Origin of the sequence: Psychrobacter sp. L7 (assembly GCF_002810365.1) — a bacterium.
GTDB lineage: Bacteria > Pseudomonadota > Gammaproteobacteria > Pseudomonadales > Moraxellaceae > Psychrobacter > Psychrobacter celer.
Map to the genome: position 1 here is coordinate 57,672 of NZ_NEXR01000003.1, position 230,686 is coordinate 288,357.

Below are 230,686 nucleotides of genomic sequence, written 5' to 3' on the forward strand. Positions count from 1 at the left end.
GCCGCTGATTAGTATCATTGATAATGCCAACGTCATCGCTGTCGAGCAGCAGCCTGATGGCGTGACGCTCAGCTTTAGCTACTACGGCGAAGAAGAGCACGAGCAGCAGTTGCAGGCCAGTCTACTGGTCGCTTGCGATGGCCGCGACTCTACCGTACGCCAGCTATTAGACATCGGCACAACGACGTATGATTATCAGCAAACCGCCATCGTCGGAGTGGTAGAGACGGATAAGCCGCACGACCATGTCGCCATTGAGCGCTTTAGTCCAGCAGGGCCACTGGCGGTGCTGCCATTGACCGACCCAGATGGCGATGGCAATGAGGAATATCAACAAGGCTACAGACGCTCGGTGGTTTGGGTCTGCCCAAAAGGCGAAGAGACAAGATACCTAGAAGATGATGCGCATTTTTTGGCGACGTTGCAGGGAGCATTTGGCGATCGTGCTGGCACGTTTGTCAACGCTGGTCGCCGCGGTGCCTATCCGCTGACGCGCGTACTGGCAGATAAGCAAGTCATTGGCCGCTGCGTCATCATGGGTAATGCCGCCCACACCTTGCATCCTGTGGCAGGTCAAGGCTTTAATCTATGTATGCGCGATGCTCACGTACTGGCAAAAATGCTGAGCGCGCAAGTGCTGCGAGGCGAGGATATCGGTAGTCCGGCATTGCTCACGCGCTACGAAAAAGCCCGACAAACCGACCAAAAACGCGTCATTCGTTTTTGTGATGCGGTCGTCCATGGCTTTACCCACCCTAATCCCGCCATCAAACTGGCGCGTAACATGGCACTGGTGGCGTTTGATAAATTGCCCAATATCAAGCCGCTGGTGGCAAATTATGCGATGGGCTTAAAATCGTAATATCCATAACTAAAATGATACAAGCATTTTTAGCAGTACTTTGGCCAGTAGCAGTATTTATTTTTAAATGTTTATCACGTCCTGATATCGAGAGCTAACTTATGACAAACAACCATACACTCATTATCGGCGGCGGTATCGTCGGTGCGACGCTGGCGCTAAACCTGGCACAGGCCAAAATGCCCGTGACCTTAATCGATGCGCGTCCTGCTCGAGATGAGTCTGCATGGCAACAGGTTCTTGGCAAGCGAGATGCCCGTGTTTATGCACTGAGCCTCGCCAGTATTGCGCTGCTAAAAGACGTAGGCGCTTGGCAAAAGATAGCACTATCGGGGCGCAAGGCGGATTACTCGCAGATGCAGGTATGGCAGCTCAATGGTATGGGCGAGCTATTATTTGGCGATAGTGACCGCAGTGCGCCAGAGCTGCTTGGCAGTATGGTTGAACCAGCGGTCATCGAGTATGCCTTGTGGCAGCGTCTGTCTGAGGAGGATGTCAGTGATTATCTGACCGTCATCGCAGGGCAAAAAGTCGTCAATATGGACTGGCGCGGGACGCAGCAGGGCTACCGTGTGACGCTAGCGGACGGCGCTGCTATCGATACGCATCTGCTCGTCGGTGCCGATGGTCGTGGCTCGTTTGTCCGTCAGCAGGCGGCGATTGGGCTGGACACGCTTGATTATAACCAAACCGCGATTTGCTGCGCGATTCAGACTGCCAAGCCCCATCAAGCGACCGCGCGCCAAGCCATGCTACCGACCGGCACGCTGGCTCTGTTGCCCTTAGCGGATATCACTGATGAAGATAAAGCCAATTCGCAGCATTGGCAGTCTATTGTCTGGACACTACCGCGCAATGACGCACTGGCTTTGCTTGAGGAAGACGAGCGCGTGATCGCTGATAAATTGGCCGCTGCCAGTCACTATGAGCTGGGTACCATCGAGCAGATAGAGTCCATCGCCAGTTTTCCACTGAGCGCGCAGCAAGCGAAGCGTTATGTACAGGACAATTTGGTGCTAATAGGCGATGCCGCCCATGGCGTGCATCCGCTGGCAGGTCAAGGGCTAAATTTGGGTATGCTCGATGTGAAGGCGCTAAGTGAGCAGCTGATGCACGACTATACGCGTAGCGGCAATAAGCTGTGGGGCAGTAACCAAACTTTGCGTAGCTATGAGCGTCTACGCCGACCGCATAATAGCCTGATGATGCATAGCTTTTCGGCGCTTAATTGGCTGTTTGCAGGCTCGCTTGCGCAGATGCGTCCGATTCAGCAGATTCGCAGTGAAGGCATGTACCGCGTTGGCAAGATAAAACCACTCATGCGATTGTTTGCGAAGCAGGCGAGTGGGGTTTAGGGCATATTGTGACAACCAAATAATAAGAATATTTCGATGAAGCATATTTTAATTGATTATGAAAACATTCAACCCAAGAGCTTTGAGGGCATGGATACAAAGGAATGCCATGTATGGTTGTTTTTGGGCATACATCAGCAAAAGAGCTTGCCACTTGGGTTGGTCGAAGCATTACTCGAATTCAACAGCGATAATGTACATATCATCAAGATGCAGCATGCAGGTAAAAACGCTTTAGATTTTTACTTGTCTTTTTATCTTGGCAAGATATCTGAAATCGATGCACAGGCGGATGTGTGTATTTTGGCAAGAGACAGTGGTTACGATATCTTGGTTGAGCATCTCAACACTGTGTATGACGGTATGGCCATCACACGCGCAGCAGATGCCAAGCAATTAAGCCTTGCCTATGAGGTAGAGAACACGATAGAGGCTGATATAGAACAAAGTCAACTCATCGTTGATACCAGTCAAAACGAAGTGTTCTATGACGATACTAATAGTGATGATCTGGTAGAGATAAAGACCGCTACAGCACAAATCATTGAAGAAAAAACGTCTCAATCTGTCATTCATGACTGCTATGTTTTGGTGTTCGATAACATAGTAAATCGCAAGATGTTTTTGCCAAGCTATAAATCAAACCTATTCTCTGCGATGAAGAAATACGCGTTAGCAGAAGCTTTAGTTAAATTTGATGAAGCCGAACAAAACAATATCGTTGAAAAAGTCTTTGATAAATTTATCAAGAAAGGACTTATAGAGCTCGATAGTAAAAACGAAAAACTCTGCTACAACACAGACAGTCAGGGTATATTAAATTTAGTAACCGAAAAAGTATTACTAAGTAAAGCTAAGACTATGACTGGATTAACCAACGTCATCAAACAAAAACTTGCCAGCTATCGTCAAAAAAACGATGAGTCCCAAGTAAACCTAGTTATTACATGGCTAAAAAATCAAGGACTGATAAAGCAAAACAATCAAAAAGTTTGTTATCCAACCTTAGATGATTTATCAGTCCATAAAACAAAAACCAGTGTCAAAAACGTAAGCTCAAAGACGATAGACCAACGTACCGTATATCAATGCGCTATTGCATCTATTAAGGCTCGGCCTGTCAGCTCACGACCTGTAAAAAAATCGAGTTTAATCAATTACCTTAACAGTCATCTGCGCGATGAAGACCCCAAAACAATTGATAATATCGTCAAACAAATGGCTGGCAATCAGGTTGTCACGATATCTAGTAATAACAAGCTTAGTTATAACATCTAGTCAACTCACCCCAACGCCGAAAACGCCACCATCAGTACGGGCGAGACAATATTAATAATAAAGCCAAAACTAATCGCTAGTGGCACGACCTTAAGGCCGCCAGATTGTTGAATAATCGGCAAGGTAAAGTCCAAGCTCGTTGCGCCGCCAAGTCCAACCGCTGCTGACGGATACTTACGCATAAAGACGGGAATAAATAGCAGCGCAAAAAATTCACGTATCAAGTCATTAAACAGCGCCACGCTGCCCCAAATCGCGCCATAAGCCTCGGTCATGACGATGGCCGATAGCGAGTACCAGCCAAATCCAGACGCCAGCGCCAAGCCTTTCGTCCATGACACATCGCTAAACATCAGCGCAAAGACAAGCCCGCCTACCAATATCGAGAGGGTAAAGATAATACTCATCTCCACCCCGCGCTTATTGAGCAAGACTTCTTTTAGGGTGATACCCGAGCCTTTGAGACCGATACCGACCAATAAGATTAATATCATTAGCATGACGGTCATGGTGTTTTCAGGCGGCATATAACCTGCCGGTAAAAAATAACCAATCACCATGCCAATCACGACACAAACCACTTGTGCCAAGCTACCGCGGATACTGACGCGGTGCTCTTTAGATTTGGCTACTGGTTTTTTGGCTTGCCAAGGTTTTAGATGATCAAAGAGCATTAGGCTAAATAGCCCCGTACCTATGGTCAATATCGACAATATAATGACATACAAGGCAATCTCACCTATCTGACTGCCCAGCCCTTCCACTTGTGACAGCTCGATACCGATGAGCGCCAAGATAATAAACACCAAGTACGACAAGCCTTTATCCGCAAGCTTGGTCATTTTGGGATTCGAGGGGATGGCAAAGCCAATAAACATTGGCATTAATACCAGGACAAGGGTAATCAGGCTTTGCATGTCGGCAGGCTCGCAGCGGTTTTAAACAAGCCGAAGATTGTATCATATTCACTTATAAATACGGCTATCCGCGCATGATATTCATCATAAAATAGAACGATACTGGCCGCGAGTAGTATTTTTATATGCTTGGCTTATCTTTACCTGATCAACTTTTGTTGCTACATTAAGGCACTCAACCTTTGTGGTCAGCCCTATGTCGCTCTATCAGCTCAAATCTCAGTTTCAAGACCAGTTGCGCCCCATAAGCGATACATTGGCTAAGTCAGGATGCAGCGCCAATCAAGTGACGATATCTGCTGTGATACTCAGCCTAGGGACGGCCTATGTGATTGCCAAGCCTGCGGCTCACCATCAGGCGCTTTGGGCGCTGCTACCGTCGTCGCTGTTTGTGCGTATGGCGCTCAACGCCATCGATGGCATGATGGCGCGTGAGCATGCACAGGCATCTGCGCTGGGCGGTGTGCTCAATGAAGCAGGTGACATTATTGCCGATACGGCGCTCATCAGCAGCTTGCTACCTCATAGCGCTCAGCCAAGCTGTCCATCTAAAAATGTGATTGACCAACAGGCTCATCAGCAGCGTCATGTCTTTGGGATGATGATACTGAGTGTCAGCACTGAGCTGATAGCCATCGCCTGCGATGCTGCGGTGGGCGCTCGAGCCAATCAAGGGCCGCTGGGCAAAAGTGACCGCGCGTTTGTGTTGGGCGCGCTTGGGGCGGCAAAAAGCCTTAGCGTACCGATATCATTGTCTCATCGCTCAGCAAGTCCGTTTTTTATGCTAATAGAAATACTACTGCTAAAAACATGCCTCAATCGTCTGCGCTATATGGTCGCACTGTATCTACAGCGTCAGCCGCCTGTACCGCGCTCAGCCCATACTACTTTGGAGTCCCAGACCATGTCTTCTGATTTTATAAATATAAATGATACAGCGGCGCAGGATATGCCAGTCTCTCCTAGCGCGGCTACAGAAGTATTACAAGCAGCCGTGATAGAAGGCGAGAGCTGCTATAACGCGTATGATGGCACGGCGATTTATTACCGTTATTGGCTAACGATGCCTATTGAGCAGTTAAAAAACGCCGATCAGTGCTTACGGCAAGTGATTTTGTTGCATCGTGGTCATGAGCATTCAGGACGTCTGGCAGAGCTGGGGCAGCAGTTTGCAGCGGCAGGCTATCAGGTGTTTGCGTGGGATGCGCGCGGCAATGGCCGATCAGGTGGTATCAAAGATCATGCCGAGAGCGTCACCGAGCTTGAGCGCGATTTAAATGACTTTGTTCAGCTGGTGATGGGACAAACCGGCATCGCCATCGACGACACACTAATCGTCGCCAGTAGTATCGGTGCCGTGCTCGCCGCCGCGTGGGTGCATGATTATGCGCCCAACATCCGCGGCATGATACTCGGCACACCTGCGCTCAAGATTCGTCTGTATCTGCCTTTTGCCATACCGTCGCTAAAGGTAGCGCGTACGCTTGGACTGATGTCACGCGTCAGCAGCTACGTCAAAGCGCAAGTACTCACCCATGACCAAGACGCGCAGCACGCCTACAATGCCGACCCGCTGATCTCTAGCAGCATCTCAACCGACCTGCTGATCGACACGCACGCGACCGGTCAGCGTCTGCTCGATGATGCAGAGGCCATCACCGTACCGACCTTTGTCTTGTGTGCTGGCAAAGACTATGTGGTGGATAAGCAAGCAGAGCGGACATTTTATGAGGCGATCAATAGTTCAAGCAAACGCTGGCAGCTGTATCCTGATAGCTACCATGCCATCTTTCATGAGACCAACAAAGCCGACGTGTTTGCCGACTGTCTGGCGTTTGCCGAGGACGTATTTAGCACACCGGTACAAACAGCGGATTTAAGAGCGGCGCATTTGCATAGCGCCAGCAAAGACAAGGTCGATCGACTGGCCATCAAGCCATTTAATCCAAGCTTTGCGCTGACTCGGTTGGCAATGCAAACATTTGGTCATGTGAGCGATGCGATTGCCACAGGGCTTGAGCATGGCTTTGACTCAGGGCATTCGCTCGATCATGTCTATCAAAACCAGCCTAGTGGCCAAAACAAGTTTGGTCAAGCGGTCGATAAATTCTATCTTAACAACATCGGCTGGCAAGGCATTCGTATCCGCCGCGAGCATATATTAGAGCTGGCGCGTATCGCACTGACAGCTATCGAAGACAACAACCCCCAAGGGAAAAAACCAAGTAGCTCTGAGCGCTATCAACCAAAGCTGCTAGATATCGCCAGTGGCCATGGTTATTATGCATTTGATCTGTTGACGGCGTTTACGGGGCTACAAGCTGAGCTGCGAGATTATGAGGTGCATAATATTCAAGCGCTACAGGCAAAAGCTGAACGCTTAGGTATCACTGATCGAGTGGTGGTCAGGCAGCAGGACGCTTTTGACCCTGCCAGTTATACGCAGGCCGTGCAGGAGGATAGTGCCACCGCGTCATCACTACATATGCCATCATCAAACAACGCAAAATCTGATGCAGGGTTTGATATCGCTATCGTCTCTGGATTGTTTGAGCTGTTTTCTGACAACCGCTTACCCGAGACTGCATTAGCAGGTATTTATGATAACTTAAACACAAATGGCTACCTGATTTATACCAATCAACCATGGCACCCTGAGCAAGAGTTTATCAGTAAAACCTTAAACAACCATCGCGGCCGTGACTGGGTGATGCGTTGCCGCTCACAAGCGGAGATGGACCAGCTGGTCAGGCAGGCAGGCTTTCAAAAAGTCAGCATGCGTATCGATCGTTTTGGTATCTTTACAGTGTCACTGGCGGTAAAGGTCGCCCCGCTTGATGACAAATAAGCACACAACATATGAGCGCGTGCAGCTGTTTTCGGGAGGCGGCTCGCGCTTTGCCTATTATCTGGGCAGTTATGCCGCGCTGGTCGCCCATGATTTGAGGCCAGATATGATCATAGGTACTTGCGGCGGCAGCCTCTCGGCGTATTTGGTACATCTTGCACCTGAGCCAAAAGACTTGCAAGCACTGCTGTATAGTCATGAGCTGTATACCGCCATTTGTGCAATCAGGCATGTCAGGCCAGATGAAGCAAATAGACGATCAAAAATGCGCTATATAACGCAGGCCATACAGCGTTGGCGCTTAGCAAGCAAGCAAAGCGCCAAACCGCAACGCTCATCGCCAGCCAGCTATGAGCAGCTACTCGCAGAGCTGCAGCAATTGGCCATGTTTCGTATCGATGATGAGCGGTATTGGCTCGATGCGCTATCTGGTGTTGCCAATGAGCGTAATGAGCGTAGAGACAAGAGTGCCTGTGGTCATAATTGTATTCAAAGCACCAAGCCAGCCATACCTGAGGTTGCCATCATCGCCTGCCGTCTGCAAAAAGCCTCTGGGGTTGACAGCGCGTGGCCACCTGCCTCATATACGGCGGCGGGTCCAGCAGCAGTATTGCAAGAGTTGTTATTTGCCTCGCCGCGTGTGGCGACTATGATGTCGCTTGCCGCCGCCATGCAAGGCGCAACTGACAATAAGATACGATCACCTGCGCATGCGTTTGCTGATGGGCGCATACCGCCGCATGTACAGATAGTGAGCCAGTGGAGTTTTGCGGACGCGATACGTGCGTCTATGGCCGATATGTACTATCTACCACCCACCCATATTTCAGCGCTCGGTTGGTGCTTAGGCGGCGTCATCAACCTCACGCCCGTTGAGCTGGCCTGTCAGCTGGGGCAAACGGTATTTGCCGAGAGCAAAGCGGGTTATGATACCTGGCTTGCTGCCCCAGCGATTAAGCGTGTCTTTGGTTTTGATCCCAATGCTCGTTTGGCACAGGTGCATGGCTATCAGAGAGAGGCAAGCCCTCGCCATACCGAGCCGCTGCATTGGTTGCCGTTTGCTGACAATGCCGAGCAGCTCGCAGGTCAAAGCGTGCAAAAGCGCTTTAGTATAAAGCAAATGACCGTAGCGTTGATTCATCGTGATTATGATGGTTTTGTGCAGCAAATGCAGGCGCAGTGGCAATATGGCTATCAGCGAACGAGCAGCTATATTCGGCAGCATACGCTATAGTTGACTACTTTCGCGCTACCGTTTTACAGGCGTACTGTGTTTATACCTTTGCTTATGCCTATACCGCCAGCGGCTATGCCGCATTTATCCCAGTAGCGCGCTTAGACTTATAACGATGGTATTTTGAACTGACGATATACGCATACCGCGATTTATGCCGAACCGATGATATGACAGATCTTAAACCAAACGCCTTAAAGCCTGCCACCGCTGATGCACCGCACGTTATCATCGTCGGTGGCACCAGTGGTTTGGGGTTGGCATTGGCACGTCATCACCAGCAACTGGGCTGGCATGTGAGTGTGGTGGGTCATGATCGCCAAAAAATAGCGCAGATCAATCGTCAATATCCGCACATCACCACCTATCGCTGTGATCTGACTGACCGCGCCCAAACGCATGAGTTTTTGCAGCGCTTATCTGCCATCACGTTTTATCGGCTGATTTATAGTGCGGGCAGTTATACCAACGAGCGGGTGCGGACGCTCAATGCGGCAGACAGCACGCGCATGCTAGCGATTAACTTACAAGCATTTGAGCAGGTGTTTTGGTGGGCAAGTGAGCGGCTAAAACAGCAGCCGACATCGTTTGACATGAGGCAATATGGCAAGCCAAGTCTCATCTGCATTGCCTCCGTCGCTGGGGCGTTGAACTATCCTTATGCCAGCCTCTATGCCAAAAGCAAACGCGCGATGATAGCCACGGCCAGCGCCTATCGCTTGGCACTGCGCCCGTATGATATTCAAGTAAACGGCATCGCCTCAGGCTATATCGATACCCAAGCGCTGCGTGATCTAAATGACGGTGACGCCAGCCATAAGCCATTTATCATCAGTACACAGACCGCCGTCCAGCATGTCATGCAAGCGATCGCTGATGATACCGAGCTTGCCATATTTCCATGGGCGATGCGTTATATTGTTTATGCCTTAAACAGTGTGCCCAAGCCGTTATTAGACTGGGTATTACGCAGCCAGCTTGATAAAAAACAATGAGTAATGAAAAATGAGTAAAAAAACTGTCTTTGCAACAGGCTTTATTTAGCCCAGCAGCCAATAAAGGATGGTAAAGATAGGCACGCCAATCAGCAAGCTATCGATACGGTCCAATACGCCGCCGTGCCCTGCTAGCATGGTACCTGTGTCTTTGATACCGTGCTGACGTTTAAACGCAGACTCTAGCAGATCGCCTGCGATACCGCTCACTGCCAATCCATATGCGGCTAGCAAGCAAAGCCACCATTCAAACCCCGTCAGCCAAACCCCCAGTAGTGATGCCAGTAGCGCGGCACACATACTGCCAAAGACAGCGCCTTCAATGCTTTTGTTGGGGCTGATGCGTGGCGCTAGGCCACGTGAAAACAGGCGATGACCAAGTAGGCGACCACATAGATACTGCGCGATATCGTTAAATTGACTGGCAAATAAGACAAACAATAAGACACCATACTGCTCGCGTTGCCACGTCAGCTGCTGGAGGGCAATCAAGCTGGCAATCAAAGCGACAAATGCCATGCTTAATAACCCATCTAAACCCGTTGGGCGCGTGTAGTGTGGAGTGGTCGCGCTAGCGGTGTGGTCAGCAGAAGAGGTGGGAGTGACGCTTGCCTGCAGGCCGCGGCTTTGCAGCTTATGGATCAGTCGCGCTCTACTAGGTAGGCACCATATCCGTTTGATTTCGTAGCCACCGCGCAGACCAATCAGCACAAAAAAACCAATAAGCAGCCATTGATAGGGATATCTGGACGTCAAAAGCTCGGCATGGCGATCTGCTATCTTTGCGATTGCATAGCAGCCAAAAAGCGCCGCCAGCATAAACCACCATGAGCGTGCGATCAGATAAATCTTCGGTAGGCGTCTGCGCAGGCGTGGTATGGCCAGCGCTCCCCATACCGCGCTAACCACCCCCATCAGCGCGATCACAAAGACGATATCAGAAGCCATACCTTTAAGATCCAAATGCCACCATTTTATGTCGCGGGTTATGTCGCAACGTTTACAGCTGAGTTGTTATGATAGCGTAAATGCTTCTTTAATCCTAACTATAGTTGATAAAATATATGGTATTAGCTGATATTAACCAGATTCCCGCATGGCTAAAGGTGGTACAGTTGTTTTTTGCACATCCGCTGTTGTTATATGGGCTGTCATGTCTATATCGTCAATAGTAGCAAATGCGGTCAGCGAGGGCGGCTCAATGACACTGGTCAAAGACTTGCTCGCTAAGTTTGGATAGTCTTGTCTATAATGACCGCCGCGACTCTCATGACGCTGATAAGCCGACTGCATAATCAAAGCCGCTAACTGCAACTGCCTAGTTAATTGAACATAGGGCAGCGTATGGTAAGAGATGAGGTGGTCTTGGTTTTTAGTATCTATATGATCAAAGCTTCTACCACCGAGCTGCTGTTGCCACTGCCGGATTTGCCCCAGCGCTTGCTCAAGCTGCTCGGCGCTACGAGTGATGCCCAGATGCGAGGTCATTAACGCTTTTAATTGGGTGGTTATGCCAGCAATGTCCTTATTTGTACTGGTGTGGACATTGGCATTGTGATGGTCATTAGTATGGCGTTGGTACTCAATGGGCGATGGCAAGGTAATACGTTGATAATCTGCCAGCATCGGCGGGGTCCAAATATCATAGATGGACTGCTCTGAGTTAATATAAATGGACGTGGCGTCTGGTTTTTTAGTTGCGTGTAGATAGCGCGGGATATCGGCGGCGATATGGCGCCCGACCACCACGCACTCAAGCAGCGAATTACTGGCCAAGCGATTAGCGCCGTGTAAGCCTGTATAAGCAACTTCTCCTGCCGCATAAAGCCCTGTCACATCGGTCAAGCCATTAGCAGAAGTGACCACGCCGCCGCAGCTATAATGCGCGGTGGGGGCTACTGGGATCGGGTCGGTGGTGATGTCGATGCCAAGGTCTAATAGTGTCTGATAAATCTGCGGAAAGTGCGCTTGGAGAAATGCCGCTGGTAAGTGACTGACATCGAGATGAACGTAGCCAAGTCCATTGATGCTAATTTGCTCGGCGATAGCACGAGCAACGATGTCTCTTGGTGCCAGCTCTGCGCGTGTATCAACCTCTAGCATAAAGCGTTTACCTGTCTGCGGGCAGTACAGCCGTCCGCCTTCACCGCGCAGGGCTTCAGAGATTAAAAAACTACTGTCACCAAGCGCCAAGCCTGTCGGATGAAACTGGATGAACTCCAGATTTGCCAAGCGGCAGCCTGCCTGCCAAGCCATCATCACGCCATCACCGACACAGACATTGGGCGCGCTGGCACGTTTAAACAACTGCCCTAAACCGCCACTGGCCAGCACCACCGCGCGACTATGCAAGGTTAGCTGTCGTTGATGAACGTGATCAAAAACAAGTGCACCTTGGCAACGATTGTCAGTATTTTTTAGCAGATGAAACGCTTCATGATAGGGCAGGATGGTGATATTGGACGCCGCTTGCGCTTTTTTAACTAAGGCTTCCATAATATGTCGGCCAGTGGCATCATCAGCATGGGCAACGCGCCGGCAGCCATGGCCGCCTTCTTTGGTCAAGTGTAAATCACTGGTTTGTAAGGAGGTCGACTCAAAACCTCTCTGATAAAGGGTTTCAAGCCTATTTAATGTTGCTATTTTTTCTGATGACGCGTGTTGTTTTGGGAGGCGAGTAAAGGGCACGCCTTGCTCGCACAGCCATTGCACCGCTTGCTCGCCTGAGCTTAGGATCTCTGTGGTGTTTTTTGCCTCGCACAATCCTGCGCCAGCGATAAGCGTATCAGCGATATGATCGGCGGCACAGTCTTTGGCATCTAAACTTGCCGCGATACCGCCTTGGGCATAATGACTGGAGCAAAGGTCCAGCGCCGCTTTGCTTAATACAGTCACGTTCAGTGTTTGCGGTAAGGCCAGCGCTGTGCTCAACCCTGCAAGACCTGCGCCAATGATCAACACGTCTGTGTGTCTGACGTCATGGGTATCCTCAGCAGAGGTGCTTGTATTAGCGGCTGTATGCGCCTCACTCATCTTAGGCGGCTCCCACATTGGCAAAGAGTGCGCGGTCTTTGACAATGTCACCGCTTGTAGTGACGCGCCGCTTTTGCGCTTCGGCAAAATCCAGCATGCGTTGTAAAGGTTTTTTGGCAGCCACTGCCAGCTCAGGCGTCAATGTGACTTCACCGCTTCGCTGTGTCAGACACTGCTCGATACCTTTTAGGCCATTCATCGCCATCCACGGGCAAAACGCGCAGCTCTTACAGCTGGCGCTTTCACCAGCGGTCGGTGCCGCCAAAAAGCGCTTGTTTGGCGAGCGTTTTTGCATCTCGTGCAAGATGCCCAAATCGGTCGCTACGATAAAGGTCTCGGCATCCATCTCATAGGTCGAGCTGAGCAGCTTACTGGTCGAGCCGACGACATCAGCGAGCGCAACCACGCTATCAGGCGACTCTGGATGTACCAGCACTTTGGCGTCAGGATGCTCCTCTTTTAATTGCAGCAGCTCGGTCGCCTTAAACTCATTGTGCACCAGACAAGAACCTTGCCAGAGCAGCATGTCTGCGCCAGTCTCACGAGCGATATATTTGCCCAAATGACGGTCAGGCCCCCAAATGATCGACTCACCTTGCGCATGTAGATGACGGACGATATCGATACCGACAGAGGAAGTCACCACCCAGTCGGCACGCGCTTTGACCGCGGCGCTGGTATTGGCATAAACCACCACGGTACGCTCAGGATGGGCGTCACAAAATGCGGCAAACTCATCTGCAGGACAGCCCAAATCAAGCGAGCATTCCGCTGCTAAGTCAGGCATCAGGACGGTCTTTTCCATACTTAGGATTTTTGCTGACTCGCCCATAAAGCGCACGCCAGCCACCACCAATGTCTGCGCTTCATGGGCTTGTCCAAAGCGCGCCATCTCAAGCGAGTCACCGACACAGCCGCCAGTCGCCAATGCCAAATCCTGAATAAAAGGATCGACATAGTAATGAGCGACGAGCACAGCGTTATGCGTTTTTAGCAAGTGCTTGATATTTTCTTCAACCGCCAGCCGCTCAGAGCGTGGCAACTCGGTAGGTATTTTTGCTTTGGCGTATTCGGTGGTCATCTGAGTGGCGATGCGCTGGTCGGTACTCATGATAGGGGCGTCGTATGGATAAGTTTTCATAGCTGCAACCTTTCCTTTGGTGCGATAGTGACACATCATATGTCGTAATATTGGAATGACTCGCTAAAGCAAAATCATAAATTGTTTTAATTATGCTCATTTTGAGCATAAAAACAAGGGTTTTTTATGATTTTTCTAACTATAGTCAATCCTAAATAAAACTGACATGCTAGATATTATGTTCACGTGCTACTGGTATTTATTTTGCGTAGCCTTTGTCGGCGTAGGCACAGCACGCAAGAAAAATGAATACCAGTAGCGCTGTACCTGTTTTAAAGTACATTAACTATATTAAGGCGTGCAGCTTGGCTGATGTTACAGCGACAGACTGTGATCGTCTTAGATTCGAGCTATACTAGGAGGGTAATATTATGTAGGTAAACGGTGCTAACGACTGCTGTAGCACGGCTGTTTTGATTGTATACTGAGTTTGTTTTTGTACTCAGCTTGTTTTTGTACTACGTTTGATTTTCTACTGAGGATGATAAATACACTTATGACGTTGTCTTATTCACATGCGCATCAGCAAGGCAGTGGTACCACCGAGGTGGTTGCCGTACTCGTTGCGATTACCGAGCATACCGCCCGTGTCCTAACGGTCGATCAAGGTAAGCTATTGCCCAATGGGCCACTGATGCCGCTGCATCGCTCGTTGCAAGCAGGGGTGCGCCAGTGGGTGGAGGAGCAGACGCAGCAGCCACTTGGGTATTTAGAGCAGCTTTATACCTTTGTCGATACCAATAGACGCAACGTTGATGGTCATGCTTTAGTATATGTCAGCTATCTAGGGCTGGTGCAGGAGACACAGACGCCAAAGCTGCCCAGCCAAGCGCTATGGCGAGATTGGTATGATTACTTTCCGTGGGAAAACCACTTAGATGGCGCGCCAACTATCATTATCTCGTTTATCGTGCCAGCGTTATTGGCATGGGCAGAGGAGGCGGATGATGCTATCACCCAGCAGCGGCGACGTCAGCGTATTGAGCTGTGTTGGGGCGTCGGTGAAGCGCATGTGATAAGCCAACAGCCGCCAAGCTTGGGTGCCACCAGCGCAGCCAGCCGGGAGCGGCTGCCAGAAAATAGAGAATGGGTCGCCGAGCATGTATTGCTGCGCTATGAGATGCTTTATGAAGCAGGGTTGATACCTGAAGCGCCAAGCTATCCGCCAAGCTACTTAGCCAATGTGTCCACCGAGCTGCCCAAAAACTGGTCGCAGCTGATAGGTGAGCCAATGTATTACGATCATCGCCGCGTGATTGCCACGGCCATCTCTCGATTACGTGCCAAAATAGAGTATCGGCCGCTGATTTTTGGTTTGATGCCTGAGGTGTTTACTTTATCGCAGTTACAGCAGAGCGTAGAGGCGTTATCAGGTGTGCGCCTGCATAAGCAAAACTTTCGCCGTCTGCTGGAGGCACAAAACCTAGTGATGGAAACAGGAGAGAGTAGTAGCGCTCAGCGCGGCCGTCCTGCCAAGCTGTATCGTTTTCGGCACGATATCGAGCTACAAAGCCTGCTCATGGATAGCAAGCTGCCCAAACGCAAATAATTAAATGACATTATTTTATTGCAGGGTGGGGTGCTTTACGTTATATTTATGCTCATTTTGAGCCTAATAAATGCCCGTGGTGCTAGTGATATGATTGCTATTTGTGGTGTTATCACTGGCGATGACGTATTTATTAGGCAAATGCGCAACGATAAGGATAACCGATGACAGGCAAACAAGAACCAGCATTAAATGAGGTGTTGCTACGCCCATTAGTAGAGGCCGCTCTCACAGAGGATCTAGGCAGGCGCGGCGATGTCACCTCACAAGCAACCATCCCAGCCGATATGCAAGCGCAGCTACAGATCAAAGCGCGTCAAGCTGGGGTTATCTGTGGTATGGATTTGGCGCGATTGGCCTTTGATATGGTCGATACGCAGATTGGTTTTGATGCTCAGGTCACTGATGGTGAAAGGGTTGAGGCGGGGACAGTGCTGGCGACCGTGTGCGGTAATGCGCGTCATTTGCTCACAGCTGAGCGTACCGCGCTTAATTTTATGACGCATCTGAGTGGTATTGCGACCGCGACACGGCAGATCGTCGATAGTGTGGCTGCATACCCTGCGCAAATCACCTGTACGCGTAAGACCATTCCTGGCCTACGGACAGTACAAAAATACGCTGTACGCTGCGGCGGCGGGCGCAACCATCGCTTGGGGTTGGACGATGCGATTTTGATCAAAGACAATCATATTGCGATTGCAGGCGATATCGCAACTGCTGTCAAGCAAGCGCAAGACTTTGCCGGTCATCTGATTCCAATTGAGGTAGAAGTCGACACCTTAGCGCAGTTAGCGCAGGCACTTGATGCCGGTGCAAGCTTGGTATTACTGGACAATATGACGCCTGATATTTTGGCGCAAGCGGTGGCTATGTGCCAAGGCCGCGCCAAGACAGAAGCCTCAGGAGGCATCACCCCTGAGACGGTGCAAGCGGTCGCCCAAACAGGGGTGGATTTCATTGCCATGGGTTATCTGACGCACAGTACCACTGCGCTCGATATCGGTCTGGATTTTATGGTCAGTGATAATACGGAAAATTAAGCAAAGTTAATGATTTTATTGGCTTATCTGCCTATGCTACAATGGCGCTTATGCGGTGGTTAGCCGCCTAACAGGTCGTCGCTGTGCGCCGTGATGACCTGACTTTAGCATCATTGCTGCAACAGATAAGCGAGACTCAGTGAACACTGAAATAATCAAGATAATCTTAGCCTTTTTGGTGCTGATCAATCCATTTAGCGCATTGACGTTGTTTTTGGATTTGACCCGCGGTTATTCGATGAATAATCGGCGCAAAGTGGCGCGTGTTGCTTGCTTGACCATTTTTATTACCATCAGCTTTTTTACTGTGGCAGGGGAGACCTTGCTTAAGCTGCTGGGTATTTCTATCGGCTCGTTTCAGCTAGCGGGTGGTATCTTGGTGTTTTTGATTGCGCTCAACATGATGAATGGGGAAGGTAACCCCGTCAAACCCGATCAAGAAAACTTCGATGTCGAGTATGATAAACACGCGGCACCAAGTACCGCCTCTGCTGTCGTGCCGCTCGCTATTCCGATGATGATCGGTCCTGGCGGTATCTCCACCGTCATCATTTACTCTTCGCAAGTCTCTGGGATTTTGCAAGTCTCGGCCATTCTTATCGCTGGATTGTTTATCAGCTTGTTTTGCTACTTGGCCTTGATGGCGGCAGGCCGTATTAGCCGGCTGCTGGGCGATACTGGATTAAATATCATGAGCCGCATCATGGGCATGCTCTTGGCTGCAGTGTCTATCGAAATCATCGTCAATGGCTTGCGTACCTTGTTTCCTGCCTTGGTATAACCGCTTGTCTGACGATTGAAAGCATGTGCGCTTGTGTAACCAATCACCAAAGGCGCTGGCAAAAAACGCCATTAATGAAAATATGTTATAGTAGTGATTCACTATTTTTTTACAGGAGTTGATCTTGAGTAAGAAAAGAATTGCTATTTTAGGAGCAGGTCCAAGTGGTTTGGCGCAGTTGCGTGCCTTTGAAGCAGCGCGCTTGGCAGGTGTAAAAGACTTACCTGAGATAGTTTGTTATGAGAAACAAAACGCCATTGGCGGTATGTGGAACTATAGCTGGCGCACAGGTCTAGACAGAAATGGTGAGCCCGTCCACGGTAGTATGTACCGCTATCTATGGTCAAATGGCCCGAAAGAATGCTTGGAGTTTGCAGACTACTCGTTTGATGAGCATTTTGGTGAGCCTATCCCCTCATACCCTCCGCGTGAAGTCCTAAAAGACTACATCATGGGCCGTATCGACAAACAAGACATTCAAAAATATATTCGCTTTGAATGCCCAGTACGCTGGGTGGCTTTCGATGATGACACGCAAAAATTCACCGTCACGGTGATGAACCATAAAACCGACGAGCAAGAAGTCGAAGAGTTTGATTATGTTGTGGTTGCGACAGGGCACTTTTCGACGCCAAACATGCCGTACTTTGAAGGTCTCGAAGCCTTCCCTGGCCGTATCTTACATGCTCACGACTTCCGTGATGCCCTAGAGTTTAAAAACGAAGATATTTTACTTATCGGTAGCAGTTACTCCGCCGAAGACATCGGTACGCAGTGCTATAAGTATGGCACCAAATCAGTAACCATCAGTTATCGCAGCCAGCCACTTGGCTATGAGTGGCCTGAGGGCATCAAAGAAGTGCCATTGGTGACGCATTTTGAAGGCGATGTGGCGCATTTTGCTGATGGTACCAGCCAGAGCTTTGACGCCATCATTATGTGTACCGGCTACTTGTTCCATTTCCCATTCTTGCCGGATGAGCTGCGTTTGCAAACGCATAATTGCTTGTACCCTGCCAATCTTTATAAAGGTATCTTTTGGCAGCCCAATCCCAAGCTTATCTATTTAGGCATGCAAGATCAGTACTTTACCTTTAATATGTTTGACGCCCAAGCGTGGTATGCGCGTGATGTCATCATGGGTGAGATGGCGCTGCCGGATTTGGCAACGCGTGAGGCCGATGAGCAAAAATGGCTGGAAACCTATGCCAAATGCGTCACGGTCGACGACTCCATCGACTTTCAAGCGGCTTATATTCGCGACTTGACCGATGCGACGGACTATCCTGAGTTTGCGGTAGAAAAACAAGGCGATATTCTAAAGCAGTGGCAAAAGGACAAAGCAGAGAACATCATGACCTTTAGAGAAAAGGCCTACCGCTCGACGCTGACGGGCACGCTAGCGCCTGAGTTGCCAGAGCCGTGGCTGGATGTGTTAGATGACTCGCTTGAGCACTTTTTAAACTTGGCATTTGTCCAGCCCAAAAAGCACAAAAAAGCCTCATAAGCAGTTTTTATCTATAAGTGTTTATTGTAAAAAACCAAACCTTCAAGTGAGGGTTTGGTTTTTTTAGGTTAAGTCATCCATCTTTGATGATTAGCTTTGATGATTAGCTTTGATACAGATGCCATGCCAGATAGAGCATCAAGATACCGACGAGGGCGTCCAAAATATTCCAAGCTTTTGGTTTGGCAAACAGCGGCTTGAGTAAGCGCGCGCCATAGCCCAGCGCAAAAAAGAAAAAGAAAGACGCGCTGACGGCACCAGCGGCAAACACCACTTTGCTATTAGCGCCTGTTGAAACCATGCCGACGAGCACCAATGTATCTAAATAGACGTGCGGGTTGAGCCATGTAAAGCCAAAGCACAGCAGCAGCGCTTTTTTTAGGCTGCTGACCACTTGACCCTCGACGGTCAGTGCATGTGATAGGCGCACACTGGCATATAGGCTTTGTAGGCCATAACCGAGCAAAAACACCACGCCGGCGAATTTTGCGACATCGACGATGTGCGGGTAGCGTGCTGTCACGGCACCAAAGCCGCCGACGCCTGCTGATATCAAGATGGCATCGCTAAGGGCACAAAACAAACAGACAAAAAAGATGTGCTCGCGCTTTAGCCCTTGTTTGAGTACAAAGGCGTTTTGCGAGCCTATCGCAATGATGAGCGATAGCCCAAGCAAGAAGCCAGAAAGAAAGTCAGGGGCATACATAATTAAGTGCTTAATCGGTGGTGGAGCGGGGCGGATAGTGCCAGCGGCGCTGACATTTTGCGTACTGGCAGCATCATAAAAAACTGTTAAGATACGCTATTGATTGCACCGATGCAATAAAGCAAAGCCCCTTACTGTAAAATGGGTATGTAACAAGAGGCGTGTATAACAGAGAGGTAAGATCGGTCATGGTGGTAAGTTTGACAAGAATGCTACAGTCATTTGGGCAAGCCCAAGACGATCTGCCAGCGCAAGCGGCCTTACAGGCGCAAAAGACAGCGAGTCACTATGAGTGCCAAACAAAGAGCAAAGGCGGCGAGCAGGCAGATGACGACAATATCAAGAACCCGCGTACTACGCTGACGCCACCTGAGCGTGCCGACCGTATCTGTGCGGCATTGGCGCAAGTGGGTGATGCGCGTTCGGCCACACCGCTCACCGACCGCTATCTGGCCAATCACGCACAAATGCGCCCAGCCAACAGACCCCCTTTTGACCCTGATACCTTATGGTATCTCAAACATGGACGTTGTCCGATTATGACTGAGCTTGTAGATGTGGTCGATGAAGCCACCTTAAACGCTATGCCCATCGAGGCGGTGGCGATACTCGATAGAATCAATGGTAAGCTAAAGCGCTACCGTGAGTGGAGTCATGAGCTCAACGATGAGCAGCAGCAACAGCATAACGAGCGGCAGTTCGTCATCGACAAGCTGGTGTCTGAGAGTATCCCCGAGGCGCTGCATCATTATGAGCAGCTGCAACGATTTAGCCCGCACCGTACTAGAAACCATACAGCACAAGGCAAGATGAGCGCAGGCGATATGCTGACGGATTTGTTTTTAGAGATTGACTACGAGCTTGATGAGCTGCTCGATGAATTGCACAACACCGTGATGAGCCGCCTTGCTTCTACGCATCGCTATGTCAAAAGCCGCACGCAAAGCTAAGCTAAGGGCGGCGGTTGTGACTGCGAACTTGCTCTCATTGATACCACTATTGATACCGTTTTATACCGCGGTGCTTGCCAACCATTTTGCCAAAAAAAACGGCCAAAAAACTTGCCATAAAATAAGGATCAGCCAATGACCCAAATGACTGCGATGTTTATCATGTTTGTATTGTATGGTGTGCTACCAGCGGCTGGGTTGTACTTGGGATATCGTGGTATCAAAAAAATGACCGCGCCCAAAATGCTGGAGTATAAGGCGATGCCGCAGCTGGGTTATATCCCCGAAAAAAGCCTACCGGCTGATATCAAGGTGATGCTGGCGCAGATCAACGAAAAAGGCGAAAAGCTGCGCGTCATTTATGGTGATACCAATAATGATGGTAAGATTGATGACAAAGACACTGTCAATGAGACCTATATCATGATTCAAAATCTCATGGACAGACATGTGCCGCTGGCGGTGGCGGACTATCGGCGCTTGCATGACTTAGATGTGGGCGATGGTGCGCGCGCTGATACGACCAAAATCAAGCACTCCAATGTGACAGGCAAAGAGGCGCTGCTTGAGGTACTCACCACCATTGACGCGCAGTTTGATGATTTGCTCAATGCCTCCTATCACCAAGATGGGCAAAAGCTACTCGCGACCAATCGCTATCTACAAAAACGCTTTAAAACGCCTGCTGTCAGTCACGAAGGACAAAACCTCGATGACAGTGCTGACGATGAGGCAGGTATCCAAACGCTTGAAACCCCAGCTGGCGCTGCGACCAAAAAGGCGCGCGCTGACGATATCAAACTGTAAAGATTAAAAGCTAAGCACAATAACGGTAAAAGAGTAAGATATATGAGTGTGCTCATTGGTGTCGGTATCGTGACGACCATCACGACCATTTATTTGGGTAAAAAAGGCTGGCAAGCGCTGCATAAAGCCGTCGGCATCACCCCAGGCGTGCTTACATATCAAGATGATCAAGCGCCTTTGTCATTGTCTTCAATCACATGGCGGCATCTGCGTTTACACAAAAAACATCTACAGCGTTTACCAAACGATCAGCTGCGCCAGCTGCAGCGTATCGACGATAAGGTGAGTCGCTATCAGTCTTATCAAAAAACACAACAGGCTGATGATAAGACGCCGACGGTGACCGAGTCGCAGTTTGTGCTACAAAAGCTGCTGTACACGCGCTTGCCTGACACACTAGCCAGTTATGATTATCTGGTCAGTATCGATAGCGCTGACCTATCACAGACAGAAAAAAAAGCAGAAGCCGGTGAGCTGTTGCAGCAGGTATTAGACCATATCGAGCAGCGTCTAGATGCGTTATTGGACCAGGCGCAGACGCAGCATCTACAAGCGTTACGCGTGATGAAAAACTATGTCGAGAGCCACGATCGTTAAAGGATAGGGCAAAACGACAGCAAATGGCGCAAAAAAAGCTGCCTGTGATATCTCTCACAGGCAGCTTTTTTTATGATCTAGGTGTATGAAGCCTCAGTAAAACTAACGCTTATCGCCGCGACCACGAGTGTGCCGAGTGCCGCGACTGGCAGGGCTGCCGCTGCTTTTCGGTTTGCTACTGTGCGACTTATCGCTACGACTATCGGCACGGCGCGCTTTGAGCGGTTTGCTTTTGATACGTTCTTGTTTTTCTTTGGCCGCGCCGTGCAGACCTGTACCATAACGCGGGCGCAAACTGACTAAGTCGGTTAGGGTGTTGATCTCTTTTTTGTCCAGCTCCAAGAAGCGGCCTGTACGCAGCTCTTTGGGCAGTGAGATCGTACCATAGCGGGTGCGCAATAGACGGCTGACCTTGAGGCCTTGCGACTCAAACAAACGGCGCACTTCGCGGTTGCGGCCTTCTTTTAGTTTGACGTGATACCACTTGTTGACGCCTTCACCGCCGCCTTCTTTAATGTCTTCAAACTGCGCCATGCCGTCCTCTAGCATGACACCAGCGGTCAAGTTGCGAGCGATATCAGGGGTGACCTCACCCAAGACACGTACCGCATATTCACGCGTGACTTCACTTGAGGGGTGCATCAAGCGATGGGCCATCTCGCCATCGTTGGTAAACAATAACAGTCCGGTTGAGTTGATGTCCAAACGGCCAACCATCACCCAGCGATCGTGGGTCAGCTTTGGTAGGCGCTCAAACACAGTCGGGCGACCTTCAGGGTCTTTTGCCGAGCATACTTCTCCTTCAGGCTTGTAGTATGCCAAGACGCGGCGGCGCTTTTCGTTTTCGGCGTTGTATTTGATCTGACGACCATCTACCCGTATCTCATCGCCTTGCTGCACGCGATCACCAATGGTCGCAGGCGCATTATTAACAGACACGCGGCCTGATCTGATGACTTCTTCCATCTGACGGCGTGAACCTAGCCCCATACGGGCGAGGGCTTTTTGTAATTTCTCATCTTTCATAATCATGTCCTTGAGTCGGTGGGTTTACATTTCTCAATGTAAAAAATGAAGTGTCTATTCTACGCGAATTTCAAACATTTAGCACGCAAACTGGCATACATGCTCTAGGGGAAAGTTCTATCAAGTGGCCTTTAGCTCGTCCAGATAGTTCTCGATTGATCTGAGCAGATGTCCTAGTTTAATAAATAAAAGTTTGCTTGGTTAACTTAATAACCGGTGGGTATTAGGGACACCGAGTCAATGAATCAGATCATTATGAATTAACAAATAGTTACATTTGACCATAAGTAAAATTAAAAAATTCATATTGGACCTTTGGTTTTATTAAACTAAATATGAATTTGCCATGTCTATAGAAGTATATATAACAAACGAAGAATGGTGGTGCTATAAAGAAAAATATATTTTTAATTCTTTATAGTCAGAATGCGATAAGGGTAAAAACTGCTTCAAGCCTTTAAGTATAAGGGTTTAATGACATAAATAAGGGCTAATAAATACTTTTATATGAGTGTTTTTAAATATTGCGTTACGTATATTTTAAGTGTATATTCAATAAATACATTCTTTTTTATGAATATATTAGTAATGGCAGCATGCGATGGTTTGATTCACCAATATAAATATGAGTAACTGTTATGGTTTATAAATATTTCTCTTATGTACATAGGCGCGTGATAACACGCAGCATGGCTGGTTTATTACTAATGGCATCGTTTGCTGGTTGTACGATAAATTCAGGACTTCAGTCTGGAAAACTGCCTGAGTCTGGCGCATTCGTCGCAGAAAACGGTTTACCGTTTTACATCCAACCACTGAGTCTGGCCAATTTACCTACAAAACAGCCCCTCGCGCCCAGCGCAGATTTGTATCATTTATTAAAAACGTCTGGCGCTACCAGCTATGGCATCGCCAAGGGCGATATCCTGAGCATCATACTCACCAATTACCCAGATATTAATGCCTCTACCGAAAGCCTTACGGTCGATCAACAAGGGTTTATCCAGTTTCCACTAATCGGAAGGATCAAAGCGGCGGGGCTGAGTGTGCCGCAGTTTACCGCGACGCTACAGCGCCAGCTACAGCGTTATCTAAAATACTCAGATCCGCAGGTCAAAATCATCAATTACCGAGGCAGTAAGTTTTTTGTCGATGGCGCGGTCAAGCAATCTGGTGAATTTGCGATTGCTGATGTGCCCATCTCATTATATGGCGGTATCTCTATGGCAGGCGGTGTGTCCGAGACGGGCGATGCAAATCACATCATTTTACATCGGCAAGGCAAAAGCTATCCGCTAGGAATGCGCACCTTAAACCAGATGGGGCTATCTGCCAATCAGATCTATCTAAAAGATGGTGACGCGATTCATGTCAACAGCCAAAGCCGCAACAAGGTCTATGTGTTAGGAGAGTTTGGCAAACTCGAGCCCGTCGCCATTCCAGAGCAAGGGTTGAGCTTGGCGCATGTATTGGGGGAGTCAAATGGCCTAAACCCAAACACAGCCAATGCCGCGAAGGTCTATATCGTACGTGACAATCCACAAAGTAAATTTACCAACATCTATTATGTCGATATGCAGAGCATCACAAGCTTTGCACTAGCAAGTCGTTTTGAGATGCAAGCCAACGATATTTTATATGTCGACCCAACGGGGCTAGCACGCTGGAATCGTGTCATCAGTGCCATCTTGCCATCGACATCGGCCATCAATGTAATCTCAGGGATATAGGAGTCGGTCATGGAAGCGTTTGACAACTTGCTGGTGGTTTGTGTGGGCAATATCTGCCGTAGTCCGATGGCCGCTGCCATCTTGACAGAATACTACCCTAAAAAGTATATCGACTCTGCTGGGCTATCAGCGTTGGTCGATCAAGGCGCAGACCCAAAAGCGGTGTCATTGATGGCGACGTATCAGATAGACATCGGCGCTCATGTTGCCAAACAGATCAACACCGCGCTGGTTAGTCAAGCGGATTTGATTTTTACCATGTCGACTGGCCAAACCAAGTGGCTCGAGAGTCGCTGGCCGCATTGCCGCGGTAAGACATTTCGGGTCGGTCATTGGCTGGATAAAGACATCATTGACCCTTATCAGCAGGACGATAGAGCGTTTGAGAAAAGCCGGCAAGATATCGCCGATGGGCTCAAACAGTGGCACAAGAAAATGCAGGAAGTAACAGCGATCAAAGCGTTAAGGATGAGCGAGTGCTATTAGGGTGTGTCCTTATTTTGATTATCATATTTTAAATAAGAACACGCGAGCCAACTAACATTAAGCGATGAGTAAATGGTTATGAATAATATAGATTCAAAAGACCTATCGATGCCTACAGGCAAAAAAGACAACGACGACATCGACTTAATGGCGCTGGCTTTGGTATTGCTGCGCGGCTGGCGAATCATTGCGGTGATAGCAGTGCTTGGGCTTTTACTTGGTCTGTTATATAGCCGCTATGTCAATCCGACTTTTAAATCAGATGCGCTGATACAAATCGAAGAAAATACCCAAGGAGTTGAGGCGCTGGGCGAGAGCATCTCAGAGCTCGTCGGGACGGAAGTCAGTAAGGCGGAAACCGAGGCGGAACTGATTCGCTCGCGGATGATATTGGAGCCAGTGGTTGAATTTCTGCATTTGCGCATAAGGCTTACGGACCCAAATATCGGCCATCTCGACAAACTAAAAAGCGACGGTATCGCCACTCAGGTAAATACTCCTGATGAGGTGTCGCTCGATACCGAAAGCGGCGCCGTCAAAGTCAGTCAGTTTCAGGTAGCGCCTGCTTATCTGAACCAAGCCTTTACCTTGACACGATCGGAGACAGGGTTTGTGCTAAGTAATGGCGTGGACAAGTTTCAGGGTCAGATCGGTCAGGCGCATCAGTTCCAAGGCGTAGAGGGGCTGATAGCTATTTTGGTCACAGATTTGCCTGCCACAGCTTACCCCGTTCAGATTCGTAAGCAAACGCTAAAGACGACAACAGATGCCATCAATAGCGCGCTGTCGGTCGAAGAAAAAGGCCAAAAGACAGGCATCCTCCAGCTGTCGATGGTGGGCGGTAACCAAGAGCAGGTCACCACCATACTCAATCAAATTGTCCAATCTTATGTGGCACAAAACCAATCTCGCGGCTCTGAAGAGACTACCAAAACCTTAGCCTTTATGGAAACGCAAATACCGCTACTAAAAGAAAAGCTAGAGGCTGCCGAGGCGCGCTTTAATGATTTTCGTAAAAAATACGGCACCATCGACGTGGGCAAAGAAGCGGAGCTGTTATTAAACGAAAAATCCCGCATCGATGAGCAGCTCAATGAGCTTAATCTCAAAAAAGCAGATCTGACCACTTATTATACCGAGCAGCATCCCTTGGTCGTCCAAATCAATCAACAGCTCAAGGTGCTCAACAATCGAACGCGAGAGATAGGCAATACCGTTGCAGGCTTGCCTGAGATACAGCGAGAGTTTTTAAAGCTATCAGAAGACACGGCCATCAACCGAGAAATCTATCTGACCCTACTCAAAAACTATGAGCAGCTCAAAATCGTCAAAGCCGGTCAAATTGGCTATGCCCGTATCATTGACTCACCGACCAGCACCTTTAATGCCATTGCTCCAAACAAGCTACAGATCATGATGCTTGCCGCCTTGGTCGGCACGATGCTCGGGGTCATCATGGTGCTACTCAAAAACCTGATGAGGAACGTGGTCAAAGACCCAGAGCACCTAGAAGCCAGCACGGGCATCCCTGTCATTGCAACCATTCCACGCTCGCCTTTGTTATCCAGATTGAGCAAAAAGAAAAAAGCGCACGCGCGTATGCTCGCCCATGTCGATCACAGTAGCTTGAGCTATGAGGCAATCAAAAGCTTAAGGACCAATTTGATCTTTGGAATGCCGACAGGCACCATCACCGAACAGCCAGCACAGGTCATACTGATCACAGGCGAGAGCCCAGGTGTTGGTAAGTCGTTTATTACAGCGAACTTATCTGAAGTATTTGCACAGCTGGACAAAAAAGTCTTAATCATCGATGGCGACATGCGCTTAGGGGAGCTGCATCAGATGTTTAATAAGAGTGCAGAGGATGGGCTTGCTGACTATTTATTACAAGATAAAGAAACCGTATTTGTAAATGACGAGCAGCCGACAAGCGTACAAATAGACAAGGCGGCGTCTGTTTTGACCATTGAGAGCATCATTCACCCCACTGGTATGGCACAGATCGACTTTATACCGCGTGGACGACAATCGGCCAATCCTACCTCACTGCTGATAGGCGAGTCGTTTCGCCAGCTGTTGGCGGCGCTAAAGACGCGGTACGACTATATTGTCATTGATTCGCCGCCGATACTCGCCGCCTCAGACGCCATGGTACTAGCGCAGCAGGCAGATAAGGTGCTGATCGTCACAAAGTTCAACCAATCCGTCGAGGGGCAGTTGGTCTATGCCATCAAGCAGATGAACAAAGCCAATATAAAAGTAGACGGTATTGTATTAAACGATGTGCAGCAAGGTTTGATGGATAAATATAGCTATCACTACCATTATGCCTATGGGGATAATCGCTGACGTACTCTTTACGATCATTCATGATAATAACGACGTTTTATCATCATGCTAGGCACATAACATGGACACATAATACAGCGGAAGTAGGTGGATCTTATGTTTATAAAGACAGAGTCTAACAATGCTTATCAAGCGTCTAATGGTTTTGATCGACGATCAAAACGTGCGGCTCTGTATTTGTTGTCGCTACCGCGCCCAGCCAAATGTAGTCTGTTATTTGGTATCGACTTTGCGGTATCCAATGTTTGCTTGCTGCTCGCATTATCGTTACGTTATGGATATATAGATTTGCATATCGGTATTGCCGCTCAGCTCTTTTATGCCTTTATCCCTGTCGCTAGTTTGTATCTTATTGGTTTTTATAGAGGGGCGTCTAGAGGGTTTTTTGATGCGCTCATGAGCCGCGTATTACAGCTGTTTTTATTATTAATTATCGTCTATCAGCTCATTATTTATCTTAGCCCAGCAGTGGCGATACCACGCTCTGTGCCTATCATCTTTTTATTTTTGATGTTTATTTGGTTATGGAATAGTAGGCTGCTGATACGTACCTTATTAAAGCGTGTGCAAAGCACCAAGAAAACCCGACATCCAGACGGCTGTTGTGACAATGTAATCATCTATGGGGCAGGAGAGGCCGGCCGCGAGCTATTAGCCAGCCTAAGAGACTCCCGTCAATACAATGTGGTGGCATATATCGATGACGATCCTCAGCTGATAGGGGCGTACCTACATGGCAAACAAATCTACGCGGCGCATGCGCTGCCATGGCTAATTGAGACCCTGAAGGTAGCGCAGGTGATTTTGGCCATGCCGTCTACGAGCCGTACACGAAAAAAACAAATCATGGACAGCCTCTCAGGTATCTCTGTCAAAATCAAAGACTTGCCTAGTCTGCGCGAGCTGGCTGATGAAGTCGTGACGGTCAGTCATATACGGCCTGTAGATATATTGGACGTGCTGGAGCGAGAAACGGTCGAGCCGGTCGCAGAGCTGCTACAAAAAAACATCTCTGGCAAAAACGTCCTAGTCACTGGAGCGGGTGGCTCGATTGGCAGTGAATTATGCCGTCAAATCATCAAAAGCAAACCCAACTGCTTGGTGCTATACGAGCAATCTGAATATGCGCTATATACCATCGATCAAGAGCTTAGAGCTTTAGAGATAGTCGGGGCTGAGACGGCGCAGATTACGATTGTAAGTGTGATCGGAAGCGTCAGTAACGAAAAAAAATTAACCGATATATTCAAAAATAACCATATAAATACCATTTATCACGCTGCCGCTTATAAGCATGTGCCTATCGTGGAGTCCAATCCGTTTGAAGGCATGATTAATAACACCAAAGGCACCTACCACTGTGCCCGTGCTGCGATACAAGCGGGCGTCGATACATTTGTCCTGATCTCGACCGACAAAGCGGTACGACCGACTAACATCATGGGCGCATCCAAACGCTTGGCGGAGCTGGTTTGCCAAGGGCTAAGTCAAAGTAGCAGCCATACCTGCTTTAGTATGGTGCGTTTTGGCAATGTTTTGGGATCGTCAGGCTCTGTCGTGCCGCTATTTACCAAACAAATCGAACAAGGTGGCCCCATAACCATCACCCATCCAGACATCACACGCTATTTTATGACGATTCCAGAGGCGGCCAGTTTGGTCATTCAAGCGGGGGCGATGGCGTTTGGAGGCGAGGTGTTTGTGCTGGACATGGGTGCACCGGTCAAAATCGTTGATCTTGCCAAACGCATGATTCGTCTGACAGGTTGCGAGCTCAAAGATGACAGTAACCCCAAGGGCGATATTGAGATTGTGTTTACAGGTTTGCGGCCAGGAGAGAAGCTCTATGAGGAGCTGATCATCGGTGAGGATAATATCGAGCCGACATTTCATCCTCTGATTATGCAAGCCATGGAGCATAGCTTTCCGTTGGCAGATATCGAAAATATCTTGTCTGAATGTATAGACCGCGCCACCCAGCAGGACGTGGCGTGGCTCAAGACCCAGTTTAGATGTTTTGTCGAAGGTTACCAAGAAGGCTGCGGTACGGCGATGCCCACCGAGGAGAATGCCTTGCTAAACGAGGTTGGCTGATAACTGGGCAGTCTTAGGCTCGGTCAGTGTTGGCAGTGTTTTTTACCGTAGCATTTTTACCTTGGCATTTTTACAAACATAACGTTTTTTACCAGAGCGTTTTTACAATGACCTGTAGTTGAGTACATCATGTTTAACGTCATTAAACAGCTGTTTTCTCTGCTGACAGACAAGCAGAAAAAGCAATTTTATATCTTACAAGTGCTGGTGGTCATAATGGCTTTTACAGAGCTGTTAGGGATTGCCTCTATAGCGCCGTTCATGGCGCTGGTCGGTGATATAAGCATTCTAGAAAAAAACGCGGTGTTTGCTGAGCTGTATCAGATGTCGGGTCTAGATAGCCCTATGGATTTTTTGTTTTATAGCGGCGTGCTGGTGCTGGTCATGCTGACGTTTTCGACGTTGGTGTCGATGTTTACGATATGGAAGCTGTCTATCTTTGGGGCGCGCATCGGTACCGAAATCGCTGATCTGCTCTATACCTATTATATGCAGCAAAGCTGGCAGTTCCATGCTAGCAGTAGTAGCGCGCAGCTGACCAAGCAGGTATCGACTGAGGCGGCGCGTATCAGCATCGGTATCATGCAGCCGCTGGTACAGATGAATGCCAAGATTGTGTTGGCCGTCTTTATCTCTATTAGTATCGTCATCTATGACCCGCTAATCGCGGTACTTGGGCTGGTCATTTTTTCGCTGGCATATTTGCTGTTGTACCGCTTGGTGCGCGAAAGACTGATGGCGAATGGGCAGCGGCTCTCGAGGATTTCGACTGAGCGTTTTCGGCTGATGAATGAGGGTTTTGGTGGTATCAAGGATGTCTTATTGCTTGATCGCAGTCATGATTTTATCAAAAGCTTTCAAGACAGTGGCAAGGTCTTTGCGCATGCGCAAGGCACCAATATCGCCATCAGCCAAGTGCCACGCTATTTTATCGAGCTTATCGCCTTTGGCGCGATGATATCGTTGGTGCTACTGCTGATCAAGCTGCATGCTGGCAACTTAGGTGAAGTGTTACCGATTTTGGCTGTTTATGCGCTGGCCGCCTTTAAGCTACTACCAGCACTGCAGCAAATTTACTCTAGCATCTCGCAAATCAAAGGCAATATCGCCGCTTTTGAGGCAGTAAAAGAGGATTTGGAACGCGCCTTTTATCAACAAAAAACCATCAGTCAACGTCCTGTACCGCCGCCGATGTCGCTTAAAAAAAGCATCACCCTAACAGAGATTGGCTTTAGTTATGCTGGCAAAAACACCGCAGCAGTCAATGGTGTCAATATGCGCATTCCTGTCAATAGCGTGATAGGTTTGGTCGGCTCGTCAGGCTCGGGAAAATCCACCTTAATCGATATATTGCTTGGTCTACTGACGCCGCAGCAAGGCTGTCTGTATGTGGATGGTACGCGTATCACCGATAAAAACAAGCGCGCTTGGCAGGACTTATTGGGGTTTGTGCCACAAAGTATCTTTTTGAGTGAAGGCAGTATCGCAGAAAACGTGGCGTTTGGTATTCCCATATCCGATATCAGAACAGATCAAGTCTATAGAGCACTGATTTTGGCCAATCTTATGGAGTTGGTCGAGCAGCTGCCAGAGGGCATCGATACCAAAGTGGGCGAGCGCGGTGTCAAGCTCTCAGGCGGCCAGCGTCAGCGTATCGGTATCGCGCGGGCACTCTATCACGAAGCGACAGTGTTGGTGTTTGACGAAGCCACCAGTGCGCTCGACGGTATCACAGAAAAAATAGTCATGGATGCGATTCATGAGTTTAGTGGCAAAAAAACCATCATTATGATTGCCCATCGTCTAAAGACAGTAGAGCAGTGTGATCGGATTTATTTTATGGAGCAAGGAAAAATCATTGATTACGGCACGTACCAAGAGCTTGTGGTTCGTAATCTCAAGTTTAAAGAAATGGCAAGGCATGCTTAAGTTGGGCTTACTTTTATAAGGATATGATGATGTCAAATTTTATCGTAAATAGTATCGATCTGACAGGCGCTGGGACTCGTATCTCCTATGAGTACGAGGTCTCAGACGACATAAAAAAGTATTTTAAAACGCCTTTTTTTATTGAATACGACTGTAGTGTGGCAGAGGTGCCAGAGAGCATTTTGATCATTCCATTATTGGCCAATATATTGCCCATCTCTTGGCTGGCAGGGTTTGATATTACGATAAATACCCTTGACCGTCAGTTTTACCAAGCGGCTTTAGATATCAAGGCCGTCTTTATCAAGGAGTTTCCAGAGATTCTAAGCCATTCATCTAGTCTTATGGTCAATCAGCTAATGGACAATACCGCAGCCTACCACCGAGACAAAGGCAAAAAAGACGCTTTATTGTTTAGCGGCGGCGTGGATGCATATGCTTCGTACTTTAATCATCAGCAAGATGACGTGGATCTGATACTGATACAAGGGGCTGATATCCCGCTGAACGATAGCAAGCAATGGGCGACTGCCAAACAAAATATCAATAATGAGGTGATATTGCAGCAAAACCACAAGCACTATATCGCCATGAATTGCCGAGATTTTTATACGTATCGAGTCAAAGAGCTGGTCTATGGGGGCGGCTGGTGGGGTAAGGTGCAGCATGGACTGACGTTGACCTGTGCGGTGGCACCGCTGGCTTACAAAAAAGGCTATCACTCACTTTATATCGCTGCCACAGATACCATTGGTTTTCAAGTGTTTTGGGGCTCGATGCCTGATATCGACAACAATGTGCGGTGGGCTGGCACGCAGGTGGTGCATGATGGCTACCACATGCACCGTCTCGATAAAGTGGAGTCCATCATCCAAAACGCCGAGCGGTTAGAAAAAAACGTCAACCTTCGCGTTTGTTATTCCGAATTAAACAACGGCCTAAATTGCAATAAGTGCGAAAAGTGCTATCGAACCATTTTTGCGCTGACGTTGTTTGGTCGCAACCCCAATCATTTCGGTTTTGCGGTGGATGGCAGTGTGTACACGCATATCGAGGCGCTATGGGCTAAGGGTTTTGCTAATGAAGGGGTGCGTTATGACTGGGTACCTATGCTGAGTCTGTTGAGCGCTGATAATTTATATCAGTTTGCAGAACACAATCATAATACCGAGCGACACAATACCGAGCAACACAATACCGAACGACATAGTGCCGAACGACTAAAAGATAGCCTCAAAGTAGCGCTTGACGCCACCATCACACAAACAGACTCTAAGGTGGATAAAGGCAAAAGAGCCATCATTGCTACTTTTCCTAAAACGTTTAAAAGCTATTTAAAAATCAGGGAGTTATTGAGATGAAATATGGTTTGATGACGTATGCCGAAAACAAAAGAACGTTTAATATTGGCGACTATATCCAAAGTCTGGCAGCCAAGCAGTTTTTGCCGCAAGTAGACTGTTTTATCAATCGAGAAAAGCTGGCTCGCTATACAGACAGCGAAGCCAAGCTGATTATGAATGGCTGGTTTACGCACAATACCACCAGCTGGGTGCCGTCCGCACACATAAACCCTTTACTTATCTCCTTTCACGTAAACAACTCAGCGGCGCCCAATATGCTCAGCCCTCAAGGCATTGCGTTTTTAAAAAGCAAACAACCGATCGGCTGCCGTGATCACTTTACAGTGAAGTTATTGCAAGAAAAAGGCATCGAGGCTTACTTTTCAGGATGCTTGACCCTGACTTTAGATAGCTACCAAGCCTGCGAGGCTGAGCGCGGTGAGGATATCTATATCGTCGATCCATTATATGGGTTTCCCAACAAACAGCGCATTTTTTACGACATCAAATCCCTGCTAAGATCGACACGTAGCGGTGATGTTTTTCACATGCACATCAAGCAGCAATACCTCAAAAAAATATTTACCAAAGAGCTATTAAACAAAGCGCAAGTCATTCATCAAGAGCTGCCAGCAAAGACGTATTCAGAGGCACAAAAATTCATCATGGCAGAGACGTTATTGCACAAATATGCCCGCGCAAAATTGGTCATCACTTCACGTATTCATTGTGCGTTGCCTTGTCTGGCTTTGGGTACGCCGGTGATTTATCTCAATGGCTTTGATAGTTTTGTTGATTCATGCCGATTAGCGGGTTTGGCAGATTTGTTTAATCGTGTGGATGTCGAGCGCTCGACGGGCAAAATCAGCAACAACTTCCATGCAAACGGCAAGATAGGCTCAAACGCCAACCTTGCCAACCCAGTGCGATACAAAGCCCTAAAGACGGCCATGGAAGCCACCTGCCACGCGTTTATTGAGGCATAACGGACGCGTGCCTAAAAGGAGTTAGGACGATGCATATCGATAGAGTGATTCATTACTGCTGGTTTGGCAAAACCCCCAAGCCAGACTCAGTGTTGGCCTATATCGCCAACTGGAGAGAGATGCTGCCCACCTACCAGATAATCGAATGGAATGAAGATAACTTCGATATCGATTGCTGTCAGTATGTCAAAGAAGCTTATGCTGCAAAAAAGTATGCGTTTGTTAGCGACTATGCGCGGTTGTTGGCGCTCTACCAGCATGGCGGGGTGTATTTAGATACGGATGTTGAAGTCTGTAAAAGCCTTGATCCCTTGCTGGCGCGGGGTGTCTTAACCTTTGGTTTTGAAGAAGGCCATTACGCCGCGACAAGCACCATGATTGCGCCCAAAGCCAGTACTTTCATCGCTGACTTTATAGACAGCTATCACGCCAGACATTTTATTGATAGTAACGGAAAGCTAGACACCACCACCAATGTCCAAGTGCTGACCGCCTTATTAGAAGCAATTGGGCTGGCAAAAAATGGCGTAGAGCAAGTCCTGCATTATCAAGACGAGGAAATTGCCGTTTTGCCGCAGCGCTTTTTATCTCCTTTTGACTATCTCAATCATCAAGACAAATCCAGCGACCATACTTATACCATTCATCATTTTAGTAACTCGTGGGCCAGTGTGAGCAGCCTCAGAAAAAACAGAATAAAAAAACTGATAGGCAGTCGCGGCGTCAGAGTATTAAGAAAAATACTGAGCACGCGCTTTAATATCAATAGTGTTTAGACAAATGACAAATGACAAATGACAAATGACAAGGTGTGATACCAATGAATGCGATAAAGATTTGTATTATAGCGGATCAAATATATAAAAGCGGCGGCATCGAAAGGGTGCTGTCACATCGTATCAATCATTGGATAAAGGACGGCTATGAAGTACATCTGATTACCAGTGAAAACGAGGGGCGCAGCCCATATTTCTTCTACGATTTGCGTCTGGTGCGGCATGATTTAGCCGGTGGGTTTGATAAATCTATTTCTTTGCTGTCGCCATTGAACCTAAAGCTGGCCTATCGATATTTTTTTAAATTAAGAGCAGCTATAAAAAATATAAACCCCAATGTGATTGTGATGACAAACTACAATTACGATTATTATTTTTTGCCGTTAATCGCGGCTGGCACTCATTGTATTAAAGAGTATCACTCTAGTTTTTCTCAAAAAACAAATGCGATAGACAGGCTAAAAAAATACTATACTAAATTTTATGATACCCATGTTTTTTTGAGTAAAGAAGAGGCGCATTTACATTCGCTTCATGATTCAGTGGTCATACCTAATCCCGTCGTTATGAGTGATGACTCTCCTTGTGAGCTGACAAAGCGCCGCAAGGTCATCATGACGGCGGGGCGTATCGTTGCTATCAAAGGTTTTGAGCGCCTGCTTGCTAGCTGGTCAGCTATCGCCAGCAAGTATCCAGACTGGCGGCTGGAGATTTATGGTGATGGCGAGCATACATATATACAGTCATTGCAGGCGCTGATCGAGCATCATGATATGGCGGCAAATACCGCAATTTATCCGTCTAGTCCCGATATCATCAGCAAAATGCTGGACAGCCGTATATATGCCATGAGCTCGTTGTCAGAGTGCTTTCCGATGGTGCTGTTAGAAGCCATGCAATCTAGAATGGCTATCGTGGCCTTTGATTGCCCGACAGGCCCGCGAAATATCCTCAAAAATAACAAAACCGGTATTTTAGTTGAAAATCATCATATCAGTGACTTTTCACGCTCTTTAGAAAAACTAATGACCCGTACAGATCTGGCACAAACGCTTGCCAATAATGGGTGTTTAGAAGTGAGGCAATATGACGCAAAAGCAGTGATGAAAAAATGGAACACTCTAATCGATAAGGCTTGTTTTTCATAAGTGGTTTATAACCAGATATTTATAGTCAATGTTTTAGGATTATAAAAAATAGTCGTGGTGTAAATATACATACACACCAATTGATAATAAAGAAATATATATTGTCTAAAGAGGGATAAATGCTGCCATACCTGCTCATGCTTGGTTTTGTCACGTTTTGGATAGTGCTGGAGAAGCACGCTCTAAATCGTACCTCTTTTTGGCTACCATTATTTGTTTTGACTGTATTTGCAGGGTTTCGTAGTGATCAGGTCGGCACAGACACGACAAACTATACTAGAAACTTTAACCATCAGATAAATGCAGAGTATTTTCAGTTTAACGATGATATTGAGATTGGGTATCAGCTATTAGAATATGCGATATTGAATTTTACCAGTCAGTATTTTTGGCTGCTGACAATCACCAGCTTTGTCATTGTATATTGTTATCTCAAGATAATAAAAAAATATAGTGTGAACTATTGGTTTTCTGTTTTTTTATTTATTACTTTAGGGGTTTATACATTTTCTTTTAATGGGCTGCGTCAAGGAATGGCGATGGCGATATTTACTTTGGCCATTCCTCATTTGTTAGAAAAAAGACTGATACCTTATTTGTTGTGGTGCGCTATCGCTTCATTATTTCATGTCACTGCGTTATTTATTATCCCGTTTTATTTTATTGTGAATTTAAGAATAAAGCCGACATACAAGGTCTTTGCCACGTTTATAGGGTCGCTATTGGTCAGTGGGTTGTTGGTATCTTATATCTCCTCGACCAATGATAGGTATGAGAGTTATGCCAGCGCCTCCACCGAAGCGGGTGGGTTTTTGACTATTGGTTTTTATGTAGCGCTCATGATTTTGCTTCTGGCAGCGCGCTATATATACAAAATCAAGGATGTGGCTTTTCAAAAGCTGCTGACGTTTTATGCTTCAGGCGTGGTTTTTGTCATTCCTTTGGCCATATTGGGTACCAATCCATCAGGGCCACAGCGGCTATTGACATATTTTACGTGGGCATTGGTTTTGATAGTGCCTATGGTCTTTAAACGAATAAACAACGTTTATCTCTATATGCTGAGCATCGTGGTGTTTTTGCTGTACTTTATATTGACGACTTCGCGATTTAGTGATTTGAGCCCGTATCTTCTTAATCCGACATTTAAGGTTTTGTTATGAAAAACCAAACGTACGTCTCTATCGGCATCCCCATCTACAATGCTGAGGCATATTTGGCAGACGCCATCAAATCCATATTGGCACAGACACATGAGCGGTGGGAGCTGATACTGCTAGATGATGGCTCAACGGACGGCTCGCTGGCCATTGCTCAGCGCTTTGCTGCGTCAGATGACAGAATAAAAGTCCTCTACGACGGGGCAAACAAAAAGCTGCCTGCCCGCCTAAATCAGCTGATCGCTGTTGCTCAATATGACTACGTGGCGCGAATGGATGCTGATGATTTGGTGCATCCTGACAGGTTGGCGACTCAATTGCGTTTTTTAGAAAAAAATCCAGATTATGATTTGGTGTCTACCGGCGTGGTCTCTATCGATAACCACAATCAGGTATATGGTTGCCGTCACGTGGAGCACCTATATACAGGGTTTGAAAAAATAGAAGCCGCGTACCCCATCGTGCATGCCTCCATACTCGCAAAAAAAAGCTGGTACCAGCGTCATGCCTACAATGAGGCATACCCCAGATCTGAAGATTATGATTTGTGGTGCCGAGCCATCGCCAGTCAAGACCTAAAATTGGCGGTATTGCCGGATTTGCTTTATTACTATAGAGAAGAGGGGAACTTGTCATTAGCAAAAATCATTAGATCATACAAAGACAGCTTTCAGACATATTGTGACTATAAAAACCCTCGCCGTTTAAGCGCCACGAAGCTGGCTGGCTCAATCAAGCTGGCTGCCAAAGTGAGCACCGTCAAGCTGCTGGATTCAGCGGGGCTGCTACAAAAAATAGCCAATAAAAGAAACAAGCTCACAATGTCTACTGCGCTCAGGGCGCAGCATCAAGCTGTGGTCGATAGTATCTGCGGTATATGAAGTTTGATAGATGTTGATGGCGGTTTAATAGTGGATATTTAATCCAATCATCATGCCCATAACAACCAAATGCTGAGGTGTACAAATGACGTCAAAAATATGCTTTGTGATGACCGATGCGGTGTCATTTAATCTGCTGTACCGTGACCAGCTGGAGTACCTCAGAGATCAGGCAGATATCGATATCACGCTGATCTGCGGCGGCAGTCCAGAGCAGCTTGCTACATTGCGCGCACGCAATATAGGTGAGGTGGTTGATTTGGATTTTCAGCGTCAGCCCAGTGTGTTAAAAGATGGTAAGGCGCTTGCTCGATTAAGTGCCTATATGCTAACCCACCGCTTTGATGTGGTTATTTATATCACCCCAAAAGCGATGCTTCTAGGTAGCATAGCAAGCGCGATGACCCGACAAAAAAGAAGGATTGCGTTTAGTGTCGGCCGTCCTTATGAGAATTTTTCCGGAATAAAAAAACGCGTGTTTCAGGGTTTCGATGTCTTGAGCTTTGCGCTATCACACGAGGTGCTGTTTGTCTCAAAGTCCTTACGCAGCGTATGTCTAAAAGAAGGTCTCGTCAATAAAAGCAAAGCGCGGGTCATCGATCAAGGCTCGTTTAGCGGCATAGATGTCAAGTGCCTGACGCCCGTCTCACTAGAACACAAAAAGGCATTGAGACAAAAATATCAGCTGCCTATAGATGTCTTTGTCATCTGTGTGGTCGGGCGTGTATGTACAGATAAAGGCTTTGCGGATATCGGTGCCATCGCTCAGAAACTAAAAGAAAAAAACATCCATTTTATCTTTGCAGGCGACTTTGAGGATACGCTCGGAGAAAGCGTCGTTGAGACTATTGTCAAAGACAATAAAGGCGTATATCTGCCCACCAGTATGGATGTGCATGAGGTGTTTCAATGCGCTGATTTACACTTGTTTTTGAGCCACCGTGAGGGCTTTGGAAACGTCGCTATCGAGGCGGCCAGCTGCGCTATTCCAACGTTTGCTTATGATGTCGTTGGTGTCAAAGATAGCGTAAACGATGGGGTCAGCGGTCGAAAGTTTGCGCTCAAAGACATATCTGCTGTCGCCGAGGCCATTGCTTATGCTGCCGATGACGCACATTTCAAAACCCGCTATCCGCAGGCAAGAGACTGGGCGATGTCACATTTTGAGCGCCAGCAGCTATGGGACGACTATCTAGGTTTTTACTTATCCAATGTGGATCATAGAGACTAGCAGAGGCAGGCCAATATATGATGAAACGACTGTTTGATATCACCATCGCCACCACCGCGCTGATTGTGCTCTCTCCGGTATATGCCATTACCGCTTATCAGGTCAGGCGACACTTGGGAGCGCCAGTATTGTTCCGTCAGACGCGCCCAGGCCTACATGGCAAGCCGTTTGAGATGATAAAGTTTCGGTCGATGAAGGATGGTGCTGATTTGCACGGCAAGCCACTAGAAGATGATGAGCGTTTGACGCCGTTTGGCAAGGCGTTACGCAATAGCAGCCTCGATGAGCTGCCTGAGCTGTGGAATGTTATCAAAGGTGATATGAGTCTGGTCGGCCCGCGGCCGCTACTGATGGAGTATCTACCGCTATACAATGCTGAGCAAGCACGCCGGCACGACGTGCGCCCAGGCATTACAGGTCATGCACAGATCAATGGCCGCAATGCCATCGGCTGGGACGAAAAATTTGCCCTCGATATTTGGTATGTCGATCATCAGTCGTTATGGCTGGATACAAAGATATTATTAAAGACTATCAAAAAAGTCATACGTAAAGATGGTATCAGTGCTGATGGTGAAGCGACCATGAGTAAATTCACTGGCAACCGCGTCGATACAGGGACGCTTTGATGAGGAACTTATGCTAAACATTCCGTTTTCACCATGGCCCAGCTTTACCAAAATCGAGGCCGATGCCGTCAGTCAAGTCCTGTTATCCAACAAGGTAAACTACTGGACAGGGCTAGAGTGTCGTCAGTTTGAGACGGAGTTTGCTGAGTGGGCGGATAGTAAGTATGCCGTTGCGATAGGTAATGGTACGTTAGCATTGGACGTGGCGTTACAAGCCTTAGATATCGGCGCAGGCGATGAAGTGATTGTCACCCCGCGTACTTTTATCGCCAGTATCTCATCGGTAGTCAATGCTGGCGCGAGGCCTGTATTTGCTGATGTCGATGAGGCGACTGGAAATATCACACCAGACTCTATCGCGGCAGTGTTGACGCATAAGACCAAAGGCATCGTCTGTGTGCACTTGGCCGGCTGGCCTTGTGATATGGATGGCATCATGGCATTGGCAGATCAGCATAATTTATATGTGATAGAGGACTGTGCGCAGGCGCATGGTGCGCGTTACAAGGGCCGTAGCGTGGGTAGTATCGGGCATATCGGTGCGTGGAGCTTTTGCCAAGACAAAATCATGACCACAGGCGGTGAGGGCGGTATGGTCACCACCAATGACGAGCAGCTGTGGCGAAAAATGTGGGCATATAAAGACCATGGCAAAAGCTATGCTGCGGTCTATGAGACCGAGCATGCGCCTGGCTATCGCTGGCTGCATGAGAGCTTTGGTACCAATTGGCGTATGACTGAGATGCAGGCAGTGATTGGGCGTATTCAGCTACAGCGTATGAGTGACTGGACAGCCAAACGTACCGCTAATGCGCATGCAATACTAGATGCCTGTGCTAAATGGGAAGCAAAAGGCTATCTGTCGGTGCCAAGACTAGAAGCATCAGCGCAGTTTGCAGATTCGGCCCACGCCTATTATAAGCTCTATGTCTATGTGCAGTCAGACAACCTACCTGACGGCTGGTCGCGCAATCGGATTATTGCAGAGATAAATGCGCTGGGCGTGCCTTGCTTTTCAGGGTCTGCCTCGGAAGTGTACCGTGAAAAAGCCTTTGATAATACCGGCTTGCGTCCTAAGACGAGACTGCCAGTTGCCAAGCAGCTCGGCGAGACCAGCCTGATGTTTCTTGTGCATCCAACGTTGACAGAAGACGAAATCAAGCAAACTGTACAGGCGATCGATCAGGTGTTTGGTGCCGTGAGCGCTCGCGTCTGTGGCGATATGGATTGTGGTGAGATAAACAAGGATTGACTAAATCTGTGCATGCGAGAGAGGGAGTCGCCGAGACATTTATCGGTTACCAATGTCGGTAGGCAAGTTTTATATCGCGCTAGGATTTTTTGCCGCAGGCAGGTACAATATCGGTATTCATCCTATATTGACCAAGCATAAGACAGGCATGCAAGTAGTTGCGGGCGCTGTCTTTACTTTTTTATCGTACCCTATATTGGAGTTCTTATGTCTACTGCCCAAGCGTCTGCCACCTTATTAGATGGTAAAGCCCTTGCCAAACAAATCGAACAGCAACTGAGTGCGCGTGTAGACGCTATCAAAGCTAAGACGGGACGCACCCCAAGTCTAGCGACGATATTGGTCGGTGATGACCCTGCCTCTGCGACCTATGTACGTATGAAAGGCAATGCCTGTAAGCGTGTCGGTATGGATTCTATACGCGTTGAGATGCCAAGTGCTACGACTACCAAAGAGCTGATGGCAAAGATTGATGAGCTCAATAACGACCCTGATGTCCATGGTATTTTGCTACAGCACCCCGTCCCTGCGCATATCGATGAGCGCGCATGCTTTGAGCAAATTGACTTGGCAAAAGACGTCGATGGCGTGACTTGTCTTGGCTTTGGTCGTATGGCGATGCAGCAGTCTGCGTATGGCTCTTGCACACCGCAGGGTATCATGCACTTATTGGCGCATCATAATATCGAGTTATCAGGTAAAGAAGCCGTGGTCGTTGGCCGTAGTGCTATCTTGGGTAAGCCGATGGCGATGATGTTATTAAATGCCAACTGCACAGTGACGATGTGTCACTCAAAAACACAAGATTTGGCCGCTCATATCAAGCGTGCTGATATCGTTGTTGGCGCAGTGGGTGTGCCTGAGCTGATTAAAGCTGAGTGGCTCAAAAAAGGGGCTGTGGTGGTCGATGCAGGTTTCCACCCAACAGATAATGGCGGCGTTGGCGATATCGAGCTGACAGGCGTTGAGAGCATTGCTAGTGCTTATACGCCCGTACCAGGCGGCGTAGGCCCGATGACGATTAATACGCTTATTCGCCAGACAGTAGAAGCCGCTGAAAAATCAGCAGGCCTGAGCGGTGGTGATATCAGCGAATGAAGCCGCTAAGCGAGCAAGATACAAAACACTCAACCGAATCGCACACTCATAAAACAGACGATACACATTCGCTGGGGTCAATGATGGGCATACATGAGCGCTTGCAGTATATCGGCCGTGAGTTCGTCGATATTTGCCACTACATTATCTTGTTTTTGATCAGTGTGGTGGTGGTTTGGACCGCGGGTAAAGAGTTTTTGGTGATTTTTCAAAAGGGCTCAGCAGATCTAAAAGATATCTTACTGTTGTTTATTTATCTTGAGCTGCTGGCGATGATTGGTATTTACTTTAAGACCCATCGTCTGCCTGTGCAGTTTTTGATATTTATCGCCATTACTGCTTTGTCACGACATCTAGTGGTGGACGTACAGGCCGTCTCTGACAACTTTCATCTGTGGCTATTGGCGACGATTTCGTTTGCCATTATGGTGCTTAGCGCTTCGATCGTCATCTTGACTTGGACGGCCAAAATGTTTGGTCGCCCTGAGGACTATCTGGACGATCATCAAAGCATTAGCCCTGAGCATCATTTGCCAAGCTATAGTATTAAGCGCCGCGATGATTAAGTGATTTGTCATTGATGGCGTGTTTAATCTACAGATTGGGTGTGGTGTTGATGATTGGGTATTGATGACAGACTATTGATACTTTTGTAAAAAAGAGGGCGGCTATGGCAGTGGTCCTCTTTTTTTTGCGTGTTATATATTTTGAAAAAAATCGATACGTTGGTCGCATGATATCGGTTTTTATAACCGACAGTCTGACCTCTATGGCAGGCTAAATACCTTTTAAAAAGGCCATCAACGTCTGCTGCTCGGTGGTAGAGAGTTGGCTAAAGCGTGTTTTTGCGCCTTGTGCTTCACCGCCATGCCATAGTATCGCATCGCTCAAGCTGCTGGCACGCCCATCATGCAAAAACCGAGCTTGAGGATCGCGGGCCACGATGCCGATACCCCATAATGGCGGCGTGCGCCACTCATAGCTCTCTGCGTTCTTTTCTTTTACGCCATCATCTAGCCCCGCGCCCATATCATGTAGCAGCAAGTCGGTATAAGGGTAGATGGTTTGCTGTGATAGAAGCGGGAAGCGCGCACTGTCGCCAGTTTTTTGTTTGGGTGTATGACAGCTGGCACAGCCCACTTGGGCAAACAGTTTGGCACCTGCATTAAAAGTCGACAAGTCATCTATTCGCCGCTCAGGTACGGCAAGTGCTGTCATAAAGTCAGTCACCGCATCCAGACTGCTGTCTGAGACTTCAGGGGTACCGCCATTGGGTGCCGTCCAGCAAATCGGCTGATTGACCGTGCAGTTGGGTGCCATAAACACCGAGGTCGTCAAGCCCATATCTTGTGACATGGCATTGGCGTTTTGGGTGCGTAGGCTGATGTTGATGGCTTTCCAGCCAAAGCGTCCAACGCGCTGCTGCTGATCGTCATCGACCCAATGGACGCGGCCGCTGATACCGTCATTGTCGCTATCGTTAGGGTCGGCCGCTGCGATGATATCTGCTTCAGGGATAAGATCCAGCAAGCCCATACCGACCAGTTGCGGCGAGATGCGCCCGCTGATGGCAGTTTGTCCTAACGGCTGATTGGGGTCGGTGGGAGTGAAACCAAAGGCCACTCCAGCAGGTCTGCCGTTTTGACTGGCTGTGGAGGTATAGTGCATGCGGCCTTCGGTGGCGATACTGGGGTCGATGCTTTGGTGCTGCATTTGCTCACCGTAGTAAGCGTGCGCCGCGCCTTGCTTATCCCCTAAGCGAAACAAAATCGCATCGGTGAGCTGACCGTTGGCGGCATAGACAGGCTTGCGGCCGTCTGCACTGTGGCACTGGGTACAGGCATTGGCATTAAACAGTGGCCCCACACCGTCGAACAGCGCGCGGCCCTCGCCAGCAGGTGTCCACTCTGTGATAAACAGCTCACGCCCAGGCGATACGCCGCCCAGTGCGCTGCTTGGCAGGTTTGGCATAATCTGCAAAAAAGGCTGTGCGACACTGGCGGCGATCGTCGCGTTGCCACCTGCTGGCTGCCAGTCGCTATCGACAGTGGGACGATCAGGCGTGGTCGGCGGACTTGGAAGGTTTGGTTGAGTGCTGCTTGCGTCATCCGAGCCGCCACAGGCGCTAAGCAGCGCTATCGTCACGCCAAGCGCCGTGCTTTTTATGACCGAAGAGGATAAAGACAGGGGGCGGGTGCTGCCTGCCGGTGTTGATAATAAAAACATGGTATGACCTAAAAGTATATTGACTATAAGTATATTGACTATAGTTGGCTTGGTAGTGTCACTGGTATCGGGTTGTTGTACATCCACACATGAGCGGTGTCGGCATTGCCCAGCGAGCCTTCAAAGCTCCAGCCCCATGTAAATAACTGCTCGGCTTTTGCAACATCCTCATTTACGGCATCATCGTCTTGGGTTTGCGGTTTTTGATGAGCGATCAGGTGCATAGCGCCCATGGCCATATTGTCGATATCTTTTAGGCTAGGCAGTTTGTTGGATGGCTCATCTAAATCATGGTAAATGGTCTTGCCAGCACCGTTTGTTTCGCCAAACATGCCCCATGCGTATAGGACACCATTGTTCGTTGCAGCGTTGTCACTTACAGCGTTGGTGGCTGTGCTATTGGTCGCGACGTTGTCAATCAGCGCGTAGCTGGCATTGCCATTGGCATAGACACGGCGCACGTCTTTGTCAGTAAACCAAGGCAGTTTGGTTGGGGTAGTGATGATATCTGCCCATGCATTTTGGGTGCCTTGATAGGTTTCACCGTTATAGCCCAGTTGGCTTGCGGCATTTAACCCCCAGCCGTAGACGGCCTCTTTATTGGTCAAAGCCAAGATGTGATCTCTACCAGCGGCCAGTTGAGTGACTTTTTCTGTGCTTAGCGCGGCTTCTGTGCTTGGCATGGCGTCATCATTGGCTGGCGTAGTCTTATCCACCGTGCTATTACCTAGTACGTTGATACGTACGGGTGTCGCATTTATGTTGGTGCAGTCATTAGCCAACGTACAGGCGGCTCCCTTGCCAAGGTTGGCATAGGCATCGCTGCCCCAACCCCAGACTTGACCTTTATCGTCTAATGCATAAGAGCTATTGGCGCTAGCGACCACCTGAACGATATGGCCAGCTTCTGCCGCCGAAAAGTCTACCCTGACAGGGGTACTGCTATCGCGGTTGGTATTATCTCCAAGTTGACCTTGGCCATTGGCCCCAAAAGCCCAAACGCTACCGTCTTTGGTCAATACTAAATTGTGCTTATAGCCTGCAGCGACCATGACGGCGTCTTTGATACCTTCGATGGTGCTGATATCTAAACGGCAGTCTGCTGTTTTGCTGCAGTCATGACGACCACCATCACCGCGGCCGAGCTGTCCGTATTTGTCTTCGCCCCAGCTATATACCTGACCATTTTGTGCGATGGCAAGCGAATGGTTTTGATTAAAGCTGATGGACATCACATCCTTGGGCGCGCTACTCATTAGCATCGGCGTGACTGGGTGGCCCATCACGTCAGTGAGTTTTGTGGTCAGCCCCAGCCCTGTTTGACCATAGTTATTGCGGCCCCAGCCATATAGCTGACCGTCACGTAGGGCGGCGGTATGCGAGCCACCGGCCGCGATGGTATCGCCTAGATAAAGGGTTTTGACCTTGCGCATGATGTTGCCGGCATTATCCGTGGCCTCTAGGACAATGCGGTTGCTACCGAGGCTCAATAAAATACGATCGTCAAAGTAACCTTCGGCATCTAGCGTTAGCGCTTGGGCTGGTTGTCCGTTATTAGAGTAGGTGAGCGATTTGACGCCGCTGCTGTCTTGAACTTGCCCTGAGACAAAAACGGCCGCGACGGCGCTATAGCCATTGCTAAAGTTACTGTCGGTGGTGATAAGTGGCGGCGTCCCATCTATGACCGTGGTGTGATCAGAGTCATCGCCGCATGCTGTTAAAGTCAAGATAGCAGCAGTACAAGCGGCGATCGGGGTAAGACGGGATAAACGCATAAAAACCTCAATAGGTACAAAATAATAGATATAAAATGACAATACCGCCCCGTACAAATGCTACGCGCGTAGTATTTGTCGTGCTGGCTGATAATGTAGCGAAATAAGGATAAGGGTAAGAGTGTGGCAATAATATCTAAGAATAATATTACAAATAATAATCATTATCAATCATTAATAAAAAAACAGCACCTTGAGCGATGCTGTTTTTCATCTGCATGGTAGGCGTGAGCCAAATACCAAAGTCTGATCTGTATCGAGTTTTGTGCGGGGCGTTTTGTGTTTGTTGACCGAAAAAATGACGTTAGCGTATAGCCGTTATAGCCGTTATAGCCGTTATAGCCATTTGAGGCGTTTAAAGTTGTAATACAAATAGCCGCACAGTGAGCCGATGATCACCATGATGACCAGATACGAGTACTGCCAGTGCAGCTCAGGCATAAAGTCAAAGTTCATACCGTAGATACCAGCGATGGCCGTTGGTACCGCTAAAATCCCTGCCCACGCGGCGAGCTTACGTACCACCTCGTTTTGTCCCATATTGACCATGGCCATATAGGTGTTCATCACCACGCTTAGCATCTCATTGAGGCCGTTGATGGCGTCTAACGAGTGCAGCAAGTGGTCATTGACGTCACGAAAGTAGGGCTTGGCCGCTTGCGAAAACCCAGAGACCAGCTCGCTTTTTTTGTGATTGATAAAAAAACTACAGATGTCTTGCACCGGTAAGATAATCGCCCGCATGTGTACCAGCTGTGACTTGAGCTCGTAGAGGTTTTTGAGCGTGCCCTTATCAAACTCATAGGTAAACACGTAACGCTCTTGCTCACGCAGATAACGTCCCAAACGATCGGTAATCGGCATATAGTTATCCACGATAAAATCGAGAATAGCGTGCAAGACAAATATCGGCCCCATTCTGAGCTTTTCTGGGCGGCGGTGGCAGTGCTCGCGGACAGGTGCGTAGGAGTTGGATGGACCATTGCGAATGGTGATTAAGTAGTTTTTGCCCATAAATATCGCAGTGGTGCCGTAGCGAATGACGTTGTCTTCAAGCTTGGCGGTACGTAAGACCACAAATACCATGTCGTTGTCGTAATTTTCGACTTTGGCGCGCTGATGGTCGGCAAAGGCATCCTCGATAGCAAGTTCGTGCAGACCAAAGGCTTCTTTGACTTTGACCATGGTTTGGAGGCTGGGGTCATACAAACCCAGCCAGATAAACTGGCCATTGTTACTCAGCGCCCGACTGACATCATTTAGCGCCACTTTATCGAGGTTTTCGCCGGTCTTACGAGAGTAGGCGTAGCAGTTGACGACCTCATCTTCACTGGATAGATCGATATCTTCATAGCGCTCAGAATCAGGGTCATAGACCGTCATGGTCTCGATGGTGTCTTCTCTGGTGGCATCGGCATCGCCGTAGATATAGCTATCATCATTATCGAGATATAAATGCTCATCATTCATATCCGCATAAAGACGGTTGATGTCGGAGTTAGGTTCAATACGTGCGGTTTTTTTGAGCAGTTGATCGTTATTGTGGTCCATACCCCCTCCCGTGATAAAGTAAAAAATATCTCACAAATAAAACGCGGCGCCGTCATTAAAGCGCGTGGCTTTTTAAAGTCTCAATATCGACCAAGCTCAGCAGGCTTTCGTGACAGGCTTCGAGCTTGATCGGCGGGGCGATATCAAAGTCCAAGGCCTCGACCCAGCGCAGCGCACAGATGCACCAGTAGTCGCCAGGTTTTAATCCAGCAAAACCATACTCAGGCAGGGGCGTGATCAAGTCGTTGCCGCGACTGGCAGAAAAATTCAAAAACTCGCTGGTCATCTTGGCGCAGACGGTATGCTGGCCGACATCATGACTGCCAGTATGACAAAAACCATTGCGATAATAGCCGGTAATCGGGTCAAAACAGCAGCTGGCAAGCGCCGTCCCTAAGACGTTGGTTTGGTTGATGGCTGGGTTTGGGTGGTAATCAGGTGACATAAGGCTTCCGAGATAAAAATATGTGTTAGTGTAACATGAGTCTGTCTGCATGGCGTTGTTCTTGCTGGGGTAGTTCGCGCACGTTTTTATCAAGTGATGCAAGCGCATAGCGGCTATTTGACGGACGCTATTTGTTCAATACGAGCAGATAGCCGTCGCCATATCTGCTGATGCTCATGATGCCATGGACGATAATTAGATAGTAATTGTGCCCAATTGTCACTAGGCGAACCTTGACTGCTATGCTAAACTAAAGCATAAAGTGCCTTGATTATTTATCTCTGTTTATTAGCGCATAAAGATACTCGTCTTATCATCCTAAATTATACTTATTACTCACCCTGTTGCGGTTACCTAGTTTGTTTATAAATAATTGGGTCAATGATGTTGTGTGTTAAAAACACAACGATACGATGTCAATGCCCTTATAAATACAACCTTTTAGTACCGCATCAGTACCGCGTTTTTTGGTAAGCGATACGCCAAACAAGGATTTATTGTGTCTGTCAGTTCTGATTCTGCAAAACCTGCCCAGTTAAATGCAACAAAAAATGCGGCCACTCAGCCTGCCGATAGCGTTGCTAAATCCAATAGCATGCCCTACCTAAACCACTTTGCCAGCGATGTGGCCAACAGTTGGCTGTTGCCTGATGGCGTGGTGGATGTATTGTTTGAAGACGCGCATAAGCAAGAGGTGCTTAGGTACCAATTGACGCAGCAGCTGATCACTCATGGCTATCAGTTGGTCAACCCGCCGATGATTGAGTTTACTGAATCACTGTTAAGTGACGCTTCAGAAGACTTGAAACGTCAGACGTTCAAGATCATCGATCAGCTGACGGGTCGTTTGATGGGCTTGCGTGCCGATATTACCCCACAGATTTTGCGTATCGATGCGCATCATGGCGGTACCGGTATTGCGCGTTACTGCTATGCAGGTGATGTGATTCACACCTTGCCGTCAGGACTGTTTGGCTCACGTACGCCCTTGCAGTTAGGCGCTGAGATATTTGGCTGCGCCGATTTGGCAGCCGATATCGAGCTGATTGATGTCTTGTTTGGGATGGTCAATACACTAGATATGAGCGCGGCGCTGCATATTGACTTGGGTCATGTGGCGATATTTAAGCGTTTGGCTGAGATGGCGGCGCTATCTGACAGCGACGCTGAGCAATTGATGCATTTGTATGCCAATAAAAACCTACCAGAGCTCAAACGCGTTTGCCAAGCATTGCCAATGGGCGATGACTTTTATGCCTTAGCGCGTTTTGGTCACGATATCGATAATTTGCTGACCAAGCTCTCTACTGCTGCGCAGCAAGATGAACAGATATCTACGGCTATCGATGAGCTACAGCGCCTAAAAACGCACCTAAAAACGCAGTGGCAGTGTCCGGTGAGTGTCGATGTGACTGAGCTATCAGGCTATCACTATCATACTGGCATTGTCTTTAATGGCTATATCAATAGCGAGACTCAGCCGCTGGTACGCGGCGGGCGCTTTGATGGTATGCAAAGCGGTGGCCATCTGTCCGTCAGCCAGCCACGCGAAGCCACAGGCTTTAGTATGGATGTCAGCCGTTTGCTGGCGCACACGCAGCTTGAAGTGCCGAGTATCGTGCTGATTGATTATCAAGCCGCCACTCAAGCAAGCCCTGAGCAGCGACAAACCTTGCTCCAGCAGGCCACCAGCTTACGCGAGCAGGGCTACCGTGTCACCATGCCACTAAACGCGGACGATCGTCCCGATGGCGTGACACATCGTTTAGGTTTTGCTGACAATCAATGGCAACTACAAACCATCTCGCTTAACTAGATTCAGTTTGGCTGACTTATAGATATATTTACAGTGGCATCGCCGCTTGGATAAAGATTTTAAGATAAAACATACTTGGTTTGGCGCGGCAATGATAAGCGCGCTGAGCACAAGCATCAAACACTGCTAACATCACGTTAGTTTTGCAACCGTTATTGCACACACCTCAATACATAAAGGTAAGGATTGATCATGGGTAAGAATGTCGTAGTTTTGGGTAGCCAATGGGGCGATGAAGGTAAGGGTAAAATCGTTGATTTACTTACCGAAAAAGCCTCAGCCGTCGCTCGTTTTCAAGGCGGTCACAACGCTGGGCACACACTGGTTGTCGATGGCAAAACCACCGTCCTACATTTGATCCCATCGGGTATCTTGCGCGAAGGCGTCACCTGCTTCATCGGTAACGGTGTGGTACTAGCGCCAGACGCCCTACTAAAAGAGATAAAAGATCTAGAAGCTAATAACGTACCAGTACGCGAGCGTCTACGTATCTCGCCAAACTGCCCACTCATCATGCCATATCACGTGGCACTTGACCAAGCACGCGAAGCTAAACGCGGTACAGGCAAAATCGGTACCACAGGTCGCGGCATCGGTCCTGCATATGAGGACAAAGTGGCGCGCCGTGCCATCAAGCTTGCTGACTTGTTCCGCGATGATTTAGAAGAAAAACTACGTAACCTAATCGAATATCACAACTTCCAACTGACACAGTATTATAAAGTCGATGCCATCGATTTTGATGAGACCTTTAAGCTGTGCCAAGAGTGGCGCGAAGAGATCAAAGGCATGGTTACTGATGTGACCGAAGACCTCAATCAATTGCGCCTTGCTGGCAAAAACCTAATGTTTGAGGGTGCACAAGGTACGCTACTTGATATCGACCACGGTACCTATCCTTTTGTCACCAGCTCAAGCGTCACAGCAGGCGGCGTATCAACTGGTACGGGTATCGGCCCATTGTACCTAGACTATGTACTTGGTATCACCAAAGCCTACACCACGCGCGTTGGTAGTGGCCCATTCCCAACAGAGTTGTTTGATGATGTGGGTGCCCACTTAGCCAAAGTCGGCCATGAGTTTGGCGCGACCACTGGCCGCGCGCGTCGCTGCGGCTGGTTTGATGCCGAGGCATTACGCCGTGCGGTGGTATTGAACTCTATGTCAGGTATCTGCTTGACCAAGCTTGACGTCTTAGATGGTCTTGAAGAACTGCTAATTGGTGTGGGTTACAACCTCCCTGAGACAGAATGTGCTGGCGCGCACGACGCAGAGTTCTATGAGTCTGTCACACCGAAGTACGAAACGATGGAAGGTTGGAGCGAGTCTACCGTTGGTATTACCAACTATGATGACCTACCAGAAAACGCCAAAAAATACATCAAACGTATCGAAGCATTGATTGGTTGCCCAGTAGATATCATCTCAACCGGCCCTGACCGCGAAGAGACCATCGTACTTCGTGATCCGTATGATGCTTAGTGCTTACTATAAGTCTTGGTGTTATAAGCACTAACTGGCTTTTAGTATTAATCAAGTAGTATTCATCAAGTAGTATCAATTAAAAGGACCCCAGTGCTGAGCATTGGGGTCCTTTTTGGTCAATGTGATGACCGTATTAATAATTAGCGGATCATAAATTTACTTTTATGCAAGGTGCGGTCATAAATTAACCCTATCATTTATAGCCTCAATCATTATAATAGGCAACAATCCTATGTTGACGCTCGTGTTTTGCTATCGATAAATCATGAGTTATCCGCTTCGTCGACATGGCGGCCAACGTTAAAACAAAGCATCTATCCCTTTACTTTTACCAAACTGACCCCCTATTAGGAGTTTTTTTATGGCTAACGAACGTACTTTATCTATCATCAAGCCTGATGCCGTCGCTGGCAACAATATCGGCGCTATTTATAGCCGTTTTGAAGAAGCGGGTTTAAAAATCGTTGCTGCAAAAATGTTGCATCTTGATGACAAAAAAGCAGGCGGTTTTTACGCTGAGCATGCCGAGCGTCCATTTTATAATGCTTTGGTCTCATTCATGACTTCAGGCCCTGTTGTCGTTTCTGTATTAGAAGGCGAAAACGCCATTGCTAAACACCGTGAAATCATGGGCGCAACCAACCCAGCCGATGCTGCCGAAGGCACTATCCGTGCTGACTTTGCTAGCAGCATCGACGAAAACGCGGTTCATGGTTCAGATTCAGCTGAGTCCGCAGCACGTGAAATCAGCTACTTCTTTAATGATGACGAAGTATGTGCACGTACGCGCTAAGAGCAGCCAGTTATTGATAGCAGCCGAGAGGTTGGTTATGAATAATTTGTGTCGCAAGACGGCTTATATCTGATGGGTATAAGCCGTTTTAGCTATTTTGGTTTGTCTGTTTTTTCGCCGTCTTTGTGTTATTGAAATTTTTTATTATTTGCCTCATTATTGTCTTTATCTAGCATTATCAATCCTTTATCAGTATGGCTGCTCATTTTTTGTGCTTGTCGCTATGTATGATTGGCATAAGTACAAGAGACGCTGCGCTCATAATGGATTGCTAATGGCCATATTTGCCATAAGGCGTATGGAGAGCAACACTCATCGCTTATATCAACAATTGCCACGCTTAATTTAGCTGATGCAAAAAGGTTACCTATTATGTCCACTGTTCAATCTCCGATCCAGCATGTCCCTGCCACCTCCAAAGCCAGCATCAAGCTGGTCGATGAAGCGCAGGCCAAGACCAATCTTTTGGGGATGACCCAAGCACAATTGGCTGACTATTTTAAAAGCCTCGGCGAAAAGCCATTTCGCGCGACGCAAGTAATTAAATGGATATATCAGCACGGGGTGACAGATTTTGAGCAGATGACCAATCTGAGCAAGTCACTGCGCGATAAATTGTCGCTGAATGCCTGCGTGACTCCGCCTAAGGTTATTCATCGTCAGTACAGTGATGATGGTACGCGTAAATGGGTGTTTGAAGTGACGGGTGGCTCGCTGGTGGAGACGGTATTGATTCCGGCGGATGATAATAAATCAAATGGCCGCAAAACCTTATGCATCTCTTCGCAAGTCGGCTGCGCGCTCGACTGTAGTTTTTGTAGTACCGGTAAGCAGGGTTTTGAGCGCGATCTGACGGCGGCTGAGATCATCGGGCAGCTGTGGGTGGCCAATGCTTCCTACATGAGTGATGATAATGACAGCTTAGAGGCTGTCGATCATAGCGCTTGGGAAAACCATGTAACCAACGTGGTGATGATGGGTATGGGTGAGCCTTTATTAAACTACAAGCCTGTGATCGGCTCGATGGAGATTATGCTCAGCGACCATGCTTATGGCCTCTCAAAACGCCGCGTGACATTGTCGACCTCAGGCGTGGTACCCAAGATGTATCAGCTGGCACAAGATCTTGATGTGGCTTTGGCGATATCCTTGCACGCGCCCAATGATGAGCTGCGTGATGAGCTGGTGCCTATCAATAAGAAATACCCGTTAAGTGAGCTGATCGCTGCGGCAAAAAACTACGTGTATGATGTCAATCCGCGCCACAAAAAACACGTCACCATTGAGTATGTCATGCTTGATGGCGTCAATGACAGCGATGAGCATGCGCGGCAGTTGGTGGCGTTGTTGGATGGCCTGCCAAGTAAGATTAATTTGATACCGTTTAATCCGTTTCCGCATGCACCATATGACAAATCAAGTAACAACCGCATCCATGCGTTTAGCAATATCTTAAGTGACGCTGGGTTTGTGTGTACCATTCGTCAAACGCGCGGCGACGATATCGATGCGGCTTGCGGCCAGCTGGTCGGGCAAGTCGCCGACCGCACTCGTCGTTCAGCGGCATGGCAGCAAAGCATCAAAGCGCGTGAAAACGCTGAGTTGTGATTCATCATACAATTAATCACAACTAAATTGTACTTATGGGGGCTAAATCTATTAAACTGATGCTTCGATTATCGAACGCATTGAATCCAGTTTTATGATGGCGGCTATGATGACTTCTAAAAATTCTTGTCAAAATAAGTATCAAAGCGTGTGTTTTTTGACTGACAAACCATGGATGACAGCCACGTTGCCAGTCGTGGCACAGACGGCACTGACATCCAAACGGCTACTGCTTGGGATGGCGATGGTGGGGCTGTTTTTGACGGGGTGTCAAAGCACGCCAACCGATGATTTATTGGGGGATACTCCTTATCAAACGTCGACGCGGCCGAGCAATGATCGAAACTTGGATCAACAAGAAATTGCGCGCGTACGCACCTCGCTTGCGGCGCAATATATTCGCAAAAACGAGCTTGATACCGCCCAACGCCAGCTTGAAAAAGCCTTCGCTGCCGATAGCCGTTACGCGCCAGCCTATGATATGATGGGCGTTTTGCTGCAGCAAGAGGGCAGCCGTATCAATCTGCAAAAAGCCGATCAGTACTTTAAAAAAGCCATCGCGCTTGATAAAGACTTTGAGCAAGCTCACAATAACTATGGCGTGTATTTGTCGCAGATGAAACGCTATAAAGAGGCGGCTGAGCAGTTTGAGATTGCAGGGGCAGCGCTTGGCTACGAAGGTCGTATCGGCGCGCTGGAAAATCTAGGCCGTACCTACCTACAGATGGGCGACCGTACTGCTGCGGCCAAAGCGTTTTTACGCGCGCTAGATGGCAACCGCAATAGCATTATCGCCCATATCGAATTGGTGGATTTATTGCTTGAGCAGCAGCGGGTGGCCCAAGCACAAAAACTTTATGATGAGACATTGATCTTGGTACAAGGGCAAGGTATCAGCCCGCGCTTGCTATTACAAGGCATCAAACTTGCGGCGGCTCAAAACAACATAACCACACGCCAGCAATTGGCACAGCAGCTTTTATCCGCTTATCCACTAAGTGATGAAGCAAAACAACTTAAGACTTGGCTTAACAATCCAGAGGCACCATGGAAATGACCACCCCATCATCAAACACTCAATCAAACACTCAGGGATCATTTGGTGCCATGTTGCAGCAAGCCCGCAAAACAAAGCAAGTCAGTCTAGAAGAGGCCGCCGCCGAGCTGTTTATTTTAAAGCGTCACCTAAAAGCCTTAGAAAACGAGAATTTTGCAGATTTGCCGCAAGCCGCGTTTGCTCGTGGTTTTGCTATCAACTATGCCAAGTTTTTGGGGTTGGACCCTGTAAAGATCGCCAGCAGCTTTGATGCCGCCTATCCCAATGAGCTAAAACCATATTCAGTCAACAACATTGATACACCGCTGCGCCCGATGGGCACCTTGCAGCGCGACACTCACAACCGTATTCGTTTCAATCCGTTACTGATTATCGCGGTCATTGGCGTTATTATCTTAGCGATTTTTTTATTCCGCATGGTCAGTAATGCCAGCAAAGAAAACACCCAAGCACCGACCAACGCTGTCGAAGACATCTCGGCACTCGAGCAGGCTCAAGGCGCTGCTATCGATAGCAAGACGGGTGTGGGTGCCGCAGGCTCTGCGCTTAACATAGGCGCGGCGAGCAGCACCGCGACGTTAGAGGTGATGTTAAGCGACGAGGCGGTGGTGGTGATTACTGATGCGTCAGGGAGCAATCTGATGAACGGCGCTCAAAGCACAGGTAGCTATAAGCTATCTGGCATACCACCATTTAATGTACAGATCGATAATGTCGATAATGTCAGCTTAATGCTCAACCAAGAGGCGGTGGCATTAGAGGCGTACGCCACTGATAAGCAAGCCAGTTTTGAGCTTGCGCCATAAGTGAGCAAAAGCATCATAACGTCGCATCGTTAGGTATTATTGTCAGGGTTTATTTTTATTTTTTTGCTTTAACCAAAGGGTTTGTCTATGTCAACGTCAGCGCCTATTAACCGTCGTCTTACCAAAAAAATATATGTCGGTGATGTCGCGATTGGGGGTGATGCACCGATTAGTGTGCAAAGCATGACCAACACCGAGACTTGTGATGTGGCCGCGACGGTCGCACAAATTGAGCGCTGCGTAGAAGCAGGCGCTGATCTGATGCGCGTCTCGACCCCGACGATGGATACGGTCAACGCCTTTGCCGAAATCCGTAAACAGGTCAGCGTGCCGCTCATCGCCGATGTGCATTTTGATCATAAGATTGCTTTGGCAGTGGCCGAAGCAGGTGCTGATTGTTTGCGTATCAACCCAGGTAATATCGGTAGTGATGCCAAAGTACGTGAAGTGGTTGCCTGCGCCAAGCATCACAATATCCCGATTCGTATCGGTGTCAACGCAGGCTCGCTAGAAAAAGACATCCAGCGAAAGTATAAAGAGCCGACGGGTGAGGCGATGCTAGAGTCCGCGATGCGCCATATTGATATTTTGGAGCGTCTCAATTTTGATCAGTATAAAGTCTCAGTCAAAGCCAGTAATGTGTTTTTGACATTAGAGGCGTATCGTCTGCTCTCAGCCCAAATTGACAACCCGCTACATCTAGGCGTGACCGAAGCTGGTGTCTATCGCACCGGTGCGGTCAAATCTGCCATTGCATTAGGGGGGCTGCTCCTAGACGGCATCGGCGATACCATTCGTATCTCTCTAGCGGCAGAGCCTGAAGAAGAAATTAAAATCGGCTTTGATATTTTAAAGTCGCTAAACATCCGCTCAAACGGTGTCAATTTTATCGCTTGTCCTAGCTGCTCGCGCCAAGAGTTTGATGTGATCAAAGTGATGACAACGCTAGAGTCGCGTCTCGAGGATATTCGTGAGCCGATGGATCTGTCAGTGATTGGCTGCAAAGTAAATGGCCCAGGGGAGGCCAAAGAAGCCGATATCGGTATCGTCGGTGCTGCGCCAAAGTCATTGGTCTACCGTATGGGCGAGAAAAGCCATTTGATCAATACCGAAAACCTAGTCGATGAGATTGAAAGTATGGTGCGCGCCCATGCTGAAGACTTGGCAAAAAAGCGCGAAAATGAGATTATTCGCGTTAAATAAATACCAGTAGCGCTAACGGATACCAGTAGTGCTGTCGCTGTTTTTAGGTTAATTATATAAAAAAGAACTTGTGATAAATTTAAGGATATGACCGTACCATGATCAAAGCTATCAAAGGGTTTAATGATATTTTGCCTACCCAATCGGCAAAATGGCTACAATTAGAAGCGATATTGGCGGATGTGCTGGGTAGGTACGGTTATGAGCATATTCGTCTGCCTATCGTCGAGCAGACTGATTTGTTTGCCCGTGCTATTGGCGGGGCCACCGACATCGTCGAAAAAGAGATGTATAGCTTTGCCGATAAATCTGAGCCGCCCACTCCTTTGACCTTGCGCCCAGAGGGCACCGCAGGCGCGGTAAGGGCTGTAATCGAGCACAATCTACTGCGCGGTGATACGCCCAAACTATGGTACATCGGCCCCATGTTTCGCTATGAGCGCCCGCAAAAAGGCCGCTATCGTCAGTTTCATCAATTAGGGGTCGAAAGCTTCGGTAGTGCGCTGCCCGATGCCGATGCTGAGCTGATCGCGATGACGCATCTAATGTGGCAAGCGCTGGGTCTCAAAGACGAGATGCGCTTGCAACTAAACAGCTTGGGTGAAATCGACGAGCGCCATGCTTACCGTGAGGCTCTAGTCGCTTATCTAACCGACAAACAAGACCAGCTTGACGAAGACAGCAAGCGCCGTCTGACGACCAACCCGCTACGTATCTTAGACAGCAAAGAGGCGAGTACGCAGGCGTTATTGGCAGAAGCGCCAAAGCTGGCTGAGTTTTTGGGTACGGAGAGCATGGCGCACTTTGAGCAAGTGCAGGCATACTTGACCGCGCTTGGTATCGATTTTGAGATCAATCCGCATCTGGTACGCGGTCTGGATTATTACAATAAGACTGTCTTTGAATGGGTGACAGACAAGCTAGGTAGCCAAGCTACCGTCTGTGCAGGTGGCCGTTATGATGGTTTGATTGGCCAGCTAAAGTCTGTCGGTACCGACGGCAGTAAACCTGCCAAATCTGAGCCTGCCGTTGGATTTGCCATGGGGCTTGAGCGTTTATTATTGTTACTAGAGGCGGTCGCGCCGATGGCAGACGTTTCGGCCTGCGATGTCTTTGTGGTCGCTCATCCAGAAGTCTATAGCGCCGGTATCAAGTATGCCCAAAACCTACGTTATGAGCGTCCAGATATCCGAGTCAAGATGGCAAGTGCCACCAGCCTAAAAGCGCAAATGAAAAAGGCGGATAAATCAGGGGCTGCGCTCACGGTGATTATTGCTCAGCAAGAGCTCGATGACAATCTGGTGAGTATCAAAGACATGCAGACAGGCGAGCAGCGTAGTGTCTCGCAAGACTGGCTATCGAATGCAGACAATTTTTCGCGCCAGTGATGAATGGGTCGATTGATTAGTCGATCAATTAATAGATTAATCAGGTGATATCGGCTTTCGCCTCAGCATTTTTATAACACTTTTATTAGGTAACCCTTTATGGCTTTGACACCCAATTCGCCAAATCCAGACAATTCCATGGACGCGTTAAAGCAGTATGGCAGCTATATCGTCACTGCAATTTTGTTGGCGTTGGCCGCTTATTTTGGTTGGACATACTGGCAAAATAACCATGCGCGCGTCGATACAGTCGCAGCAGATCACTACGCGGATATCCAACGGCTCAATGAAGAAATCAGTCTGGCGGCGCAAAACCCAGATTTGGAAGCTGAGGCGCAAGAAGCGCTGGCACAAAGCCGTACACAACTGGATAAAGATATCGACGCATTGGTTGGCGCCCACGGCGAGTCAGTCTATGCGTGGCAAGCACTGATGATAAAAGCCCGCCATCAAGTGGATAGTGATGACTTTACCGCCGCGGCAAATACCCTGAAGCAAGCATTAGCGATTGACTTGGGCGACGCTGGCCTAAGCGCCATCACCCGTCTACGTTATGCCAACACGCTACTGGCAGCAGGCGATGCTGAGGGCGCACTGGCAGAAGCCAAACAGGACATACCAAGCTCATTTGAAGCCAGTCAGCAAGAGTTGCTAGGCGATATCTATCTGGCACAAAACGATAAAGATTTGGCCATCAACGCTTACAATAATGCGTGGGAGCTGTTACGTGAGCGTCAAGAAATGCGTGCAGTATTGGCATTGAAGATGGAGAGCTTGGGGGTAATGCCTGAGCCTATCGAGGCGCAAGCCAGTCTGATCCAAGAGCCTGCTGTACCAGCGCCTGCGATATCTGAGCCGCCACCAGTAGTAGAGGGCGCACCGGCCGAAGTTACACAGTAGTGGTATTGTATTAGGCGCTATTAACGAATAATAGCGCTGATGTTTTATCAGCACCCTAGGCAGTACCAACAGAATTCTATATGCTAGATTGGCGGCCAGTGGGCTGATCGTGAGAGCAGAGTTGATAAGTGGCTGTTATCTATTTAAAAGTTTTATAACAGTCACCAAGATAACTAAAACCAGGCAACACTGTGAGCAGATCATTGATGGATGAGCCACAGACTGACCGCCCAATCCACTAATCCATAATAATTTTTGTAGTGAGAACCTATGATGACTCAATCCATTCGCTCGAGCAACATGTCAACAGCCAATATTATCAAAAAGACAGTCATGCATGTGGCCGTACTGGCAGTAATGAGCACTGCAGTGATTGGGTGTAATCGCGGTATCAAGCCTGTCGTCAATGATCCTGTCGATTTGGTACAAATTGCAGAGCCGGTCACTGTGCTACAGCCTGTCTTTAGCGCAGATGTTGGCAATAAAAAAGCCAGCAAAAAAGATCCTTTGGCGCTGCAAGTTGGCTATGCCAATGGTCAAATGGTCACAGCCTCACGCGGTGGCGACTTGATAGGGTTTGATAATGCAGGTGAGCGTCTGTGGTCAGTCAATGTCGGTGATCAAATCACCGGCGGCGTGACAGTAGATGCCTTAAGCCAAACGGCAATCATTAGCACACGTGGCGGTCAGGTGATGGCGTTTGATAGTACAACGGGTGCCAAACGCTGGCAGCAGCAGCTATCAGGGTCGGTATTGACGCCGGCTTTGGTCAGTAATAATCGCGTGATTTTGTCAGCGAATGATGGATTTTTGCACGGTTTATCTCTACAAACCGGCCAGTCCGTATGGCAGTTTGCCACCCAGGTGCCTGCCATCAGTGTACGTGGTAGCGCCGCACCAACCCTACTAGACAGCAAGACTGCGCTGCTGGCCACCGCGGATGGCCGACTGCATGCGGTGACGGTTGATAGTGGTCTGCCGCAGTGGTCGAGACGCGTCGGTGTCGGTATGGGCAGTAGCGAAGTTGAGCGTATGAGCGATGTCGATGGCACGCCTATCGTTGATCAAAACCAGCTGTTTGCAATCAGCTATAGTGGTCAGTTATTGGGTATTGATTTGGCCTCGCGTCAGGTTTTATTTGTCAATGAGCTTGCCAGTCTCAAATCCCTTGCTGTCAATAATCAGCAAGTCATCGCCACCAGCCTAGATGGTAAAGTGGTTACGTATGATCGCAGCAATGGCGAGATGCTCTGGGAGAGCGATGAGCTGGCGTATCGTCACTTGACCAATCCTGTGATGATTGGTAATTATATCGCGGTTGGTGATTTAGAAGGTGTGGTGCATTTGTTCAACCCTGCCAATGGTCAAATCATCAGCCGTGTACAGACCAAGGGGGCGTTGACCAACTTGCAAGTACAAGGAAGTCGTTTGCTAACGCAGAGCGCTACAGGTCAAGTGGCTATCTGGCAGCTGATACGTTAAGTATCATAGGCTGTGCCGCGCGGCAGCTGATGAGTCGTGATATTGTTATCAGTCAGTCATTGGCTATCAGACTTGCGGTTTGACATCACGATCACTACTATTATCACTCACGCTGCTAGGTCAGCGTTTTGTGCTTGGTTGTAAACTGCTTGTTTAAACGCAGGCTTTCGCGTACTCTATGCGACCGATATGCGGTAGGTTTACCATATAGACGACATCATTTGATAGATCCGATAAAATGGTGTCTGAGAGATATAATCATCACTGTAGGCTTGCTTACTATAGAGTCTATGTCATAGGGTCTATGTTATAGGGTCGATGATTGTATCTGCTGTCGTTTTATCATTTATATTAATTTGCGGTCACGTACAACAATATTTGCGACTATGATTTTAGTCGCTGTACGGTCTGCCATTGTGCCTTTCACTGAGAGTAACCCATGAGTATCAAGCCTGTGGTCGCCTTAATTGGTCGTCCAAACGTCGGTAAATCCACCTTATTTAACCAGTTTACAAAAAGTCGGCAGGCATTGGTTGCTGATATGTCGGGGCTGACGCGTGACCGTCAGTACGGCGATGCTACCTACGAAAACAAATCGTTCATCGTTGTCGATACGGGCGGTATCGGTGAGGCAGACGATGGCAGTGGCAATATCGATGACTATATGTCTGAGCAATCGCACACAGCGATTCATGAGGCAGATATCATCGTGTTTGTGGTGGATGCGCGGTCTGGCATGATTGGTGCTGATGCTGAGATTGGTAAGTTTTTGCATACATTGGGCAAGCCTGTCTATGTGGTCGCCAACAAAGTCGATGGCGTCCATGATGCCGCGCCTGCGGAGTTTTATGCGCTTGGTTTGGGCGAGCCGTATCCGATGGCCGCCAGCCACGGCCGCGGTGTTGGCAACTTGCTAGAAGTGCTGACCGCTGACATGCCTGAGCAAGAAAACGTCGTCGAACCAAATGGCTTAAAACTTGCCATTATCGGTCGTCCAAACGTCGGCAAATCCACCTTGGTCAACCGTTTGCTTGGCGAAGATAGGGTGGTGGTATTTGATATGCCAGGCACCACGCGTGACAGTATTTATATTCCTTATAAACGGGATGGTAAGGATTATGTTCTTATCGACACCGCAGGCGTGCGCCGCCGCGGCAAAATCGATGAAAAAGTAGAAAAATTCTCCGTTATCAAAACCCTACAAGCCATCGAAGACTCCAATGTGACGGTGATTGTCATCGATGCGCAAGAAGGCATCGTCGATCAAGACTTGCATATGATAGGCTATGCGCTCGATGCAGGTCGGGCGCTGGTGGTCGCGATAAACAAATGGGATGGCCTCAGCCAAGACCAAAAAGATTATATCAAGCTTGAGATGGATCGCCGCTTTAGTTTTATTCCTTTTGTGAAAGTGCACCTGATCTCAGCGCTACATGGTACCGGCGTGGGCAACTTATACCCGTCGATTTTGCGCGCTTATCAGTCATCTATGTTTGAGGTGTCGACCAATCGCTTGACGCAGATATTGCAAGACGCTGTGACAGCCAACCCACCGCCGACCGTCGCAGGTCGCCGTATCAAGTTGCGTTATGCGCATATCGGTGGTCACAACCCACCGGTCATCGTCATTCACGGTAACCAAACCAGTGCGCTACCGAAGAGCTATCAGCGTTACCTCGAAAACCAATTTCGTCAAGTCTTTAAGCTTGAAGGCACACCGCTGAATGTCATCTTTCGACAAAATGACAACCCCTATGCCAATAAAAGCGACACACCGACGAAAGCAAAAGCGCAGCAGTTACGCCAACGTGAGCGCAATCGGGCAAAAAAATTCACTACCAAAGACAAAAAACCGCGCTAACTTGCTAATGGCTAACTTGCCAGTGGCGAGGGTACGAACCAGTCGCTTTATGATGTCGCCTGTATCGTTGTTATGACAAGGCGACATAGTGCTGCGCCGCTGTTTTTATTCTCACCTCGTTGTGTATAGTCAATCCAATATAAAATTGGCACCTCTGATGCCAGTAGGACGGTACCTGCCCAAAAATATCTGCATGTTTGTCTTATCACTTCTGCAAAATACCTGTAGTATGAATAAAAAGTTGTCTTGGCTTCGTTGAGTGATATGAATAGCCCTCGTTCTCGCACCATTCCTATGCTTATCTGGCGCTCTGTCGTACAGGCCATTACGCTGGCTGTGTTGGCAGGGTTTATATTGTCTTTTATCTATGGTCTGACTTATCATTACAAAGAAACGCATCGGCATATAGATCAGCTTGCCGCGGTACTGACCGCCAGTGCCTCGACAGCAGAAGGGGCAGATATCGTAGCGGAGCAAGTTGCCTTTTTATTAGAAAATGAGCCAAGTATTCAGAGTATTTTATTTTACTCAACCCCTCAGCCTATCAGTGATACCAATCAATCTAGAGGCGACTGGAAAAACGCCCTGTTTGCCGATACGGTCAGCTTTAATTACCCAGTCGTCAGTAATGACTTGCAACCAGACAGTCTCACTATTGCCGCTACATTCTCTGATGCTGATGGTTTACCGCGCCAGTCATCAGGCGTAGCGGCGTCCTCAAGCACCACAAAAAATGCCAATAGTACGCTGGTCGGTTATATTAATATCACCTTAGATGTCAATAAACTGCGCGCAAGCTGGTTTCAAAGCAATGCTTTATTGTGGCTGGTTACGATTTTGCTGGCTGTGGTCTGGGCGCTGTATGTCTTACGTAAGCTCAACTGGCCGGTTAGGGATGTGGACGCGCTCACTGAGGTATGCGACATCATCATTAGGACGCCTGAGCTTGAAAAACTGCCCGTTATCGCCCAGCATTTTAATTTTCAGGAGCTGGCGCAAATCAAGCAGGCTTTGATTGTGCTGTTTAAACGCTTGCAAGACATCAAACAAGACTATGAAGCGGTGGCGATCTTTGAGCAGCAGCTACACAGCAAAGATGTATCGCTCGATGTGCAGCTGCATAATTTTCAGAGCATGATAACCCACGAGCTAAAAACCTCATTAAATGCCATTGTCGGCGGCTTACAACTGCTAGATTATGAAACCTTGAGCCGAGAGCAAAAAGACGCGGTCGATATTATCAGTAGTGGCAGTGACAAGCTGGTGTCTTCGCTTGAGCATATCATTCAGTTGAATCAGATACAAAAAGGTCAGATGACCATTCATCTTAGTGAGTTTAACCCACTACAGCTGATCGCTGATCTGTTGGCAGAGTTTGAGCCTATTGCTAAACGTAAGGGCTTAGAGCTGATTAGCCAAGTGCATCATATAGATTATGGCCTACAAGGTGATGTAAAAAAGATACAGCAAATACTCTCGATTTTGCTAAGTAACGCCATTAAGTTTACCTCAGCGGGGCAGGTTACCATTACCTCGCAGCTCACGCATTTTGATAAAAGCAATCGCTGGCAGATCAGTGTCAAAGACACGGGCATCGGCATCGATAACAATCACATCAACGATATTTTTAATCCGTTTTTTCAGGTAGACTCGTCACAAACGCGGCAATACGAAGGTTCAGGGATAGGCTTGCCCGTCGTCAAACAAATGGCCCAGCTGATGGGAGCGAGCATCGATGTCGATAGTGCGCTGGGCGTCGGTACAGAGTTTGTCTTGACCATTCCACTACCCAACCAGCAGCAAGTTCATCAGCAGCAAGTGCTGGCGGGGCTGAGTATTATTTACTATTATTATCACGAAGCGGGATTTTTGGTGGAGGAGCTTGAGCGGTTAGGCGCGCAGGTGATCTGCCATCAGCATGAGCAGCTGGCGCTAGATGAGATATGCCACAAAAAAATCGACATAGTGATGTTTGCAGAAGACATGTATCCTGCGAGGGCTGAGGCATTGGCCACCCGTATTCGTCAGATAGAAAACGCTGATATCACCCATCGGGCGCTATTGATATACTGGTATCCAAAACACCACGTGCGCAGCTTAGAGAGCTTTGAGCATGGGTTAAAAGCCGCTGGTGTCGACTATTGCCACATGGTGACGTATAGTGATAAAGGATTGAGCGATTTGATAAAACGCTGGCTCGTTTGGACATGATATGATGGGATTAACTGCAGATATGGCGAGATGAGTGTGATACCACAAGCCTTGATTTTATGAAAAAAAAGACGCCCACCTATCGGAGCGTCTTTTTTTGTATATAAGTTATGCCAAGTGCTTAAAAAAAGCTTTGTACCCAGCGAACCACACGCTGCCAAGTGCGGCTCAAAAATCCTGATTGTTCGATATCACTGGTGGCAATAATAGGCACGGATGCCACTGCCTTGCCGTCGATGACCGCCATCATTTTACCGATCTCTTGTCCTTTTTTGATAGGGGCTTCTAAGCTTTCGGGAATATCGACCACGGTGGTTATTTTGTTTTTTTGCGTCTTACTGGTCAGTATTTGCAAGTTATCACCTGTGACCAGCTCAATTTCGTCGGTTTCGCCAAACCAGACTGGTACCTTACTGACAAACTGCCCAGCAGGTGCTTTGGTGACGGTGGTAAAGTGCCCAAAACCCCAGTTAAGCAGCTCGCGCGACTGGTCGGCACGGGCTTGCGGGCTTTCGGTGCCCATGATCACAGAAATCAGACGCATGCCATCACGTTTGCTCGAGGCGGCCAAGCAGTAGCCTGCAGCATCTGTATGCCCTGTTTTTAGACCGTCGACCGTGGGGTCAGTCGCTAGTAGGGCGTTGCGGTTGCCTTGTGTGATGCCATTGTAGGTAAACTCTTTTTCGGCATACAAGCCATAGTAGTCGCCGCTGTTTTTGATAATGGCGCGCGATAGCTTGGCCAAGTCCAGCGCTGAAGCTCTATGGCCTTCGTCAGGCATACCTGTCGAGTTGACAAAATGGGTGTTTTCCATGCCCAGCTTTTCTGCTTGCTCATTCATCAAGATGGCAAACGAGGCTTCGCTACCAGCGATATGCTCTGCCATAGCTTTTGAGGCGTCATTACCTGATTGAATAATAATACCGCGTAGCATGTCGATAACGCTCGCAGATTTATTTACCGGTACATACATACAAGACTGACTGCTACTGCCGCGGCACCACGCATTTGGGCTCATCAGCACTTGATCGTCTTCTTTTAGGTCGCTTGAGGCGAGGCGCTGCTCGATGATGTAGCTGGTCATCATTTTTGTCAAAGATGCTGGCGGTAGCGCTTCATTGGCGTTTTTTTGTGCCAAGATTTCACCAGTGTTGTAGTCCATTAATACATAGGCGGTATTGTCCATCTCGGGTGGCTGAATGGCGGCATTTGCCATTATCGCACTCATAGAAACACTTACACCAACGACCAGCTGTACCAGCTGATTTTTTACACGCTTTACTGTCATATATCGTTACACCGCATCATAAAACCAAATGTATCTGCCGCTTGCGACTCGCCCCAAACCTCGGTCATCTTTTTCGTATGTCTTAAATATTATATTCAAAAACAAGGGATTAATGATGGCAGTGACGATGGTGCGACAGACATAAAATTAACGCCTTATCTTAGCAAAATGATAACCGATGGGGAATCGATAACTGCAAAAAATAAGGCACCCCCAAAAATAAAAAGCCCTGCTTGTGTCTATGATCGCTTGTCGCGTTTATCACGTAACTCAGGCTATTTTCACCTATCTATAAGGTATCTTAAAAAACAAACCCAGCGCGATCTTCGGTTGCAAAAAAGCCTGCTGCATGGCCCATCTTCTGGCAATACAGCAAGCTTTTATGTCATCTATCACTCGTCAGAAAAACATTAAAAATCTTGACGCTTTGTCCCGCTTTGGACGCCCGCTTGTGTCGTTTTTTATTGTCGTTGATGATCAATGTTATTTTGGCGTCAAAAGCACAGTGGTACGTTTTTGTTTATTTTTTTAAATCGTCTGTCCTATCATGCTTATCATAAGTGGTGATGAGGGGGTACTAGTATTCAGCATTGGCCAAGTCTTCGCACAGCGCTCGGTTGTCTTGCTTAGAGAACCCCATCGTCCAGCTACGGATACCTTGGAGAATTTGGCGATAGTCTTGCTGCGTTGATAGGTATTGAATCGCCGCTTTGGGGTCTTCTAGTGACGGCATCAGCTCGTGCAACTGCACGTTATAAGACTTATAAAAACGCTGTTTTTGCTTGCCGTTTAGCATCGGCGGGCAAATCTCTGAAAGTACTTGCATCACAGCGATTTCATGCTTGGTGATGTTGATGCCAGACATGTCTAAAGGAATGGTCGTCGCAGCATTGTTTGCCGCATAGGAGGCTTGAGACAGCATGGCAACAGACGTTATCAGTCCTGCAAGACCTACCTTGGATGCGGTCTTCGCTAGCACAGAAGCTATAGATAATATCGATTGATTTTTCATTCTGTATTACACTCGCTTATCTTTATTTAATGGTCATATGTTAATGGGTAAAAAAACAAAAGTCACATAAAATATTGATTTATGTGTAGATATATTGTGAGCCAAAGCCATCTTGCAGCAACATATCAGCAGCATCGTCAGCTAAGTTACGTCCGCCTAAAAGTATAAGTTTGTATTGTAGTGCGTTGTTGCCTATTGTAACCTAATGGCAAGTTTTTGCTTATCATTTAATCTGTACTGGCAGTATGACACTCTGCCATAAACAGTTCAGGATAATGCTGCTAAAGCGGCAAATCCTTGAGTACTGTAGGCTGAGAGTCTTCATATTTGTATCTATTGCATCTATGGTTTGGTCTGCTATGTGTGCGTCAGTGTATGATTGGGGTATAATCGCCATTTATTTTTGCCCTTTTGCTTTTTTTGCGCTTTTACTTACGATACCAGCAGGGCGCGCTGATGATGTCTACCATGGGTAGTGAGTTAGCGCGATGTATAAGTATAAGTAAGAAGGTGTCATTGGGCGATAAATTTTACCAATCAACCGTTTGCGCTGTCGCCCTTTACTCTGTAGGCTAAGGCACCCAGCATTAGGGGCCAAACTGAGCAAATAAGCAGTTTGCCAAGGGAAACCACGTGCTTATCATCTTCGTGATGGCCTATCATCTAGGCAATGCTGCGCCGAGTATAGCAATATTATGACAAAAAGGCTGAAAAGCAGACAAACGGTCAAAGACAAAAACAACGAGCAAATATGAGATTTTTACTTAGCAATGATGATGGCGTACACGCGCCAGGACTATTGGCATTGGCTCAGGCACTATCGGCCATCGGTGAGGTCGTCGTCGTCGCCCCAAGCGAAGAGCAAAGTGGCTGCGCAAGCTCGCTTAGTGTCTCAAAGCCGCTGTATGCTCATCAGTTGCCGTCGGGGTTTGTCGCTGTCAATGGCTCTCCTGCCGACTGTATTTATCTGGCATTGCACGAGCTGTACTGTAATATGGACTTTGATTGTATCGTCACCGGCATCAATTCAGGCGCCAATTTGGGACAAGATGTCTTGTTTTCTGGTACCTTTGGCGCGGCATTGACCGCTCAGATTTTTGGTATACCCGCGATTGCCACTTCTTTGGTAGGCGGCGGTGTCAAAGGAAAAAAGGCAGGCAAACGACGAGAGCCAGAGGATGCCAGTCACTATAAGGTGGCTGCTGAGGAGATTGCCAAGCTCATTAGTGAGACCGCTATTTTGTCGACGTGTAAAAGTTTGCCCTATCACGTATTAAACGTTAATATTCCTGATGTGCACAGCAGTGCTGAGATAAAAGGCCGAAAAATCACCACGCTTGGCCATGCTCAGATTGCGCGCCCCGTCCATCACATGGTAGATCCGCGCGGGCGAGATGCGTATTGGCTGTCGTTACGCAAACGCAAAAATGCCTACGCCGCATCAGCGCTACATGATGAGGAAGGTGACGAAACGACCCAATTACCAGATCGTCAGGCGCTTAACCCCTTATACCAGCAACCCTGTGAGGTGGCAGGCGTGATGACCGACGATAAAGCCGTGGCCGAAAACTATATCAGCCTATCGCCTGTGCGATTGCACCATGCGCCAAAAGCTGCGTTAGAGACGTTGTCGAGTTTGGCCTTATGAGAATAATTGAGGCGATAAAGGCAAGAGTAATAGCACAAATCATAGACAGCTGAGGTCTGTGACTATAGGATAGATGACCCAAAAAGCATAATACGTATGAGTGGCACACAAACCACTCAATAAGACAAAAACTGATGAGTGAGAGAAAGAATAGGAACCTTGTATGAAAAAGCTTAACACAGGATCGCACCTTGCAACGTCGGTGTTGATTGGTAGCATGGCCGCCGCTGCGCTAACGATGGTAGGCTGTGCCACCAAACCTACTTATCAGACAGCAAACCAAGCTGCGCCCAAGATCATCACCAATGCACAAGGGGTTCCTAACTACCATCTGGTCCAGCGCGGTGATACCGTCAGCCAAATCGCCGCCCGTTATCGCCTAAATTATCGTCAAATTGGCGCGATCAATGGCTTAGATAGCAAATATACCATCTATAGTGGCCAATGGTTAAAGCTCTGGCAAGGACAGCCAAATGCTGCCAATAACAATCGCTATAACGCGCCTGCTCAGACACGGCCACAGCCTACTTACAACCCGCCTGTCACCAGCACACCTACTAACACTAGCCCTGTCTATGAAGTCACGGCAAACGCCACGTCAGGCTATGAGTACCCGAGCCGCAACCAAGTGACACGTAACTTTGATGCGGCGGCTGGCACGATGGGCATGTGGTTTGCTGGCAATATCGGCGACCCTGTACTGGCAAGCCAATCAGGGACAGTGCTATATGCAGGTAACGGTTTGCCTGAATATGGCAATCTGATCATGATTCGTCATAGTGACAACTATATCACCGCCTACGCTCACAATAGCCAGCTTTTGGTTAAAGAAGGGGACGCGGTGCAGCGTGGCCAACGTATTGCCAATATGGGTAGTAGTGGCCAAACCAATCAAGTGGGTCTAGAGTTTCAAGTACGCTTAAATGGCAACCCTATTGATCCACGGGCAGTATTGGGACGCTAGTCTTTGTTAGTGCCATGATTGATTGTGCAACACGTCCTAGCCGTCTTAGCATTGCTGCTCTACCGCTGCTGGTTTTTATTTGCTAAGTTATCCCAAGCCCTAAAAAGATGATAAGCGACAGATGAGCGATATACTGATGAGCGACATATAGTTACTCTATGCTTATTACTCTGATTTTTGGCAATGGTATGGCTTACCGATAGTACTTATTCACACCTGAGACTTCTTATGATTTTAAAAAAACACTATATTGCTCTTTTCCCAGCGCTAGTCATGGTGGGCTGTACCAGCCAGCAAGCGATGCAAAAACCTAGCAAACCTGTGCGTCAGGCTAACGTGCAGATTACTCAGACTCAGACCATTCAGGTCAAGCCGACCCCCAAACCTGCTGTCAAACCCCAGCCAGTCGCAAAACCAAGCTATGGCAGTTTTTCTGACTGGAAGTCGGATTTTTCTATGCGCGCCATGGCGTCAGGTCATGATGCACAGACCATCCGCCGCTTGCTAGATTTGGCGTATCTCAATCAGCAAGTCATCTCTTTAGACTCAGGGCAGCCTGAGTTTTCTAAAATGCCGTGGGAGTATGTGGATTCGGCGGTATCAGACGGCAGAGTCAGCATAGGTAAGCGTAAGTTTGCAGAGCAGCGGGCGTTTTTGTCCCAGTTACAGTCGCAGTATGGCGTCAATGCCGAAATCATCGCGGCAATATGGGGGATGGAGTCTTCGTATGGCGCGGTGACGGGCAACAGTAGCATTCCAAGCTCGCTTGCCAGCCTTGCCTATGACGGTCGTCGCCAAGAGTTTGCCGAAACTCAGTTGTTGTCGCTTGCCTCGTTGTTGCAGCGCGGCGATGTGTCATGGTCACAGCTGGATGGCTCTTGGGCGGGCGGCATGGGGCAAACCCAATTCATCCCTGATACTTGGCTCAAACAAGGGGTAGATGGCGATGGTGATGGTCACCGCAACCCTTGGGCAACGGGGGATGCATTGGCGTCTACTGCCAATTATCTGAGTAACTCAGGCTGGGTACGTGGCTTAGCGCCTTTTTATGAAGTGAGGATTCCTGCATCTTTTGATTATTCCGTTGTTGGCAGCAAACAGTCGGCGGCCAGATGGGCGGCACTTGGTATCGATACCATCGATGATGTGTCTTTGGATGCCAATACCCAGATGGAGTTGTGGCTACCGGCTGGCAAAGACGGCCCTGCACTGCTGCTCAGTCCCAATTTTGATGTGATCAAAGTCTATAACAACTCATCAAGCTATGCACTAGGGGTCAGCTTGTTGGGCAAAGCGCTGGCAGGGCAAGGCGGTCTATATAAGTCATGGCCGCGTTATGAGCGCCCATTATCGACTGTGCAAGTACGCAATCTCCAGCAGCGCCTGACCAGCATGGGTTATGATACCAAAGGTGCTGACGGTATCGTAGGCACCAATACGCGTAGGGCGTTTCAGCGTTGGCAAGCAGATAATGGCCAGACGCCAGATGGCTTTATTACTCAGCGTAGTGCTGCAAGCCTAGCCTCATGGTGAGCTAGGCTGTTAAACTGGCTGTGTCATCTGGTTGGCTATTAATGTTAAGCTGTTAAAGAAGGCATTTTGCTCACTAGGCTTTATAGTAAGCCTTTAACAACTACAACAAAAAGCACCTTATTAGGTGCTTTTTTTGCGCTAATCTAGGATTGCTATATCAGCTATAGTCAATCCGATACGCGAGAAAAATAGCTGCTCATTGAGCGATTTAATAGCCGTCAAAAAAAGAAGAGTACTCTTTTATGATTACCATGGAAGCCTTGCAATTAGCGATAAAAGCGCGCGTAGAAGATTACAATAATAACGATTTTTCTCTAAGGCAAAGAGCTGTTAGGAAGTGCGCTTTGCAAGACAGCGGCAATCAGATACTGGCGCAAGATATTGCCTCGCCTTTTGATATACCCAGACAAAACCTATCGGCGATGGATGGCTATGCTATCGCGCAAGGCAGCGAACTATCGGCAGATAGCACTATCGAGATCATCGGCGAGTCACAAGCGGGCAGCGCTTATACAGATCGGCTTGTAGCAGGGCAGGGCGTACGGATTTTTACAGGGGCAGTGGTGCCTGATAGCTGCGATACCGTCATCATGCAAGAAAATACCAACTTTGCAAAAATAAAAGACACAATCGACAAATCAAGGCCTTATCAGGTAACACTGACCCAAGCGGCCAAAGTGGATAGCAATATTCGCCGGCAAGGCGAAGAGATAGAGGCAGGTGAAGCGGTATTGACAGTCGGTAAGCGCATAAACCCTGCTGATATTAGCCTACTTGCAAGCTTAGGTATCAGCCAAGTCAGCGTCTTTGCGCCGCTTATCGTCGGGCTACTGGCAACAGGCGATGAGCTGGTGGCTGTCGGTGATGCGCTGACAAGTCTGGCACAAATATACAATTCCAACACCCCAACGCTAAAGACTTTGCTGGCTGGTTTGCCGATTACCATTCGCGACTACGGCATTATCCCTGATGATTTGGATAAGACCACGGCTGCTATTAATGAAGCCGTGCAAGACTGTGATGTGCTAATCTCGACCGCTGGCGTGTCGGTGGGTGATTATGATTTTTTGACTACCGTCATCGAGCAGCTCGGGCAAATTAACCATTACAAAGTGGCGATGAAGCCTGGTAAGCCTTTTGTGTTTGGGGAGCTTGCTAAAGATTTGGATAAGCCAGTACTGTACTTTGGCTTACCTGGTAACCCCTTGTCGACAGTCGTTGGTACGCTACAGTTTGTGCTACCGGCACTATGGCAACTATCAGGCGCGCGCGTAACTGAGCAGCCGATGCAAATACATATCAAGGCGAAACTAACAAACGACATCAAAAAATCAGTCGGTCGCAAAGATTTTCAGCGCGGCGTATTGAGGCAAAACGCTGCAGGCGAGTATGAAGTGGAGTGTTTTGCCAGGCAGCAGTCACATAGAATCAAACAGCTTAGCCTTGCCAACTGTTTTGTCGTGTTGGACAAAGACAGCGGTGATGTCGCAGCAGGTAGTGAAGTGATTGTGCAACCTTTTCCTTGGCTCCATCAGACGAATAGATGAGACGTATAAATCGCAATTGGCAGTAAATTATGAATGATGACAAGCTTAGCATCGGCAGTGCTCAACTGTATTCGCCAGCCGCGCCTGCGATATCTGATGGTACTCACGCCTTGCCTACCGCTGCGTCTACGGACGTTGATGCTAGCCATTTAACTAAGAGCCATCAGCTTTTAACGGACAGCTTTGCGCGTCGTTTGACTTATTTGCGCCTCTCTATCACCGACTTCTGCAACTTTCGCTGTGAGTATTGTTTGCCCAATGGCTATCAAGGCAAGCGTCCTGATGATGAATTAAGCGTGCCTGAGATTGCCACGCTCATTCGCGGTTTTGCCGAAGTTGGCACTAAAAAGGTGAGAATCACCGGCGGTGAGCCATCCATTCGCCGCGATGTTGTCGAGATTATTCAAACCATTAAACAAACCGAAGGCATAGAAACCGTCGCTATGACCAGTAACGGTTATAAGCTGGGTAAACATCTGGCCAATTGGCAAGCGGCTGGATTAAATAAGTTGAATATCAGCATGGACAGCTTTGATGCAGACACCTTTCATAAGATGACAGGCTTTAATACGTTACCGCAGTTGCTGTCAGATATGGATACGTTATTAAATACCACAGAGATTAAGCTGAAGATAAATAGTATTTTGATGGCAGAGACCGCGTTTGAAAACTTGATGGACGCCATCGACTATGTCAAAGACCGACCCGTTACTTATCGCTTTATTGAATTTATGCAAACCAGTGATAACAGCGATCTGTTTTTTGCTCAGCATGCGCAGTCCGATGTCATCATCGATTATTTGACTGAGCATGGTTGGCAGCCACACGTGCGCGGTAGTAGTGATGGTCCAGCGGTAGAGTATAGTCATCCAGACTATGTTGGGCGCATCGGTATGATTGCCCCTTATGCCGCGCATTTTTGTGATACGTGTAACCGTCTCAGAGTCAGCAGCCAAGGTAAGGTGCATCTGTGTCTGTTTGATCAAGGCAACTACGATATTCGTCAGCATCTGCAAACAGGGGATGTGCAAGGTTTGGTTGAAACTTTACACAGCTTTATGCCGATTAAACCTGAGCACCATCATTTGCATGAGTCCAATAGCGGCATTATGCATAATTTATCGATTATCGGTGGTTAGCATTATTGCACTCTAATCATCAAAGCTATATTTGAATCATAAAAACTGTACTTTTGAGGAATCCCTATGAGCAAACCTGCTGCCAAGTTTACCCCACTTAATATTGCCGTATTGACCGTTTCTGACAGTCGGACGCTGGCAGAAGATACGTCAGGCCAGTACCTAGCAGATAGCTTAACCGACGCAGGCCATCATCTAGCAGATCGCAAGCTCATTAGCGATGATATTTATCAGATACGAGCAGTGATTAGCGGCTGGATTGCCGATCCAAACGTGCATGCGGTGATTACCACGGGCGGTACAGGGTTTTTTATCAGAGATAGCATGCCAGAGGCGGTGAGAGTCTTATTTGATAAATCGATCGATGGTTTTGGTGAGATGTTTCGTCTGATTTCAAAAGATGAGATTGGCATGTCAACGATGCAGTCGCGCGCCGTTGCAGGCATGGCAAATCATACCGGTATTTTTTGTTTGCCAGGCTCCTCGGGCGCTTGCCGTACAGGGTGGGAGAATATCTTAAAAGAGCAGTTTGATAGCCGTACGCGGCCGTGCAACTTTGTACCACACTTTATGGCACAAAACCCAAGCCATGACTGAGGTGATGATAAGTAAAGTGCGTCTATGATAAATGGTTTGAAACCCTTAGACAGCTTAGCTGGTATTGTTATTTTAGCGGGCGGTGCTTCCAAACGAATGGGCACAGCCAAAGCGGCGCTTATGTTACCAACAGGGGAGTGCCTGCTGGATTATCATGTCCGGCATGCGCTGGATTTGGCTCAAGCTCATACTGGTAATAACAAAGACATACCTATTATGGTTGCTGATAATGGGCGTGGCTTTCATGTTGGTTCAGAGCTGATGGATAGCGAATCACAAGCGCCTGTTATGCATATTGCTGATTATGGCGCTAATATGATTAATGACCAGAATGCTGATAGACAAAATAGCGCTGGCCAAAATAGTAACGGTCAGATTAGCAACAGCCAAATTCACACGGGCGGTGCATTGGTCGCTATCGAGTCGGCTCTGCAAACTGTGATAAAGACTCAGCCATCAGATGCTTTAACGGAAAACCAGTCATCATGGCTGTTGGTGATTAGCTGTGATAGTCTGATACCTGCTACAGAGTTATGGCAAAAGTTGCAGTCTGTAGCGACTCAAATAAACAAAAATCAAGAAGCTGATAAGAAGGTGATTTGCTTAACTGATGACAGTCATTTATATCCGCTGTTAGGGCTTTATCCATTAAGTCTTGAGCCTGATTTAAAGGCCTATATCGATAATGGCGCGCGGCGAGTTATGCCTTTTATCAAACCTTATTTACAAGCGGTATCCTTTCCAAACAGTTGGCAGTATTTGACCAACTTTAATACGCCTACAGACTTTGAGCGCGCCTGCCACTCGCTAAGCACTCTATCAATGTCAGACTATTAATATCAGAGAAATTCTCAATGAATAACAACGTCCAAATAGACAATCGAGCTACTCAATGCGGCTTATCACACCTAGATAGCAACGGTGATATCACTATGGTCGATGTCAGTGGCAAGCGGGCTACCACGCGAGAGGCTCATGCGACCGGACAAGTGCGATTTCCCAGCGAGGTTTATCAGCAGATCAAAGCCGCTGATGGCATGACCAAAAAGGGCAGTATCACCCAGACCGCGCATATCGCCGGTATTATGGCTGCAAAGCGCACGCATGACTTGATACCGCTATGTCACCCCTTGCCACTCGATAAGATAGGTTTGAGCTTTGACTATGATGACAATCTTGACAGCATAACTGTCAGCGCTACGGTCAAAGTCACGCACAAGACGGGCGTTGAGATGGAGGCCTTGACGGCTGTAAGCGTGGCATGCCTGACCATTTATGACATGACCAAAGCCATATCGCACGATATCGCCATTGATAACGTGCGCCTAATCACCAAAACGGGTGGCAAATCAGAGTATTGTCATGCTTAGGATAATACAGTTTCGTTTTAATGATTAGCAGTGAAATGAAGCTGAATAGCTTGCACAGAACGGAGAATATAATGAGCGCTATTAAAGCAACCAACGATGCCGCGGCGATGAGCGTACAAGTTCTTTACTTTGCTAGCCTAGCTGACGCTGCCAATTGTCAACAAGAAACCATCAAGGTCGAGCCGTCAACTTCACTAAGCGAGCTCTATGAGCACTTGAGTCAAAAGCATGGCTTTAGTCATTCGCAACAAGAGCTGCGGGTGGCGGTGAATGATTATTTCGCTAAATGGACCGATCCGATTAATGATGGTGATAGCGTGGTATTTATCACCCCAGTCGCAGGCGGCTAGGCAAGGGGGTAGAGATAGTAAGTAGAAACCATGAGTAGAGATAACATATGATAGACAACGTCCACAGCCATTCTATGACCATCAAACGCAGCGTTGATGAGGTCTATGCCATTGCACAGCGTGATGGCTTTGCATTGTTAGATATCGCCATAGACGAGGATAGATTGAAACGCACGTTGGACAATGACGGCTGCGGCGCGTTTGTCTGCTTTGAGGGCCGTGTGCGCAATCATAACAACGCCACCAGCGTTGAGCGCTTGAGTTACTACGGCTATGAGGATTTGGCGCTAAACCAAGGCCGCGCTATCATTGAGGCGGCCAAACAGCGTTTTGAGATTACCCATGCTATTGCCATCCACCGTATCGGCGCATTAGAGATTGGCGATGTGGCGGTATGGGTAGGGGTGGTCTCTGCCCATCGTTATCCCGCGTTTGATGCCTGCCGCTGGATACTCGATGCCATTAAGGCTGATATTCCTGTGTGGAAGCAAGAGTATTACGAGGATGCGCCCTCTAAATGGCTGAGCAACAATGGTTAAAGTAGCCGTTTTATGTGGTGCGCTATTGGCCTTAAGTGCTTGTACGTCAAAGAGTGCTACAGATACCTCTACTGATAATGAATCTAAGCAATTGCAGACGCTACGTATCGCCGCCGCCGCCAATTTATCGGATGTATTGCCTGAGGTTATTGATGGCTATCAAATCGCTAATCAGCTGTCCAAGGATAATATAGAAGTCACGTATGCCTCATCTGGCAAGTTGTATGCGCAAATAATAGCAGGCGCGCCTTATGATATGTTTTTATCAGCCAATCAAGAGTTCCCTGCTAAGCTTGCTGATAAGATCCCCAAAGATAGCACGACGCATCAACCTTTTACCTATACGCAAGGTCAGCTGGCGCTATATAGCGTCAACAAACCTTTGGATGGATTCAGTCCAAAAGCGCTGAGTGATATGTTGCTAAGCGACAGCAGTAGCAAGATCGCTATCGCCAGTCCTGAGCTTGCGCCTTATGGCGCGTCGGCACAGTCTTACTTGCAGGCGCAAAAGTTATATGACCCTTTAGTGCAGCAAAAACGCATAATACAAGCAGAAAACATCGGGCAAGCCTTTCAATATGCGTATACAGGCAGTGTCGATTATGGCTTTGTCGCGCAATCACAAATTATCGCTATCAATGCGAAACCTGAGCAATTTATTACCTTAGCGCCTGAGTCTTATCCGGCTATTTTCCAAGATGGTATTATCATTAGTGATAAACCTGCTACCATAGATTTTACGAACTATTTGCGTTCAGCCGAGGGGCAGCGATACTTCTCACAAGCAGGGTATTTAACCGTGCAATAGCAATCTCTTAGATACAATAAACCTTTGTGAATACAATGAGCCATGAGAAATGACATCATGATAGATTCATCGCTAATGTCAGACATGCTCGCGCCTTTCTTAGTCAGTCTTAAGCTCGCCACCGCCAGCACTTTGTGTTTACTGTTTTTTGCCACTCCTGTGGCTTATTGGCTAGCCAAGCCCAGTCGTGGACGTATCATTGCACGGGTAAAGGTAGTGCTGATGGGCATTATCGCTATGCCGCTGGTCTTACCGCCCACTGTGATTGGGTTTTACTTACTGCTTTTGCTAAGCCCTAGCGCTGGTATCGGTCACTATCTTCATGAGCACAATATCAGCCCGCTTATTTTTACCTTTGAGGGCTTGGTTATTGGCTCTATTATTTATTCCTTGCCGTTTTATATTCAGCCGGTTTATGCGCAGTTTTTGCGTATTCCAAAGAGCGTGATGGAGATGGCACAATTACTCGAGCCAAGCCGCCTAAGGCGTTTGATGACAGTTGCGCTCCCACAAGCCAAGGTTGGTATTATTTTGGGTAGTTTAATCAGCTTTGCTCATACCATTGGCGAGTTTGGCGTGGTGCTCATGATAGGCGGCAGTATCTCTGGTGAGACCAAAGTTGTGTCTATCGCCATATATGAGCAAGTCGAAGCGCTCAATTATGACGCCGCGCATATGATGTCAGGCGTTTTGATTATGATAGGTATGATCATGGTGGCGCTTATTGCGAGTGTGAATAAACTTAATGAGCCGCGGTAGGGTGGGCTTGGCTAATTGGCTATTAAGCGGCTCTGTTTTTTATCGCTTACTTTTATATCCTCAAGTCATTGGCATAAGCAAATAAGGCAGGAGCGCCGCCAGTATGCCAAAACAATACCCGATCGGTGTGTTTGATTTTGCCTGTACGAATCATATCGATAAGCCCACCCATCGCACGGCCTGTATAGACAGGATCTAATAATATTCCCTCGGTCTGTGCTGTCAAAGCGATGGCTTCGTTTTCTAATGCGCCAACCACGCCATAGCCGTCGCCGACATAATCATCGTTTAGGCATAAATCAGCTGCTGTAAACTGATGGTCTGCGCCGATAAGCTCTGCTGTACGGTTGGCAAGCGCAAGCGTGTATTCATCAAAGGGGATTTGGTCGGTTTCGCCCTTGTCGATATTGATACCCATAATCTGCGAGGGTGAATCAAATAGCCTATTGCCCAGCATCAGTCCTGCTTGGGTACCGCCCGAGCTAGAGGCAAAAACAATATGGGTAAAGGTCTCATGGATTTCACTACGCTGCGCCTCAAGCTCCTTAAATGCTTCTACAAAAGCAAGCGCGCCCAGCTCACTTGAGCCGCCATATGGCACCACATAGACGTTTTTGCCAGCATTGGTCAACTGCTCTACGAGCTGAGGGATATCCTCGCCTTTGCGATGAGCACCTGCCCAGTGAATATGACAACTAAAAATCTGATCGAGTAGTAGGTTGCCGTTAGCTGCCGCAGGTGCCTGTCCGCCTAATACCAAATGACACTCAAGCCCTAAGCTTGCAGCAGCGGCGGCCGTCTGCCGGCAGTGATTGGACTGCGCAGCTCCCGCAGTAATGATGGTATCGGCACCTTTGGCAAGAGCGTCACCAATGATAAACTCTAGCTTGCGAGTTTTATTACCGCCTAATGCCAGCCCCGTCTGATCATCGCGCTTCATAAAAACCATGGGGCCACCGAGCGCATGACTCAGTCGAGTCAGCTCAATCAATGGCGTTGGAAAAAAGCCGAGCGGCTCTCTAGGTATGTGGTGATATTCCATGTGTTTATTCACTTTTTTATTCATCGAGGGTAAAAGGGGTGGTGTCAGATTAAATCTGGGGCAGTGACTGTCGCTATACAGGGATTTAACTATATTAATAGCATATAAGCCACGATGATAAAAGCAGCTGGTTTTAATATTTTAGCTCGTGACTTGATATTAGTTATAGTGCTAGTAGGCAATGCTTGGCGTTTTATGGTTTGAGTTGTTATATAGTCGATCCGCTATAAAATAAGTACAGTGCTACTGGTATAAATTTTCTTTGCTTGCTGTGTGACTTCGTCACTCCAGAGGCGGCATAAAATTCATCCCAGTAGCACGCCATAAAATCTGTACTCTTTTTATTTAGCACTTACTATATGTTAATCGCGATAAGCTGACTGGTTTTTATGGTTAGACTTAAAGTTGTCGAGAGTTTGACGAGGCGGACTTACAGACACAAAAAAACCTCAAGTAAACTAATACTTGAGGCGAAACTTGCTTAAACTTGAAAGTCTAAATTCGTTTTAAATATGGCGCAGCGGACGGGACTCGAACCCGCGACCCCCGGCGTGACAGGCTAGAACCACTAAACTTTATAAATAGTTATTAAGTTATATTAACCTATAAAAACATACATATCAATAGCTTAGGTCAATAAACAGCTATGACGTTTGGCGCAATTTAAGACATTTTACGTGAACTATATTCCATATTTTGGTCACTAAAAATGTTTAATTATTGCACATTAGCATTCGAAAAAAGCATAGTAATTATACATGTTTTTTTGCGTTTATTATTTAGATTAACGTTTTTAGATTATTATCTATTAGATATATCTGGAAAATTAGCTTCTAAAGTTTAAGGAATGGTCTATCCAGTTCAACCACCAAGCCACCCTTTATCCAAACCATAATCTATCCATTTTACCTTTATCTGATCGGTAATATTCGCGTTAGGATAAGTAAATACAGTACCGCCAAGATAAAGCTCAACTCCGATTTTATACGGTTTTTCTTCAAAGGTCAGAATCTCTGTGTCCGCATCCCAAGAAAAAGAAGTGTCCTCTATTGCCAGTAAATAAGTGTTGTCTTTAGTCGTTACCTCTTCAGTGTTCCTAGCTAAAACAAGATAGTTATCCACACTTAATACCTGCCTATCTACTAGCTAACTCTCATCTTTATACTTTCTTTATATCCTGCCTATTTATCTTAATAACACTTTTATACTTCTCTCAGCATAATAATGACATTATCCAATGAGCAGCAAGGTCTTAGTAATCTTGCGGCAATTAATTGACTGATCTTAGTGTTAGGAGAGTGCTATGGAAGTATTTTCAGGGCTTATCGCCCTAGGTTTATTTGTCTATTTGCTATACGTACTGATTAAACCGGAGGCGTTCTAATGACCATCCAGGCTTTATCTCAGTTGATTATTTATCTTCTCATTTTATTTACTTTGGGCTATTTTTTATCCGGTTATATCATGCAGCGTATGCAGGCACCGATATCCCGTCTTGAATCACGCGGTTTTACTGCACTCGGTATGCTTGGACGAGATAGCAAAGGTAATGTTGCGTCGGGGATGAACTGGAAACAGTATGCACTCGCTATTGTCTTGTTTAACATCATTGGCTTTTTGGCGCTATTTATATTGCAACTGGTGCAAGGCAATCTACCGCTCAATCCGCAAGCGATGACCGGAGTTACTTGGGACTTGGCCATGAATACGGCCATCAGTTTTATGACCAATACTAACTGGCAGGCTTATGGTGGCGAAAGCACCATGAGTTATCTCACCCAAATGATGGGTATGTCGCTACAAAACTTTTTGTCAGCAGCAACAGGTATTGCCGTCGCTTTTGCCTTGATGCGTGGCTTGATATTTAAGAAAAGCGCTCACCTTGGTAATGCGTGGGTCGATTTATGGCGTTGTAATATTTATATCCTATTACCGATAGCGACAATCATCGCGCTTCTATTAATGAGTCAAGGTGTTGTACAAACCTTATCGACCTATATGGACGTGCAAACCCTTCAAGGTGATACCCAAACTATCGCCTTAGGACCAGTCGCGTCACAAGAAGCGATTAAAATGTTAGGTACTAACGGCGGTGGTTTCTTTAACGCTAACTCTGCCCACCCGTTTGAAAATCCAACGCCTTTTTCTAATTTAATTCAGATGCTCGCTATTTTTCTTATTCCTACTTCACTGTGTTTTTGTCTCGGTAAGATGAGCGGCAACCTGAAGCAAGGGGTGGCGATATTAGCAGCCATGACGGTATTGTTTGTCGGTATGTATTCATTAACGGTGAGCAGCGAGCTTGCTGGTAATCCTTGGTTAACGTCACAAGTGTCAGGGCTAGCCGCTGCTGATGTCAGTGGAAATATGGAAGGTAAAGAAGTGCGCTTTGGTATTGTGGCTTCATCGTTATTTGCCACTATTACTACTGCAGCATCATGTGGTGCGGTAAATGCGATGCATGACTCATTTACGCCCATGGGCGGCTTTGGTTTGATGTTACAGATGCAGTTAGGTGAAGTGGTATTTGGCGGTGTCGGAGCCGGACTGTACGGCATGTTGCTATTTGCAATATTGGCGGTATTTGTATCAGGACTCATGATTGGACGGACACCAGAATATCTCGGTAAAAAGATTGAACCATTTGAGATGAAAATGGTGGTATTGGCTTTACTTGCAGCGCCTACTATGGTGCTAATGGGAACGGCGATTAGTGTTATGACAAGCAGCGGTCAAGCAGGGATTTTCAATCCTAGCGCTCATGGTTTTAGTGAAGTGCTGTATGCCTTTAGCTCAGCGGCCAATAATAATGGTTCTGCTTTTGCAGGATTGGGCGCTAATTCGGTGTTTTATAACGCTATGCTTGGGCTTGCGATGGTGGTCGGGCGCTTTGGGGTCATCATTCCAGTGCTGGCTTTGGCAGGATCATTGGCGAAAAAACCAAGACTTGAAGTCAATAGCGGTACTTTACCGACGACCACGCCATTATTTGTGGGTCTATTAGTTGGAACCGTGCTGATGATTGGCGCATTGACTTTCATTCCTGCTTTAGCGCTTGGACCTATTGTAGAGCATATATGGATGATGAAAGGTTAGCGACTGCCTATTTGTCTAAACTTTGGCAAATAGGCCCTTACCTTTTTAGTGGTGAATTGCCCCCTTTTTTATGATTATGTTAGGAATAAAAACCATGAATGTTTCAGTAGATTCTAATAATAAAGACTTAGATGTGCCGCCTCAACAAGAGCCTGATAACTCTGATTTGCCCGAAAAACCTTCACAAGGTCTGTTAGATCCGGCACTGATTAAACCGGCGCTAAAAGATGCGCTACTCAAGCTTGATCCTCGCGTTCAGTGGCGTAATCCCGTGATGTTCGTCGTTTATATCGGTTCATGGTTGACGACCATATTAGCCATTAACATGTTAATTCAGAGTCAAACTGGACTGATCTTTACCTTGTTAATCACGTTTTGGCTATGGTTTACCTTATTATTTGCCAACTTTGCTGAAGCGTTAGCAGAAGGTCGCAGTAAAGCGCAAGCATCGAGTCTTAAGCAGGCACGTCAAGATGTGCAAGCGCGTAAGCTTGCTAGTAGCGACCGATTATCCGCCGCTACTATGGTACAGGCGACGGAGCTCAATCAAGACGATATTGTATTAGTGCAAATGGGAGAAATCATTCCGGCGGATGGTGAGGTGATAGAAGGTCTTGCTTCAGTCGATGAATCAGCCATTACTGGTGAATCCGCTCCTGTAATCCGTGAAAGTGGCGGTGATTTTAACGCAGTCACTGGCGGTACTAAGGTCTTGTCTGACTGGCTGATTATTCGTATCACCCAAGCGCCGGGGCAAGGATTTTTGGATCGTATGATTGCCTTGGTAGAAGGTGCCAAACGTACTAAAACGCCTAATGAGATTGCACTGACTATTTTGCTTATTGCATTAACCCTGATATTTCTAATGGTTTGCGTCACCCTGTTGCCATTCTCTCAGTTTGCAGTGCTCGCATCAGGTCAAGGCGAACCCATCTCTATTGTTATTTTAGTCGCATTACTGGTCTGCCTGATCCCGACAACGATTGGCGGTTTATTATCGGCTATTGGGGTAGCAGGTATGAGCCGTATGATGCAAGCCAATGTCATTGCGACCTCTGGACGAGCAGTAGAAGCTGCTGGCGATGTCGATGTGCTATTGCTCGATAAGACCGGCACTATTACTTATGGTAACCGTCAAGCTTCTTTATTTCTGCCATCGAATGGTATCAACGAGAACTTGCTAGCTGAAGTGGCATTGATTAGCTCGCTAACCGATGAGACGCCCGAAGGTCGCAGTATCGTCAAACTGGCACAAAGCCGTTTTGATATCGATGAGAATATCTGGAAATCAAAGCCATCTGAAAATATCGAATTTACGGCACAAACTCGAATGAGTGGTACCAATATTGAGCAACGCCGCATCCGTAAGGGCGCTTATGACGCCATTGTAAATTGGGTGACAGAACAAGGTGGTACGCTGCCTAATAATCTAGAGCAACAAGTAGAAGAAGTTGCTCGCCGTGGTAGTACACCACTGTTAGTTGCAGACGGTCAGCAGATATTAGGCGTTATTGAGCTCAAAGACGTGGTGAAATCTGGTATCAAAGAGCGCTTTGCTGAATTGCGAAAAATCGGTATTACTACCGTGATGATTACTGGTGACAATCCTTTAACCGCTGCTGCTATCGCTGCTGAAGCTGGGGTTGATGACTTTATGGCGGAGGCTACCCCAGAACAAAAACTTGAGCTGATTCGTAGTTATCAGCGCCAAGGTAAGCTGGTGGCGATGACTGGTGACGGTACCAATGACGCGCCAGCACTTGCTCAAGCTGATGTTGCCGTCGCTATGAATAGTGGGACTCAAGCGGCCAAAGAAGCGGCGAACATGGTGGATTTGGACTCAAACCCGACCAAGCTTATTGAAGTGGTGCAAACCGGTAAGCAAATGTTGATGACCCGTGGGGCGCTGACGACTTTTAGCTTGGCTAATGACGTCGCTAAATACTTTGCGATTATTCCAGCAGCTTTTGCTGGTACTTATCCCGCCTTAAACGTTTTAAATATTATGCATTTGGGCAGCCCAAAGAGCGCTATTTTATCAGCGGTTATTTTTAATGCTTTAATCATTGTATTTCTAATTCCACTAGCGCTGCGAGGCGTCAAGTATCGTCCAAACTCTGCTATTAACCTATTGCGCCGGAACCTCTTGATATATGGATTGGGCGGACTACTGCTACCGTTTGTGGGAATAAAGGTTATCGATATGCTCATTAACGTATTGCAATTGGTCTAATCATTCATAAGGAATATTACTATGTACACTCATTCTCATCCAGATACTGACTCCAAGCCATCACTACAAGATGCAACAGGTAGCAGCAACACACTAGATAACGCTGCTACTTATATGCCAATGCTCAAACCTGCTGTATTACTATTTATACTATTAGGTATCATTTTAGGGTTATGCTACCCATTATTGATGACTGGCGTCGGGCAAGTGACTATGCCCAATCAGGCAAATGGTAGCTTAATAGAAAAAGAGGGGCAGCTGGTTGGCTCTGCGCTTATCGGTCAACAGTTTGACCAACCACAATATATATGGACACGACCTTCTGCTGCGGGTGAAGGTTATGATGCCACCCAATCTTCAGGTAGTAATTTGGGACCTTTAAATCTTGAACTTGCCAGCAATGTTGAGGCGCAAGTGCAAAAGCTTAAGGCGGCTGATCCACAGAATAAAGCGCCGATTCCGATTGATTTGGTGACCATGTCGGGAAGTGGCTTGGATCCACATATCTCACCTGCGGCGGCACAGTGGCAAGCCAATAGAGTGGCAAGTATACGCGGGATAAGTATCGAACAAGTACAAAAAGCGATCAATGATAATACCGATAGTAAGCAGTTTAATGTCTTTGGCGAGCCGCGTGTCAATGTGCTGGCAGTTAACTTAACTTTAGACGAGATATCTACTCTCCCAGTTAAATAGTAAGACAGTATTAAACAACACTACCGGATTAACCAAAAGCCGCCACTTTAATTTACTTTTATTTAAGAGCTATCGAGGGTCATAATGAATATTAACCGCCCTAGCCCAGATGCGTTATTGCAGCAAATCAAGCAGCAAGAGTATACGGTCAATAGAGGTAAATTAAAGATATTTTTTGGAGCGTCGGCCGGGGTTGGTAAAACGTATGACATGCTGACCTCTGCACACCAAGCACAAGCGCATGGACGTAATGTATTGGTTGGTATTGTAGAGACCCATGGCCGCAGTGAGACAGCAGCACTGGTACAAGGGCTATCAGTATTGCCGCTACGCGAGATTGAATATCGTGGACAGATGCTACAAGAGTTTGACATTGATGCCGCTCTCGCCAGTCATCCAGATATTTTGCTGGTTGATGAGTTGGCACATAGTAATATTCCAGGATCTCGCCATCCTAAACGTTGGCACGATGTTGAAGAGTTACTAAAAGCAGGTATCAGTGTTTACACGACCCTAAACGTTCAGCATTTAGAAAGCTTAAATGATGTTGTCAATCAAATTACTGGAGTCGTGGTTCAAGAAACCTTGCCCGACTGGTTTTTTGATCAGGCAAATGAAGTGGTATTGGTTGATTTACCGCCAGATGAATTATTGGCGCGTCTTCACGAAGGTAAAGTATACATTCCAAGCCAAGCCAAGCACGCTATTAATAACTTCTTTCGTAAAGGTAATTTGATCGCGCTGCGAGAGCTGGCATTACGCCGAACCGCAGACTTGGTCGATGCCGATATGCAAGATTATCGTAACCAAGCTCGAATTTCACCTATTTGGAATACCGCAGATCAGCTATTGGTAGGAATCAGTACGGGGGCAAACAGTGAACGCCTCATTCGTCATGCTGCTAGGCTGGCCAGTAGTCTACATTCACAGTGGTATGTGGTACATGTCGATACGCCACGCGGTTTAAATCGTTCAGTTAATAATAAGCAGAAAGTTTTGGAGGCATTGCGTTTAGCGGATGATTTGGGTGCAAAAACTGAAGTGATTAGTGCCATTACTGTGGCAGAGGGTTTGGCCAGCTATGCCCATCAATTCAATATTGGCCGTATTATTATTGGACAAAACCATGCTAACCGCTCTAGACCGTATCACTGGGGTCAGTCGCTGGTCAAGCTCATCTCACAGCAAGACGTTAATTTAGATTTGATATTGGTTAATCAAACTAAGCAGTTAAGCAAAACTATTAATGAGCGTCAATTACCGTCTTGGAACGTGGCAGAATTATCATCGGTAGATAACCGTAATGGTTATCTCATGGCAATTTTGGGATGCGGATTAGTAACCGTTACCTTAGTGGCTCTCACGCGCTGGTTTGATTTAGCCAACGTAGTCATGCTGTACTTGTTAGTGATTGTTTTTATCTCAGTACGCTTTGGACGCGCGCCTGGTATATTAGCTGCTTTTTTAAGTGTGTTAAGTTTTGATTTATTTTTTGTTGAACCTAAGCTGTCATTTAATGTCAGTGATGTCCAATACTTAGTCACCTTTGCCGTTATGCTTATCGTCTCTTTAATCATTAACAACCTAGCAGTTGGCCTGCGATTTCAGGCACAAGCTGCCCGTAAACGTGAACAACAGGCCATATCCATGAGCTATCTTGCTCAAAGCCTAAGTGCTGCTCGTAAAAACAATGACATCATCAGCCAAGCTGCAGCATGGCTAACACAGCATATTGCTAGCACTGCAATTATAGTGATGCCAGACGTGGAAAATAAACTGGTCGTTATGACTGACTGTACGATACCTGCAGAATTCAACTGGGTTGTCACCCGATGGGTATTTGATCATAACGAAAGCGCGGGACTAGGAACTAATACACTCACCGCCAATACGATGCACTATCGGGCACTCGCTACATCAAATCAGGTGCTCGGTGTTTTAGCACTGATGCCTACAGATAGTGAGAGTTTCAATCAACCCGAACAACAAAGAACCCTTGATATGGCCATTGCCCAAATAACGCTAGCCTTAGAGCGGGTATATTACGCAAAAGTGGCTCAAACCGCGCTCATAAAGGTAGAATCAGAGCGGCTGCGTGGGACTTTATTATCGGCCCTGTCTCATGATATCCGAACGCCAATAACGGTATTATCTGGTTTAGCATCTTCTCTTGCTATCCAGAGTTTAACGGCAAGTGAGCAGAAGCAACTGGCAGTCGATATTGAGCAGCAAGCAAACGTCATTCAGCGTTTAGTCATTAATATTTTAGATTACGTCTCGCTACAGTCTGGCGGCATGAAACTAAACAAGCAATGGGTGAGCTTAGAAGAAATCGTTGGTAGTAATATCCGTCAGCTTGAGCACTATTTAAAAGAGCGCCAGATAGAAATAGACATTCCCCATAATATTGACTTTATTTATACCGACGAATTGATTTTGTCGCGTATTTTAAATAACTTAATAACCAATGCAATCAATTATACCCTAGACAATGCCTGTATTTGCATCAAAGCAATGCTTGATAATAATCGGCAATACCTGATAACGGTGACAGACACAGGAGAAGGTCTACCTGTAGGTATGGAGACGCAAATATTTGAGCGCTTTACTCGAGGGAATTCGGAAGGTACTACAACGGGATTGGGTTTAGGCTTAGCTTTGAGCAGAGATTTAGTTGAGCATCTGGGTGGCACGTTAAGCGCTAATAATATACAACCTCACGGTGCACAATTTATTATAACGCTACCTTGGCAACCTTTGCCTGAACAAGATTTATTGAGTGACGACTTTATAGCAAGCAGCCCAAACATTGATTCAGCAAACTTAGCACGATAAGTGCTATATCATAAGGTTAATACTAATAGCGAAAAACACACTAATGAAGACCATACTAATTATCGAAGATGAAGCCCATATTGCGCGATTTATTAAAACAGCGATGGAGCAAGAAGGCTATCAAGTTTATATCGCTGATAGCTCGCACAGGGGCTTAATAGAAGCTGCGACGCGCCGTCCTGATTTACTTATATTAGATCTTGGCTTACCTGACGGTGATGGCTGTGACGTCATTGCAGATATTAGGACGTGGTCCTCATTACCTATTTTAGTATTATCAGCTCGCAGTGATGAACAGGATAAAATAAAAGCGCTCAATTTAGGTGCGGATGATTATTTAGTGAAACCTTTTAGTATGGGCGAATTGGTTGCGCGTGTTAATGCACATATGCGCCGCTGGCAGGTTGGCTACGAAGCACCTAGTCAGATAGAGCTTGGCAATGTCAGCATCGATCTCACGCAGAGACAAGTCAAGAAAAATGGTAAAGACGTCCATTTAACACCTATTGAGTATCGCTTGCTGACTGTCCTGATCCGTTATGCGGAAAAAGTACTGACCCATAAACAACTGCTTAATGAAGTTTGGGGTAAAGGTCATAACCATCAAGAACATTATGTTCGCATATTTATGTCAAATTTACGCCAGAAACTAGAAGATAATCCTTCTCGACCAAATTTCTTCTTAACCGAAATCGGTGTCGGCTACAAGCTACATATACCTAAAGACTGACAATACATGAATGTATTTAGTCTCCTAACTAGAATATTAAGCTGATGGTAAGATGCAAAAAAAAGAGGGAAATATCATGAACAAGCTCAATATGTCCGCCATAGCCATTGCTATATTGGTGCTGTTATCAGGTTGTGATAAATCAATAAAAGATCCCAATATAGTATTTTCAGAAAATAATAAAGATCCTATGAAAGAGCTTGAAATAACCTCAGCCGTCGATCCCCGTCAATTAAGTTATAAACAAACCTTTTATGTGCCCATTTATTCAGACATTTATATTGATAGGTACAATGAAAAAGTATTGCTATCGGCGACTTTGAGCATTCGTAATACCACATTAGAAAAATCACTATATATCAATAAAATTGATTACTACGGTACTAACGGAGAGCTAATAAAATCATATATCAAGAACTCAATTAAGCTGCCACCTATGGCAACCCTCAACTATATCGTTGAAAAAGAAGAAAATAAAGGGGGTCCTGGTGCAGACTTTATCATTGAGGTTGAAGCTTTAGATGATACGGTTAAACCAGTGATTGAGGCGGTAATGATTGGTAATTTTAATAATAAAGCTTTTGCTTTTAACACGCAAGGGACACCAGTTATGCACTGATAAAAAATCATTTTATATTCAATGTATATCGTTCGTTAACTCATAAGGTGGAACACAAAAATACATTTTAAAAGTGACCTTCTTTATCTTTAAATTGTCCATTTGATCAATAACGATTCATCTGATAGCTCTGTTCTAACCTGAACTTAGGCATGTTCAAAAGACTTCTTTATTTGAATATTACTAAAGATTGTAGCAATGTATCCATTAATAATACATCTGGCAGTAATTCAGGAATCCTTTGCTTGGTATGTGAAACCTTTAAGTTTGTTATGATTATTCACAGTACCTCGAGTCTTATCGATAAGCATTGAAAAATCTTTCTGACTAAGATAGTTTATTGGAGATTCATCTTCATTACCAAATATTTCGTTCCAAATAGCGCTACTATATTTGCCTTTAGCCTGTGATAACTCTCTAATTTCGGAATACATGACACCTGGTTTTGAAAGTGAAAGAATAGAAATCGCCCTAATATAATCCATATATATAAAGTCTATTACGTCTTGGTCAAACTTATCTTGAATTCTTTTTTTTACTCTGTTTATCTGTTCATCAGTTTTATTCTTTGTATCATGACCTTGAGATGTTGTATAACTTAGAATCACAGTATTTTCATTAGAAATATCATTTAGATCAAATATAGGAGAAAAACAGCCCCCGATGATTTCGTATAAACCGTCTTTAAATATGACAGAAATATTATGAATAGGTATGTCAACTCTGCTGCCAAAATAGTTAGGTACGTTTTTGAGATAGGTACTCTTATCACTACTAATATAGGCTTTGATCAGTACTTGATGAAGCCTACTGGCTAAAGGATGGAGTTTTACGATTGAGTTGCTATTTAAACTAATCGTTTTAGCAGATAGTTTCATATTACGCTACTTCCTTATTAATTCTGTCACCCATCATAATGAATACATAGTGACAAAATATTTGTATTGTCCTCACATTCCACTGCTTTATAGGTATAACAGAGTTTGCCCTATTTTGAATTCTTGTAACTTCAGTCTGACTAGCGAGTGAGAGCTCTACTCGGATCTGCCTTCGATTTTGGCAAAAATTCTCTTCTTGCTCATTATCCATATTTATTCTCTGTGAAATAGGTATATCTTTTAAAGCGTCGTTCCAATTATTCTGATCTTTTTCGGCAGCTTGTGCATAGTTGTAGTAGCTCAGTCGAATATCTTTTTTATAGACTAGTTTACGAATAACTTGAAGGTAGTTATAGAGGTCTACTGCGCAGTTAAATATAATAAAATTTTTATTATTTTGAGAGTGAGTAAGTGTATGATATATAAATTGATGGATATGTTTTTTGTCCTCACTCTCTAAGTAAAGGCTACGAAATTTTTCCGTCATTTGCATCATGATTCTTCTATCATCATCATATCTATCCTTAACAGGTAATAAGCCTCCTTTATTATTGATATCAAACAACCTAGGGTTGCCTTTCCTAGTTTGAAACTCTAAATCGTCTCTTAGTCGCTTTGCATTACGATGCCATGTTTCAACAGTTTCTTGACTGACATCATAGATATGCATGAGGTTCTCATAATCACCTTTCTGAGTATAAGCTTCAAGAACTTGATGTACTTCATCGAAAGAATATTTCTTAACTTTTACAATTTTTTCATCAAAATCATCATTCAGTATTTTACTGTGCATAGGTTTCGGAAAATAAGGCAGTTTAAGCTTATCAATGAGATATTCATTTAGTCTTAAATGCATATTTTCAGTTTCAAATTTTTGTCTTCTCGGTATTTTTAGTATCTGATTGTGCTTCATAGCTAGTTTAAAATTGGTCTGCCATAATAATAATCCCACCTGAATGTCCGTAAAATGTACATATGATGAAAATGTTGTACTAGGGGTAGCGTGGCCTGCTATTCCTGCCAAAGCATATATTTTCTTGTACGCAAGATTCGTTTCGAAATGATTGATGATGCTAGCAGCTTGAGCTGATTCGTAGGGTAGCAAGCCTTTTAAAAACGTTGCACCTGGATGGCCATTAAATTGATAGTCTTTATCGTATAAAAATGACATTAACTGAAAATTAGTTAGACAACTATGACGTAGATGATGTGTAGTAAGATAGCTTAAGCCAGTAACCTCTTTTATAAGATGTGTAAGCATTTTTGATATTGTTTGAGCGTTGTAAGACATGCCATCTTGGCTGGCTATAAGCGTTTGACCTTTATCGCCTGAACGTTTGATGTAAACACGCTTAATTAACTTAATATCAGATTCTGTTAATAGTTGTGCAAGTAATACACGACGTAAAGCAGAGAGGCTTTTATTGTTTCCAAACTTATTATTTCTAATCTCTAGATAATTCTGAGTTTCGGCTACATCACGCAATCTTATTTTAACTATTTCACCAATTCTTAGCCCGCACCGATGTCCTAATATTAACGCTAAGCTCAAAGCCTGCTTTTCATCTACATTTGTAGTAAGTCTATCAATCTTATCAAGTATAGCTTGGAACATCTGCTCTGATATATAACCAACTTTATGATGGGGTTTATCGCTTGTAATCAATGGAGCCATAGGTTTTGTATGGTAGTATTTAACCATGTATTGGTGTATTTCATTAATTAATGTAGCGACTGAATTCTTTGCTTTCGTGGTCTTACTGAGTTCAATCATCTCACTATATAGCGTTATAAAATCTTCTTCTTGATAACTTTCTAGGTTTGTGTCTTGAGTAAGTGCTAGCCAGCGATTAGTGATGGTATTACTATAGGTTTGAACACTGCTTACTTTACAGGTACGTGCTTTTGATAATAGCCAGCCAACTATTGCTTTTTCTTGCAAAGTGCTTTGACCACTTTTTAATCGATTATAAATTTCATCTAGCTCTTTAATTAATTTCTTTTCAGATAATTTAGCATTATTGTCTTTAATGTCTTTCCTAAGTAACTTTGCTATCTCCACTACTAAGCAAGGACTACTTTCTGCCTGGCTATTACTGTCAATGTTAGTCAAAATGCTATTAAATTCTTCTTGTTTCTGATTCTCATTGTGTTGAATATTATAGATCAGAGACTGCCAATTAGAAGTTGCCAGGCTATAGGTATTCTCTTTACCCGTCATAATGTACCAAGTATGTTCAGGGAGATCGAAGAAAAAATGATTCTCTAGCACATATACCGCACCCATTAAAAAACGTTTCAAACCAAGTTCTATCTCATTACCCTGATTTGCTTGTATCAGTTGTATGCTTTGATACCGTTTGTATATTGTGAGATTTCTATCACGTTCCATAACGGTGTTTTTCTGCTCTTTGATATAAGACTGAATAATATGAGCTGATAGTGGAGAAAGAAAAACCTGTGCTTGATGAACCGCTTCTGACGCTTTATAAGTATTTGTATGATAAGCCTTGTCCTTGACGATCACAGTGAGGGTTGGCAAACCTGAAATTTGTTCAATTTTTAAACGTTTCCCAATTATTTGATTCAATATTTCCTGTAGTACAGGAGCCTTTAGAATTGCACTGTGAAAGATTAGAGTGAATAAGATATCATTTACAGTTATATCAACAGTTTTTTTAGTTTCTAAACCTTTAGCCCAATTTAGATAAAAATCTAGTACACGCTTACCATCATTGAACCATTCTTGTGTACGAAAAGATTTGGCACGAGATGATTGAATGATAAGTTTAGGAAAACCTATATCAATATTTTTATCTTCTATTCGACTTTGACAGTATTTTACGGCGTGATTGTATGAGGTAGAATATCTCTTAACATCTTTAAAATATTTATTAGTAGATAAATTAGTATCAAACTTTAGCCACATCAGGTCAAACGCTCGCTGTTTATCTTCAGAAGCTGCAATTTTTGTCAGGTCGATGTGTTTGTCTATTAGTTCGCAAGCTAACGAAAAGCGCTTTTCTTCTAGTTTATCTCGTTTTTCTTCTCGTATCTTAATACCAGATTTTTTTTGACGTGCCATCCTTAGCGCTCCAATTGAAGGACTGTAAAACCAATACCTTTGATAAGCTCATCTAGTGTATTTGCAAACTCTCTAAGTTCAGATTGTTTCAAACCGCTAAAAGGGTCGTAAAAGCTAAATCCCAGTTCATCAGAATGTCCTATCCAAGCACTGATAACGTCATATCCAATGGGTCTTTCATTGAAGTCTGAGTTGTATGAATATTTGCCGATGTATATATTTTTTAGCGAGCGTATAAAATGTCGATGCCAATTAAGAGGTAGCGATATATATTGTGACATGCGCACTTTTATGAATGCTTTGTTTAAATTTAACTGAATAACTGTATTGGTTATCTCATCTAATTTTAGATAATTTATCAGTCCAATACGGCTGTCTAAAATATCCATGTATATTTGACCAATATTACTTCCTAGTTTATTAAAAAGAATGCCATTACTTTTAATAAATTTTTCATACTCATTGATTTGCTGACATACGGTGTGTGGTAGATAGATTAATCTGCCAATAGTATCATCTTGCATTTCCTTATCGCTGATAAAGTAGACTCCAGTTCTGGTATCTATGTTTGACAATCTACCAAATGGCTCAGTAACAGGTCGATAACCACTTGCAACAGACATCAAAACATATAGATAGTCCATAAAGCTGTTATGAAGGTAAACCAATGAATTCAAACTACTTAATTTTAAACCTGCAGTAGCGGCTTCTACTTTTTGTCTTAGTTTAACCACGATCTCTTCTAGTCTAAATTCATTAACAGCTAATGCGCTCCCTATAGTCTTATCCCAATAATCTGTTAATGTTTCATCGGGTAGTTCGAAAAGCATATATAGTTTAGTTTGATTTGGCTCATACTTATTTTCAAGTAGCCCTATCAAGTGATCCATATAGTCCCGTTGGCATCGAAATAAATCATATTGACTGACATTATAATAAGGTAGTGCTGAGAGGTGATGAACAGGACAGTTAGTTAGTACTTCTATAAGCGCTTTATCTATATTGGTTTGAGCTAAATAGTGAGGTAAATAGTTTTTAACCTTATTTATGCTCAGTCTTATTCGAAACTCTTTATTGAGTTTACGGAGATCCTCTTTTGCTTCTTCATGAATAGAATCTCTTATTTTATCATCAGTACTTTCAATCATTTCAATATGCATCGCACCTAACGGGTACGGCATGAAAACATATAGCCTGTCTGGCTTATTAAGCTTATCTGATTTATAGGCGCATAACGATTTATCCCAGTCATCATCGATATGGCTACGTGCTGGACAAAATGTGAGTTGGTAGCGATAACCGTTAGATCCAAGCTTTAACTGTTCGGAAGTATATATGTCATGAATACCTGTCAGTAAGAGCATGTATAGATATAGTGCGGATTGATCAGATATATCGAATTTAAATTTTCTCTCTTCATACTCATGCTCGTATTCGTACTCTTTACCAATAGATAAAAAATCAAGTTTGCTTAGTTTGCTAGCTATATATTCGACCAATCTTTTTATTTCATCTTCATGTGCTGTATTAACATCAGTGACCTGATTCATCGCATTTTTTCGACGACTGTTTGATTGGCCTTCTGCTTTTACCAGATCTAAATAATAGTTGCTTGGATTATCTATAGTTACTTGCTCGAAGGATTCCTGCTCATTATCTTGGCGTTCACCAGCTTCAAAAGCATCTGTATTGCTTGTAGATTCAAAGATATTTACTAAGTCACTGAACGTATTTCCTGTCGTATCGTCATAATATGAGGGACCGCTAACAACTTGATAAGTAGTGCTGGTTATTCGAGTAATACCAGAAACATTTTTGAAGTAGTTTTCAATCGGTAGAACATACTCGTAAAGATATTGGGCTATACGCTCATTAATATCATTTTTAGCATCGCTAGAAGGAAATAATGTGTTTTTATCCAGTAACTTGCTTCCATACCTTTTTATTTCTGACTCAAAAGTATCAGGGGAGTTATTAAGCCATCTGGTGTAATTATCGTTATTTTGAGCTTGGATAAGATTATCCTGAATATTTCGCAGACTCTCAAACTGTGTTATGTCTGGCAAAAATGGAACTAAGAATTCACGAATATTACTGGTTAGAAACCGGCATTCATCAAGTGTGGTTTCAATCCTACTATTATAATCAGTCAACTCAACCATTTTAAGACAGAGAAAAAAGTAGAGAGAACGAATGTTATTTATTTTTGGTGAGTCTGAACGACTGGCTAAAAAAGTAATGAGGTAGAGATTTTTGAGATACTTATGATGTGTTTTTAAGCTTTTTAGGAAGTTTTTCTGGTCAATACCGTTTTCGTATATCTGTATTTTCTCTGATTCAGTTAAAGTAGAAACTATATCCTTTGTTTTTATCCATTCAGTTAAAGCACTATACTGACTGTTAAAGACAGATCTAAATTGTGCAGGCAAGGTATTTTTCAAGAACCTTAGCTCAATTATTAAGGATGAAGCTTCATCGCTGTTAGGATCAGAAAAATCAACAATGTTTTTTTGTAGCCATTCTTCGATATTTTTAGAGCGATTATCTTCATCAGCCATTGTTCTGTAACCATTACAAACTATTTCCTTAACTGTAGCTCCATTTGTATAAAGCATCCAGCAATAAAACTGAAAAAAGACATCTATTCGGATGTCTTTTTGTTAAATATAGGCTTTTTCATATGTTTTGTAATATTCCTCGTGCTATCAGTAGCTTATCTAAAGCACTTCCGTCTTGACGAGTTAGGTTTGGCACATAGCGAGAATACACTGTGAATAGCATTTTTGTGTTGCTATGACCCATTTGAGCAGCAATCCACTCAGGCGACTCACCAGCAGCAAGCCAAAGCGTCGCAGCGGTATGTCTACTTTGATAAGGATTACGTTTATCAAGCTCTAAATATCGTAGTAATGGATACCAAACTCGCTTTGTCACATTACGATGATTCAAAGGAGTACCCGCTTTTGTGCAGAACACGAACTCACTTTGACGTTTAGTCAGGCTCTGCTGACCAATTAATGCATCATAAACCAGTTGGTTCATCTGAATAATACGATTCGAACCTGAAGTTTTAGTTTCACCTATGACACCATTAACGACTGCCTGATCAACGATGATTTGTCGGCGCTCAAAATCTATATTCTTCCAGGGCAAGCCATCAATCTCACCTGTTCGCATACCTGTAAAGAAGCGTACGATATAGTAAGGCTTATAATCTGCTCTCACATTATTGATAATGAGCATGACCTCTTCTAGAGTAAAAGGACTGACATTACTTTTAGGCTCACTGAGTGGTTTTATATTCTTCCAAGGGCTGTCAAAATCAAAACGCTCAGAGGCTTCGGTCAGCACCATACGTAATGGCGTCATGATATGATTAATGCGAGACGCTGATAAAGTTCGTCCGTTATTACCATCTTTGACTAACTTGCCCCGAAAAGTCATGATTTTGGCTTTGCTAATGGTATTTAGCGGTACATTACCAAAATGAGGAATTAAGTAAATTCTAAATATATCTTCCACATTACTTATTTGAGAGTCCCGCCATTCCGGATTTTTTTCCTCTAACCAAACTTTGCTAAAACTATCAAAGCCTGAGCTTGAATCCTTATGACTATTTGTTGACCTCATAAGCTCTAAGCTTTGAAACTGCTCAAGCTTTTTACTTTGCGGAAAATAGTTTTCATATCGAAAACTCCCCAATTGAATATCAGCTTCCATTCTGCTAACGAAGTTTTCTAGTCGCTTTCGATTGGGCTTAGTGTCTGTTAGTAAGGTTTGCTCTCTACAGCGCTGACCTATATATCGAAAATCTACATATAATTTGCCATTTCGGCTATTGATACTCGCCATGATTACGCTCCCGCTGCAAATGGAATGGTATCGTCATAGCCTGTCAGCATGAGTTCTTCAATCTTTTGCCATATAAAAAGGATTTTTCTACCTCCAAATGGTTTGATGTAATGAATACCCTCAATGAATACCGCATCCTTAAGCTGGTTGCGTATGGTCTTGCTGTCATATTTAATGCGTTGTGACAGCTCTTCGGTTGTTAAATAGGTATAACTCATAGTAAAATCCTTACTAAAGATTAAAGTGTTATTATCTGATAGCTTTATGACCTGCTATAGAACATAATTTACACTAAAAATAATCTTTTGCAAGACATTTTTATCTACAGTAGATTATTTTAATATGGAGGAGGTTATGGTGAAGTGCAATCTATCTAGAATTATGGGTGAGAAAAGACTTAAGATTGCTGATGTGTCTAGGGACACGGATGTTAATAGAGGCACAATTACACGCATGTATAACGAAGAAGCCACAAGAGTAGATCTAGAAGTTGTAGAAAAGCTATGTTTATATTTGGATATTGAAGTGGGCGACCTTTATGAGATAGTTAAGGAAGAACAATAAACGTTCCTCCTTTTAAAGTATAAGATAACGCCGCGATTAACGGTTATTACACCAAATAATACACAGCAGACTATAGTTGCTCAAATAGGTTAAATGCTCTATTAAGTAATAAAAAGTTCTATAGAAGGTTATTTTAAGTTGCAATAGCTCAAAATGTATGTATAATTTAATCTGTAGGAAGTCATTACGACTAACAGAAATAAATATTAATCTACAGGAGATTATACATGAACACATTTATTAAACCGCCGCATGCTTCAATCTGGTTAAGCGCCGAAGCGATATCTCTATCTACCAAGCTTATGATAAACCTGCAAATACAACAGGGTTCACAGTTAGCAAAGATGCTAGGCGTCAATCCGATATTTTATAATAATGAAGCAGTCAGGATATGGGTGCAACGAGAGCTAAATGAAGGATTAGCGATGAATCGTTATACCTTAACGAATCTTGAGACCAAGTTTTTGACCATTATGAATCATTACGAGATTCCTTATTCGTTGTGATTAACGTCAACTACTTGGTTTGGAGATAACCATGAGCTTAAAACTTATTTTCGGCGTTAATGCAGATCAGTCCGACATACAACTATGTGAAGACTATTGGGCATACGGGCATGATGGGCGGTATGTAGAGTATATAGAAATACTCTGCAGACAATACCATATCGATTATCATATTTTGTTTGGGATATTAGCGGAGTGTCAGGCTTACTTAGATGATGTGCACTGTGAGTACTGTGGACGGCCGTATCAACTTGATGTGCCAGCGGATATACCTTATATCAGAAAACAATCATCTTGGTTCTGTGAATCATGTATTAGCTTTTCTGGCGGGCAGCTTACAGTTGGTAGATAATAATTTAATTATACTCAAAAGCCAGATAGTTCAACTATCTGGCTTTTTGTTTTTATATTGTTTATTAAAATAAGAATTAATAATATCAAAGATATTTACAGACTAGGCATAATACGAAGCACAGAGATTGCCTTTCGTTTAATCAATCAAATTAAGTATCTGCTGCCGCACATCTTGGCCTTTATCGTCTTTTTTAACCGCCATTAAGAATAAGCATTGACCCTGGCTATGGCTTGCCCAAAGCTCGCCTACCATGCGTTTCTCTGCTGAATCATCATTGGTTTCGTAAGGCTTGCCTTTATACTCAACCACCAAGATACGACCGTCCTGCAATTCAACGATAAAATCAGGATAAAAGTTGGTATGTGCCAGTGGCAAGCTAAACGAAGCTTCTCCTCGTCTAACTAGATTTCTCACCCAATGCTTTACTTGAGGTAGTAGATCAATAGTCTGAGCACAATCAAACTCTTCACCTGAAGATTTCATGTCTTCGATTTGCGGATAATAATGTTTGTCAAACGCATAACTACCTGAATAGTAAGGTGGTCGCGTTGGATAATTATCTGCTTTAAACTCGTAACTAAAATCGTAAGTCGTAAGCACGTCAGCATCGCTTGCGAATAAAGTTTGCTGATACCCTTTGGTCATTGCTTGCTGGCTATATGCAGATACCAGCTCCTGTATAGAACGAGCAAGTGGATACTTATTACGTATGAGAGTAGTAAGTGTCAGTGACGGTATTTGCAATAATTGGTTGATTACCTTAGTTAAGAAACTCGTCATTTCACGCTGAGTGACATCACTTTGACGGCACTCATGGTCTAGCCAGCCTATAAGCTCATCTTGGGTCACTTCAGTATTAGCTAGGTTTAGGTTTAAAGTTTGTGACTCATGAGCAAGGTTGTATTTAACTTTTTTGCCTTCTACATCGACTAGGAAACTTGTCGTTTCCTCGTGAGGCTGGTAGTTGAGCTTAGCTGGATAATCTAATAGATTCCAACCTGATACATCCAAGAATACTTCTTTCTCCACCAGTTCAAGCTCACCCTGAACCATAACACACAATCTTGGTAGCGGGGCAAACTTCACTCCGTTCTCTGATGGTGATAAAGCGGCATGCACACTGAGGTTATGCCTAACAACTGAAGTTTCAGTCTCTTTTTTATCTCCGACGGCCACTTTGGTAATGGCTTTTTTCAACGGCTCTGAGACTTTACCCGTAACCGTAACTACTTGGCGACCATCTACCTCAGAGATTTTAATGCTACTGCGTTCTTCTTCTGATAACTCGGTAGTATCTGGTGTATTTTCCACCTCAACCATCAGAGAAGGTGGCATCAACTTAGGTCTCGAGTTTACAGCGTCATCTTTATCTACCTGACCAAATAAATCGCCTTGATTGGCATCTTGCTGTCGAAGAAACGTAGCTACCTCCATCTCTTCAAAACCCATTGAGATGAGTTTATCTGTCAGCTCTTTTGCTGCCTGTGCCAGACTTGTGGTGGCCAAATGTGCATAAGCTCTATTTAGATCCTCTATCACGCGGCGTTTTGCATAAGGCATCCGCAATACGCGCCCCAATAACTGCTCAGCATCTTTGCTAGAGGACACCTGTTTAACTGAACAGAATACGTAGGCAAACGAGCAATCCCAACCTTCTTTCAGAGCTTCTATAGTAATGATGTACTCGATAGGACAGTTAGGGTCAAAAAGATCGATACCATCTAGCTCTCGCTGTGTCCCTGTGGCTACCGCAATTTTATCCTCAGTAATGCCATGATCTTCAATCAGACACTTTTTGAGTACTTCAACCGTTACCTTGCCGTTCTTATTCTCTGCCTGTAGTAGTACGATAGGACGTATATAGTCGATATCTTTTTGTGCTTTGAGCGCTAATCTATCGCGTGTTAATACCGCATCACGTACCGCTTCTTCCCAGCCATTAATATGCTCGGTCAAAATGATAGGTAGCTTAATCATCTCTTCGGCTTTTAGTTGCGCTGCTGAGACATGATATAAAATATTGCTACCATTGGTCGTTGAGGTGTTAGGGGTTGCAGTAAACTCGATAATAGCCGCAGGATGCACGCGCTTTAGGGTGTCGAAGGTTAATGACGTCCGAGCATTATGGGCTTCATCGACGATTACTAAAGGGTTGTACAGCGCTAATAGGTTGGCAAAAGAGTACTTTATCTTACCAATATCATTTACCGTCAAACCGTTTTCAGAGACATCATCTTCACTGACCATCTCAAGCTTGTCATAATAAGGATGCTGGCGACTTAGTTTGGCAAAATGCGGTTCAAAGTCTTCATGATACTGATAGACCTTGCGATCAGACGTTTTAGTTACTCGTAAATTGGCAATCGTAGAGACGACTATAATTGTTTTATTGCCAATATCTTGCGCACGGATTTGATTGACATCAGCAATATCGTAGACACTGACTTGATTGGCAAATGCGCGGTTTAAATGGTCGGTATAGTCTGGATTGCTCTTGAGCGCCGAAACGGTCTGCTGCTGAATGGTAGTAGTCGGCACTAGCCATAACACAATAGGGAAATCTTGCGATAAATAATGAGTCGCCGCTGTAGAGACCGCATAAGCGCCCAGCACAGTCTTGCCGCCACCTGTCGGAATACGAATACAGACATAAGGTGTATCATCGAAAGAGTAAGCACGATAAGGGGTTTCTACAAAATTATTGTCCTGTAGTGTTTGCTGAAATGCTGTGTCAATATCGCCATCCATACGGCAACGCTGAAAAAAACTCGTAAGTGTATCAAGTGCACCTTGCTGATAGCTCTTTAGTTCAAACATCGCTTATCTTCCTTTCACATCGTATGGTATTTGCTTAAATATAATATTTTCACTCTTCAATCGAGCTTCTCCCATACATCTCCTCTCACCATAGATGACTTTTTTACCATTTTCTGGATCTTCAGGGTGAGGCGGCAGTATTGACAGCACTTTCGATGTGAGTACGTTGCCGCCGTCAGGACGTTTATCACCTAAAATACCGTTATAAAGTAGGTAGTAAGCGACGCCATTGTGCACGCCAAGTAGTGGTGATTTAGCTGACTGTTGTAGCGCTTGTCTGGTGTCGCCATACCAAATGTGGGAAGCCAGCGCATCAAAGCTGATACCTTCTCTTAAAGAGCCATTTTCATTAAAGATGACTTCACCTAAGCGATAAAACTTAAAGCCACTACCACCTATCCAGTTGACGTCTTCTGAAATACCACCTTGCTCACCATCAACTACTTTTTTTAGTCTGTATACACATTGGTTTTCTGCGTGCTCTCCAAGTTCTACACCTATAAACTTACGATTCATCTTCAAAGCTACAGCAGCCGTTGTTCCAGACCCTAAAAACGAATCTAATACTAGATCTCCTTCTTTTGTAGCTAGATGAAGAATTCTTTGTATTAGTCTTTCTGGCTTGGGTGTAATAAATAGCTCATCTTCTAGACCTTCAAAGACGGCTCTAACTTCATTTTTAGACTCAGCATTGTGACCTGCTTCGTCATAGAACCAAATAGTAGATGGCACCACACCTCCTTCAATTTCTGACAAGAAGCGTTTTTGTGCTGGAACATTATCGCCTTTCTTTCCCCACCAAATTCTATTGTCTTGTTCCAAAGCTTTAAATGATTCCTCAGAAATGCGCCAGTACGATCCTTTTGGTGGGCCATCGATAACTCTTCCAGAAGGAGACTTAATTTCATACAGACCTCTACTATAAAAATTTCTAGCTTGGATTGGTGTAGCTTTCCAAGGACCTCTAGGGTCGTTATCATAGTTTTTATAAGCTTTATTCTGTTTCTCAGTTCTTGGTAAAGAGTTAATAAGCCATTTATCTTTAGATTTAGCATACACGAGACAATGATCATGCATTTCAGAAAAATATTTTGCTGAGTTTTTGATTGTGTATACTTTCTGCCAAATACAATTTGATATGAAGTTTTTGCGTCCAAATATTTCATCTAGAATAACTTTGGCATAATGTGATTCATTATCATCAAGTGTAATCCAAATTGAGCCATCTTCAGATAACAGTTGATGCAAAAGCTCTAAGCGTGGATAGATCATCGACAGCCATTTGCTGTGCTCTAAATTATCATCATAGTGTTCAAAGGCACTTTTGGTGTTATATGGTGGGTCAATAAAGATGCACTTTACCTTTCCTGAATGCGTAGGAATGAGTGCTTTCAATGCATCAAGGTTATCGCCTTGAATTAGCATATTGTCAGTATCTGACTCGCCATACGATAATTCTGGCACTAGCTCTACCAAACGATACGGACAGTCACGCGCTGTAGTCAACGCTTGCTCTTTATTCAACCAATTCAATATAGGCATATCGCCTCACTTCCTTCTTTATTTTTAGCCACGAAAGGCATGTTTAGTGCTTAATATTCTGAGTAGTAATTTATCATATAACACGCTTGCTCTCACCAGATATCGACCTGTAAGACGATATATTAGGCTTTTGCTTTGGCAGAGCTACTTTAAGCTAATGTTTGATATTTTTCAGCGTTGATTCTAATCTTTGCGACACAGACTGTCGCCTATTATGCTTTGTACCTATTAATGTTGGTAGAGACTTGATATATTCTATAACTATTAAAACTTAACAATTATTGAGAGGTAACATATATGGCAAATTTACAAAAACAGTTCTTAGAATTTCATAATGCTATTGAATTGGGCACTTACGAAGAGAACAACTTTTTATGTGAAAAGCGCAACCTAGTTATTGCTCAGCTTAAGAATAAAAGGAGTTCAAGGTGAATAATAATTTTAGAATATTAGCGCTTTCAGGGGGTGGCTATAGGGGTCTGTATGCAGCCAAGGTTTTAGCTGACTTAGAAGAGCAAACCAAACAACCTATTGGGCGATATTTCGATCTTATAGCTGGCACATCGATTGGTGGAATCGTTGCTTTAGCAGTGGCGCATGAGATTCCAATGAAAGATGTTGTCGATATGTTTGTAGAACATGGGCAAAATATATTCAAAAAACAAAGGTTTAGCTTTTTTTCCATCCTAAAGTCGACTTACGGTAGTGAACAGCTAAAGACAGAAATAAGTCGATTCTTCTTAAATGACAAAATAGGCGATTTAAAGCACAATGTAATTATACCTGCCATTAATTTCTCCGCTGGACGACCTGTTGTTTTTAAGACACCACATCATCAAAGCTTTTTTCGTGATGCCAAGCATGACATCGTAGATGTAGCTATGGCAACCTCCGCTGCACCCATATACTTTCCTAAATATCATTTTAAAGATGCCAATTATGTAGATGGTGGGCTTTTTGCGAATAACCCAAGTCTACTAGCCATACATGAAGCCCAGCATTTTTTTGGAATACCCAAGCAAAATATATACTTATTGCATATAGGCACATTGTCTTCTCATAACTCTGACGTATATAAAAAGAACCAACAGGGGGGTATGACAGATTGGGCTAATGGTGTCTTTTTGAACAAAGCACCTAAAAATATAATAGAACTGACACTTGCCAGCCAGCAGCAAATGATGACTCATATGACGAGGCATACATTAGGTGATAGATATTTCGATATAGATTCGGATGTATCTAAAAATGCAACAAATTATATAGGATTAGATAGGGCTGATGAATATGCAACTAAGGTATTACTTTCTCATGCCCAAGAAGCTTCTAAGGATGCGTTAGGTAGTTCATTTATATCTACACTTCTTCAAGAGACTACCAAAACTCCTACCTGGATAAAAAATAAGGACTTAAACGATGAATAATAGTGATATACCTGTTAATAACTTTCATAGAGTATTACGCAATGAGCCAGAGGGCTTTTTTACTCAATTATTACCAACTAGAACGCAGCTCGACACCTTTAAGGAGTGTAAAGACCTAATACAAGAAGCACTCGAAGTAATACTAAAAGAAGTCTACGATGTTAAGCCAAAATTTAGACTTCAGGGTTCATGGGCATACGGAACTTGTAATGTGCCTAATCGTATTGGTCAAGAAATGGACTTTGACTATGGCTGTTATTTACCTGAACGTTGTTTTCCAGATGAACAAAAAAATGAAGCGGAAAAGTTAATAAACCATGTCAAGCAATGCTTATCTCAACTCTGTTTCGATCAAAATTGGGAGCTGGATGATAAGAACCCAAGTTGTTTACGTATAAGAGGGTTCATGGTAGACGCTCATTTTGATATTCCTTTGTATGCAGTTCCTAACGATATGTTTAATGACTTAAAAGATGTGCCGATATCAAGCCGTAAAAACTCAGACGTTGTGGAAGCTAACGAGAGTTATGACGACTTATCAAGTCGAAATTATAGGAATGCTTTGAATTTCAGTGAAGATACGCAACCGCAAGCGCTATCAGAGTTCTTTGGAGAGTCTAGCTTTAATCGTAGTTCAGGGATTACAACCTTTGGTGAATCTGTTGAAAGTAGGCAATTCGACGGGGTACAAAAAAACGAGTCCGCTCAACCTCCTATAAAAGATATCTCATTGATTAGAAATGATGGTGAATGGAAGCAGTCTAATTGTGAACGAGTTCGTGAGTGGTTCCTAGGGGTATGCAAAGGACAAGCTGGCGAAGGTCAGCAACTTAGATCTATAATACGCTATATAAAGGCGTGGAGAGATTACAACTTTGATCCTAATGAACGTAAGCAACCTATTTCATTAGCGTTAATGATATTGACTGTTGATTCTTATGAACATTGTCAGCAACGAGATGATAAAGCCTTAGCGAAAGTTGTATCAGAGCTTCCAAATAGATTTTTAAAAGATATTACTTGCCCAAATATCAAAGATCACGAAGAAGAGGTGTTCAATGATTATAATGGCGATAAGAATAAGTACAGACGACAAGACAGCGAATTAGCTCAGGAGTTTAGTGACACACTTAACTACTGTTTAACGGAAGCGACTGAAGCCAGAAAATGTCTATATGCTTTAAAAGTTTGTTTAGGCGATAAAATACCAAGCAACGAAGACTTAGTTTCTATTCACAATGAAATATCGCAAGGTGCGATCAATGCCAAGAATAAGCCTGTGCAAGTAGCGACAGCACCTGCAATTATTCCATCGCAAACTGGTGGTTAGACTAAGCTTATGAGTCGTTCAAAGACAATTTTAAATATTCGTGATTCTCATCCAAATTGGTTATTTACCCGTCGCAGCAAACCTGTCGGGTATATAATGGATAGAAACGATCCTCCTGACAATAAGGGTTGTTTTGATACTTGGACCTTATGCGTTGAGTTAGCGAATAAATATAAGATTGAAATATTGCTTCAAGCATACGATTGGGGTTTTGTAAATTTACCCACTGCATATATCAAGACTATACCAGCAGAAGCTATTGAAAATATATTACCATCACCCCATTTGTCATTGAGCCAATATGCGCTCAATGGCGAAGCCTATCATCACTTATGTTTTGCTTTAGTGAATACAATTGTATTCGATAAATCAAATAAATTAGCTATCATTCAGTATTGCTTTGAACAATGTGAAAATATAGTAACAAAGCTCTTTACCGACCGCAGTTACAGGGCGGTTGATACTATGCAAGAAATATCTGTCATTTGGAGTCAAGTAGCAGTCCATAACTTTCTCAACTATCACTATCATCTAGAGAATAATACGCTTCTTTATAGCAACCCTAAATATAGATCCCATCATTATGCAACTTTATACGTAGATAAAGATATAACAGGTTTTCATGCCTTAAAATTAACTTCTACACCTCTGCCTTTTTTAGGCTGTGTTATAAACCTAGGTGATACTTATAAGCCTCATTGCTTACCTAACCAATTTATAGCAGATGAGTCCTTAAATGGCATATCTTTTAGAATATTCAGTAATTGGTTAAAGGCAGTTTCTCCTTCAGCTTATAATCAACTTGAAAAATCTATTTTAAGTTATATGGTTAGCGTCGTTAAGGCAAATAAAAAACCAATAGAATATCTTACAGGGTGTTTGATCATAGATACTGAAACGTTAGCTTTTAGAATTGACTTGTCTGTATTTCAAACATTTATAGATAGTGATAAATCTAAACGTTTTAATAGCAAGAATAAAAGGCGACTTTTGGACGAGAGTCGTTTATTTCTTTTGGAATCAGCAAATTATACGCCTCACCATATTTTTGAAAGGAGTATTAAAAACTTGGAACAACCCAGTTTGATTGATAAAAACGTTTTAGTGATTGGTGGCGGTGCTATAGGAGGATATATTTTATTATCGCTGGCTCGATTGGGTGCTGGCGCTGGAGGTGGTAAGTTAACTATTATTGATAATGATAACTTATCGATAGAGAATTTAGGTAGGCATATACTAGGACAAAATTATATTGACAAAAACAAAGCGACCGCATTAAAAGAAGAGGTAAATAACCAATTACCTAATATGACTGTTACGGCCTATCCTCACTCTATTCTAAATAGAATGGATATTATGCAAGGTATGGACTTGATAATTGATGCTACAGCTGACTCCTATGTATCTCAATGTATTAACGAAGCCTATCATAACTTAGATAAGATAACCGCACCTATCATTAGTGCATGGATTAGAAATAATGGTGAATGTGTGCAATCCTTATTTCATGAAAAAGAAGTAGCAAGCGCTTGTCGTTCTTGTGTTAGTAAAAATGGATATCACATGCGAAAAGAATACGATGCTTTGTTTGAAGACAGGAGCACCATAACAGCCCTCCAAGCTTGCAGGGACTATACACCCTATGCCGTTTCATCAAGTATGTCTACTGCCTCTTTAGTAACCGATATGGTATTAGACTGGTTGAAAGGAGAAGTAAGCCCACGTTATAGAACACGGTATAGTGAAAAGTGGCATGGAAAGAAACTACAAAATGCTGACTTTTTGCCACATGAAGACTGTCATGTATGTGCCAGACCATGACTAATCATACTTGGTTCTTTAAAAATGAATGTCCAATCCGTATGGTCAGTTTTGATGCTGAAGTCTTTAGCGTGATAGAAAAATTTCGCCAAAGAAAATATTTTATGCAATTAGAAAGCTGTGGCATTTTAATGGGTGAAAAACGGGGAATGCGTGGCGAGGACATTCATATTATGCACCTATCTACACCGAAGATAACTGATTTTAGAACACCTGTTTACTACAAAAGGGGCGTACTTGGCCATCAAGAGCACTTGAATCGATTGCATGGTTCTAGTCAAGGGCGTGTTCAGTATCTAGGAGAGTGGCATACGCATCCACAAAAATACGCGAAACCTTCCTCTACAGACTATAGAGAGTGGCATAAAACGTGCAAATATTTTAAAGACCAGCCTGTCTTATTTTTTATTGCAGGGGTATATGGAGATTGGATTGGTATTCAGAAAAATAAAACCTTGTATTTACCTGATTATTCAAATAATGACTATTTATAGTAGTAAATTAATTAAATATTTTGCTATTAATTAATCCTATTTACTGCATGCGTCAATTTCCTATTAAATCAATAATAAGCTTTGGAGCAATCAATAATGGATACCATAACCGAAGAATTTATTTGGAGTAGTTTAAAGAGTCTGCATAAAAAAAACAATAAAGACTTCATGGGTACGGGGATTATATTTTATACTGATTTGTCTAATCTACCCTTTACTAGTTTAAATAAAAATACTGATAAAGCTATTTTAGAAAATAAAAACTTTATAGAGCTAATTTATCGGCTATCATTAAAACAATCGCCATATCATGATGGCTTTCATTTTTTCAATACGAACCTAATGACGTTAACCCATATTTCTCAATACCTCGCTCCTGTAATTGAAACAAATAATACTAGTGCATTAGATGCTATTAGACCTTGTGGGGCTAGAGAAATGACTGCATATCTTACATCTCTTACTAAGGGAATAGTAAGCGTAGGACTAGTCAGCCATATGGATGGCATCAAGGTTTACCGAAACGGTAATTGTATTAGGGAGAGTTAGCTAAGTGAATTTCATAGTCTTACAGTTTAACGAATTAAAAAAACTTATCTGGTTTTTTATTGGTTTAGTTGCGCTTAGCGCTGGTTTCATCTGTGTTGTCCAGTATGTATTAAGTACTACAGACTGGATCAAAACTAGTTTGTCAGTTTGGCAGGTTTTAAGTTTTTCTATCACTTCTTCGTTGCTAATTATTGGAGTTTTATTAAATAAATTCAGAATAAAACACCTTTGGTTAGGTAATCTTCTTAGTAAGCCATCTATTAATGGTTTGTGGAAAGGTCGTTTAATAAGCAGCTATAAAAAAGATGTTGATGATGATCCTTTACCCCCAATTGAGATTTATTTCTACATTAAACAAACGTATTTTGCTATTAGTATTCAATCATTTACTAAGAGTCAAAGGTCTGAATCAATTTTAGCGACAATCTACACTAACACTTTTTCTTCTTCAACAAAGTTTATGTATATTTATCAGTTGACTAGGACTAAGAATAGTGAGAATAAAATTACGCTTGGAAGTGGAGAGCTTCTGATTACTGATAATTGTAGTAAAATGGAAGGAGTTTATTGGACTAATTCTGTAACAAATGGCGAAATTGAGATGAAGTTAGTTGATAGAAAAGCATTATCAATTGATTCATTTATTTCTGCTGAAGCTCATGTTGATAATCTACATACTTCCCAAAAATTTTAATTCTAAGTTGTTTATGTGCTGTTGTAAATTTTGCCCAAACTCCAGTTTTCTTCAAATGACTCAGGAAAAAATTGAAACTATAAATGGTTTTATTTCTTATGAAGTTTGAGGTATGTAGGTAATAAGAAGTCACTTCATTTGATAAGTTAGAGCCAACTCCACTTAAAAGTGTTACAGCACTTTTAAGTGGAGTTGGCTCTAGAAAGCTTTCCATCTTTATTTCAAGCTGACATTGAGGCTTATAATTTAAGCTACTGAGCTTATCGATAAGCATAAATTGTAGGGATTAGTTGCCACAACCAACTTTTAATAATCTTGGTCACAAAATAGTCACCGTTTGGTCACTGAGCACTTGGTCACCGACTTTCAAAAGATAGAGCTCATGCGCAAAAACTTATCATTCATGCATTGCTAAAGAGTACACCATTTCGTAAAGGTCAACATAGAGAAAACGCCCAACCCTTATAAATAAAGGCCTTTAGCGGAAACTCAGACACAAAAAACCCCAAACAAGCTAATGTTTGAGGCGAAACTTGCTTAAACCCGAGAGTTTAAATTCGTTTTAAATATGGCGCAGCGGACGGGACTCGAACCCGCGACCCCCGGCGTGACAGGCCGGTATTCTAACCAACTGAACTACCGCTGCTTAGGTCGTTTTAGCATCTTGCCTTTATAAAAGGCCCACTTGCTAATAAGTGGTGGGTGATGACGGATTCGAACCGCCGACATTCTGCGTGTAAGGCAGACGCTCTACCAACTGAGCTAATCACCCGCTCTGTGGGTGTGTATTATATAGATTTAGATATGGCTGTCAAACGATATTTTGATTATTTTAGCAAATAATCGAAAATATATTTTTAAGCCGTTGATTTATTGTCATAAAATCTAGAAAAACAACAGTGTTTTCTGTAAAACACTTATGATAGTTATCTGTTGTTTGAAGATTAAAAGCTACTATACTACTGAATGTTTTATAAAGGTCATTGATTTTATCTGAGTGGTTGGAGGCGAGCATAGATACTTTTGCTATTGAACAGTACTTTACGGCTTGGTCTTGGGGCGACTTTGCCGGACTGGGTCTGGTATTGCATATTGTGCTGATGATAGTAATGACGCTGCGTATCGTATCTGTGCAGCGCAATATCGGCGTGTCTATCGCTTGGGTTGCGGTTCTTTATACGTTGCCGGTGTTTGGTTTTATCGCCTATATTTTGTTGGGTGAGCCGATGATTGGCCGCCGTTATCGTGAGCGGGTGGATCAAGCCAGTTTATTGATGAATGATATGGCACGGCGTGAGCATTTGGTGTTTGATCAAGGTCAAGAGCTGCTACCGCCCAACTATCGCGGCGTCAGTCAGATAGGGACGCGCTGGACAGGGTTTGGCGTGTTTCCAGATCACAATATGCAGCTGTTGACAGAGCCGAGCGCAATCTTTAACAGCTTAATCGATGATATCAATGCCGCTCAGCGGACTGTTTTTATGGAGTTCTATATTGTCTATCCAAAAGGGCAGGTGTTAGAGCTGATAGAGGCGCTGGCGGCGGCGGCGCGGCGCGGGGTAGAGTGTCATCTGTTGGCCGATAGTGTGGGCAGCTTTAGCTTTTTTAATAGTAGCGCGCATCGTACGCTTGAGCGGGCGGGGGTGTTTGTCCATCAGTCGCTTCCTGTGGGCTTATTTAAGACGCTCTTTAAGCGCTCTGATTTGCGTAATCATCGCAAGATTGTGGTGATTGATGAGTATATTGGCTATATCGGTAGCTTTAATCTGGTGGACCCAAGGTTTTTTAAACAGAACAAAAATGTCGGTCAATGGATTGATGTGGCGATTCGGGCGACCAGTCAGCAAGCGATTAGTATCGCGACGGCGATGGCAAAAGTGGTGGTGACCGATATTGGCGCCGAAAACAACGAAAACCTAGATGCGCTCAATCAGCGAGTCAATAACTATACGCGAAAGCTCTATGTGATGGATCCGACCATCAACGACTTAAATAGTCGCGTAAAAGTATTGGGCGATCACATTGATTATCACGAGCAGCCAGATATTGGCTCGACGTCGATTGTGATACCCAAAAAACCAATCGTAAAAGGCGTGTTGGCGCAGCTCATACCCTCAGCACCGCAAGTCACAGCACATGTGATTTATAACACTTTGGTGACGGTCATTCATCGTGCCAATAAACGCATTCGCATTACCACGCCGTACTTTGTGCCTGATGAGGCGCTATCAGGAGCGCTGACCATCGCCGCAAAGCGCGGGGTCGAGGTGACGCTGATTGTACCGGAAAAGGTCGATTCGTTTTTGGTGCAGCATGCCTCACAAGCGTATTATCAAGAGCTGCTAGAGGCGGGGGTCAATATCGCTTTGTTTACAGGCGGGCTGTTGCATACCAAAACGGTGGTCGTCGATGATGACTATTGTCTCTTTGGGACGGTGAATATTGATATGCGCAGCTTTTATTTAAACATGGAGGTCAGCTTGGCGATTTATACGCCAGAGATGGTCGCACAGGTGGCAGACTGTCAAGAGGTGTATTTACAAAGCTGTCGCTATGTGAGTCTTGAGGCGTGGCAGCAGCGGCATGGTGCGGAGCGACTGTTTGATAACGTGGTGCGTCTGTTTAGTCCGTTATTGTAGCCTGTAGTATTTTAGGATAAGGTAAGCGGGCGCTCGCTGCCGCTTAGTAAGTGAGCAGGTTGATAAATGCGCTGTGTTACCGATTTTTGACTAAATTTTTGAATATTTAAATAAAGGACACGCTGGTTTATGGCTGCATCGCCCGTAACGCCCCTTGATTATATGGCAGCTGGCTATTGGCAGGATTTTTTGGCCAATCGTCCTATCGCAGGCGGTATGGCTTATGAAAGTCAGCTGCGCGCTTGTATGCTGGATGAGTCGCTGGCAAGCTTGCAGCGCGTCGATACCTTGCTGTCTCAGATACGCCGCGATCTGATCAAAACAGAGCGCTGGTCTGAAGAGATGCTGCTGGTTGATGAGCACTATCGCAATTTGATGGTGTTTTTGGCGTTTTATGCAGGTCGCGTGCTGGCGCAGCACTGGCAGCAGACGCCGCACTGGTACGGGCAGCTTGAATTAGGCAAGCGTTATCCTGAGCTTGCGCTCATTCGTGAGGATTTTTATCAGCATATGGCGGTCGTCTATCGTGAGGATAATAAGGCGACTGAGGGGACTGAGGCAGATAAGCCGCCGCTGTTTTTTGCGTTAGAGCCTATCGGGCTGCGGCTGTTTGGCCATATCGATCGCCCCTTTGTTGCTGTGCAAGGTGATCAAGTGGCAAGCGGACTATATCAAGCGGTGAGCGCCAGATTGCCTGCGGCACATACGCCCAGCATTCATGGCACTGATGCACTCTATACCGCGCCATCTTTTACCAAAGACAGCATCACTACGAATAAGGACACTGACAGTCGCAATAGCGTTGCTGGAATCGATAGCAAAGACCGCCAAGTCAGTATCGATGGTGACACAAAAGCAGGCGCGCGCGTCAGTACCGCGAGCACGGCAGATAACCAAATTGCCTCCAGTGACGTATCGCGCAATAAAGCACAAACGCCAATCAGTAACTTATCCCATGACGCATCACTGATAACTGAATCTGCCTCGCCGCGCACTCAGCAACCAGCACCTTCAACGCTCCAGCTTTCAAAGCCTCAATCATCCCAAGCACCCCAATCATTCCCAGAACCATTGGAACCACTGGCACCAAGCGCCAAACTATCGCCTACGCCCGAGCTGTTTACTCAACTAATGACTGAGCTAAAGGAAATTGAGGTCATACAGAGCGCTGGCGAGTCAGACTATCAGCAAGCCAGTCGCATTCTAGAGCAGTTCGAGCAGTACATCGCCAAGCAAAACACACCGCGCGCGCAGGTGAAATTTGCCCCAAAGCATTGGGCTGTAAAAAAACAAGCACTACTCAAATTACACACCGCAGCAGAGGCGGGTAATACTGCTGCCATGCTACGCCTGGCAATGTATGAGCTACTCGGCGAAGGCGTCACAGCCGAGATAGAGGCGGCGCTGGCAGCGGGCGCTGAATGGGTCAAACAAGCGGCAAGCAAAAACGATAGCCGTGGCCAGCGTCTGCTAAGTAAGATGTACTACCAAGGGCTGGGGGTGGCGCAAGATATCGACAATGGTAAATATTGGCTCGAGCAAGCGGCAAAAAATGGTCATGCAGAAGCGGCAAGTGTGCTCGAGCAGTGGCAGCAAGCGCAAGCGCTGATCACTACCCAAAAACAAGAGCAACATAGTAGTAAGCGCTATCAGTTGCTGCTCGCTGCTGTCGTTATGGTGGCGATACTGATATTTATCATTGTTTAACATATAGTCGTTTCAATCTAAAAAGAACACAGTACTGCTGGGATGAATTTTTTGAAGCCTCTGGAGTGCAAAGCGCACAGCAAGCGAGAAAAATTTATACCAGCAGAACGCAATTCTTAACGTATACCTTTTATTTTGAACTGCTTATACTTATGGCGGGCAGTGATTAAAGGCGTGTTGTTTAGTGTCAAATTGAGGTAGAATTGGCGCGTTTTTTATTGCCATTTTGTCATCATTGATTCAATCGAAAAGTTCATAGCAGCCAAGTACAGACATATACGAGTGTATTGGTATGTGTAATACTTCAAGCGCGTTTAATACTGTCATTCTTTTATAGTGGATTGACCATATAATCTGATTCATTACCAATCTGGGCGACGCTATGTCATCTTCTCCTACGCCATCTGAGCACGTTTCGCAGAGATCTGATTCAGTATCAGGGCTTAATCATGCGGTGTATCAGCCGCCATTTTATTATCAATGTGCCATCAATGTCCTAAAGCCCTTGTATCGACTGCAAGTATGGCGACGCTCGCACCAGCGCGACAACTATCAGCAAGAAGTAGCGCAGCGCTTTGGTAAGCATTATCCCTCACGTCCTATAGCTGTGAGCGATAATGTGACGCATCACGGCGTCATCTGGTGTCATGCGGTTTCATTGGGTGAGACCAATACGGTCGCGCCACTACTGGAGGCGTTATTGGCAGCGGGTTATCAGATATGGTTGACCAATACCACTCAGACGGGTTTTGCCCGTGGTGCCAGCCGTTTTGCTGTTGAGATTGCCCAAGGCCAGATGAGCCATAGTTATGTGCCGGTCGATAGCCCTGTCGTGATTGAGACGTTTTTGGCCCATGTACAGCCTATAGCGGCATTGTTTGTCGAGACAGAACTGTGGGCAAATATCTTATCTAAATTGGCCGAGCAGCGTATTCCCAGTATTTTGGTCAATGGCCGGCTCTCAGCGTCTTCTTTTGCCAGTTATCAAAAAATCGCTGCTGTCAGTCGTAGCATGATGAAAAACCTTACCTTAATCATCGCGCAAGATAACGAATCTGCTAAGCGCTTTCGGCAGCTCGGTGCCAGCAGTGCGCAAATCCGTGTGGCAGGCTCGCTAAAATGGGTCATCAATGTGCCAAAGCAGGACAGCAGCGCCAGTGAGCCGCGCGTAGATGAGCAAAGCAATTCGCTGCACGGTAACATCAGCGATCAGATGAGTCTGGCCGAGCGATTTGGAGTCGCCGGTCGTCCGATTTGGGTGGCGGCCAGCACTCACAGCGGCGAAGAAGAAATCGCCCTGTCACTACAGCAGCAATTGTTGTCACAGGCGGCACTGACCGATACGCTGATTGTACTCGTGCCCAGACATCCTGAGCGCTTTGATGAGGTGGCCGAGCTCGTCAAAAAGTCGGCATTGACGATGGCACGGCGCAGTAGTGATGAGGCGATTGAGGCAGCCACGCAAGTGTATGTGGCAGATAGTATGGGCGAGCTGATGATATGGTATCAGCTTGCTGATGTAGCATTGGTCGGTGGCTCGCTCGTCGATATCGGCGGACACAATCCTGTGGAGCCGGCAAGTGTGGCCACGCCTATCATCATGGGGCGCTATACGCAGTCGTGTCAAAGCGTGGTCGACAAGCTCGCTGAGGTTGGGGCGCTGTATCAGCCGTACAATGCTTTTTATCGTCCTGTGACGACCTCTCACGCGCATAATCCTCCTGACACGGCGGCACCAGCTAGTCTTACAGACGAGGCATGCGCGTCAGCCGCCCAGACTGCTGGCGACATCCGTGCGGAAACTGCGCTGATTTACCAGCAGTTAGCCGCTTGGCTTTATGATCTGGCACTGGCCAAACGGGCAGGGCTTGCAGGCGAGCGGCTGACCAGACAACAACAATCCGTACTGACCCGTCAAGTGACCATGATAGAAGAAGTGATTGCCCAGCAGTCGCATCAAGAGCCTTTATGAACTGTATCTTATTGCCCAGCGATAACTTTTCAGCAGACACCGCTTATATCGATGACGCGGCGCAAATCACGCACGTCACTCAAGTACTGGCCGCCACCGCCGGAGATAGGCTGAAAATAGGCCAGCTCGGTGGCCAGCTCGGTACGGGGCAGATAGCAAGCATGCACTCTGATAAAATCGAGCTATGCGATGTACAGCTGAGCTGCGCACCGCCCAAAAAGCTTGATTTGACGGTGGTGTTGGCGCTGCCACGGCCTAAGGTCTTACGTCGCCTAATCATGGATATGACGGCGCTAGGTGTGCGACATATCGTCCTGATTAATAGCTACCGCACCCAAAAAAGCTACTGGCAAAGCCCGATGCTCGATCGTTTGGATGAGTTTGTCTTAGAGGGGCTGCAACAAGGCGTCGATACCATCGTGCCGCGCATCACGTTGGCCAAGCGTTTTAAGCCGTTTGTCGAAGATGAGCTGGCGGGCTTGATCACTTGCCGTGCCATCGTGGCGCACCCTTACAGCGCGCAATCATTTGCCCAATACGTCCAGCCGTCATCACTGGCGCTACCGAGCTTGGTTTGTATCGGTAGCGAGGGCGGCTGGATAGATTACGAGATTGACTTACTTGCCAAGCAAGGCTGTACAGCGGTCACCATTGGCCCACGTATCTTACGCACTGAGGCGGCGGTCAATGTCATCTTGGGTCAGTGGTTGCTCTAACTGCTATGTCTGTGTTGGCAAGGCATGGCCTAGAAATACGGCAAAAATGAGCCGAGATGGGGGCTAAATCTCGCTCAAACAAATGTATTGATAATTAATCTCATTTCTATTAGTATGTTGTTTCCATATATTTAGGGGTTATCAATCGTCAGTAACAGAACTTGCTAGTAGCTGGCATGACTATTTTGACATGTTTGACATGTCTAACATGATTATTAACGTCTTGTGTCAGCGATCCGCACTGCAGCAAGTGTTGTTATTGATAATATAACCATTTTATATCGTCGCCATCTTATCTATCTCACCTTTTTTATAGCACTATTATGGGGAAAACCATGTCATTGAACACCATCAGCGCTACGCGTTCTGCTTCTAAGCTTACTTTACCTGTTGTCGTCTGTGGCATGATGCTCGGACTAGCGGGTTGTAGTAATTCCTCAACGACAGAAGAGAGCGCTGAGACTACGGCCAGCGAGAGCACTGCGCCGCAAGCAACCACCGATGGTGCCACAAGTGCAGATGGTCAAACCATTACTATTTATTCTTCTCGTAATGAGCAGCTGATCAAGCCGCTGCTTGATCGTTATACCGAGGAGACAGGCGTAAAAATTGAGCTGGTAACGGACAAGACAGGCCCGCTAATGGCGCGCTTGCAAGCAGAAGGCCAGAACACGCCAGCTGACATGCTATTGACCGTCGATGCGGGCAACTTATGGCAAGCCGCTCAGCAAGGCCTGCTCCAGCCTGTGGCTTCGACGGTACTTGAAAACAATGTCCCTGCCAAATATCGTGATCCAAAAGGCCAGTGGACAGGGCTGTCACTACGCGCTCGTACGATCTTTTATGATCCAAGCAAGGTCAGCGCCGATCAATTATCAACTTATGCAGATTTGGCTGATCCAAAATGGAAAGGCAAGCTATGCTTACGTACCTCAAAGAAAGTCTATAACCAATCATTGGTTGCTAGCATGATTGAGCACTTGGGCGCAGAAAAAACCGAAGAAATCATCCGCGGCTGGGTAGCTAACTTAGCCACAGATGTGTTCAGTGATGACACCAGCATGCTAGAGGCGATCGCGGCGGGTCAGTGTGAGGTCGGTATCGCCAACAGCTACTATTATGGCCGTATATTGGACGAAAAACCAAACTTCCCAGTGAAAATATTTTGGGCCAATCAAGGCACCACTGGTACGCATGTAAACGTCTCAGGTGCCGGTGTGGTCGCAGGCTCAGACAATCCAGATGGCACGCTAAAGCTGATCGAATGGTTGTCCTCTGATGAAGCCCAAGGAATCTATGCCAGCTCGGACAAAGAGTTTCCGGTCAAAGAAGGCGTGGATGAGTCTGAGATGCTAAGATCATGGGGTAGCTTCAAAAAAGACGACATCAATGTACAAAAATTTGGTGAGCTGCAAACCCAAGCCATTCAGATGATGGATAAAGCGGGTTATAAATAGATCTCAATGACTGATGCCAATCTCAAATTTCTTTGGGATTGGTATTTGTTGTTTTGTGGACTCTATAAGTATGACACGGTAATAATGATATGATCACAACGCCAGATGCGTCTGTAAGTCAAAGCGATATCGTCGATGGTGATATGAGTGACGGGCATTCAGCAGTCAATCAAGACCACACTTTGCGTAAGCGTATTCTTTCAAAATCAGTCTTAGGACTGATTTCGTTGTTTATGCTGGTGCCAATTTTGATCGTGCTGTTGTCTTGGACGCAGCCTGTCGCTGATATTTGGACACACATGCGTGAGTATGTGCTGCCACAAGTGCTCAAAAACACCGCTATTTTATTGATGATGGTCACCGTTATTTCTGGGACAGTCGGCACTGCCTTGGCGTGGGTGACCAGTATGTACCGCTTTCCTGGCCAGCGGTTTTTTTCGTGGGCGTTGATGTTGCCGCTGGCGATACCTGCCTATGTTTTGGCATTTGTGACCGTCGGTATTGTGGATTTTAGTGGACCGTTACAGACCGCCTTACGTGATTTGGGCATAAGTACGGCGATTCCGTCCGTGCGAAATGTCTGGGGCGCAGGGCTGGTGTTGTCGCTGGCGTTTTATCCTTATGTATATCTGCTGGCGCGTCAAGCGTTTTTATCTCAAGGTCGGCGGGCGATTGAAGCTGGTCAAATGCTGGGGCTGAGCCGTCGACAGGTGTTTTTTCGTTTGGCCTTGCCGCAAGCCTTGCCGTGGATTATTGGTGGTTTACTGTTGGCCAGTATGGAGACCTTGGCGGACTTTGGCGCGGTGTCGGTGTTTAATGTCGATACCTTTACCACTGCGATCTACAAGGCGTGGTTTGGGTTTTTTAGCTTGACCACGGCCGCGCAGCTTGCCGCGTTATTGATTGGTGTGGTCTTTGTCGTGGTGTTGTTTGAGCAGTATTGGCAGGCCAAGCGCGGCACTGCTGTCACTCAAGGCAGTAGTCATCGTTTTGAGGCGAGCAAACCTGCTAAGTTGGGTATGGCGCTGCTGTGCGCGCTGGTGTTTGCGCTGGCTTTTTTGATACCGTTTTTGCAGCTTATCTACTGGACGGCGGCCAATTTTCGTCAAGACTTCGATGCTCGTTATATCGATTTTGTCACCAATAGTCTGATGATTGCGAGTATGACCACGATGTTTATTGCCTTTTTGGCGATTATCATCGCGTGGATCAAGCGTCAGTACCCTGACAAAACAACCAAGCTGATGACGACCTTGGCAAACCTAGGCTATGTGGTACCAGGTACGGTGCTGGCGGTGGGGATATTTATTCCCATTGCATGGCTTGACAATCAGATGATTGCCTTTGGTATCACCTCGCAGCAGATATTGTCAGGCAGCGTCATTGTGATGCTGCTGGCTCTATCGACGCGCTTTATGACGGTGAGTTTTCAGCCTGTCGATCGCCAGTTGCAGCGCCTGACGGTCAATCAAGAAGCGGCGGCCAAACTGCTCAGTGACAGTGCTTATCAGCGCTGGCGGCAGGTCATGCTGCCGGTATTAAGCCCCGGGGTTTTGACAGCGTTGCTCATGGGTTTTGTTGAGGTGATGAAAGAGATGCCCATCACTTTGATGACGCGGCGGCAAGGCTGGGATACACTGGCGGTGCGGGTGTTTGAGATGACAAGCGAGGGCATGTGGGGGCGAGCTGCGCTGCCAAGTCTCTTAATCGTGTTGGTTGGGCTGCTACCAGTATGGATATTGCTGCGCCAAAGTGACAAACAAGGCTAACAGCAGTTTTGGACAGTAGGGGTTATGCACTTTATCAGCATGCGGTTTTAGCATGCGGTCTATGACTTGTGTGGCCTGAGTCCTTTAAACCTGCTACAGTACGATCTTAGTTGTTTTTAGCGCTCATCTGTATGTGCGCGCAGCGTGCCCAAAGTTTTATTTTTTATCGCTAACTGGTACCTTTTATGTACACTGATTCAATCCATGATCCATCAGAATCTAAATCTATCCATACCAGCAGTATAAAGGCCAAGTCTATACAAGCCAAGACGCGTCTTGAGCACCGAAAAAACGCCCCAGTTATCAAAGCCCATAATCTGGCGCATGCGGCTGTCGAGCGAGATGCACCAAAAGCCGATGAGGCACCGCAAAAGATAGACGCCCGCCAAGACCATAAAGCTAAAAACACGAACTCCCAAAAAGACCAAGTAGATAGCGCAGCGTCGCCGTATTTTAGTGTCCAAGATCTCATCGTAGGTTATGACGATACGGTCGTCGTCGATGGTCTGTCGTTGACGTTACAGCAGGGCGAGATTGGGTGTTTTTTGGGGTATAGTGGCTGTGGCAAAACCACGGCCTTACGTGCCATTGCAGGACTTGAGCAAAGCCGCGGTGGTAGTATTTATCTGAGCAATCAACGCCTGACAGATAAGCGCGCGCGCAAGTCGTTTGCCGTTGCGCCAGCCAAGCGCGGCATGGGTATGGTGTTTCAGGACTATGCGTTGTTTGGTCACCTAAGCGTGGCAAAAAACATTGCGTTTGGTCTGAACAAATGGTCTACCGCCGACAAAAAAGCCCGCGTGGCTGAGATGCTAAGTTTGGTTGACTTGACTGAGCACGCGGACAAACGCCCAAATGAGCTATCAGGCGGTCAGCAGCAGCGTGTGGCGCTTGCAAGAGCGCTGGCACCAAAACCTAAGCTACTACTGCTTGATGAGCCGTTTTCTAATCTAGACGTGGTACTGCGTGAGTCGCTGGCGATGAGTGTACGTGATATTCTCAAACGCACCAACACCACTGCGATACTGGTCACGCATGATCAAAACGAAGCGTTTGCTATTGCTGATAAAGTTGGGGTGATGCATCAAGGTAAGCTGGTACAGTGGGCGACGCCAAGTGAGCTATATCATGAGCCAGTCAGTCCGTTTGTCGCTGAGTTTGTCGGTGAAGGCGCGATGATAGATGGCATCATCAAAGAAGGGCACGTCGAGACAGCGCTGGGTGATATCTATCGCCGTATGGAAGTCTACGACGAAGCCGGCTATCCGCAGTACTGTGAGTATGATTATCCAAATGGCACACCGATCAAGGTACTGGTGCGCCCTGATGACATCATTCATGACGATGACAGTACGCAGACTGCATTGGTGGTTGGCCGCGTGTTTCGCGGTGCAAACTATCTATACCGTTTGCAGTTGGATGATGGCCAGACGGTATTGTCTTTGGTCGCCAGCCACCACAATCATGAGATAGGCTCACACATCGGTATTTTGCCCATACTTGAGCATGTGGTTGTCTTCGATGAAAAGGACGTCAATGCCACCACATGGTCAGAGTACGATGGCGTAGAGCGGTTTGCAGATATTCGGCAAGACTGAGCAAGCGAGCAGGTTAGGCTTGCCGTGTTGCCAGTATATGCAGGTAGCGTCCCAGCCATTTGTAGGGCTCATGTTGTGAATAGCGTAGCTCCATACGTATCACCGCCTCGGGGTCTGTGTGTCCGCCACGTTTGAGCGGGGCATAGTCATGAAACACGCGTAGACCACTGCTGCGTATGACGTGATAACGATGCGCGGCGAGCCAAGTCTCGACCTCTTCTTTTGCGACTGGATGATTGGGCGTTAGGCTCTTGACGTTGTCTGCTTTATAGTCGCTATTGTCGAGTAAATTAAAATTCCCCATGATTAAATTACGATAATCAAAGCTCGCTGGGTTATAAAAACACAGTGACAGCGCGCCTTTGGGCATCAAATACTGATCAAAAAAATCCATCACACCGGCAGGCTCTGCTAGCCATTCAAGCAGCGCATGACATAGTATCAAATCAAACTTTTCTGCATCTAACTTTTCTGTGCTTAGCTTAGCTGGTAGCTCTTGATAAGGGCAGACATGCCAGGTAATATCAAGAGGCGTGTCTGTCTGCGCTGCATGAGCCTGTGCTTTGGCAAGCATGTTGGCGGAGATGTCATTAATTACCACAGTATGCCCTTGGGCGGCCAGCTCGATGGCGATTTGTGCCAGACCTGCGCCCACATCCAGTACACGTAGTGGCCGGCCAAGGCGCTGGCGCATTTGGGTGCTATACTCAAAAATATCACGGCGTAGTACCGCCAGCCTAATCTCACCCTTTAATCCGCCGTAGACTTTTTTTTCAAAATGATCGGCGATGGCATCAAAGCTGCGATCTGTGCGCTCGCTGCGGCTTTGAGGGGCTGCTGCTGGCTTGGCAGTGGCACCAGTGGTGGTCTTGGTTTTTACTTTGGAAGATGCGTGCATGTCGCTGAGACTGAGGTCGTTGTCGTTTGCCATATTTGTCATATTGTTATCGGTAGAAGGTGATTGTTGGCGTTGAGTGTGCTTAAGCGCTTGGTATCATCGGTTGCGGGATGAGAGGCTAAGCAGGCTTGTCGATACTCAACGCGGGTATGGCTGGTGCTTGTGATGTTCTGTCGCGCCTGTTTTCTGGTAGCTTTTCGGTAGTGTTTGCGGTATAAATGTATCATCACTTGCCAAGGACGCACGGCGCTTTTTTTCACAATTTTTTACCGCTTTTGACTGCTAAGGATAGCCATTATGATCACTCCCCACTCACGGCGCGGCCGCGCAGCGACTCACAAACCGATAGCGATGCGCAGTGTCTTATCAGTCGCCATCGCCAGTAGTATATGGCTGGTCGGCTGCGGCGATGACAATGACTTTGACAATGATGTTGATATCGTCTCATCAGCCACTGCTGAATTTATCAACTCCTTTAGCACCTCTCAAGTAGACAGCAGTTTTGGGCTGGGTAGTACCGCAACGCCCGCAGCCAAATGCGGCGTTACCATAGAAAAGGTCAGCTATGATACCAAGGGTGCTGCAGACGAAGATACCAATGCTACTGCGGCTTTGATGTTGCCAACAGGCGATGCTCCTGAATGCCAAGGCGCGCGCCCGCTGCTATTATATGCCCATGGTACGACCACCGACAAGTCTTATGACTTTGCGCAAGTGGGTAATATCCAAAATCCTGCGGTAAGCGAAGCCAACTTAATCGCTGCTAATTTTGCCGCACAAGGCTATATCGTTGTCGCACCCAATTATGCAGGCTATGATGACTCCACGCTTGATTATCATCCTTACCTTGTGGCTCAGCAGCAGTCGACAGACATGGTCGACGCCCTAGACAGCGCGCGCGATATCATGGCGCGGCAAAAGCGTGCCAATGCGGTCAATTACCGTGATATTGCGGATTCAGGCAAGCTATTTATCGCTGGCTACTCGCAAGGCGGCTATGTCACGATGGCAACGGCCAGATTGCTACAATCCCAAGAAAAACCAGTGACAGCCATCGCGCCATCTTCGGGGCCTTATGCGCTAGCAGCGTTTGGTGATGAGATATTTAGAGGTAACGTCAATATCGGTGCCTCAAGGTTTGCGCCATTACTTGGCAGTGGCCTACAAGAAAAATATGGCAATATTTATAATGAAAAATCAGACATATTTTTGGATAAATATGCCAATGCGCAACTGCCAAATGAATTACCATTTGGTGAGCTAGTCGATACGGGAAAACTGCCTAATAATGCGCTGTTTCAACAAAATCCTAGTGACCCTAGGCTAGCAGGACTAGAGCAAGGCAAACTGTTTTCTATCTTGGGTGGTTATGATGAAAATGACTATCTGATTAAGACAGATTTTCGAGCAGCCTATGTCGCTGATACCGACAAACATCCTGATGGGCTGTGGGCAAAGAATGGCGATGGTCTGCCAGCGGCCATGCCTAAAAACACTCTACGTAAGGCATTAAAAGACAACGATTTGCGCGGCTATGTGCCGACCATGCCGACACTGCTTTGCGGTGGCAATCAGGATCCAACCGTTTATTTTGATACCAATACCGGCTCGATGGTCACGCTACTGCAAGCAGCGGCAAAAAAATCAGCCAAAAACCTCAATGTTACCGTGCTCGATGTCGATATCGACAATGCTGACGAGCGCCCAGATCAGCAGACCCTGAGCTTGATTGGCCAAGCTGCCATGAATACTTGGGATGCAGAGGCGGTCAGAGTCCGCGTACAGACTCGCTTTAGTCAGAGCGTAGAAAAGGTAAAAGCTGACGCTGAGGCGCAAGGCAATATACCGCTCATAGCCTTTTATACCAACTATCATGGCGGGCTAGTCAGTCCAGCCTGTACTGAGGCCACGCGTGCGTTTTTTGATCAAAACTTTAATCCGGTAGTCAATCCAACATAACATCGGCAGCCTTTAGGTCATGTACTACGGCTGCTATTTCGCAATAGGTTAACGATACTCAAACGGATAAATCGTCTGACAATCCACCAAACTGTGTCCATGAGGTTGGACGCAGTTTTTTATGCCGCTTAACGAGCCGTCAATAAGAGAAACCCTATGAAATCTATCTTGTTATCACTACTGGCTTGCGCCATTATCACTGCGCCCATCAGCCAAGCACAAGCTCGAAACACTCCTTGTTCAGGAAAAATGGGCGGGGTGTCGCACTGCTCAAAAGATGGCAAATTTGTTTGTCATAACGGCAAGATTAGTCAGTCTAAAAAGATCTGCCGCTGACACACAAAAAATAGAGAAAAGAGTCAAAAAAATGACCGCTAATCTCCTGATTCGCTTGGTTTTAATCCTGTGCAAATGCCCCTAATACGGCAAATTTGTGCTAAAATAGCTTCTTTTATAAAACGTTACTTTTAACAAAAACCGTATCACTATTTTCTTGTTGTTTTGTGCGCTGAGTGGGGGTTTTTTGGGGTCTATATTTCGATGATGGCTACATTTTTTGGTAGCTGTATTTTTGTATGACCCAAAGACATCTCAAGCAGTGATGACAGCATCAGAAAAAAGTGAGTGAAGGAGTGTATATGAGCGAATCGGTCAGTCCTATTGGCATCGTAGATGAACTAAAGCAGTCGTATTTGGATTATGCGATGAGCGTGATCGTCTCACGTGCGCTGCCTGATGTGCGTGATGGGTTCAAGCCTGTACACCGCCGTGTGATGTATGCCATGCACGTGCTATCAAACGATTATAACAAACCCTATAAAAAATCAGCACGTGTGGTCGGTGACGTCATCGGTAAATATCACCCACATGGTGATAGTGCGGTCTATGATGCCATCGTGCGTATGGCGCAGGATTTTAGTCTGCGTTATCCGATGGTCGATGGCCAAGGTAACTTTGGCTCGATCGATGATGATCCACCGGCGGCCATGCGTTATACCGAAGTTCGTATGACCAAGCTCACGCACCAGATGCTTGCTGATTTGGATAAAGACACGGTCGATTGGGAAGACAACTACGATGGCTCTGAGCGCATGCCAAGCGTGATGCCAGCGCGTATTCCCAACCTACTGGTCAACGGCGCAACAGGTATCGCCGTTGGTATGGCGACCAATATGGCGCCGCATAACTTGACAGAAGTCATCAATGCTTGTCTGGCCTATGCCGCAAACCCGCAGGTCTCAGCTGATGAGCTGATGTCGCATATCTCAGGCCCCGATTTCCCAACGGGCGGCATTATTTATGGCCGCGCGGGTATTTTAGATGCCTATCGCACCGGCAAAGGCCGCTTGCATATTCGTGGGCGCTATCATATCGAGCCGATGAGTGACACCGGTGTCAACCGTGATCGCGAGCGTATTGTCTTTACCGAAGTGCCGTATCAGGCCAACAAAGCCAAACTGATTGAGCGTATCGCCGAGCTGGTACGAGACAAAAAAATCGAGGGCATCACCGAGATTCGTGACGAGTCGGATAAGGAAGGGATGCGTATCGCCATTGACTTGCGCCGCGGCGAGACGGCTGAAGTCATTGTCAATAATTTGTTTTTACAAACGCCGCTAGAGTCGAGCTTTAGTATCAATATGGTGGCGCTGGATAATGGTCAGCCGAAGCTGCTAACTTTGCGTCAGCTGATAGCGGCCTTTGTTCGTCACCGTCAAGAAGTGGTGACACGCCGTACGATTTTTGAGCTAAACAAAGCGCGCGTCCGTGGTCATTTGCTCGAAGGTCTGACCGTTGCGCTCGCCAATATCGACGATATCATCGCTACTATCAAAGCCTCAGCCAACCGCGGCTTGGCACGCGAGAGCTTATTAAATAATACATGGGGCTCCGGTAGCGTCGTGGCGATGCTAAAAGCGGCTGGTAGCCAGTCTGTGCGTCCTGAGTTTATCGAAGGCGAAGACCCGAAAGCGCCGTTTGGTCTGATCGAAGGTGAGGAGCGCTATCGCTTATCACTTGAGCAGGTCAATGCGATTTTAGACATGCAGCTGCACCGTTTGACGGGACTTGAGCAAGACAAGTTGACCGAAGAGTACCAAGATTTGCTGCGTGAAATCGCTCATTTAGAGTCGATTCTTGGTGATTTTGATAAGCTGATGAGTATCATCTCTAATGAGCTTATCGAGATTCGTGATAACTTTGGGGATGAGCGTCGTACCGATATTATCGATTCGCGTATGGACTTTAACCGTGAAGACCTCATCCCTGAGCAGACTGTCGTGATGACTGTCTCGCGCACCGGCTACGCCAAGACTCAGCCTATCGATGACTATGTGGCGCAAAAACGCGGCGGCAAAGGCAAGTCGGCAACCGCCATGAAAGAAGACGATGTGATAGATCACTTGGTGGTGACCTCGACGCATGCGACCGTGCTGTGCTTTACGGACAGCGGCCGCGTCTTTAGCTTACGTGGGTTTGAAGTGCCGATTGCCAGCCGCGGATCGCGCGGTCGTCCATTGGTTAATCTCATCAGTTTGGATGCTGACGAAACCGTCACCACCATTTTGCCTATTCCAAAAATCGTCGAAGAGCTGTCTGGCAACACTGTGAGCGATGGCGATGATGATAAATCAGAGAGTAGCAATGAGGCCGAGCCGCCGTTTGTTTTCTTTGCCACTGCCAATGGTACGGTGAAGCGCGTAGAGCTCAAGCAGTTTGCCAATATCCGCTCAAATGGCTTGATTGCCATTGGTCTAGAAGACGGTGACAAACTGGTGAGCGCCCGTATCACCAACGGTAGCCAAGAGGTGATGCTATTTGCATCGAGTGGTAAAGCCATTCGTTTTGATGAAAACGATGCCCGCGCCATGGGCCGTACTGCCAAAGGTGTACGCGGTATGCGTTTGGCTGATGATGAATTTATCAAATCACTAGTCGTTATTGAAGATGATGTACGCGAAATCCTTATCGCTTGTGAAAACGGCTTTGGTAAGCGTACCTTTATCGACGAGTTTAATACGCAAAACCGCGGTGGCGGTGGTGTGATAGCCATAAAAACCAGCGCACGTAATGGCGCACTGGTGCGAGCGACCAAGGTTGACCCTACAGACGATATCATTCTAATCTCGGACAAAGGTACGCTCGTGCGCACGCCAGTTGAGCATGTGGCCAGCTCTGGTCGTAACACCCAAGGTGTCACCTTGATTCGCCTATCAAAAGAAGAAAAGCTGGTGGCGATGGCGCGAGTCGAGCACGAAGAGAGCGACGATGAGCTGGTCGATGCCATGCGTGAAGACGGCACCTTTGAGGTAGCAGGCCAAGCGCAAATCGATATCGATGCGGTGACCGACGACGCGGCGACGACCGATGTTCACGATGTGATCGACATTGCCAATAATCCTGTGTTAGATGAGACAAATACTGAGGGCGAAAATACCGACGATAAATAACGGTTTCAGTAGTTCGCTTTTGTTCTAGTTTGGCATTCTTGCTCTAGAAAAAGCCTCTGACGTTATCGTTGGAGGCTTTTTTTTGGATGTCATTTATCGTTTATAGGATGTTGTCTTTGATAATCCTTTTTATCTTTTATGACCACTGTTTATGCTGATCTTTGAATGATACTTACTTATACCTAAAAAGTGCTAAATTGAGGCTGTTGTTATGCTGACGACCAATCAAACCTTTCAGGGGACTATCGCGTCAATATCATCGAGTGTTTTATTTTCGATGATGTTTTTATTTGGGTTATTTATGCAGCCTTTGACGGGCACGCAAGTGGCGTCATGGCGTGTGTTGATGATGCTACTCAGTCTGGTGCTGCTGGTCAGTGTGAGCAAGCAGTGGCAGCATGTTTTTGATTATCTAAAAACGCTCAAAACCGCCAAAGACTGGCTGATATTTATACTGCCAACCCCGATATTGGGTGGGCAGATTTGGCTGTTTATGTGGGCACCTGTGAACGGTTATGGCCTTGATGTCACTTTGGGGTATTTTTTATTGCCGCTGGTGATGATCGTGCTTGGTCGCTTTTTTTATCGTGAGCCGATGAGCCTTCTGCAAGGAGCGGCGGCGCTACTAGCGGCTTTTGGTATTGGTCATGATATCTTGCAATACGGCTCGGTATCGTGGGTGACGCTGTTTGTATGCTTGGGCTATCCGCCGTATTATCTGCTCAGGCGGACGATTGCTGTGCCACCGATTACGGGGTTGTTGTCTGATTTGACGCTGCTGACGCCAGTGGTGCTACTGATGCTCTATGCCAGTGGCGGCTTTAGTATGGCGGCGCAAAATATGAAGTTTTGGTATCTATTGCCACTGCTAGGCGCTTTTAGTGCACTGGCGATGTCGCTGACGATGCTGGCCAGTAGCAAGCTGCCCGTGTCGCTATTTGGCGCGCTTAGCTATATCGAGCCTATGCTATTGTTTGTATTGTCCATCACCGTGCTCAGTCAGAGCTTGGATGAAGGAGGCTCATTGTTTATGTATGGCATGATTACGGCAGCGCTGCTGGTGATGATTGTCGATAGTGCGATAGGTTATCTGAGTCGTCGCCGTAGCGATCATTTGCATGGCTACCGCGAGCCACAAGTAGGCGGTTTTCCACCGCGTCGTCGCCTGATAAATCGCCGTATTGATGGCGCACTAAAAGCGCATCGGTTTCGTAAAATACGCCGTTATCAGCGAAAAATGGATAAAATCCAGCGAAAAATAGAGCAGTTAGATGCCAAATAAAGCCCCAAACTCGTAATGATATAGTCGATCCTAAATAAAACTGGCATGCACGATGCGATGTGTCAGGCGTTACTGGTATAAATTTTCTTTGCTTGCTGTGTGATTTCATCACGCCAAAGGCGGCATAAAATTCATTTCAGTAGTACGGCACCTGTTTTAAAGTAGATCGGCTATATAAAAATTCAAAGACTTGTTAAGTGGATGTATTGCTTATCTATTCTGACTTTGACATAATGCTGGCTATGATATAAGTATGAGTCATTTCAAGCGTTTATCTTGTGGTATGTAGCGACAGATGATTGTATTAGCCTGCTTTTAACACCGAAGGGTTTTAGCATGATTGGCGACGTACAACCTGCGTGTACAATGAGATAGACAACAGGTCTTGTAGACAAAAGCCTCCGACGTCCGCGTCTGAGGCTTTTGTTTTTTTCTAAAATTGCCAAGGACGTGCGCTTATCTCAAAAGGCTGTTTTTATGCTCACCACCACCCAAACGTCGCAGGGCACCATCGCTGCCGTGGCAGCAAACTTTTTATACTCATTATTGTTTTTATTTGGTCTGTTGATGCAGCCGCTATCTGGGACGCAAGTCGCCTCGTGGCGTGTGCTGATGATGCTGCTGAGTTTGGTGCTGCTGGTCAGTGTGTTAAAACAGTGGCAGCATATCTTTGATTATCTAAAAACCCTAAAAACACCCAAAGAGTGGTTTTTATTTATCTTGCCGACGCCGATACTGGGCGCCCAGATTTGGATATTTATGTGGGCACCAGTCAATGATCTGGGGCTTGAGGTGACACTAGGGTATTTTTTGTACCCGATGATTATGATCATGGTGGGTCGGTTTTTTTATAATGAAGCGATGACGCCGCTACAGTGGGTCGCCACCATCTGCGCAGCTCTGGGCATCGCGTATGATGTCTGGCAGTATGGCGCGATTTCTTGGGCGACATTGTTTGTCTGTCTGGGTTATCCGCCTTATTATCTGCTGCGTCGCAAGCTGGCAGTACCACCCATCACCGGCCTTATCTCTGATTTGGTGCTGCTGACGCCAGTGGTGATGGTCGCCCTGTATATGAGTGGCGGGTTTGCGCTGGCGATCACTACCGATAAATTTTGGTATCTGTTGCCGCTGCTGGGTATCATCAGCACCGCGGCGATGTCGCTGACCATGGTCGCCAGTCAAAAGCTGCCCGTCTCGTTGTTTGGCACGCTATGCTATTTTGAGCCAATTTTTTTGTTTATCTTTTCGATTACGATACTGCACCAAAGCATCAATGAGGGCGGTTCGGTATTTATGTACGGTATGATTTTTGTCGCGTTACTGATTATGATTGCTGATAGTGCGCTTGGCTATAGGGCGCGTCGCCGTGATGATCGCCTGCATGGTTACAACGAGCCACAGGTGGGGAGTTTTCCGCCGCGTCGTCGTCTAAAAAATCGCCGTATCAAAGGGGTACTTGCGGCTCATCGTTTTCGTAAAATCAAACGCTATCAGCAAAAAATAGACAAGATGACACGCAAGATAGAGCAGCTGCATTCAAAGTAAGGCGATTATTTATCGGGTGATAGGCTTGACTTGTTAGCCATGGTTTTAGCCCGCCTGTACTGCAGTTTGTGTGTCAATGATAGATGAATTGCGCTATTATCGAGCAGTATGCACGCCAAGCGCTGTCACGGACAAACGCCGCTACTGCCAAGCGCATCAGGCGCAGGACACTTTGTCTATATGCTATTGCTCACTCACATGATAACTAGGACGGTTTATGTTACATCTTCATCATTTAGCAAACTCACGCTCGTTTCGTATTATTTGGCTGTTAGAAGAGCTAAACGCCGACTATGAACTGACGTGCTACGAGCGCAACCAAGCGTATCGTGCGCCTGATAGCTTAAAGAAAGTACATCCAATCGGTCATGCACCAATGCTAGAGGTCAACGATCGCGTGCTGATTGAGTCAGGGTTTATCATCGAGTATTTAATCAAGCATTACGATACAGACAAGCAGTTCAAACCTGCTGATGACAACGAAGCGGCGTGGGAAGCTTATACCTTTTGGCTACACTTTGCCGAGGCATCATTGATGCCGCCGCTAGTGATGCGCTTGGTGTTTAGCAAAGTCGTTCAGCAGTCGCCCATGCTCATCAAACCAGTCAGCAAAAAAATTCAAAGCCAAGTGGAAAAAAACATGATTAGCCGCAGCTTAGATAGTATGCTGGGCATGATGGAGCAGCACCTACAGGACAATCATTGGTTTGCTGGTAGTGAGTTTAGCGCCGCTGATATTCAGATGCATCTTGCCGTCGTCGGAGCCAATGCAGGCTCTGGTTTGGATAGCAGTAAGTACACCAATATTTTAAACTGGCTAAAACGCTGCGAAGAGCGTGAGGCGTTTAAACGTGCCGAAGAAAAAGGCGGGCGTTTAAAATTCTAAACAAAGCGAATGGTATCAACGATTAGGATACGCCCTAATTATTGATTTAAAATTAACATAAAAGGTTTTGTTTATATATAGACAAAACCTTTTTTAGGATGAGAAATGACAGACTTGAAGAAGCCCAATAGGACACCGACTGACAGTGAGATTGCAGCCAAACAGCATATAGAGGCGGCAGAGATGAATCGCCAGCAAGTATCTATCAAAGCGTGGTCACAAAAGCTGCTGGTGGTGATTTTGTGTGTTGCCAGCTTTTATGGCGGCTGGAAATCTTATGAGTCCAATATGGTCAATGAATGTACGGCCAATGGCGGTAAAATGATTGAAGGTCAAAGAACCATGCTATGCCAGTCATTATAGTAGATAAGGATTTAGTTAAAAGAGGGCGTCTATGTTAAAGCTCACCTTTTTGGGTACCTCCGCTGGCGTGCCAACCAAGCAGCGTAACGTCACAGCGCTGGCGATAGAATGCCTAAATCCTTATAGCTCGGGGGCAAGTCGACAACAAAGCAAAAAGTCGCGTCCTTGGGTGTTAATTGATTGCGGTGAAGGTACGCAGCAGCAACTATTACATACCAAGCTATCTTTGCATCAGCTACAAGCCATTTGTATCACTCATGTGCATGGCGACCATTGTTATGGTCTGCCGGGGTTGCTTGCGAGTGCGGCCATGTCAGGACGTACTGCAGCGCTGACGCTTATTGCGCCCAAAGCCATTGCCAAAATGCTTGAGGCGATGAGGCTGACAACCGAGCTGTATTTGCCATTTGCCATTGATTTTATGGCGATAGAAGATATATTGTCTGAGCCAAATGATGAGCACAAAGGCGGTGTAACTATCAATGTAGACCACCAACATCAGCTGGTTATAGACATTCACCCGTTGTCGCACCGCGTCGCCTCTTATGGCTTTGACATTACTCAGACGATCAGCCGCCGTACCCTTAATACTGATAAATTGACAGCTGATGGTATCCCAGCCAGTGCGCTGTGGGGCAGGCTGCAGCAAGGCGAAGATTTCTTGACCGAAGACGGACGCATGCTGTCGTCTGCTGAGTATGTCGATGACGATATGCAGCGTACCAAGGTCGTGGTGGCAGGCGATAATGATACGCCAGAGTGCTTGCATGCGGCGGTCGTTGATGCAGATTTACTGGTGCATGAAGCCACTTATACCCATGAGGTGTTAAATAAGATTCAGGCAAAAAATCCAGAATTTGATCCCATGCATAGTAGCGCACAGCTGATAGGTAGGTTCGCTCAAAACAATGAGGTTAAGAATCTAATTTTGACCCATTTTAGCGCTCGCTATCAAAGCTTTGATAATCCGCAGAGTCGTACGCCAAACATGGCGCATATTCGTTTGGATGCCCAAAGTGCTTATGCAGGCAATCTATGGTTGGCCGCAGATTTTGACCAATATATGGTGAATGGCGCAGCGAATTTGGTAAATGAAGAAGAGAGTAGCCGCGTGCAGTACTTAGGTTCTGCACGCGCTCCTAAAAAATGACTAGGGCGTGTTTAAGATAGATTTTCCTCAGCAGCCAACTGCGCTTGTCCTATCCAGTAGCGGCTAAACTGATAGGCCACTCGCCCCGAACGCCCGCCACGCTCTGATGCCCAGCGTAAGGCAGCGGCTCTGATATTGTCAGGTAGCGCTTTATTTTCTTCTTCATTATTATTTCTTTCTTTACCGTCATTCGCATTATCTAGAGTGCGATTTGGCGAAAGCGATAAATAATGGCGGACGATGTGTAAGTAAGTGTTTTGATCCATGGGATGGAATGACAACCACAAGCCAAAGCGATCAGACAGCGATACTGTCTCGTCGATGGTCTCATAAGGATTGACTTCATCGGTTTGCCCATTATAAATATTGACATTGTCTTTCATCAGCTGCGGCAACAGGTGCCGACGGTTGCTGGTGGCATACACCAGTAGCTTGTCTTGCTCGGAGTCCAGCGCCCCGTCCAACACGCTTTTTAAGGTGCGGTAACTCTCGTCTTGACCGTTAAATGCCAAATCATCACAGTACACGATATAGCGGCAATCGGTGTCCGCTGGTAGGGCGCGGATGGCGGCGCGTATCTTATCAAGCACCCGCAGGTCATCACGGGCAATTTCAATAATACGTAGCCCTTCGCTATGGTAGGCTTGTAGCAACGCTCGAATCAGCGATGATTTCCCTGCGCCGCGAGTCCCTGTCATCAAGACGTGATTGGCCGGATAGCCCTTTAAAAACTGCCGTGTGTTTTGCACCAGTTTTGCCTTTTGCGTATCGATACCATGCAAATCATCCAGACTTAAAAACAAATTGACCGCCAAAGGCTCCAAGCGCCCGCGGTGACCACCGACCCAGCGATAGGCCAGCTGCTGAGGATTGATATCGATCTTTGGTGTGACTTGCTCTTGCAGATACTGCCCCAGTAACTCTAATAGCGGCTCTGGCAGGGCATAATTTGTAACGGATGTGGAAGGCTGGGACATAATACTGGGTCGCTTATAACAAGAAAAATATTAACGAAAATAGATACTATCCTACTGGTATTTATTTTTCTTGCGTGCTGTGCCTACGCCGGCAGATGCTGTGCAAAATGAATACCAGTAACATATGGCATCAAGTGTGCCAATTTTATGTCGGGTTGGCTATATAAAATGACGATATACAAATATAAAGTAATTCTAAATAAAGGCCTTACTTTAGCATGAAAAACAACGCCAGTAATTCATCGCTAAGACAAGCGAAGACAGCGCCAGTATGGCAGGCTGATGCTCAGCAGATATTGCCTGTACTGACAAAAGAATTGGTAAAATTGCAGTATCGTCAGGTATCGCACTTGCGCATCGGCGTGTACGCAGGCGACTATCAGGGCTTGAGCCGTGCCATGCACTCACAGTTTGGCCTAGTGCTACTAAAATGGCAATTAAGCGAGCATTATTGTCAGCAGAGCGCTCAAGCGGTATCTAGCGGTGTCTTTTATGAGTATGGCGTCATCACCGCGCTGTCTGCTTTAACGCCATATCAGCGCGTGGCACCGCCACTACTGGCGCATCATGAGTTACGCCTGCACATAGCAGCGCCGCCGTCAGCACTCATCGTTGTGGTGATGCCATATTATAAAAACGGCAGTCTATCACAGTATCTAAAGCGGCCGCTGCACGCCCGTCAAAAGCATCAGCTTATCATGCAAGCGGCACAAGTAATCGCGCAGCTGCATCGCGCAGGCTGGCTGCATAATGATATTAAACCTAGTAATATCTTGCTAGATGATTTGTCGCCACTTCATTTTTTGTCAAGTCAGGCGGATGATAGCAGTCTCAAGACTGACTTGTTATTAACTGATTTTGCTTTGGCCACTCGTGTGGAAGCGTCAACTATAGGCAATCCTGCGGGTACACCGGCGTATTTGGCTCCTGAGCGCTGGCAAGGACACGGCGCATCGGTGCAGAGCGATATCTATGCGTTTGGGATTATGTTGTATGAGATATTGGTGGGGGTGCGGCCGTTACAGATTGATAAACAAAGTCGTGAGCCGCTCAAGACATGGGCAGCCCAGCACTGCCAGCAGCCAATTCCAAGGCTACCGCCAGCATACCGCCATTATCAACCTATTATAGATCAAGCATTGGCAAAGCGGGTAGAGAAAAGGTATCAAAGCATGGCGCAGATACTTTTGGCGTTAAGACGTATATGGGATTAAAGAAGAGGTCGGTTAGGGAAGAGTATTGAGAAATAAAGCGTAGTATAGAGTGGAGCAAACGCTGAGCGCTAAATACTGAAGCTGCTATACTTCGATAATAGCTTCGATGCTTGGCGTTGAGTAGGGACGTTTTAATTAGCAAGCATAAAAACTAACAGGCACAAAAAAACCTGCATCAAGGCAGGTTTTAATATTTGGTCTAAGATGTACTATCCGAAAATGGTGGGGCTGGAGAGACTCGAACTCTCACACCTCGCGGCGCCAGAACCTAAATCTGGTGCGTCTACCAATTCCGCCACAGCCCCATTTTCGTTACTCTATCATCAAAAGCATGTGAACTCAAATGCTATCGAAATAGTTAACTGATTCGGTAGTGCGTCTCAGTGGTTGGCTATTATATAGAGTTTAAATTGTTTGGCAACCCCTATTTGCAATTATTTTCGATATTTTAGCAATTATTTTTCATATTTTTCATAAGTTAATGATATAAAAGAAATTTTATTTTAGGTTTTTTTGACGCTTTAGTGATATTTATTTTGATCTTGTGCTGGTGTGAGGTTTAGTTGCTGCAATTTGCGTGTCAAGGTATTGCGTCCCCAGCCTAGCAGGTGGGCCGCCACTATTTTTTTGCCACCACTATGGTTGAGGGCGGCGGTGAGTAGCACGCGTTCAAACTCAGGCATCGCTGTTTGTAGGATGTCGGTTTCGCCGGTCTGTAGCGCCTGCTTTGCCCATGCGGCTAGAGCCTGTTGCCAGTCGGTCTGCCTCGTCATAGGTGGATTGGGGCTAGTAGCGCTAGAGTCGATCGACCCTTGGGTGTTTATATCGTTCTGCGGCGGGATTTGGGATGAGCGCGCTGCATGAGGTGGCTGTGGTTGCTGTATTATATCCGCTGGCACACTATCGAGCAGCTCTGGTGGTAAGTCCTCTACCATGACCGTGTCACCGGTGGTCATCACGGTCAGCCACAGGCAGACATTTTCGAGCTGACGCACATTACCGCGCCACTCAAACGCCTGCATGACTTGCAGTGCTGCTGGATGCAGATGTTTTTTGGCAGTATTCATCTGCTTGGCGGCGCGCTGCATAAAGTAGCTGGCGAGGGCAGGGATGTCTTCGCGGCGTGTGCGCAGGGGCGGCAGAGGCAAGCGTATGACGTTAAGGCGATAAAACAAATCTTCGCGGAACTTACCTTGTTTGACCAGTGCTTCTAAGTTTTGATGAGTGGCGGCGATGATACGCACATCGACTTTGACAGGCTGCTGGCCACCAACGCGATAAAACTCGCCATTGGCCAATACTCGCAGCAAACGTGTCTGCGTACTAAAGGGCATGTCACCGATTTCATCCAAAAACAGCGTCCCACCAGTGGCCTGCTCAAAACGTCCTTGCCGTGTGGTCGTCGCCCCCGTAAACGCGCCTTTTTCGTGACCAAATAGCTCAGATTCGATTAAATCATGCGGAATCGCTGCCATGTTTAAGGCAATAAAAGGCTGCTGTCGCCGCGGTGAATGCTGATGCAGGGCGCTGGCGACCAGCTCTTTACCGGTGCCTGACTCGCCTGTGATCAACACTGTGATGGGAGAGTGGGCCAAACGGCCAATCGCGCGAAACACCGTTTGCATCGCTTGTGACTGCCCGATGATGCCACTGGGGTTGTCGGTCACGGCGGGTGGTGTCGGGGATGTCTCTTTAGCAGCTGGTTTGATCGGCGCGGTGGTTGGTGAGGTTTTGGATGCTTGGTTTGTATGGCCAGTCGGCTCAGTAGGTTTATTGGGCTCGTTGGGCATCGCATCTGATCTAACAGCGGGTTTTCTAGTGTTTGTTGTCTTAACATCGGTATGGGGCTGATAATGAATGGCTTTATAAATCGTTGTCACCGCGTCATCTAAATCAAAGGGTTTGGGCAGATATTCAAACGCACCAGTCTGATAGCTACTGATGGCAGAGCTTAGATCAGAGTGCGCCGTCATAATGACGATGGGCAGCTGAGGGAAATGCTGATGTACCCAATCGCTAAAGGACAGACCATCCATCATAGGCATACGAATATCAGTCAATATCACATCAGGGAGCTGGTCTGCAGGTGCTTGCTGCTGCAAGATGTCATTTAGGCGTGTCCATGCCGCTTGCGCTTGCGTGAAGCTAATCACAGTGAGCCCTGCATCTTCAAAGGTATCGGCCAATATCAGGCGTAGGGCGGCATCGTCATCGATAAGCCATAACGTAGCAGCGATAGGACTGCTGGGCTTGTCTGTTTGAGCAGGTATTGGCTGATCGCTTGAGAGTTGATGGTCATGTAAAGCGCGGTTGTCATTATACTCAGTCATATCTTGGGCCTAGTGGGCGATAACATCAGAGGGCGTATTGGTTGTCATGAGGTTATCATAGGATTGTTATGAGGTTTTTATAGTAAGGTCTGGCTGGCTAAAGGGCAAATACAGGGCAAACTGTGTTTGGCGTGTGTGATGGATGCTCGATTGGGCGGAGCTGACATCGATCATACCATGATGGCGGCTGATGATATCTTGGACAATAGACAGCCCTAGACCCGTGCCTGCTGCGCGGCTGGTGACCATCGGAAAAAATATCTGGCCGATGAGATCGGCATCTATGCCTGAGCCATTATCGGTGATGGTCACTTGCAAAACTTGTTTGTGCTGCTGGCTGCCGATGGTGTGCTGAAAGACCACTCGTGTTTGTAGATGCAGTATGGGCTGATAGGTAGAATTGCTATCCATTTGCATGGTAGCTTGTGGTGTTTCTTGAGATTCTGAGATTTTATGCTGTTGTAGCGTTTGTTCAAACTCAGTCATCGACTCACAAGCATTATTAATGAGGTTCAAAAATACTTGAATCAACTGATCCTTATCAGCGCAGAGCTCAGGCAGTGATAAATCATAATCACGCTGTAGCGTCACCTGTGGATATTGGTTGACGATTAGAGACAAGACATGCTCTAGCGGCTCATGAATATTGAGCATTTGCCAATTTGGTAGCTGATGGGAGCCAAGAAACTGACCGATAAGCTGAGTCAGACGGTCGGTCTCTGCGATGATGATATCGGTGTAGCTACGCAGTTTTGCCGCGTTTTTTTGTTTGTCAGGATGGGGGCTGGCAGCGCTTTGCTGAGTGAGAGCTGCCTCAGCAAAAAAACCGCCCTCACTGAACTTGATAAATTGCCGCTGCAACAACTGCGCCGCCCCGCGAATACCGGCCAATGGGTTTTTTATTTCGTGAGCGACCGAGCGTAGCATCTGACGCGCGACGTTATATTGCTGCTGCTGGCGCTGCTCCTCTGAGATACGGCTTTGGCGATCTTTGCCCCACATCTCAATGATAAAACCATGCTGCTCATCAATGACCGGGGTCACGCTATAGTCGATCAGCAGCGCTGTATGATTGTTAAATTGTGTGCTCACAAGATGATCGTGATCAATAAATGGCTGTTGATACACTTTGGCTTGCCGAAAGCGCTCGGTTAAAGAGCAAGCGGCATCCTTTGTTTTTTTAGAATTGTGAGTATCGCTATGGGTTTTGAGATGATCTTTGGGGTGGTCTTTGAAAGTCGATGTTGAGGTTTTTGGAGTGAGCAGCGCCAAGATAGATTGCCCCAGTAGGCGGCCACTACTGGTCGCCAGCAGTTGCTCTGCTTGAGCATTTAGCCAAGTAATGGTCAGATTTTCATCGACCCACAAGATAGCCGTAAACAAATGCTGAGCCATAAAGGCAAAATTGGGGGCAGGTTTTGTCACTACTACATCAGCTGTCATGAAGTACGCCTAACATAAAAAAGAAATCTACCAATATTTAATCATAAATCAACACTATAGAGCGGCAAAACTGGTGATTATCATAAAAAAAACGTACAATGCGCACAGCCAATTTATCTCAAGCAAGGTCAGCCATGCCCAACACCTCTACCGAGTCGGTAAATACGACGATATCTTCACAGCCAGCTTCTACTGCTCCAAAAAACACAGCCACTATCTTTAATCCTGCTAAGCCTGCGCACACGCAAAAGCAGTCAACGAGTCAGGCAGACGGCACTCAGCCCTATCACCACAAAGCCAATCACAATCAAAATCGCAGTATCGCGCAAAGTGGCGATGCCACAGTAGCCCGTACAGCTGCGAGCGATGCGCCAGTTCAAGCTGCGCCAAAGATCGGTTTTGTGTCGCTTGGTTGCCCAAAGGCGCTGGTCGATAGCGAGCGGATCATCACAGAGCTTAGCCGCGATGGTTATCAGGTCGCAAGTGACTACGATGGCGCAGATTTGGTGGTGGTTAACACCTGCGGTTTTATTGAGTCAGCGGTACAAGAGTCGCTCGACGCCATCGGAGAAGCCATCAGCAAAAACGGTAAAGTCATCGTTACTGGCTGCTTAGGAAAAGAAGCGGATAAAATCCGTGAGATGCATCCAGCGGTGCTATCGGTCACAGGAGCACATGCTTATGATGAGGTCATCACTGCCGTATCGCAGCATGTGCCCAAACCCAAGCGCGACGTAGATAGCCATTACGATCCAAAAATAGATCTGATCAATGAAGCGGGTATTAAGCTGACCCCAAGCCATTATGCTTATCTAAAGATATCAGAAGGCTGTAATCACCGTTGCACCTTTTGCATCATTCCAAGCTTGCGCGGTGACTTAGTCTCGCGTCCGATTGATAATGTCATGAACGAAGCACTGGCGCTCAAAAACGCTGGCGTGAAAGAATTGCTAATTATCTCGCAAGACACGTCTGCTTATGGTCTCGATCTGAAGTACAAAACCAGCTTTTGGAATGGCATGCCGCTCAAATCCAAGTTTTATGATTTATGCCAAGCATTAAATGACTTGGGTATCTGGGTGCGCCTGCATTATGTCTATCCGTATCCGCACGTGGATAAAGTCGTCGAGCTGATGGGCGAAAAAAAGCTACTGCCGTATCTGGATATTCCGTTTCAGCACGCCAGTCACCGCATCTTAAAGGCCATGAAGCGTCCAGCGCATAGCGAAAACACCTTGGCACGTATCAAAGCATGGCGTGAGATTTGTCCTGATATCGTCATTCGCTCAACCTTCGTCGTCGGCTTCCCTGGCGAAACCGAAGAAGACTTTCAATGTCTGCTCGATTGGCTCGTCGAGGCACGCCTTGATCGCGTCGGTGCCTTTACCTATTCAGAGGTCGAAGGCGCGGTAGCCAATGACTTGCCAGGTCATGTGCCTGAAGAAGTGAAGCAATCTCGCTATGAGCGCTTGATGACGCTACAACAAGACATCTCAGCACAAAAGCTGCAAGAGAAAGTCGGTAAAACCTTAACGGTATTGGTCGATGAGATTGATAGTGCTGAGGGCATTGCGATTTGTCGGAGTTACGCCGATGCCCCAGAGATCGATGGTCATGTCTATGTCGATAACATCAGCGCGCAGGTCAAGGTTGGTCAGTTTTTGACCGTCACCATTGACGAGGCCAGCGAGTACGACTTATTTGCTAGCTATCAAGGCTAAGCCGTCATAATGATAGATGAGTGAAAATTGCCCAATCACAGGCAGTTTTTGCTACAATTAGCGCAATTTGGCCTTTTTATCTACTCAGCACTGCATCACGAGTAGGGCGCTGCACGTAATCTAGCGATACGCAGACACTGGCCTGCGTATCAATGCTGGCTGTACGTAAATCAGAAGGCAATCTTCATTTGTATTTTACCGATGACTTTAATTATAATTTAATGCTAACAAGGTGACCTCATGTCTGACAAAAACCCGCGTTACTCTCGTATCTTGCTAAAACTCTCAGGCGAAGCCTTGGCTGGTGGCAAGGACATGGGTATCGATACCGAAGTGCTCGATAAGATGAGCCTGTCTATCGCCCACTTGCGCGGCCTTGGTGTGCAAGTTGGTATCGTCGTTGGTGGTGGTAACTTATATCGCGGTGCCCAGCTGCAACAAGAGGGCCTAGTCGGCCGTGTGACCGGCGATCAAATGGGTATGCTTGCGACTGTGATGAACGGTCTGGCCATGCGTGATGCGCTTGAGCGCCGCAATATCAAAACGCGCTTGATGTCAGCCTTACCGATTGGTGAAGTCACTGAAAGCTATAGCAGCCGCAATGCCATTCGCTACCTAAAAAACGGTGAGGTTTGTATCTTTGTCGCCGGTACTGGTAATCCTTTCTTTACCACCGACACAGCAGCATGTCTGCGCGGTATCGAGGTCGAAGCAGGCTTGATATTAAAAGCCACCAAAGTGGATGGCGTCTATGACAAAGACCCAAGCTTGCATGCCGATGCCAAAAAATACGATGGTTTGACTTTTGATGAAGTCTTAGAGCAAAAGCTTGGCGTTATGGACTTAACCGCTATCGCCTTGTGCCGTGAGCACAATGTACCGCTACAAGTGTTTGATATGACCAAGCCCAACGCCTTATTAAATGTGGTCATGGGCGAGAACGAAGGCACGCGCGTCTATCATTAATATTAATGGGCATAATATTGCCCAATATACGCGGTCAAGCGCTCTGCTACGAGCGATGAATTGCCGAAAAATAACTATCTATTAACAACCATGAATGATTTATCGACAGCGATAAATAAGGATGCACAATGATTAAAGAGATTAAGCAAGACGGCGAAGCCCGTATGCAAAAAACCTTAGAAGCGCTTGAAAACACCTTTAGTAAGGTACGTACAGGCCGCGCCCATCCAGGCATGCTATCTGGCGTGATGGTCAGCTACTACGGCGCCGACACACCGCTCAACCAAGTGGCCAGTGTCAACGTCGAAGACTCGCGCACATTGCTTGTACAGCCTTTTGACCGTACGATGGTACAGGCCGTGGACAAGGCCATTCGCGAAGCGGATTTGGGATTGAACCCGATGACCGCTGATGTGATTCGTGTGCCGATGCCAGCATTGACAGAAGAAACCCGCCGCGATATGCAAAAACTGGCGCGCGGTGAAGCAGAAAACAGCCGCGTCTCGATTCGTAATATCCGCCGTGATATGATGAATGACATAAAAGATCTAGCAAAAGAAAAAGAGATCTCAGAAGACGACGAGCGCCGCGCTAGTGATGATATTCAAAAAATCACTGACAAATACATCGAGACCATCGACAGCCGTTTGAGTAAAAAAGAAAGCGAGCTGATGGAAGTATAACGATTGATGGCAGAGCGCGACTGGGATGCTGTTTTTAAATGCAGGTTGCGCCGTATCGAACGATAGCAGCACGCAAGTAACGTTTATACCAGTCGCGCAGCCCTATCTATAAAAGTTTTATTTCCAATGGACTATATGTCGTTTAGCAGCCACTGCGCCAGTGCGATTGGCTGCTTATTATTGTGTCGTCAATCATAAAGCCGTAGCAGACTGCTTTATGATAAGTTTGTGAATAATCACCACATCTTATCTTTTTGGCTTTTTTGCCGTCATGACACGCGTTATTATTAAACCATCTCAACAATAAGCAAGCTAGCCTATGTCTACTTCAGCCGCCTTGGCTCCTGCTCTTCTACCCCGTCATATCGCCATCATCATGGATGGCAACAACCGCTATGGCAAAGCCAATCATCTACCCAAAGGCCATGGACATGTGGCAGGCAAAGATGCGCTAGACCCTATTGTCGAATACTGTGTCGATACTGGTATCGAGGTTTTGACGGTATTTGCTTTTTCTAGCGAAAACTGGCAACGCCCGCCGAGTGAAGTGGCGCTGCTCATGCAGCTTTTAACCTCGACCATTCATGAGCAAATGCCGCGGATGGACAAATACCGTATTCGCTTACGGTTTATCGGAGATCGCAGTCCGCTCAGTGCGGACTTACAAGCACTGATGGCCGATGCAGAAGAAAAAACCGCGCATTTTGATGCCATGACATTGGTCATTGCCATCAGTTATGGTGGGCAGTGGGATATTGCCCATGCTGCCAAACAGTTGGCCAAACAGGTGCAGATAGGGGAGCTGTGTGCTGATGATATCGATAAAGACTTGCTTGGCCGCCATGTCCAGTTAGCAGACGCCCCAGCGGTCGATATGCTGATACGGACGGGCGGTGAGTACCGATTATCGAACTTTTTATTGTGGCAGTCCGCTTATGCTGAGTTGTTTTTTACCAAAACCCTATGGCCTGAGTTTAGCGCAGCAGAGCTGGCATCGATGGTTGCAGAGTTTGCCCAGCGCCAACGCCGTTTTGGTAAAACCAGCGAGCAAGTCGCTTGCGCGCAGCAATTACCCTAAACGACCCTAACGTCTTATCTGATACTTGCGTGTCTGATACTTGCTTGCTGCTTGTCTTTTTTGTGCCTTAAAAGCCTGCTACGCTTTTAGTAGTGATTATTCACCGTGGTTAAGGCCGCGTGCTTATGAAATAATAAACCGCTTTTGTTGCAGTCAGTAGCAATGAGTGGGCTATTGTAGATTAGCTGCTATAATGCATTTTTTGACCATACGTTTTTCATTATTATAAGGCTCAATAAGTATGTGGCAACGGATTAAGACGGCAATTGTTCTCGTTATTATCGTTGGTATTGCAATGTTTGCGAGCCAAACACCAATTTTGTTTGCGCCGCTGTTGGCGATAGGGGTAATCATCGCCGCTCATGAATGGACCAAGCTGATGCCCAAATGGCGTCAGCCAGCGTTATTTGTGCTCTTGGTTTTGGCGCTGACCTTGGTGTCACTGCTGTTTAAAGTGACGTGGCTGTTTTGGTGGGCCGCATCGCTCGCCATATGGCTGATGGCGCTGTCTTGGGTTCGGGTCTTTCCGACGACGACCAATTGGTATGGAAAAAAGCTGGGCTTGATGGGCGCGGTGATATTAACCGCCGCCATCACAGCTATGTTTTATCTGTGGCAGCTATCGGCTTGGTGGCTGCTGTATGTGTTTTTATTGGTGTGGTGCGCGGATAGTGGGGCATACTTTGTTGGGCGCAAGCTTGGTCGTCGAAAAATGGCACCAAACGTTTCACCCAATAAAAGTATGGAAGGATTGGCTGGTGGTATTGTCACAGGGCTGCTCGTCGTTGTGGCCATCAGCGTCTTTAAGCTACAGCTGACAGGGGTGCCGCTGATCGCCTTTGCCGCACTATCTGTACTGACGATATTGGCTTCGGTACTCGGCGATTTGTTTGAGTCAATGCTCAAACGCCGTGCTGGTGTCAAAGACTCAGGGACAATCTTGCCAGGGCATGGCGGTATCCTTGATCGTATTGATTCCTTATTGTCTGCCACGCCGATATTTGCGCTCGGCTTTTGGGCGCTGCAATACTTTGGTTTGATGGTGGTATAAAAGTGTCTTGCTTGGATTTATCCAGTTAGGCTTTATTTTTATTTTTTTGTATTATTGATAGGCAACGATGGTTATGATGCAACGTATCGCCGTATTAGGCGCAACTGGCTCGATTGGCGATAGTACGTTGGCGATTTTGGCGGCCCATCCGCAGCAGTACCAAGTCTATGCCTTGTCGGGATACCATCGTTTGGACAAACTGTTTGCGCTGTGTCAGCAGTTTGTGCCAAAGCGCGTCAACGTACCGGCAGCCGCAGTCGATGATTTTGCTCAGCGTCTGAGCGCAGCGAAGCTTGATATCGAGGTCGTCGGGGGCGCAGCAGGGCTTATAGATATCGCCACCGATAGCCAAACCGATACGGTCGTTGCTGCCATTGTTGGTGCAGCAGGGCTGCCTTCTACATTAGCCGCCGCGCGCGCAGGCAAGCGTATCTTGCTTGCTAATAAAGAAGCGCTGGTGATGGCAGGACAGGTAATGATCGATGCGGTAAAAACGCACCATGCTACCTTGTTACCTTTAGATTCAGAGCACAACGCAATTTTTCAGTGCTTGCCGGTAGATATCCAACAAGACAGCCGCCAGATTCACCAGCCAAAGCACGGGGTGCGTAAGCTGTGGTTGACCGCCTCTGGTGGGCCATTTTTGCAGCAGTCATTTGCGCAGATGCAGAAAGCTGGTGTCGCTGAAGCCGTCAAACATCCCAATTGGTCGATGGGACAAAAAATATCGGTTGACTCGGCAACGATGATGAACAAAGGGCTTGAGCTGATAGAAGCCTGTCATTTGTTTGATTTGAGTGAGGATAAAATAAATGTGGTGATTCATCCACAAAGTATCATTCACTCAATGGTAGAATATAGCGACGGCAGCTTTTTGGCGCAGCTGGGCAGCCCAGATATGAAGACGCCCATTGCTCATGCACTCAGCTATCCTGCGCGTATTGATAGCGGCTCGCAGCCTTTGGACTTGTATGCGCTAAGCGGCCTAGAATTTATCGAGCCTGATTTACAAAAGTTTGCCTGTTTGCGTTTGGCGAGACAAGCCATGCAAGCGGGTACGCAGGCGACCATTGTACTCAATGCCGCCAATGAGATTGCCGTGGCCGCGTTTTTGGCAGGACAAATTCGTTTGACAGATATTGCTGATATCAATGAGCAGGCACTTAGTGAGATACAAGTACCGCTGTTAGCGGCGTCGGCGGATATAGAAGATATATTGTCGATTGACCAGCTAGCGCGTCGGCATACTGAGGCATTGGTGGCCAAGGTGGCAAAATCCATATAAGCGGCGCAGACGCTATAAGAATAGAAGTCCTGCAAATCAGCCTTGTACGAGAGAACTTGCTGAAAAACCATATTGAGAAGACATCATGACGTTTTTATTGACGCTCCTTGCGGCCATTTTTGTCTTAGGTCCGCTCATTGCCCTGCATGAATGGGGGCACTATATCGTGGCGCGCCTGTGCGGTGTTAAGGTGCTGACATACTCTATTGGTTTTGGCCCCAAAGTCGCAGGCTGGACCAGCAAAAAAAGCGGTATTGATTATCGGATTTCGGCACTGCCACTGGGCGGCTATGTCAAAATGCTCGATGAGAGAGAAGGCGAGGTGGCAGCCGATGAGCAGCATTTGTCATTTAACCGTCAGCATCCGCTAAAAAAAATCGCTATCGTCGCAGCAGGCCCTATCATGAACTTTGTCATTGCGATTGGCTTGTTTTGGGTGTTGTTTATGACCCCATCTGAGCAGTTGGCGACAAAGATTGGGCAGGTGTTGCCTGATACGCCCGCAGCCACCGCTCAGCTGCCCGTTGGCGATAGAATCGTCGCCATCGATGGTCATGAGGTGCAGACGTGGGAAGGGATTAATTACCGTCTCGCTGGACGCATGGGCGAGACGGACAATATAAGTGTCACGCTACAAGCTGATGACAACGCCGCCAAGACCTACTACGCGCCTGTGGATGAGTTTATGCAAGGCGATGACCATGGAAAAGATGCGCTGAGCAGCTTTGGCATGCTGCCATGGCAACCGACGATCGCCCCTATCGTCGGTGAGCTGACGCCCGATGGTGCCGCCAATCGTCAAGGCCTCAAGGTCGGTGACCGCATCACTGCGATTAATGATGTCGCCATCGCAGACTGGATCAGTGCCACACGCATCATTCGCGACAATCCTGAGACTTTACTCAATTTTACCGTCTTAAGAGAGGGTAAGTCTGTACAATTGGCCATCATGCCGCAGGGCAAAAAAGACAATTTAGGTAACGACTTTGGGCAAATTGGTGCTATGGTGGCACAGTCTGAGATTGTCATTCCTGATGATTATAAAACCACAGTGGTCTATGGTCCAGGCGAGTCACTGGTCAAGTCGTTTGAAAAAACCGAACAGCTGGCGGTGATGACGGTCAGCTCGATGGGCAAAATGCTCTCAGGTATGATTGGTCTCGATAATTTATCAGGCCCGATTACCATTGCCAAAGTCGCCAAACAAAGCTTCGATATTAGCTGGCAGATGGTATTGTCTACCGCCGCGCTGATCAGTCTGAGTCTGGCAGTGCTCAACCTTTTGCCCATTCCTGTATTGGATGGAGGGCATATCGTTTATCATCTCATAGAGCTGATTCGCGGTAAGCCGCTCTCAGAAGGCGTACAAATGGCTGGACTTAATATCGGTTTACTCTTGCTGGCAGGTTTCATGGTGTTAGCAATTGGTAATGATATCAGCCGATTGTTTTGATGGTTTGCCCAAGCGTTTGGGTGATAAGGCAAGATGCACTAATGGTTTTACGCGTATCGGGCAGCGATTGCGGGTGTGACGGCAGAGTAGCTTTGTGCCGCCGTCTCTGTACTAATCGTAATTTTTAGTTTATTTTATGATGCGTTTTATATAAAGTGTTCTGAGTCTTGTCCGCCGAAGCATGCGACTTTATGGCAAATGGACAAGACAACATGTGCTTTTTAACTTAACTTAAGCAATTTTTTTTATTGACGGATAGTGTTTATGCGTACGCCTTTATTTATGAGCGCGGCAGGGTTGCCGTTAGTGGTAGCGATGATGAGTATGCCGGTACAGGCTGCAGAATTTGTAGTGACTGACATCGGTTTTAATGGCTTACAACGTCTAACCCCCGATAGCCTCTATCCGGTTCTACCTATCACGGTAGGAGATACGGTAAATGACAGCAGCTTGGCGGCCAGTATTAAGGCACTATATGCGACCGAAAACTTCGCGGACATTCAAAGCCGTGTCGAAGGCGGTCAGTTACGCTTTGATGTCGTTGAGCGTCCTACCATCGCCGAAGTCAACTTTGAGGGCAATAAGCTCATCCCAAAAGAAGGACTAGAGCAAGGACTGAGCAACGCAGGTTTGTCTGTCGGTGATGTACTCAAGCAAGCGACGTTACAAGGCGTCGCCAACGAGCTGCAGCAGCAGTATATCAGCCAAGGCTATTACAATAGTAATATCGAAGTCGACCAAACGCTACTCGATGGCAATCGTGTCAAGCTCGATGTACGCTTTATCGAAGGCAAGCCTGCCAAAGTCGTCGATATCAATATCATCGGTAACAAGCACTTCAGCGATGATGAGATCAAAGATGTCTTTGCCGTAAAAGAATCTTCTTGGACACGCCTGTTATCTAAATCTGATCGCTATGCCAAAGAAAAGCTGGCGGCCAGTTTGGAAAACTTAAAAGCCTTGTACCAAAATGACGGTTACGTGCGTTTTGCCGTCGACAATGCGGTACTTAACATCAGCGAAGATAAGCGCAGTGTGTTTATCGAAGTTAGCCTAAGCGAAGGCGAACAGTACCAGTTTGGTGAGGTCAATTTTTTAGGTAAGCCGACGTTTGAGACGACTGAGCTACAAGAGCTGGTCACCTTTTCTCCAAACGAAAAATACTCGCAAGCCAAACTTGATGAAACCACCGCCGAGCTCAAGCGCCGTTATGGCAACGAAGGCTATTATCTGGCCCAAGTCAGACCAGTACCACGTATCAATGACGATACCAAAATGGTCGATGTGGATTACTTTATCGATCCTGCCCGTCCTATCTACGTGCGCCGTATCAACTTTACGGGCAATATCAAAACCCAAGACGAAGTACTGCGCCGTGAGATGCGCCAACTAGAAGGCGCGCTTGCCTCTAGCGAAAAAATCCAATTGTCACGCACGCGTCTGATGCGCACCGGGTTTTTTAAAGCCGTCAATGTCGATGTCAAACCAGTGCCCAACCAGCCAGACCAAGTAGACGTACATTACACGGTAGAAGAGCAGCCTTCAGGTAGCTCGACCATTGCTGCTGGTTATTCACAAAGTGGTGGTGTGACCTTCCAGTTGGATTTGACCCAAAACAACTTTATGGGTACAGGTAACCGAGTCAAAGCCGCGCTGTCTCGCTCAGAGACCCGCGACTCATATAGTTTGGGCTATACCGATCCGTATTTTACCGAAAACGGTGTCTCTCAAGGTTTGAGTGCGTATTATCGTGAGACCAAGTATGATGACAGAAACGTCAGTAACTATGTGACCGACTCCTATGGTGCCACGCTCAACTACAGCTATCCTGTCGATGAAACCAAACGCGTCAGCGCAGGTCTCAACGTGGATAATACCTCAGTACGGGGTGGCCGCTTCTTAGGGGTTTCAAACGTCCAGCAGTTAATCGATGATGGTGGAACTTTTGAGCAGTTCACCTTTATTGATGAAGAAGGTAAAGAGCAGCTTTCAGGTCGTACTGGCTTTAAAAACGACTATCAGACCTATAATCTACTATTCGGCTGGGACTATAGCACCCTAGATCGTCCTGTATTCCCAACCAAAGGTATGAGCCATACCGTTGATGCGACCATCGGCCTTGGTGATACCAGCTATCAAAAACTTGTGTACCGCGGCAATATTTATTATCCGATTTATAAGGATTGGATAGCACGTGGTTATACTAAGCTTGGCTATGGTAATGATTTACCGTTTTATGAAAACTTTTACGCTGGTGGTTATGGCTCTGTTCGTGGTTATGAAGCCTCAACACTTGGACCAAAGTCACAGACATATTATGATGCCATCAATGATGATGTGCGTTATAAAGACGAAGAAATCGGTGGTAACGCGCTGGCCAGTTTTGGGGCTGAGCTGGTATTGCCCATGCCATTTAAAGGTGACTGGGCTGACCAAGTGCGTCCCGTACTATTTGCAGAGGGCGGGCAAGTCTTTGATACCACCGATAAAGAAGACCGTACTTTCGTAAACCCTGATACGGGTGCTGATACTGGCGTACCATTATTGACTCAAGACAATGACTTGCGCTTTAGTGCTGGTGCTGGTATCACTTGGTATACGCCAATTGGCCCTATCTCCTTGAGTTATGCGATGCCTATCGGTGACAAAGAAGGTGATGAGACCGAAAAGGTACAGTTCCAGATTGGTAATACGTTCTAACGTAGCGGCCATCTGAAGCGTTTTGGCTTTTTGATCTTATTTATACGGCACAATAACTTGTGTGGTATAAATAGATGGTACTAGATAAATTGGTCATCAAGCTGATATAGCAGCTTGATGACTGTCTTATTTATAATACGACTTTTATTCTTACTTCATACTAATAATAACTATGATAACGATTGAGCAAATTATCACCCAAATTGAGCAGCGCCAGCCGGTTAGAAATAAAGCAGAGCTGAGCACTGAGCAGTTATGCCAAAAGCTTGGCGGTATCGGTAGTCTGACGACAGCCAATGACACGCAGCTGAGTTTTTTGGCTGATTCTCGTTACCTCTCCAGTTTGGCAGACAGTCAGGCAGGGGCTGTGTTAGTCACAGCAGACCATCGCCAGCAAGTACCCGCATCAACCTTGGCGTTGGTGGTCGCAAATCCATACTTGGCTTACGCCAGCGCCAGTCAGTTATTTGCTTATCAGTCAGCCTCGAGTCGTATTCATCCGAGTGCGGTGATTGCCGATAGTGCCATCATCGGCGAGCAGGTGAGCATAGGGGCGTTTTGTGTGATAGGCGAGCAGGTGCAGCTGGGGGCGCGAACAGCGCTGGCTGCCCATGTGACGATTGAGGCAGGTACGAGGGTCGGCAGCGATTGTGTCATCAAATCACAAGTGGTCATCGGTCATGATTGTACCATCGGCGATCATGTCAGAGTGCATGCTGGTACAAGTATTGGCTCAGAAGGTTTTGGCTTTGCCCCGACCAACGACCCAAGCACGACCGGGTGGGAGCGTATTGCGCAGTTAGGCCGAGTCATCATCGGTGATCATGTCCGTATTGGCAGTCAGACTTGTATCGACCGCGGTGCTATCGATGATACCGTCATCGGTAATCATGTGATTATCGACAATCTGGTGCAAGTGGCGCACAACGTGCATATCGGTGATGGGACGGCCATCGCCGCGCACACCGGTATCGCTGGGAGTACGCACATCGGTAAACGCTGTATCATTGGTGGCGCGGTCGGTATCACTGGCCACATCGAGATTGCTGATGATGTTACATTGTCGGGTATGACGATGGTGACCAAATCCATCAAACAAGCAGGCTCTTACTCTTCAGGTACCGCGGCCATGCCAACTGCCAATTGGCGACGCGCTGCAGTTAGGTTTCGCCAGCTCGGTCGCGATGAGCGCTGATTTGACTGACCACAGGATATCACTCTCTTTTACAACCTTTAATAGTTAACCATATAATATCCAATATTTTAACCCTTTAATCCTTTTATACTTAGCAATGAGCAAGGACGCGGCATATGAGCAGCAACGACATAGATATTTTAAATGATACCAACATGAAAAGCTTGGCTGAGCAAGGCCTGACTTTGCCTCTGACTTATCATACGCTAAAGCACTACTTACCGCATCGCTATCCTTTTATGCTGGTCGATAAAGTGATCGACTGTATCCCTGGTGAATGCATCACTGGGGTCAAAAATGTCACCATTAATGAAGAGTTTTTTAATGGGCATTTCCCCAATGAGCCTATCATGCCAGGCGTGCTGATGGTCGAGTGTATGGCTCAAGTATCAGGGGTGCTTGGGTTTATCAGCGCAGGATTAACTGCCGAAGATGGCTATCTGTATTTGTTTGCTGGGGTAGACAAGGTTCGTTTTAAGCGCCGCGTTATCCCTGGTGATCAGCTGATTATTCGGGCAAAAACTGTGATGCAAAAGCGCGGTATTTATAAGTTTGACTGTACCGTCCATGTTGAAGACGAGCTGGCGGCGAGTGCACAGGTGATGATTGCTCGTCAAGAGCAATAAAATTGGCTGATAACTTTTAGGCTCATCAGTATCTAAAGAGTTATGTCAAAACAGACAAGAAGAATTATAATGAGCATCGATATTTTGTCGCAAGACTGACTTTGGTTTGTTTGATAAGTTATGACTGACGGTCAGTGTTTTACCATTTATTCGCACCAGAAGATACAAAGGCCCACATTATGAGTCAGATCCATCCAACAGCACTCATCTCACCCTCCGCTCAGATAGATGAGACTGCAACCATTGGCCCGTACTGTATCGTCGGGGATGATGTCAGCATCGGCGCGCATACGGTGTTGCATCGTCATGTGGTCGTGACCAAGCTGACTCGTATCGGCGCGCACAATCAGTTTTATCAGTTTGCCAGTATTGGTGAAGATCCGCAGGATTTGAAGTATGCAGGCGAGCGTACTTGGCTTGAGATTGGCGATTATAATACCATTCGTGAGGCCTGCAGCTTGCACCGCGGCACAGCCCAAGACAGCGAGTTGACCAAGATAGGCAGTCATAATTTGTTGATGGTCAACACCCACGTGGCTCACGACTGCGTGATAGGCGATCACAATGTGTTGGCTAATAATGTGGGGGTAGCGGGTCATGTCACTATCGGCAACCATACCATCATCGGTGGCAACTCTGGTATTCATCAGTTTTGTACGGTAGATGACTATAGTCTGATCGGTGGGGCAAGTCTGATTTTAAAAGATGTGGCAGCCTTTACCATGGTGTCTGGCAATCCTGCCAAAACCCATGGCCTCAATGTCGAAGGTATGCGCCGCAAAAACTGGTCAAAAGAGACAATTGATGTTTTGCGTCAAGCGTATCGTACGATTTTTAGATCTGGTCTGACCACTGTACAAGCGCTTGAAGTGTTGCATAACGAGCTACTGCCGAAAGAGCCAAAGATTCAGCTGCTTATCGACTCATTACAAAACAGCCGACGCGGTGTCGTGCGCTAAGTAATTAGTAGACAATTGATTAGGATTAGCCATAGTTCATGATAAAAAGAATTGTTGATAGTCCAAACTCTTGTTAGTTATAGGTAAAATGATAGCAAGCCATAACCAATTGTTATGGCTTTTTGTATTTATGGGCACTTGACTTTTTTGGTTGCTTAGCAGAAACTGAGCGTTTACGGTATTGTAAACAATTTTTTCTTAATGTTACTGGACGCTTCATATCGGGGCGTTTAATAATTCGCTTAAGCATTATGATGGGCGGCTTATGATAATCAAGGAAGGTTATCAGTGGTGTTAATTGAAGCAAGAGGACGGAAAAGATGGCTATGAATAAACAAGAACATGCACAATGGAGCTCAAGCTTTGGCTTCGTGCTAGCAGCGGTAGGGTCGGCAGTTGGGTTAGGAAATATATGGAAATTTCCATATATGGTCGGTGAAAGTGGGGGTTCCGCTTTTGTTATCGCTTATTTATTCTGTATCGCGTTAGTAGGTTTTCCGATTCTAGTCGCTGAGTGGTTGATCGGTCGCCGCGGGCAAAAAAACCCAGTCAATACCTTTGCTGATGTGGCCGCCAGCCAAGGCAAATCACGCAGCTGGGGTATCGTGGGTGCGTCAGGTATTTTGGGCGGTTTCTTAATTTTATCGTTTTATAGTGTCATCGGTGGCTGGGCGCTAAACTACATCACCAAAATCGCCTCAGGTGAGTTTGCTGGCCAGGATGGCGACGCAGTTGGTGCGACATTTGATGCTATGCTGGCCTCAGCCGGCACATTGACCATTTGGCATACTGTGTTTATGGTATTGACGGCTATCATCGTCGGTATGGGGGTGACAGGTGGTATCGAAAAAACCGCCAAGGTGTTAATGCCATTATTGGGTCTTATCTTGTTTGTCATCGTCGGTTATAACGTCATGAATGGCGGATTTGGTGAAGCGGTTGCTTACCTATTTGCTCCAGACCTTAGCAAGCTGACTGCAGACGTGATGCTTGCTGCGCTTGGTCATGCGTTCTTTACCCTATCTATCGGTATGGGCATTATGATTGCGTATGGCTCTTATTTGGGCCGTGAAGTTAACTTACTCAAGACCGCCCGTACAGTGGTAATATTGGACACCGTGATTGCCTTGGCCGCTGGTCTGGCAATCTTCCCGATTATCTTTAGCAATGGCTTAGATCCTGCCTCAGGTCCTGGTCTTATCTTTGTCAGCTTACCAATTGCCTTTGGTAGCATGGGCGCAGGTACGATCATCGGTACTTTGTTTTTCTTATTGATTACCTTTGCCGCTATCACTTCATCGATTTCGCTACTTGAGCCGACGGTGGAGTTTTTAGAAGAGCGTACCTCGATGAGCCGTACAGTATCGACCATCGTGGCAAGTATTGTGATTTGGCTACTTGGTATCGCAGCCTTGTTGTCGTTTAACCTATGGGCTGATTTTACGATCATGGGCAACGGTGTCTTTGATGCTTTAGATAAGCTCACCAGTAAGTTTATCCTACCACTTACGGGTCTGGCGGCGATTATCTTCCTTGGCTGGCAAATGGATCAGCGTAGTGTCCAGCAAGAGCTTGGTCTGTCTAACGGTACGTGGACGCTATGGCAGATTATCTCCAAGTTTGTAGCGCCAATCGCAGTGGTTATCGTGTTTGTGACCACATTGATGGATTAAAACGTTTGGCCATCAACCTTTTTGAATGGCGCATGCATCAGTCAAGCAGTAAAAAGGGCTTAAGAATTTTCTTAAGCCCTTTTTTGGTCTGAATGATAGATACAGATACAGAGAGATAGATGAACGTTTAAAGAGTTAGCGTAGGTTTAGCTCAGGCACCGTTTGACCACGCTTAGCATAAAACTCACTGACAAAGGCATCAAAGGTGTCTTGTTCAATAGCGTCTCTGATGCCTTGCATCAAGCGCTGATAATAACGCAGGTTATGAATGGTAGCCAGCTGCGCGCCTAGCATCTCTTTACATTTATTGAGGTGGTATAAATAGGCACGGCTAAAGTTTTGGCAAGTATAGCAATCACACTCAGGGTCTAGTGGGCCTTCATCGTTACGATACTGGCTATTGCGGATACGCACCACGCCTGCATTGTCAGTATCGCCTGTGACGAAGTAATGGCCATTACGGGCGTTACGAGTGGGCATGACACAGTCAAACATATCGACCCCGCGGCGTACCGCCTCAACGATGTCCTCAGGCTTGCCCACACCCATCAGATAGCGCGGCTTGTCTGCTGGCATCGCATCTGGGATGTAGTCTAGTACATCCATCATCTCATCTTTTGGCTCGCCGACAGATAGGCCGCCGATGGCATAACCATCAAAACCAATCTCAAGCAGGCCCTCGAGCGATTGCTGGCGTAGATCTGGGTACATACTGCCTTGAATAATACCAAACAGCGCATTGGTGCTGCCCAGTCTGTTATGCTCATCGACGCAGCGCTGGCCCCAACGTAATGACAGCTCTAAAGACTTTTTGGCCTCGTCGTGAGTGGCAGGGTAGGGAGTGCACTCATCAAACTGCATGACGATGTCTGAGTTTAAGCTGTACTGAATCTGCATCGACTTTTCTGGTGACAAAAACACCTTGGCACCGTCGATAGGCGACTTAAAATTAACGCCTTCTTCGGTGATTTTGCGCATTGCACCAAGACTAAAGACCTGAAAGCCGCCTGAGTCGGTCAAGATAGGCTTATCCCAATGCATAAACTTGTGCAGACCGCCAAACTTGTCGATGACCTCAGTACCAGGACGTAGCCATAAGTGAAACGTATTGCCAAGGATGATATCAGCACCGATGGCTTCGATATCGCGCGGCAGCATACCTTTGACCGTGCCATACGTACCGACAGGCATAAAGGCAGGCGTTTGTACGTCGCCATGATTGAGATGGACAGTGCCACGGCGCGCACGCGTCTCGCCGCTGGCCGTTTTGTGTAAGACAAATTGCATATGATAACCGCTATGTAAGCTATGGAAATGGCGCTAATTATAGCATTGTTAAGGGTTTATTGGGACAGGGATGCCAATCTCAATTTTGTTGCTATTTATATTATGCGCGATTATGTGCGGCTCATAGCGCGTTATGAGGAGTGAACCTAAAATCGATATAAAAAAAGACAGCCATCTGCTGTCTTTTTTGTACTTCATAGTTGAGTTGTAAAATCAGGCGTTTTGCTTGCGGATGATGTTTAGCATACGGCGTAAGGGTTCGGCTGCGCCCCACAGTAGCTGATCACCCACAGTAAATGCACCGAGATATTCAGGTCCCATGTTTAGCTTACGCAGGCGTCCTAGCGCCACAGTCAAGGTACCTGTTACGGCAACAGGCGTTAAGCGGTTCATCGTGGCTTCTTTGTCGTCTTCGACCACATCTAACCATTTATTGCCGCTATTTTTTAGCGCCGCTTCGATTTCCTCTAGCGGGATGTCTTTTTTGAGCTTGATGGTTAGACCTTGAGCGTGGCAGCGCATGGCACCGATACGCACACACATACCATCGATAGGGATGGTATTGGCCGCTGAGTTGCCAAGGATTTTGTTGGTTTCGACGCCGCCTTTCCATTCTTCGCGCGATTGCTTGTTTTCTAATTGCGCATCGATATAAGGGATTAGGCTGCCTGCGAGCGGTACACCAAAATACTGCTTAGGGAAGTCATCTGCGCGCTGGGTCTGCGCGATTTTTTTGTCGATATCCAAGATAGCGCTGGCAGGATCAGCCAGCTCGTCCTTGACCGCATCACGTAGTACGCCCATGCCTTCGATGAGCTCACGCATGTTGTTTGCGCCAGAGCCACTCGCCGCCTGATAAGTCATGGCGCTGACCCATTCTACCCAGCCTTTATTAAACAGCTCACCGATCGCCATCAGCATCAATGATACCGTACAGTTGCCACCGATAAAGTCTTTTTTGCCACTGGCGAGCGCGCTATCGATGACATTGCGATTGACTGGATCAAGGATAATGATGCTGTCATCTGCCATACGCAAGGTGCTGGCCGCATCGATCCAGTAGCCATTCCAGCCGCTATCGCGTAGGGGCTGATGCACCTTTGAGGTGTAGTCGCCGCCCTGACAGGTAATAATCACATCACAAGCTGCGAGTGCGTCGATATCATGAGCGTCCTTTAATTGGCTGGTCTGTACGCCAGCGAAGCTTGGCGCATCGCCACCTGCGTTACTGGTCGAAAAAAACACGGGCGTAATACCATCAAAGTCTTTTTCTTGCTGCATGCGCTGTATTAACACTGAGCCAACCATACCGCGCCAGCCCACCAAGCCTACTGTTAAATTACTCATGAAAACTAATCCTATTTACAATTATTTGTTGCATCGCCAACCAATAACAATGCCGTGAATGCTCCCAAAAAGCAAGGCGTTTTGGCGGTTTTTAGCGGTTTTTTATACACTATTTGCTATGTTGATTATAACGTGATGTTATTAGTATGCAGATACTTGACATTGTAATGTTTTATAGTTGTTGTCATATAATTCGGCTGTAGCAGTAGGCGTCACTGGATTGAAGTGCTAAAGTAAGCGCTAGCATCAGTATCGTGAGCCGTACGCCTAAAGATGCCTGAACACCCAACATATCTTATGCAGCGGCAAACCAAAATTTCAATCAACGGTTAATACATACTATGGATCTTTCACTATTATATTATTCTGTCCAGTGGCTAGCAGGGCTTGTCGCGTTTGTGACGATTTGGGGCTGGCTGCCGCTGGATAATTGGTGGGTGCGCGGTGTCGAGTTTCCTCGTATTCAGATCATGGTGCTGGGGGTGATCGCTTGGGTTGGTATGCTGGTATTTTGGCCAGACTGGCAGCTAGGGCAGTGGTTATTGTTTGTGGTTTTGAGCATCACATTGGCGTTTCAGCTAAGAATGGTGTTGCCCTATACCAAACTATGGAAAAAAGAAGTACAACAAGCAAAATCCAAACCTGCAGGGCAAGCGCATCAACTAAAACTCATGGTGTCAAATGTCCTAACGCCCAATGATCATACCCAAAAGCTGGTCGAGCTGGTCAAGCAAAAGCAGCCCGATATTTTAATCACCTTAGAGAGTGATAAAAAGTGGGAAAAAGCACTGGAGCAGATTGAGCCAGACTATCCTTATACCGTCAAGGTGCCATTAGACAATTTATATGGCATGCACCTATACTCGAAACTTGAACTGATCGATCCTGAGGTCAAGTATTTGATGATAGATGACATACCGTCGATTCACTCACAGCTGCGCCTGCAAAATGGTCAAGTGATTTGGCTATACTGCCTACACCCCATGCCACCCAGTCCTACTGAAGCCGACAAATCGACCACTCGCGATGCCGAGCTGCTAATGGTCGGCAAACACATCAAAGAGCACGATCAAACCGCCATACTGGCAGGCGATCTCAATGACGTGGCTTGGTCGAAGACGACGCGCCGCTTTCAGCGCATCTCAGGCTTGCTAGACCCGCGTATCGGTCGCCATTTTATCAATACCTTTCATGTCAATTATCCATTTTTGCGCTGGGCGCTTGATCATATTTTTCACAGTGCTTGCTTCACAGTCGTTGATATTCAGCGTTTGCCGTCTATAGGCTCTGACCATTTTCCAGTCATGACGACGCTGCAGTATGAGCCAGAGGAAGCCGAGCAACAACAAAAAAACGCCCCAACAGCCGAAGTAGACGATATCAAAGAGACAGATAACAAAATAGAAGAGGGCAAAGAAGAAGGCGAAAAAGTCTCTAAAGAGCATGCTAAAAAGCAGCAGTTATTGGGATAGAATAGGGTAGTAGGCTAGATTGGTTCTAGATAAGTCACGAGCCGCCAAACAAGGCGAGTGGGGAAGTAAGCGGGTGTACAAATGTAAGCATATGCTTACGCGAAATAAGGTCTTTAGCCTCTAGGCGCATCAAAGTGATTGCCCTACAATACAACCATCAACACAAGGAGAGGCAAGGATGCAGTGTTGAGGCAGTATCGATAAAAGCACAGGTCAGCCCGCTGTCTTATAGATGACTGTTTATGACTTAGGATAAGTCGACATGGAAGAAATAATAATAACAACAACATGAAGCGCCGTAAGCCCTGAACCAATCGCCCTAGGTTCGGGGCTTTTCTTTGTCTGCCTATCTTCTCTTTATTTGCTGATCTTAGCCGCCATACCACCGAGGCGTTACACTCCTTAAATTCCATGCTACAAGCGCCGAGCTAAAAGAAACCAGACTGCTGACAAAGCCAAACTGCATAAAAAACAGACGACCATAAAAAAACCCTCATCAAAGTGATGAGGGTTTTGGCAAATGCCATAATTGAATTAAAAATAATTCAAATTTTTACAACTAAAATGTGGCTCTCCAACCTGGGCTCGAACCAGGGACACACGGATTAACAGTCCGTTGCTCTACCAACTGAGCTATTGGAGAATAGGCTGTACGTACATGATACGTGACAACAAGACTTAGAAAGTCTCTAACGAGTTCTTGCTAAGTGGGGCGTATTCTAGCAAAGATAAAAAATACGTCAAGCCTTTTTTTGCATAAATTGCAAAGATTGTCATTTTAATGAGAAAAGAGAGCTATTTTATCAAAAGCCGCCATAAAAAAACGCCCACATAACAAATATGGGGCGTCTTTTTTATAGTTTTTAACAATCAAGCTATTTAGCTTAAAAGCCTTTTTGCTTATTCAGCAACGTCCAAGTCAGCCACGGCTTTTTCGATACGTGATAGCGCATCTTTTAGCGTCGCTTCGTCAGTGGCATAAGAGATGCGCATATAGCCGCCAAGACCAAAGGCATCACCAGGGACGACCGCTACGCCGACTTTATCCAGCAGCCATGCGGAAAACTCTGTACATGAAGACAGGCCAGCGGCTTTGATCAATGGCTTGATTTGAGGATAGACGTAAAATGCGCCATCAGGACGCAGGCACGTGATGCCTTTAATGGCATTTAGACCATCAACGACCAGATCACAACGCTTCTTAAAGGCTTCTACCATCGGTGCCAGTACGCTTTGGTCACCACTGATGGCGGCTTCGGCGGCCACTTGGCTGATAGAGGTTGGGCATGAAGTGGACTGCGACTGTACTTTTTTCATCGCGCCGATGAGTTTGGCAGGGCCACCAGCGTAGCCGATGCGCCAACCTGTCATGGCATAGGCTTTTGATACGCCGTTTAGGATGATGGCGCGCTCTTTTAGCTCAGGTGCGGCGTTTAAGATATTGTAGAATTTATCACCCGTCCAGCGAATGTGCTCATACATATCATCTGAGGCCACATAGACTTGTGGGTGCTTTTTCAATACTTCCGCAATGGCTTTTAGCTCATCCAACGTATAGATCATACCTGTTGGGTTCGATGGGCTGTTTAGCACTAGCAGTTTGGTTTTGTCCGTGATGGCGGCTTCTAACTGCTCGGCGGTGATTTTGAAGTCTTGTGCTGCTGGGCATTCGACGATGACGGGTTTACCGCCTGCGATGATGACCATATCAGGATAGCTGACCCAGTAAGGCGCTGGGATGATGACTTCGTCGCCTGGATTGATAAAGGCTTGGGCAAGGTTAAAGAAAGACTGCTTACCACCGACCGATACTAGGATTTCATTTGGCTCATAGCTGATGTCGTTATCACGTTTGAACTTATCAATGATGGCTTTTTTGAGCTCTGGCGTACCATCGACAGCGGTGTACTTGGTAAAACCGTTATTGATTGCATCAATGGCTGCCTTTTTGATGTGCTCTGGCGTATCAAAGTCAGGTTCGCCAGCACCTAGGCCGATGATGTCTTTACCAGAGGCTTTTAGCTCTTTGGCTTTATTGGTAATCGCTAGCGTTGGTGATGGTTTGATGCTATTGACGCGGTCAGACAATTGCAACTCGCTCATGAGGGATCCTTTTTATAGTGAAGGGTGGTTGGGGGTAGCTGATGTTAATTATATAACGTTTTTATCGTCATCAGGGCATGATGTCGGTATATAGTTAGCCCTAAATAAAACGGGCAATGACTATATAGGCCACGTGCTACTGATAGGTGGTTTGCGCGGCCTTTGTCGGTGTAGTGCCTATTGTAAAGTAGCTCAACTGTAAAGAGGCTCAACTATAGACTGAATATTGTAGCACGCTGATATTTCGCTGTCGCATGGGGCTGGTAACAAAAATTATGGTGATGCTGCATAAAATTCATCCCAGTCCCACTGTGTCGTTTTTCTATTTATATTGAATTATCTATATCTGCCGATGGGCTATTATTTATATTTTATTTACACAATGTAGACCATCTGATGACACAGGGGCGTTTGTGATATATAGCGAGCTGCTGTATAAATGATAAGCAAGCTAAAAACATAAATACGTGTACAACCCTTTAAGGAACATTATGCCGCAGTTCAACACCAGCTCCACCGCCAAAAAAGCCCCTTTAAACCACGAATTGTATATGTCGGTGCTGATGACGCCTGATATGGCAAATTTTATCGGCAATGTCCATGGTGGCGATTTGCTTAAGATGCTCGATCAGGTCGCTTATGCCTGTGCCAGCCGTTATAGCGGCAACTATGTGGTGACGCTATCGGTCGATCAAGTGATGTTTCGGGAGCCTATCTATGTCGGAGAGCTGGTGACATTTGCTGCTAGTGTCAATTATGTGGGTACGACTTCAATGGAGGTGGGGATTCGCGTTGAGGCCGAAGATGTGCGTGCGCGTACGGTACGCCATACCAATAGCTGCTATTTTACCATGGTCGCAATCGATGACAATGGTAAGCCAACGCCAGCGCCGCCTCTTGAGATCAAAAACGAGATGCAGCAATGCCGTGCCGATGCGGCCTTGGCGCGCAAAAAGCTGCGTATGGAAAGCTCACACCGCCCCAGCTGCGATATCGATAAGATGACTGGCGAGCGAGGCGGTGAGCCGCGTAGCTAGAGCACGCCCGGCAATCTGCACGGCAGGCGACTGTTTTCTTTTTATCTCACTATCTTTGTATTACTGCCCTATATAACCTGTTTATATGAGTCAGCGATAACGAGGCTAACATGACCATCAAGCCAAAAGACACCACATCGAATGACGCGTTAGCACCGAGAGGCCGTACTCGCGGCACAGGCACTGTCAAAAACCAGTCTGACGACCAGACACATCGCCATGCTAAGCCGGCAGATAAAAAGCCTGCGGGTTCATTGATTACGGTCTTGATCGCTGTTGGGGCAAATCTGATTATCGCCATTGCAAAGACGGTCGCGGCCTTTATGACTGGCTCTGCCTCTATGATTGCTGAGTCTGCGCACTCTTGGGCGGATGCTGGCAATGGGGCGCTGCTGATAGTCGCAGAAAAGAAGTCCATCAAACCTGCCGATAGAAGCCATCCGCTCGGCTATGGTAAAGAGTCCTATGTCTGGTCGATGATTGCGGCTTTTGGCGTGTTTATGGCAGGCTCTATCGTCTCTATCTACACCGGTATCACCGAATGGAATGCCGCTGAGAGCGAGACCAACTATACCATCGGCTTTGTTATCTTGGCCATCGCCTTTGTCCTCGAGGGTTTTTCGTTGGTGCAGGCTTATCTGCAAAGCAAAAAACACGGCAAAGCCATCAATGTCAGTGCAATTGGTTATGTGGTCGACACCTCCAATCCAACACTGCGCGGGGTGTTTTTCGAGGACTTGGCAGCGGTTGTCGGTTTGGTAATCGCAGCGGCAGCGATGGGGATGCATGCTTATACAGGCCAGCCGTTTTGGGATGCGCTTGGCTCCATCATCGTGGGCGTGTTATTGGGCGCTGTGGCGATATTTTTGATCAGTCGTAACCGCGACTTTTTGGTTGGTTATAAAGTGTCTGATAGCATGCACGATTATGCGCTCAGTGAACTGCTCAACCACCCTGATATCGATAGCGTGTCGTACCTGCATTTAGAATGGGTCGGTCCCAAAAAGATATTTATGGTCGCTGCAGTCGATATCGCAGGCAACCAAAAAGAAGAAAAAATCGCGCAAAAATTTGAAGATATCGAAAACCAGTTTCGAGACAATCCCCTGTTTCAAGAAGCGATTCTCACGTTATCTGTGCCAAATGCAGCCGTACTGACACCCCCTAGCGATGCAGGTAAAGCGCATCTTTCATAGCATGTTTTATGACATCAGCCAGTATCTCAACCAGCGCATAAATGACAAAGCGTGGTTAGGTTGACCTTAGTAATAAACATCGCATATTTATCACCACAAAAGTCGTACCCACAAAAAAGCCACCTTTATTGGTGGCTTTTCTATGATTATTTCTCATTAATTATAATTATAAATTGATTTGACCGCTATAGATCAAGCCCGTATTACTTCTTTGGGGCATTGGCACCGATAAACCATGCGTCTTTGTCGACGATACGGCTCACCTCTGTCAATAGATCTGTCGTGTCTTCATCGCCTGCATCACCCGCGGTATCGATTGCTTCGCGCAGTGAGGCGGCGATGGTTTTGTAGCGTTTGGTCAGCTCGCGCACATGTTCATCGACCTCCGTGATATCGGTGGGATACGTCTCTAAAATCGAGTCCTCAACCACCCGTTTTGAGATGCCGTTGGCTTTACCACCCAATATTACGATGCGCTCAGCTACCGTATCATAAGCTTCTGTTAGGCGCTCATAGGTCTCATCTAATAACTGATGCACACCGATAAAACCTGTGCCCTGAAGATTCCAGTGGCACTGCTTGCTGTCCATGCTTAGATCGATCAGGTTGGCCAAATTGGCGTTTAGCAAATCCACCATTTTTTTGGCAGTCTCATCATTGATACCACTTGCATAACGTTCTCTCATATTTTGCTCCATTATTATCATTGTAAATAAAAAATCATTGGTTTAAGACGGTCTTAAATAGAATACTGAACTTGTTGTTATTGATGTATCCGTGGTCTTGCTGAATGACTCGTTATAAATGATAGCAGTTTGTCACGCAGTTGGAACCGTTAAGCATAGGCTTTATGAAGGGGTCATGTAATGGGTCTGTTAATCATGAAAGCCTTTGTAAAGTTTGCAGGCGTTCTGTGAATTTTTATATTCAACTCTATTCAACAAGGGTGACTGACACCGAGGTCATGGCAGTAAAATATATCGCCACCGCATCATAATTTGACTTAAAAAAGAGTCTTTTGGACACAAAAAGCTCTAATGGGCAGCGATTGGTTAACCTTTAAAAACGGCGGATGGGGCCCCATATTGTTATAAACCTTGAGAAGAAGAAAACCAATATGCGAATGCCCGAACCGCGCTCGTCGCGTCAGTTAAATCAATTGGCCACTCAGCTACAAGGCGAAGCTGAAATCAGTGGTGTCAATGCGTCAGGGACGCAGATATCAAGCCGCGCCTTTGAGATGGTGACCGACTTTGAGCCAGCAGGCGATCAGCCGCAAGCGATTGAGAAATTGGTCAATGGTGTCAATAAAGGAATGGATGAGCAGTTACTTCTTGGCGTAACGGGCTCTGGTAAGACTTATACCATGGCCAAGGTCATCTCCGAAACTCAGCGCCCGACCATTATCATGGCGCACAACAAAACCCTTGCCGCCCAGCTATATGGTGAGTTTAAGTCGTTTTTCCCCAATAACGCCGTTGAGTATTTTGTCAGTTATTATGACTATTATCAGCCCGAGGCGTATGTGGCGGCCAGTGATACCTTTATCGAAAAAGACAGCGCCATCAATGATCATATCGACCAGATGCGTCTATCTGCGACGCGCGCCCTGCTTGAGCGCCGCGATGCCATCATTGTCGCATCCGTCTCTTGTATCTACGGTCTGGGTGATCCTGAGAGTTATCTTAAAATGCTCTTGCACGTCGTCGTCGGTGACAAGATCGATCGTACCGCGACTATCAAACGTCTGGTCGAGATGCAATATACCCGCAACGAGCTGGATTTTGGCCGTGGTACTTACCGTCTGCGCGGTGAGCTTTTGGATATCTACCCTGCAGAATCTGAGCAGCTCGCGGTACGTATTCATCTGTTTGATGATGAGGTAGAAAAAATCACATGGTTTGATCCCTTGACAGGCAAAACCGTGCGCAGCGTGCCGCGTATTACTATTTATCCAAAGTCGCATTATGTGACACCGCGTAATCGCCTTGAGGCCGCCAGCGAGACCATTCGTGCTGAGCTTGAGCCGCGTCTTGAGTATTTTCGTGACAACAATAAGCTGGTCGAAGCGCAGCGCCTCAAAGAGCGTACCCAGTACGATCTAGAAATGATTCAGCAGCTCGGTTACTGTAATGGTATCGAAAACTACTCACAGCATCTCTCTGGTCGGCCATGGGGAGAGGCGCCGCCGACGTTGTTTGATTATGTGCCAGAGGATGCGCTGCTGTTTATCGATGAGTCGCATGTGACGGTCTCGCAGATTGGAGCGATGTATAAAGGCGATAGATCACGCAAAGAAAACTTGGTGAACTATGGTTTTCGCCTGCCAAGCGCGATGAATAACCGGCCGATGAAGTTTGAAGAGTGGGAGCGTATCAAGCCCAAAACTATTTATGTCAGCGCTACGCCAGCACAATATGAGCTTGAGCGTAGTGAGCAGGTCGTCGAGCAAGTGGTACGTCCGACGGGGCTGATTGACCCTGAGATTGAGATACGCCCTGTATTGACCCAAGTCGATGATGTGCTCTCAGAGATTACCAAACGCCGTGAGCTTGATGAGCGTGTGCTGATTACCACCTTGACCAAACGCATGGCGGAGGACTTGACCAGCTATCTTCAAGAGTACGATGTCAAGGTCGCCTATCTGCACTCAGACATCGATACGGTGGAGCGCATGCAGATTATCCATGAGCTGCGTACGGGTGTGCACGATGTGCTGGTCGGTATTAACCTCTTGCGTGAAGGACTGGATATGCCTGAGGTGTCATTGGTGGCGATATTTGATGCCGACAAAGAAGGGTTTTTGCGCTCTGAGAGATCTTTAATTCAGACCATCGGCCGCGCCGCGCGCCACTTAAATGGTAAAGCGATTCTTTATGCCGATCGTATGACGCCGAGTATGGAAAAGGCGATAGAGGAGACCGATCGTCGCCGCGAAAAGCAGATTGCCTTTAACATCGAGCATAATATCACGCCAAAAGGTGCGCGCCGTAGCATCACCGATAAGATTGATACCGGTGAGAGTGTGGATGCCAATGACAATCAAGTGATCCCAGTCAAGAGCAACCTGCCTGATGTTGATATCAGTATCTTGCGTAGCCCTGATTTGCTCGCCAAAGAAATCAAACGTTTAGAGAAGCAGATGCAGCAGCTGTCTCGCGATCTCAAGTTTGAGGAAGCCGCAAAAACGCGTGACAAAGTCTTAGAGCTAAAAGCGCATTTGCTCTAATAAATTATTTGTATTGTCATTAACATCCCTTAGTATTTAAGTTTTAAAAGGTGAGTTGCATATTTGTAGCTCACCTTTTTTATGATCTGCTAAACACTTGAAATCATATGGCTTTTTGCCGAATGCAATTAATAACTTATATTTTGGTTTTGGAAAACTTGTAATCATACCAAATGCCACTTAATATGAGATCAATGATTAAATTTGATCTTATTCTTACTCATACTCTCCACTGACAGTTAGGTGTATCGTCCATCATGCAAAATAATAAAATGATAGAGTTAAATGCGAACGAAAACTCGCTGGGCATGGCGGATTCTGCCAAAAAAGCCGTTACAGAGTCTTTAAGTGAAGGTTTTCGTTATCCAGATAATGCACGTGCTGCACTCGTGAGTAAAGTTGCCAGCATTCACGGCGTGGCAGAAAACCAAATCTCATTAGGCAATGGCTCGACTGAAAATATGCGAGCTACCATTCAGATGCTGCAACATAAAGCATTTACGGAGGGCCAAGAGTTTCAGATGGTAATCCCTGTGCCAACGTTTGATTGTGCAGAAATGTATGCAAACTCTATCGGGGCGTCTGTAGTCAAGATACCATTAACTGCCGAAAACTATGATTTAGATCTTCAAAGACTAAAAAAAGCGGCCGACGAGTTTAGCGGTATTAGCTTGTTATATGTTTGTAATCCTAATAATCCAACCGGAACCATTACATCAACGAACCAGCTTAAAACATGGATAGGTAACGCACCAGACAACCACTACTTTTTATTAGATCAAGCCTACTTAGAATACGTGAATGACCCAAGCTTTGAGAGTGGAGTTGAGTGGGTAAAACAAGGATTATCAGACAATCTTATTGTGATTCATACTTTCTCAAAGTTATGTGCCTTGGCTGGTATGCGAGTGGGCTATGCGATTTCTAACCCGCAAGCTATTGAAGCTGTCGAAGCATTTATGTCTATGGATAACACCAACTTATCAGGTGCGGTCGCCGCCATTGCGACATTAAATGATGCAGAGTTTTTAGAGTTAAGTTTGCGCACGACCAATCAGTCGCGCCAGATGATTGAAACAGTATTGGACGAGCTTGAACTTCGCTACTTACCATCCCAAACCAATTTCATTTTTCATGAAATCAAAGGTGATTTAAAAACCTACATCGCTAGAATGCGAGACAGTGGCATCAAGGTCGGTCGCGATTTTCCACCTGTCACGGGGTTCAACCGCGTAACGTTGGGCACGCCTGATGAGATGGCAGTATTTATCAAAGTGCTAAAGTCGTTTCGCAAAAAAGGCTGGGTGTGATAAGCCTCTAAACAAGCCATCCACTTTTACCAACATCAAACGCAGTTTTACATATCCCGCCTTAAAAAACAGCCGTGCCTCTTATAGGATAAAGAAATCAAGCACGCTCTAGCCACCCGATGAATAAAAACCAGTAAAACCAATATTGAGCGCTCGTCATAAAGATAAGTATAACGGCAGGGGCAGGCGTGCGACTGTATGGTTGAATCCTATAACACTGATGCCAGTAGTATTGGCAATATCAGTATTTTTAAAATAAGGACACGCACCGGTTAAAACTATTAAAAATAAAGGATGGATGTATGTTTGATATCAAGTCGTTTTTTAAGCGAGAAGTAGAAAAAAAGCTTATTGATGTGGATGATTATATTTTTATGCCCGAGCGCGTCGAAATGATGCTCGAAGGCGGTCAGTTAAATTGCGTGCTAAACAGTGATGGCCGCGTCGATATTTTTTATAGTAAGCAGGGCGTGACAGAGGTCAGCTCAGCGGCGCGCAAGCATCCCTTTACCGCATTTGAGACCGAGTTACATCACGGTGTTTATGATGATGTGATTCATGATTTGATCAAAGAAGTCGATAAAATCATCGATAGCTCGTCCAAGTATTTTCGCCGCAGTAAAGTATTGCCAACGACGGCGGCTTTACCTAGCAGCTCTGCGGCGACTGATAAGTAGTCATCAGTGAACAGTGAATGCAGCAGATAAGTTGAAAGTCGCTATAAGTATAGAATTGCTAAATATGCTTAAAAACCACAAATAGTAAAAGGGTGCGTCAGCTAACGCACCCTTTTGCTGTTTATATCAAGGCGGCACTGGTATAAATCTTTTTGGTGTACTGTGTCTGCACCGCTCGATGCTGCGTAAAACTCACTGTCGTTCAATAGTTCAGTGGGCGCTAAAGATTTATGCCTCGCTCATCGCCGCTGGGTTTGTTGTCGTCTTTTTGACGGATACGGCCTTGTCCGCCGCGGCTAGGGCAGCCACATTGCTGATAGGGCGAGACTGGGCTGCATCAACTAAATGATGGGCGCGTGATTGTGTGGCCAATCCTTTGGCAAACTGGGTGCTACTATCACGGACGGTGAGCGTATCGGTATAGTACCACTCACACTGAAACGCCTGCTCGGTGATGTCTAGTAGCATATAGCCGTGGTCGGTTTGGTTGTTAAACTTTTGGTGCGGGTTGACGTCGGGCCCTGTATTTGGCTCAGTAAAGGCAAGTGAGGTGAGGGCAGGGCAAACAAACTCAACCGCCAGCGCGCCTGCACCAGTTGCTGGATTATAGCTGTCACTATCAAAAGGATTTTTGGCGACATCAAAGGCAAAAGAGGCATGATAGTCCCCCGTCAACACGACGGTGTTTTTGATGTCGTTATTGTCAATATAGTCTAATAGGCGATCGCGCGCACTGGCATAGCCGTTCCAGATGTCGCCTGAGCTGCTGGCAAAAGCGCCTTTAAAAGGTGACAAGATTACTTGCTGACCCAATATTTGCCATGTGGCGCCGTGGCGTTTGCTCTCAGACATATTCAGATAGAGCCAGTTTTCTTGCTCAAGCCCCAATAGCTGGCGTTCTGGCTCCTGACTGGCGGCTGCATCGAGCTTTTCGCGGCCAAAGATGCGCGTGTCGAGCATGTTTAAATCAAACAATTTACCAAACTCAAAACGCCGATAAATACGTAGCTGGCTGTCAAGCGCATTGCTCTTGTCGTCCCGAATGGGCATCCACTCATGATACGCACGGACAGCCGCCATTTTGCGCTCTAAATAGCTGCCTTTGCTGTCGTTATGAAAGCGCGCACCCCCTTTCCATGAGTTATCAGCGATTTCATGGTCGTCCCAAACCGCGATAAAAGGATGCTGGCGATGGCATTCTTGTAGGTCGATATCCGTGCGATAACACGCATAGCGTTGGCGATAGTCGTCTAGGCTGATGATCTCGTTTTTGGGAAACAACGGACGCTCTTCTATCAGTGACTGATCGCGATAAAACCCTTCCTTGTATTCATAGATATAATCTCCCAAATGCACCACGGCGGCGATATCGGCTTGTTTGGCGATATGGGCATAGCCATTAAAGTACCCAAAGCCATAGTTGGAGCAGGACACCACTGCCAAGCGCACACGCTCTATCTCGCTCGCTGCCATATCAGACGGCGGAATGGTACGGGTACGGCCAGTAGGCGAAATATAGCCCAAGGCTTCAAAAGCATAATAATACGTGGTATCAGGCTGAAGGGAGGTGGGATCGACTTTGATAGTAAAGTCAGAGGCGGCGGTGGCAATGGCGCGGCCTTGGGCGACGATATTGGTCAGATCAGGGTCTGTGGCGACCTTATAGCCGACAGGGATGCTGGTGGCATCAATACTGCCGTCATTGGTGATACGGGTCCACAGTATCACCCTATCTTGTAGTGGGTCGCCACTTGCGATGCCATGTACAAAGGGCTGGGCACCTTGATAACCCAAGTCATCGACGTCGTCTAGTGCCACCACGGGGCGCTCGTCATCGTCTGATGAGCAGGCGCTCAGCTGCGTCAATAGGGTCCCCGCCACAGTCGCTTGGCTACCAAGCTTAATAAAATCACGTCTTTTCATCATTCATCCTTGATCTGATACAAAAGTAAAATCCATTGACTGATAATCTATCGTAATAGACAGCGCGACGCAATCGTAAACCTGCCTATTAGCGTTATATCTACTGATAGAGGATTTTGATTAATGATAAAGGATTTTGACTAACGGGAGGTATGCTTGAGTACTTGAGTAAATCGCATTCCGTGATAGTCTGGTTATTTCATAAAACTTGCATAGCAGCTCTGCAGTGATTTTGCGACGACTCGAGTAACCAGCTGCGTGCGATAGCTGGGATCGATGGCCGCGTTGCCCAGCTCAACGAGGCTGACTTGCTGCGGAGCTTGCTCACTGACGCAGCCACAGACATTGCTTTTTATGGTTTCTTGCTGCGTCTCGGTCATGGCAACGCTGGCAATACGCCACGCATTTTGTTTTTCGATTTGGCTGCGGCATTGGTTGTCAATGGCTGCGCGAAACACATTCATACCGATTTCATTGGTGGTACCAATGGCTGTGCCAGCGTCATTATTGACGCCGCCTGTGGTGGTGCAGCCGCTCAAGGCAAGCGCAGTCAGTAAGGCAGTAGATGCCAGTGTTTTTTTTGTAAGCCCGTGTTTTTTCACAGAATACTCCTTGGTATGGTTATAAAAATAATGGTTGTAAAGGTAATGGTTATAAAGATAAACATGGTGCCACGATAGTCCTAAAAAAGCACATAAAAAAACCAGCAAAGGCCATTTATTTTGGTCTTCGCTGGCGTTTTAGGATCGCGCAGAGCATCAAAGCGAGACTGAAATAAGTAGATCCCAGTCTAGCGAACTGATGCAGCGTATCTTTTTTATTTAGTTCTTTTATTTAGTAATGCCGATATTAGACGTTTTTACCGTGCTGCTTTTGCTGAATGTCTTTGGCCAACTTATAGCAGTCGTTGATATGGTCGGTGGCGATTTTCTTAAAAATGGTATAGCCCATCGTTGCAGCCACCAATTGCCCACCCAATGGGATAAATTTGGTCACTTGCTTGGCGGCGATACGACCACCAAAACCTTGAATGGTTTTTTTGACGAGACCACGCGTCGCCATCAAACCTGCAAAGTCAACCGTACGGTCTCTAATCGCGCTCCAGTGCACTTCGCGTGACTCCAAGTCAATCGCTGATTTACGGTCTTCGATCAAGCCAAAGCGCTCACTGATCTCAGGGATGAGCTGGGTCAACATGCCTGCATCGACTGCCACATCAAAAAACGGCACAGGTACGATGGCGACACCAGCTGAGACTCTGGCACGTTTTTTGACTAAACCCAGACATTCTTGTTTGACTTTATCAAGATCAAGATTGGGGTCGATGGTATTAGGGAGTTTTTCAGCGACTGGTGTGGTTTTCATAAAAGGTCCTTGTACGTTTTTTTAGATAATGAATAATAGGGTTTTTATATCACTCACGGTGAAAATATATTGATTGACATCCATTTTATGGGTTTATCGGTAGCATACAATCATCGCTTTGTAGCAAAATGCAGAAAATTACAGTCACTGTGCACCGTTTTTGTAAATTTAGCCTAAGCCAGAGGTGTGCGCAAACATAGAGCGTAAGCACTGTATGATCTGCTGAAGGCTGACAAAGTGTTTTAAAAAAGTGTTTTAAGAAGTCAAAAGCAATCGTAAAGAATAAACCTGACCGCTATAAATTGGCATTGTGACCCTGCATGAAAGCCAGTAGAATACCATCATGCTAAATTTAACCCCCCGTTATACCAGCACTCGCATCGACGAGTTGCCCGCCGCTTTGCAGCTTCTTGCCGCCCAGTCACCGACGCTTGCCCGACTATACGCTGGTCGCGGCATCACCAATCCTGAGCAGCTGGAGATCAGTCTCTCTGGGCTACTGCCCGCTGAGCAGCTGCATGGTGTCACCAAAGCTGTGGATCTGTTAGATGCTGCTATTGATAAAGGTCAGCGGATTTTGATCGTCGGCGACTTTGACTGCGACGGCGCGACTAGCACGGCGCTGATGATGCGTGTGCTCACTAAGATGGGCGCGGTGGTGGACTTTTTGGTGCCAGATCGCTTTAAATATGGCTATGGGCTAACGCCTGAGATTGTGGAGCTGGGGATTGAGACTTATCAGCCAGACATGATCGTGACGGTGGACAATGGCATCTCCAGTCATGAAGGTGTCGCCCGTGCGCAGGCCGACGGCATTACGGTGATTATCACCGACCATCACTTGACCACCAAAGCGACCCCACCAGCTGAAGCGGTGGTCAATCCCAATCAGCTCGACTGTCATTTTGCCAGCAAAGCATTGGTGGGGGTTGGCGTGGCGTTTTATGTGCTGGGCCGCTTGGCAAAACAACGCCGTACAGCTGGTAAGTCCACTGTACAAGTCAGCCAGTATTTAGATTTGGTGGCGCTCGGCACGATTGCCGATGTTGGCGTATTGGACAAAAACAACCGTATCTTGGTGCATCACGGGCTAACTGCCATTCGTCAAGGGCGCTGCTGCATGGGTATCTTGGCGCTCCTCGAGCAAGCAGGCCGTGATCCAAAGCAGCTGCACGCGCAGGACTTTGGGTTTGTCTTAGGCCCTCGTATCAACGCTGCTGGGCGTATGGATAACATGCGTATCGGCATTGAGTGCTTGTTGACCGAAGACTGGCACACCGCACAGCGTTTGGCGCAAGAGCTAGAACAGCTAAACCGTACGCGCCGTCAGGTAGAAGGCGAGATGCGGGCGCAGGCGGACAATATCGTACAAACGCTAGCAGGCACCGCCAGTAGCACCGATAAGCGCAGTATTATTTTGTATCAAGACGATTGGCACCAAGGCGTCATCGGTATCGTCGCTGGACGATTAAAAGAAACGCATTATCTGCCCAGCATTGTCTTTGCGCCAGCAGATAAAGCGTGTACCGGAGACGATGATGCGATCAAAGGCTCTGCGCGGTCGATTGCAGGCGTGCATATTCGTGATGCCATTGAGCTGGTCGCTGAGCGCTATCCTGACTTGATCAGTCACTTTGGTGGCCATGCGATGGCGGCAGGCTTGACGATCAAGCGTCGTCACTTTGACGGGTTTGTGGCGGCATTCAATGAGGTCATGGCAGAGATAGATGACGAGGTGTTTGCTGAGCAAAAACTCACTGACGGGCCACTGCAGGCCAGCGACTTTAGCCTATGGTTTGCCGAGCATTTGGCAGATGCCAGTATCTGGGGTCATGGCTTTGCACCGCCGATATTTGATGGGGTATTTGAGGTATTAAGCTTTAAGGTTTTAAAAGACAAGCACTTGAAGCTATCACTGCGTTATCCCGACGTGCAGTATCCGATTGACGCCATTTATTTTAACTTTGATAGCGCGGCGTGGGATTATCGCGCCCAGCAAGTGCATGTATTGTTTGAGCTGGACATCAACGAGTGGAACGGCAAACAAAGCTTACAACTCATGATCAAAGACTTGGCAGTGGTAGCAGCGGCGTAGCTCGTAAAGCGCTTTTACCGCCAGTGCTTTGACTGTTTAGCATTGAGACCCGCGTGCCAGCGCCGTGTGATTAATATCGCCATTCTATGGTCGGAAACTGCCAATCATAACGTATCGCCAGCATGCGCAAAATAAAAATCGTACTCATCGCTGAGACGTCAGCCACCCAAGGCGTCACGCCGAGATTGTGCAGCGCAAAGTAGAGAATGCCGCCTGCCAACGCCGCGGTGATATAAATCTCTTGCTGCAAAACCAGCGGTATCTCATTGCAGATCATATCGCGGATAATACCGCCGACCACAATGGTAATTACCCCTAGGAGTAAGGCCACTGGCACGTTGGCGTCCATACTGTCTGCGACTTTGATGCCGATGAGGGTAAAGGCTGATAGGCCAATGGTGTCTGAGAGTTTGAGAAACCTATCGACGCGTCTGGAGTTTGGGTGAAAAAATATCTGCATCACCAGTGAAGACAAAGTAATGACGGTCAAGTAGCTCATATCGACCATCCAAAACAGCGGATGACGGTCTAAAATGACATCACGTACCGTACCGCCACCGATGGCAGTGACAATAGACACCAGCAGACAACCAAAGACATCGAAGTTTTTGTGCTTGGCCAGTATCGTACCTGAAACGCTACAAGCGACGATACCGATCATATCAAACAAATATATCAGCGAGCGCGGATCAAACGTGGTGATCAGAGCAGTAGGGTCTAATGCGATGGTCAACATGCGCAAGTCTCATTAGGTGAGGATGGGGCAGCGGGTCGAATCGGTAGAAGAGGATAAAGGCTATCTACAATCAATCTGATATTAGTTAGCTGCCAATGAATCGTCAACCCTTAATCAACTAGGCGAATAGACGGCAGATGCCAGTCAAACCTCAGTGCCAACATCCGCACAGCAAAAATCACAAACAGCATAATAAATTCATTGATGCCAGCATCGACCCCCAAATACTGCAGCAGCAGGTAGGTCGTAGAGCCTATGATGCTGGCCGTGATATAAATCTCATGCTGTAGCACCAGCGGTATCTCATTACAGATAATATCACGTAATAGCCCACCGATAATCGCGGTCCAAACCCCCATCATAATCGCAATAATCGGTGACATATCTTGCGTGAGCGCCACCTTAAAACCAATGACACTAAATGCGGCCAAGCCAATAGCATCAAAGAGCTTTAGCGCATTATCAATTTTATGATAAAGGTGGAAAAATATCTGTAAAATAAGCGAGGTCACCGTGATGACGATCACATAATTGAGATCCGTCATCCAAAACAGCGGATGACGATCAAGCGCCATATCACGTAGTGTACCACCGCCGATGGCATTGACCAGCGATACCAAAATACAGCCAGCAATATCAAAGCCTTTGTGCTGCGCCAGCAAGGTCCCCGCGATCGCGCAGGCTATCACCCCTACCATATCCAGTAAGTACAACAAGATATCAGGAAAAATCAAATCATTAACCATCGTTATAGCACCAAGTCGTGACCGTCAAAATGAGATGACTGAGCGCAATAAAGGCTATTGCATTCGTCGTGTAGCAAAAACATCAACGAGACAGCTGTGTACGACTTAGCCATCCTTGGCAAAAAATATCAGCCCGATAATGATCAAACCAATACCGAGCAAACCCATCGCTGAAGGTATCGAGCTACCCAGTAATAATATCCCACCGATAAGGGCAAATATCACTTCACTGGCTTGGGTGGCATCGACGCCAGCCACTTCGCTTGAGGTCACCGCCTGACCGCGCGCGTACAAAAATATAGTAGTAGCCGCCACCCCGGCCAACAAAGCCACCAGTAATGTATTAAACACCTGTGTGCTATTAGGCAGCTCGGGTCGCACTATCATGCCCAAAAGCAGCCAAAATGGCAAACTCCCCAGAGTCATTAGCCACACTTTGTTAAAGGCATTGTGTAGTAAAGTAGTCTCAATCGAGGGAATACGATGGATCAGAGTTTGCAGTAGTGACGGCGCGGGTGCGGCAGCAGGCAGAGCATTTAGAGCGGTGCTGGTGGTATTAGTGTCATATAAAGTAGGCGGCAGATCATAAGCTTCAGAGATTAGTGGCTCGTCATGGATGTCGGCGATGCCAGATACGGCGTGCGACTGATCTGCCACGTCAGCGGGTAACGCTGGCGTGCGGGAGTTATGAGTGACTTGCCAGACCAACTGATTGCCAATCGGGTAGCTAAAGGCGGCAATAAGGGCGGGTAGTGCGCCATAGAGCAGCATCTGTGCCATAGGGACGGCATGGGCAATATCAGTGTCGGCAAGTGCAGCGGCGTGCAAGCCCTCACTGACATTGACCATCACCACGCCAACAAATACCAAAAGGGCATAAAGGATGAATTTTTTATCAAAACGCTGGCCAAAGACCATCAGCACCAATAAGCTGGTCACGACGGTAAACATAAAGGTCGCCGCTACCACCCAGCCTGCCACATGATCGGCGGCATAGCAGATACCTGCATAAAACAGCCCAAAGCCAATACTGCCTGTGAGACACCAAAAAACCCAGTGCTGAAAAAAGACCGCTGTCAAAGCTTTGAGGCACCCCATCCCTTGCTGAAACAAGATGATGCCGGTGATTATCAGCCACATAAAGACATAGCGCAGACTCGCCGACCAAAACCAGTGGCCGCCTGCCGCGCTCATCATCTCATTTAAAATAAATGTCGAGCTAAAAAACGCGCCCGCCACTAAGCCCAGTAGTATTAGCTTGATCATCCTTGTGCCCTTATTCTTATTTCCGTGTCGTGTGAGCGATTTGTGCCGTTTTTCTTGTGTCCTTGATACAGCTGTTTAGCTGTTTATGATAACGCCGAGGCGATGTCCTATCGTTATTTGCCTTTTTACTGTTTGCCTTTTCACTATTTACCTTTGGCATCTGCCCAAATGATTTTGTGCAATTGCAGCTGAAAGCGCACGGGCAGGGCGTCGGTCAGTATCCATTCGGCAAGCTCGCGGGCAAGCACAGGCACCTCTGGACTGACCGCGTCATTGATATCATCTGCAATAGTAAACATCGGCGAAAACCAAACCGTGCCGACACGTTTATCCAGCTGATGCTCAATGAGTGTGGCTTTTGCCCAGTCATAGTCAGTGCGGTTCATAATGACAAACTTAATCTGATCATGCTGGGTTAAGTGGTCAAGATTTGACCAAAGGTTTTTATCAGCTTCGCCTGAGCTTGGGGTTTTGAGATCCATGACTTTGCTGACCGCCGCTGGTACGTCTTTGACACTCAGCGCCCCTGCCGTCTCAAGGGAAATCTCATAGCCATCGCTGAGCAGGCATTGCATCAGCTCGATGGCATTGGGCTGCGCCAATGGCTCACCGCCCGTCAGACAAATCCGCTTGCACGGATAGGTTTTGATCGTCGCTATGATGGCATCTAATGACTGACGCTCGCCACCTGTAAAGGCATACTTAGTATCGCAGTAGACGCATCTGAGCGGACAGCCGGTTAAGCGGACAAATATGGTCGGTAAGCCTGAGGTCAGCGCCTCACCTTGTAGCGAGTAAAAAATCTCTGTCAAACGCAGACCTGCGCTCGGGTCGGTGACAGGAATGGCGGCGGTGCGTAACGGCGACTGGTTCATAATGGTTTCAAATACAATATAGTTTCAACGACAAGTGAGCGTTGATAAGGCGATAGGTTGATAAAACGCTCGGCGATAAGCCTTTGCAAAAAGTCAGGGCGTAGGTGCGGCCGCTTTATGCGAGGATAGCGCAAAAAATCACGGTGAATTATAACGTAACCAATGATATTACACTGCGGCTAATACATAAAAAATTAAAACATAAAAAAAGATGCTGAAGCCATGCTCCAGCATCTGTATATAAAGCTATTTTACTAAAAACAGTTTGGTATAAAAACCAACGTATACGTGAGCAGATTAATCTAAGCGTAGCAGCTCATTGACCGCTGTCTTTGCGCGCGTCTGTGCATCGACTTTTTTGACGATGATGGCGGCATAGAGGCTATGGCTACCGTCTTTTGATGGCAAGCTACCTGGTACGACGACAGAGCCTGCGGGTACGCGGCCGCGATGAATCTCGCCTGTTTCGCGATCATAAATGCGCGTTGATTGACCGATATACACGCCCATGGAGATGACCGCGCCTTCTTCGACGATGACGCCTTCGACGATCTCAGAGCGTGCACCGATAAAGCAGTTGTCTTCAATGATGGTCGGGTTGGCTTGTAGTGGCTCAAGCACGCCGCCGATACCCACGCCGCCTGAGAGATGCACGTTTTTGCCGATTTGGGCACATGAGCCGACCGTCGCCCATGTATCAACCATCGCGCCTTGATCGACATAAGCGCCGATATTGACGTATGACGGCATCAGCACCGCGCCTGCCGCGACATATGAGCCTTTACGAGCGACCGCAGGTGGCACGACGCGTACGCCAGCTTCTTTAAACTGCGCTTCGGTCCAGTCAGCAAATTTGGTCGGTACTTTGTCATAAAACTGCACATGTTCGCCAGCGGCTTGTACGTAGTTGTCGTTTAGGCGAAATGACAGTAGTACTGCTTTTTTGGCCCACTGATTGACGACCCATTCGCCATCCTTTTTTTCTGCTACGCGCAGGCTGCCGTTATCTAGTTGCTCAAGCACTTGCTCGATGGCATCGCGCACATCTTGCGGCATGGTGCTTGGGCTATATTCGTTACGGTTTTCAAAGGCTTGTTCGATGGTTTGTTGTAATGACATAAAGGTTCCTAAAATTAATAAAAGAGAAGTCTTATAACAAAATAAGGGCGTAAATGTGGTGAAAAAACACGTTCGCTGTATTGTCGCTAATTTGACCGCTTTTAGCAAACGTCCGCAGTATTATCTTCTATCCATTCTAGGATATCTTGATAAACGGTTTGATGGTCTTTTTCATGGAGCGGCTCATGACGCATATTTGGATAAAGCTGGATATCGACGTTGCTAAAGTTTTGCTTGTTTAAGCGGGTGACGATGCGACGAATGCCGCGACCCATATTGCCGATAGGGTCGTCCTCGCCGCTGATAAAGAGCATCGGGAAGTCCTTGGTAATGGTGGCGGCCCAGTGCTTATTCAGCCCCGTTTCCATCAAACAAAACAGCGTCATAAAGCCGTTATTGGTAAAATCAAAGCCTGTCAATGGATCAGCCTCATAGTCTGCGATGGCTTCGGGGTTTTGATTTAACCAAGCAAACTCAGAGTCTGATTGGCGGTTCTTTAGCTTGCTATTGAGGACTTTATTCATGACCGTGGCAAATACAGGATTTGGGGTTTTTGGGGCGACTTTTGCCAAGAGTTTATTGGCAGGTACCAGCACTTTGGTCAAGGGGTTGGCATCTGCACTGCCCATCAAGATAGCACCTGCAAAGCGATGAGCGTGATGTTTGAGGACATTGCGGACGATAAAGGAGCCCATTGAGTGGCCCATGACAAAATGTGGCACCTCCGGATGACGCGCTTGTAACTGATCTGCCATCACGATGACGTCTTTTAGCAATGACTGCATAGGATGCTCGTCAGCGAAAAACCCTAAGTCCGCTTGGGTTTTGACGGTTTTACCATGGCCTAAATGGTCATAAGTGGCGACGGCGATACCGTGATCGGCCAAAAACTGTGCAAAATCTGCATAGCGGCCACTATGCTCGGCCATACCGTGTACGACGAGTAGGGTGGCCTTGATATGGGTTTGCGTATCGCTTGGCACAAAAAACGTATGATGTAGATGGTGGATATTGTCTGAGGACAAAATATGCTCGTGACTGCTATCGGTGCTACTACTCATAAAAAACTCCTATGATTCAGTAAAATACGGATCGCACGATATAAGCTGCCTGATATCGTGCATGGGCCATATCATTTGGCTGCTATTGTACTGGACGCTGATAAATAGTGTTGCCTTCTTTGATGGTTTTTACTACTTTAATATTGCGGATATCGGCTGGTTTTATGGTCAGCGGGTTGTTATCTAAAATCACCAAATCCGCGAGTTTACCAGGAGCCAGTGTGCCTTTGGTGTCTTCTTCAAAATACTGATACGCCGCGTTGCTGGTGATGGCCTTGAGAGCTTGGTACGGCGTGATGCGTTCATCAGTACCGATGACTTGACCTGTACGTGAAGTGCGATTGACCGCTGTCCAAACAGAAAACAGCGGATCGACTGGCGTGACAGTGTCGTCGGAGTGATTGGTATAAGGGATACCCATTTTATCAACTGTGGCAAGAGGGCTTAAGGAATTGGCGCGTTTTTCGCCCAAGTTTTTGATATGGACATCGCCCCAAAAATAAGCGTGATTGGTAAAAAATGACGGCACCATATTGTACTTTTTAAACGCCGCTAGCTGGTCTGGCCGCGCAAACTGCGTATGAATCGGCACGATACGGCGGTCTTTATCAGTGGCTTGCCCCGTTTGTTTGACTGCATATTCGTGCGCTTTGAGGATCATATCAGTGGCCGCGTCGCCATTATTATGAATAAATAACTGATTGTCATTTTTATAGGCTTTGACAAACATCTCATTCATCTTCTCTTGGCTGATACTCGGCAAGCCGCGGCAGTCGCTCTCGCAGTCTGGTACAGGCGTCAGATAGGGCTGAGTAAAGTAAGCGGTCTTGCCTTGCGGGGAGCCATCGGCGATGATTTTGGTACCTTGTACCTTAAAACCGTTTTGATAGGTTTGCCATTTAAAGTCTTTATCGGCTAAGTTTTCGTCCAAATCACTAACCCCTGCCAAGGAGACCAAGTCGATTTTTAGCTTACCATTATCGGCTTGTTTTTGAAAAAACTGAATAGCATCACGGGTCGTAGAGCCGTCTTGCGCCGTGGTCACGCCGTACTTGGCGTAGTAGTCTTGGGTTTGATCAAAAAACTGCGCTTGCTTGGGCTCAAGCGTCTTGAGCAATTGATACATAAGCGGATACATCGCCGTTTCTTGTAGTAGACCGTTTGGCTCGTTTGAGCCTTTGACTCGGGCGATATTACCGCCTTCAGGTGACTGGCTATCGGCAGTGATGTCCATAGCAGCCAGCGCACTGGAGTTGGCAACTCCCATATGACCGCTGGTGTGCTGCAAATACACTGGGTTGTTTGGCAAAACGCTATCAATCTCTTTTTTGGTTGGATGGCGATCCTCAGTGAGCTGCGTCTCATCATAACCCCAGCCAAATATCCACTCGCCATCAGCGATATTATTGTCTTTTTTATAAGCCTTTAACGCTTGCAGCATTTTATCGATATTGTCTATCTTGCCAATCGGCGGCGCGCTCAGATCCACCTGTCCCATAGTGTTGGACACCAAGCCAAAATGACTGTGCGGATCGATAAATCCTGGCAGCAGCGTCTGATGTTGCAAATCGACAGTCGCGGCGTTTTTATAGTTGTCTTGCGCTTGTGTTAAGCTACCGACATAAGCAATCTTACCGTTTTGGGTGACCAATGCTTGCGCCAGTTGCGGCTTGTCGCCCTCCATGGTAATAATATTGCCGTTGTAATAGATGGTTGCTTGACTGGTCGCTGTTTGTACCGCCACCGCGCTGTCTTGATTGTCTGCTGTCAGATTTGCTGCACAGCCGATCATGCTCAGTAGGCCAATGCCTAATAAGGCCGGTCTTATAAATAGATGTGTGCTCATTTTTTTCCCTAGTCTTGTCTTTTCTCATGAATGATAAATGTACTGTGCGCTTTGCCAAAAGATGCCGATAGAACCAATCTAACTATAATGCCAAATGCGGTCAATATCCTTGGGCGATTTGTTGCTTTTCTATCCTGTGGGAGCCAGTAGCGCCTAGAGCATGCATTAATGCTGATATGGAATAACCAGCTAAATACTTAATATTAATGATAATACAGAAGAAAAAATAAGGTATGATTTATGAAGTCTCCTTTATTTTTTTGCTGAATGATAAGCATATGATGTGGACCATGCCCGAGCCTGCATCAAGGCAACATCAAAGTTTTAGCACGATTTTTTATCGCAAAAAGACACCTGGCTGGATGCCATATCGTTATGAAATCTACTATTGAGCTACTCGAAGCGACGGATTTTCCTGCTATCAACAGACATAAGCTTACGACTCTACAAGTCAATATGGGCTACCTGTGTAATATGTCTTGTGTGCATTGTCATGTCGCAGCCAGTCCATACCGCACCGAGATGATGACGCGTGAGTTGGTTGAACTTATTGCGCAAGTGCTGCAAGCGCAAAATATCGATACACTTGATTTGACCGGCGGCGCGCCTGAGATGCACGAGGATTTTAAATACTTGGTAAAAGAAGCGCGTAAGCTTGGCGTCAAAGTCATTGATCGCTGTAACTTGACGATCTTGATAAAAGAAGGCTATGAAGACATGGCGCAGTTTTTGGCAGATAACGAGGTGGAAGTGGTTGCCTCACTGCCGTGTTATTCGCTTGAAAACGTCGATAAACAGCGCGGCAAAGGCGCATTTGATGACAGTATCCTAGGGCTGCATAAGCTCAACGCTTTGGGCTATGGAAGGGCAAATACAGGTTTGATTTTGAACTTGGTTTATAACCCGCAAGGCGCGACCCTACCGCCCAATCAGCAGACACTAGAGGCGGACTATAAGCGCGAGCTCAAAGCACACTTTGATATTGAGTTCAATCAGCTATTTGCTCTGACGAACATGCCTATTCAGCGCTTTGGTGCAGTCTTGCTTGCCAAAAACGAGTTCTATCCTTATATGACGCTGCTCAAAGACAACTACGATGCGCACAATCTCAAAGACGTCATGTGCCGCTCGACCATCAGTGTCAATTGGCTGGGCGAATTGTTTGATTGTGATTTTAATCAGCAGCTGCAGATACCAGTGCCGAATAAATCGCGCCGGCATCTAAAAGACTTATTGACGCAAAATCCTGAGGGTGATGACATCGCGATTGCCGATCATTGCTACGGCTGTACGGCAGGACAGGGAAGTAGCTGCGGCGGCGCTTTAGAAAATGATCAGACGAAAGTGGTTTAGCGTTTTCAGGTACTGTTTTTCAAATTAAGATAAGCCACACCAACCATGACTGAACGCTATAGTCAGTTCGAAATAAAATCGATACGCTCATATGAACGTGCAACTGGTACAAATTTTCCTTGCTTGCTGTGTCTACGCTGACAGATGCGGCGCAAAATTCATACCAGCTGCACTGTATCGGTTTTAAAGTAAATTAACTATGAATAAAAAGCAGCCAGAAGCATGCCCACAATTTCTATCATCATTCCTATACTCAACGAGGCAGATAACCTGCCGCATTTGTTTGTACACATCATCGGGCTAAACCCACCTCCGCAGCAAGTGATATTGGTTGATGGTGGCTCAAATGATGAGTCTTTGGCATTGACTCAAAGCCTTATTACAGATTTGAGAGTGATTCAGCAGTCAGACATCGACTGGCAAGTGATTCAGTCACAAGCAGGTCGTGCACGGCAAATGAACAAAGGCGCAGCGCTCGCTACTGGTGATGTGCTGCTGTTTTTGCATGCAGATACCAAATTGCCACCTCAAGCTATTACGGATATAAAAACTGCTACCCAAGATAAAAAATGGGGCCGTTTCGACGTACGTCTAAATAGCCCTGATTGGATGCTAAAGCGAGTCAGCAAAATGATAAACTTACGCTCGCGGCTAACTGGTATTGCCACGGGTGACCAAGCTATTTTTATCAAACGAGATTGGTTTGAGCAAATTGGTGGCTATCCCGATCAAGCGTTGATGGAGGATATTGAGATTAGTAAACGTTTAAAAACCATTGGCAAACCTGCTTGTTTAACCAGTCAAGTCATCACCTCAGCACGGCGTTGGCAGCAGCATGGCACTTGCCGCACGATATTACTGATGTGGCGGCTGCGCTTTGATTATTGGCGCGGCGTACCTGCTGACAATATTTGGCAGCGCTATTACCGATAAAAACAAACCCTTATCATGAATCAAAACTCATCAACCTGTATTATTATCTTTGCCAAATTCCCCGCGGCGGGCAAGGCAAAAACGCGCTTGCAGCCAGTGCTTGGGATGGCAGGGGCCGCTCGTATGGCGCGTAAACTGCTTTTGCATAGTACCCGTCAGGCGCAAGCAACAGGGTTTACGGTTGAGCTATGCGTCAGTCCTGCGCCAAGCGATCCATGCTGGCAGACGCTGGATTTACCCAAGTCATTGCACTGGTCAGCACAAGCCGATGGCGATCTGGGATTACGTATGCTTAACGCCAGTACGCAGGCTTTGGAAAAGTTTGAAAAGGTATTGCTGATAGGGAGCGATTGCCCCAGTTTGACAGCGGCAGTGATTCAAAATGCCGCACAGCAGTTAGATAATTCACATAACTTACATAACTCATCTAATAAAGTTGATAGCGTAATGATTCCCGCCTTTGATGGCGGTTATGTACTGTTTGGTTTTAAGAAGATTTATGCCAGTCTATTTTCAGATATCAAGTGGAGTACCGCAAGCGTTGCCTCTATTACTCAGCAGCGTATTAAAGATTTAAACTGGTCATTGGCTTTGTTAGCGCCTTTGCCTGATATCGATGAGCCTGAGGATTTACAGTATCTGCCCGTAGGCTGGCTGGATACCATCTGAATAACTCTTAGGTTTAAACGACTTAAAATGCTAAAGCCATCAAATATTTTGGTGGTTTTTTATGCAATAACGATTGATACTATTTGGGTAATAGCGCTGAAATCCTGGTCTTGGTTTTATCACTCATCGCTTCTATTGGCGTGACTAATGCTTGCGCTAGAGCTGTATGAGCGATAGATTTGGGCTGCTCGCTAGCGAGTAGGGCGACTGCTTCTTTAATCACTTGCTGGGCATTATCAGCATTTTTCATCAGGTTTTGGATGGCATAGTCGGCGCTGACGGCTTCCTCGGTAGGGTGCCAGCTATCAAAATCGGTCACTAACGCAAGCGTGGCATAGGCAATACTGGCTTCACGCGCGAGTTTGGCTTCTGGCATATTGGTCATGCCGATGATGTCAGCGTTCATTTGCCGATACCACTGCGACTCTGCACGAGTAGAGAACTGTGGCCCTTCGATACAAACGTAAGTCGCTTTTGAGTGGCACTGCCCATCGGCAATATTGGCTTTATCATAAGATCTCGTCAAAACCTCAGACATAGCAGGGCAAAGCGGATCAGCCATCGACACATGAGCGACTGCGCCATCCTCAAAGAAGCTACTAACACGCTGCTTGGTCATATCAATCATTTGATTAGGGACGACCATATCTAAAGGCTTTAGGTTTTCTTGTAATGAGCCGACCGCTGATACCGAGATGATATAACGCACGCCTAGCGTTTTTAGCGCATAGATATTGGCGCGGTACGGCACCTCGGACGGCATGAATTTATGACCCTGACCATGACGGGCCAAAAAGGCGACGGTAGTGCCGGTCAGCTCGCCCAATACAATGTCATCAGACGGCTCACCGAAAGGCGTCTCAACTTTAACGCGCCGTTTATTAGTCAAGTCTGCCATCTGATACAGGCCACTGCCGCCGATGATGGCGATATCAGCGGTTTGTTTTGTTGCTGAGGTCATAGGGCGCTCCCTGATGTTTTGTGATAAGTATTTATTGAGAATATAGCACTCTCTTTACGTAGGAATGTCATTACTTTGCATCGCTATCTTTGGGCAGAGAGTCACATAGGGTCATTTGCAGTTATTGATATTGATAGTCATCGTGTCTCTTATATCTATCATAAAGGTTTACAAAAAAGCGAGGTTTTGTTTAAATGGTTTGGTTATTGAAACATGGTTTCGCATATCAAAACTACAGCTTTTGTATATATAGTGAGTTCAGTATAAAAACGATACAGTGGGGCTGGGATAAATTTTACGCAGCCTCTGTCGGCGCAGGCACAGCACGCAAGGAAAATTTATCCCAGTCCCACGTTGACATATAATGTATCTGTTTTATTTAGAATCGACTATAGTTGATCTACTATAAAAGAAATGCAGTAAGACAGGAAAGCATTTTGCGCAGTATTTGTTTGCGTCGCCACAGGCAGTTTATTTACCATAAGAATTGCTATAGTATTACAGGTCTGTAACGTATCTATTTTTAAAGACTATGCGTTTAGACAAACGTATAAAACATTTCAAGGATGAATGCCATGCTCAACTCTTCAAAATCTCCTTTGCTTTTATCAGCGATGTTAAGTGCTGTTTTAGGCCTAACCGCGTGCTCTTCTCCAAGCTCAGAAAACACAGACAATGCAGCGGCAGAAAGTAGTGCCACTGCAGACGATAAGCTGGACACAAAGTTTGTCACCATCGCCACAGGCGGCGCATCTGGCCCTTATAATATTATTGGTACAGCACTGTCTGAGGTTTATGCCAAAACCTTTGGGGTCAACTCAAAGACGCAGACCACAGGCGCATCAGTTGAAAACGTCAATTTATTAACCCAAGGCAAGGTAGATATGGTATTGGCGTTGAGCGATGTCGTCACCGATGCCGTCGACGGCAAAAACAACTTTGAGCAGCCAATTGACAATATTCAGCAGATCGCTGTGTTATACCCCAATGTCGTGCAAATCGTGACGTCGCAACAGTCAGGCATCAAAAACATCGAGGATTTGCGTGGTAAGCGTATCGCGGTAGGCGATCAAGGTTCAGGCACAGAGGTAAATGCGCGCACCCTATTAGAAGGCTTTGGTATTACTTATGATGATATCACCGTCGACTATTTAGGCTTCGCTGAAGCGGCTGATGGTATGAAGGCTGGCAAAATCGAAGCGGCGTTCTTTAGTAGTGGTCTACCAAACTCGTCATTGATGGAGCTAGAGCAGGGCTTAGATTTGCAGCTGGTTACTATCGATCAAGACAAGTTGAATGAGATCATCACCACCAAACCGTACTTTAAAACCTTTGAGATACCAGCGGGTACTTACGGCAACGATGCCGCGATACCGACGGCCGCGATTATGAATGCGTTGTTGGTGCGTTCGGATTTATCTGAAGACGATGGTTATAAGCTGACTAAGGCTTTGTTTGATAATTTGGACGGCCTAAAAACCGCGCATCAAGCAGCCAATGATATCAGCTTAGAGTCTGCCAACACTGGTATGGTAGCCCCCATCCATCCTGGCGCAAAAAAGTACTACGATGAGCAAGCAGCCAAGTAAACGTCTATGGTTATTAACTAGCGCGGCACTGATGGCTGCGCTAGTTTTTTTTGTGCTATGGGCCAGCGTATCCCAGCAGCCCGTTGTCGAAGTGCAAGTCGATGGCACCACCTGTTATTTTACTGAGCCAAACTTTGGGCTGCGCTGGATCCATTCTGTAGAAAAACAGTGGTGGGAGGAGCAGTATCAGCGTACAGACGACGGTCTGCTGTTGACCACTACCTATTTTGAAGCGTTTGGCGCAGGTACGCCGTCGACTGAAGCGCTGGCACCCATACAAAAACCTGGCTATTTGGGTTATCAAATCAACGAAAAACTGCCTAGCCTTAATTGGGTAGTGTCTAGATTGACCAAGGGTGAGCTAAATTATGTCGACCATCGGCTTTTGATTCATGAATGGGCGCCAGATTATTCTGAAGTAACGATTACGCCCAAGACATACCATTTAATTGACAGATTACAAAAGGACTTTTGTCATGAACTCGCAAGTGACGGATCACGATAATGTGACCACGATGTCAGCCAATCATGCTGATCTGCCCATCCATGCCAACACCCATGCTGCTACCAATGTAGATGCCGAGCTTGACGCGCAAGCTCATAATCAGGCCATATTAGAAAAGTATGATCGAGAGTCGATCACCCGTCACATCACTCAAGGTCCAGTTAAGTATTTTATCGCTGGGATTTGCATTTTATATTCTATCTTTCACTTGTATATCACCTTCAATCCAATGCCAGCACTATTGCAGCGCTCTGTACACGTCGGCGTTGGCTTTGCCCTGATATTTCTGATATTTCCAGCCAGTAAAAAAAGTAGCCGCCAGCACGTCGCTTGGTATGACTGGATTTGGTTCTTGCTATCATTGTCTGGCATGGCTTATCTGATATACGAGTATCAAGATATCGTGACCTCACGTGGTGGTATGGCCAATCCGGTCGATGTGATATTTTCTATTATTACCGTCATTTGTGTGTTAGAGGGCAGTCGCCGTATCACCGGTTGGATTTTGCCGATATTGGCATCGATATTTTTGGCTTATCCATTTGTCAGCCATCTAGATTTTATGCCTGATCGATTGCTCACGCGTCCTTATGATATGGGCGATATCTTTGGTCAGTTGTTTTTAAAAACGGAAGGCCTGTATTCTGTCGCGATTGGCGCGTCGGTGACATTTATCTTTTTGTTCATTTTATTTGGCGCGTTTTTGGCGCGCTCTGGTATGGGTCAGCTGTTTAATGATTTGGCATTGGCTATTGCTGGGGATAAAAAAGGCGGCCCTGCCAAGGTCGCGGTCATCTCAAGTGGCTTTATGGGTAGTATCAATGGCTCAGCATTATCGAACGTTGTCAGCACCGGCGCGTTTACCATCCCATTGATGAAAAAAGTCGGTTATCACAAAGACTTTTCGGGAGCAGTAGAAGCCAGCGCGTCAGTTGGTGGGCAGATATTGCCACCGATTATGGGAGCCAGTGCCTTTATCATGGCGGAGACCACAGGGCTACCTTATAGCACCATTGCTTTAGCTGCATTATTGCCGGCAGTGCTCTACTATCTGGGCGTTATTGCTCAAGTGCACTTTCGTGCGGGTCGCCGCGACCTAAAAGGCATCGCCAAAGAAAACCTGCCCGCCGTCAAAGAAGTATTAAAAGCGCGCGGTCATATGCTCCTACCGATTGTGTTTTTGATTTATTTATTGATTGAAAACGTACCCGTCGGCTATGCCGCGGCCTATACCATTGGCTTCACGGTTGCCATTAGTATGCTACGCAAAGAGACCAGAATGGGGTTTTCGGACATTTTGGGTGCACTAGAAGATGGTGCTCGCCAGTCGCTGGCGGTGATGGCCGCGTGTGCGGTCGTCGGGGTGATCATTGGCGTTGTCAGCTTAACCAGCTTTGGGACGGTGATGACATCATCCATCGTGACATTGGGCGCAGGGTCGTTATTCTTAACCCTAATATTGACCATGCTTGCCTCTATGGTACTCGGCATGGGGCTACCGTCTATTCCTGCGTATATCATTACCGCAACGATGGCAGCGCCTGCACTAGCAGGTTTTGATATTCCTATTTTATCAGCGCATATGTTTGTGTTTTATTTTGGTATTTTTGCCAATATTACGCCGCCTGTCTGTCTGGCAGCCTTTGCTGGTGCGGGTATATCTGGTGGTGATCCGATGAAGACAGGGTTTTTGTCGTTGAAGCTGGCATTGGCCGGATTTATCGTGCCGTTTATGTTTATTTATAGTCCGACGATGCTGATGATAGATCCCACGGGTCTGGCAGTCACGGCAAAAGATTTCCCGCTGCCGCCGATTCTGGACATAGTGACAGTGGTATTGACATCGGTAACAGGGGTTATTGCTTTAGGGGCGGCGCTAGAGGGCTATTTTAGGGGTGCTATGAGTCCACTCACGCGTGGCATATTGGCCATCGGCGCGTTACTACTGATTTATCCTGAACTGACCACAGGGTTTATAGGTGGGATTATCGTGCTGATTATCGCTGTTTGGAACATAAAAACAGCCAAAAAGCCCACACCGACCTTAACGGTTTAAAGCGTTAGGTATCTATATTAAGAGATTGATTCATTTGTAAAATAAAAAAGGGTGAGTAACAAAATCTGTTACTCACCCTTTTTCTATTAAACTCACAGGTCAATGGTTGCTCAAAACTGATTCAAGCATTAACAACCAAGTTTACCCTCAGCCTCGAGTGCTTTTTTGCTACGGATGGGCGCAGGGCAGTCTTCACCGTAGTATTGACGATCGGCAAAGTAGCTGGAGCGTACCATTGGGCCTGCCCAAATGCTAAAGAAGCCAATCTTTTTGCCATAATCCATATAGCGCTGAAACTCGTCTGGATGCACGTAGCGATCAACAGGCGCATGATCCTTACTGGGCTGCAGATACTGACCGATGGTAATCATGTCGACATCATGGGCCTTGAGATCATCGAGCAGTGCATAGATCTCTTCTTCTGTCTCACCAAGACCGACCATAAAGCCGCACTTGGTGGCGATATCAGGACGACGCGCTTTGTACAGTTTAAGCAAGTCGAGCGAATGTTGATAATCAGAGCCAGGACGGAAGGCTTTATATAGACGCGGCACAGTTTCGATATTATGGTTAAAGACATCTGGCGGGGTCTCCGTCAATAAGTCTAACGCAATCTCCATACGACCACGGAAATCTGGCACCAATATCTCGATCAAGCAGTTTGGGCTTAGCGCGCGAGATTCGTTCAATACTTCTACAAAATGCCCAGCGCCGCCGTCCTTTAGATCATCGCGATCGACAGAGGTGATCACCGCATATTTAAGACCCAAGCCTTGAATGGTCTCAGCAGTGTGGCGCGGCTCGTCTTTGTCAAGCGCATTCGGACGACCATGACCCACATCACAGAACGGACAGCGACGGGTACAGATATCGCCCATAATCATAAAGGTCGCGGTACCATCGGCAAAGCACTGCGGCAGGTTGGGGCAGGCAGCTTCTTCACAGACGGTATAGAGCTTTTGTTCGCGCAGTGTGGCTTTGATGCGTGCGACTTCCGCAGGGGAAGACATCTTGACCCGAATCCAATCAGGCTTTTTTTTGGCCTCGACCGTTGGGATGACCTTAATGGGAATACGGGCAACTTTATCATAGCCACGTAGCTTTTCGCCTTGCACTGCTTTTTTGGGTTTGGCCTTGGCAGCAGGGACATAGGTTTGTACGGCAGTCGTCATAATAGAGTTATCTCTTAACCCTTTATAGTATAAGGGTTTATGGAATGATCAGAATGTTTTATGAGTGTCGGTATTATAGCAGGGATTTGACAGTCTGTTTTTGTACAATATCGTTAAGAGTACTATGAAATGTCTTATCACCATAGTTTTAAATATCTATATCAATGTCCAGCTCATTTAAGATTTCTATGGCAGCGCGAAACGCTTCTTGAGTGGCAGGCGCGCCGCAGTAGGGCAAACTGTGCATCAGTACCTCTCGAATCTCGGCAACGCTCGCCCCGTTGTTGATGGCACCGCGAATATGGCCCTTCAGCTCGGTCGGGCTTTTTTGTGCGACCAAAAAGGCGATGGTGATTAAGGAGCGGTATTTGCGCGGTAATACCGAGTCATCCTGCCACGTACTGCCCCAAGCATGCTCGATGATCCAGTCTTGTAGCGGCTGGGTAAAGCCAGTGGCGTTATCTAATGAGCGTTTGACATGTGCTTCGCCCATCACTTCAGTGCGTACTTGTAGGCCGTTTTCATAAGTGGTGTTGTCTGCCATATTGTGGTCGTCCCTGTTGTTTATTGTATGTGGTGTGGATACTTTAACTTGCTATCTCTGAGATTTTTCGCCGTGTTTTGTATCTAGGTGTATGCGCAGTTTTTTCAAGTCTGTGTTGCTCTATAAGCGGCCATCTGTATTTTTAAAAGCGCGGTTGTTATGTCATTTATGTTGATTATACGGGCAAAAAATGACCTCTAAGACAGCCGGTCATCTTTAGACGGATAAGGAAATAATCAGTCCTCTGATTGATGGTACTATTTTTATAATAAATGTCCAATATGGCCTTATTCTGAGCCTTTTAAAGCCATAGCCATTAACATTTAGAGCGTTTTAAGCTATGATTGCACGGATAATTATTTCATCTAGTACACAGACGCAGGCGGTCATGCTGACTCCCACGTATTGTGCTAACCCCAACTGACGAGGACGACTATTGTGTTAGAAGCTTATCGTAAACATGTCGAAGAACGTGCCGAGCTAGGAACTGTACCGCTACCACTGAATGAAAAGCAAGTAGCAGAATTGGTTGAACTATTAAAAAACCCACCAGCAGGCGAAGATGAGTTTTTGATGAACCTGCTAGAAAACCGTATTCCTGCTGGCGTTGACCAAGCTGCTTACGTTAAAGCTGCATTTTTGGCTGCTATCTTAAAGGGCGAAACCTCATCTCCACTTATCAGTAAGAAAAAAGCGGTCGAAATCCTAGGTACCATGCAAGGTGGCTACAACGTACAGCCATTGGTTGCCGCGCTTGATGATGAAGAGGTTGCTCAAGAAGCAGCTGATGCACTAAAGAAAACCTTGCTGGTATTTGACGCGTTCAATGACGTGACTGAAAAAGCCGAAGCGGGTAACGACATCGCAAAAGAAGTGATTCAGTCTTGGGCTGACGCTGAGTGGTTTTTGAACCGCCCAGAAGTACCAAAAAAATCGACTTATACGACGTTTAAAGTCACAGGCGAGACCAACACTGACGATCTATCTCCTGCGCAAGACGCGTGGAGCCGTCCTGATATTCCACTGCATTCACTAGCCATGCACAAAAACTCTCGCGACGGCATCACTGCTGACGAAGAAGGCGTGGTCGGTCCAATGAAGCAGATCGAAGCGCTCAAAGAAAAAGGCCATCCGCTCGCTTATGTTGGTGACGTTGTCGGTACCGGCTCTAGCCGTAAGTCTGCGACCAACTCAGTACTATGGCTGATGGGTGAAGACATCCCGAACGTGCCAAACAAGCGCGGCGGCGGTCTGGTACTTGGTAATAACATCGCTCCTATCTTCTTTAACACCATGGAAGACTCTGGCGCCTTGCCAATCGAAAAAGTGGCGGTTGATAAGCTAAACATGGGCGATGTGTTTGACATCTATCCACATGATGGCAAAATCACCAAGCATGACTCAGACGAGATCATCTCAGAGTTCAAACTAAACTCGCCAACCTTGCTCGACGAAGTGCGCGCTGGTGGCCGTATTCCATTGATCGTTGGTCGTGGTTTGACTAACCGTGCGCGTGAGTACATGGGTCTGGGTCATTCAGACGTATTTGCGAAACCAGAAGAGCCAGCCGATACCGGTAAAGGCTTTACCCTTGCACAAAAAATGGTCGGTAAAGCGTGTGGCCTAGAAGGCGTACGCCCAGGTATGTACTGTGAGCCAAAAATGACTACCGTTGGCTCTCAGGATACCACAGGTCCAATGACCCGTGATGAGCTAAAAGACTTGGCATGTTTGGGCTTCCAAGCAGACCTTGTCATGCAGTCATTCTGTCATACGGCCGCTTATCCAAAGCCAGTTGACGTTGAGACTCAGCACACACTACCTGACTTTATCATGAACCGCGGCGGCGTTAGCTTACGTCCAGGTGATGGTATCATTCACAGCTGGTTGAACCGTATGCTCCTTCCAGATACCGTTGGTACTGGTGGTGACTCGCATACTCGTTTCCCAATGGGCATCTCGTTCCCAGCCGGTTCTGGTTTGGTAGCCTTCGCAGCCGCGACTGGTGTGATGCCGCTAGATATGCCTGAGTCTGTTCGTGTGCGTTTCGTCGGTGAGCGTCAGCCTGGTATCACCCTACGTGACCTCGTCCATGCCATCCCTTATCAAGCCATCAAAGAAGGTTACTTGACGGTTGATAAAAAAGGCAAAATCAACGAGTTTAACGGTCGTATCCTTGAGATCGAAGGTCTAGAAGACTTGACCGCTGAGCAAGCGTTTGAGCTATCTGATGCCTCCGCTGAGCGTAGTGCTGCTGGTTGTACCATCACGCTATCTGAAGAGTCGGTAACTGAGTATCTAAACTCAAACATCACCCTACTTAAGTGGATGATCTCTGAAGGCTATGGCGATGCGCGTACGATCAGCCGCCGTATCGAGCAGATGCAAGACTGGCTTGCCAACCCAAGCCTCATGCGTGCTGACGACGATGCAGAATACGCCATCGATATGACCATCGATATGAGCGAGATCAAAGAGCCAATCCTTTGCTGCCCGAATGATCCAGACGATGCAAAAACGCTAGCTGACGTGGCTGGCGACACCATTGACGAAGTATTTATCGGTTCGTGCATGACCAACATCGGTCACTTCCGCGCGGCAGGTAAATTGCTACAAGACGTACCAGCAGGTAGCCTGAAGACGCGTCTATGGATCGCACCACCAACTAAGATGGATGCACGCCAGTTGATGGAAGAAGGTTACTACAACGTCTACGCACAAGCCGGCGCTCGTACTGAGATGCCAGGCTGCTCACTATGTATGGGTAACCAAGCACGTATCGCACCGAAATCTACTGCGGTATCGACGTCGACTCGTAACTTCCCGAACCGTCTCGGTCAAGGCGCCAACGTTTATCTGGCGTCAGCTGAGCTTGCAGCAGTGGCCGCGGTACTGGGTAAACTGCCTACCAACGACGAGTATCAGCAGTATGCTGGCATGCTAAACAGCATGGGCGATGAAGTCTATCAATACATGAACTTCGATCGTATGGAAGAGTACACTGAAGAAGCGGATAAGATTAACGTTGCTCAGTTGACCTAGTTTTCCATTCGAAAGCTTCTTAATTTTTTGAAAACAAGCCCCGTATCGTGATGATGCGGGGTTTTTTTATGAAAATAAAATACTTTGAATAGTTTGCAAACTTTTTTTTGGAGTTTATACTTTAGTGAACTGGTCAAACTTTTGGTTGGCGACTTAACCCTTACAGATACATGAAGACAAACCCTATGGAAAATAAAAATATGCTCGATAAAGTAACGCCACCACCCTTGCCAGATGCTGCGGTGAACAATCATAGTGCCGAAGCAAACTATGGCATACTCGATTGGTTTAAAAAATGTCTTAGAAACTATAGCAACTTCTCTGGTCGTGCCCGACGTAAAGAATATTGGTATTTTGTGTTGGTGCAAATGGGTTTACTGTTTATAGCGATGATGTTAGATAGCATGATATTTGATGCAGAAACAGGGCTGTTTTATATCGTAGTGGTACTTGGCTTGTTTTTACCAAGCTTGGCGGTGACGGTGCGCAGGCTGCATGATACCAGTCGCTCAGGATGGTGGTTTTTCATCTCTATTTTACCTTTGATAGGCTCTATCATCCTACTGGTATTTTTGGCGAGTGATACCAAGCCTGAAACCAATCAGTGGGGTCCACCCGCCAAATAAGCGCTTCTGACCAAATGGTCGATAAGGGCAGCTGCTGATTTCTCTCACTATCTTCTGTATAATATAAGGGCAGGCGGAAACCGTGGCTCTGCGCTTTTTTCTCTTTTCTATCTCGGGACGGACCGATACTTTGATTATGCACTTATCATTCAGGTGCTTTGGAGTCTTGGTTGATTACTTTATCCCCACTCAAACGTCGCCTAGTCTATGTGACTGTCTTTGAAATCATTGCGATTATCTCGTCCACCTATATATTGATGATGCTCAGTGGTAGTGATGCTGCAGAGTCGTTACCAGTGGCGGTGATGGTGTCATTAGCAGCGGTGATTTGGAATTTTTTATACAATACCGTATTTGAAGCATGGGAGCGCCGCCGGCAAGTGGCAGCGCGTACACTGCTGATTCGTAGCGTTCATGCTATTGGGTTTGAAGGCGGGCTGGTCTTGATTTGCTTGCCACTTTATATGCTTTGGTACGATGTAGGTTTGGTGGCAGCCTTTATGATGGAGGCGGCGTTATTGTTGTATTTCTTGGTATATACTTTTATATTTACCTTGGTATTTGACAAGATATTTACTTTGCCAAATTACTATAAGCCAGCTGCTACCTCTTCATAAAAGCCTATGTTATCTCATGTCATCCAAAAAAGGCTGCCTGATGGCAGCCTTTTTGATGATAGTACATTTCGAGTGTTATCAGAGTCTTCCTAGCGGGTTAGCGACCGGTATAAACTGGTTTGCGCTTTTCGATAAAGGCGCTGACTCCTTCGATGAAGTCATCGGTTTTGGCCAGCATGGCTTGCTGCTGTACTTCCATATCGAGTGCTTCATTTAGCCCTGCGTAGGCGTGGGTGTTTAGCATATGTTTCATGCTGGATAATGCCTGAGCTGGCAGGACGCTTAGACGAGAAGCAAGTTTTGCTACCGCATCATCTAATTCAGCAGGCGCCACAACTTGATTGACCAAGTTTAGCTCAGCCATGTCTGGCGCGCTGATTTTGTCGCCCAGCATCACAAGCTCGGTGGTCTTTGCCGGGCCTACCAGCTGGTTTAGTAAATATACACCGCCTGCATCAGGGACGAGGCCGATGTGGACGAATGCTTGCACGAATTTGGCGTTGTCGGCGGTGATACGAAAGTCACAGGTGAGTGCTAGGTTCATGCCTGCACCGGCCACTGCACCTTCTAATTTAGCAATAATCGGCTTATGAATATGGCGTAGCTTTAAGCTGACTTCGCCTGCGCCTTCGACCATGCCCTTTAGTTTATTGGACATCACCTCTTTGTCGATGCCTTCAGACAGCATCTCTTTGATATCACCGCCGCTAGAAAAATTACCGCCAGCGCCTTGTAGGACAATCACTCGAACGTCGTCATCAGCATCGGCTTGCTCAAGGGCGGTCAATACGCTTTTTTTTAGTGGTGTGCTAAAGGCATTGAGACTCTTTGGGTCATTTAGGGTGATGGTGGCGATATGGTTTTCGCTTTGATACTCAACAAGAGAGGATGACATTGGATTTCCTTATATGAATGGTCTTATGACGTTGGCTAATCGTATCGCTAGATGAATCAGAAGATAAATCAGACACATGGCTAGCAAGCTCAAGCTGCTCAATGAAACGCTTTTTTCTGGCGCGCTATGCCTACGCCGCTTGATGCGACAAAAAACAACTTATCATCTCGCGGTATCATGTATAGCGATTGACGATATTGGCTTGTAGCGTCCGCCTTTGTAGATGGCGGCGGCGTGGATCAGCGGCTTTGATTACTTACTATAGCAGCTTGTTCTGATTATAAAAGCAAGTTTTGTGGGCGCTAAAGACACGGCTATATAAAGGTCAAATATGCTAAACTGTCAATACCCAAAATAAGTCACCAACCTCTCTTATTTATCAGACAAGGAAGTGGTTATGCCAACGATCCATATCAATAACACAGACATTTATTACGAAGACAGCGCGCCAAATGATAAGCAAAAACCAGTCATGGTGTTTGCTCATGGCTTGTTATGGAATACCCAGATGTATGACAAGCAAGTGGCATACTTCCAAGAGCACTATCGCTGTATTGCTTATGATTTTCGTGGTCAAGGCCAATCGCAGATCACCAAGTCAGGCTACGATATGGACACGCTGACAGAGGACACATTAGCCTTGCTGGCGGCGCTACATATCGAAAAGTGTCACTTTGTCGGGCTATCAATGGGTGGGTTTGTGGCTCAGCGTATCGCCATCAAAGCCCCAGAGCGTTTATTATCACTTATCTTACTGGAGACGTCAGCCGATCCAGAAGACCCAAAAAACGTGCCGCAGTATCGTAAGCTGGTTAAAGCCATACGCTGGATGGGCATCAAGCGCGTCAGTAATAAAGTGATGCCGATTATGTTTGGCAGTAGTTTTTTGGCAGACAAGTCGCGCAAGTCTGAGCGTAAAGAGTGGCTCACGATGCTACAAGGCAATCGTAAGGGCGGCGTCATCAAGGCGACGATGGGGGTGATTGAGCGCTCAGGTACTTACGATCAGCTAGGTGCGATTACCACGCCGACCTTGATCGTCGTCGGGGATGAGGATGCGGCAACGCCGTATGAAAAGGCCGAGCGTATGCATTTTGCTATCAAAGGCTCAAAGCTTGCGATTGTCAAAGGTGCAGGCCATACCGCCACTGTGGAAGAGCCTGAGCAGGTCAATCGCATCATTGGCCAGTTTTTAGAGTGCTGCGTCTAATATTGCCTTAGCGTTTGCATTGGTACAACACCCAAAAAGCCGCTATCACAGCTGTGGTAGCGGCTTTTTTGATTGATATGTGCGTATCATTTATCTTGATTTTATCAGTGTGTTTACCATAAGGACACGCCCCAATCTCTAGAGGCGAGCGCGATACTCGCTACTGCTATCATCTATCGCGCCAAACACCTCAGCGCGGTTGACGATCTCTGTCGCCCAAGCACGATGCGTGGCAGGCTCGAGCATGGTGTTATTGTACTTAAATACCGCTTTGGCCTCGCTATGCAGTATCGCTTGTGCTTCATCTAAGGTGCTAAGAGAGACGCAGTACGCCTGCTGCACCAACGCAATTTGGCTTGGGTGTATGACGGTCTTGCCGACTAAACCCAAGCTGACATCGCGAGTCAGCTCTTGCATAAACAGCGTTGGCTGATCTAGATACTCAAAGACGGGCGCTGTCAGATAAAACCCGTGCGGTACAAAGCAGCCGAGTAGCTGATAGGCCAGTGTGCCAATAGGGGTGTCATAGACGATGCTGTTTTTTGGGCGACGTAAGCGCAGCGCGGCAAATAAGTCATTGCCGCCGATACGTAGGGCAAAGACTGGCTGATTAAAGGCTTCTTTAAAGCCGATGGCCAGCTCTTGGTTGTGCCGCGGATTAAAGAGCGCTGCGGTCTCGAGCGTCGGCATCAACAGCTGGGTACTGCTAATATTTTGACAAGCCAGTCGCCAGTTGGACAAGCTATACATATCCACTTTTGGCAATACAAAACCATCGACAAGGTCGATATGAGCGTAGTCTGCGAGCTGTTGTAGCATCGCTGGGCTGCGCGGACGCACAAAGACCAAGGGACGTGTCGGTAGCTGGGCGGGCGGCTGGGATTCTAGCGCCGCTGGTTTGCAGGGTTGATTGATTGTATCGACATGCTCAGCCCACGTGTTTAGTAAGTCTTGTAAGCGCTCGAGTGCCAGCTCGACATCGCTATGACCGACAGCGTCCTCTAGACAAATGATAATACTATTAATCGTCGGTAGCTTGTCGCGTTTGATGACCTGCCAGATGTCTTGGCGCGTGGCCGGCATATACAGGCTAGCACCGAGCTGATAAGGGTGATGCGTATGCGGTCTCACCATGGCATGGCGCTCGGTGATGAGGTGGGCATAAGATTGAGTGTGCGCGTATAGGTTTGATTGGTTTTTGGGTATATCGGACATAATGGGTATCGTAGTTGTGATGAATGAAAGGGTAAAACGTTATCATCGTTTCACTCAAAAAAAACAATACAGGACGGCTGGTCTATGTTTTTACTTCTCACACGATAGGCTGAGTAAGCAAAAACATAGACCAGCGCGGCGATGTTATTAGGATAGCGCTTTTTTAAGCTGGCTTTAGCGCGTGTCTGCAATGGAACTATGAGGTTAAAAATGAGATATATTTTTGTCCAGTTAGGGTCAGCTCAAAGCTCATATCAGTATATTAGCTAAGAATGAGACACCTTTTGGCATAAATATAGCCATTTTTAACCCGTAAATCATGAAAGTTGTCATTGAAGACACGCCCTAGTATAAGCGATATGACTATGTATATTAACAGTCGTCTTTGCTGCGTTGTTTGATAAGGGTGATGGCGTGATAGGGTAGTATTTTATCACCTAATACACTGATATGGATATCTCGCTCGTGACATAAATGTCGTAATAGTAGCGTATCGGGATGATCGGCGCAGGCCAGTAAGATACGCTCAGGGTCTCGGCGTAGTATCGCTCTGGTAGCCTCGGCAATGGTTGGCTTGATGCGATTGCGGTTGGTGATGTGATAGTCGGTGGCAATGCTATCGATTAAACCTGCGGTCCGATAGCGTGGCTGCTGATACATCGGCAAGCACTGCATGGGGCGCTGGAGGGTTTGCCGCGCACGATCGATTTGCTCGATAAAGGCGAGGCTGTGATCGATTGCACGCAGCTCCTCATAAAACACGCTGCGGTGTAGTCCTGACTGCGGCTCGGTATACAAACTGCGAGAAATCAGTCCCGACACAGTACTGTTTAATAGTCCCGATGGAATCAGCCAGTCCTCATTGCTTGCTGCCAGCCACGCCACCCCTGCAGGATCGGCCAACGTCAGTAGAGGGACGACGCTTGCGCCTTGATGAAAAATATTGGCAAAGTGCGGCTGATTGGGTTGATTAAAAGGCCGCAAGCTACGCTCAAGCTCTTGATAAATCGCGCCTTTGCCCGTCCAGCCATCGACAAAGACAATCGGGCTGCTTGGATGCGCGTCCAGTATCATCTGCAGCGCGACAGGGTCAAGCCCGCGATCTCGGATGATGCTGATACCATAATGTACACTAGGCAAAGCGTAGCTGCTATCGCTATCTGACCTGTCACCATCTGATAGGGCACGCTGCAATAACACACCGATGGGCAAACCTGCCCGCACTAAGCTGACCAGTACCAGCGGCTGCTCATTATCCACTGTTTGCCCAAAGATATCGTGCAATGTATAAGCCAAATTAGCGATATCGCTTGCCGTTCTATCTGCACCCTGCGCTAGTGCTTGCTGATACAGCTGCTCATGCATGGCGGTCGGTGCCTGCTCTAGTGTCAGCATATCAGAGTAATGACGCTGGCCACTTTGGATCAGCGCTTCTTTTTGGCTGACAGGGACATCGGCGACTGCTTGTTTGTCGACGATGTCGAGTAGTACGGTGACATCAGAGGGCAGGTAGCTGCCTGAGCCGTATTGTGCGAATGTTTGCATATTAGGATGGGTCATAAAGATAGTTACTTATATAAGCGATTGTCATTATTCACGATATCTACAGGCCGTTAGCGGCTAATATTGTCATGCATCTGACCGTGATTTGGCATGCCATACCAGTCCAGCAGCTGCAAAAATGGCAAATCGGCCAAGCTGTCCCCAAAGCCAAAGCTAGGACGCTGAGCATCTAGGTGCTGCGCTAATAAAAACTGCACGGCATGACGCTTATGCACCGCATGCGGTAGGATGGCCAAATTATTGGCATTTACATGGACATAAAAGTCTGTCTCAAAGCCGCGTATGAGCGTTGGCAGTTTTTCTGCCAGCGCTGCCAACGCCTGATGGTCTTTTTGGCCATGCTTGATCGCCAGATAAATTGTCAAGTCCTGATGAGCGCTGCCACGCCCAAAGCGGTCGCGATGCGCGGTAAACACTAAATGGCTACTGGCACTCTGCGCATGCTTGGTAAATACCGCGCTTAGCTGCGCCAGCTTGTCTTGCAGAGGCAACAGTGCGTCATACATATGCTGCTGCCATGCGCCTAGTGGCTCGCCATTAGAGCTTAAAATAACCGCGCCGTGGGTGAGTATTTGCCAGCTATCAAACGGCAGTTTTACCCGTTTGATTTCATGACGATCGCGGGCTGTGACCACTATCAGCTCAGTGCTGGCAAGTAACCAATTAAAAAACGCCGCTTGCCGTTGACTCATAAAACTCAGCGGCTCGCCTTGTTTGTTGACGGAGGCGCAGACCAAGTGTTCAGGTGCAGCGGTAGGCAGCTGCCATGCATCAATTTTGCGCTGAGTTTGAAATAGCGTATCGTCTAGATCCATAAGGGCGTAGGGTTTGACGATATGAGGGCTGGGTTGAAAAAACATCGTGCTCATATTTTACCACCTACTATCAGTACATTGTCTAAATCCTGCCACATCTCATCGACGCTATCAGCCGCAGTTTCCACACACAGTACAATCAAGTCCCACGCCTTTGGCTCGACGTTATATACAAAGTTGGTCATGCCAAGACCATAATGATCACGAAAGCTTAGCATCGTACCGATCGCGCCGCCAAGAGCAATCGGCGAGCGTGTCAGCGCGCCAAATTTGACGGCAGCTTGCGTTTGGCTTTCTAGCCACTCTGCCAACAAAAACGGCAACCAAACAAACTCATTACTGCCTAATACCAATATGCGCGCAGGCCACTGAGGCTGGCTGGGTGATATCTGCTCGCGAAAGCGTGTAAATACCGTTTGGAAGTGCGCCAAATAACGATCAAACCCCTTTGTACTATCGAGCGTTGGGAAGCGCCCCCAATTGCCAGTGTCACCTAACGGCTGGCTACCAGCTTCGGTGGTATCGACGGCTGGCATCGTGATCGGCTCAGGATTGGGGGCATCTGTCCAAGTCCATGCGCCAGACAATAAGTGATGACGATAAAAATCAATATCAGGCAGGCGGCTAGATATAGTGTCTGCGGTATCCGTGGTTTCTTGCTGTTGATTGAGTGACCAATCAACCAGCGTGGTCAGATGTACTTGTGCTAGCTGACTAAGACCAGCGTGACGTAGGGCGGTGACGACATTGACGCAGGTGTTGCCTGTCGAGGCCTCGTCATCGACCATAATAAGCGTCTTACTCGCAAGTAATTGCGCTTGCGTCGCTTGATCTGCACTTTGGTAAATCAAGTGCTGGCTGGCGTGACTGTGATCTTCGCTAAAAGTCGTCAGCAGGCAGGCGCTGTCGTTAGGTGCGGCGTCAGCGCTATGCTGGGCGTGACGGGTGGAGTTGAGCAGTAGCGCGTTGGGGTAGCGGGTTTGCAGCGCTTGATGCACGCCTGCTGATAGACCCACCGCCGTCTCCGCCATACCAATCACCAAAATAGGCTCGGGCAAATGGCTGGGAATCAACGCGGCCAAATCAGTAAAAGCGGTACGCATGGTGCTGGGAGCGACAGGAATATGGCGACCTAAGACTTTTGAGACAAACAAAAATGCGCGCTTAGGATTGATGCGCTGAGCAAAGCCCAATAAATCATTTAATTGATACGCTGCATGGCCGTTATGGCTATTGGTCTGATACGTGAGATCAAGGGTACCGCGAGGTAGCTCGATGGTGGTACGCTGCTTTGGCATTCATTTTCCTTTTAGAGTTATTCAAATATGCTTAGGTTTATACTTGGTTTTTATACTGAAATTTTACACGGAGGCCTTACATTGGCACACTTTATGTCATGTGCGACTGGCACTCATTTTGCGCGGCATCAGCGCGTGTAAATTTATATAAGTGCTTTATTTTCGATTGATTGTAGGTTAACCATAGGCGCATGATAACTGAAATCAGCGGTCGCCGTTTAGGTTTTGTAGACATCTATGATGATAGTCGGGCGCTGTCATTTTTGGCTATTTTTTGACCGTTTTTTAACCAAAAAGCGAGTTCTTTATTGATCATGTTTCAGTTGTAATATTCACATATTTATTCGTCTTAGTCTTAGCGATTAATAAAGAAACCGCCGCCTATAATGGTAGCCACGATACGATAAAGGTGATAATGCCTGACCTGCGCCACGTATCCAATGATAACAAATCCTCACCAAAGCCATGGCATTCAAGCCTTATGGCGATTTTTAAACAATAAGCCCACCCTCCGCGTGAGCGTTTAGCCACCTATCGGATAATCTTGCCATTTATCGGTCAATGCCGGCTATCTGCTTGCGAGGCAATATGTATTCATTGATAATGCAGCCAAAATTACTTCTGTAAAGTAACCAGATAGTAATGAGATTTTGAGCAGCTAATATATAAAAAACCATGTGTTCGCTGGCAATACTGCTATTGCTGATTGATACGTTAAAAAAGTCGCAAAACAGTTGTATGTCTGGCGATATTTTGGTGACCTAATCAGCGCTGCAGTTTACCAAAATAACTCAGCACGAAAAAGTTTGGCTGTATTGTTAAAAAGGAGTGAGCGTTGAGATTCTCTTGTGCACTAGAAACCGCCTCGGAACGCATCCGTTTGGTCAATGTGATTTCACCATTGATCAAAGCTGGCTATCAGCTTGTCTCACAAAGACAAGAGCCGTCAAGCAATGGCGGCAACATCATACAGGTGGTGGCTAAAAGCCAAGTCGCGAAGACGCAAGCGGATTTGATCGCTGACTTGTCTGCCATCGACGGGTGTACGCTGTTTAAGCTGGAAATTGAGGAAGACGAGGCGGCGGTGCCGGTTGTAGCTCCGATACCATCGGCACCTACTGCGCCCACAATAGACGAAAAAAGCGTACTGGCCGTTATCGGTGCGCGGTATCCAGACATAGCCGAGGTGGTCACTCAGTACAAAGCCAGTCTGCCGGCCGAAAGACGCGTCAGTGCCATGCATGAGCTGGGCCGCAAGGTTGGCGGCGGTATCTATCAGCGTGACTATGCGCTTGGTAGTCCGCTCAAGATGTCTGCTGCCATCAGCCGCGAGTTGGTGCCTGCACTCAAAGTGTTTTCTAAAATTAAGGCCCGTGACCATGCCATTACTTTGGTGAAATGTCCGTTTTGTCAGTCATCCGAGCATCAGCATTCAGGCTGCCACTTTGTGGTGGGGTATATAGAAGGCTTTTTGGCAAGCAACCCTGCGGTGGGCAGAGTGCGCGCAGAAGAAACCAGCTGCGGTGCGGGCAGTACCCATGTTTGCGAGTTTACTATCTGGTAAAAGTCACTCATGGGTCAAATAACACCTATGACAAAAAAGTAATGAGCGTCTCAAGTACGGCGACTCATACACATCTTAAGTGGCTTAAATGGCTTGGGCTCACTGTTTATAAAAATGTAAAGGGCGAAGAAATGATAGAAGTTGAATATAACCTAATGTTGGTGCTTGTCTCGTATGCCATCGCTGTGTTTGGCTCGTATGTTGGTCTAAACTTGGCCATCCGAGTTCCGTCTGCTAAGCCTGGCAATGACTTGTACTTTTGGGTAGCACTGTCTTCGCTCGCCATCGGTGGTGCGATTTGGTCGATGCACTATATCGGTATGATGGCCGTGGATATGAAGATGCCAGTGACCTATGATTTGGGTTTGACGATTGTGTCGATGCTGCTGGCGGTACTGTTTGTGGCGGTTGGTGTGGTCATCGTTGGCCGCGGTGTACCAAGTGTGGCAAAACTGCTCGGCGGCGGGATATTGACAGGTCTTGGCGTGGCCGCCATGCACTATACCGGTATGGCATCCATGCAGATGGAAGCAACCATGTCCTATAATACCCCGCTTTTGCTCACCTCGATAGCGATTGCCATTGCCGCATCGATCGCTGCGCTATGGTTGGCCTTTAATCTGCGCGGCAATCTACAACGTTTTGGCAGTGCCTTTATCATGGGTATTGCGGTGTGCGGGATGCACTACACAGGTATGGCCGCGATGGAGATGCAAATGGCTCATACGGGTGAGGTGATGTCTATGGCGCATAGCAGCTCAGACGCTTTTATGTCATCGATGCTTATCTTTATCGGCTCGGCCATCGTCCTAAGCTTGCTGTGGGTCATTGCCTCTAAAAATGCGCCGCAAAAGGCAGCACTGGTATTTGGTGAGTGATATCTCATACTGCAGCCCGATGAGATTAGGGCGTGTCGTCAGCTCAATCAATTCAATTGAAGGCATGCTTTAAGCAAAAAGGTTTTTAGAGTACGCTCTAAAAACTTTTTTTGATGCAGACCCTTATTTTAAAGCAATTATCTTTAAAATAAGGGTCTGCATCAAGGGTAATAAACAGCAGTTTTATTTAATTTTGACACTGGTCATCAAAGAGCGCACCTGACAGGGAGTGATTTGCTCAATGACGTCAGCCAGTTTGGGCTTGTCGCTCAGGCCCAGCCAATAACCAAAGCCAATTTGGGTCAAGTCGACAGCGCTGTGCGCCGTATAGCCGATACCACCTGAGGGGCGGCTGTTAATCTCAAGGACACGGTGCTGACCGTCGCTATCAGCCTTGGTTTGGACGCTAACGATACCGTCGCAGCCAAAGGCACTAATCAATGGAATCACCACTGCCATCACCTCCTGATCGTAGCCGACATGCTGGATTTTTCCTGTCTTATGGCGTGTAACGGCCGCCAGCACCTCACCGTATTCACACACCACATCGATAGAGTATTCTTGGCCTGATAGATAGGGCATCAGTAACATAGGGATAGGGTGCTCATGCACCATCTGGCTATGGCTATATGCGTGCAAAAACTGCTCGGTGCTAATTTTTTTCTCTTCAGTAAAGTACAGATGCTCAAAGCTGTCATAAAGGTCAGCTGCTGCCTTTCCAGTATCAAGCCGCCAAAACCCTTGGGCAAAAATACCTGTGACCGGCTTAACACACAGCGGCTGATCGCCGTATTTATCCAGCAATGCTTCAAGCTCGGCTAGGGTATCAAACCGCCACGCCTCGGCCACAGGAATGTCATGCGCCTGACAGTGCTGCATAAAGGCAAACTTATCATCAATAGACGCTAGGGCATCGACACTGGTGGCCCCTGTCAGTAGGCGGATGCCAGCCGCCGCAAACGCGTCGCGCTTTACTTCGTAGTCTATGCTGTTGCGCCCAGTCAAAAGGACTTTGACCTGCTGCTGCTGGGCTTGTTCGAGCACAAATTGCCAGCGCGGCACATCAAAAGGAGGTATTTGCTTAGGAACATCACTTGCAGACGTTAAAGGCTCACGATACACCGTATCGGCCAGCGCAAAGATCTCAGGCCTATCATGGCGATGTGAAGCAATGATATGCAGTGGTGCACTCGTTTTGGTTTTTAGAGCTTGCAGGCTAGCGAGCATATCGCGCTGGCTGGATTGACCTTCAGCCAACCAGACGGCTAGGGGCGCTGAGTGATGAGTAGCGTTTACAGGGTTGTTCATGAGTCTCTCAGATGCTAAGGGTTAGGGGGATAATATCGTGATTCGATCGTCACTGTTTCTCAAGCACTTTATTTATCAGAGCTTTATTTATCAGCATTTTATGGCATAGGGATAGTGAGCGTACTTTAATATCAGTAGCACTGGGCTTATTTTCAACTGACTGCTACTATAGGGCAATGTATAAGGCGTGTCTTCGATTCACGCGATAGCTATCTAAACGGGCTAAAGATGGCCAAATTTTGCCAAATGTCGTCAAATAGCTGGTCAATATCCCGATACTAACGGCGCTATTTTCCTTGTTTGACCGCAATTTATCTCATTTTTATCACCATTTTGAAATGCAGACATGCCCTAGTATGATCCATTAAGCAATAAAAAATAAGCATTATTACTTATAAGAAGGACAGAATATGAGCCAAAACCAACCGCAACAATTGGTGGCGGGTGCCAACGCGCCATTACCCAATGACCATATCAGTATTCGTATCATAAGCCAAAACGCGGTAGATTGCGCCGCCTATCGCTTAACTAGCGATGGCAAGGTACGCGGTGATGGCGATATGATATTTTATGGCCAGACCCGCAGCGACGACGGCAATGTCAGCTTTCGCGGGCATGACAGCGATGGGTTTTTTGATATCAATTTGCCCGCGCAGCCTGCCAATATCGACAAGATTGCTTTGGCATTCTCTAGCGAGCAAACGCTGGCGCAAATCGGTGATGTGGATATTCAGGTACTGCAGGGCAGCCAAGTATTATTGACCTGCCAGCTAAATGGTACTGGTCGCTCCGAAAAAGCCATTATCTTGGCCGAATGCTACCGCCGGCAGGGCAGTTGGAAGTTTCGTTTTATCGCGCAGGGGTTTAATGGCGGTCTCAAGCCATTATCTGAGCATTTCGGGGTCGAGATTGCCGATGAAGCGCCAGTGCCAAGCCAAGCAGCAACTCAAGCACAAGCGATCAATACACAAAAACCCAATCGACCTGCTCAGGCCACCCCGCCGCCGATACCCGCCAGTCCTACGGTAAATTTAAACAAAATCACCTTAACCAAAAATCAGTCCAGCATCAATCTAAAAAAACGCGACAATTTTGGCAAAATCGCGGTCAATCTCAACTGGAACCAGCGGCCAAATGCCGATCAAAAAACGTCCAAAAAAGGGCTATTAGGCGATTTATTTAAGCAGCACAAATCTGGCGGCATCGATTTGGATGTCGGTGCGATGATTCATCTAAAAAATGGCGAAAAAACCCTGATTCAAGCACTGGGCAATCGCTTTGGTAGCTTGCAGTCGGCGCCTTATGTGTGCTTGCGCGCTGACGATAGAACCGGGCAGGTGAGTGGCGGTGAATGGCTCGATATCAATGGCCAACAGTGGTCGCAGATTGAGGAGGTGTTTATTTTTGCCTTTATTTATGAGGGTGTGCCAAACTGGGCCCAAACCGATGGGGTAGTGACCATTCACGTGCCAGAGCAGCCACCGATTGAGACTCGTCTGACAGAAGGCACCGGCAACCTGCCTATGTGTGCCATCGCGCGACTGGTCAATCAGCAAGGCAGCATCAATGTCGAGCGTATCAACCAATACTTTAAAGGTCACCAAGAAATGGATAAGGCCTTTCATTGGGGCTTTAGCTGGAAGCGTGGACGTAAGTAAGACCTAATCCCAATCTTCAAGTATCAGTATTGAAGCATCAGTATTCAAATATCAATCAGCCCGTCTATGATAAATAGACGGGCTGATTTTTTGTAAACAAAAACAGTTATAGTAAATGGAAATAGTACCTATTAAGCATGCGGGGTAATCGCAGGCATCAAGTCATGAAAGGTACGACCAGAGGCAGTCTCGCCGATGGCGTGCATCTTCCACTCGCCGTTATGACGATAGACCTTGGCCATAATCATCGCAGTATGGCCGCCTTGTGCGGATAGATTATAGCGCGCCACCTCAGCGTTATTGCTGGCATTGACGATACGGCAAAACGCATTTTCGACGGTCTCAAACGTCTGACCGGTAAAGCTATTGACCGTAAATACCAGTGACGTCACATTGCTTGGGACGCGCGCGAGATCGACGTTGATGACCTCATCGTCGCCGTCACCATCGCCAGTACGGTTGTCGCCTGTATGGACGATGCTGCCGTCTTTTGATTTTAGCTGGCTAAACCAAATCGCATCGACGGCTTGTTTGCTGCTGTCGAACATGATGCAAGAGGCGTCAAGATCGATAGAGTCGCCGCCGCTACCACCGCCAAACAATTTACCCAAAAACCCGCCTTTTTGTGCTTGAGGCCCTTGTGCCACATCCCAGCCGAGGCCCAGTTTGACTTGTGTCAGCTCGCCGCCAGCTTCTTTGCTTAAAGAGATTTTTTGCCCTTTTTGTAGATTAACTGCCATGAGATTGTCCTTATAATAATTGTGAGTAAAAACGAACAGCGCCGCGCTATAAGATATTGTCTAAAAAGCCACCACCGCCGCCGCGACCGCCTGAGCTAGTGCCTAGGATGCTTTGTAGCCAGCCTTGGTAGCTGTCACGGTTGCGTGAGCAGATGATGACTTTGCCGCTACCTGAGAAGTTTAGCACCATACCTTCGCCGCTGGTGACGGAGTTGATGATATTGCTCATGATGCCTTTTTTCTTACTGGTCGACACCGACAGTTTATAGTCTAAGTTTGAGTCCCAGCAGACTACGTGACCATTATCGATGATGACGTCTTTGTCTGGTGTCACCTCAATCTCAAACAGCGAGCCAAAACCTGATACCACCACTTGACCTTGGCCTTGGGTCTGCATCACCATAAAGCCGCCGGTATCGCCAAATACTGCGCCGCCAAGGTTGCGCTGGATATTGGCTCTGATATCGACGCCTGTTTGCGCGGCGACAAAAGCCCCATCACTGAGTGTGTATTGCTGCTTGCCAACCTCGATGATTTGCATATCGCCATCTAGCGTTGGTGCAAGCAGGCAGTCTCCTTCGCCGCCCGTCGCTTCTATCTGCTGCTGAAATAGGGATTCGTCATTGGCAAAGCGGCGCATCAACGACTGCATCAGCCCGCCTTGTAGTTTGCCTTTTAACTCAAGATTGGACTCCATCATGACCATGGCGTTGGCTTCACAATAAATAGAGTCGCCCTTTTTTAGATTGCAGTGCAAAAAAGGCTCAATGGTACCGATTAAGCTAAATGTCGCGGCCATAGGGGGCAAATCCTTCTTTTAATCTTTTTGATAGAGACGATGTCACAGGGGCTGATAGATCATCTTTATGCTGCGTAATAAACATAAAGCCATCAAATGTGAAAAATGAGCACACTTGATGGCTTATTTGCTGCCGCAGTCCTATATAGATGGTAACTGCATAGATGGTGACTGCGACGATGGAGGGTTTAAACTTTGATAGATTTAAACCTTGATAAGTTTAGATCTTGATAAGTTTAAACCCAGATAAGGTTAAACGATGGCGTTATACATTTACGCCATAAGAAGCCGCTAATGGGCCAAGACCGCCATTAAAGCCTTGTCCAACCGCGCGGAATTTCCAATCGCCGTTGTGACGATATAGCTCACCGAAGATCATAGCCGTCTCGGTGCTGCCGTCTTCTGATAGGTCGTAGCGAGCGATTTCGGCTTGTCCATTATCATTGACCACGCGGATATAAGCGTCGCCCACTTGGCCGAAGTTTTGGTTACGAGCTTGGCCTTCATAGATGATGGCACAGATGGCGACTTTGCTAACATCCGCTGGGACATTGGCTAGGTTGATTTTGATTTTTTCATCATCGCCGTCGCCTTCGCCAGTACGGTTGTCACCGGTGTGCTCGACCGCGCCGTTGTCTGACTTTAGGTTGTTAAAGAAGATAAAGTCTTGATCGTTACGAACTTTACCCGCTTCATTCAACAAAAAGCCGATGGCGTCTAAGTCAAACTCTTGACCGTCGGTCGCACGCGGATCCCAGCCAAGACCGACTGTGATGTTGGTCAAGCCTGGCGCTTCTTTTGATAAGTTTACGTTGCCGCCTTTTGTTAAGCTAATAGCCATATAAATATCCTATGAATTAATAATTAAGGGTTTTTGGTGTTATAAGTTAAAAATAGGGCAGTCGTGGCTATCTGAGCACAAAAGATCAATAAATCGACCTGTACGCCATATCCTGCCTATCATTACGTCTAATATACTAAGCGATTGCTGAGTAAGCAAGGCGTATTTTGTGTGACTATACAACATATATCTTTCTGTCTACAAAAAATTGAGATTATGACCATGTCCATCGTCGTTTCGCTATTTATCTGATTATCATTTATAATAGCGCGCTCAGGTTCCCTCTACCCTGCTGTAAAAAAAGGCCGCTTTATGACTATTAGTACTGTTTTGACAACCCCGATCGAACCCATTCGCTATCGCCGCGCGCTATTTTGGCTGGTCAGCCTGCATATCTTTATCATCGCCAGTAGTAACTACTTAGTGCAGATACCTGTCGAGCTGTTTGGCTTTATCACTACATGGGGCGCTGTTACCTTTCCCTTTATATTCTTGATTACTGACTTGACCGTGCGTATCTTTGGTCAGCATTTAGCCAGACGTATTATCTTTTTTGCTATGATGCCTGCGCTGGTGATTTCTTATTATTTTTCTGTGGTGTTTTCAAATGGTCAATTTATTGGTCATGAGCATCTGCTGGATTTTAATTTATTTGTCTTTCGCATTGTTCTTGCCAGCTTTAGCGCTTATGTGGTCGGACAGCTGCTAGATATCCAAGTATTCAATAAACTGCGCCGCTTGAGTATCTGGTGGGTTGCACCGCTTGCATCGACGTTTATTGGCAATTTGGTCGATAGCTTTTGCTTTTTTGCCATCGCTTTTTATAAAAGCCCAGATCCTTTTATGGCGTCGCACTGGGTTGAGATTGGTGCGATGGATTATCTGTTTAAAATAGTGATGGGCGTGTGTATTTTTTTACCGCTTTATGGCGTGGTGTTGGCAAAACTTCAGAAGATGCTGGCAGGGAAGTAAACATCATTAGAGATAGTGAGCACCTTAATGCCAGTAGGACGGTACCGGTTTTAAAATAGATTAACGATATAAGGTTGGATATCACGCTAGATAATGAGTGAAGTCTGCAATCGCACATAAAAAACAGGTTATACCAATTGCTTGATATAACCTGTCATTTGACCACTTAATGAAATCGAATGCTGACACTAAACACGGCTGCGTTATTCAAGTGCTTGGCGTTTACGGTAGTTAAGTGATGCCACAAACGCCCAACCAATAAAGGCGATACCGATAAGACCAGTGATCAGCTCTGGCACGTGGAATTTCACCGACAATAGCATGATGATGGCCAAAGCACCGATGGCATAATGCGCGCCGTGCTCTAGATAGACAAACTCATCAAGCGTGCCTTTATCGACTAAGAAGATAGTCATCGAACGGACAAACATCGCACCGATGGCAAGACCAAGCATAATCACAATCACGTCATTGGTAATGGCAAAGGCACCAATCACACCATCAAAACTAAACGACGCATCAAGGACTTCTAGGTATAAGAAACCGATGATACCGCCTTTCATGATGGCGCTGGTGGCCTCAGATCCTGAGGTGCCGCCTTCGTGCTCTAGCTCTTCTTCCAAATCGCCCTCGAGCATACCTGATACCACTTGGACACCAAGATAGACAAGAATACCCCAGATGCCTGCGATTAATACCGCCGCTGATTGCTCAGCGCTGGCCCACGATACCGCAACCATCAAAACGATCAGCGCCACAAACACGCTCATGGCATCGACTTTGCCCAGCTTTACCAAACGGCTCTCTAACCACTCAAACCAATGCACTTCTTTATCATCAAAGATAAAGTTTAAGAACACCAGCAATAAGAAAATACCACCAAAGGCAGAGATCTCTGCATGGTGTGCCATGAGTCTGGCAGAGTATTCTTCTGGGTTATACAACGCCAGATTGATCACTTCCATCATACCAAGGTCAGCAGTGACGGCAACGATGACGATTGGGAATACCAAACGCATACCAAATACGGCGATTAAAATACCAACGGTTAAAAAGATTTTTTTCCAAAATTCGTCCCAGCCTTTGAGGACTGAAGCGTTGACCACCGCATTATCAAATGATAATGAAATCTCCATGACGGCCAAAATAGCAGTAATAGATAGGGTGGTTATCATACCGCCCATACCGCCGTGTGAATATCCCCACCATGCCGCGATTGCAAGGGCAATAATGGTAAAGATAAAGTCTAAATAAAAATGTCTCATGACACATCCTGTCTGGTTGCGTAAAGCTAAGGTCGGCCTATTATAGGCACAAACTGCAAAAAAGTGGTTATCGCTAACCACTTTTTATGGATAATTTTAAACGAAACCTAAAGTATTGCTAGTCGTTTGCCGATGAAAAATTGTGACTGTTTTGCAACCAAAATTTGTGCGTATCATCGTGTCTGACAGTGCGCTATGACTGTCTGATCGCTAGGGTAGAGGGTTATACTCAAAATTAGATATCGACGCCATATTGATGACACATCGCCTGCAAGCCGCCTGAGTAGCCCTGACCGACAGCGCGGAATTTCCATTCGCCATTATGGCGATATACTTCGCCAAACACCATGGCGGTCTCGACCGAGTAGTCTTCTGCTAAGTCAAAGCGAACGACTTCTGTACCTGTTTCTTCATTAACGACGCGGATAAAGGCGTTGGCCACTTGACCAAAGTTTTGATTGCGTGCTGCCGCATCATGAATGGTGACCGTGACCACGACTTTGTCGATATCGGCTGGGACTTGGGTGAGGTTTACTTTGATGACTTCATCATCACCATCGCCTTCGCCTGTACGGTTGTCGCCAGTATGCTCCACTGCGCCATTGTCAGATTTGAGCTGATTGTAGAAAATAAAATCATGATCGCCGCGTACTTTGCCCGCGGTATTTAATAAAAACACACTGGCGTCTAGATCAAACTCAGCGCCAGAGGTAGCGCGCTCGTCCCAGCCAAGACCGATGAGCAGTTTGGTTAGGTTTGGGTCGGTTTTGGTGAGCGATAAGTTACCGCCTTTGTTCAGTGATAAAGCCATGGGATTGTCCTTATTATTAGGGGAGGGAGGCGCAGGATAAAAGCACGGGCTATGTCATGGCACATTTGAGTAGATTAAGCCGAGCAAAACCTATGATGGGATTGGTGTCTGGACAGCCTGCGCTTTTTCGCCGCGTAGTAGTGCTCTATCATAACAACAAAAAATGGCCCAATCAAAGCCGATTGGGCCATTGTGATATTTGCTACAAAACACTACGAAAGCTGGGCAAGCAAGGCAGGTATAGGCCTTTTTATGCCTTAACGATGACGAATCTCAAAGCTTTGGTGGATGGGTTTTTTGATATTAAAATCAAAGCCGATGGTCTTTGGTGTGATATTGACAATATCGTAGCGCTCGCTTAGCTGCTCATCCAACTCAAAACGGGTGAAGTTATTGGAAAAATACAACACGCCGTCCGAGGTTAAGCGGTTCATGGCGCGGTTGATAAGGGCGGCATGGTCGCGCTGCACATCAAAGGTGCCTTGGAATTTTTTTGAGTTGGAAAACGTCGGCGGATCGATAAAGATAATATCAAACTGCTCAGTATTGTCCTTGATCCACTCAAAAATATCGGCGGCGACGAACTGATATTTGCTCCCACTGACATCCAGACCATTTAAGGCAAAGTTTTGCTTGCCCCAGTCGAGATAGTTTTGTGACAGATCCACACTAGTGACTTTTTTGGCGCCAGCGAGTGCTGCATGTACACTGGCCGTACAGGTATAAGCAAATAAGTTAAGTACTGACTTGCCGCGACTGTTGGCTTTGATACGGGCGCGCATGTTGCGATGGTCGATAAACAGGCCGGTATCGAGATAGTCGGTAAAGTTGACATAAAAGTAAGCGCCATCTTCGCGTGCGATATAAAACTTACCGCGCTTTTCGCTACTGCCTTGCTTGCTGTATTGCTCATTACCTGATTGACGGGCGCGGGTTTTGATAAAGACCTGCTCGCGGTTGATATCAAACACCTCACGAATACCCATCAAGGCGAGGTTAAAGCGTTTTTTTGCGGTCTCAGGTGGGATGGTTTTGGGCGGTGCGTATTCTTGCACGTGCGCATAATCACCATATAGGTCGATGGCCACTTTAAAGTCGGGCAAATCAGCGTCATAGACACGAATATTGCTGACATTGTCTTTTTTGGCGAGTTTTTTGAGCTTGACGAGGTTTTTTTGTAGACGGTTGATAAAGTCTTGCCCGCCTTCTACCGTGATGTCACGCTTCTCAAAACGACTGACCAGATGGCCTATTTGTCCAGCGATAAGGGTCCCATAACGAAAATAAACCGTCATGGCACCGTTGTGACAGCGCAGGGTCTTTGGTTCTTTGATTGGTAAGATATCGACCTGCTCGACATTGGCGGCCAAGATGCCAAGCATTGGATTAATGCCACTGCCTGCAAAGCTGTCTTGCAAAATAAGCCCGATTGACTGGTATAAAGGCTTGATAATGTCTTCATCGCCCAAACGCTCGCCATAAGGTGGGTTGGTAATGACAAGCGGATTGCTCAAGCGGCCATCATCGACCAGCGGCTTTAGCACACCGCCTAGCTGGTTGAGCGCGCGCGTCTCGATATCAAGCAGCGGCAACAGTTCTTGCAGCCCTGCAGCGATCAGGTTTTTTTCTGTGGCGAGTATCGCACCGCTATCAGCATCAAAACCCAAAATCAGCGGCAAGGTGTCTGGCTGCTCTTGAGCAATGGCGAGCGCCTCGCGAAAACGGTTTTGGGCACCCTCAATCATCTGCTGCCAGAGCGCATCATCATGATGTTGCCATTCATAAAATCCGAATTGATTGGCTGCTTTATCGATACCGACAGCATAATCACAATGCATCAAGAGCGCTTCGATAATAAATGTACCAGAGCCGCACATAGGATCGATAAGAGCGTTATAAAAAGGCGCGTTGCCTGCGTCGTTTTTCTTATGCCAACCTGCGCTATAGAGTAGCGCTGCGGCTAGGTTTTCTTTTAAAGGCGCGTCGGTCATGGCCACACGATAGCCACGGCGATGCAAGCTGGTACCAGATAGGTCTAGATACAGCTCGGCTTGCTTGTCATTGACAGTAGCAAACACAGAAAAATCTGGGTTTTTGCTGTCGACGTTGGGGCGGCTGTCATATACTTCATTGAAGGTATCGGCGATGGCATCTTTGATACGCAGCATTGCAAACTGCTGACTGACCGCCACGCGCTTATCGACAGACAGACGGATGGCAAAGGTTTGCTCTAAGTCAAACTGCTCAGTCCAGTTGACAGATTTTGCCAAACCATAGAGCTGCTCGGCCACATCATATTCGGTATTGATGTTTTTGCGTTTGATTGGCAGCAGTACCCGTGAGGCCACGCGTGACCAAAGACAGATGGTATACAGATCACGCAAGCCGCCAGTGACGGTCAGACGACCGGTGCTTTTGATATCGCTTTGAATACCAAAGCTGGTCAGCTCAGTCTGTAGCGGCGCTTCGAGCCCATCGGCACAGGTAACGATAAGCTCAAGCGACAACGCTGGCGAAGATGCTGTGGAAGATGCTGGCGAAGTGGTTTCGGTCATACGGATACCTGTGGTCTAAAAGGGTAAATGAGGCACATCAACAATGGCGATGTTTAACCCGTGATTTTATCATATTTCCAGGTAGGATGGTTTAAAGTGATGGGTATTGAGCAAGATAGTCGCGTCTTTACTGCTCATTTTTTGTCAGGGGTAGCGGCTCTGATGACTGTGATACTACCTGCGTGGTGGTGGCAAAGGGCTTGGTGGCGATAGGATAGTCGACGTCCTTTGGCATCAGCAAACGCATATGCGGATAAGGGGTAGAGATGTTGGCAGCATCGAACGCGCGTTTGATGTCCTCTTTGAGACCTTCTTTGATTTTTGGCATACGGGCGACGGCAGCAGGTTTTACCCAAAAACGCACGATAAAGAAAACCCCGTATTCACCAATTTCATCGACTGTGGCTGAGGGCTCTGGACGACTGAGCACCACATCGGTGTCACTGAGGACTTGTAGGATCTCTTTGCGAGCGGTATCGATATCGTCTTCAAAGGCGATACGCACACGAATATCAAACCGTATGAAGTTTTTGGAGGTTAAATTGGTCACCTCAGAGGAGGCAACATTGGAGTTTGGGATAATGACGGTGATGTTGTCCCGCGTCAAGATATGCGTGGTACGCAGGGCGATGAGTACCACCCGGCCTTCATTTTCATTGATATGAATCCAGTCACCCACTTGAAACGATTGCTCAAGCAAGATGGTAATGCCAGCGATGAAGTTGGCAAGGGTGGACTGAGCGGCAAAGCCTACCGCCAGACCGACGATACCGAGACCGGCGACCAGTGAGACGATATCAAAGCCAAACTGCGCCATGACACTGGCCAGACCTAGCACCAGTAGCAGCACAGACAAGATGTTTTTTAGTAGCTGCTCTATCGAGGCATTCAGACCATAATGCTGCAAGACTTTGTGAATGATCTGTCCAGATGAGGTCCAAAGCACATAATAAATACCTGCCCATGTGCTGGCCTTGGCAGTGGCCTTGATGGTTTCAGGCTCAAAGTATATCTGACTCATAATGGCAATCAAACTTGCCACAATCCAGATATAGCGCAGTACCGAACGGACAATCTTGGTGCGCCGCTCATTCAAGTGCAGCTTTGTTTTGCTCTGCTTGAGAATATAAATCGCCAACCAATAAAAAGCCCCAAGTACCGCAAGCAAGATCAAGATTTTGATGGCAGTACTGGCCAAATCGACCACCTGTGAGGACCAGTCGATTGACTCTTCATCAGCAGAGCCGCCAAGCGCCAGATAAAGACTAGTATGCAGATCACGAATGATCTCTTGAAAAAAATCGGTAATACTAGCGATTGGCATTTTTTGGTCCATGCAGTGATGAGTACATGTAAAGGTATTAAGTTACCTGAAATTAGGGAGGCAAGCAAACACAAGATACGCCCTGATCGCCTGCAATGCTACCTTTTTTATCAGGTTTTTTATGAGGGCGTGTCCTTCCTGTAAAACAGTCCAAATCCTTAAAAACTGTCTTCTTGCGTATCGTGGTACTGATAAGGGATTTCCATCTTGTGCTGTACATCGCGCAACGCTGTCCGTAGTCCTTCTAATATTGTAGGGTGATAAAATGGCGTGTCGAGCATGTCTTTGATGTTTAAGTCATTGGTAATGGCTGTCGCCAAAATGTGACCGATATACTCAGCATCAGGGCCAATCATGCTGGCGCCCAGTATTCTGTCGGTTTTTTTGCAGCCGTAGATATGGAGCAAGCCACAGTTGACTCCCATCACTCGACTACGACCTTGATTGTCAAAACTGACGCGGCCGATGACGTACTCTAACTCTGGGTCTTGTTGGATTTCAGGAAGCGACATGCCAACGTTGACGATCTGCGGTGAGCAAAACACGATAGAAAAAGGCAGGGCAGGCGGACGTATATAGGCGTCTTTTTCATTGCCGCAGATCATGTTGCCTGCGCTGTAGCCTTCATCACTAGCAACGTGTAACAAAGGTATGTGTGCATTGGCATCACCCACGATATAGACGTTTAAGTCGCCAATTTGGCCGGTTTTTATACTGAGGTTTTTTGGTCGGTTTTTATCATCAAGCTCGACGCCCAAGTTTTCAATGCCCAGTTGTTTGATGGTATTGCGTCGACCGGTGGCGACCAGCACGTATTCGCCTTGCCACTGGCGCGCTTCGCCGGCACTGTCTTCATAGTTGATAAATGCGGTTTGTTCTGGATGGTCTTGCGTATCGGTATGTCGTGTACCGACGTCTTTGATATCGCTACCTAGGTGCATGGTCAGCTCATGACTCAAGCAATCAATGGCTTTATTATTGATGTCGTCGTCTTTGAGACCGGCCACGCGCTTGACACGATTAAATAGTGTGACCTCGACGCCCAGTCGAGTAAAGGCTTGCGCAAGCTCAAGACCGATGGCACCTGCACCGACGACGGCCAATGATTTGGGTAAGTCATTGAGCTCAAAGACGGTATCAGAGGTGAGCAAGGTCGCACCCAGCTTATCTGCCCAGCCGTCTGGGATAAACGTCGAGCTGCCAGTGGCGACGATGATTTTTTTGGCGTCGATTAGCTCGTTATTGACTTCGATCAGGCCTTGTTGGTTGATATAAGCGCGACCATCGATTTTTTTGTCCTCAGGCCAGCTCTCGACTTGCTTTTTGATATAGCTGGCAAAGTGGCTACGCTCCTCACGGACGCGCTCCATGACCCGTTTGCCATCGATTTGAGTGGTGGCATGCACCCCAAAGTCTGCAGAGTGATTGGCCTCATGGGCGCGGTCTGCAGCAGCAATCAATAGCTTGCTTGGCATACAGCCGACTTGGATACAGGTGGTGGTCCAAAACCCTTCATTGATAATGACGATGTCATCACGGGTTTTGCTGGCTTGCCGAAAGGCATTTTGACCAGCTGTGCCCGCGCCAATCACGGCCACTGATACGGTGCGGGTGATTTTTTGCTCGGCACTATCAGTATTAGACGGTTTATTCATAGTATTCTCAAGTGTTAAGAAATGATTATTTAACCTAGGTATCACAGATGATGTTAGTGATTATTATCTTGTCAGCTGGTTAAGGCGTTAATGTTGCTAGCAGACGATCGGTATAGCCTTTAGCACGCAGGTTGCGCTGTGCATGGGTAAGGGTGCCGTTTTTGTCAAACACAAAGGCAGAGCGTACCAGCCCCAAGGTGATTTTGCCGTACATGTTTTTTTCTTTGATTACATCAAAATATTGGCAAAGCCTTTCGTCAGTATCGCTAATGAGCGGGATGTGTAAGTCATGCTTGGTGATGAATTTTTGATGAGAGTCGATGCTATCGCGTGAGACGCCAACGATATCATAGCCCAAGTCATCAAACTCGTGGAGGCGCGCGGTAAATTCGGTCGCTTGTGTGGTGCAGCCAGGCGTATTGTCTTTTGGATAAAAGTATAATATTAGGCCTTTGTCGGTATGGGCGACCATTTCTTTTAGGCTAATGTCATCATGGATGAAGTGGCCGTCTAGCGCTCTGACGATGGTAACAGGAAAATCAGGTAACTTGATGCTTTCTGTGGTGGGCTTTGCCATGTTAATGTCCTTATGGTGTTATAGATGGTTTGTATAGTATGTATGTCGCAAGTATAGCGAGCTTTATCAGCGTTATCGTATTCTTATTATAAGCAGATTAGCAAAAATGAATAATCAGTTTTACACTTTGTCTGTTTATCCTCAACAAAAAAGACTGGCAATAGCCAGTCTTTTGTACATCGTGCACCCGTTATCTTAAGCAGGTTTTTGTGGCTGCTTAAGGTCTAGACCAACTGTGCATTGCTGTAAGTCTTTTTGCATTTTTTTGACATATGGCAGATTGGAGGGGTCTTTTTTGTTTTGTGCGTAGCTTTCGATTTCCCACATTTGACCGATGGTCATGTTGCTACGGACGCCGATGGTGCAATTGCATAGCTTGGTGGCGGTACTTTTGTCAGCGACTTTATATTTGACCGCGCCATTGACACAGGTATTGATATTGTCTTGCTTGATATCAGCCGCGTTTGCTTGGGGCAACGCAAAGATGGCAGCTAGGGCTAGGGGTAATACTGGCAACAACTTCATAAATATCCTCTTACAGATGGCGTCTGTTTTATAAATTTGGTGTGCGTCGCTGCTATCAAGGTACAGCGATACGCAGATGATATCGTCACTTAGGTTTTGTAACTAATGTCTTGCAATCAATGCAATCGCACATACCATAGCAAGGATAGGGCGCAAAATACAATGATGACATGCTGTGTTAATGCAAGCGAATGTTTCGCAAATGTTGATTGTTGGGCTGCGCGCCTACAAAAACTGCGCTATCTGCGCTTAGGCCTGATAGCGGGTAGGGTCGACGACGCCTGCTTGGGCAAACCCTTGGCGGCGCAGCGCGCAGCTATCACACGTACCGCAAGCCAAGCCATTGGCATCTGCGCGGTAGCAAGAAATCGTCTGAGCATAATCGACACCCAATGATAGACCAAGCTCGATGGTTTTGGCTTTAGACAGCTGCTGCAGCGGTGTCTGAATCGACAAATGATGACCGGTCACGCCCGCTTTGGTCGCGAGGTTGGCCATGTGTTCAAAGGCCGCGATATACTCAGGGCGACAATCTGGATACCCAGAGTAATCGACGGAGCTGACGCCAATGACGATATGATTGGCATCGGTCACCTCGGCCACGGCCAGCGCATAGGACAAAAAAATCGTATTGCGTGCGGGCACATAAGTATTGGGAATGGCGTCATTATCGACCTCAGCGTGCTGCTGATTGGGAAATGTGTCGGTAGCGCCATCAGGGATCGTCATACTGTGATCAGTCAAAGACGAGCCACCCAACTGCGCGATATCGATATCAATGATACGGTGGCTGACCTTGGCGGTTTTGGCGATGGCTTTTGCAGCGACAAGCTCACTGTTGTGGCGTTGTCCGTAGTTAAAGCTGACCGCTGTCACCGAGGCGTAGCGCGCCTTGGCCCAATACAAGCAGGTTACCGAATCAAGTCCGCCTGATAGTAGTACGACGGCGTTTTGCTGATGCACATCTGTGACCGGCTCGTCAGCAGCTTGAGAAGAGGAGGCGGGCGGCAAGGTAGCGTGAGTCATAGTGGCGTCTGTTATTGGTTGAGAAATAGTGAGTAGCTTAATAGTGATGGAGGCTATCTGGCTATTTTAGCAAAAACACCTGCCTGACAGAACCTTATGGCGTCTTTTTAATGGTGCGTGCCTAAAGCTAGCCACCGCTCGTGCCTGTGACAAGTTGCGCGGATAAATTAACGTCATCTTTTCAATCTGTTAGCAAACTTTGATATAATCGCAGCCGTCAGGGCACCTAGGGCATCCAAAATATCCAAAGTTTCCAAGATATCTATGTCAGCGCAGGCTTTAACGGATTGCCGATGAATAGGTTGCCCTTCATGATAGCCATATAATTTTAGTAAAGATATTGAGTAACTTATGACCGCAGCGACCATATTCACGCCAAACGCCATGCCAGAGCTTGTTGATACAGCGGCCAATGCAGGCTTGGGCAATGATAATTTGTACCCTGAGCACGATAGCATAGAAGATGCTGCTGACAATAGCGCGGATGATGACGGTAGCACGTTGGAGCCTACGCAAACAGCGGCGTTTCGCAAACTACAAAAAAAGCTGCGCCGCCAAGTGTCGTGGGCGATTCGTGACTTTAATATGATCGAAGATGGCGATGTGGTGATGGTATGTGTCTCAGGCGGTAAAGACAGCTACACCCTGCTAGACATCTTGCTGCTACTTAAGCGTATCGCGCCGATTCACTTTGACATCGTGGCGGTCAATCTGGACCAAAAGCAGCCAGGCTATCCTGAGGATATTTTGCCCGCTTATCTGAACGAGCAGGGCATCGCTCATTATATCTTAGAAAAAGATACCTATAGTATCGTCAAAAGCGTGGTACCAGAAGGCAAGACTTATTGTTCGGCCTGTTCGCGTTTACGTCGCGGCTCGCTATATGGTTTTGCCAAGCAAATAGGCGCGACCAAAATCGCATTAGGCCATCATCGCGATGATATGCTTGCGACGTTCTTTTTAAACCTCTTTCATGGCGGCGCGCTCAAATCAATGCCGCCAAAACTGCTCAGTGATGACAAGCAAAACTTGCTCATTCGTCCGCTGGCCTATGTCGAAGAAAAAGACATCATTGAGTATGCCAAACTCAAAGCGTTTCCGATCATTCCTTGCAACTTATGCGGCAGTCAAACCAATCTACAGCGTGCCATCATCAATGACATGCTACGTGAGTGGGACGATGCCCATCCGCAGCGTTTGGCGTCTATCTTTAAGGCCATACAAAACGTCGCACCATCACAACTCGCCGACCGTGAGTTGTTTGACTTTGAGACCTTGAGCCTCGATCGTGATAATGAGGAGCGTCTGTTTGAGGGAGATAATATTCAAGCAGGGCAGACTCAGAGCTTGGCCGATATTGGTCTGCCTATCGCGCCTGAGACCCAAACGTTTAATCCTAAGTTTGCCAGCAAACCGCCAGCAGAGAAACCCACAGACAGTCGCTCTACCGCACAGAAGATTCCAACGATTAATCCTGTGATTTAAAGAGAGCCGATTCACTCACACCCGTGTCAGAAAAAAACCAGCGCATTATTGATTAATGGCTGGTTTTTTTGGTTTTGGCGTAAGTTAAGAGCCAACCCTGTGGTTAGCTTTCTGAAAAGACGGGTAGCGGCTCAAAGCTTACCTCGGAGCGCGGTAGCCGTGCCACATCTTGCATACGCCAGTCATCCTTACCATCATTACTCACTTGTAGATAGTATTTGGCTTTTACAGGATCGATATCGACATGAGCACGGTATTTATTGCCTTCTTCGTGCTGGAGCACCACATCGCGATCTTTTTTGATATCGGTGGCATGAGAGATAGACAGCGCCAGCGTCTCAGGATAGGTGAGAGGTGTGCCGTTTAGGAGCTTGCCCGTCTGTAAGCTTTGTTCAGGATAGTTTAAATAAAACACAATATCGCCATTATCAGCAAACTGCATTTTGCCATGCAAGTCCAAATCATGCGTGAGCTTATCACGAGAGATATCATGATAGAGGGTCTTGCCATCCATATACCAGTCGTCACGTACCACACTGTCACGGATTTGGTAGGAGTAATACACAAACCAGATGCATGCGATCACGACCAGCGCTGGCATGCCAATCACAAAGATGACGACCATGTAGTTTTTATACCATGGCTGCGTATCTTGATGCTTAAAGTTTGGTGCTGGAGTAGACATAAAATACCTATTAATCAGATAACGGTTTAGCAGATATCATATCACTAGATACCGTAAACGCTATCACTGGATAATCTAATGGCACACTGCTGCCAAGTGATAAATGAGTCATCCGCCAATCGCTAACCAAACCAATTGTGAGCGACTAACGGATGAGCGTTATAAAAATAGCCGGACCAAACACGGCATCTTGGTACTTTTGAGCACCGAGCCTTGACTCTCAGTGCTTTGCAACATAAAAGCTTTTAAACCTAAACACTTTTAAATGTAAGTGCTTTTAAGCGTCAGCGCTTTCAAATATAAGTGCTTTGAAAAACCAAAGCCTTTAAAGCCAGTATTTACTGACCTTGAGTGGTAAAGATGTTTTGTTTGCTTACCTGATATTTGCCATCTTCGCTGGTCACGGTCAACGTCACTGGTGTTTGACCAAATTCGATCACATCTGGATCGCCATAGATGCTCAGTGGCATATCAAAGCTTTCGCCTGCTTCTAAAGGCACATCGTTAAATCGTAGCGCTAAGCTCAGTCCTTCTTGTGGCACCAAGGCGATCTTATAAGTGTGCGGCTCTTGGGTCTTATTGGTCAGTTTGATGATATAGCTGTTTTCGATCATACCCTGACTATTGATAGAGGACAGCTGGTTGCGGTCACGGCGAATATCAAGCTCTAATGGCACGCGGCCTGTGAGCGCATATAGCACACCGCCGCACAGTATCGTCAGCAATGCCAGATAAGCAAATAGGCGCGGGCGCAGTACACGGCTTGGCTCTTTTTCGGCCAATTGACGCTCGGTCGTATAGCGAATCAAGCCACGTGGGTAGCCCACTTTGTCCATGATCTCATTACAGGCATCGACACAAGCGGCGCACTGAATACAAGCGACTTGCAAACCATCACGAATATCGATACCGGTTGGGCACACCTGCACACACATTTGACACTCAATACAGTCGCCCAAGTCATCAGGGTTGGTGCCTTTTTTGCGAGGGCCACGCGGCTCACCGCGCTCATAATCGTAGGAAACAATGAGCGTGTCTTTATCAAACATCACACTTTGAAAGCGGCCGTAAGGGCATATCTGGATACACATCTGCTCACGCATATAACCGGCATTGGCATAAGTGGCAAAGGTAAAGATAAACATCGAAACCCATACCCACGTTGGCCAATCAGGCACAGGGACAATCCCTATCATCTGCCAGCTTTGATATAGATAATCAGTACCCGCGACATAACTGACAAAGGTCGCCGCTGTAATCACAGAAAACACAAACCAAATAAAATAAACCAACGCTCGCTTAAATGCTTTTTTTGCGCTCATCGGTTCTTTATCAAACTTGATGCGTTTATTACGATCGCCGATTACCCATTTCTCGACATACTGATAAAGGTGTGTCCAAATCGTTTGCGGGCAGGCATAACCACACCAGACGCGGCCCGCATAGACGGTCACCATAAAGAGGGTAAAGGCGGCGATGATGGCGAATGCTGCCACAAAATAAAAATCTTGGGTCAAAAACGTCATGCCAAAGATATAATAGTGCTGTGAGGGGACATCAAACCATATCGCCTGCCTACCGTTGTATCGCAGCCATGGCAATAACAAAAACGCCGCCAGTAGTGCATACATCGTGATGACACGAATATTTTGGTAAAAACCTGTGACAAACCTAGGGTGGACGCGATGCTTGGTGGCGTCGAGGTCTACTTGTTGTACAGGGATCTTATTGGGTTGTTGTGCTGACATAAACGTGCCTCTTTAAAAAAAGAATCAGTCTGCTGGCATGATGAACAAACACCTTGGATAATAAGATGTATGAGTGTGCGATGTTATCAATGTCAGTGGGTAGAGGGCAAGACAATCACCTAATCGATGCCAAGCCAACTACCAAATGATCGATGGTCAATAGCTAAGAGTCGATAGGCAATACGGCATTCGGGCAAGTCATCAATATCTCTGCCTATCAAATATATATTTTAGCATTCTCCCTACTATAAATGGGGTGATAATCCTAAAAAGCAATCTACTGATACCTAATATAGGTGTCTATATATAAAATATATATAAAAAAGGGAGAACTGCAATGACAGTCCTCCCTTTCTGGTAAATCCATTAAACAGTCTCAGCAATTGGCTGATTCATAACGATTAAAATCAGTTAGCAGTAGCTTCTGCTGGCGCTTCAGTCGTCGCAGTTGCTGTAGCAGCTTTGGCTGAATTAACAGGCTTGTCTGATAAAGAGTAGACATACGCGGCAAGCAGCATGATACGCTCATTACCCAATTTTGTCTGCCACTCAGGCATCACACCAGCACGGCCATAACGTAAGGTCTCGCGGATGCTTTCACGATCGCCGCCATAGAGCCAGATATCGTCTGTCAGGTTTGGCGCACCAGTAGAAATCATACCTTTAGCGTCGTCACCATGACAAAGCACACAGTTGGTCGGCTCGTTGAAGATGACCTCACCTTGTGCCACTTTAGTCTGATCTAGATCATAACCTTGTTGGTTACCAGAGATCGATAGGACATACTCAGAGACTGCACGTACGCCATCTTCACCGATCTGATCACGCCATGCTGCCATGCCACCAACCCGACCATTATGCAGGGTCGTTAGGATGTTTTCAGGCGCACCACCATATAACCAATCGTTATCGGTGAGGTTTGGATAGCCCAAAGCGCCCTTGGCATTAGAGCCGTGACAAACCGCACAGTTTTGTAAAAACAAACGGCTACCCACTTTCAATGCATTTGGGTTTTCAGAAAGCTTTTCGACATATGGCGCCAGCTCTGCAACTTTTTGGTCGATCTGAGTTTGCAGGTCAGCTGGTGGGTTGTCGCTACGACGCATGGTCGCTTGCATATCAGCCAATGTCGCTAGCGTCGCTGTTGCACCGCTGGCATCTGCTTTTGCCAAGATATTTTTTTCAAAGTTGTCTGTAAATACTTTGTTGTTGCTCTCAAGCTCACTATATAGCTCGTTTTTAGAGGTCCAAGGCACAGTTTCGCCATCGACTTCTACCGTGGCAAGACCATCCCATTTCGATGGGAAAATTGCTGGAAAAAATATCCAATAAGCAATTGCCCATACGATTGAACCAAAGAATATGACCAACCACCATTTAGGTAAGGGCTTGTCGTATTCTTTAATACCGTCATATGCGTGGCCTGTCGTACCATCGTCTTCTAGTTCTGGCTTGTACTTCAATACCATTAGCAAGACACCGAGGATAGCAGCCCAACACATGATACTTAGTATGGTAATCCAAGAACTCCAAAAAAATGTCATCGTTTATCCTTATTGCGCTGCTCTTCAGACAGAGACTTTACATCCTCGTCATCAAGCGCAAGTTGTGCATCTTCTTCGAAGCGTTTTTTGTTTTTTGGCGAATACGCCCACCATGCAACACCTACGAAGGCAACAAAGGCAGAAACGGTCGCAATTGTTTGTAATTCACCAATACCCATTAGCGCTGTCCTTCCATCGCGGTGCCTAGTTGTTGTAAGTAGGCAACCAAAGCATCAAGCTCAGTGGCACCAAGAACAGCATCTGGCGCGCCTTCGATGTCTTCTTCAGTGTAAGGCACACCGAAGCGATCGCGGAATAAACGCATTTTAGCTTGAACATTTGCACCGTTTACTTCATTGGTTGCAAGCCATGGGAAACCAGGCATGACTGACTCTGGTACCAATGAGCGCGGTGCGATTAAGTGCTGTTTTTGCCAGTCTTCAGAGTAGCGTCCACCAACACGTGCCAAATCAGGTCCAGTACGTTTTGAACCCCATAAGAATGGATGGTCCCACGTTGACTCAGCAGCGCGTGAATACGGTCCATAACGCTCAACCTCGGCACGTAGTGGGCGCACCATTTGGGTATGACAGACGTGACAGCCTTCACGGATATAGATATCGCGACCTTCAAACTCTAGTGCCGTCCACGGCTCCATAGCGGGAAGGGGAGCGTTAACCCCACCTTCCTCAGGACCCTTGTTATCATAAATCAGTGGTACGATTTCAACTAGCGTTGCAAAGCTAATAGCAATAACGATACCGATGACCAACAAGCCTGTATTTTTTTCGATAATTTCATGCGGTGTACCAGCCATGATCGCTCCTTATACGTTAGCTGTCGATGGTTTTTCGACACTAGGTTCATGATCCGTTGGATCCGCGACATCTACAGGCTTACCTTCTGGCATCTTGAGTGTTTTATAGCAGTTATATGCCATAACAAACATACCCGATACATATAAGAAGCCACCAAAAGCACGACCGATATACGGGAAGTGTGAGAACTCAACCGTATCAACGAAACTATATACCAAAGTACCGTCAGGGTTGGTCGCCAGCCACATCATGCCTTGGCCAATACCTGAGATCCACATAGATACGATGTAGAAGATTGTTCCAGCAGTTGCCAGCCAAAAGTGCGTGGTAATTAAGCTGATAGAGTACATTTTTGGTTTGTTATAGATACGTGGTAACAGTACATATAGCGAACCAATGGTAATCATACCAACCCAGCCAAGCGCGCCTGAGTGTACGTGGCCGACTGTCCAGTCAGTGTTGTGTGATAGTGCGTTCACCGTCTTAATAGACATCATTGGGCCTTCGAACGTCGACATCGCGTAGAACGACAATGCCACAATCATAAAGCGAATGATCGGGTCGGTACGCAGCTTATCCCAACTACCTGATAGCGTGAGTACACCGTTAATCATACCACCCCAAGATGGCGCAAATAGGATGATAGAGAACACCATAGCAAGAGACTGCGTCCAATCAGGAAGCGCTGAATAATGCAAATGGTGACCACCAGCCCACATGTATGACGCAATCAATGCCCAAAAGTGAACGATAGACAAACGGTAAGAATAAATAGGACGACCAATCTGTACCGGAACGAAATAATACATCATCCCAAGGAACGCTGCCGTTAGGTAAAACCCTACCGCGTTGTGTCCGTACCACCACTGCACCATGGCATCGGTTGCACCGCCAAATAGCGAGTAAGACTTAAACGCACTAACAGGAATCGCCATACTGTTTACGAGATGCAGTAAAGCAATCGTAATAATGAAAGCACCGAAAAACCAGTTAGCCACATAGATATGTGAGGTTTTGCGTTTGATTAGCGTACCAAAGAACACAATGGCATAAGATATCCATACCAAAGCGATCAAAATATCGATAGGCCACTCAAGTTCTGCGTACTCTTTAGTAGAGGTCAAACCTAATGGTAGGGTAATAACCGCTGAGACGATAACCGCTTGCCAACCCCAAAAGGTAAACCACGCTAAATAAGGCGCAAATAGTCTCGTCTTACAGGTACGCTGCACCACATAATAAGAAGTTGCGAACAGGGCAGAGCCACCGAACGCAAAAATGACCGCGTTAGTATGTAGCGGTCTTAAACGACTAAACGTCAGCCATGGAATGTCAAAGTTGAGTGCTGGCCATGCTAACTGTGAAGCAATGAACACACCAATACTCATGCCGACGATGCCCCATATCACGGCCATTATCGTAAAGAATCTTACGATAGTAATTTCGTACTCACGGTCCACTGGGGCGACTGCTGTGTTTTGTAAACTCATTGGATGATTCCTTTACAGCCCGAATTATCAACAGAATTAACTAACGCTCCGCACCATCTAGAGCTATCTCTTAGATGATCTTAGCGGTACATGCTGTTTTTGGTCTGCCTATTATCCTTAGATTATCACCTATCTGTCTAAGCTTGCGCTTAATAGCAGCGGGTGTTAAAGACCAAAGCGTATTGACGCCAAAGGTATGTAGCTGCTCGATAGTAGGATTGTCAACAATCTGTCAAAATGAATAAGCAGATGCGCCGTTTTGAGCATCAAACATCTAATGAGGCAAAGTATTTATCTTAATTATTACTAAAAACGCTGTACCAATGAAGATAGATACCAATATCCATAAGGTCCTAAAACCTACTGACCGTAGATGTATGCTAGCGGCGGCTGACAAAAAAACATGTTTAGGTAATGTTTAGTTAAAACTCCCGACTCTGTTTAAGGGTATTGTAACGCAATCCTAATCAAATATCATCACACTCATGCGCCAAAATACAAACTCTTTGGTAAAAATCTGAGCAAACAGCGGAAAATCACTGTGTCATTTGTGCATTTTATACCCAGTTTTACGACGATTCTAGAGAGCGTCTGCGACAAAAAATGCGGTGAATGACAGGAAAAAAACATCAACGATATCGCCGCAATTATCTTGTATCAAACCCACGATAGTTGCGACCATGCGATTTGAAGTGGGCAATATTTTTGTAACAATCTCGTCATATGCTGTCTAAATAGGTTTTACTTATCCGCCGCTCGGCCCTTATAATGTGGCTGAACACAATCGATAACCGCGCACCTTTGGTCGCCTAATCTAAGGTGTGCCCTCGTTATTGGTACGAGGCGCGTCTTAATAACAATTAAGGATAATAATATGGCAGTTTTTTTGACAGATAAATGGTTTGAGCAAGTAGAGCAAATGAGCAACGACGCGGGTGAGTTAAATCTGCCGCCTGCCTTGGCAAATATGGTGGTCAATCTAAAAGTGTCTGATGCTGAGCAAGATATCGAGGCCAATTTTGCCAATGGCCTACTGCACCGCGGCCTAAATGAGTCGGCGACAACGACCTTGCTGTTGGATCGTGATATTTTACAATCTATCATCACCGATTTTAATACCAATGAAATCATGGGGGCGTTTATGGCAGGCAAGATTCGTGTCGAAGGCGATATGTCACAGCTGATGGCTGTGCAGACCGCGCGTCCAAGTGCTGAGCAAAAAGAGCTGTATAATCGTATCAAGTCTATGACGACGATGGCGTAGATCTTATATTGAGTGGTTTGTACTCAAGCCATTGATATACAATTCACTCAGATATACAAAAGCCCCTAATTATTTAGGGGCTTTTTATTTGCTCAAACATTCAACTGTCATAACAGCGGGACAATCATCTGTTTATCGGACTACTGTCTTGTTTCATTAGGTTGTATCAATTTTATCAGCTGGCTTTAGACTGCGCCGACGCTTGCTGGTTTTCTTTATAGATGGCGGCTTGGAGCCAAACGTTTGCTTGCACATAGTCGTGAACAGCGATCGTGGCAGTCTCAGGGGTGTTGAGGGCAGCGATACGCACGACGAATGGGTCGGCATCTTGCTCACGCAGTATCACTACATCAAACAACAAAATGGATTTATCATTAAAAGTCGTTTCTTGCTTGCCGAGCACTTGACCTTGGCACCATGCCTCGTCCTCTTGGCCTAAGGTATCGCCAAATAAATACGCGCACATATGACCGAGGTTGATTTCGACAGGCGCCATCTGCTCTTTGGTCTCAGGTTGCCAGTTGCTGATTTGCTCTTGTAGGTCATCTGGGATTTGGCCGTCATTGGCAGCGACGATGTCATTAAAAGCACGGTGATAACGAATCGATTCTTGATCCTCTACCATCACCACTTCGTTTTGTTCGCTTAGCTGGATTTCGTGCGCCCATGCGCTAAAATTGACAAAATAACTGGTGTCTTGCTGATATAAATGGCGATTGGTGGTATAAAGTTGGTCAAAGGCATAAATGATACTGCCATCAGCCGTGCGTAAGCGCAAAACGGCGTCGTGCGAGTGATCGTTGGCAATGATACGCTCGATTTTACAATGCAGCCCGTATGGGCTATCGACGCAGGGGTAGGCGTTGATAAAGCATTCAGGCTTGCCATCTTTCATGGCCAGTACTTGATTGATGTGGCAAGGCTGGTCTTCTGAGAGCAGCAGACAGCTGTCTTTGGCACTGATGTTGTTGTTTAGGCCTTTGGGCATCGCCGCATGTTCGATCATCTTCTGTAGCCACTCTGGGACGTCGTTGCTCATATCGTCTGTCAGAATACGCCAATGATCGGCATGGCCGGCTGATTGCTCGTCGCTCAAAGCGACTTTGGTGGGGGACTGGATGTTTTTATATTGGTAGTTGATGGTCATGAGATACTCAAAATTAAGTCAGCGTGGGGTTTGGACCTAAAGTGACGGGCTTATATACCAATGTATCATATCAAAATTGGGTGATGATAAGCTGCGACGTTTTAGCGAGAGGTCAACAAACCGCAATGAATGAGGGGTTAATGACAATTGTCTTTGGCATATAATATATAGGTATTGCCGCAAGCAATAGCAAGCCCCTCATAAAAAATAATAACAAAAGTGAGTTTTTTCGCAAAAAAAATGGGCAGTTTGTGCGAATGACTGGCACATATAAGACAAATTGTGTCAAACTAGCTCCCTTTTGACGGCTGCGTTTGGCTCGTCTGAAACCCTATTTTTGTGTTTGATTTATATGTGGGTATGGTCAGTGTTCTTAGAGAATAGAGCGCTGCGCCGCCACTTGTTTTTATAACATATATAGAGTCGCACGTAGATAAGATAAAGAGTTTGAATATGTTTC

Annotated in this window: 186 protein-coding genes and 4 tRNA genes (2 of these 190 only partly in view); 120 read left to right on the forward strand and 70 right to left on the reverse strand. The window is 46.6% G+C overall.

The features are described from left to right. The 3 genes from CAP50_RS03985 to CAP50_RS03995 all read left to right on the forward strand — a co-directional run. On the forward strand, nt 1-862 hold the 3' portion of the coding sequence (locus tag CAP50_RS03985; RefSeq protein WP_100749123.1) for an FAD-dependent monooxygenase. Its footprint begins 434 nt before the window's first position; 862 of the gene's 1,296 nt are visible here — the last part of the coding sequence; the start codon falls outside the window, past its left edge; its stop codon occupies nt 860-862. Between the two features lie 101 nt (nt 863-963). Further along, nucleotides 964-2,217, forward strand: coding sequence for an FAD-dependent oxidoreductase (locus CAP50_RS03990; protein WP_075101470.1), 1,254 nt, complete (start codon nt 964-966; stop codon nt 2,215-2,217). 36 nt (nt 2,218-2,253) lie between these two features. Next, the gene (locus CAP50_RS03995; RefSeq protein WP_075101471.1) at nt 2,254-3,495 is read left to right on the forward strand and encodes a PIN domain-containing protein; all 1,242 of its coding nucleotides are present in this window, start codon (nt 2,254-2,256) and stop codon (nt 3,493-3,495) included. A 5-nt stretch (nt 3,496-3,500) separates the two neighbouring features. On the opposite strand, the gene CAP50_RS04000 is transcribed toward CAP50_RS03995, so the two are convergent. Further along, nucleotides 3,501-4,412 (reverse strand): lysine exporter LysO family protein, encoded by a 912-nt coding sequence (locus CAP50_RS04000; protein WP_075101472.1) that lies wholly within the window; start codon nt 4,410-4,412, stop codon nt 3,501-3,503. Between the two features lie 196 nt (nt 4,413-4,608). On the opposite strand from CAP50_RS04000, the gene CAP50_RS04005 reads away from it, so the two are divergent. From CAP50_RS04005 to CAP50_RS04015, 3 genes are all read left to right on the forward strand, one after another. Next, nucleotides 4,609-7,260: an alpha/beta fold hydrolase gene (locus CAP50_RS04005; RefSeq protein WP_083608547.1), complete on the forward strand. Its 2,652-nt coding sequence runs from the start codon at nt 4,609-4,611 to the stop codon at nt 7,258-7,260. Continuing rightward, nucleotides 7,250-8,494 carry a patatin-like phospholipase family protein gene (locus tag CAP50_RS04010; RefSeq protein WP_075101473.1) on the forward strand — a complete coding sequence of 415 codons (1,245 nt, stop codon included), beginning with the start codon at nt 7,250-7,252 and terminating at the stop codon, nt 8,492-8,494. The genes CAP50_RS04005 and CAP50_RS04010 overlap by 11 nt, the downstream gene beginning before the upstream one ends. A 170-nt stretch (nt 8,495-8,664) precedes the next feature. Continuing rightward, nucleotides 8,665-9,489 (forward strand): SDR family NAD(P)-dependent oxidoreductase, encoded by an 825-nt coding sequence (locus CAP50_RS04015; RefSeq protein ID WP_075101474.1) that lies wholly within the window; start codon nt 8,665-8,667, stop codon nt 9,487-9,489. Nucleotides 9,490-9,534: 45 nt separating this feature from the next. Here the strand turns inward: CAP50_RS04015 and CAP50_RS04020 are convergent, their stop codons facing one another. The 3 genes from CAP50_RS04020 to nadA form a co-directional block, all read right to left on the reverse strand. Next, nucleotides 9,535-10,437: a phosphatidate cytidylyltransferase gene (locus tag CAP50_RS04020; protein ID WP_075101475.1), complete on the reverse strand. Its 903-nt coding sequence runs from the start codon at nt 10,435-10,437 to the stop codon at nt 9,535-9,537. 132 nt (nt 10,438-10,569) lie between these two features. Continuing rightward, nucleotides 10,570-12,522 (reverse strand): L-aspartate oxidase, encoded by a 1,953-nt coding sequence (locus tag CAP50_RS04025; protein ID WP_075101476.1) that lies wholly within the window; start codon nt 12,520-12,522, stop codon nt 10,570-10,572. 1 nt (nt 12,523) lies between these two features. Continuing rightward, the gene (gene nadA, locus CAP50_RS04030; protein WP_075101477.1) at nt 12,524-13,663 is read right to left on the reverse strand and encodes a quinolinate synthase NadA; all 1,140 of its coding nucleotides are present in this window, start codon (nt 13,661-13,663) and stop codon (nt 12,524-12,526) included. Between the two features lie 496 nt (nt 13,664-14,159). On the opposite strand from nadA, the gene CAP50_RS04035 reads away from it, so the two are divergent. The 4 genes from CAP50_RS04035 to CAP50_RS04050 all read left to right on the forward strand — a co-directional run bounded on the left by CAP50_RS04035 (nt 14,160) and on the right by CAP50_RS04050 (nt 18,543). Beyond that, entirely contained in the window at nt 14,160-15,212 is a 1,053-nt protein-coding gene (locus CAP50_RS04035; RefSeq protein WP_075101478.1) for an NUDIX hydrolase, read from the forward strand. A gap of 164 nt (nt 15,213-15,376) precedes the next feature. After that, the gene (gene nadC / locus CAP50_RS04040) at nt 15,377-16,255 is read left to right on the forward strand and encodes a carboxylating nicotinate-nucleotide diphosphorylase (protein ID WP_075101479.1); all 879 of its coding nucleotides are present in this window, start codon (nt 15,377-15,379) and stop codon (nt 16,253-16,255) included. 139 nt (nt 16,256-16,394) lie between these two features. After that, nucleotides 16,395-17,036 (forward strand): MarC family protein, encoded by a 642-nt coding sequence (locus tag CAP50_RS04045; protein WP_075101480.1) that lies wholly within the window; start codon nt 16,395-16,397, stop codon nt 17,034-17,036. Nucleotides 17,037-17,160: 124 nt separating this feature from the next. Continuing rightward, nucleotides 17,161-18,543, forward strand: a complete 1,383-nt coding sequence (locus tag CAP50_RS04050) for an NAD(P)-binding domain-containing protein (RefSeq protein WP_075101481.1) — start codon at nt 17,161-17,163, stop codon at nt 18,541-18,543. Between the two features lie 103 nt (nt 18,544-18,646). On the opposite strand, the gene CAP50_RS04055 is transcribed toward CAP50_RS04050, so the two are convergent. After that, a complete protein-coding gene (locus CAP50_RS04055; protein WP_075101482.1) occupies nt 18,647-19,249 on the reverse strand; it encodes a LysE/ArgO family amino acid transporter in 603 nt (200 codons plus the stop codon). A gap of 209 nt (nt 19,250-19,458) precedes the next feature. Here CAP50_RS04055 and CAP50_RS04060 point away from each other — a divergent pair, with 209 nt between their 5' ends. The 3 genes from CAP50_RS04060 to CAP50_RS04070 all read left to right on the forward strand — a co-directional run bounded on the left by CAP50_RS04060 (nt 19,459) and on the right by CAP50_RS04070 (nt 21,603). Next, entirely contained in the window at nt 19,459-20,199 is a 741-nt protein-coding gene (locus CAP50_RS04060) for a hypothetical protein (RefSeq protein WP_075101483.1), read from the forward strand. Nucleotides 20,200-20,334: 135 nt separating this feature from the next. Continuing rightward, a complete protein-coding gene (locus CAP50_RS04065; RefSeq protein WP_075101484.1) occupies nt 20,335-21,006 on the forward strand; it encodes a hypothetical protein in 672 nt (223 codons plus the stop codon). 42 nt (nt 21,007-21,048) lie between these two features. Next, nucleotides 21,049-21,603 carry a hypothetical protein gene (locus CAP50_RS04070; RefSeq protein WP_075101485.1) on the forward strand — a complete coding sequence of 185 codons (555 nt, stop codon included), beginning with the start codon at nt 21,049-21,051 and terminating at the stop codon, nt 21,601-21,603. A gap of 102 nt (nt 21,604-21,705) precedes the next feature. Here the strand turns inward: CAP50_RS04070 and rluB are convergent, their stop codons facing one another. Continuing rightward, a complete protein-coding gene (gene rluB / locus CAP50_RS04075; protein WP_075101486.1) occupies nt 21,706-22,629 on the reverse strand; it encodes a 23S rRNA pseudouridine(2605) synthase RluB in 924 nt (307 codons plus the stop codon). A gap of 689 nt (nt 22,630-23,318) precedes the next feature. Here rluB and CAP50_RS04080 point away from each other — a divergent pair. The 16 genes from CAP50_RS04080 (at nt 23,319) to CAP50_RS04155 (ending at nt 42,290) form a co-directional block, all read left to right on the forward strand. Then, nucleotides 23,319-24,359: a polysaccharide biosynthesis/export family protein gene (locus tag CAP50_RS04080; protein ID WP_075101487.1), complete on the forward strand. Its 1,041-nt coding sequence runs from the start codon at nt 23,319-23,321 to the stop codon at nt 24,357-24,359. Nucleotides 24,360-24,368: 9 nt separating this feature from the next. Continuing rightward, nucleotides 24,369-24,845: a low molecular weight protein-tyrosine-phosphatase gene (locus CAP50_RS04085; RefSeq protein ID WP_075101488.1), complete on the forward strand. Its 477-nt coding sequence runs from the start codon at nt 24,369-24,371 to the stop codon at nt 24,843-24,845. A 78-nt stretch (nt 24,846-24,923) separates the two neighbouring features. Beyond that, nucleotides 24,924-27,197, forward strand: a complete 2,274-nt coding sequence (locus tag CAP50_RS04090; protein WP_075101489.1) for a GNVR domain-containing protein — start codon at nt 24,924-24,926, stop codon at nt 27,195-27,197. A gap of 96 nt (nt 27,198-27,293) precedes the next feature. After that, nucleotides 27,294-29,291, forward strand: a complete 1,998-nt coding sequence (locus tag CAP50_RS04095; protein WP_083608549.1) for a polysaccharide biosynthesis protein — start codon at nt 27,294-27,296, stop codon at nt 29,289-29,291. A gap of 129 nt (nt 29,292-29,420) precedes the next feature. Then, the gene (locus CAP50_RS04100) at nt 29,421-31,220 is read left to right on the forward strand and encodes an ABC transporter ATP-binding protein (RefSeq protein WP_075101490.1); all 1,800 of its coding nucleotides are present in this window, start codon (nt 29,421-29,423) and stop codon (nt 31,218-31,220) included. 29 nt (nt 31,221-31,249) lie between these two features. Next, nucleotides 31,250-32,581 carry a hypothetical protein gene (locus CAP50_RS04105; protein WP_075101491.1) on the forward strand — a complete coding sequence of 444 codons (1,332 nt, stop codon included), beginning with the start codon at nt 31,250-31,252 and terminating at the stop codon, nt 32,579-32,581. Continuing rightward, a complete protein-coding gene (locus tag CAP50_RS04110) occupies nt 32,578-33,549 on the forward strand; it encodes a polysaccharide pyruvyl transferase family protein (protein WP_075101492.1) in 972 nt (323 codons plus the stop codon). Before CAP50_RS04105 ends, CAP50_RS04110 begins: the two co-directional genes overlap by 4 nt. 29 nt (nt 33,550-33,578) lie before the next feature. Then, complete coding sequence (locus tag CAP50_RS04115) at nt 33,579-34,325, forward strand: glycosyltransferase family 32 protein (RefSeq protein ID WP_075101493.1); 747 nt, start codon at nt 33,579-33,581, stop codon at nt 34,323-34,325. A 44-nt stretch (nt 34,326-34,369) separates the two neighbouring features. After that, nucleotides 34,370-35,473, forward strand: a complete 1,104-nt coding sequence (locus tag CAP50_RS04120) for a glycosyltransferase (protein WP_075101494.1) — start codon at nt 34,370-34,372, stop codon at nt 35,471-35,473. A gap of 119 nt (nt 35,474-35,592) precedes the next feature. After that, the gene (locus tag CAP50_RS04125) at nt 35,593-36,636 is read left to right on the forward strand and encodes an EpsG family protein (RefSeq protein ID WP_075101495.1); all 1,044 of its coding nucleotides are present in this window, start codon (nt 35,593-35,595) and stop codon (nt 36,634-36,636) included. Next, nucleotides 36,633-37,514, forward strand: coding sequence for a glycosyltransferase family 2 protein (locus CAP50_RS04130; protein ID WP_075101496.1), 882 nt, complete (start codon nt 36,633-36,635; stop codon nt 37,512-37,514). The genes CAP50_RS04125 and CAP50_RS04130 overlap by 4 nt, the downstream gene beginning before the upstream one ends. Nucleotides 37,515-37,599: 85 nt before the next feature. Beyond that, the gene (locus tag CAP50_RS04135) at nt 37,600-38,745 is read left to right on the forward strand and encodes a glycosyltransferase (RefSeq protein WP_075101497.1); all 1,146 of its coding nucleotides are present in this window, start codon (nt 37,600-37,602) and stop codon (nt 38,743-38,745) included. Nucleotides 38,746-38,762: 17 nt separating this feature from the next. Then, nucleotides 38,763-39,374, forward strand: a complete 612-nt coding sequence (locus tag CAP50_RS04140) for a sugar transferase (protein WP_075101498.1) — start codon at nt 38,763-38,765, stop codon at nt 39,372-39,374. Between the two features lie 10 nt (nt 39,375-39,384). Beyond that, nucleotides 39,385-40,626 (forward strand): DegT/DnrJ/EryC1/StrS family aminotransferase, encoded by a 1,242-nt coding sequence (locus CAP50_RS04145; RefSeq protein WP_075101499.1) that lies wholly within the window; start codon nt 39,385-39,387, stop codon nt 40,624-40,626. Between the two features lie 207 nt (nt 40,627-40,833). Then, on the forward strand, nt 40,834-41,724 hold the full coding sequence (gene folD / locus CAP50_RS04150; RefSeq protein ID WP_075101500.1) for a bifunctional methylenetetrahydrofolate dehydrogenase/methenyltetrahydrofolate cyclohydrolase FolD: 891 nt from the start codon (nt 40,834-40,836) through the stop codon (nt 41,722-41,724). Between the two features lie 80 nt (nt 41,725-41,804). After that, entirely contained in the window at nt 41,805-42,290 is a 486-nt protein-coding gene (locus CAP50_RS04155) for a phosphate-starvation-inducible protein PsiE (protein WP_075101568.1), read from the forward strand. Nucleotides 42,291-42,501: 211 nt separating this feature from the next. On the opposite strand, the gene CAP50_RS04160 is transcribed toward CAP50_RS04155, so the two are convergent. The 4 genes from CAP50_RS04160 to CAP50_RS04175 all read right to left on the reverse strand — a co-directional run bounded on the left by CAP50_RS04160 (nt 42,502) and on the right by CAP50_RS04175 (nt 47,721). Next, nucleotides 42,502-43,950 (reverse strand): di-heme oxidoredictase family protein, encoded by a 1,449-nt coding sequence (locus CAP50_RS04160; protein ID WP_083608550.1) that lies wholly within the window; start codon nt 43,948-43,950, stop codon nt 42,502-42,504. Between the two features lie 38 nt (nt 43,951-43,988). Further along, nucleotides 43,989-45,725: an RCC1 domain-containing protein gene (locus CAP50_RS04165; protein ID WP_100749124.1), complete on the reverse strand. Its 1,737-nt coding sequence runs from the start codon at nt 45,723-45,725 to the stop codon at nt 43,989-43,991. A gap of 336 nt (nt 45,726-46,061) precedes the next feature. Beyond that, nucleotides 46,062-47,276, reverse strand: a complete 1,215-nt coding sequence (gene corA, locus CAP50_RS04170) for a magnesium/cobalt transporter CorA (protein ID WP_075101502.1) — start codon at nt 47,274-47,276, stop codon at nt 46,062-46,064. Between the two features lie 55 nt (nt 47,277-47,331). Next, on the reverse strand, nt 47,332-47,721 hold the full coding sequence (locus tag CAP50_RS04175; protein ID WP_100749125.1) for a DUF2237 family protein: 390 nt from the start codon (nt 47,719-47,721) through the stop codon (nt 47,332-47,334). Nucleotides 47,722-48,220: 499 nt separating this feature from the next. On the opposite strand from CAP50_RS04175, the gene CAP50_RS04180 reads away from it, so the two are divergent. The 12 genes from CAP50_RS04180 (at nt 48,221) to CAP50_RS04235 (ending at nt 64,331) form a co-directional block, all read left to right on the forward strand. Next, nucleotides 48,221-49,537, forward strand: a complete 1,317-nt coding sequence (locus tag CAP50_RS04180) for an ATP phosphoribosyltransferase regulatory subunit (protein WP_100749126.1) — start codon at nt 48,221-48,223, stop codon at nt 49,535-49,537. Between the two features lie 192 nt (nt 49,538-49,729). Further along, on the forward strand, nt 49,730-51,019 hold the full coding sequence (locus tag CAP50_RS04185; RefSeq protein ID WP_100749127.1) for an adenylosuccinate synthase: 1,290 nt from the start codon (nt 49,730-49,732) through the stop codon (nt 51,017-51,019). A 364-nt stretch (nt 51,020-51,383) separates the two neighbouring features. After that, complete coding sequence (gene ndk / locus CAP50_RS04190; RefSeq protein ID WP_100749128.1) at nt 51,384-51,815, forward strand: nucleoside-diphosphate kinase; 432 nt, start codon at nt 51,384-51,386, stop codon at nt 51,813-51,815. Nucleotides 51,816-52,187: 372 nt separating this feature from the next. Next, a complete protein-coding gene (rlmN, locus tag CAP50_RS04195; protein ID WP_172953057.1) occupies nt 52,188-53,423 on the forward strand; it encodes a 23S rRNA (adenine(2503)-C(2))-methyltransferase RlmN in 1,236 nt (411 codons plus the stop codon). 106 nt (nt 53,424-53,529) lie between these two features. Next, nucleotides 53,530-54,480: a type IV pilus biogenesis/stability protein PilW gene (gene pilW / locus CAP50_RS04200; protein ID WP_241900641.1), complete on the forward strand. Its 951-nt coding sequence runs from the start codon at nt 53,530-53,532 to the stop codon at nt 54,478-54,480. Next, the gene (locus tag CAP50_RS04205; protein WP_100749130.1) at nt 54,477-55,286 is read left to right on the forward strand and encodes a helix-turn-helix domain-containing protein; all 810 of its coding nucleotides are present in this window, start codon (nt 54,477-54,479) and stop codon (nt 55,284-55,286) included. Before pilW ends, CAP50_RS04205 begins: the two co-directional genes overlap by 4 nt. 87 nt (nt 55,287-55,373) lie before the next feature. Continuing rightward, complete coding sequence (ispG, locus tag CAP50_RS04210; protein WP_100749131.1) at nt 55,374-56,489, forward strand: flavodoxin-dependent (E)-4-hydroxy-3-methylbut-2-enyl-diphosphate synthase; 1,116 nt, start codon at nt 55,374-55,376, stop codon at nt 56,487-56,489. A 98-nt stretch (nt 56,490-56,587) separates the two neighbouring features. After that, on the forward strand, nt 56,588-57,877 hold the full coding sequence (hisS, locus tag CAP50_RS04215) for a histidine--tRNA ligase (protein ID WP_100749132.1): 1,290 nt from the start codon (nt 56,588-56,590) through the stop codon (nt 57,875-57,877). Between the two features lie 138 nt (nt 57,878-58,015). Further along, nucleotides 58,016-58,777 carry a YfgM family protein gene (locus tag CAP50_RS04220; protein WP_241900642.1) on the forward strand — a complete coding sequence of 254 codons (762 nt, stop codon included), beginning with the start codon at nt 58,016-58,018 and terminating at the stop codon, nt 58,775-58,777. 273 nt (nt 58,778-59,050) lie between these two features. Beyond that, a complete protein-coding gene (bamB, locus tag CAP50_RS04225; protein ID WP_100749353.1) occupies nt 59,051-60,259 on the forward strand; it encodes an outer membrane protein assembly factor BamB in 1,209 nt (402 codons plus the stop codon). Nucleotides 60,260-60,698: 439 nt separating this feature from the next. Continuing rightward, the gene (der, locus tag CAP50_RS04230; protein WP_075101512.1) at nt 60,699-62,120 is read left to right on the forward strand and encodes a ribosome biogenesis GTPase Der; all 1,422 of its coding nucleotides are present in this window, start codon (nt 60,699-60,701) and stop codon (nt 62,118-62,120) included. A gap of 264 nt (nt 62,121-62,384) precedes the next feature. Next, nucleotides 62,385-64,331, forward strand: a complete 1,947-nt coding sequence (locus CAP50_RS04235; protein WP_100749134.1) for a sensor histidine kinase — start codon at nt 62,385-62,387, stop codon at nt 64,329-64,331. A gap of 121 nt (nt 64,332-64,452) precedes the next feature. Here CAP50_RS04235 and CAP50_RS04240 read toward each other — a convergent pair whose 3' ends face one another. Further along, nucleotides 64,453-65,619, reverse strand: coding sequence for a D-alanyl-D-alanine carboxypeptidase family protein (locus CAP50_RS04240; RefSeq protein WP_075101514.1), 1,167 nt, complete (start codon nt 65,617-65,619; stop codon nt 64,453-64,455). A gap of 577 nt (nt 65,620-66,196) precedes the next feature. Next, nucleotides 66,197-66,631: an MCR_0457 family protein gene (locus CAP50_RS04250; protein WP_075101516.1), complete on the reverse strand. Its 435-nt coding sequence runs from the start codon at nt 66,629-66,631 to the stop codon at nt 66,197-66,199. Between the two features lie 751 nt (nt 66,632-67,382). Here CAP50_RS04250 and surE point away from each other — a divergent pair. The 12 genes from surE (at nt 67,383) to modB (ending at nt 77,885) form a co-directional block, all read left to right on the forward strand. Continuing rightward, the gene (gene surE, locus CAP50_RS04255) at nt 67,383-68,279 is read left to right on the forward strand and encodes a 5'/3'-nucleotidase SurE (RefSeq protein WP_100749136.1); all 897 of its coding nucleotides are present in this window, start codon (nt 67,383-67,385) and stop codon (nt 68,277-68,279) included. A 163-nt stretch (nt 68,280-68,442) separates the two neighbouring features. After that, complete coding sequence (locus tag CAP50_RS04260; RefSeq protein ID WP_100749137.1) at nt 68,443-69,243, forward strand: M23 family metallopeptidase; 801 nt, start codon at nt 68,443-68,445, stop codon at nt 69,241-69,243. A 228-nt stretch (nt 69,244-69,471) separates the two neighbouring features. Further along, the gene (locus CAP50_RS04265; RefSeq protein WP_100749138.1) at nt 69,472-70,776 is read left to right on the forward strand and encodes a lytic murein transglycosylase; all 1,305 of its coding nucleotides are present in this window, start codon (nt 69,472-69,474) and stop codon (nt 70,774-70,776) included. Between the two features lie 242 nt (nt 70,777-71,018). Next, nucleotides 71,019-72,323 carry a molybdopterin molybdotransferase MoeA gene (locus CAP50_RS04270; RefSeq protein WP_100749139.1) on the forward strand — a complete coding sequence of 435 codons (1,305 nt, stop codon included), beginning with the start codon at nt 71,019-71,021 and terminating at the stop codon, nt 72,321-72,323. A gap of 29 nt (nt 72,324-72,352) precedes the next feature. Further along, nucleotides 72,353-73,462, forward strand: coding sequence for a GTP 3',8-cyclase MoaA (gene moaA / locus CAP50_RS04275; RefSeq protein WP_100749140.1), 1,110 nt, complete (start codon nt 72,353-72,355; stop codon nt 73,460-73,462). A gap of 66 nt (nt 73,463-73,528) precedes the next feature. Beyond that, entirely contained in the window at nt 73,529-74,059 is a 531-nt protein-coding gene (moaB, locus tag CAP50_RS04280; protein ID WP_100749141.1) for a molybdenum cofactor biosynthesis protein B, read from the forward strand. Between the two features lie 24 nt (nt 74,060-74,083). Next, nucleotides 74,084-74,896, forward strand: coding sequence for a molybdenum cofactor guanylyltransferase (gene mobA / locus CAP50_RS04285; protein WP_100749142.1), 813 nt, complete (start codon nt 74,084-74,086; stop codon nt 74,894-74,896). A 17-nt stretch (nt 74,897-74,913) separates the two neighbouring features. Then, nucleotides 74,914-75,429 carry a cyclic pyranopterin monophosphate synthase MoaC gene (gene moaC, locus CAP50_RS04290; RefSeq protein WP_100749143.1) on the forward strand — a complete coding sequence of 172 codons (516 nt, stop codon included), beginning with the start codon at nt 74,914-74,916 and terminating at the stop codon, nt 75,427-75,429. A 71-nt stretch (nt 75,430-75,500) separates the two neighbouring features. Further along, nucleotides 75,501-75,779 (forward strand): MoaD/ThiS family protein, encoded by a 279-nt coding sequence (locus CAP50_RS04295; protein ID WP_172953058.1) that lies wholly within the window; start codon nt 75,501-75,503, stop codon nt 75,777-75,779. 74 nt (nt 75,780-75,853) lie between these two features. Further along, on the forward strand, nt 75,854-76,318 hold the full coding sequence (locus tag CAP50_RS04300; protein WP_424108347.1) for a molybdenum cofactor biosynthesis protein MoaE: 465 nt from the start codon (nt 75,854-75,856) through the stop codon (nt 76,316-76,318). Beyond that, nucleotides 76,311-77,126 (forward strand): molybdate ABC transporter substrate-binding protein, encoded by an 816-nt coding sequence (gene modA / locus CAP50_RS04305; protein WP_100749145.1) that lies wholly within the window; start codon nt 76,311-76,313, stop codon nt 77,124-77,126. The genes CAP50_RS04300 and modA overlap by 8 nt, the downstream gene beginning before the upstream one ends. A 57-nt stretch (nt 77,127-77,183) precedes the next feature. Next, on the forward strand, nt 77,184-77,885 hold the full coding sequence (modB, locus tag CAP50_RS04310) for a molybdate ABC transporter permease subunit (protein ID WP_100749355.1): 702 nt from the start codon (nt 77,184-77,186) through the stop codon (nt 77,883-77,885). A 52-nt stretch (nt 77,886-77,937) separates the two neighbouring features. Here modB and CAP50_RS04315 read toward each other — a convergent pair whose 3' ends face one another. Together CAP50_RS04315 and CAP50_RS04320 are read right to left on the reverse strand one after the other, a co-directional pair. Continuing rightward, the gene (locus CAP50_RS04315; RefSeq protein ID WP_100749146.1) at nt 77,938-78,927 is read right to left on the reverse strand and encodes a D-cysteine desulfhydrase family protein; all 990 of its coding nucleotides are present in this window, start codon (nt 78,925-78,927) and stop codon (nt 77,938-77,940) included. Between the two features lie 861 nt (nt 78,928-79,788). Then, nucleotides 79,789-80,049, reverse strand: coding sequence for a hypothetical protein (locus tag CAP50_RS04320; RefSeq protein WP_100749147.1), 261 nt, complete (start codon nt 80,047-80,049; stop codon nt 79,789-79,791). 181 nt (nt 80,050-80,230) lie between these two features. On the opposite strand from CAP50_RS04320, the gene kdpF reads away from it, so the two are divergent. From kdpF to CAP50_RS04355, 7 genes are all read left to right on the forward strand, one after another. After that, complete coding sequence (kdpF, locus tag CAP50_RS12915) at nt 80,231-80,311, forward strand: K(+)-transporting ATPase subunit F (RefSeq protein WP_084674193.1); 81 nt, start codon at nt 80,231-80,233, stop codon at nt 80,309-80,311. Beyond that, nucleotides 80,311-82,023 (forward strand): potassium-transporting ATPase subunit KdpA, encoded by a 1,713-nt coding sequence (gene kdpA, locus CAP50_RS04330; protein WP_100749148.1) that lies wholly within the window; start codon nt 80,311-80,313, stop codon nt 82,021-82,023. The genes kdpF and kdpA overlap by 1 nt, the downstream gene beginning before the upstream one ends. Nucleotides 82,024-82,117: 94 nt before the next feature. Next, the gene (gene kdpB, locus CAP50_RS04335) at nt 82,118-84,256 is read left to right on the forward strand and encodes a potassium-transporting ATPase subunit KdpB (protein ID WP_226941152.1); all 2,139 of its coding nucleotides are present in this window, start codon (nt 82,118-82,120) and stop codon (nt 84,254-84,256) included. A 21-nt stretch (nt 84,257-84,277) separates the two neighbouring features. Continuing rightward, nucleotides 84,278-84,952 (forward strand): potassium-transporting ATPase subunit KdpC, encoded by a 675-nt coding sequence (gene kdpC / locus CAP50_RS04340; protein ID WP_198411590.1) that lies wholly within the window; start codon nt 84,278-84,280, stop codon nt 84,950-84,952. Nucleotides 84,953-85,036: 84 nt separating this feature from the next. Beyond that, nucleotides 85,037-87,787, forward strand: a complete 2,751-nt coding sequence (locus CAP50_RS04345; protein WP_100749149.1) for a DUF4118 domain-containing protein — start codon at nt 85,037-85,039, stop codon at nt 87,785-87,787. 43 nt (nt 87,788-87,830) lie between these two features. Further along, complete coding sequence (locus tag CAP50_RS04350; protein ID WP_020442997.1) at nt 87,831-88,517, forward strand: response regulator; 687 nt, start codon at nt 87,831-87,833, stop codon at nt 88,515-88,517. A gap of 76 nt (nt 88,518-88,593) precedes the next feature. Then, a complete protein-coding gene (locus tag CAP50_RS04355; protein ID WP_100749150.1) occupies nt 88,594-89,136 on the forward strand; it encodes a DUF3124 domain-containing protein in 543 nt (180 codons plus the stop codon). Nucleotides 89,137-89,366: 230 nt separating this feature from the next. Here CAP50_RS04355 and CAP50_RS04360 read toward each other — a convergent pair whose 3' ends face one another. From CAP50_RS04360 to CAP50_RS04380, 5 genes are all read right to left on the reverse strand, one after another. After that, on the reverse strand, nt 89,367-90,014 hold the full coding sequence (locus CAP50_RS04360; RefSeq protein ID WP_100749151.1) for a hypothetical protein: 648 nt from the start codon (nt 90,012-90,014) through the stop codon (nt 89,367-89,369). Between the two features lies 1 nt (nt 90,015). Continuing rightward, nucleotides 90,016-93,099 (reverse strand): tyrosine-type recombinase/integrase, encoded by a 3,084-nt coding sequence (locus CAP50_RS04365; RefSeq protein ID WP_100749152.1) that lies wholly within the window; start codon nt 93,097-93,099, stop codon nt 90,016-90,018. 2 nt (nt 93,100-93,101) lie between these two features. After that, on the reverse strand, nt 93,102-95,657 hold the full coding sequence (locus CAP50_RS04370) for a hypothetical protein (RefSeq protein WP_100749153.1): 2,556 nt from the start codon (nt 95,655-95,657) through the stop codon (nt 93,102-93,104). A 118-nt stretch (nt 95,658-95,775) separates the two neighbouring features. Then, nucleotides 95,776-96,951: an Arm DNA-binding domain-containing protein gene (locus tag CAP50_RS04375; protein ID WP_100749154.1), complete on the reverse strand. Its 1,176-nt coding sequence runs from the start codon at nt 96,949-96,951 to the stop codon at nt 95,776-95,778. A gap of 2 nt (nt 96,952-96,953) precedes the next feature. Then, the gene (locus tag CAP50_RS04380) at nt 96,954-97,169 is read right to left on the reverse strand and encodes a hypothetical protein (RefSeq protein ID WP_100749155.1); all 216 of its coding nucleotides are present in this window, start codon (nt 97,167-97,169) and stop codon (nt 96,954-96,956) included. Nucleotides 97,170-97,305: 136 nt separating this feature from the next. Here CAP50_RS04380 and CAP50_RS04385 point away from each other — a divergent pair, with 136 nt between their 5' ends. Both CAP50_RS04385 and CAP50_RS04390 read left to right on the forward strand, forming a co-directional pair. After that, nucleotides 97,306-97,515 (forward strand): helix-turn-helix domain-containing protein, encoded by a 210-nt coding sequence (locus CAP50_RS04385; RefSeq protein WP_020442990.1) that lies wholly within the window; start codon nt 97,306-97,308, stop codon nt 97,513-97,515. A 227-nt stretch (nt 97,516-97,742) separates the two neighbouring features. After that, complete coding sequence (locus tag CAP50_RS04390) at nt 97,743-98,021, forward strand: hypothetical protein (protein ID WP_100749156.1); 279 nt, start codon at nt 97,743-97,745, stop codon at nt 98,019-98,021. A gap of 490 nt (nt 98,022-98,511) precedes the next feature. On the opposite strand, the gene CAP50_RS04400 is transcribed toward CAP50_RS04390, so the two are convergent. Further along, nucleotides 98,512-101,193: a DEAD/DEAH box helicase gene (locus CAP50_RS04400; protein ID WP_100749158.1), complete on the reverse strand. Its 2,682-nt coding sequence runs from the start codon at nt 101,191-101,193 to the stop codon at nt 98,512-98,514. A 3-nt stretch (nt 101,194-101,196) separates the two neighbouring features. Beyond that, nucleotides 101,197-102,735: a site-specific DNA-methyltransferase gene (locus CAP50_RS04405; RefSeq protein ID WP_100749159.1), complete on the reverse strand. Its 1,539-nt coding sequence runs from the start codon at nt 102,733-102,735 to the stop codon at nt 101,197-101,199. 428 nt (nt 102,736-103,163) lie between these two features. Here CAP50_RS04405 and CAP50_RS04410 point away from each other — a divergent pair, with 428 nt between their 5' ends. The 6 genes from CAP50_RS04410 to CAP50_RS04435 all read left to right on the forward strand — a co-directional run bounded on the left by CAP50_RS04410 (nt 103,164) and on the right by CAP50_RS04435 (nt 109,047). Further along, nucleotides 103,164-104,159, forward strand: coding sequence for a CBASS cGAMP-activated phospholipase (locus CAP50_RS04410; protein WP_100749160.1), 996 nt, complete (start codon nt 103,164-103,166; stop codon nt 104,157-104,159). Then, nucleotides 104,152-105,489 carry a CBASS cGAMP synthase gene (locus CAP50_RS04415; RefSeq protein ID WP_100749161.1) on the forward strand — a complete coding sequence of 446 codons (1,338 nt, stop codon included), beginning with the start codon at nt 104,152-104,154 and terminating at the stop codon, nt 105,487-105,489. Before CAP50_RS04410 ends, CAP50_RS04415 begins: the two co-directional genes overlap by 8 nt. A gap of 9 nt (nt 105,490-105,498) precedes the next feature. Then, nucleotides 105,499-107,310, forward strand: a complete 1,812-nt coding sequence (locus CAP50_RS04420; protein WP_100749162.1) for a ThiF family adenylyltransferase — start codon at nt 105,499-105,501, stop codon at nt 107,308-107,310. After that, nucleotides 107,307-107,804, forward strand: coding sequence for a Mov34/MPN/PAD-1 family protein (locus tag CAP50_RS04425; RefSeq protein ID WP_172953059.1), 498 nt, complete (start codon nt 107,307-107,309; stop codon nt 107,802-107,804). Before CAP50_RS04420 ends, CAP50_RS04425 begins: the two co-directional genes overlap by 4 nt. Before the next feature lie 96 nt (nt 107,805-107,900). Beyond that, on the forward strand, nt 107,901-108,353 hold the full coding sequence (locus tag CAP50_RS04430; RefSeq protein ID WP_100749164.1) for a hypothetical protein: 453 nt from the start codon (nt 107,901-107,903) through the stop codon (nt 108,351-108,353). 4 nt (nt 108,354-108,357) lie between these two features. Next, entirely contained in the window at nt 108,358-109,047 is a 690-nt protein-coding gene (locus CAP50_RS04435; protein ID WP_100749165.1) for a Cap15 family cyclic dinucleotide receptor domain-containing protein, read from the forward strand. 569 nt (nt 109,048-109,616) lie between these two features. On the opposite strand, the gene CAP50_RS04440 is transcribed toward CAP50_RS04435, so the two are convergent. Together CAP50_RS04440 and CAP50_RS04445 are read right to left on the reverse strand one after the other, a co-directional pair. Beyond that, nucleotides 109,617-109,693: transfer RNA gene (locus tag CAP50_RS04440), tRNA-Asp, on the reverse strand. 50 nt (nt 109,694-109,743) lie between these two features. After that, nucleotides 109,744-109,819 (reverse strand) — tRNA-Val (locus CAP50_RS04445). A 211-nt stretch (nt 109,820-110,030) separates the two neighbouring features. On the opposite strand from CAP50_RS04445, the gene CAP50_RS04450 reads away from it, so the two are divergent. The 7 genes from CAP50_RS04450 (at nt 110,031) to CAP50_RS04480 (ending at nt 120,905) form a co-directional block, all read left to right on the forward strand. Next, the gene (locus tag CAP50_RS04450; protein ID WP_241900644.1) at nt 110,031-111,686 is read left to right on the forward strand and encodes a cardiolipin synthase; all 1,656 of its coding nucleotides are present in this window, start codon (nt 110,031-110,033) and stop codon (nt 111,684-111,686) included. Between the two features lie 129 nt (nt 111,687-111,815). After that, complete coding sequence (locus CAP50_RS04455) at nt 111,816-113,393, forward strand: tetratricopeptide repeat protein (protein ID WP_100749166.1); 1,578 nt, start codon at nt 111,816-111,818, stop codon at nt 113,391-113,393. Between the two features lie 382 nt (nt 113,394-113,775). After that, complete coding sequence (locus CAP50_RS04460) at nt 113,776-115,365, forward strand: 3-deoxy-D-manno-octulosonic acid transferase (protein WP_100749167.1); 1,590 nt, start codon at nt 113,776-113,778, stop codon at nt 115,363-115,365. Further along, nucleotides 115,362-116,081, forward strand: a complete 720-nt coding sequence (locus tag CAP50_RS04465; protein WP_100749168.1) for a 16S rRNA (uracil(1498)-N(3))-methyltransferase — start codon at nt 115,362-115,364, stop codon at nt 116,079-116,081. Before CAP50_RS04460 ends, CAP50_RS04465 begins: the two co-directional genes overlap by 4 nt. Nucleotides 116,082-116,416: 335 nt before the next feature. Then, nucleotides 116,417-117,538 (forward strand): extracellular solute-binding protein, encoded by a 1,122-nt coding sequence (locus CAP50_RS04470; protein WP_100749169.1) that lies wholly within the window; start codon nt 116,417-116,419, stop codon nt 117,536-117,538. An 89-nt stretch (nt 117,539-117,627) separates the two neighbouring features. Beyond that, nucleotides 117,628-119,307: an ABC transporter permease gene (locus CAP50_RS04475; RefSeq protein WP_100749170.1), complete on the forward strand. Its 1,680-nt coding sequence runs from the start codon at nt 117,628-117,630 to the stop codon at nt 119,305-119,307. 185 nt (nt 119,308-119,492) lie between these two features. Then, nucleotides 119,493-120,905, forward strand: coding sequence for an ABC transporter ATP-binding protein (locus CAP50_RS04480; protein WP_198411591.1), 1,413 nt, complete (start codon nt 119,493-119,495; stop codon nt 120,903-120,905). Nucleotides 120,906-120,918: 13 nt separating this feature from the next. On the opposite strand, the gene CAP50_RS04485 is transcribed toward CAP50_RS04480, so the two are convergent. Further along, on the reverse strand, nt 120,919-121,836 hold the full coding sequence (locus CAP50_RS04485) for a methyltransferase domain-containing protein (RefSeq protein ID WP_241900645.1): 918 nt from the start codon (nt 121,834-121,836) through the stop codon (nt 120,919-120,921). Nucleotides 121,837-122,100: 264 nt separating this feature from the next. Here CAP50_RS04485 and CAP50_RS04490 point away from each other — a divergent pair, with 264 nt between their 5' ends. The 8 genes from CAP50_RS04490 (at nt 122,101) to CAP50_RS04525 (ending at nt 132,440) form a co-directional block, all read left to right on the forward strand. Then, nucleotides 122,101-123,762 (forward strand): alpha/beta hydrolase family protein, encoded by a 1,662-nt coding sequence (locus CAP50_RS04490; RefSeq protein WP_100749171.1) that lies wholly within the window; start codon nt 122,101-122,103, stop codon nt 123,760-123,762. A 156-nt stretch (nt 123,763-123,918) separates the two neighbouring features. Further along, nucleotides 123,919-124,098, forward strand: coding sequence for a hypothetical protein (locus CAP50_RS04495; RefSeq protein ID WP_075101528.1), 180 nt, complete (start codon nt 123,919-123,921; stop codon nt 124,096-124,098). A 302-nt stretch (nt 124,099-124,400) separates the two neighbouring features. After that, nucleotides 124,401-127,211: a DNA gyrase subunit A gene (gene gyrA / locus CAP50_RS04500; RefSeq protein ID WP_100749172.1), complete on the forward strand. Its 2,811-nt coding sequence runs from the start codon at nt 124,401-124,403 to the stop codon at nt 127,209-127,211. A 211-nt stretch (nt 127,212-127,422) separates the two neighbouring features. Next, complete coding sequence (gene rarD / locus CAP50_RS04505) at nt 127,423-128,493, forward strand: EamA family transporter RarD (RefSeq protein WP_100749173.1); 1,071 nt, start codon at nt 127,423-127,425, stop codon at nt 128,491-128,493. Between the two features lie 477 nt (nt 128,494-128,970). After that, a complete protein-coding gene (rarD, locus tag CAP50_RS04510) occupies nt 128,971-130,041 on the forward strand; it encodes an EamA family transporter RarD (protein ID WP_100749174.1) in 1,071 nt (356 codons plus the stop codon). A 217-nt stretch (nt 130,042-130,258) separates the two neighbouring features. Further along, complete coding sequence (locus CAP50_RS04515) at nt 130,259-130,927, forward strand: glutathione S-transferase (RefSeq protein WP_100749175.1); 669 nt, start codon at nt 130,259-130,261, stop codon at nt 130,925-130,927. A gap of 105 nt (nt 130,928-131,032) precedes the next feature. Continuing rightward, nucleotides 131,033-131,290: a hypothetical protein gene (locus CAP50_RS04520; RefSeq protein WP_075101533.1), complete on the forward strand. Its 258-nt coding sequence runs from the start codon at nt 131,033-131,035 to the stop codon at nt 131,288-131,290. A gap of 31 nt (nt 131,291-131,321) precedes the next feature. Then, nucleotides 131,322-132,440, forward strand: coding sequence for a ribonuclease Z (locus tag CAP50_RS04525; RefSeq protein WP_100749176.1), 1,119 nt, complete (start codon nt 131,322-131,324; stop codon nt 132,438-132,440). A gap of 11 nt (nt 132,441-132,451) precedes the next feature. Here CAP50_RS04525 and CAP50_RS04530 read toward each other — a convergent pair whose 3' ends face one another. After that, nucleotides 132,452-133,417: an ATP-binding protein gene (locus tag CAP50_RS04530; protein WP_100749177.1), complete on the reverse strand. Its 966-nt coding sequence runs from the start codon at nt 133,415-133,417 to the stop codon at nt 132,452-132,454. A gap of 218 nt (nt 133,418-133,635) precedes the next feature. Between CAP50_RS04530 and CAP50_RS04535 the strand changes: the two genes are divergently transcribed. Then, nucleotides 133,636-134,631: a serine/threonine-protein kinase gene (locus CAP50_RS04535; protein ID WP_100749178.1), complete on the forward strand. Its 996-nt coding sequence runs from the start codon at nt 133,636-133,638 to the stop codon at nt 134,629-134,631. Between the two features lie 220 nt (nt 134,632-134,851). Here the strand turns inward: CAP50_RS04535 and CAP50_RS04540 are convergent. From CAP50_RS04540 to CAP50_RS04550, 3 genes are all read right to left on the reverse strand, one after another. After that, nucleotides 134,852-134,936, reverse strand: a tRNA-Leu gene (locus CAP50_RS04540). Between the two features lie 216 nt (nt 134,937-135,152). After that, nucleotides 135,153-136,961 (reverse strand): sigma 54-interacting transcriptional regulator, encoded by a 1,809-nt coding sequence (locus CAP50_RS04545; RefSeq protein WP_100749179.1) that lies wholly within the window; start codon nt 136,959-136,961, stop codon nt 135,153-135,155. Between the two features lie 66 nt (nt 136,962-137,027). Next, complete coding sequence (locus tag CAP50_RS04550) at nt 137,028-138,404, reverse strand: two-component system sensor histidine kinase NtrB (protein ID WP_100749180.1); 1,377 nt, start codon at nt 138,402-138,404, stop codon at nt 137,028-137,030. Nucleotides 138,405-138,538: 134 nt separating this feature from the next. Here CAP50_RS04550 and rimO point away from each other — a divergent pair, with 134 nt between their 5' ends. The 12 genes from rimO to CAP50_RS04610 all read left to right on the forward strand — a co-directional run bounded on the left by rimO (nt 138,539) and on the right by CAP50_RS04610 (nt 153,794). Further along, nucleotides 138,539-140,125, forward strand: coding sequence for a 30S ribosomal protein S12 methylthiotransferase RimO (gene rimO, locus CAP50_RS04555; protein WP_100749181.1), 1,587 nt, complete (start codon nt 138,539-138,541; stop codon nt 140,123-140,125). A 240-nt stretch (nt 140,126-140,365) separates the two neighbouring features. Then, nucleotides 140,366-141,091 (forward strand): UMP kinase, encoded by a 726-nt coding sequence (pyrH, locus tag CAP50_RS04560; protein WP_075101540.1) that lies wholly within the window; start codon nt 140,366-140,368, stop codon nt 141,089-141,091. A gap of 128 nt (nt 141,092-141,219) precedes the next feature. Continuing rightward, complete coding sequence (gene frr, locus CAP50_RS04565) at nt 141,220-141,774, forward strand: ribosome recycling factor (RefSeq protein ID WP_075101541.1); 555 nt, start codon at nt 141,220-141,222, stop codon at nt 141,772-141,774. Nucleotides 141,775-142,093: 319 nt separating this feature from the next. Next, nucleotides 142,094-142,852, forward strand: a complete 759-nt coding sequence (gene uppS / locus CAP50_RS04570) for a polyprenyl diphosphate synthase (RefSeq protein ID WP_100749182.1) — start codon at nt 142,094-142,096, stop codon at nt 142,850-142,852. A gap of 241 nt (nt 142,853-143,093) precedes the next feature. Next, entirely contained in the window at nt 143,094-143,903 is an 810-nt protein-coding gene (locus CAP50_RS04575; RefSeq protein WP_100749183.1) for a phosphatidate cytidylyltransferase, read from the forward strand. Nucleotides 143,904-143,976: 73 nt separating this feature from the next. Next, entirely contained in the window at nt 143,977-145,188 is a 1,212-nt protein-coding gene (gene ispC, locus CAP50_RS04580) for a 1-deoxy-D-xylulose-5-phosphate reductoisomerase (protein WP_198411592.1), read from the forward strand. Between the two features lie 85 nt (nt 145,189-145,273). After that, on the forward strand, nt 145,274-146,641 hold the full coding sequence (gene rseP / locus CAP50_RS04585; protein WP_100749185.1) for an RIP metalloprotease RseP: 1,368 nt from the start codon (nt 145,274-145,276) through the stop codon (nt 146,639-146,641). Nucleotides 146,642-146,905: 264 nt separating this feature from the next. Next, nucleotides 146,906-149,341, forward strand: coding sequence for an outer membrane protein assembly factor BamA (gene bamA / locus CAP50_RS04590; RefSeq protein ID WP_100749186.1), 2,436 nt, complete (start codon nt 146,906-146,908; stop codon nt 149,339-149,341). Between the two features lie 172 nt (nt 149,342-149,513). Next, complete coding sequence (gene lpxD, locus CAP50_RS04595) at nt 149,514-150,536, forward strand: UDP-3-O-(3-hydroxymyristoyl)glucosamine N-acyltransferase (protein WP_100749187.1); 1,023 nt, start codon at nt 149,514-149,516, stop codon at nt 150,534-150,536. A 155-nt stretch (nt 150,537-150,691) separates the two neighbouring features. Further along, the gene (fabZ, locus tag CAP50_RS04600) at nt 150,692-151,162 is read left to right on the forward strand and encodes a 3-hydroxyacyl-ACP dehydratase FabZ (protein ID WP_198411594.1); all 471 of its coding nucleotides are present in this window, start codon (nt 150,692-150,694) and stop codon (nt 151,160-151,162) included. A 179-nt stretch (nt 151,163-151,341) separates the two neighbouring features. Then, nucleotides 151,342-152,121: an acyl-ACP--UDP-N-acetylglucosamine O-acyltransferase gene (gene lpxA, locus CAP50_RS04605; protein WP_100749189.1), complete on the forward strand. Its 780-nt coding sequence runs from the start codon at nt 151,342-151,344 to the stop codon at nt 152,119-152,121. 320 nt (nt 152,122-152,441) lie between these two features. After that, entirely contained in the window at nt 152,442-153,794 is a 1,353-nt protein-coding gene (locus tag CAP50_RS04610) for a sodium-dependent transporter (RefSeq protein WP_100749190.1), read from the forward strand. A gap of 135 nt (nt 153,795-153,929) precedes the next feature. Here the strand turns inward: CAP50_RS04610 and tgt are convergent, their stop codons facing one another. Further along, nucleotides 153,930-155,081 (reverse strand): tRNA guanosine(34) transglycosylase Tgt, encoded by a 1,152-nt coding sequence (gene tgt / locus CAP50_RS04615; protein ID WP_075101550.1) that lies wholly within the window; start codon nt 155,079-155,081, stop codon nt 153,930-153,932. A gap of 213 nt (nt 155,082-155,294) precedes the next feature. Beyond that, nucleotides 155,295-156,428, reverse strand: a complete 1,134-nt coding sequence (gene asd / locus CAP50_RS04620) for an aspartate-semialdehyde dehydrogenase (RefSeq protein ID WP_100749191.1) — start codon at nt 156,426-156,428, stop codon at nt 155,295-155,297. 341 nt (nt 156,429-156,769) lie between these two features. Between asd and CAP50_RS04625 the strand changes: the two genes are divergently transcribed. After that, a complete protein-coding gene (locus tag CAP50_RS04625) occupies nt 156,770-157,900 on the forward strand; it encodes an endonuclease/exonuclease/phosphatase family protein (protein WP_100749192.1) in 1,131 nt (376 codons plus the stop codon). A gap of 567 nt (nt 157,901-158,467) precedes the next feature. Here the strand turns inward: CAP50_RS04625 and CAP50_RS04630 are convergent. Further along, a tRNA-Asn gene (locus tag CAP50_RS04630) sits at nt 158,468-158,543 on the reverse strand. A 257-nt stretch (nt 158,544-158,800) separates the two neighbouring features. Further along, the gene (locus tag CAP50_RS04635; protein ID WP_100749193.1) at nt 158,801-160,003 is read right to left on the reverse strand and encodes a pyridoxal phosphate-dependent aminotransferase; all 1,203 of its coding nucleotides are present in this window, start codon (nt 160,001-160,003) and stop codon (nt 158,801-158,803) included. Between the two features lie 491 nt (nt 160,004-160,494). Here CAP50_RS04635 and CAP50_RS04640 point away from each other — a divergent pair, with 491 nt between their 5' ends. Further along, nucleotides 160,495-161,040, forward strand: a complete 546-nt coding sequence (locus tag CAP50_RS04640; RefSeq protein ID WP_075101554.1) for an acyl-CoA thioesterase — start codon at nt 160,495-160,497, stop codon at nt 161,038-161,040. 110 nt (nt 161,041-161,150) lie between these two features. Further along, complete coding sequence (locus CAP50_RS04645) at nt 161,151-162,236, forward strand: cation diffusion facilitator family transporter (RefSeq protein WP_241900646.1); 1,086 nt, start codon at nt 161,151-161,153, stop codon at nt 162,234-162,236. Nucleotides 162,237-162,439: 203 nt separating this feature from the next. Here the strand turns inward: CAP50_RS04645 and dps are convergent, their stop codons facing one another. Continuing rightward, the gene (gene dps, locus CAP50_RS04650; protein WP_100749361.1) at nt 162,440-162,922 is read right to left on the reverse strand and encodes a DNA starvation/stationary phase protection protein Dps; all 483 of its coding nucleotides are present in this window, start codon (nt 162,920-162,922) and stop codon (nt 162,440-162,442) included. A gap of 431 nt (nt 162,923-163,353) precedes the next feature. Between dps and uvrB the strand changes: the two genes are divergently transcribed. The 3 genes from uvrB to CAP50_RS04665 all read left to right on the forward strand — a co-directional run bounded on the left by uvrB (nt 163,354) and on the right by CAP50_RS04665 (nt 167,452). Beyond that, nucleotides 163,354-165,465 carry an excinuclease ABC subunit UvrB gene (gene uvrB / locus CAP50_RS04655; protein ID WP_075101557.1) on the forward strand — a complete coding sequence of 704 codons (2,112 nt, stop codon included), beginning with the start codon at nt 163,354-163,356 and terminating at the stop codon, nt 165,463-165,465. 257 nt (nt 165,466-165,722) lie between these two features. Next, nucleotides 165,723-166,775, forward strand: a complete 1,053-nt coding sequence (locus CAP50_RS04660) for a pyridoxal phosphate-dependent aminotransferase (RefSeq protein ID WP_100749194.1) — start codon at nt 165,723-165,725, stop codon at nt 166,773-166,775. 302 nt (nt 166,776-167,077) lie between these two features. Next, entirely contained in the window at nt 167,078-167,452 is a 375-nt protein-coding gene (locus CAP50_RS04665; protein ID WP_100749195.1) for a hypothetical protein, read from the forward strand. A 228-nt stretch (nt 167,453-167,680) separates the two neighbouring features. Here the strand turns inward: CAP50_RS04665 and CAP50_RS04670 are convergent, their stop codons facing one another. From CAP50_RS04670 to CAP50_RS04680, 3 genes are all read right to left on the reverse strand, one after another. After that, a complete protein-coding gene (locus tag CAP50_RS04670) occupies nt 167,681-169,375 on the reverse strand; it encodes an alkaline phosphatase D family protein (RefSeq protein WP_172953060.1) in 1,695 nt (564 codons plus the stop codon). 194 nt (nt 169,376-169,569) lie between these two features. After that, on the reverse strand, nt 169,570-169,977 hold the full coding sequence (locus CAP50_RS04675; protein ID WP_100749197.1) for a hypothetical protein: 408 nt from the start codon (nt 169,975-169,977) through the stop codon (nt 169,570-169,572). Between the two features lie 247 nt (nt 169,978-170,224). Further along, nucleotides 170,225-170,740 (reverse strand): hypothetical protein, encoded by a 516-nt coding sequence (locus CAP50_RS04680; protein ID WP_075101043.1) that lies wholly within the window; start codon nt 170,738-170,740, stop codon nt 170,225-170,227. A 343-nt stretch (nt 170,741-171,083) separates the two neighbouring features. On the opposite strand from CAP50_RS04680, the gene recJ reads away from it, so the two are divergent. After that, nucleotides 171,084-172,835, forward strand: coding sequence for a single-stranded-DNA-specific exonuclease RecJ (gene recJ, locus CAP50_RS04685; RefSeq protein WP_100749198.1), 1,752 nt, complete (start codon nt 171,084-171,086; stop codon nt 172,833-172,835). A 70-nt stretch (nt 172,836-172,905) separates the two neighbouring features. Here the strand turns inward: recJ and CAP50_RS04690 are convergent, their stop codons facing one another. From CAP50_RS04690 to CAP50_RS04720, 7 genes are all read right to left on the reverse strand, one after another. Next, nucleotides 172,906-173,571: a trimeric intracellular cation channel family protein gene (locus tag CAP50_RS04690; protein ID WP_100749199.1), complete on the reverse strand. Its 666-nt coding sequence runs from the start codon at nt 173,569-173,571 to the stop codon at nt 172,906-172,908. A gap of 110 nt (nt 173,572-173,681) precedes the next feature. Beyond that, nucleotides 173,682-174,317 (reverse strand): trimeric intracellular cation channel family protein, encoded by a 636-nt coding sequence (locus tag CAP50_RS04695; RefSeq protein ID WP_100749200.1) that lies wholly within the window; start codon nt 174,315-174,317, stop codon nt 173,682-173,684. Nucleotides 174,318-174,422: 105 nt separating this feature from the next. Continuing rightward, nucleotides 174,423-175,583, reverse strand: coding sequence for a multidrug resistance efflux transporter family protein (locus CAP50_RS04700; protein ID WP_100749201.1), 1,161 nt, complete (start codon nt 175,581-175,583; stop codon nt 174,423-174,425). 143 nt (nt 175,584-175,726) lie between these two features. Continuing rightward, entirely contained in the window at nt 175,727-176,458 is a 732-nt protein-coding gene (gene queE / locus CAP50_RS04705) for a 7-carboxy-7-deazaguanine synthase QueE (protein WP_075101048.1), read from the reverse strand. Nucleotides 176,459-176,755: 297 nt separating this feature from the next. Further along, on the reverse strand, nt 176,756-177,577 hold the full coding sequence (gene dapD, locus CAP50_RS04710; protein WP_100749202.1) for a 2,3,4,5-tetrahydropyridine-2,6-dicarboxylate N-succinyltransferase: 822 nt from the start codon (nt 177,575-177,577) through the stop codon (nt 176,756-176,758). 101 nt (nt 177,578-177,678) lie between these two features. After that, nucleotides 177,679-178,638 carry an alpha/beta fold hydrolase gene (locus CAP50_RS04715; protein ID WP_100749203.1) on the reverse strand — a complete coding sequence of 320 codons (960 nt, stop codon included), beginning with the start codon at nt 178,636-178,638 and terminating at the stop codon, nt 177,679-177,681. Nucleotides 178,639-178,720: 82 nt separating this feature from the next. Further along, nucleotides 178,721-180,484, reverse strand: a complete 1,764-nt coding sequence (locus tag CAP50_RS04720) for an amidohydrolase (protein WP_241900647.1) — start codon at nt 180,482-180,484, stop codon at nt 178,721-178,723. 375 nt (nt 180,485-180,859) lie between these two features. Between CAP50_RS04720 and arsS the strand changes: the two genes are divergently transcribed. The 3 genes from arsS to CAP50_RS04735 all read left to right on the forward strand — a co-directional run bounded on the left by arsS (nt 180,860) and on the right by CAP50_RS04735 (nt 183,439). Further along, nucleotides 180,860-181,837, forward strand: coding sequence for an arsenosugar biosynthesis radical SAM (seleno)protein ArsS (gene arsS, locus CAP50_RS04725; RefSeq protein ID WP_100749204.1), 978 nt, complete (start codon nt 180,860-180,862; stop codon nt 181,835-181,837). 222 nt (nt 181,838-182,059) lie between these two features. After that, nucleotides 182,060-182,770 (forward strand): TIGR04283 family arsenosugar biosynthesis glycosyltransferase, encoded by a 711-nt coding sequence (locus tag CAP50_RS04730; RefSeq protein ID WP_100749205.1) that lies wholly within the window; start codon nt 182,060-182,062, stop codon nt 182,768-182,770. Between the two features lie 15 nt (nt 182,771-182,785). Then, a complete protein-coding gene (locus CAP50_RS04735; protein ID WP_100749206.1) occupies nt 182,786-183,439 on the forward strand; it encodes a TIGR04282 family arsenosugar biosynthesis glycosyltransferase in 654 nt (217 codons plus the stop codon). A gap of 79 nt (nt 183,440-183,518) precedes the next feature. On the opposite strand, the gene mtnP is transcribed toward CAP50_RS04735, so the two are convergent. After that, nucleotides 183,519-184,400 carry an S-methyl-5'-thioadenosine phosphorylase gene (mtnP, locus tag CAP50_RS04740; RefSeq protein ID WP_100749207.1) on the reverse strand — a complete coding sequence of 294 codons (882 nt, stop codon included), beginning with the start codon at nt 184,398-184,400 and terminating at the stop codon, nt 183,519-183,521. Between the two features lie 575 nt (nt 184,401-184,975). On the opposite strand from mtnP, the gene CAP50_RS04745 reads away from it, so the two are divergent. Genes CAP50_RS04745 through CAP50_RS04755 form a run of 3 tightly spaced genes read left to right on the forward strand, consistent with a single transcriptional unit; the run spans nt 184,976 to nt 188,550 of the window. After that, nucleotides 184,976-185,989, forward strand: coding sequence for a TAXI family TRAP transporter solute-binding subunit (locus CAP50_RS04745; RefSeq protein WP_100749208.1), 1,014 nt, complete (start codon nt 184,976-184,978; stop codon nt 185,987-185,989). Beyond that, the gene (locus CAP50_RS04750; RefSeq protein WP_100749209.1) at nt 185,970-186,494 is read left to right on the forward strand and encodes a DUF1850 domain-containing protein; all 525 of its coding nucleotides are present in this window, start codon (nt 185,970-185,972) and stop codon (nt 186,492-186,494) included. The genes CAP50_RS04745 and CAP50_RS04750 overlap by 20 nt, the downstream gene beginning before the upstream one ends. Next, on the forward strand, nt 186,466-188,550 hold the full coding sequence (locus tag CAP50_RS04755; protein WP_198411593.1) for a TRAP transporter permease: 2,085 nt from the start codon (nt 186,466-186,468) through the stop codon (nt 188,548-188,550). The genes CAP50_RS04750 and CAP50_RS04755 overlap by 29 nt, the downstream gene beginning before the upstream one ends. Before the next feature lie 128 nt (nt 188,551-188,678). On the opposite strand, the gene lipA is transcribed toward CAP50_RS04755, so the two are convergent. Beyond that, nucleotides 188,679-189,722, reverse strand: coding sequence for a lipoyl synthase (gene lipA, locus CAP50_RS04760; protein ID WP_100749210.1), 1,044 nt, complete (start codon nt 189,720-189,722; stop codon nt 188,679-188,681). Between the two features lie 148 nt (nt 189,723-189,870). Then, entirely contained in the window at nt 189,871-190,266 is a 396-nt protein-coding gene (locus tag CAP50_RS04765; protein ID WP_100749211.1) for a carboxymuconolactone decarboxylase family protein, read from the reverse strand. A gap of 438 nt (nt 190,267-190,704) precedes the next feature. Here CAP50_RS04765 and acnB point away from each other — a divergent pair, with 438 nt between their 5' ends. From acnB to CAP50_RS04780, 3 genes are all read left to right on the forward strand, one after another. Continuing rightward, a complete protein-coding gene (gene acnB, locus CAP50_RS04770) occupies nt 190,705-193,308 on the forward strand; it encodes a bifunctional aconitate hydratase 2/2-methylisocitrate dehydratase (RefSeq protein ID WP_075101058.1) in 2,604 nt (867 codons plus the stop codon). 185 nt (nt 193,309-193,493) lie between these two features. After that, nucleotides 193,494-193,934 carry a DUF805 domain-containing protein gene (locus tag CAP50_RS04775; protein WP_241900648.1) on the forward strand — a complete coding sequence of 147 codons (441 nt, stop codon included), beginning with the start codon at nt 193,494-193,496 and terminating at the stop codon, nt 193,932-193,934. A 170-nt stretch (nt 193,935-194,104) separates the two neighbouring features. Beyond that, nucleotides 194,105-194,551, forward strand: a complete 447-nt coding sequence (locus tag CAP50_RS04780) for a PACE efflux transporter (RefSeq protein WP_172953061.1) — start codon at nt 194,105-194,107, stop codon at nt 194,549-194,551. Nucleotides 194,552-194,648: 97 nt separating this feature from the next. Here the strand turns inward: CAP50_RS04780 and CAP50_RS04785 are convergent, their stop codons facing one another. After that, nucleotides 194,649-195,446 (reverse strand): enoyl-CoA hydratase/isomerase family protein, encoded by a 798-nt coding sequence (locus tag CAP50_RS04785; RefSeq protein ID WP_100749212.1) that lies wholly within the window; start codon nt 195,444-195,446, stop codon nt 194,649-194,651. Between the two features lie 397 nt (nt 195,447-195,843). Between CAP50_RS04785 and CAP50_RS04790 the strand changes: the two genes are divergently transcribed. Beyond that, nucleotides 195,844-196,656, forward strand: a complete 813-nt coding sequence (locus CAP50_RS04790) for an alpha/beta fold hydrolase (RefSeq protein ID WP_100749213.1) — start codon at nt 195,844-195,846, stop codon at nt 196,654-196,656. 138 nt (nt 196,657-196,794) lie between these two features. Here CAP50_RS04790 and CAP50_RS04795 read toward each other — a convergent pair whose 3' ends face one another. The 4 genes from CAP50_RS04795 to CAP50_RS04810 all read right to left on the reverse strand — a co-directional run bounded on the left by CAP50_RS04795 (nt 196,795) and on the right by CAP50_RS04810 (nt 201,547). After that, nucleotides 196,795-197,871: an HpcH/HpaI aldolase/citrate lyase family protein gene (locus CAP50_RS04795; protein ID WP_100749214.1), complete on the reverse strand. Its 1,077-nt coding sequence runs from the start codon at nt 197,869-197,871 to the stop codon at nt 196,795-196,797. 372 nt (nt 197,872-198,243) lie between these two features. Beyond that, nucleotides 198,244-199,431 carry a cysteine protease StiP domain-containing protein gene (locus tag CAP50_RS04800; RefSeq protein ID WP_100749215.1) on the reverse strand — a complete coding sequence of 396 codons (1,188 nt, stop codon included), beginning with the start codon at nt 199,429-199,431 and terminating at the stop codon, nt 198,244-198,246. Between the two features lie 53 nt (nt 199,432-199,484). After that, on the reverse strand, nt 199,485-200,303 hold the full coding sequence (locus CAP50_RS04805) for a hypothetical protein (protein ID WP_100749216.1): 819 nt from the start codon (nt 200,301-200,303) through the stop codon (nt 199,485-199,487). Further along, nucleotides 200,300-201,547 (reverse strand): phosphoribosyltransferase domain-containing protein, encoded by a 1,248-nt coding sequence (locus CAP50_RS04810; RefSeq protein WP_100749217.1) that lies wholly within the window; start codon nt 201,545-201,547, stop codon nt 200,300-200,302. Before CAP50_RS04810 ends, CAP50_RS04805 begins: the two co-directional genes overlap by 4 nt. 835 nt (nt 201,548-202,382) lie before the next feature. On the opposite strand from CAP50_RS04810, the gene CAP50_RS12670 reads away from it, so the two are divergent. Both CAP50_RS12670 and CAP50_RS04815 read left to right on the forward strand, forming a co-directional pair. Further along, the gene (locus CAP50_RS12670; protein ID WP_172953062.1) at nt 202,383-203,111 is read left to right on the forward strand and encodes a hypothetical protein; all 729 of its coding nucleotides are present in this window, start codon (nt 202,383-202,385) and stop codon (nt 203,109-203,111) included. 131 nt (nt 203,112-203,242) lie between these two features. Beyond that, a complete protein-coding gene (locus tag CAP50_RS04815) occupies nt 203,243-203,989 on the forward strand; it encodes an MHYT domain-containing protein (RefSeq protein WP_172953063.1) in 747 nt (248 codons plus the stop codon). A 183-nt stretch (nt 203,990-204,172) separates the two neighbouring features. On the opposite strand, the gene CAP50_RS04820 is transcribed toward CAP50_RS04815, so the two are convergent. After that, a complete protein-coding gene (locus CAP50_RS04820; RefSeq protein ID WP_100749219.1) occupies nt 204,173-205,297 on the reverse strand; it encodes an ATP-grasp domain-containing protein in 1,125 nt (374 codons plus the stop codon). 410 nt (nt 205,298-205,707) lie between these two features. On the opposite strand from CAP50_RS04820, the gene CAP50_RS04825 reads away from it, so the two are divergent. After that, nucleotides 205,708-206,955 carry a TerD family protein gene (locus CAP50_RS04825; RefSeq protein WP_100749220.1) on the forward strand — a complete coding sequence of 416 codons (1,248 nt, stop codon included), beginning with the start codon at nt 205,708-205,710 and terminating at the stop codon, nt 206,953-206,955. Between the two features lie 131 nt (nt 206,956-207,086). Here the strand turns inward: CAP50_RS04825 and CAP50_RS04830 are convergent, their stop codons facing one another. From CAP50_RS04830 to CAP50_RS04840, 3 genes are all read right to left on the reverse strand, one after another. Then, nucleotides 207,087-207,695: a TerD family protein gene (locus CAP50_RS04830; RefSeq protein ID WP_075101067.1), complete on the reverse strand. Its 609-nt coding sequence runs from the start codon at nt 207,693-207,695 to the stop codon at nt 207,087-207,089. 46 nt (nt 207,696-207,741) lie between these two features. Further along, nucleotides 207,742-208,494 (reverse strand): TIGR00266 family protein, encoded by a 753-nt coding sequence (locus tag CAP50_RS04835; RefSeq protein ID WP_075101068.1) that lies wholly within the window; start codon nt 208,492-208,494, stop codon nt 207,742-207,744. 265 nt (nt 208,495-208,759) lie between these two features. Further along, nucleotides 208,760-209,335, reverse strand: a complete 576-nt coding sequence (locus CAP50_RS04840) for a TerD family protein (RefSeq protein ID WP_075101069.1) — start codon at nt 209,333-209,335, stop codon at nt 208,760-208,762. A 312-nt stretch (nt 209,336-209,647) separates the two neighbouring features. On the opposite strand from CAP50_RS04840, the gene CAP50_RS04845 reads away from it, so the two are divergent. Next, nucleotides 209,648-210,307: a 7-cyano-7-deazaguanine/7-aminomethyl-7-deazaguanine transporter gene (locus CAP50_RS04845; protein WP_100749221.1), complete on the forward strand. Its 660-nt coding sequence runs from the start codon at nt 209,648-209,650 to the stop codon at nt 210,305-210,307. A 203-nt stretch (nt 210,308-210,510) separates the two neighbouring features. Here CAP50_RS04845 and CAP50_RS04850 read toward each other — a convergent pair whose 3' ends face one another. The 8 genes from CAP50_RS04850 to queC form a co-directional block, all read right to left on the reverse strand. Further along, a complete protein-coding gene (locus CAP50_RS04850) occupies nt 210,511-211,572 on the reverse strand; it encodes a DUF475 domain-containing protein (protein WP_075101071.1) in 1,062 nt (353 codons plus the stop codon). A 235-nt stretch (nt 211,573-211,807) separates the two neighbouring features. Next, nucleotides 211,808-212,383 (reverse strand): TerD family protein, encoded by a 576-nt coding sequence (locus CAP50_RS04855; protein ID WP_075101072.1) that lies wholly within the window; start codon nt 212,381-212,383, stop codon nt 211,808-211,810. Between the two features lie 257 nt (nt 212,384-212,640). Continuing rightward, nucleotides 212,641-214,938, reverse strand: a complete 2,298-nt coding sequence (rlmKL, locus tag CAP50_RS04860; protein WP_100749222.1) for a bifunctional 23S rRNA (guanine(2069)-N(7))-methyltransferase RlmK/23S rRNA (guanine(2445)-N(2))-methyltransferase RlmL — start codon at nt 214,936-214,938, stop codon at nt 212,641-212,643. A gap of 127 nt (nt 214,939-215,065) precedes the next feature. Continuing rightward, a complete protein-coding gene (locus CAP50_RS04865; protein ID WP_241900649.1) occupies nt 215,066-216,262 on the reverse strand; it encodes a mechanosensitive ion channel family protein in 1,197 nt (398 codons plus the stop codon). Between the two features lie 158 nt (nt 216,263-216,420). Then, nucleotides 216,421-217,917: a dihydrolipoyl dehydrogenase gene (locus tag CAP50_RS04870; RefSeq protein WP_100749223.1), complete on the reverse strand. Its 1,497-nt coding sequence runs from the start codon at nt 217,915-217,917 to the stop codon at nt 216,421-216,423. A 79-nt stretch (nt 217,918-217,996) separates the two neighbouring features. Beyond that, a complete protein-coding gene (locus tag CAP50_RS04875; protein WP_100749224.1) occupies nt 217,997-218,494 on the reverse strand; it encodes a peroxiredoxin in 498 nt (165 codons plus the stop codon). Between the two features lie 195 nt (nt 218,495-218,689). Beyond that, nucleotides 218,690-219,019, reverse strand: coding sequence for a hypothetical protein (locus CAP50_RS04880; protein WP_075101077.1), 330 nt, complete (start codon nt 219,017-219,019; stop codon nt 218,690-218,692). A gap of 249 nt (nt 219,020-219,268) precedes the next feature. Next, complete coding sequence (queC, locus tag CAP50_RS04885) at nt 219,269-220,045, reverse strand: 7-cyano-7-deazaguanine synthase QueC (protein ID WP_100749225.1); 777 nt, start codon at nt 220,043-220,045, stop codon at nt 219,269-219,271. Nucleotides 220,046-220,429: 384 nt separating this feature from the next. On the opposite strand from queC, the gene ttcA reads away from it, so the two are divergent. Further along, nucleotides 220,430-221,530: a tRNA 2-thiocytidine(32) synthetase TtcA gene (gene ttcA, locus CAP50_RS04895; RefSeq protein WP_424108339.1), complete on the forward strand. Its 1,101-nt coding sequence runs from the start codon at nt 220,430-220,432 to the stop codon at nt 221,528-221,530. Between the two features lie 103 nt (nt 221,531-221,633). On the opposite strand, the gene CAP50_RS04900 is transcribed toward ttcA, so the two are convergent. From CAP50_RS04900 to ccoN, 6 genes are all read right to left on the reverse strand, one after another. After that, nucleotides 221,634-222,215: a FixH family protein gene (locus CAP50_RS04900; protein ID WP_075101081.1), complete on the reverse strand. Its 582-nt coding sequence runs from the start codon at nt 222,213-222,215 to the stop codon at nt 221,634-221,636. 338 nt (nt 222,216-222,553) lie between these two features. Beyond that, nucleotides 222,554-223,963: a cytochrome c oxidase accessory protein CcoG gene (gene ccoG, locus CAP50_RS04905; protein WP_100749227.1), complete on the reverse strand. Its 1,410-nt coding sequence runs from the start codon at nt 223,961-223,963 to the stop codon at nt 222,554-222,556. A 407-nt stretch (nt 223,964-224,370) separates the two neighbouring features. Then, nucleotides 224,371-225,507 carry a cytochrome-c oxidase, cbb3-type subunit III gene (ccoP, locus tag CAP50_RS04910; RefSeq protein WP_075101083.1) on the reverse strand — a complete coding sequence of 379 codons (1,137 nt, stop codon included), beginning with the start codon at nt 225,505-225,507 and terminating at the stop codon, nt 224,371-224,373. Beyond that, nucleotides 225,504-225,686 (reverse strand): CcoQ/FixQ family Cbb3-type cytochrome c oxidase assembly chaperone, encoded by a 183-nt coding sequence (locus CAP50_RS04915; RefSeq protein WP_075101084.1) that lies wholly within the window; start codon nt 225,684-225,686, stop codon nt 225,504-225,506. Before CAP50_RS04915 ends, ccoP begins: the two co-directional genes overlap by 4 nt. Then, nucleotides 225,686-226,324 carry a cytochrome-c oxidase, cbb3-type subunit II gene (ccoO, locus tag CAP50_RS04920; protein WP_075101085.1) on the reverse strand — a complete coding sequence of 213 codons (639 nt, stop codon included), beginning with the start codon at nt 226,322-226,324 and terminating at the stop codon, nt 225,686-225,688. Before ccoO ends, CAP50_RS04915 begins: the two co-directional genes overlap by 1 nt. Nucleotides 226,325-226,333: 9 nt before the next feature. Next, on the reverse strand, nt 226,334-227,815 hold the full coding sequence (gene ccoN, locus CAP50_RS04925; RefSeq protein WP_075101086.1) for a cytochrome-c oxidase, cbb3-type subunit I: 1,482 nt from the start codon (nt 227,813-227,815) through the stop codon (nt 226,334-226,336). Between the two features lie 874 nt (nt 227,816-228,689). Between ccoN and CAP50_RS04930 the strand changes: the two genes are divergently transcribed. Beyond that, nucleotides 228,690-229,079, forward strand: a complete 390-nt coding sequence (locus CAP50_RS04930) for an SCP2 sterol-binding domain-containing protein (RefSeq protein ID WP_100749228.1) — start codon at nt 228,690-228,692, stop codon at nt 229,077-229,079. Nucleotides 229,080-229,254: 175 nt separating this feature from the next. On the opposite strand, the gene CAP50_RS04935 is transcribed toward CAP50_RS04930, so the two are convergent. Continuing rightward, nucleotides 229,255-230,226 (reverse strand): hypothetical protein, encoded by a 972-nt coding sequence (locus CAP50_RS04935; RefSeq protein WP_075101088.1) that lies wholly within the window; start codon nt 230,224-230,226, stop codon nt 229,255-229,257. 453 nt (nt 230,227-230,679) lie between these two features. On the opposite strand from CAP50_RS04935, the gene CAP50_RS04940 reads away from it, so the two are divergent. Beyond that, nucleotides 230,680-230,686, forward strand: the 5' portion of a protein-coding gene (locus tag CAP50_RS04940) for a lipoprotein-releasing ABC transporter permease subunit (protein WP_075101089.1). Its footprint extends 1,229 nt past the window's final position; the window shows 7 of its 1,236 coding nt (coding positions 1-7); the start codon lies at nt 230,680-230,682; its stop codon lies beyond the right edge, outside the window.

What these genes read in the sequence shown, in the direction of transcription:
- nadA (WP_075101477.1), bottom strand. Translation starts at nt 13,663, where the DNA reads ATGAAAACTTATCCATACGACGCCCCTATCATGAGTACCGACCAGCGC.
- CAP50_RS04185 (WP_100749127.1), top strand. Translation starts at nt 49,730, where the DNA reads ATGGGTAAGAATGTCGTAGTTTTGGGTAGCCAATGGGGCGATGAAGGT.
- CAP50_RS04020 (WP_075101475.1), bottom strand. Translation starts at nt 10,437, where the DNA reads ATGGCTTCTGATATCGTCTTTGTGATCGCGCTGATGGGGGTGGTTAGC.
- moaC (WP_100749143.1), top strand. Translation starts at nt 74,914, where the DNA reads ATGAATAACAACGTCCAAATAGACAATCGAGCTACTCAATGCGGCTTA.
- CAP50_RS04165 (WP_100749124.1), bottom strand. Translation starts at nt 45,725, where the DNA reads ATGCGTTTATCCCGTCTTACCCCGATCGCCGCTTGTACTGCTGCTATC.
- CAP50_RS04240 (WP_075101514.1), bottom strand. Translation starts at nt 65,619, where the DNA reads ATGACAGTAAAGCGTGTAAAAAATCAGCTGGTACAGCTGGTCGTTGGT.
- CAP50_RS04665 (WP_100749195.1), top strand. Translation starts at nt 167,078, where the DNA reads ATGTTTGATATCAAGTCGTTTTTTAAGCGAGAAGTAGAAAAAAAGCTT.
- hisS (WP_100749132.1), top strand. Translation starts at nt 56,588, where the DNA reads ATGATCAAAGCTATCAAAGGGTTTAATGATATTTTGCCTACCCAATCG.
- mtnP (WP_100749207.1), bottom strand. Translation starts at nt 184,400, where the DNA reads ATGACCTCAGCAACAAAACAAACCGCTGATATCGCCATCATCGGCGGC.
- ispG (WP_100749131.1), top strand. Translation starts at nt 55,374, where the DNA reads ATGTCAACGTCAGCGCCTATTAACCGTCGTCTTACCAAAAAAATATAT.
- CAP50_RS04645 (WP_241900646.1), top strand. Translation starts at nt 161,151, where the DNA reads ATGACCATCAAGCCAAAAGACACCACATCGAATGACGCGTTAGCACCG.
- CAP50_RS04830 (WP_075101067.1), bottom strand. Translation starts at nt 207,695, where the DNA reads ATGGCAGTTAATCTACAAAAAGGGCAAAAAATCTCTTTAAGCAAAGAA.
- CAP50_RS04810 (WP_100749217.1), bottom strand. Translation starts at nt 201,547, where the DNA reads ATGCCAAAGCAGCGTACCACCATCGAGCTACCTCGCGGTACCCTTGAT.
- CAP50_RS04175 (WP_100749125.1), bottom strand. Translation starts at nt 47,721, where the DNA reads ATGTCACCTGATTACCACCCAAACCCAGCCATCAACCAAACCAACGTC.
- CAP50_RS04365 (WP_100749152.1), bottom strand. Translation starts at nt 93,099, where the DNA reads ATGGCACGTCAAAAAAAATCTGGTATTAAGATACGAGAAGAAAAACGA.
- CAP50_RS04135 (WP_075101497.1), top strand. Translation starts at nt 37,600, where the DNA reads ATGACGTCAAAAATATGCTTTGTGATGACCGATGCGGTGTCATTTAAT.
- CAP50_RS04575 (WP_100749183.1), top strand. Translation starts at nt 143,094, where the DNA reads ATGTGGCAACGGATTAAGACGGCAATTGTTCTCGTTATTATCGTTGGT.
- CAP50_RS04355 (WP_100749150.1), top strand. Translation starts at nt 88,594, where the DNA reads ATGAACAAGCTCAATATGTCCGCCATAGCCATTGCTATATTGGTGCTG.
- CAP50_RS04370 (WP_100749153.1), bottom strand. Translation starts at nt 95,657, where the DNA reads ATGGCTGATGAAGATAATCGCTCTAAAAATATCGAAGAATGGCTACAA.
- CAP50_RS04250 (WP_075101516.1), bottom strand. Translation starts at nt 66,631, where the DNA reads ATGAAAAATCAATCGATATTATCTATAGCTTCTGTGCTAGCGAAGACC.
- CAP50_RS04840 (WP_075101069.1), bottom strand. Translation starts at nt 209,335, where the DNA reads ATGGCTATTAGCTTAACAAAAGGCGGCAACGTAAACTTATCAAAAGAA.
- tgt (WP_075101550.1), bottom strand. Translation starts at nt 155,081, where the DNA reads ATGCAATTTGTCTTACACAAAACGGCCAGCGGCGAGACGCGTGCGCGC.
- CAP50_RS04010 (WP_075101473.1), top strand. Translation starts at nt 7,250, where the DNA reads ATGACAAATAAGCACACAACATATGAGCGCGTGCAGCTGTTTTCGGGA.
- dapD (WP_100749202.1), bottom strand. Translation starts at nt 177,577, where the DNA reads ATGTCATTACAACAAACCATCGAACAAGCCTTTGAAAACCGTAACGAA.
- CAP50_RS04060 (WP_075101483.1), top strand. Translation starts at nt 19,459, where the DNA reads ATGCTACAGTCATTTGGGCAAGCCCAAGACGATCTGCCAGCGCAAGCG.
- CAP50_RS04000 (WP_075101472.1), bottom strand. Translation starts at nt 4,412, where the DNA reads ATGCAAAGCCTGATTACCCTTGTCCTGGTATTAATGCCAATGTTTATT.
- rarD (WP_100749174.1), top strand. Translation starts at nt 128,971, where the DNA reads ATGCTCACCACCACCCAAACGTCGCAGGGCACCATCGCTGCCGTGGCA.
- CAP50_RS04405 (WP_100749159.1), bottom strand. Translation starts at nt 102,735, where the DNA reads ATGCCTATATTGAATTGGTTGAATAAAGAGCAAGCGTTGACTACAGCG.
- CAP50_RS04005 (WP_083608547.1), top strand. Translation starts at nt 4,609, where the DNA reads ATGTCGCTCTATCAGCTCAAATCTCAGTTTCAAGACCAGTTGCGCCCC.
- CAP50_RS04140 (WP_075101498.1), top strand. Translation starts at nt 38,763, where the DNA reads ATGATGAAACGACTGTTTGATATCACCATCGCCACCACCGCGCTGATT.
- CAP50_RS04670 (WP_172953060.1), bottom strand. Translation starts at nt 169,375, where the DNA reads ATGAAAAGACGTGATTTTATTAAGCTTGGTAGCCAAGCGACTGTGGCG.
- fabZ (WP_198411594.1), top strand. Translation starts at nt 150,692, where the DNA reads ATGAAAAGCTTGGCTGAGCAAGGCCTGACTTTGCCTCTGACTTATCAT.
- CAP50_RS04155 (WP_075101568.1), top strand. Translation starts at nt 41,805, where the DNA reads ATGATGGGCATACATGAGCGCTTGCAGTATATCGGCCGTGAGTTCGTC.
- CAP50_RS04790 (WP_100749213.1), top strand. Translation starts at nt 195,844, where the DNA reads ATGCCAACGATCCATATCAATAACACAGACATTTATTACGAAGACAGC.
- CAP50_RS04160 (WP_083608550.1), bottom strand. Translation starts at nt 43,950, where the DNA reads ATGTTTTTATTATCAACACCGGCAGGCAGCACCCGCCCCCTGTCTTTA.
- CAP50_RS04745 (WP_100749208.1), top strand. Translation starts at nt 184,976, where the DNA reads ATGCTCAACTCTTCAAAATCTCCTTTGCTTTTATCAGCGATGTTAAGT.
- folD (WP_075101500.1), top strand. Translation starts at nt 40,834, where the DNA reads ATGTCTACTGCCCAAGCGTCTGCCACCTTATTAGATGGTAAAGCCCTT.
- CAP50_RS04460 (WP_100749167.1), top strand. Translation starts at nt 113,776, where the DNA reads ATGTCATCTTCTCCTACGCCATCTGAGCACGTTTCGCAGAGATCTGAT.
- CAP50_RS04470 (WP_100749169.1), top strand. Translation starts at nt 116,417, where the DNA reads ATGTCATTGAACACCATCAGCGCTACGCGTTCTGCTTCTAAGCTTACT.
- ccoP (WP_075101083.1), bottom strand. Translation starts at nt 225,507, where the DNA reads ATGACATTTTTTTGGAGTTCTTGGATTACCATACTAAGTATCATGTGT.
- CAP50_RS04875 (WP_100749224.1), bottom strand. Translation starts at nt 218,494, where the DNA reads ATGGCAAAGCCCACCACAGAAAGCATCAAGTTACCTGATTTTCCTGTT.
- CAP50_RS04820 (WP_100749219.1), bottom strand. Translation starts at nt 205,297, where the DNA reads ATGAACAACCCTGTAAACGCTACTCATCACTCAGCGCCCCTAGCCGTC.
- CAP50_RS04870 (WP_100749223.1), bottom strand. Translation starts at nt 217,917, where the DNA reads ATGAATAAACCGTCTAATACTGATAGTGCCGAGCAAAAAATCACCCGC.
- asd (WP_100749191.1), bottom strand. Translation starts at nt 156,428, where the DNA reads ATGAGTAATTTAACAGTAGGCTTGGTGGGCTGGCGCGGTATGGTTGGC.
- CAP50_RS04025 (WP_075101476.1), bottom strand. Translation starts at nt 12,522, where the DNA reads ATGAGTGAGGCGCATACAGCCGCTAATACAAGCACCTCTGCTGAGGAT.
- CAP50_RS04205 (WP_100749130.1), top strand. Translation starts at nt 54,477, where the DNA reads ATGACCACCCCATCATCAAACACTCAATCAAACACTCAGGGATCATTT.
- CAP50_RS04220 (WP_241900642.1), top strand. Translation starts at nt 58,016, where the DNA reads ATGGACGCGTTAAAGCAGTATGGCAGCTATATCGTCACTGCAATTTTG.
- corA (WP_075101502.1), bottom strand. Translation starts at nt 47,276, where the DNA reads ATGGACCACAATAACGATCAACTGCTCAAAAAAACCGCACGTATTGAA.
- CAP50_RS04625 (WP_100749192.1), top strand. Translation starts at nt 156,770, where the DNA reads ATGGATCTTTCACTATTATATTATTCTGTCCAGTGGCTAGCAGGGCTT.
- CAP50_RS04535 (WP_100749178.1), top strand. Translation starts at nt 133,636, where the DNA reads ATGAAAAACAACGCCAGTAATTCATCGCTAAGACAAGCGAAGACAGCG.
- CAP50_RS04390 (WP_100749156.1), top strand. Translation starts at nt 97,743, where the DNA reads ATGAACACATTTATTAAACCGCCGCATGCTTCAATCTGGTTAAGCGCC.
- rlmKL (WP_100749222.1), bottom strand. Translation starts at nt 214,938, where the DNA reads ATGACCGAAACCACTTCGCCAGCATCTTCCACAGCATCTTCGCCAGCG.
- CAP50_RS04015 (WP_075101474.1), top strand. Translation starts at nt 8,665, where the DNA reads ATGACAGATCTTAAACCAAACGCCTTAAAGCCTGCCACCGCTGATGCA.
- CAP50_RS04530 (WP_100749177.1), bottom strand. Translation starts at nt 133,417, where the DNA reads ATGTCCCAGCCTTCCACATCCGTTACAAATTATGCCCTGCCAGAGCCG.
- CAP50_RS04680 (WP_075101043.1), bottom strand. Translation starts at nt 170,740, where the DNA reads ATGAAAACCACACCAGTCGCTGAAAAACTCCCTAATACCATCGACCCC.
- CAP50_RS04750 (WP_100749209.1), top strand. Translation starts at nt 185,970, where the DNA reads ATGAGCAAGCAGCCAAGTAAACGTCTATGGTTATTAACTAGCGCGGCA.
- CAP50_RS04785 (WP_100749212.1), bottom strand. Translation starts at nt 195,446, where the DNA reads ATGTCATCCTCTCTTGTTGAGTATCAAAGCGAAAACCATATCGCCACC.
- pilW (WP_241900641.1), top strand. Translation starts at nt 53,530, where the DNA reads ATGATGACTTCTAAAAATTCTTGTCAAAATAAGTATCAAAGCGTGTGT.
- CAP50_RS04730 (WP_100749205.1), top strand. Translation starts at nt 182,060, where the DNA reads ATGCCCACAATTTCTATCATCATTCCTATACTCAACGAGGCAGATAAC.
- CAP50_RS04100 (WP_075101490.1), top strand. Translation starts at nt 29,421, where the DNA reads ATGTTTAACGTCATTAAACAGCTGTTTTCTCTGCTGACAGACAAGCAG.
- ccoG (WP_100749227.1), bottom strand. Translation starts at nt 223,963, where the DNA reads ATGTCAGCACAACAACCCAATAAGATCCCTGTACAACAAGTAGACCTC.
- CAP50_RS04855 (WP_075101072.1), bottom strand. Translation starts at nt 212,383, where the DNA reads ATGGCTTTATCACTGAACAAAGGCGGTAACTTATCGCTCACCAAAACC.
- nadC (WP_075101479.1), top strand. Translation starts at nt 15,377, where the DNA reads ATGACAGGCAAACAAGAACCAGCATTAAATGAGGTGTTGCTACGCCCA.
- rimO (WP_100749181.1), top strand. Translation starts at nt 138,539, where the DNA reads ATGCCCAACACCTCTACCGAGTCGGTAAATACGACGATATCTTCACAG.
- CAP50_RS04805 (WP_100749216.1), bottom strand. Translation starts at nt 200,303, where the DNA reads ATGAGCACGATGTTTTTTCAACCCAGCCCTCATATCGTCAAACCCTAC.
- CAP50_RS04420 (WP_100749162.1), top strand. Translation starts at nt 105,499, where the DNA reads ATGAGTCGTTCAAAGACAATTTTAAATATTCGTGATTCTCATCCAAAT.
- rluB (WP_075101486.1), bottom strand. Translation starts at nt 22,629, where the DNA reads ATGAAAGATGAGAAATTACAAAAAGCCCTCGCCCGTATGGGGCTAGGT.
- CAP50_RS04765 (WP_100749211.1), bottom strand. Translation starts at nt 190,266, where the DNA reads ATGGCAGACAACACCACTTATGAAAACGGCCTACAAGTACGCACTGAA.
- CAP50_RS04070 (WP_075101485.1), top strand. Translation starts at nt 21,049, where the DNA reads ATGAGTGTGCTCATTGGTGTCGGTATCGTGACGACCATCACGACCATT.
- CAP50_RS04400 (WP_100749158.1), bottom strand. Translation starts at nt 101,193, where the DNA reads ATGTTTGAACTAAAGAGCTATCAGCAAGGTGCACTTGATACACTTACG.
- bamA (WP_100749186.1), top strand. Translation starts at nt 146,906, where the DNA reads ATGCGTACGCCTTTATTTATGAGCGCGGCAGGGTTGCCGTTAGTGGTA.
- CAP50_RS04735 (WP_100749206.1), top strand. Translation starts at nt 182,786, where the DNA reads ATGAATCAAAACTCATCAACCTGTATTATTATCTTTGCCAAATTCCCC.
- CAP50_RS04880 (WP_075101077.1), bottom strand. Translation starts at nt 219,019, where the DNA reads ATGAAGTTGTTGCCAGTATTACCCCTAGCCCTAGCTGCCATCTTTGCG.
- CAP50_RS04055 (WP_075101482.1), bottom strand. Translation starts at nt 19,249, where the DNA reads ATGTATGCCCCTGACTTTCTTTCTGGCTTCTTGCTTGGGCTATCGCTC.
- surE (WP_100749136.1), top strand. Translation starts at nt 67,383, where the DNA reads ATGAGATTTTTACTTAGCAATGATGATGGCGTACACGCGCCAGGACTA.
- pyrH (WP_075101540.1), top strand. Translation starts at nt 140,366, where the DNA reads ATGTCTGACAAAAACCCGCGTTACTCTCGTATCTTGCTAAAACTCTCA.
- uvrB (WP_075101557.1), top strand. Translation starts at nt 163,354, where the DNA reads ATGCGAATGCCCGAACCGCGCTCGTCGCGTCAGTTAAATCAATTGGCC.
- CAP50_RS04825 (WP_100749220.1), top strand. Translation starts at nt 205,708, where the DNA reads ATGAGCCAAAACCAACCGCAACAATTGGTGGCGGGTGCCAACGCGCCA.
- CAP50_RS04720 (WP_241900647.1), bottom strand. Translation starts at nt 180,484, where the DNA reads ATGAGCACACATCTATTTATAAGACCGGCCTTATTAGGCATTGGCCTA.
- arsS (WP_100749204.1), top strand. Translation starts at nt 180,860, where the DNA reads ATGAAATCTACTATTGAGCTACTCGAAGCGACGGATTTTCCTGCTATC.
- bamB (WP_100749353.1), top strand. Translation starts at nt 59,051, where the DNA reads ATGACTCAATCCATTCGCTCGAGCAACATGTCAACAGCCAATATTATC.
- CAP50_RS04480 (WP_198411591.1), top strand. Translation starts at nt 119,493, where the DNA reads ATGTACACTGATTCAATCCATGATCCATCAGAATCTAAATCTATCCAT.
- CAP50_RS04360 (WP_100749151.1), bottom strand. Translation starts at nt 90,014, where the DNA reads ATGAAACTATCTGCTAAAACGATTAGTTTAAATAGCAACTCAATCGTA.
- modB (WP_100749355.1), top strand. Translation starts at nt 77,184, where the DNA reads ATGATAGATTCATCGCTAATGTCAGACATGCTCGCGCCTTTCTTAGTC.
- CAP50_RS04345 (WP_100749149.1), top strand. Translation starts at nt 85,037, where the DNA reads ATGAATATTAACCGCCCTAGCCCAGATGCGTTATTGCAGCAAATCAAG.
- queE (WP_075101048.1), bottom strand. Translation starts at nt 176,458, where the DNA reads ATGAACCAGTCGCCGTTACGCACCGCCGCCATTCCTGTCACCGACCCG.
- CAP50_RS04035 (WP_075101478.1), top strand. Translation starts at nt 14,160, where the DNA reads ATGACGTTGTCTTATTCACATGCGCATCAGCAAGGCAGTGGTACCACC.
- CAP50_RS04610 (WP_100749190.1), top strand. Translation starts at nt 152,442, where the DNA reads ATGGCTATGAATAAACAAGAACATGCACAATGGAGCTCAAGCTTTGGC.
- rseP (WP_100749185.1), top strand. Translation starts at nt 145,274, where the DNA reads ATGACGTTTTTATTGACGCTCCTTGCGGCCATTTTTGTCTTAGGTCCG.
- CAP50_RS04835 (WP_075101068.1), bottom strand. Translation starts at nt 208,494, where the DNA reads ATGGCCGCGACATTTAGCTTAATCGGTACCATTGAGCCTTTTTTGCAC.
- CAP50_RS04660 (WP_100749194.1), top strand. Translation starts at nt 165,723, where the DNA reads ATGCAAAATAATAAAATGATAGAGTTAAATGCGAACGAAAACTCGCTG.
- CAP50_RS04520 (WP_075101533.1), top strand. Translation starts at nt 131,033, where the DNA reads ATGACAGACTTGAAGAAGCCCAATAGGACACCGACTGACAGTGAGATT.
- CAP50_RS04930 (WP_100749228.1), top strand. Translation starts at nt 228,690, where the DNA reads ATGGCAGTTTTTTTGACAGATAAATGGTTTGAGCAAGTAGAGCAAATG.
- CAP50_RS04545 (WP_100749179.1), bottom strand. Translation starts at nt 136,961, where the DNA reads ATGACTGAGTATAATGACAACCGCGCTTTACATGACCATCAACTCTCA.
- ccoN (WP_075101086.1), bottom strand. Translation starts at nt 227,815, where the DNA reads ATGAGTTTACAAAACACAGCAGTCGCCCCAGTGGACCGTGAGTACGAA.
- modA (WP_100749145.1), top strand. Translation starts at nt 76,311, where the DNA reads ATGGTTAAAGTAGCCGTTTTATGTGGTGCGCTATTGGCCTTAAGTGCT.
- CAP50_RS04380 (WP_100749155.1), bottom strand. Translation starts at nt 97,169, where the DNA reads ATGAGTTATACCTATTTAACAACCGAAGAGCTGTCACAACGCATTAAA.
- CAP50_RS04080 (WP_075101487.1), top strand. Translation starts at nt 23,319, where the DNA reads ATGGCTGGTTTATTACTAATGGCATCGTTTGCTGGTTGTACGATAAAT.
- CAP50_RS04375 (WP_100749154.1), bottom strand. Translation starts at nt 96,951, where the DNA reads ATGGCGAGTATCAATAGCCGAAATGGCAAATTATATGTAGATTTTCGA.
- frr (WP_075101541.1), top strand. Translation starts at nt 141,220, where the DNA reads ATGATTAAAGAGATTAAGCAAGACGGCGAAGCCCGTATGCAAAAAACC.
- kdpC (WP_198411590.1), top strand. Translation starts at nt 84,278, where the DNA reads ATGTACACTCATTCTCATCCAGATACTGACTCCAAGCCATCACTACAA.
- CAP50_RS04915 (WP_075101084.1), bottom strand. Translation starts at nt 225,686, where the DNA reads ATGGGTATTGGTGAATTACAAACAATTGCGACCGTTTCTGCCTTTGTT.
- CAP50_RS04270 (WP_100749139.1), top strand. Translation starts at nt 71,019, where the DNA reads ATGATTACCATGGAAGCCTTGCAATTAGCGATAAAAGCGCGCGTAGAA.
- CAP50_RS04300 (WP_424108347.1), top strand. Translation starts at nt 75,854, where the DNA reads ATGACCATCAAACGCAGCGTTGATGAGGTCTATGCCATTGCACAGCGT.
- kdpF (WP_084674193.1), top strand. Translation starts at nt 80,231, where the DNA reads ATGGAAGTATTTTCAGGGCTTATCGCCCTAGGTTTATTTGTCTATTTG.
- CAP50_RS04490 (WP_100749171.1), top strand. Translation starts at nt 122,101, where the DNA reads ATGATCACTCCCCACTCACGGCGCGGCCGCGCAGCGACTCACAAACCG.
- CAP50_RS04865 (WP_241900649.1), bottom strand. Translation starts at nt 216,262, where the DNA reads ATGCCAATCGCTAGTATTACCGATTTTTTTCAAGAGATCATTCGTGAT.
- CAP50_RS04315 (WP_100749146.1), bottom strand. Translation starts at nt 78,927, where the DNA reads ATGGAATATCACCACATACCTAGAGAGCCGCTCGGCTTTTTTCCAACG.
- CAP50_RS04515 (WP_100749175.1), top strand. Translation starts at nt 130,259, where the DNA reads ATGTTACATCTTCATCATTTAGCAAACTCACGCTCGTTTCGTATTATT.
- CAP50_RS04350 (WP_020442997.1), top strand. Translation starts at nt 87,831, where the DNA reads ATGAAGACCATACTAATTATCGAAGATGAAGCCCATATTGCGCGATTT.
- ttcA (WP_424108339.1), top strand. Translation starts at nt 220,430, where the DNA reads ATGCCAGAGCTTGTTGATACAGCGGCCAATGCAGGCTTGGGCAATGAT.
- CAP50_RS04800 (WP_100749215.1), bottom strand. Translation starts at nt 199,431, where the DNA reads ATGACCCATCCTAATATGCAAACATTCGCACAATACGGCTCAGGCAGC.
- CAP50_RS04715 (WP_100749203.1), bottom strand. Translation starts at nt 178,638, where the DNA reads ATGAGTAGTAGCACCGATAGCAGTCACGAGCATATTTTGTCCTCAGAC.
- CAP50_RS04690 (WP_100749199.1), bottom strand. Translation starts at nt 173,571, where the DNA reads ATGTTGACCATCGCATTAGACCCTACTGCTCTGATCACCACGTTTGAT.
- kdpA (WP_100749148.1), top strand. Translation starts at nt 80,311, where the DNA reads ATGACCATCCAGGCTTTATCTCAGTTGATTATTTATCTTCTCATTTTA.
- CAP50_RS04455 (WP_100749166.1), top strand. Translation starts at nt 111,816, where the DNA reads ATGGCTGCATCGCCCGTAACGCCCCTTGATTATATGGCAGCTGGCTAT.
- CAP50_RS04145 (WP_075101499.1), top strand. Translation starts at nt 39,385, where the DNA reads ATGCTAAACATTCCGTTTTCACCATGGCCCAGCTTTACCAAAATCGAG.
- CAP50_RS04635 (WP_100749193.1), bottom strand. Translation starts at nt 160,003, where the DNA reads ATGAGCGAGTTGCAATTGTCTGACCGCGTCAATAGCATCAAACCATCA.
- CAP50_RS04265 (WP_100749138.1), top strand. Translation starts at nt 69,472, where the DNA reads ATGATTTTAAAAAAACACTATATTGCTCTTTTCCCAGCGCTAGTCATG.
- uppS (WP_100749182.1), top strand. Translation starts at nt 142,094, where the DNA reads ATGTCTACTTCAGCCGCCTTGGCTCCTGCTCTTCTACCCCGTCATATC.
- lipA (WP_100749210.1), bottom strand. Translation starts at nt 189,722, where the DNA reads ATGACGACTGCCGTACAAACCTATGTCCCTGCTGCCAAGGCCAAACCC.
- CAP50_RS04495 (WP_075101528.1), top strand. Translation starts at nt 123,919, where the DNA reads ATGAAATCTATCTTGTTATCACTACTGGCTTGCGCCATTATCACTGCG.
- CAP50_RS04550 (WP_100749180.1), bottom strand. Translation starts at nt 138,404, where the DNA reads ATGACAGCTGATGTAGTAGTGACAAAACCTGCCCCCAATTTTGCCTTT.
- CAP50_RS04260 (WP_100749137.1), top strand. Translation starts at nt 68,443, where the DNA reads ATGAAAAAGCTTAACACAGGATCGCACCTTGCAACGTCGGTGTTGATT.
- lpxD (WP_100749187.1), top strand. Translation starts at nt 149,514, where the DNA reads ATGATAACGATTGAGCAAATTATCACCCAAATTGAGCAGCGCCAGCCG.
- CAP50_RS04125 (WP_075101495.1), top strand. Translation starts at nt 35,593, where the DNA reads ATGCTGCCATACCTGCTCATGCTTGGTTTTGTCACGTTTTGGATAGTG.
- lpxA (WP_100749189.1), top strand. Translation starts at nt 151,342, where the DNA reads ATGAGTCAGATCCATCCAACAGCACTCATCTCACCCTCCGCTCAGATA.
- moaA (WP_100749140.1), top strand. Translation starts at nt 72,353, where the DNA reads ATGAATGATGACAAGCTTAGCATCGGCAGTGCTCAACTGTATTCGCCA.
- recJ (WP_100749198.1), top strand. Translation starts at nt 171,084, where the DNA reads ATGCTAAATTTAACCCCCCGTTATACCAGCACTCGCATCGACGAGTTG.
- CAP50_RS04465 (WP_100749168.1), top strand. Translation starts at nt 115,362, where the DNA reads ATGAACTGTATCTTATTGCCCAGCGATAACTTTTCAGCAGACACCGCT.
- rarD (WP_100749173.1), top strand. Translation starts at nt 127,423, where the DNA reads ATGCTGACGACCAATCAAACCTTTCAGGGGACTATCGCGTCAATATCA.
- CAP50_RS04775 (WP_241900648.1), top strand. Translation starts at nt 193,494, where the DNA reads ATGGAAAATAAAAATATGCTCGATAAAGTAACGCCACCACCCTTGCCA.
- rlmN (WP_172953057.1), top strand. Translation starts at nt 52,188, where the DNA reads ATGTCCACTGTTCAATCTCCGATCCAGCATGTCCCTGCCACCTCCAAA.
- CAP50_RS04235 (WP_100749134.1), top strand. Translation starts at nt 62,385, where the DNA reads ATGAATAGCCCTCGTTCTCGCACCATTCCTATGCTTATCTGGCGCTCT.
- CAP50_RS04700 (WP_100749201.1), bottom strand. Translation starts at nt 175,583, where the DNA reads ATGATCAAGCTAATACTACTGGGCTTAGTGGCGGGCGCGTTTTTTAGC.
- CAP50_RS04475 (WP_100749170.1), top strand. Translation starts at nt 117,628, where the DNA reads ATGATCACAACGCCAGATGCGTCTGTAAGTCAAAGCGATATCGTCGAT.
- CAP50_RS04640 (WP_075101554.1), top strand. Translation starts at nt 160,495, where the DNA reads ATGCCGCAGTTCAACACCAGCTCCACCGCCAAAAAAGCCCCTTTAAAC.
- CAP50_RS04900 (WP_075101081.1), bottom strand. Translation starts at nt 222,215, where the DNA reads ATGTCTACTCCAGCACCAAACTTTAAGCATCAAGATACGCAGCCATGG.
- CAP50_RS04385 (WP_020442990.1), top strand. Translation starts at nt 97,306, where the DNA reads ATGGTGAAGTGCAATCTATCTAGAATTATGGGTGAGAAAAGACTTAAG.
- CAP50_RS04850 (WP_075101071.1), bottom strand. Translation starts at nt 211,572, where the DNA reads ATGAGACATTTTTATTTAGACTTTATCTTTACCATTATTGCCCTTGCA.
- der (WP_075101512.1), top strand. Translation starts at nt 60,699, where the DNA reads ATGAGTATCAAGCCTGTGGTCGCCTTAATTGGTCGTCCAAACGTCGGT.
- CAP50_RS04105 (WP_075101491.1), top strand. Translation starts at nt 31,250, where the DNA reads ATGTCAAATTTTATCGTAAATAGTATCGATCTGACAGGCGCTGGGACT.
- CAP50_RS04110 (WP_075101492.1), top strand. Translation starts at nt 32,578, where the DNA reads ATGAAATATGGTTTGATGACGTATGCCGAAAACAAAAGAACGTTTAAT.
- CAP50_RS04065 (WP_075101484.1), top strand. Translation starts at nt 20,335, where the DNA reads ATGACCCAAATGACTGCGATGTTTATCATGTTTGTATTGTATGGTGTG.
- ndk (WP_100749128.1), top strand. Translation starts at nt 51,384, where the DNA reads ATGGCTAACGAACGTACTTTATCTATCATCAAGCCTGATGCCGTCGCT.
- CAP50_RS04130 (WP_075101496.1), top strand. Translation starts at nt 36,633, where the DNA reads ATGAAAAACCAAACGTACGTCTCTATCGGCATCCCCATCTACAATGCT.
- CAP50_RS04485 (WP_241900645.1), bottom strand. Translation starts at nt 121,836, where the DNA reads ATGGCAAACGACAACGACCTCAGTCTCAGCGACATGCACGCATCTTCC.
- dps (WP_100749361.1), bottom strand. Translation starts at nt 162,922, where the DNA reads ATGAGAGAACGTTATGCAAGTGGTATCAATGATGAGACTGCCAAAAAA.
- ccoO (WP_075101085.1), bottom strand. Translation starts at nt 226,324, where the DNA reads ATGGCTGGTACACCGCATGAAATTATCGAAAAAAATACAGGCTTGTTG.
- CAP50_RS04085 (WP_075101488.1), top strand. Translation starts at nt 24,369, where the DNA reads ATGGAAGCGTTTGACAACTTGCTGGTGGTTTGTGTGGGCAATATCTGC.
- CAP50_RS04935 (WP_075101088.1), bottom strand. Translation starts at nt 230,226, where the DNA reads ATGACCATCAACTACCAATATAAAAACATCCAGTCCCCCACCAAAGTC.
- CAP50_RS04115 (WP_075101493.1), top strand. Translation starts at nt 33,579, where the DNA reads ATGCATATCGATAGAGTGATTCATTACTGCTGGTTTGGCAAAACCCCC.
- moaB (WP_100749141.1), top strand. Translation starts at nt 73,529, where the DNA reads ATGAGCAAACCTGCTGCCAAGTTTACCCCACTTAATATTGCCGTATTG.
- CAP50_RS03990 (WP_075101470.1), top strand. Translation starts at nt 964, where the DNA reads ATGACAAACAACCATACACTCATTATCGGCGGCGGTATCGTCGGTGCG.
- CAP50_RS04695 (WP_100749200.1), bottom strand. Translation starts at nt 174,317, where the DNA reads ATGGTTAATGATTTGATTTTTCCTGATATCTTGTTGTACTTACTGGAT.
- CAP50_RS04845 (WP_100749221.1), top strand. Translation starts at nt 209,648, where the DNA reads ATGACTATTAGTACTGTTTTGACAACCCCGATCGAACCCATTCGCTAT.
- kdpB (WP_226941152.1), top strand. Translation starts at nt 82,118, where the DNA reads ATGAATGTTTCAGTAGATTCTAATAATAAAGACTTAGATGTGCCGCCT.
- CAP50_RS04415 (WP_100749161.1), top strand. Translation starts at nt 104,152, where the DNA reads ATGAATAATAGTGATATACCTGTTAATAACTTTCATAGAGTATTACGC.
- CAP50_RS04430 (WP_100749164.1), top strand. Translation starts at nt 107,901, where the DNA reads ATGGATACCATAACCGAAGAATTTATTTGGAGTAGTTTAAAGAGTCTG.
- ispC (WP_198411592.1), top strand. Translation starts at nt 143,977, where the DNA reads ATGATGCAACGTATCGCCGTATTAGGCGCAACTGGCTCGATTGGCGAT.
- CAP50_RS04095 (WP_083608549.1), top strand. Translation starts at nt 27,294, where the DNA reads ATGTTTATAAAGACAGAGTCTAACAATGCTTATCAAGCGTCTAATGGT.
- CAP50_RS04425 (WP_172953059.1), top strand. Translation starts at nt 107,307, where the DNA reads ATGACTAATCATACTTGGTTCTTTAAAAATGAATGTCCAATCCGTATG.
- CAP50_RS04795 (WP_100749214.1), bottom strand. Translation starts at nt 197,871, where the DNA reads ATGTCCGATATACCCAAAAACCAATCAAACCTATACGCGCACACTCAA.
- CAP50_RS04120 (WP_075101494.1), top strand. Translation starts at nt 34,370, where the DNA reads ATGAATGCGATAAAGATTTGTATTATAGCGGATCAAATATATAAAAGC.
- CAP50_RS04815 (WP_172953063.1), top strand. Translation starts at nt 203,243, where the DNA reads ATGATAGAAGTTGAATATAACCTAATGTTGGTGCTTGTCTCGTATGCC.
- CAP50_RS04755 (WP_198411593.1), top strand. Translation starts at nt 186,466, where the DNA reads ATGAACTCGCAAGTGACGGATCACGATAATGTGACCACGATGTCAGCC.
- gyrA (WP_100749172.1), top strand. Translation starts at nt 124,401, where the DNA reads ATGAGCGAATCGGTCAGTCCTATTGGCATCGTAGATGAACTAAAGCAG.
- queC (WP_100749225.1), bottom strand. Translation starts at nt 220,045, where the DNA reads ATGACTCACGCTACCTTGCCGCCCGCCTCCTCTTCTCAAGCTGCTGAC.
- CAP50_RS04525 (WP_100749176.1), top strand. Translation starts at nt 131,322, where the DNA reads ATGTTAAAGCTCACCTTTTTGGGTACCTCCGCTGGCGTGCCAACCAAG.
- mobA (WP_100749142.1), top strand. Translation starts at nt 74,084, where the DNA reads ATGATAAATGGTTTGAAACCCTTAGACAGCTTAGCTGGTATTGTTATT.
- CAP50_RS04295 (WP_172953058.1), top strand. Translation starts at nt 75,501, where the DNA reads ATGAGCGCTATTAAAGCAACCAACGATGCCGCGGCGATGAGCGTACAA.
- CAP50_RS03995 (WP_075101471.1), top strand. Translation starts at nt 2,254, where the DNA reads ATGAAGCATATTTTAATTGATTATGAAAACATTCAACCCAAGAGCTTT.
- CAP50_RS04090 (WP_075101489.1), top strand. Translation starts at nt 24,924, where the DNA reads ATGAATAATATAGATTCAAAAGACCTATCGATGCCTACAGGCAAAAAA.